Source organism: Natronosalvus amylolyticus (genome assembly GCF_024298845.1).
GTDB classification, from domain to species: Archaea; Halobacteriota; Halobacteria; order Halobacteriales; family Natrialbaceae; genus Natronosalvus; species Natronosalvus amylolyticus.
This window is the reverse complement of sequence record NZ_CP101156.1, coordinates 1,772,020-1,995,107: the sequence shown is the minus strand read 5'-3', so window position 1 is coordinate 1,995,107 and position 223,088 is coordinate 1,772,020. Positions and strand designations below refer to the sequence as shown.

At 61.2% G+C, this 223,088-nt stretch carries 233 protein-coding genes, 6 tRNA genes, 1 other RNA gene and 2 pseudogenes (2 of these 242 only partly in view); 130 read left to right on the top strand and 112 right to left on the bottom strand.

Annotated elements, in window-relative coordinates:
* On the bottom strand, positions 1–284 hold the 5' portion of the coding sequence (locus NLK60_RS09495) for a TIGR00296 family protein (RefSeq protein WP_254807557.1). The gene continues 319 nt to the left of window position 1, outside the view; 284 of the gene's 603 nt are visible here — the first part of the coding sequence; the start codon lies at positions 282–284; its stop codon lies beyond the left edge, outside the window.
* 115 nt (positions 285–399) lie between these two features.
* Between NLK60_RS09495 and rnpB the strand changes: the two genes are divergently transcribed.
* An RNA gene (gene rnpB / locus NLK60_RS09490) (RNase P RNA component) lies at positions 400–794 on the top strand.
* A 144-nt stretch (positions 795–938) separates the two neighbouring features.
* Here rnpB and NLK60_RS09485 read toward each other — a convergent pair.
* Together NLK60_RS09485 and NLK60_RS09480 are read right to left on the bottom strand one after the other, a co-directional pair.
* Positions 939–1,367: an OsmC family protein gene (locus NLK60_RS09485; RefSeq protein ID WP_254807556.1), complete on the bottom strand. Its 429-nt coding sequence runs from the start codon at positions 1,365–1,367 to the stop codon at positions 939–941.
* Positions 1,368–1,647: 280 nt separating this feature from the next.
* Positions 1,648–1,720, bottom strand: a tRNA-Arg gene (locus NLK60_RS09480).
* A 456-nt stretch (positions 1,721–2,176) separates the two neighbouring features.
* Between NLK60_RS09480 and NLK60_RS09475 the strand changes: the two genes are divergently transcribed.
* The 7 genes from NLK60_RS09475 to NLK60_RS09445 all read left to right on the top strand — a co-directional run bounded on the left by NLK60_RS09475 (position 2,177) and on the right by NLK60_RS09445 (position 8,392).
* Positions 2,177–2,494 carry a hypothetical protein gene (locus NLK60_RS09475; RefSeq protein ID WP_254807555.1) on the top strand — a complete coding sequence of 106 codons (318 nt, stop codon included), beginning with the start codon at positions 2,177–2,179 and terminating at the stop codon, positions 2,492–2,494.
* Positions 2,495–2,678: 184 nt separating this feature from the next.
* Entirely contained in the window at positions 2,679–4,118 is a 1,440-nt protein-coding gene (locus tag NLK60_RS09470) for a single-stranded DNA binding protein (protein ID WP_254807554.1), read from the top strand.
* A gap of 244 nt (positions 4,119–4,362) precedes the next feature.
* Positions 4,363–4,752 carry an IS200/IS605 family transposase gene (tnpA, locus tag NLK60_RS09465; RefSeq protein ID WP_254807553.1) on the top strand — a complete coding sequence of 130 codons (390 nt, stop codon included), beginning with the start codon at positions 4,363–4,365 and terminating at the stop codon, positions 4,750–4,752.
* A complete protein-coding gene (locus tag NLK60_RS09460) occupies positions 4,749–5,984 on the top strand; it encodes an RNA-guided endonuclease InsQ/TnpB family protein (RefSeq protein ID WP_254807552.1) in 1,236 nt (411 codons plus the stop codon). Before tnpA ends, NLK60_RS09460 begins: the two co-directional genes overlap by 4 nt.
* A gap of 156 nt (positions 5,985–6,140) precedes the next feature.
* Positions 6,141–6,578, top strand: a complete 438-nt coding sequence (locus NLK60_RS09455) for a histone (protein ID WP_254807551.1) — start codon at positions 6,141–6,143, stop codon at positions 6,576–6,578.
* 3 nt (positions 6,579–6,581) lie between these two features.
* Entirely contained in the window at positions 6,582–7,595 is a 1,014-nt protein-coding gene (locus NLK60_RS09450; RefSeq protein ID WP_254807550.1) for a histone deacetylase family protein, read from the top strand.
* 149 nt (positions 7,596–7,744) lie between these two features.
* Entirely contained in the window at positions 7,745–8,392 is a 648-nt protein-coding gene (locus NLK60_RS09445; protein WP_254807549.1) for a DUF6517 family protein, read from the top strand.
* Positions 8,393–8,473: 81 nt separating this feature from the next.
* Here NLK60_RS09445 and cca read toward each other — a convergent pair whose 3' ends face one another.
* Positions 8,474–9,859, bottom strand: a complete 1,386-nt coding sequence (cca, locus tag NLK60_RS09440) for a CCA tRNA nucleotidyltransferase (RefSeq protein WP_254807548.1) — start codon at positions 9,857–9,859, stop codon at positions 8,474–8,476.
* A gap of 115 nt (positions 9,860–9,974) precedes the next feature.
* On the opposite strand from cca, the gene NLK60_RS09435 reads away from it, so the two are divergent.
* Positions 9,975–10,047 (top strand) — tRNA-Asn (locus NLK60_RS09435).
* Between the two features lie 178 nt (positions 10,048–10,225).
* Here NLK60_RS09435 and NLK60_RS09430 read toward each other — a convergent pair.
* On the bottom strand, positions 10,226–10,648 hold the full coding sequence (locus NLK60_RS09430) for a CopG family ribbon-helix-helix protein (RefSeq protein WP_254807547.1): 423 nt from the start codon (positions 10,646–10,648) through the stop codon (positions 10,226–10,228).
* 91 nt (positions 10,649–10,739) lie between these two features.
* Between NLK60_RS09430 and NLK60_RS09425 the strand changes: the two genes are divergently transcribed.
* The 7 genes and pseudogenes from NLK60_RS09425 to NLK60_RS09400 all read left to right on the top strand — a co-directional run bounded on the left by NLK60_RS09425 (position 10,740) and on the right by NLK60_RS09400 (position 15,815).
* Entirely contained in the window at positions 10,740–11,990 is a 1,251-nt protein-coding gene (locus NLK60_RS09425) for a GTP-binding protein (RefSeq protein ID WP_254807546.1), read from the top strand.
* Positions 11,991–13,298 carry a CobW family GTP-binding protein gene (locus tag NLK60_RS09420; protein WP_254807545.1) on the top strand — a complete coding sequence of 436 codons (1,308 nt, stop codon included), beginning with the start codon at positions 11,991–11,993 and terminating at the stop codon, positions 13,296–13,298.
* Positions 13,299–13,346: 48 nt separating this feature from the next.
* Positions 13,347–13,937, top strand: a complete 591-nt coding sequence (locus NLK60_RS09415) for a MogA/MoaB family molybdenum cofactor biosynthesis protein (protein ID WP_254807544.1) — start codon at positions 13,347–13,349, stop codon at positions 13,935–13,937.
* Positions 13,934–14,587, top strand: a pseudogene (locus NLK60_RS09410) (cobalt-factor II C(20)-methyltransferase); the annotation flags it as partial. The gene NLK60_RS09415 and the pseudogene NLK60_RS09410, both read left to right, overlap by 4 nt.
* Before the next feature lie 73 nt (positions 14,588–14,660).
* Positions 14,661–14,768: transfer RNA gene (locus NLK60_RS09405), tRNA-Ile, on the top strand.
* 168 nt (positions 14,769–14,936) lie between these two features.
* A complete protein-coding gene (locus tag NLK60_RS19685) occupies positions 14,937–15,095 on the top strand; it encodes a DUF7563 family protein (protein ID WP_425499042.1) in 159 nt (52 codons plus the stop codon).
* Positions 15,096–15,125: 30 nt separating this feature from the next.
* The gene (locus tag NLK60_RS09400) at positions 15,126–15,815 is read left to right on the top strand and encodes a LiaF transmembrane domain-containing protein (protein WP_254807543.1); all 690 of its coding nucleotides are present in this window, start codon (positions 15,126–15,128) and stop codon (positions 15,813–15,815) included.
* Positions 15,816–15,864: 49 nt separating this feature from the next.
* On the opposite strand, the gene NLK60_RS09395 is transcribed toward NLK60_RS09400, so the two are convergent.
* A complete protein-coding gene (locus tag NLK60_RS09395; protein WP_254807542.1) occupies positions 15,865–16,206 on the bottom strand; it encodes a hypothetical protein in 342 nt (113 codons plus the stop codon).
* A 193-nt stretch (positions 16,207–16,399) separates the two neighbouring features.
* Here NLK60_RS09395 and NLK60_RS09390 point away from each other — a divergent pair, with 193 nt between their 5' ends.
* Entirely contained in the window at positions 16,400–16,957 is a 558-nt protein-coding gene (locus tag NLK60_RS09390) for a hypothetical protein (protein ID WP_254807541.1), read from the top strand.
* Between the two features lie 112 nt (positions 16,958–17,069).
* Here NLK60_RS09390 and NLK60_RS09385 read toward each other — a convergent pair whose 3' ends face one another.
* Positions 17,070–17,837 (bottom strand): universal stress protein, encoded by a 768-nt coding sequence (locus NLK60_RS09385; protein WP_254807540.1) that lies wholly within the window; start codon positions 17,835–17,837, stop codon positions 17,070–17,072.
* Positions 17,830–19,230 (bottom strand): APC family permease, encoded by a 1,401-nt coding sequence (locus NLK60_RS09380; protein ID WP_254807539.1) that lies wholly within the window; start codon positions 19,228–19,230, stop codon positions 17,830–17,832. The genes NLK60_RS09385 and NLK60_RS09380 overlap by 8 nt, the downstream gene beginning before the upstream one ends.
* A gap of 120 nt (positions 19,231–19,350) precedes the next feature.
* On the opposite strand from NLK60_RS09380, the gene NLK60_RS09375 reads away from it, so the two are divergent.
* Positions 19,351–20,595 carry an MgtC/SapB family protein gene (locus tag NLK60_RS09375; RefSeq protein WP_254807538.1) on the top strand — a complete coding sequence of 415 codons (1,245 nt, stop codon included), beginning with the start codon at positions 19,351–19,353 and terminating at the stop codon, positions 20,593–20,595.
* A gap of 56 nt (positions 20,596–20,651) precedes the next feature.
* Here the strand turns inward: NLK60_RS09375 and priL are convergent, their stop codons facing one another.
* Positions 20,652–21,746, bottom strand: coding sequence for a DNA primase regulatory subunit PriL (priL, locus tag NLK60_RS09370; RefSeq protein ID WP_254807537.1), 1,095 nt, complete (start codon positions 21,744–21,746; stop codon positions 20,652–20,654).
* A 95-nt stretch (positions 21,747–21,841) separates the two neighbouring features.
* On the opposite strand from priL, the gene NLK60_RS09365 reads away from it, so the two are divergent.
* The gene (locus NLK60_RS09365; RefSeq protein WP_254807536.1) at positions 21,842–22,711 is read left to right on the top strand and encodes an alpha/beta fold hydrolase; all 870 of its coding nucleotides are present in this window, start codon (positions 21,842–21,844) and stop codon (positions 22,709–22,711) included.
* Positions 22,712–22,768: 57 nt separating this feature from the next.
* On the opposite strand, the gene NLK60_RS09360 is transcribed toward NLK60_RS09365, so the two are convergent.
* On the bottom strand, positions 22,769–23,101 hold the full coding sequence (locus tag NLK60_RS09360; protein WP_254807535.1) for a HalOD1 output domain-containing protein: 333 nt from the start codon (positions 23,099–23,101) through the stop codon (positions 22,769–22,771).
* Positions 23,102–23,240: 139 nt separating this feature from the next.
* Here NLK60_RS09360 and NLK60_RS09355 point away from each other — a divergent pair, with 139 nt between their 5' ends.
* Positions 23,241–23,423, top strand: a complete 183-nt coding sequence (locus NLK60_RS09355; RefSeq protein ID WP_254807534.1) for a hypothetical protein — start codon at positions 23,241–23,243, stop codon at positions 23,421–23,423.
* Between the two features lie 141 nt (positions 23,424–23,564).
* Here NLK60_RS09355 and glmM read toward each other — a convergent pair whose 3' ends face one another.
* Together glmM and lrp are read right to left on the bottom strand one after the other, a co-directional pair.
* Positions 23,565–24,902, bottom strand: coding sequence for a phosphoglucosamine mutase (glmM, locus tag NLK60_RS09350; protein ID WP_254807533.1), 1,338 nt, complete (start codon positions 24,900–24,902; stop codon positions 23,565–23,567).
* A gap of 393 nt (positions 24,903–25,295) precedes the next feature.
* On the bottom strand, positions 25,296–25,754 hold the full coding sequence (lrp, locus tag NLK60_RS09345; RefSeq protein WP_254807532.1) for an HTH-type transcriptional regulator Lrp: 459 nt from the start codon (positions 25,752–25,754) through the stop codon (positions 25,296–25,298).
* 125 nt (positions 25,755–25,879) lie between these two features.
* On the opposite strand from lrp, the gene glnA reads away from it, so the two are divergent.
* Positions 25,880–27,235: a type I glutamate--ammonia ligase gene (gene glnA, locus NLK60_RS09340; protein WP_254810455.1), complete on the top strand. Its 1,356-nt coding sequence runs from the start codon at positions 25,880–25,882 to the stop codon at positions 27,233–27,235.
* A gap of 206 nt (positions 27,236–27,441) precedes the next feature.
* On the opposite strand, the pseudogene NLK60_RS09335 reads toward glnA, so the two are convergent.
* The 5 genes and pseudogenes from NLK60_RS09335 to NLK60_RS09315 all read right to left on the bottom strand — a co-directional run.
* Positions 27,442–27,933: pseudogene (locus tag NLK60_RS09335) on the bottom strand (hypothetical protein); the annotation flags it as partial.
* A 111-nt stretch (positions 27,934–28,044) separates the two neighbouring features.
* The gene (locus NLK60_RS09330) at positions 28,045–28,284 is read right to left on the bottom strand and encodes a hypothetical protein (protein WP_254807531.1); all 240 of its coding nucleotides are present in this window, start codon (positions 28,282–28,284) and stop codon (positions 28,045–28,047) included.
* A gap of 209 nt (positions 28,285–28,493) precedes the next feature.
* Entirely contained in the window at positions 28,494–28,913 is a 420-nt protein-coding gene (locus NLK60_RS09325) for an HIT family protein (RefSeq protein ID WP_254807530.1), read from the bottom strand.
* Positions 28,914–28,945: 32 nt separating this feature from the next.
* Entirely contained in the window at positions 28,946–29,986 is a 1,041-nt protein-coding gene (locus tag NLK60_RS09320) for a lysylphosphatidylglycerol synthase transmembrane domain-containing protein (protein WP_254807529.1), read from the bottom strand.
* A 298-nt stretch (positions 29,987–30,284) separates the two neighbouring features.
* Positions 30,285–30,587, bottom strand: coding sequence for a DUF6432 family protein (locus NLK60_RS09315; protein ID WP_254807528.1), 303 nt, complete (start codon positions 30,585–30,587; stop codon positions 30,285–30,287).
* Positions 30,588–30,766: 179 nt separating this feature from the next.
* On the opposite strand from NLK60_RS09315, the gene NLK60_RS09310 reads away from it, so the two are divergent.
* Entirely contained in the window at positions 30,767–31,789 is a 1,023-nt protein-coding gene (locus NLK60_RS09310) for a DUF7093 family protein (RefSeq protein WP_254807527.1), read from the top strand.
* A 182-nt stretch (positions 31,790–31,971) separates the two neighbouring features.
* Positions 31,972–32,355: a DUF5611 family protein gene (locus NLK60_RS09305; RefSeq protein WP_254807526.1), complete on the top strand. Its 384-nt coding sequence runs from the start codon at positions 31,972–31,974 to the stop codon at positions 32,353–32,355.
* A gap of 243 nt (positions 32,356–32,598) precedes the next feature.
* Here the strand turns inward: NLK60_RS09305 and NLK60_RS09300 are convergent, their stop codons facing one another.
* The gene (locus tag NLK60_RS09300; RefSeq protein ID WP_254807525.1) at positions 32,599–33,081 is read right to left on the bottom strand and encodes a hypothetical protein; all 483 of its coding nucleotides are present in this window, start codon (positions 33,079–33,081) and stop codon (positions 32,599–32,601) included.
* A 119-nt stretch (positions 33,082–33,200) separates the two neighbouring features.
* Here NLK60_RS09300 and NLK60_RS09295 point away from each other — a divergent pair, with 119 nt between their 5' ends.
* Entirely contained in the window at positions 33,201–33,395 is a 195-nt protein-coding gene (locus tag NLK60_RS09295) for a hypothetical protein (RefSeq protein WP_254807524.1), read from the top strand.
* A gap of 57 nt (positions 33,396–33,452) precedes the next feature.
* Here NLK60_RS09295 and NLK60_RS09290 read toward each other — a convergent pair whose 3' ends face one another.
* Positions 33,453–34,958 (bottom strand): heme-binding protein, encoded by a 1,506-nt coding sequence (locus NLK60_RS09290; protein ID WP_254807523.1) that lies wholly within the window; start codon positions 34,956–34,958, stop codon positions 33,453–33,455.
* Between the two features lie 284 nt (positions 34,959–35,242).
* Between NLK60_RS09290 and NLK60_RS09285 the strand changes: the two genes are divergently transcribed.
* Positions 35,243–35,764, top strand: coding sequence for a PadR family transcriptional regulator (locus NLK60_RS09285; RefSeq protein WP_254807522.1), 522 nt, complete (start codon positions 35,243–35,245; stop codon positions 35,762–35,764).
* A gap of 490 nt (positions 35,765–36,254) precedes the next feature.
* On the opposite strand, the gene purH is transcribed toward NLK60_RS09285, so the two are convergent.
* Positions 36,255–37,889 carry a bifunctional phosphoribosylaminoimidazolecarboxamide formyltransferase/IMP cyclohydrolase gene (gene purH / locus NLK60_RS09280; protein WP_254807521.1) on the bottom strand — a complete coding sequence of 545 codons (1,635 nt, stop codon included), beginning with the start codon at positions 37,887–37,889 and terminating at the stop codon, positions 36,255–36,257.
* A 167-nt stretch (positions 37,890–38,056) separates the two neighbouring features.
* Between purH and purB the strand changes: the two genes are divergently transcribed.
* Complete coding sequence (purB, locus tag NLK60_RS09275; RefSeq protein WP_254807520.1) at positions 38,057–39,442, top strand: adenylosuccinate lyase; 1,386 nt, start codon at positions 38,057–38,059, stop codon at positions 39,440–39,442.
* Positions 39,443–39,542: 100 nt separating this feature from the next.
* Here purB and NLK60_RS09270 read toward each other — a convergent pair whose 3' ends face one another.
* From NLK60_RS09270 to NLK60_RS09250, 5 genes are all read right to left on the bottom strand, one after another.
* Positions 39,543–40,451, bottom strand: a complete 909-nt coding sequence (locus tag NLK60_RS09270; RefSeq protein ID WP_254807519.1) for an oxidoreductase — start codon at positions 40,449–40,451, stop codon at positions 39,543–39,545.
* 192 nt (positions 40,452–40,643) lie between these two features.
* Entirely contained in the window at positions 40,644–42,665 is a 2,022-nt protein-coding gene (locus NLK60_RS09265) for a histidine kinase N-terminal 7TM domain-containing protein (RefSeq protein ID WP_254807518.1), read from the bottom strand.
* A 99-nt stretch (positions 42,666–42,764) separates the two neighbouring features.
* Positions 42,765–43,268 (bottom strand): M67 family metallopeptidase, encoded by a 504-nt coding sequence (locus NLK60_RS09260; RefSeq protein ID WP_254807517.1) that lies wholly within the window; start codon positions 43,266–43,268, stop codon positions 42,765–42,767.
* Positions 43,265–44,197: a cobalamin-binding protein gene (locus tag NLK60_RS09255; RefSeq protein WP_254807516.1), complete on the bottom strand. Its 933-nt coding sequence runs from the start codon at positions 44,195–44,197 to the stop codon at positions 43,265–43,267. Before NLK60_RS09255 ends, NLK60_RS09260 begins: the two co-directional genes overlap by 4 nt.
* A gap of 67 nt (positions 44,198–44,264) precedes the next feature.
* Positions 44,265–44,822, bottom strand: coding sequence for an NUDIX hydrolase (locus tag NLK60_RS09250; RefSeq protein WP_254807515.1), 558 nt, complete (start codon positions 44,820–44,822; stop codon positions 44,265–44,267).
* 178 nt (positions 44,823–45,000) lie between these two features.
* Here NLK60_RS09250 and NLK60_RS09245 point away from each other — a divergent pair, with 178 nt between their 5' ends.
* The gene (locus tag NLK60_RS09245) at positions 45,001–45,276 is read left to right on the top strand and encodes a PadR family transcriptional regulator (RefSeq protein ID WP_254807514.1); all 276 of its coding nucleotides are present in this window, start codon (positions 45,001–45,003) and stop codon (positions 45,274–45,276) included.
* 325 nt (positions 45,277–45,601) lie between these two features.
* Here NLK60_RS09245 and NLK60_RS09240 read toward each other — a convergent pair whose 3' ends face one another.
* The 3 genes from NLK60_RS09240 to NLK60_RS09230 all read right to left on the bottom strand — a co-directional run bounded on the left by NLK60_RS09240 (position 45,602) and on the right by NLK60_RS09230 (position 48,572).
* Positions 45,602–46,753 carry a DUF4397 domain-containing protein gene (locus NLK60_RS09240; RefSeq protein WP_254807513.1) on the bottom strand — a complete coding sequence of 384 codons (1,152 nt, stop codon included), beginning with the start codon at positions 46,751–46,753 and terminating at the stop codon, positions 45,602–45,604.
* A gap of 340 nt (positions 46,754–47,093) precedes the next feature.
* On the bottom strand, positions 47,094–47,279 hold the full coding sequence (locus tag NLK60_RS09235) for a hypothetical protein (protein WP_254807512.1): 186 nt from the start codon (positions 47,277–47,279) through the stop codon (positions 47,094–47,096).
* Between the two features lie 273 nt (positions 47,280–47,552).
* Complete coding sequence (locus NLK60_RS09230) at positions 47,553–48,572, bottom strand: phosphoribosylaminoimidazolesuccinocarboxamide synthase (RefSeq protein WP_254807511.1); 1,020 nt, start codon at positions 48,570–48,572, stop codon at positions 47,553–47,555.
* Positions 48,573–48,805: 233 nt separating this feature from the next.
* On the opposite strand from NLK60_RS09230, the gene minD reads away from it, so the two are divergent.
* Positions 48,806–49,711, top strand: coding sequence for a cell division ATPase MinD (gene minD, locus NLK60_RS09225; RefSeq protein WP_254807510.1), 906 nt, complete (start codon positions 48,806–48,808; stop codon positions 49,709–49,711).
* Positions 49,712–49,889: 178 nt separating this feature from the next.
* Here the strand turns inward: minD and NLK60_RS09220 are convergent, their stop codons facing one another.
* Positions 49,890–50,819, bottom strand: coding sequence for an MBL fold metallo-hydrolase (locus NLK60_RS09220; protein ID WP_254807509.1), 930 nt, complete (start codon positions 50,817–50,819; stop codon positions 49,890–49,892).
* An 82-nt stretch (positions 50,820–50,901) separates the two neighbouring features.
* Between NLK60_RS09220 and NLK60_RS09215 the strand changes: the two genes are divergently transcribed.
* Together NLK60_RS09215 and NLK60_RS09210 are read left to right on the top strand one after the other, a co-directional pair.
* Complete coding sequence (locus NLK60_RS09215) at positions 50,902–53,835, top strand: bacterio-opsin activator domain-containing protein (RefSeq protein ID WP_254807508.1); 2,934 nt, start codon at positions 50,902–50,904, stop codon at positions 53,833–53,835.
* Positions 53,836–53,944: 109 nt separating this feature from the next.
* Positions 53,945–54,088, top strand: a complete 144-nt coding sequence (locus NLK60_RS09210; RefSeq protein WP_254807507.1) for a rubrerythrin-like domain-containing protein — start codon at positions 53,945–53,947, stop codon at positions 54,086–54,088.
* Between the two features lie 163 nt (positions 54,089–54,251).
* On the opposite strand, the gene NLK60_RS09205 is transcribed toward NLK60_RS09210, so the two are convergent.
* Together NLK60_RS09205 and NLK60_RS09200 are read right to left on the bottom strand one after the other, a co-directional pair.
* Positions 54,252–55,175: a cation diffusion facilitator family transporter gene (locus NLK60_RS09205; RefSeq protein ID WP_254807506.1), complete on the bottom strand. Its 924-nt coding sequence runs from the start codon at positions 55,173–55,175 to the stop codon at positions 54,252–54,254.
* Positions 55,176–55,299: 124 nt separating this feature from the next.
* The gene (locus tag NLK60_RS09200; protein ID WP_254807505.1) at positions 55,300–55,509 is read right to left on the bottom strand and encodes a hypothetical protein; all 210 of its coding nucleotides are present in this window, start codon (positions 55,507–55,509) and stop codon (positions 55,300–55,302) included.
* A 343-nt stretch (positions 55,510–55,852) separates the two neighbouring features.
* Between NLK60_RS09200 and NLK60_RS09195 the strand changes: the two genes are divergently transcribed.
* The 7 genes from NLK60_RS09195 to citZ all read left to right on the top strand — a co-directional run bounded on the left by NLK60_RS09195 (position 55,853) and on the right by citZ (position 59,882).
* Positions 55,853–56,248: a CrcB family protein gene (locus tag NLK60_RS09195; RefSeq protein ID WP_254807504.1), complete on the top strand. Its 396-nt coding sequence runs from the start codon at positions 55,853–55,855 to the stop codon at positions 56,246–56,248.
* A 5-nt stretch (positions 56,249–56,253) separates the two neighbouring features.
* Entirely contained in the window at positions 56,254–56,652 is a 399-nt protein-coding gene (locus NLK60_RS09190) for a fluoride efflux transporter FluC (RefSeq protein WP_254810454.1), read from the top strand.
* Positions 56,653–56,861: 209 nt separating this feature from the next.
* Entirely contained in the window at positions 56,862–56,996 is a 135-nt protein-coding gene (locus NLK60_RS19530) for a hypothetical protein (protein ID WP_256530369.1), read from the top strand.
* 127 nt (positions 56,997–57,123) lie between these two features.
* On the top strand, positions 57,124–57,693 hold the full coding sequence (locus NLK60_RS09185) for a magnesium transporter (protein WP_254807503.1): 570 nt from the start codon (positions 57,124–57,126) through the stop codon (positions 57,691–57,693).
* Complete coding sequence (locus tag NLK60_RS09180) at positions 57,693–58,274, top strand: magnesium transporter (RefSeq protein WP_254807502.1); 582 nt, start codon at positions 57,693–57,695, stop codon at positions 58,272–58,274. The genes NLK60_RS09185 and NLK60_RS09180 overlap by 1 nt, the downstream gene beginning before the upstream one ends.
* Positions 58,275–58,340: 66 nt before the next feature.
* Positions 58,341–58,616 (top strand): DUF7536 family protein, encoded by a 276-nt coding sequence (locus tag NLK60_RS09175; RefSeq protein WP_254807501.1) that lies wholly within the window; start codon positions 58,341–58,343, stop codon positions 58,614–58,616.
* Positions 58,617–58,733: 117 nt separating this feature from the next.
* Positions 58,734–59,882 (top strand): citrate synthase, encoded by a 1,149-nt coding sequence (citZ, locus tag NLK60_RS09170; RefSeq protein ID WP_254807500.1) that lies wholly within the window; start codon positions 58,734–58,736, stop codon positions 59,880–59,882.
* Between the two features lie 75 nt (positions 59,883–59,957).
* Here the strand turns inward: citZ and NLK60_RS09165 are convergent, their stop codons facing one another.
* Complete coding sequence (locus tag NLK60_RS09165) at positions 59,958–61,367, bottom strand: MATE family efflux transporter (RefSeq protein ID WP_254807499.1); 1,410 nt, start codon at positions 61,365–61,367, stop codon at positions 59,958–59,960.
* Between the two features lie 407 nt (positions 61,368–61,774).
* Between NLK60_RS09165 and ilvA the strand changes: the two genes are divergently transcribed.
* The 5 genes from ilvA (at position 61,775) to NLK60_RS09140 (ending at position 65,229) form a co-directional block, all read left to right on the top strand.
* The gene (gene ilvA, locus NLK60_RS09160) at positions 61,775–62,986 is read left to right on the top strand and encodes a threonine ammonia-lyase (protein ID WP_254807498.1); all 1,212 of its coding nucleotides are present in this window, start codon (positions 61,775–61,777) and stop codon (positions 62,984–62,986) included.
* Between the two features lie 164 nt (positions 62,987–63,150).
* Positions 63,151–63,531 (top strand): RidA family protein, encoded by a 381-nt coding sequence (locus NLK60_RS09155; RefSeq protein ID WP_254807497.1) that lies wholly within the window; start codon positions 63,151–63,153, stop codon positions 63,529–63,531.
* Positions 63,532–63,535: 4 nt separating this feature from the next.
* A complete protein-coding gene (locus tag NLK60_RS09150; RefSeq protein WP_254807496.1) occupies positions 63,536–63,781 on the top strand; it encodes a DUF7981 family protein in 246 nt (81 codons plus the stop codon).
* Between the two features lie 49 nt (positions 63,782–63,830).
* Positions 63,831–63,912, top strand: a tRNA-Ser gene (locus tag NLK60_RS09145).
* A gap of 156 nt (positions 63,913–64,068) precedes the next feature.
* Positions 64,069–65,229, top strand: a complete 1,161-nt coding sequence (locus tag NLK60_RS09140) for an MFS transporter (protein ID WP_254807495.1) — start codon at positions 64,069–64,071, stop codon at positions 65,227–65,229.
* A 28-nt stretch (positions 65,230–65,257) separates the two neighbouring features.
* Here the strand turns inward: NLK60_RS09140 and NLK60_RS19525 are convergent, their stop codons facing one another.
* The gene (locus NLK60_RS19525) at positions 65,258–65,383 is read right to left on the bottom strand and encodes a hypothetical protein (RefSeq protein ID WP_256530368.1); all 126 of its coding nucleotides are present in this window, start codon (positions 65,381–65,383) and stop codon (positions 65,258–65,260) included.
* Between the two features lie 181 nt (positions 65,384–65,564).
* Between NLK60_RS19525 and NLK60_RS09135 the strand changes: the two genes are divergently transcribed.
* Together NLK60_RS09135 and thsB are read left to right on the top strand one after the other, a co-directional pair.
* A complete protein-coding gene (locus NLK60_RS09135; RefSeq protein ID WP_254807494.1) occupies positions 65,565–66,308 on the top strand; it encodes an SOS response-associated peptidase in 744 nt (247 codons plus the stop codon).
* A gap of 370 nt (positions 66,309–66,678) precedes the next feature.
* Positions 66,679–68,331: a thermosome subunit beta gene (thsB, locus tag NLK60_RS09130; RefSeq protein ID WP_254810453.1), complete on the top strand. Its 1,653-nt coding sequence runs from the start codon at positions 66,679–66,681 to the stop codon at positions 68,329–68,331.
* Positions 68,332–68,654: 323 nt separating this feature from the next.
* Here the strand turns inward: thsB and NLK60_RS09125 are convergent, their stop codons facing one another.
* The 4 genes from NLK60_RS09125 to NLK60_RS09110 form a co-directional block, all read right to left on the bottom strand.
* Entirely contained in the window at positions 68,655–69,287 is a 633-nt protein-coding gene (locus NLK60_RS09125) for a DUF2238 domain-containing protein (protein ID WP_254807493.1), read from the bottom strand.
* Complete coding sequence (locus NLK60_RS09120; RefSeq protein ID WP_254807492.1) at positions 69,284–69,946, bottom strand: hypothetical protein; 663 nt, start codon at positions 69,944–69,946, stop codon at positions 69,284–69,286. Before NLK60_RS09120 ends, NLK60_RS09125 begins: the two co-directional genes overlap by 4 nt.
* 211 nt (positions 69,947–70,157) lie before the next feature.
* Positions 70,158–71,150, bottom strand: a complete 993-nt coding sequence (locus tag NLK60_RS09115) for a ribonucleotide-diphosphate reductase subunit beta (RefSeq protein WP_254807491.1) — start codon at positions 71,148–71,150, stop codon at positions 70,158–70,160.
* A gap of 9 nt (positions 71,151–71,159) precedes the next feature.
* Complete coding sequence (locus NLK60_RS09110) at positions 71,160–73,631, bottom strand: ribonucleoside-diphosphate reductase subunit alpha (RefSeq protein ID WP_254807490.1); 2,472 nt, start codon at positions 73,629–73,631, stop codon at positions 71,160–71,162.
* A 513-nt stretch (positions 73,632–74,144) separates the two neighbouring features.
* Between NLK60_RS09110 and NLK60_RS09105 the strand changes: the two genes are divergently transcribed.
* The 6 genes from NLK60_RS09105 (at position 74,145) to NLK60_RS09080 (ending at position 83,403) form a co-directional block, all read left to right on the top strand.
* Positions 74,145–74,285, top strand: coding sequence for a hypothetical protein (locus tag NLK60_RS09105; protein ID WP_254807489.1), 141 nt, complete (start codon positions 74,145–74,147; stop codon positions 74,283–74,285).
* A gap of 155 nt (positions 74,286–74,440) precedes the next feature.
* Positions 74,441–76,369, top strand: a complete 1,929-nt coding sequence (locus NLK60_RS09100; RefSeq protein ID WP_254807488.1) for an ABC transporter ATP-binding protein — start codon at positions 74,441–74,443, stop codon at positions 76,367–76,369.
* A gap of 176 nt (positions 76,370–76,545) precedes the next feature.
* A complete protein-coding gene (locus NLK60_RS09095; protein WP_254807487.1) occupies positions 76,546–79,479 on the top strand; it encodes a COG1361 family protein in 2,934 nt (977 codons plus the stop codon).
* A 212-nt stretch (positions 79,480–79,691) separates the two neighbouring features.
* Positions 79,692–80,822 (top strand): hypothetical protein, encoded by a 1,131-nt coding sequence (locus tag NLK60_RS09090; RefSeq protein WP_254807486.1) that lies wholly within the window; start codon positions 79,692–79,694, stop codon positions 80,820–80,822.
* On the top strand, positions 80,822–81,724 hold the full coding sequence (locus NLK60_RS09085) for a plastocyanin/azurin family copper-binding protein (protein WP_254807485.1): 903 nt from the start codon (positions 80,822–80,824) through the stop codon (positions 81,722–81,724). The genes NLK60_RS09090 and NLK60_RS09085 overlap by 1 nt, the downstream gene beginning before the upstream one ends.
* A 200-nt stretch (positions 81,725–81,924) precedes the next feature.
* Positions 81,925–83,403 carry a TIGR00341 family protein gene (locus NLK60_RS09080; protein WP_254807484.1) on the top strand — a complete coding sequence of 493 codons (1,479 nt, stop codon included), beginning with the start codon at positions 81,925–81,927 and terminating at the stop codon, positions 83,401–83,403.
* Here the strand turns inward: NLK60_RS09080 and NLK60_RS19790 are convergent.
* From NLK60_RS19790 to NLK60_RS09065, 4 genes are all read right to left on the bottom strand, one after another.
* Positions 83,343–83,483, bottom strand: a complete 141-nt coding sequence (locus NLK60_RS19790) for a DUF8001 family protein (protein WP_484555218.1) — start codon at positions 83,481–83,483, stop codon at positions 83,343–83,345. The two genes, NLK60_RS09080 and NLK60_RS19790, sit on opposite strands and share 61 nt — an antisense overlap.
* Before the next feature lie 33 nt (positions 83,484–83,516).
* A complete protein-coding gene (locus tag NLK60_RS09075; protein WP_254807483.1) occupies positions 83,517–84,854 on the bottom strand; it encodes an RNA-guided endonuclease InsQ/TnpB family protein in 1,338 nt (445 codons plus the stop codon).
* A 109-nt stretch (positions 84,855–84,963) separates the two neighbouring features.
* Positions 84,964–85,143 (bottom strand): DUF8001 family protein, encoded by a 180-nt coding sequence (locus tag NLK60_RS09070; RefSeq protein ID WP_254807482.1) that lies wholly within the window; start codon positions 85,141–85,143, stop codon positions 84,964–84,966.
* Positions 85,144–85,197: 54 nt separating this feature from the next.
* Positions 85,198–85,440: a DUF7533 family protein gene (locus tag NLK60_RS09065; protein ID WP_254807481.1), complete on the bottom strand. Its 243-nt coding sequence runs from the start codon at positions 85,438–85,440 to the stop codon at positions 85,198–85,200.
* 154 nt (positions 85,441–85,594) lie between these two features.
* Here NLK60_RS09065 and NLK60_RS09060 point away from each other — a divergent pair, with 154 nt between their 5' ends.
* Complete coding sequence (locus tag NLK60_RS09060; RefSeq protein ID WP_254807480.1) at positions 85,595–86,206, top strand: riboflavin synthase; 612 nt, start codon at positions 85,595–85,597, stop codon at positions 86,204–86,206.
* Between the two features lie 81 nt (positions 86,207–86,287).
* Here the strand turns inward: NLK60_RS09060 and NLK60_RS09055 are convergent, their stop codons facing one another.
* Positions 86,288–87,334, bottom strand: coding sequence for a PrsW family intramembrane metalloprotease (locus tag NLK60_RS09055; RefSeq protein ID WP_254807479.1), 1,047 nt, complete (start codon positions 87,332–87,334; stop codon positions 86,288–86,290).
* Between the two features lie 180 nt (positions 87,335–87,514).
* On the opposite strand from NLK60_RS09055, the gene NLK60_RS09050 reads away from it, so the two are divergent.
* From NLK60_RS09050 to NLK60_RS09040, 3 genes are all read left to right on the top strand, one after another.
* Positions 87,515–87,718, top strand: coding sequence for a hypothetical protein (locus NLK60_RS09050; protein ID WP_254807478.1), 204 nt, complete (start codon positions 87,515–87,517; stop codon positions 87,716–87,718).
* A gap of 170 nt (positions 87,719–87,888) precedes the next feature.
* Positions 87,889–88,272: a DUF7532 family protein gene (locus NLK60_RS09045; protein ID WP_254807477.1), complete on the top strand. Its 384-nt coding sequence runs from the start codon at positions 87,889–87,891 to the stop codon at positions 88,270–88,272.
* Positions 88,269–89,729 (top strand): ribonuclease FAU-1 family protein, encoded by a 1,461-nt coding sequence (locus NLK60_RS09040; protein ID WP_254807476.1) that lies wholly within the window; start codon positions 88,269–88,271, stop codon positions 89,727–89,729. Before NLK60_RS09045 ends, NLK60_RS09040 begins: the two co-directional genes overlap by 4 nt.
* Before the next feature lie 72 nt (positions 89,730–89,801).
* On the opposite strand, the gene NLK60_RS09035 is transcribed toward NLK60_RS09040, so the two are convergent.
* Both NLK60_RS09035 and NLK60_RS09030 read right to left on the bottom strand, forming a co-directional pair.
* The gene (locus NLK60_RS09035; RefSeq protein WP_254807475.1) at positions 89,802–90,497 is read right to left on the bottom strand and encodes an NUDIX hydrolase; all 696 of its coding nucleotides are present in this window, start codon (positions 90,495–90,497) and stop codon (positions 89,802–89,804) included.
* A gap of 274 nt (positions 90,498–90,771) precedes the next feature.
* Positions 90,772–91,839, bottom strand: coding sequence for an aldo/keto reductase (locus NLK60_RS09030; RefSeq protein ID WP_254807474.1), 1,068 nt, complete (start codon positions 91,837–91,839; stop codon positions 90,772–90,774).
* A 225-nt stretch (positions 91,840–92,064) separates the two neighbouring features.
* Between NLK60_RS09030 and NLK60_RS09025 the strand changes: the two genes are divergently transcribed.
* Both NLK60_RS09025 and NLK60_RS09020 read left to right on the top strand, forming a co-directional pair.
* On the top strand, positions 92,065–92,976 hold the full coding sequence (locus NLK60_RS09025) for an acyltransferase (protein WP_254807473.1): 912 nt from the start codon (positions 92,065–92,067) through the stop codon (positions 92,974–92,976).
* Between the two features lie 121 nt (positions 92,977–93,097).
* Entirely contained in the window at positions 93,098–93,427 is a 330-nt protein-coding gene (locus NLK60_RS09020) for a DUF7577 domain-containing protein (RefSeq protein ID WP_254807472.1), read from the top strand.
* A gap of 34 nt (positions 93,428–93,461) precedes the next feature.
* Here the strand turns inward: NLK60_RS09020 and NLK60_RS09015 are convergent, their stop codons facing one another.
* A complete protein-coding gene (locus NLK60_RS09015) occupies positions 93,462–94,223 on the bottom strand; it encodes a hypothetical protein (RefSeq protein WP_254807471.1) in 762 nt (253 codons plus the stop codon).
* A gap of 164 nt (positions 94,224–94,387) precedes the next feature.
* Between NLK60_RS09015 and NLK60_RS09010 the strand changes: the two genes are divergently transcribed.
* The 3 genes from NLK60_RS09010 (at position 94,388) to NLK60_RS09000 (ending at position 96,421) form a co-directional block, all read left to right on the top strand.
* Positions 94,388–94,458 (top strand) — tRNA-Gly (locus NLK60_RS09010).
* Between the two features lie 91 nt (positions 94,459–94,549).
* Positions 94,550–95,359 carry an SIMPL domain-containing protein gene (locus NLK60_RS09005; protein WP_254807470.1) on the top strand — a complete coding sequence of 270 codons (810 nt, stop codon included), beginning with the start codon at positions 94,550–94,552 and terminating at the stop codon, positions 95,357–95,359.
* 267 nt (positions 95,360–95,626) lie between these two features.
* Entirely contained in the window at positions 95,627–96,421 is a 795-nt protein-coding gene (locus NLK60_RS09000; protein WP_254807469.1) for an NAD+ synthase, read from the top strand.
* A 197-nt stretch (positions 96,422–96,618) separates the two neighbouring features.
* Here the strand turns inward: NLK60_RS09000 and dnaG are convergent, their stop codons facing one another.
* From dnaG to NLK60_RS08975, 5 genes are all read right to left on the bottom strand, one after another.
* Positions 96,619–98,034, bottom strand: a complete 1,416-nt coding sequence (dnaG, locus tag NLK60_RS08995; protein ID WP_254807468.1) for a DNA primase DnaG — start codon at positions 98,032–98,034, stop codon at positions 96,619–96,621.
* A gap of 284 nt (positions 98,035–98,318) precedes the next feature.
* Entirely contained in the window at positions 98,319–99,602 is a 1,284-nt protein-coding gene (locus NLK60_RS08990; protein ID WP_254807467.1) for a M48 family metallopeptidase, read from the bottom strand.
* 25 nt (positions 99,603–99,627) lie between these two features.
* Positions 99,628–100,044, bottom strand: coding sequence for a hypothetical protein (locus NLK60_RS08985; protein WP_254807466.1), 417 nt, complete (start codon positions 100,042–100,044; stop codon positions 99,628–99,630).
* A gap of 88 nt (positions 100,045–100,132) precedes the next feature.
* Complete coding sequence (gene cofH / locus NLK60_RS08980) at positions 100,133–101,524, bottom strand: 7,8-didemethyl-8-hydroxy-5-deazariboflavin synthase subunit CofH (RefSeq protein ID WP_254807465.1); 1,392 nt, start codon at positions 101,522–101,524, stop codon at positions 100,133–100,135.
* 103 nt (positions 101,525–101,627) lie between these two features.
* Entirely contained in the window at positions 101,628–103,025 is a 1,398-nt protein-coding gene (locus NLK60_RS08975) for a helix-turn-helix transcriptional regulator (protein ID WP_254807464.1), read from the bottom strand.
* Between the two features lie 301 nt (positions 103,026–103,326).
* Between NLK60_RS08975 and NLK60_RS08970 the strand changes: the two genes are divergently transcribed.
* Together NLK60_RS08970 and NLK60_RS08965 are read left to right on the top strand one after the other, a co-directional pair.
* Positions 103,327–104,601 (top strand): carboxypeptidase-like regulatory domain-containing protein, encoded by a 1,275-nt coding sequence (locus tag NLK60_RS08970; protein ID WP_254807463.1) that lies wholly within the window; start codon positions 103,327–103,329, stop codon positions 104,599–104,601.
* A 92-nt stretch (positions 104,602–104,693) separates the two neighbouring features.
* The gene (locus NLK60_RS08965) at positions 104,694–105,311 is read left to right on the top strand and encodes a type IV pilin domain-containing protein (protein ID WP_254807462.1); all 618 of its coding nucleotides are present in this window, start codon (positions 104,694–104,696) and stop codon (positions 105,309–105,311) included.
* Positions 105,312–105,371: 60 nt separating this feature from the next.
* Here the strand turns inward: NLK60_RS08965 and NLK60_RS08960 are convergent, their stop codons facing one another.
* On the bottom strand, positions 105,372–105,995 hold the full coding sequence (locus NLK60_RS08960; protein WP_254807461.1) for a methyltransferase domain-containing protein: 624 nt from the start codon (positions 105,993–105,995) through the stop codon (positions 105,372–105,374).
* 159 nt (positions 105,996–106,154) lie between these two features.
* Here NLK60_RS08960 and ahaH point away from each other — a divergent pair, with 159 nt between their 5' ends.
* From ahaH to NLK60_RS08920, 8 genes are read left to right on the top strand one after another with little or no spacing between them, the layout of a single operon-like run.
* Positions 106,155–106,487 (top strand): ATP synthase archaeal subunit H, encoded by a 333-nt coding sequence (gene ahaH / locus NLK60_RS08955; RefSeq protein ID WP_254807460.1) that lies wholly within the window; start codon positions 106,155–106,157, stop codon positions 106,485–106,487.
* The gene (locus tag NLK60_RS08950; RefSeq protein ID WP_254807459.1) at positions 106,474–108,708 is read left to right on the top strand and encodes a V-type ATP synthase subunit I; all 2,235 of its coding nucleotides are present in this window, start codon (positions 106,474–106,476) and stop codon (positions 108,706–108,708) included. The genes ahaH and NLK60_RS08950 overlap by 14 nt, the downstream gene beginning before the upstream one ends.
* 5 nt (positions 108,709–108,713) lie before the next feature.
* Complete coding sequence (locus NLK60_RS08945) at positions 108,714–108,971, top strand: hypothetical protein (protein ID WP_425499041.1); 258 nt, start codon at positions 108,714–108,716, stop codon at positions 108,969–108,971.
* Positions 108,972–108,990: 19 nt separating this feature from the next.
* Entirely contained in the window at positions 108,991–109,572 is a 582-nt protein-coding gene (locus NLK60_RS08940) for a V-type ATP synthase subunit E (protein ID WP_254807458.1), read from the top strand.
* Positions 109,569–110,621 carry a V-type ATP synthase subunit C gene (locus NLK60_RS08935; protein WP_254807457.1) on the top strand — a complete coding sequence of 351 codons (1,053 nt, stop codon included), beginning with the start codon at positions 109,569–109,571 and terminating at the stop codon, positions 110,619–110,621. The genes NLK60_RS08940 and NLK60_RS08935 overlap by 4 nt, the downstream gene beginning before the upstream one ends.
* On the top strand, positions 110,618–110,950 hold the full coding sequence (locus NLK60_RS08930) for a V-type ATP synthase subunit F (RefSeq protein ID WP_254807456.1): 333 nt from the start codon (positions 110,618–110,620) through the stop codon (positions 110,948–110,950). Before NLK60_RS08935 ends, NLK60_RS08930 begins: the two co-directional genes overlap by 4 nt.
* A gap of 3 nt (positions 110,951–110,953) precedes the next feature.
* Positions 110,954–112,714 (top strand): ATP synthase subunit A, encoded by a 1,761-nt coding sequence (locus tag NLK60_RS08925; protein WP_254807455.1) that lies wholly within the window; start codon positions 110,954–110,956, stop codon positions 112,712–112,714.
* Between the two features lie 6 nt (positions 112,715–112,720).
* Positions 112,721–114,139: an ATP synthase subunit B gene (locus NLK60_RS08920; protein ID WP_254807454.1), complete on the top strand. Its 1,419-nt coding sequence runs from the start codon at positions 112,721–112,723 to the stop codon at positions 114,137–114,139.
* Positions 114,140–114,164: 25 nt separating this feature from the next.
* Here NLK60_RS08920 and NLK60_RS08915 read toward each other — a convergent pair whose 3' ends face one another.
* Together NLK60_RS08915 and pdxS are read right to left on the bottom strand one after the other, a co-directional pair.
* A complete protein-coding gene (locus tag NLK60_RS08915; protein WP_254807453.1) occupies positions 114,165–114,569 on the bottom strand; it encodes a hypothetical protein in 405 nt (134 codons plus the stop codon).
* A 181-nt stretch (positions 114,570–114,750) separates the two neighbouring features.
* Positions 114,751–115,659: a pyridoxal 5'-phosphate synthase lyase subunit PdxS gene (gene pdxS / locus NLK60_RS08910; protein WP_254807452.1), complete on the bottom strand. Its 909-nt coding sequence runs from the start codon at positions 115,657–115,659 to the stop codon at positions 114,751–114,753.
* A gap of 123 nt (positions 115,660–115,782) precedes the next feature.
* Between pdxS and NLK60_RS08905 the strand changes: the two genes are divergently transcribed.
* Positions 115,783–116,481, top strand: a complete 699-nt coding sequence (locus tag NLK60_RS08905) for a DUF1405 domain-containing protein (protein ID WP_254807451.1) — start codon at positions 115,783–115,785, stop codon at positions 116,479–116,481.
* A gap of 4 nt (positions 116,482–116,485) precedes the next feature.
* On the opposite strand, the gene NLK60_RS08900 is transcribed toward NLK60_RS08905, so the two are convergent.
* Complete coding sequence (locus tag NLK60_RS08900; protein ID WP_254807450.1) at positions 116,486–116,845, bottom strand: DUF7344 domain-containing protein; 360 nt, start codon at positions 116,843–116,845, stop codon at positions 116,486–116,488.
* A 224-nt stretch (positions 116,846–117,069) separates the two neighbouring features.
* Entirely contained in the window at positions 117,070–119,733 is a 2,664-nt protein-coding gene (locus tag NLK60_RS08895; RefSeq protein ID WP_425499040.1) for a valine--tRNA ligase, read from the bottom strand.
* 73 nt (positions 119,734–119,806) lie between these two features.
* Here NLK60_RS08895 and NLK60_RS08890 point away from each other — a divergent pair, with 73 nt between their 5' ends.
* Positions 119,807–119,959, top strand: coding sequence for a hypothetical protein (locus NLK60_RS08890; protein WP_254807448.1), 153 nt, complete (start codon positions 119,807–119,809; stop codon positions 119,957–119,959).
* Positions 119,960–120,073: 114 nt separating this feature from the next.
* On the opposite strand, the gene NLK60_RS08885 is transcribed toward NLK60_RS08890, so the two are convergent.
* Positions 120,074–120,712, bottom strand: coding sequence for a DUF8102 family protein (locus tag NLK60_RS08885; RefSeq protein ID WP_254807447.1), 639 nt, complete (start codon positions 120,710–120,712; stop codon positions 120,074–120,076).
* Positions 120,713–120,848: 136 nt separating this feature from the next.
* Here NLK60_RS08885 and NLK60_RS08880 point away from each other — a divergent pair, with 136 nt between their 5' ends.
* Together NLK60_RS08880 and NLK60_RS08875 are read left to right on the top strand one after the other, a co-directional pair.
* A complete protein-coding gene (locus NLK60_RS08880) occupies positions 120,849–123,452 on the top strand; it encodes an efflux RND transporter permease subunit (RefSeq protein ID WP_254807446.1) in 2,604 nt (867 codons plus the stop codon).
* A gap of 100 nt (positions 123,453–123,552) precedes the next feature.
* A complete protein-coding gene (locus NLK60_RS08875) occupies positions 123,553–124,104 on the top strand; it encodes a hypothetical protein (RefSeq protein WP_254807445.1) in 552 nt (183 codons plus the stop codon).
* 188 nt (positions 124,105–124,292) lie between these two features.
* On the opposite strand, the gene NLK60_RS08870 is transcribed toward NLK60_RS08875, so the two are convergent.
* From NLK60_RS08870 to NLK60_RS08855, 4 genes are read right to left on the bottom strand one after another with little or no spacing between them, the layout of a single operon-like run.
* Positions 124,293–125,270 (bottom strand): HFX_2341 family transcriptional regulator, encoded by a 978-nt coding sequence (locus tag NLK60_RS08870; RefSeq protein WP_254807444.1) that lies wholly within the window; start codon positions 125,268–125,270, stop codon positions 124,293–124,295.
* Positions 125,271–125,327: 57 nt separating this feature from the next.
* The gene (locus NLK60_RS08865; RefSeq protein ID WP_254807443.1) at positions 125,328–126,005 is read right to left on the bottom strand and encodes a hypothetical protein; all 678 of its coding nucleotides are present in this window, start codon (positions 126,003–126,005) and stop codon (positions 125,328–125,330) included.
* A gap of 42 nt (positions 126,006–126,047) precedes the next feature.
* A complete protein-coding gene (locus tag NLK60_RS08860) occupies positions 126,048–127,529 on the bottom strand; it encodes a sodium:solute symporter family protein (protein WP_254807442.1) in 1,482 nt (493 codons plus the stop codon).
* On the bottom strand, positions 127,526–127,777 hold the full coding sequence (locus tag NLK60_RS08855; protein ID WP_254807441.1) for a DUF3311 domain-containing protein: 252 nt from the start codon (positions 127,775–127,777) through the stop codon (positions 127,526–127,528). The genes NLK60_RS08860 and NLK60_RS08855 overlap by 4 nt, the downstream gene beginning before the upstream one ends.
* Positions 127,778–127,951: 174 nt before the next feature.
* Between NLK60_RS08855 and NLK60_RS08850 the strand changes: the two genes are divergently transcribed.
* Positions 127,952–128,917 carry an ArsR/SmtB family transcription factor gene (locus NLK60_RS08850; protein WP_254807440.1) on the top strand — a complete coding sequence of 322 codons (966 nt, stop codon included), beginning with the start codon at positions 127,952–127,954 and terminating at the stop codon, positions 128,915–128,917.
* 126 nt (positions 128,918–129,043) lie between these two features.
* Here the strand turns inward: NLK60_RS08850 and NLK60_RS08845 are convergent, their stop codons facing one another.
* Both NLK60_RS08845 and NLK60_RS08840 read right to left on the bottom strand, forming a co-directional pair.
* Entirely contained in the window at positions 129,044–130,150 is a 1,107-nt protein-coding gene (locus tag NLK60_RS08845; protein WP_254807439.1) for a CPBP family intramembrane glutamic endopeptidase, read from the bottom strand.
* 184 nt (positions 130,151–130,334) lie between these two features.
* A complete protein-coding gene (locus NLK60_RS08840) occupies positions 130,335–131,639 on the bottom strand; it encodes a glucose-6-phosphate isomerase (protein ID WP_254807438.1) in 1,305 nt (434 codons plus the stop codon).
* Between the two features lie 181 nt (positions 131,640–131,820).
* Here NLK60_RS08840 and NLK60_RS08835 point away from each other — a divergent pair, with 181 nt between their 5' ends.
* From NLK60_RS08835 to engB, 6 genes are all read left to right on the top strand, one after another.
* Complete coding sequence (locus NLK60_RS08835) at positions 131,821–132,372, top strand: DUF8056 family protein (protein WP_254807437.1); 552 nt, start codon at positions 131,821–131,823, stop codon at positions 132,370–132,372.
* A gap of 61 nt (positions 132,373–132,433) precedes the next feature.
* On the top strand, positions 132,434–132,907 hold the full coding sequence (locus NLK60_RS08830) for a DUF5812 family protein (protein WP_254807436.1): 474 nt from the start codon (positions 132,434–132,436) through the stop codon (positions 132,905–132,907).
* 212 nt (positions 132,908–133,119) lie between these two features.
* Entirely contained in the window at positions 133,120–134,067 is a 948-nt protein-coding gene (locus tag NLK60_RS08825; protein WP_254807435.1) for a formyltetrahydrofolate deformylase, read from the top strand.
* A gap of 118 nt (positions 134,068–134,185) precedes the next feature.
* A complete protein-coding gene (locus NLK60_RS08820) occupies positions 134,186–135,043 on the top strand; it encodes a CPBP family intramembrane glutamic endopeptidase (protein ID WP_254807434.1) in 858 nt (285 codons plus the stop codon).
* Between the two features lie 100 nt (positions 135,044–135,143).
* Positions 135,144–135,317 carry a DUF7576 family protein gene (locus NLK60_RS08815; protein WP_254807433.1) on the top strand — a complete coding sequence of 58 codons (174 nt, stop codon included), beginning with the start codon at positions 135,144–135,146 and terminating at the stop codon, positions 135,315–135,317.
* A gap of 96 nt (positions 135,318–135,413) precedes the next feature.
* The gene (gene engB / locus NLK60_RS08810) at positions 135,414–136,037 is read left to right on the top strand and encodes a GTP-binding protein EngB (protein ID WP_254807432.1); all 624 of its coding nucleotides are present in this window, start codon (positions 135,414–135,416) and stop codon (positions 136,035–136,037) included.
* 46 nt (positions 136,038–136,083) lie between these two features.
* Here the strand turns inward: engB and NLK60_RS08805 are convergent, their stop codons facing one another.
* Positions 136,084–136,557: a GNAT family N-acetyltransferase gene (locus tag NLK60_RS08805; RefSeq protein ID WP_254807431.1), complete on the bottom strand. Its 474-nt coding sequence runs from the start codon at positions 136,555–136,557 to the stop codon at positions 136,084–136,086.
* A gap of 100 nt (positions 136,558–136,657) precedes the next feature.
* Complete coding sequence (locus NLK60_RS08800; RefSeq protein WP_254807430.1) at positions 136,658–137,476, bottom strand: universal stress protein; 819 nt, start codon at positions 137,474–137,476, stop codon at positions 136,658–136,660.
* A gap of 371 nt (positions 137,477–137,847) precedes the next feature.
* On the opposite strand from NLK60_RS08800, the gene NLK60_RS08795 reads away from it, so the two are divergent.
* Positions 137,848–138,621: a coenzyme F420-0:L-glutamate ligase gene (locus NLK60_RS08795; RefSeq protein ID WP_254807429.1), complete on the top strand. Its 774-nt coding sequence runs from the start codon at positions 137,848–137,850 to the stop codon at positions 138,619–138,621.
* A complete protein-coding gene (locus NLK60_RS08790; RefSeq protein ID WP_254807428.1) occupies positions 138,600–139,634 on the top strand; it encodes a 5,10-methylenetetrahydromethanopterin reductase in 1,035 nt (344 codons plus the stop codon). The genes NLK60_RS08795 and NLK60_RS08790 overlap by 22 nt, the downstream gene beginning before the upstream one ends.
* Before the next feature lie 101 nt (positions 139,635–139,735).
* Here the strand turns inward: NLK60_RS08790 and NLK60_RS08785 are convergent, their stop codons facing one another.
* A complete protein-coding gene (locus NLK60_RS08785) occupies positions 139,736–139,930 on the bottom strand; it encodes a DUF8024 family protein (RefSeq protein ID WP_254807427.1) in 195 nt (64 codons plus the stop codon).
* Between the two features lie 131 nt (positions 139,931–140,061).
* Here NLK60_RS08785 and NLK60_RS08780 point away from each other — a divergent pair, with 131 nt between their 5' ends.
* The 6 genes from NLK60_RS08780 (at position 140,062) to yciH (ending at position 145,787) form a co-directional block, all read left to right on the top strand.
* Complete coding sequence (locus tag NLK60_RS08780) at positions 140,062–140,325, top strand: DUF7573 domain-containing protein (protein WP_254807426.1); 264 nt, start codon at positions 140,062–140,064, stop codon at positions 140,323–140,325.
* A 147-nt stretch (positions 140,326–140,472) separates the two neighbouring features.
* Entirely contained in the window at positions 140,473–140,667 is a 195-nt protein-coding gene (locus NLK60_RS08775; protein WP_117362766.1) for a cold-shock protein, read from the top strand.
* Positions 140,668–140,990: 323 nt separating this feature from the next.
* Positions 140,991–141,980 (top strand): AAA family ATPase, encoded by a 990-nt coding sequence (locus NLK60_RS08770; protein ID WP_254807425.1) that lies wholly within the window; start codon positions 140,991–140,993, stop codon positions 141,978–141,980.
* Entirely contained in the window at positions 141,977–143,116 is a 1,140-nt protein-coding gene (locus NLK60_RS08765; RefSeq protein WP_254807424.1) for a DUF58 domain-containing protein, read from the top strand. Before NLK60_RS08770 ends, NLK60_RS08765 begins: the two co-directional genes overlap by 4 nt.
* Complete coding sequence (locus NLK60_RS08760) at positions 143,113–145,416, top strand: transglutaminase TgpA family protein (protein ID WP_254807423.1); 2,304 nt, start codon at positions 143,113–143,115, stop codon at positions 145,414–145,416. The genes NLK60_RS08765 and NLK60_RS08760 overlap by 4 nt, the downstream gene beginning before the upstream one ends.
* 77 nt (positions 145,417–145,493) lie before the next feature.
* Complete coding sequence (gene yciH / locus NLK60_RS08755; protein ID WP_254807422.1) at positions 145,494–145,787, top strand: stress response translation initiation inhibitor YciH; 294 nt, start codon at positions 145,494–145,496, stop codon at positions 145,785–145,787.
* Between the two features lie 117 nt (positions 145,788–145,904).
* Here the strand turns inward: yciH and NLK60_RS08750 are convergent, their stop codons facing one another.
* The 6 genes from NLK60_RS08750 to rnhB all read right to left on the bottom strand — a co-directional run bounded on the left by NLK60_RS08750 (position 145,905) and on the right by rnhB (position 149,234).
* Positions 145,905–146,288: a rhodanese-like domain-containing protein gene (locus tag NLK60_RS08750; protein ID WP_254807421.1), complete on the bottom strand. Its 384-nt coding sequence runs from the start codon at positions 146,286–146,288 to the stop codon at positions 145,905–145,907.
* Positions 146,289–146,351: 63 nt separating this feature from the next.
* Positions 146,352–146,930 (bottom strand): NUDIX hydrolase, encoded by a 579-nt coding sequence (locus tag NLK60_RS08745; RefSeq protein ID WP_254807420.1) that lies wholly within the window; start codon positions 146,928–146,930, stop codon positions 146,352–146,354.
* A complete protein-coding gene (locus NLK60_RS08740; RefSeq protein ID WP_254807419.1) occupies positions 146,917–147,333 on the bottom strand; it encodes a hypothetical protein in 417 nt (138 codons plus the stop codon). The genes NLK60_RS08745 and NLK60_RS08740 overlap by 14 nt, the downstream gene beginning before the upstream one ends.
* 49 nt (positions 147,334–147,382) lie before the next feature.
* Entirely contained in the window at positions 147,383–147,814 is a 432-nt protein-coding gene (locus NLK60_RS08735) for a DUF5809 family protein (protein ID WP_254807418.1), read from the bottom strand.
* Between the two features lie 265 nt (positions 147,815–148,079).
* Positions 148,080–148,484 (bottom strand): DUF5810 domain-containing protein, encoded by a 405-nt coding sequence (locus tag NLK60_RS08730; protein ID WP_254807417.1) that lies wholly within the window; start codon positions 148,482–148,484, stop codon positions 148,080–148,082.
* A gap of 87 nt (positions 148,485–148,571) precedes the next feature.
* Positions 148,572–149,234: a ribonuclease HII gene (gene rnhB, locus NLK60_RS08725; RefSeq protein WP_254807416.1), complete on the bottom strand. Its 663-nt coding sequence runs from the start codon at positions 149,232–149,234 to the stop codon at positions 148,572–148,574.
* A gap of 161 nt (positions 149,235–149,395) precedes the next feature.
* On the opposite strand from rnhB, the gene NLK60_RS08720 reads away from it, so the two are divergent.
* Positions 149,396–150,880 (top strand): hypothetical protein, encoded by a 1,485-nt coding sequence (locus NLK60_RS08720; RefSeq protein ID WP_254807415.1) that lies wholly within the window; start codon positions 149,396–149,398, stop codon positions 150,878–150,880.
* A gap of 9 nt (positions 150,881–150,889) precedes the next feature.
* Here the strand turns inward: NLK60_RS08720 and NLK60_RS08715 are convergent, their stop codons facing one another.
* The gene (locus tag NLK60_RS08715; protein WP_254807414.1) at positions 150,890–152,302 is read right to left on the bottom strand and encodes a tRNA pseudouridine(54/55) synthase Pus10; all 1,413 of its coding nucleotides are present in this window, start codon (positions 152,300–152,302) and stop codon (positions 150,890–150,892) included.
* A gap of 93 nt (positions 152,303–152,395) precedes the next feature.
* Here NLK60_RS08715 and NLK60_RS08710 point away from each other — a divergent pair, with 93 nt between their 5' ends.
* The 3 genes from NLK60_RS08710 (at position 152,396) to NLK60_RS08700 (ending at position 154,243) form a co-directional block, all read left to right on the top strand.
* Positions 152,396–153,511, top strand: coding sequence for a S1C family serine protease (locus NLK60_RS08710; protein ID WP_254807413.1), 1,116 nt, complete (start codon positions 152,396–152,398; stop codon positions 153,509–153,511).
* A 317-nt stretch (positions 153,512–153,828) separates the two neighbouring features.
* Entirely contained in the window at positions 153,829–154,044 is a 216-nt protein-coding gene (locus NLK60_RS08705) for a DUF7511 domain-containing protein (RefSeq protein WP_254807412.1), read from the top strand.
* Positions 154,019–154,243, top strand: coding sequence for a DUF8028 family protein (locus NLK60_RS08700; RefSeq protein WP_254807411.1), 225 nt, complete (start codon positions 154,019–154,021; stop codon positions 154,241–154,243). Before NLK60_RS08705 ends, NLK60_RS08700 begins: the two co-directional genes overlap by 26 nt.
* Positions 154,244–154,289: 46 nt before the next feature.
* Here NLK60_RS08700 and NLK60_RS08695 read toward each other — a convergent pair whose 3' ends face one another.
* Entirely contained in the window at positions 154,290–154,472 is a 183-nt protein-coding gene (locus tag NLK60_RS08695; protein WP_254807410.1) for an HVO_A0556 family zinc finger protein, read from the bottom strand.
* Between the two features lie 128 nt (positions 154,473–154,600).
* Here NLK60_RS08695 and trmY point away from each other — a divergent pair, with 128 nt between their 5' ends.
* From trmY to NLK60_RS08670, 5 genes are all read left to right on the top strand, one after another.
* Positions 154,601–155,200 carry a tRNA (pseudouridine(54)-N(1))-methyltransferase TrmY gene (trmY, locus tag NLK60_RS08690; RefSeq protein WP_254807409.1) on the top strand — a complete coding sequence of 200 codons (600 nt, stop codon included), beginning with the start codon at positions 154,601–154,603 and terminating at the stop codon, positions 155,198–155,200.
* A 98-nt stretch (positions 155,201–155,298) separates the two neighbouring features.
* Positions 155,299–155,823: a P-loop nucleotide/nucleoside kinase family protein gene (locus NLK60_RS08685; protein ID WP_254807408.1), complete on the top strand. Its 525-nt coding sequence runs from the start codon at positions 155,299–155,301 to the stop codon at positions 155,821–155,823.
* Positions 155,824–155,890: 67 nt separating this feature from the next.
* Positions 155,891–155,963, top strand: a tRNA-Pro gene (locus NLK60_RS08680).
* A 55-nt stretch (positions 155,964–156,018) separates the two neighbouring features.
* A complete protein-coding gene (locus NLK60_RS08675; RefSeq protein WP_254807407.1) occupies positions 156,019–156,255 on the top strand; it encodes a DUF7563 family protein in 237 nt (78 codons plus the stop codon).
* Between the two features lie 112 nt (positions 156,256–156,367).
* Positions 156,368–156,892, top strand: coding sequence for a PD-(D/E)XK family putative nuclease (locus NLK60_RS08670; RefSeq protein ID WP_254807406.1), 525 nt, complete (start codon positions 156,368–156,370; stop codon positions 156,890–156,892).
* A 71-nt stretch (positions 156,893–156,963) separates the two neighbouring features.
* Here NLK60_RS08670 and NLK60_RS08665 read toward each other — a convergent pair whose 3' ends face one another.
* Positions 156,964–157,362 (bottom strand): Ig-like domain-containing protein, encoded by a 399-nt coding sequence (locus tag NLK60_RS08665; protein ID WP_254807405.1) that lies wholly within the window; start codon positions 157,360–157,362, stop codon positions 156,964–156,966.
* A gap of 116 nt (positions 157,363–157,478) precedes the next feature.
* On the opposite strand from NLK60_RS08665, the gene NLK60_RS08660 reads away from it, so the two are divergent.
* The 3 genes from NLK60_RS08660 to NLK60_RS08650 all read left to right on the top strand — a co-directional run bounded on the left by NLK60_RS08660 (position 157,479) and on the right by NLK60_RS08650 (position 161,397).
* Complete coding sequence (locus tag NLK60_RS08660) at positions 157,479–157,748, top strand: hypothetical protein (protein ID WP_254807404.1); 270 nt, start codon at positions 157,479–157,481, stop codon at positions 157,746–157,748.
* A gap of 4 nt (positions 157,749–157,752) precedes the next feature.
* Positions 157,753–159,378, top strand: coding sequence for a DUF7845 domain-containing protein (locus NLK60_RS08655; protein ID WP_254807403.1), 1,626 nt, complete (start codon positions 157,753–157,755; stop codon positions 159,376–159,378).
* A gap of 384 nt (positions 159,379–159,762) precedes the next feature.
* A complete protein-coding gene (locus tag NLK60_RS08650; RefSeq protein WP_254807402.1) occupies positions 159,763–161,397 on the top strand; it encodes an AAA family ATPase in 1,635 nt (544 codons plus the stop codon).
* A 159-nt stretch (positions 161,398–161,556) separates the two neighbouring features.
* Here NLK60_RS08650 and NLK60_RS08645 read toward each other — a convergent pair whose 3' ends face one another.
* Positions 161,557–161,940, bottom strand: coding sequence for a PD-(D/E)XK family putative nuclease (locus NLK60_RS08645; protein ID WP_254807401.1), 384 nt, complete (start codon positions 161,938–161,940; stop codon positions 161,557–161,559).
* Here NLK60_RS08645 and NLK60_RS08640 point away from each other — a divergent pair.
* Positions 161,888–162,064, top strand: a complete 177-nt coding sequence (locus tag NLK60_RS08640; protein ID WP_254810529.1) for a hypothetical protein — start codon at positions 161,888–161,890, stop codon at positions 162,062–162,064. The two genes, NLK60_RS08645 and NLK60_RS08640, sit on opposite strands and share 53 nt — an antisense overlap.
* A gap of 42 nt (positions 162,065–162,106) precedes the next feature.
* On the opposite strand, the gene NLK60_RS08635 is transcribed toward NLK60_RS08640, so the two are convergent.
* Genes NLK60_RS08635 through NLK60_RS08600 form a run of 9 tightly spaced genes read right to left on the bottom strand, consistent with a single transcriptional unit; the run spans position 162,107 to position 168,004 of the window.
* Positions 162,107–163,285: a hypothetical protein gene (locus NLK60_RS08635; RefSeq protein WP_254807400.1), complete on the bottom strand. Its 1,179-nt coding sequence runs from the start codon at positions 163,283–163,285 to the stop codon at positions 162,107–162,109.
* On the bottom strand, positions 163,282–163,602 hold the full coding sequence (locus NLK60_RS08630; RefSeq protein ID WP_254807399.1) for a hypothetical protein: 321 nt from the start codon (positions 163,600–163,602) through the stop codon (positions 163,282–163,284). Before NLK60_RS08630 ends, NLK60_RS08635 begins: the two co-directional genes overlap by 4 nt.
* Entirely contained in the window at positions 163,599–163,805 is a 207-nt protein-coding gene (locus NLK60_RS08625; RefSeq protein WP_254807398.1) for a hypothetical protein, read from the bottom strand. Before NLK60_RS08625 ends, NLK60_RS08630 begins: the two co-directional genes overlap by 4 nt.
* Positions 163,802–164,599, bottom strand: coding sequence for a hypothetical protein (locus tag NLK60_RS08620; protein ID WP_254807397.1), 798 nt, complete (start codon positions 164,597–164,599; stop codon positions 163,802–163,804). Before NLK60_RS08620 ends, NLK60_RS08625 begins: the two co-directional genes overlap by 4 nt.
* Positions 164,596–165,150, bottom strand: coding sequence for a DUF8063 family protein (locus NLK60_RS08615; protein ID WP_254807396.1), 555 nt, complete (start codon positions 165,148–165,150; stop codon positions 164,596–164,598). The genes NLK60_RS08620 and NLK60_RS08615 overlap by 4 nt, the downstream gene beginning before the upstream one ends.
* 2 nt (positions 165,151–165,152) lie before the next feature.
* A complete protein-coding gene (locus tag NLK60_RS08610) occupies positions 165,153–166,892 on the bottom strand; it encodes an Env/VP5 family phage fusion protein (protein WP_254807395.1) in 1,740 nt (579 codons plus the stop codon).
* Positions 166,892–167,431: a hypothetical protein gene (locus NLK60_RS08605; protein ID WP_254807394.1), complete on the bottom strand. Its 540-nt coding sequence runs from the start codon at positions 167,429–167,431 to the stop codon at positions 166,892–166,894. Before NLK60_RS08605 ends, NLK60_RS08610 begins: the two co-directional genes overlap by 1 nt.
* Complete coding sequence (locus NLK60_RS19520; RefSeq protein ID WP_256530367.1) at positions 167,432–167,557, bottom strand: hypothetical protein; 126 nt, start codon at positions 167,555–167,557, stop codon at positions 167,432–167,434.
* Positions 167,558–167,569: 12 nt separating this feature from the next.
* A complete protein-coding gene (locus tag NLK60_RS08600) occupies positions 167,570–168,004 on the bottom strand; it encodes a DUF8023 family protein (protein WP_254807393.1) in 435 nt (144 codons plus the stop codon).
* A 121-nt stretch (positions 168,005–168,125) separates the two neighbouring features.
* Between NLK60_RS08600 and NLK60_RS08595 the strand changes: the two genes are divergently transcribed.
* Positions 168,126–168,311: a DUF8053 family protein gene (locus tag NLK60_RS08595; RefSeq protein WP_254807392.1), complete on the top strand. Its 186-nt coding sequence runs from the start codon at positions 168,126–168,128 to the stop codon at positions 168,309–168,311.
* A gap of 447 nt (positions 168,312–168,758) precedes the next feature.
* A complete protein-coding gene (locus NLK60_RS08590; RefSeq protein WP_254807391.1) occupies positions 168,759–169,307 on the top strand; it encodes a helix-turn-helix transcriptional regulator in 549 nt (182 codons plus the stop codon).
* Positions 169,308–169,318: 11 nt separating this feature from the next.
* Here the strand turns inward: NLK60_RS08590 and NLK60_RS08585 are convergent, their stop codons facing one another.
* The 3 genes from NLK60_RS08585 to NLK60_RS08575 form a co-directional block, all read right to left on the bottom strand.
* Positions 169,319–169,906: a tyrosine-type recombinase/integrase gene (locus tag NLK60_RS08585; RefSeq protein ID WP_425499039.1), complete on the bottom strand. Its 588-nt coding sequence runs from the start codon at positions 169,904–169,906 to the stop codon at positions 169,319–169,321.
* A 227-nt stretch (positions 169,907–170,133) separates the two neighbouring features.
* Positions 170,134–170,535: a type IV pilin N-terminal domain-containing protein gene (locus tag NLK60_RS08580; RefSeq protein WP_254807389.1), complete on the bottom strand. Its 402-nt coding sequence runs from the start codon at positions 170,533–170,535 to the stop codon at positions 170,134–170,136.
* 38 nt (positions 170,536–170,573) lie between these two features.
* Complete coding sequence (locus NLK60_RS08575; RefSeq protein WP_254807388.1) at positions 170,574–170,969, bottom strand: type IV pilin domain-containing protein; 396 nt, start codon at positions 170,967–170,969, stop codon at positions 170,574–170,576.
* 346 nt (positions 170,970–171,315) lie between these two features.
* Here NLK60_RS08575 and NLK60_RS08570 point away from each other — a divergent pair, with 346 nt between their 5' ends.
* Positions 171,316–172,110 carry a hypothetical protein gene (locus NLK60_RS08570; protein ID WP_254807387.1) on the top strand — a complete coding sequence of 265 codons (795 nt, stop codon included), beginning with the start codon at positions 171,316–171,318 and terminating at the stop codon, positions 172,108–172,110.
* Here the strand turns inward: NLK60_RS08570 and NLK60_RS08565 are convergent, their stop codons facing one another.
* Positions 172,111–172,359: a winged-helix domain-containing protein gene (locus NLK60_RS08565; RefSeq protein WP_254810451.1), complete on the bottom strand. Its 249-nt coding sequence runs from the start codon at positions 172,357–172,359 to the stop codon at positions 172,111–172,113.
* A 539-nt stretch (positions 172,360–172,898) separates the two neighbouring features.
* Here NLK60_RS08565 and NLK60_RS08560 point away from each other — a divergent pair.
* The 5 genes from NLK60_RS08560 (at position 172,899) to NLK60_RS08540 (ending at position 177,263) form a co-directional block, all read left to right on the top strand.
* The gene (locus NLK60_RS08560) at positions 172,899–173,105 is read left to right on the top strand and encodes a hypothetical protein (RefSeq protein ID WP_254807386.1); all 207 of its coding nucleotides are present in this window, start codon (positions 172,899–172,901) and stop codon (positions 173,103–173,105) included.
* A complete protein-coding gene (locus NLK60_RS08555; protein ID WP_254807385.1) occupies positions 173,095–173,331 on the top strand; it encodes a hypothetical protein in 237 nt (78 codons plus the stop codon). Before NLK60_RS08560 ends, NLK60_RS08555 begins: the two co-directional genes overlap by 11 nt.
* Positions 173,328–174,392 (top strand): tyrosine-type recombinase/integrase, encoded by a 1,065-nt coding sequence (locus tag NLK60_RS08550; protein WP_254807384.1) that lies wholly within the window; start codon positions 173,328–173,330, stop codon positions 174,390–174,392. The genes NLK60_RS08555 and NLK60_RS08550 overlap by 4 nt, the downstream gene beginning before the upstream one ends.
* 948 nt (positions 174,393–175,340) lie before the next feature.
* On the top strand, positions 175,341–175,658 hold the full coding sequence (locus tag NLK60_RS08545) for a DUF7344 domain-containing protein (RefSeq protein ID WP_254807383.1): 318 nt from the start codon (positions 175,341–175,343) through the stop codon (positions 175,656–175,658).
* A gap of 264 nt (positions 175,659–175,922) precedes the next feature.
* Positions 175,923–177,263 carry a DUF8159 domain-containing protein gene (locus NLK60_RS08540; RefSeq protein WP_254807382.1) on the top strand — a complete coding sequence of 447 codons (1,341 nt, stop codon included), beginning with the start codon at positions 175,923–175,925 and terminating at the stop codon, positions 177,261–177,263.
* A 224-nt stretch (positions 177,264–177,487) separates the two neighbouring features.
* On the opposite strand, the gene NLK60_RS08535 is transcribed toward NLK60_RS08540, so the two are convergent.
* The 4 genes from NLK60_RS08535 to NLK60_RS08520 all read right to left on the bottom strand — a co-directional run bounded on the left by NLK60_RS08535 (position 177,488) and on the right by NLK60_RS08520 (position 182,850).
* The gene (locus NLK60_RS08535) at positions 177,488–178,996 is read right to left on the bottom strand and encodes a hypothetical protein (RefSeq protein ID WP_311136932.1); all 1,509 of its coding nucleotides are present in this window, start codon (positions 178,994–178,996) and stop codon (positions 177,488–177,490) included.
* Between the two features lie 246 nt (positions 178,997–179,242).
* On the bottom strand, positions 179,243–180,589 hold the full coding sequence (locus NLK60_RS08530; RefSeq protein ID WP_254807381.1) for an ABC transporter ATP-binding protein: 1,347 nt from the start codon (positions 180,587–180,589) through the stop codon (positions 179,243–179,245).
* On the bottom strand, positions 180,582–181,613 hold the full coding sequence (locus NLK60_RS08525; protein WP_254807380.1) for an ABC transporter ATP-binding protein: 1,032 nt from the start codon (positions 181,611–181,613) through the stop codon (positions 180,582–180,584). The genes NLK60_RS08530 and NLK60_RS08525 overlap by 8 nt, the downstream gene beginning before the upstream one ends.
* Entirely contained in the window at positions 181,606–182,850 is a 1,245-nt protein-coding gene (locus NLK60_RS08520; RefSeq protein WP_254807379.1) for an ABC transporter permease, read from the bottom strand. The genes NLK60_RS08525 and NLK60_RS08520 overlap by 8 nt, the downstream gene beginning before the upstream one ends.
* Before the next feature lie 138 nt (positions 182,851–182,988).
* Between NLK60_RS08520 and NLK60_RS08515 the strand changes: the two genes are divergently transcribed.
* The 4 genes from NLK60_RS08515 to NLK60_RS08500 all read left to right on the top strand — a co-directional run bounded on the left by NLK60_RS08515 (position 182,989) and on the right by NLK60_RS08500 (position 186,591).
* Positions 182,989–183,972, top strand: a complete 984-nt coding sequence (locus NLK60_RS08515; protein ID WP_254807378.1) for an ABC transporter permease — start codon at positions 182,989–182,991, stop codon at positions 183,970–183,972.
* A 94-nt stretch (positions 183,973–184,066) separates the two neighbouring features.
* Positions 184,067–184,963 carry a class I SAM-dependent methyltransferase gene (locus tag NLK60_RS08510; protein ID WP_254807377.1) on the top strand — a complete coding sequence of 299 codons (897 nt, stop codon included), beginning with the start codon at positions 184,067–184,069 and terminating at the stop codon, positions 184,961–184,963.
* Between the two features lie 148 nt (positions 184,964–185,111).
* Positions 185,112–186,155, top strand: coding sequence for a zinc-binding dehydrogenase (locus tag NLK60_RS08505; protein ID WP_254807376.1), 1,044 nt, complete (start codon positions 185,112–185,114; stop codon positions 186,153–186,155).
* Between the two features lie 109 nt (positions 186,156–186,264).
* Positions 186,265–186,591 (top strand): DUF7977 family protein, encoded by a 327-nt coding sequence (locus NLK60_RS08500; protein WP_254810449.1) that lies wholly within the window; start codon positions 186,265–186,267, stop codon positions 186,589–186,591.
* A 300-nt stretch (positions 186,592–186,891) separates the two neighbouring features.
* Here NLK60_RS08500 and NLK60_RS08495 read toward each other — a convergent pair whose 3' ends face one another.
* On the bottom strand, positions 186,892–187,425 hold the full coding sequence (locus NLK60_RS08495) for a hypothetical protein (protein ID WP_254807375.1): 534 nt from the start codon (positions 187,423–187,425) through the stop codon (positions 186,892–186,894).
* Positions 187,426–187,575: 150 nt separating this feature from the next.
* Between NLK60_RS08495 and NLK60_RS08490 the strand changes: the two genes are divergently transcribed.
* Positions 187,576–188,532 carry an AAA family ATPase gene (locus tag NLK60_RS08490; RefSeq protein WP_254807374.1) on the top strand — a complete coding sequence of 319 codons (957 nt, stop codon included), beginning with the start codon at positions 187,576–187,578 and terminating at the stop codon, positions 188,530–188,532.
* A 13-nt stretch (positions 188,533–188,545) separates the two neighbouring features.
* On the opposite strand, the gene NLK60_RS08485 is transcribed toward NLK60_RS08490, so the two are convergent.
* From NLK60_RS08485 to NLK60_RS08465, 5 genes are all read right to left on the bottom strand, one after another.
* Positions 188,546–190,240: a DUF7519 family protein gene (locus NLK60_RS08485; protein WP_254807373.1), complete on the bottom strand. Its 1,695-nt coding sequence runs from the start codon at positions 190,238–190,240 to the stop codon at positions 188,546–188,548.
* Positions 190,237–191,514: a DUF58 domain-containing protein gene (locus tag NLK60_RS08480; RefSeq protein WP_254807372.1), complete on the bottom strand. Its 1,278-nt coding sequence runs from the start codon at positions 191,512–191,514 to the stop codon at positions 190,237–190,239. The genes NLK60_RS08485 and NLK60_RS08480 overlap by 4 nt, the downstream gene beginning before the upstream one ends.
* The gene (locus tag NLK60_RS08475) at positions 191,511–192,218 is read right to left on the bottom strand and encodes a DUF7269 family protein (protein ID WP_254807371.1); all 708 of its coding nucleotides are present in this window, start codon (positions 192,216–192,218) and stop codon (positions 191,511–191,513) included. Before NLK60_RS08475 ends, NLK60_RS08480 begins: the two co-directional genes overlap by 4 nt.
* Positions 192,215–194,239, bottom strand: coding sequence for a hypothetical protein (locus NLK60_RS08470; protein ID WP_254807370.1), 2,025 nt, complete (start codon positions 194,237–194,239; stop codon positions 192,215–192,217). Before NLK60_RS08470 ends, NLK60_RS08475 begins: the two co-directional genes overlap by 4 nt.
* Positions 194,240–194,496: 257 nt before the next feature.
* Positions 194,497–194,991, bottom strand: coding sequence for a TRAM domain-containing protein (locus NLK60_RS08465; RefSeq protein WP_254807369.1), 495 nt, complete (start codon positions 194,989–194,991; stop codon positions 194,497–194,499).
* A 187-nt stretch (positions 194,992–195,178) separates the two neighbouring features.
* Between NLK60_RS08465 and NLK60_RS08460 the strand changes: the two genes are divergently transcribed.
* The 7 genes from NLK60_RS08460 (at position 195,179) to NLK60_RS08430 (ending at position 202,539) form a co-directional block, all read left to right on the top strand.
* A complete protein-coding gene (locus NLK60_RS08460) occupies positions 195,179–195,970 on the top strand; it encodes an electron transfer flavoprotein subunit beta/FixA family protein (protein ID WP_254807368.1) in 792 nt (263 codons plus the stop codon).
* Positions 195,967–196,923: an electron transfer flavoprotein subunit alpha/FixB family protein gene (locus NLK60_RS08455; protein WP_254807367.1), complete on the top strand. Its 957-nt coding sequence runs from the start codon at positions 195,967–195,969 to the stop codon at positions 196,921–196,923. The genes NLK60_RS08460 and NLK60_RS08455 overlap by 4 nt, the downstream gene beginning before the upstream one ends.
* Before the next feature lie 361 nt (positions 196,924–197,284).
* On the top strand, positions 197,285–198,565 hold the full coding sequence (locus NLK60_RS08450) for an ABC transporter substrate-binding protein (RefSeq protein WP_254807366.1): 1,281 nt from the start codon (positions 197,285–197,287) through the stop codon (positions 198,563–198,565).
* Entirely contained in the window at positions 198,562–200,967 is a 2,406-nt protein-coding gene (locus NLK60_RS08445) for a methyl-accepting chemotaxis protein (protein WP_254807365.1), read from the top strand. The genes NLK60_RS08450 and NLK60_RS08445 overlap by 4 nt, the downstream gene beginning before the upstream one ends.
* A gap of 60 nt (positions 200,968–201,027) precedes the next feature.
* Complete coding sequence (locus tag NLK60_RS08440) at positions 201,028–201,330, top strand: hypothetical protein (RefSeq protein WP_254807364.1); 303 nt, start codon at positions 201,028–201,030, stop codon at positions 201,328–201,330.
* A gap of 76 nt (positions 201,331–201,406) precedes the next feature.
* Positions 201,407–202,249, top strand: coding sequence for a polyprenyl synthetase family protein (locus tag NLK60_RS08435; protein WP_254807363.1), 843 nt, complete (start codon positions 201,407–201,409; stop codon positions 202,247–202,249).
* Positions 202,250–202,383: 134 nt separating this feature from the next.
* Positions 202,384–202,539 (top strand): hypothetical protein, encoded by a 156-nt coding sequence (locus NLK60_RS08430; protein WP_254807362.1) that lies wholly within the window; start codon positions 202,384–202,386, stop codon positions 202,537–202,539.
* A 161-nt stretch (positions 202,540–202,700) separates the two neighbouring features.
* Here the strand turns inward: NLK60_RS08430 and NLK60_RS08425 are convergent, their stop codons facing one another.
* Positions 202,701–203,807 carry a DUF373 family protein gene (locus NLK60_RS08425; RefSeq protein WP_254810448.1) on the bottom strand — a complete coding sequence of 369 codons (1,107 nt, stop codon included), beginning with the start codon at positions 203,805–203,807 and terminating at the stop codon, positions 202,701–202,703.
* 132 nt (positions 203,808–203,939) lie between these two features.
* On the opposite strand from NLK60_RS08425, the gene NLK60_RS08420 reads away from it, so the two are divergent.
* Positions 203,940–204,560 (top strand): cysteine hydrolase family protein, encoded by a 621-nt coding sequence (locus NLK60_RS08420; RefSeq protein ID WP_254807361.1) that lies wholly within the window; start codon positions 203,940–203,942, stop codon positions 204,558–204,560.
* A gap of 15 nt (positions 204,561–204,575) precedes the next feature.
* Here the strand turns inward: NLK60_RS08420 and NLK60_RS08415 are convergent, their stop codons facing one another.
* Positions 204,576–206,501, bottom strand: coding sequence for a sensor histidine kinase (locus tag NLK60_RS08415; protein ID WP_254807360.1), 1,926 nt, complete (start codon positions 206,499–206,501; stop codon positions 204,576–204,578).
* 129 nt (positions 206,502–206,630) lie between these two features.
* Between NLK60_RS08415 and NLK60_RS08410 the strand changes: the two genes are divergently transcribed.
* The 3 genes from NLK60_RS08410 to prf1 all read left to right on the top strand — a co-directional run bounded on the left by NLK60_RS08410 (position 206,631) and on the right by prf1 (position 209,205).
* Positions 206,631–207,626, top strand: a complete 996-nt coding sequence (locus tag NLK60_RS08410; RefSeq protein WP_254807359.1) for a radical SAM protein — start codon at positions 206,631–206,633, stop codon at positions 207,624–207,626.
* Positions 207,627–207,687: 61 nt separating this feature from the next.
* Positions 207,688–207,822, top strand: coding sequence for a hypothetical protein (locus tag NLK60_RS19515; RefSeq protein ID WP_256530366.1), 135 nt, complete (start codon positions 207,688–207,690; stop codon positions 207,820–207,822).
* Between the two features lie 123 nt (positions 207,823–207,945).
* A complete protein-coding gene (prf1, locus tag NLK60_RS08405; RefSeq protein ID WP_254807358.1) occupies positions 207,946–209,205 on the top strand; it encodes a peptide chain release factor aRF-1 in 1,260 nt (419 codons plus the stop codon).
* Between the two features lie 78 nt (positions 209,206–209,283).
* On the opposite strand, the gene NLK60_RS08400 is transcribed toward prf1, so the two are convergent.
* The 6 genes from NLK60_RS08400 to NLK60_RS08375 all read right to left on the bottom strand — a co-directional run bounded on the left by NLK60_RS08400 (position 209,284) and on the right by NLK60_RS08375 (position 213,749).
* The gene (locus NLK60_RS08400; RefSeq protein ID WP_254807357.1) at positions 209,284–210,117 is read right to left on the bottom strand and encodes an ion transporter; all 834 of its coding nucleotides are present in this window, start codon (positions 210,115–210,117) and stop codon (positions 209,284–209,286) included.
* A gap of 81 nt (positions 210,118–210,198) precedes the next feature.
* Entirely contained in the window at positions 210,199–210,633 is a 435-nt protein-coding gene (locus NLK60_RS08395; RefSeq protein ID WP_254807356.1) for a DUF6276 family protein, read from the bottom strand.
* A gap of 20 nt (positions 210,634–210,653) precedes the next feature.
* Positions 210,654–211,349 (bottom strand): V-type ATP synthase subunit D, encoded by a 696-nt coding sequence (locus tag NLK60_RS08390; protein ID WP_254807355.1) that lies wholly within the window; start codon positions 211,347–211,349, stop codon positions 210,654–210,656.
* A 116-nt stretch (positions 211,350–211,465) separates the two neighbouring features.
* The gene (gene epsC / locus NLK60_RS08385; RefSeq protein WP_254807354.1) at positions 211,466–212,338 is read right to left on the bottom strand and encodes a serine O-acetyltransferase EpsC; all 873 of its coding nucleotides are present in this window, start codon (positions 212,336–212,338) and stop codon (positions 211,466–211,468) included.
* A 168-nt stretch (positions 212,339–212,506) separates the two neighbouring features.
* A complete protein-coding gene (locus tag NLK60_RS08380) occupies positions 212,507–212,845 on the bottom strand; it encodes a hypothetical protein (protein ID WP_254807353.1) in 339 nt (112 codons plus the stop codon).
* Positions 212,846–212,870: 25 nt separating this feature from the next.
* On the bottom strand, positions 212,871–213,749 hold the full coding sequence (locus tag NLK60_RS08375) for a homoserine kinase (protein ID WP_254807352.1): 879 nt from the start codon (positions 213,747–213,749) through the stop codon (positions 212,871–212,873).
* Positions 213,750–213,979: 230 nt separating this feature from the next.
* Between NLK60_RS08375 and NLK60_RS08370 the strand changes: the two genes are divergently transcribed.
* On the top strand, positions 213,980–215,329 hold the full coding sequence (locus NLK60_RS08370) for an FAD-dependent oxidoreductase (RefSeq protein ID WP_254807351.1): 1,350 nt from the start codon (positions 213,980–213,982) through the stop codon (positions 215,327–215,329).
* 195 nt (positions 215,330–215,524) lie between these two features.
* Here the strand turns inward: NLK60_RS08370 and NLK60_RS08365 are convergent, their stop codons facing one another.
* Positions 215,525–216,850: an MFS transporter gene (locus NLK60_RS08365; RefSeq protein ID WP_254807350.1), complete on the bottom strand. Its 1,326-nt coding sequence runs from the start codon at positions 216,848–216,850 to the stop codon at positions 215,525–215,527.
* 125 nt (positions 216,851–216,975) lie between these two features.
* On the opposite strand from NLK60_RS08365, the gene NLK60_RS08360 reads away from it, so the two are divergent.
* Positions 216,976–217,236 (top strand): DUF5789 family protein, encoded by a 261-nt coding sequence (locus NLK60_RS08360; protein WP_254807349.1) that lies wholly within the window; start codon positions 216,976–216,978, stop codon positions 217,234–217,236.
* A 181-nt stretch (positions 217,237–217,417) separates the two neighbouring features.
* Entirely contained in the window at positions 217,418–217,726 is a 309-nt protein-coding gene (locus NLK60_RS08355) for a transcription factor S (protein ID WP_254807348.1), read from the top strand.
* 90 nt (positions 217,727–217,816) lie between these two features.
* On the opposite strand, the gene NLK60_RS08350 is transcribed toward NLK60_RS08355, so the two are convergent.
* Both NLK60_RS08350 and NLK60_RS08345 read right to left on the bottom strand, forming a co-directional pair.
* Positions 217,817–218,599, bottom strand: coding sequence for a methyltransferase (locus NLK60_RS08350; protein ID WP_254810447.1), 783 nt, complete (start codon positions 218,597–218,599; stop codon positions 217,817–217,819).
* A gap of 43 nt (positions 218,600–218,642) precedes the next feature.
* Positions 218,643–219,026 carry a nascent polypeptide-associated complex protein gene (locus NLK60_RS08345; RefSeq protein WP_254807347.1) on the bottom strand — a complete coding sequence of 128 codons (384 nt, stop codon included), beginning with the start codon at positions 219,024–219,026 and terminating at the stop codon, positions 218,643–218,645.
* Positions 219,027–219,159: 133 nt separating this feature from the next.
* Between NLK60_RS08345 and NLK60_RS08340 the strand changes: the two genes are divergently transcribed.
* On the top strand, positions 219,160–219,972 hold the full coding sequence (locus tag NLK60_RS08340; RefSeq protein ID WP_254807346.1) for a class I SAM-dependent methyltransferase: 813 nt from the start codon (positions 219,160–219,162) through the stop codon (positions 219,970–219,972).
* A gap of 25 nt (positions 219,973–219,997) precedes the next feature.
* Here the strand turns inward: NLK60_RS08340 and NLK60_RS08335 are convergent, their stop codons facing one another.
* The 3 genes from NLK60_RS08335 to NLK60_RS08325 form a co-directional block, all read right to left on the bottom strand.
* Positions 219,998–220,495: a PUA domain-containing protein gene (locus NLK60_RS08335; RefSeq protein ID WP_254807345.1), complete on the bottom strand. Its 498-nt coding sequence runs from the start codon at positions 220,493–220,495 to the stop codon at positions 219,998–220,000.
* 196 nt (positions 220,496–220,691) lie between these two features.
* Positions 220,692–221,189, bottom strand: coding sequence for a LabA-like NYN domain-containing protein (locus tag NLK60_RS08330; protein WP_254807344.1), 498 nt, complete (start codon positions 221,187–221,189; stop codon positions 220,692–220,694).
* A 90-nt stretch (positions 221,190–221,279) separates the two neighbouring features.
* Positions 221,280–222,104, bottom strand: coding sequence for a M48 family metallopeptidase (locus NLK60_RS08325; protein ID WP_254807343.1), 825 nt, complete (start codon positions 222,102–222,104; stop codon positions 221,280–221,282).
* 405 nt (positions 222,105–222,509) lie between these two features.
* Here NLK60_RS08325 and dapA point away from each other — a divergent pair, with 405 nt between their 5' ends.
* Positions 222,510–223,088, top strand: partial view of a 4-hydroxy-tetrahydrodipicolinate synthase gene (gene dapA, locus NLK60_RS08320; protein ID WP_254807342.1) — the 5' portion only. 336 nt of this gene lie beyond the right edge of the window; only the first 579 of its 915 coding nucleotides appear in the window; it begins with the start codon at positions 222,510–222,512; its stop codon lies beyond the right edge, outside the window.

The window sequence follows — 223,088 nt, the reverse complement described above, 5'->3', positions numbered from 1 at the left end:
GAGCCACAGGAATCTCCGCTCGCGGCTTCGATTGCCGCGTCGACGATGACGTGACCGAGCTGTTCGCCCGAGCGATAGCCACCGGCACAGCCGCGCAGGCTGCCACGGCCGCGCGTGGACTCGAGGCGGACGAACGCGCCGCTGCGCTCGTAGAACGTTTCGCGCATACTGCCCGGATGTTCTCGTTGCCCGTTTTGTACGTACGATTCGACGGACTCACGTGCGAGTTCGACCGCTCGTGCGCCGTCTTCGTAGGAAAGGTCAGCGCCCTGTCGCTGGGACATACTCCAACACAAGGGCCTAGTTTCTCAAAAACGCTTCCATTCACTCACGCTTCGATTTAAGCCCGTTGACGACGACGACCGAGAGACTTAACCGAGCGACGGGCCTACGGTGAGTGGGAGAGAGAGCCTGGCTGCCGCGATAGTCGGGTCGGAAACGGCCCGACTACCACACGCGGTCGCTCCATCGGGGCGGCCGCGCCCGCGAGGAAAGTCCCCCCACCGTTCGGGTCGGTGACCGGGTGCAAGCCCGGAGCGGGAGACCGCTGGCTCTGGAACAGAAACGACACGTCTCGGTCCGACCGATGAGGCGCGCGAACCCAACCGCAAGGACGGGGAGACCCCGCCGAGGGTCGGCCAGTTGGCCGTTAGACGACCGAGGATCGATGGAACGGCGAATCCTCACCGGTGCAAGTCTATTCCGTTGGTAACCCGACAACGCCGCTTTCGCGGGCGGGATGGATGCTTAGCCGAATGCCGGGATGAACAGAAGGGGGCTTACTCCTCTCACCTACACTATCTTCAGAGCGGCCGCGCTTGTAGCGCCGCCCACAGCAGTCGTCTCATACGGTCCGCTGTACCTTTTTACCGATGATTGTCATACCGGGTCGGCAATCTCCGGGAAGAGAGGACAAAAACCGTCTCAGATACTCGTCATCAGATACTCGTCAGCGACACGTCGATACCGGTCTCGTTCTCGACGTTGTCGGTAATTGGACAGCGCGACTTGACGCCCTCGACCCAGGCCTCGAGTTCGGCGTCCGTCGCGTCGGCTTCGACCTCGAGGTCGACCTCCAGTCCCTGGAAACCCGGTCTCGCGTCGGTCTCCTCGCCCTTGTAGGCGGCGTAGTCGACACCACCCTCGACGGTGACCGTCAGGGAGTCGATATCGATGTCCATGTCTCGAGCAACCATCGTGCCCGTCGAGTTGAGACAGCCGGCAACCGAGCCAAGCATGTACTCGACCGGGTTGACGTCACGGCCGATTTCGAACTCGGCGTCGCCCGTGTCGACGGTCATCCGTTTGGGACTGATTCTGATTCCCTCGAGTGTGTACCACGATACGGCGTCGGATTGGTCTGCCATGCCCCATCGTTTGTTCGCGAAGGGGGTGTTTGTTTCGCCGGTTTTCGACAGCCGGGATTTGGCCGACTCGAGTGCCATAAACGGTGTTTGGGGCGAAAGCGTTCTGGCGGACTCTGACAGGAACGAAGGTCTGTAAAGCACGGTGCCTCGGTGAGATCCGGAGATTTGAACTCGCCAAGACGTTCCGGGCGTACGGGCTGTGGCTTGTCTGCTCAAATCTCCGGGTACGTTTCGCCGACACCTGCCGCTTGCGTTGCTCGCGGGTTGGTGTCGACAGAAACGTCCTGACGGAGATTTGAACTCCGGTCCCTGGCTCCGCAAGCCAAGAGGATAGTCCACTACCCTACCAGGACTCATCTATTCGTTACCCGGAAACAGTTAAAGCCCTTTCGAAAGGGATGGGCGTGATGGGTGTCAGTGGCAGCCATGGTGCCTGTCACGGCCGACTAGTGTCTCGGTTAGTTTGGTGCTAACCGGCCGATGAACGTTCTCGAGATCGAACTTGGACGTTGAGAACCGACTCGCGGACCGACTCGAGTAATCGGCGAAACGATGGAACGGACCTCTTTCGGTTGTTTGAGAGGTGAAACGGTACCGTGGACCGACCAGTCACCGTGTAGAGACACCGGTTTTACCTGGCGGGTCGGTCGACAGTATCAGCAGACAGTTGCTCGAGGCGAACTGGCATGTAACTGTTTTTTCGAACCGTTGCATCGTTGTGACTGTCTGAATTGGCGGTAATTCAGTCCGAAGTTCGGGGACGGTGACGGCCGCTTATATCGATATCCGGTGGCCACGAAACTGGCACTATGCCACGAACGACTCTCAGCAGACGACGATTCGTGACCGTTGCGGGCGCAGCCGGAGCGGTCGCGCTCGCGGGTTGTACCGATGACGAGGAAGCACCGATCGAGGACGACGACGGTATCGGGGACGATGGCGAAGATGGATTCGACGACGGTGAAGATGGTATCGACGACGACGGCGAGGAAGACGAACTCGACGACGACGGTGAAGACGATGACGACGGTATCGATGACGAAACGAACGATACCGATACGGACGATGATGGCGAGGAGACTGCTGATGAAGAAGACGACACGAATGACACGGACACCACTGACTAATCACGCATACGGGTAGTAATCGCTTCGTTTCCCCACCACTTGCGGCTTTTATTTTTGGTCCCACTGCCCCTCGAGTTTAAATACCATCCCGACTCCAGCGACAGCATGGAGAAACCGGGAACGCACCGACGGTCACACCAAATGGACAATGCTTATGCGCGGGCTACCCATGCACGAGCATAGAATGAGTGACATCGAGGGGATTTATGAGGACCTCGAGGCTGACGTCTCCCTCGAGGAGTTTCGGGAGGCTGTCGAGGCCAAAGTCGAGCAGATGGGCGGTCTCGCCGACGAGGAGACGGCGGCGATGCTCATCGCCCACGAACTCGGCGAGAGCGAGGTCAACGGCGTTGCCGACATCGAACCGGGGATGGAGGAAGCGAAGTTCGTCGCGAAAGTCCTGAAAATCGGCGAACTCCGCACCTTCGAACGCGACGGCGAGGACGAAGATGGCCGGGTCGTCAACGTTGAAGTCGCCGACGAAACTGGCAGCGTACGGGCTGCCTTCTGGGACGAACACGCCCAGGCAGCCGTTGACGAACTCGAGGAAGGGCAGGTACTCAAAATCAAGGGCCGGCCAAAAGAGGGCTTTAGCGGCGTCGAAATCAGCGTCGACGATGTGGAGCCGGATGACGATACCGAAATCGACGTCCAGCTGACGGACACGCATACGGTCGAATCGCTCTCACTCGGCCTCTCGGACGTGAACCTCGTTGGGGTGGTGCTCGACACCGGCTCGATCCGAACGTTCGACCGGGACGACGGCTCCGAAGGGCGAGTGGCGAACATCACCCTGGGGGACTCCACCGGCCGCGTGCGGGTCACCCTCTGGGACGACCAGGCTGACGTCGTCGACGAGTTCGAGGCAGGCGACACGGTCGAGGTCGTCGACGGCTACGTTCGTGACCGGGACGGCTCCCTGGAGTTGCACGTCGGCAATCGCGGTGCCGTCGAAGCCGTCGACGAGGACGTCGAGTACGTCCCCGAAAGCACGGCCATCGAATCGCTCGAGCTGGGTGAGACGACGGATATCGCCGGTGTGGTCCGCTCGGCGGACCCGAAACGCACCTTCGACAGGGACGATGGCTCGGAGGGGCAGGTCAGAAACGTTCGCGTCCAGGATGCAACGGGCGACATTCGCGTGGCGATGTGGGGCGAAAAGGCGGACATCGACCTGGGGCCGGGCGACGAGGTTGCGTTCGCCGACGTCGAGATCAAAGACGGCTGGCAGGACGACCTCGAGGCCTCAGCCGGCTGGCGGTCGACGGTGACGGTTCTCGGTGGAGCGGACGGTGCCGGGTCGGTTGGCGACGAGGACGCTGCTGGCAGTTCGGACACCGGCCTCTCGGCGTTCGCCGACGCCGACGCCGGCGGTGGCGAATCGACAGATTCCGAAGCTGTCGACACCGAATCCGCTGCGGACAAAGCGGAGCCGACGGGGCCGTCCGACGGCGAATCCGTCGAATTTACCGGTGTCGTCGTCCAGGCGGGTGACCCCGTCGTTCTGGACAACGGCGAGGAGACGATGAGCGTCGAGACGAGCGCTGACGTTGGCCTCGGCGAGGAAGTGACCGCCCGAGGGCAGATTCGTGACGGCCGCCTCGAGGCTGACGACGTGTTCTGACCGGGGGGTAAAGTAGCCAGTGCACACCCTATCGCCAGACGCCGTCGTGATAGGTGTGTAAATCGTTTCACTGCCTACGATCGTTTTTGTGACCGCTGATACATAGTGCGAGCGCATACCCGCGTCTTCAGGCGCGGGTCGAGCGGTAGGCATAGTGCGTCCGGCTCACGTTGCTACGAACAGTTGGATTCCCCACGTAACTCGGTAGTTTGAAGACCGTTGTCCACCATAGTGTGTAGTACGGATGAAGACCACACGACACGCGACCTACAACCTCAAATACCACATAGTGTGGTTGCCGAAGTACCGCAACTCGGTGCTGGTTAACGAGGTAGAAGACCGTGTGCGTCGAATCCTCCACGAAATCGCCGACGAAAAAGGATTGGAGATTGTCGACCTCACCGTCCAATCCGATCACGTTCACCTGTTCGTGAGTAGTCCACCGAAACACGCCCCGTCACTTCTCGCTAACTGGTTCAAAGGGATCAGTTCGCGGAAATACAACCACCGCTACGCCGACCACGACGGTGAGAAAATCAAGTGGGCGCGCGGCTACTACGCCGGAACAGCAGGACACGTCTCAAGCGAAACGGTTCAAGGCTACATCCAGCGTCACGAGGAGGACGAACAGTGACCGAACTCACCGAGACGCTGGAACTTAAGCTTGTGGAACCGAACACTCACAAGCACCGGAAGCTCTGCGAGACAAAACGAGCGTATCAAGACGCCCTCGAAGCCGCGTTCAACGCAAACTGCACCACTCAGACCGAAGCGAACGACGTGGTGGTCAACTACGACCTGAGCGGTTACGCGAAGAACGCGCTCAAGAAGTACGTTCCACAATTGTGCGGGGGAAGCTACGACGCCAAAGAGCTTCGCGACGACCACCCTGTTCGGTTCACGAACGAAGGCCCGAAGCTCGACCACAAGCCACAGAACGCAATCGAGTGGTACGTCAAAATCCCGCATCACAACGACTACCATCTCTGGTTGCCTGCCCAACCGAATCCCGAACAGCGAGAGTGGCTGGAAGCGTTGCACGCGGGGGACGCAAAGATGGGCGAGTGTCGGCTGTTCGACCGCGATGGTGTGTGGTACTTCCACATCGTCGCCACACGGGACGTGGAGGAACGATCCAGTTCGGCGGACGAAACGCCGATTGGGGTAGACATCGGGGAAGCCTCTTTGTTAACGGTGTGTCACCGTGACGAGCGCGGCTCCCCGGCTACATCCAACCTTTGGAACGACGAAGGGAAGCGAGTACGACAGCTCCGTGAGACGTATTTCACGGCGACTCGACGCCTTCAACAACGCGGAAGCGAACGTATCGCCGAATCCTACGGCGATTCACTCTGGCGACAGATAGGCGACATTCTCCACACGGTCACGTCGGAGGTCGTCGCCTACGCAGACCAATTCGACAACCCTGTGTTGGTTCTGGAAGACTTGACGCATATCCGCGAGAACATGGACTACGGCGCGTTCATGAACCGTCGGTTGCACGGATGGGGCTTTGCGAAGATGCACGCCCAACTCCGCTACAAAGCCGCCGAGAAAGGGATTCGCGTGGAGACGGTGAATCCCGCCTACACCTCAAAGGCGTGCCACTGTTGCGGAGAACAGGGCTACCGCCCCGATCAAGCGACGTTCACGTGTTCCAACTCGGCGTGTTGGGTTTCGGAGTACCACGCGGACATCAACGCCGCGCTCAATATTGCAGACCGCTACCTCAGCGGAGAGAGCCATTCAAGAGAAGACACGAGTGGCGATGACTCGGCTGAGGAAGGGGGCCGTTTGACCGGCCCACAAGACAGCCAAGCCGATGCTGAAGCCCAGCAATTGACGCTTGGATCGTATGCGTCTTGAAACCTTAGGTTCGAATCGCTCGGCCTGAAACCCTATGGTGGGATTCCCGCGACTTTAGGCGCGGGAGGAGGTCAAGAAGCATCCGAACGCAGTTCGACCGTTCGAACTGTCGCCTGTACGAAAAGCGTTAAGAAGGTTTACTCCGGCTATCTGTGTATGAACGTCGAACTCCCGTTCGCTCCGGTGGACACGATCATCCGGCGAAACGCGGGGGACCTTCGGGTGAGTGCTGGGGCGGCCGAAGAACTCGCAAAGGAGATCCAACGTCACGGTGCGCGATTGGCCGTGGGTGCGGCCGAGCGGGCGACGGCAGACGGCCGGAAGACGTTGATGGCGAGTGATTTCGAGGTCGAAACCGTCGTCGACGCTGACGCTCTCGAGTTACCGGTCGCCCCGGTCGACCGCATTGCACGGATCGATATCGAAGATCACTATCGCGTGTCGATGGATGCGCGGATCGCCCTCGCAGACATCCTCGAGGATTACGCCGATAACGTTGCCAGAGCTGCGGCGATACTGGCGCGTCACGCCGACCGTCGGACGATCACGGCGGACGATATTGAGACCTACTTCGCGCTTTTCGACCATCGATAACGTATGCGCTTTGGGTATAGCAACACCTGTCTCGAACACGATCCTGGCCCGCGCCACCCGGAGACGCCGGACCGGTTGCGGGCGATTCGAGAGGGACTCAAACGGAAACACGGCGTCGAATACGTCGAAGCCGATCCGGCGTCGCTCGAGACGATTTCGGGCGTTCACGACCGCTCGTATCTCGAGGACGTACGGGAGTTCTGTGCGGATGGAGGCGGAAACTGGGACCCGGATACGACTGCGGTCGAAGAAACCTGGGATGCTGTTCGGATGAGTGCGGGACTCGCCTGCTGGGCGGCGGACCGAGCGCTCGACGGCGATGACGGTCGCGAAACGCCGTTCTCGATCGGACGGCCACCGGGCCATCACGCCATCTACGACGACGCGATGGGCTTTTGCTTCGTGAACAACGTCGCGGTTGCGGCCCAGTGGGCGCTCGATGCGGACGCCTACGACGTCGACCGCGTCGCCATCGTTGATTGGGATGTCCATCACGGCAACGGCACCCAGGACATCTTTTACGACCGCGAGGACGTGTTCGTGGTTTCGGTCCACGAAGCGGGGCTGTATCCCGGGACGGGTGCGGTCGAAGAAACCGGCGCTGGCGATGGCGAGGGTACGACGATGAACGTCCCGATGCCGGCGGGTGCGGCCGATAGCGGCTACGTCGCGGCGTTCGAACGCGCAATCGTGCCCGCACTCGAGGACTACAACCCGGACCTCGTGTTGGTCAGTGCCGGCTTCGACGCCCATCGTCACGACCCGATTTCGCGGATCCGACTCACGTCGGAAGCCTACGCGCTGTTGACCGACCGAATCAGGTCGCTCACCACGTCAGTCGATGCCGGACTCGCCTTCGTCCTCGAGGGAGGATACGGACTCGAGGTGCTCGCAGAGTGCGTCGCGCTGGTCCACGAGACGTTCGATGGGCGCGACCCGCTTGGGCCGGACGACGAGGTCGACGAGAAGGTGACCGAGCTGCTCGAGGAAGTTCTGGCGGTTCACGATCTCGAGTGACGTTTCTCTGACGTCCGCCCTGGTGTGTTTCTCGGACGTCAGTTCTGGTGTTGCAACTGACAACGGATCCTCTATCGTGTTCTTTTATTCACAGGACTTCGTCTCTTAGCCAACAAACTCATGAGGACTGATGATATATGAAACCGGTAATGAACCGAAGAGCCGTTCTCGCTAGCACCGGTGTCGTCGGCCTCGCGGGTCTGTCTGGCTGTCTGGGCCTGGCTGGACTCGACGAACACGAATCGAAGCCGGCCGGGGTCGACCGGTCGGTGCTCGACGATACCGGGTACGACCAGACCGGAGTCGAACCGCTCAGTATTCAGGAGGAGTTCGACGCCGTCCTCTTCAGCGAATCGGTCAGTGTGACAAACCACATGACCGAACACGACAAGGAAGTCGAGATTCCCGGAGTGGGAAGCCAGCGGGCGGCCACCTTCGTGGTATTGACGACGCCGCAGGTATCGGTGCTCGGTCGTGAGCTCAACCCTGTCGGAGAGATGTCGACTCGAGAGCTGGTCGACCTCGTTGCAGACAATTACGACGATATCGGCGACCCGAGGCCGGTCGGTGAGGAGGAGGTCACCGTCTTCGGAGAGACGACGACGATGTCACGATACAGTACGCAGGCTGACTTCGACGGCACCGAACTCGACGTGCTCATGCACGTGACCACCGCCGTCGAAACCGAGGACGATCTTCTCTTTACCGTCGGCGTCTATCCCGAAGATCTCGAGGACGTCGAGAGTGACAATATCGTCGCGCTGGCCGAGGGTGTTATCGGGGACGCTCACGAGTAGTCGGCCGACGCGATTCGGAGTGGTATAGCGACACCCGAGACTCAATTCGGAATTTGTAGCAAATAGATTGTAAATCTATATCTACGGGCTCGGCTCGAAATAGCGCCGAAGCGCCGGACCGAAGTCTTCGAGCAGGTCGCTCAGTTCGTCGTCGACGAGCACCGTGTAGCCGTCTTCGAGCGCCGTTTCGACGTGCGTACCGAGGCTGACGTCGAAGAGGCTTGGGCTCTCGAGGAACTCGAGCGCGCTGGTACACGTACGCTCCCGCTCGACCACGTATCGGTCGCCATCGATGAACGGCCCGTAGACGCTGTCGTCGTCGACGTAGGCGGCGAAAAACCCTTCGGCGTGGTCTCGGATGTGAACAGGTGGTCCCTCGTGTCGTTCGATTTTCGGCCGCGTTCGAACGCCGACGTCGAACAGCAAGACGGCGGTATCGGCTGCCATCGTCGTCTTGCGGAGGACGTCGAAGCCCCTGGTGTCGAGGGCACGAGCGATTCCATCGAGGGACTTGTGCAGTTGTGGATACAGCTGATCATCGACCAGGTCGGGGATGTCGAACCTGATCGCGAGCGACGTTGCCCCCCGCCGCTCGAGGTGCGTTTCCAGTTCGGCGGGCTCGAGTGGGTCGGGGTCGGCAGGTCTGAAGTACTCGAGTGCTGGCTCGGAGAGGAGCGCTCGTGCGTAGTGCTGCAAGCGGGCGACATTCGCCGGTGAGCAGACGGCAGCGACGTTTCGCGTGGGGTCTGTTGGGTCGATGACGATCAGTGGGTCATCGAAGCTGACCGACCCGTGATCTTCGGGGTCGAGTTCGACCGGCGGGTGCCAGTCGGCGGCGGCCTCGAGTAGCGGCCGGAAGCCGCCGTATTCGAGGACGAGCAGTTCGGTCAGATACCCGCTAAAGCCCGCAGTCCGGAGGTTGGAGCCGTAGACGCCGATTCCTTTCAAGAACTGTTTGGTGACGCGGCTGTCGTCGGCCAGGGTCTCGTCCAGTCGGCGATCGAGGTAGCGGTTGTGAAACGGTGTGCGGTCGACGGCCGAGCGGATATCGCTCGCTCGCTCGAGTCGAAAGCAGGGGACAATGTCGATGTCGAAGCCGTCGTAGGTGCCTTTGACGTACGGGTGTTCGGCGTACTCCTCGTGGCCCGAGGGGAGCGTTTCGTGGCCGACCTCGAGGCCGACGCGCTCGAGGGTGTCGCGGTCGGTTTCGGGTGGAAACCGAACGAAGATGTCGATGTCTCGGTCGCCACTGACCCAGGTGTTGCGGGCGGTGGAGCCGACCTGCACGACGTCGGCGTCGGGGATACGTTCGGTGACGGCAGCCGTCGCTCGTGCACGGAGGGTGGTTGCCACCTCCTCGAGACGCTGGCGTTCGGTTGCATCAGGCGTACTCTCCCGTCGTATCGCCTCCGTGACGGCCTCGAACGACATGGCTTCGGCCGGTTCGTCGGCACCCTCCTCGGTCATATCCGTATGGTACTCGAGGGGTGATAGAAAGGCTGTCGACACAGCCTGTGAACCGATGACAGCATGAGGGCAAAAACGAAAGCCCTATCAAATCAACCCGACAACGAGGAGATGAGCCGAAGTAGCTCAGTTGGTAGAGCACCTCGCTGTTAACGAGGCGGTCCCAGGTTCGAGTCCTGGCTTCGGCGCCTTTCTCGTATCGTTGCCCACGAAGCGATGGCTCCGCCAGCGAGTGTGAACTCGAGCCGGGAGCCTTCGATATATTCGTCTGTTACCGGTGGCGCTCCACTCGTTACCGGAGGTACATCCGCCCTCGCCGATGAAACTGCCCGCATTCAGCGACACACGGCAGCCGAAAAAGCGCCGTCACTGGAAACCGATGGCTGTCTCCTCTTCGAGTTCGAGAACGGAGTAGTCGACTGTTTCGACACCGCTGTAGCCTCGCGCTTCGTTGACGAACCGTGCGATGTTCTCGAGGTTCGTTTCGAGGACGAACAGTTCGAGGCAGTAGGTGCCGACGTGACTGTGGGTGTTCGACGCAATCGCGGCTTCGTACTCGTGTCGGAGTCCAGTGACTTCGTGCTCGACGGACTGGCACCCAAACTCGTACAGGATCGTGATGACGGCGGCGAGCGGTTCAGAAGTAGGGTGGTCGTCTTCGAACTCTTCGAGCAATGAGCGTGCTCCTTCTCGGACGACTTCGCTCCGGCCGGTGTACTCGTGGCGGTCGGCGAACGTATCGAGTTGCTCGAGCAACTCGTCGGGCATGGAGATGCTGACGACGGGCATACGGTCGGACTCAGTAGTGGTGGGGTAATAGTTGTTACTTTCAACTTTAGAAGAAACAAGGATTAATAACTCTTGCAGTAAACATCATAATATGGTTGCAAGTGACAATCGTATTCCGGTCACCGTGCTCAGTGGCAGTCTCGGAGCGGGAAAGACGACGACGTTGAACCACGTGCTGACCGCTGACCACGGGTACGAGGTGGCGGTCGTGGTCAACGACATGGGTTCGATAAACATCGATGCCGAAGCCGTCACCCAACAAACGGACCTTGGGGGTGACGAAGAGATTATCGAACTCTCGAACGGGTGTATCTGCTGCCGTCTCCGTGGAGATATGCTCGAGGAGGTCGGTCGACTGGCGGAACAACGCGATTTCGATTACTTGCTCGTGGAATCGTCGGGTATCTCCGAGCCGATTCCGGTCGCTCAGACGTTCGCCCTCGGATTCGAAGACGCGGCGTTCGACCCGACTGACACCTACCGTCTCGATACCATGGTCACCGTCGTGAACGCCCACGCGTTCTGGGAGTCGTTCGACTCGGGTGCGTCGCTGACGAGCGACGAACTCGCGCCCGAAGCCGGCCGTATCCCCGAGGAGGTGTTGCTCGATCAGATCGAGTTCTGTGACGTTCTTTTGCTCAACAAGTGTGACCTGGTTCCCGACGACGCGCTCGAGGAGATCGAAGCGGTCCTCTCGAAACTCCAACCCCGGGCGGAACTCGTTCGAACGGAGTTCGGCCGGATCGACCCCGGGAAGATACTCGGGACCGATCGGTTCGACTTCGAGGCCGCACAGAGCGGTGCCGGCTGGAAACACGAACTCCACCACGACCATCACCACGACCCACAGGAAGAACACGACGTGACGTCGTTCGTCTACGAGCGAAAACGCCCGTTCCATCCGGAGCGAATCGCCAGCGCCCTCACCCAACTGCCCGACGAACTCGTCCGCGTGAAGGGCTACTTCTGGAGCGCCGGGCGAGAGGACGTCGCGATGGGGGTCGACAAGGCGGGAACGTCCGTTCGCGCGGGGCCGGCGGGCGAGTGGATCGCTACCCTCCCGAAAGCAAAACGGGAGCAGTTCTTTGCCGCGCGTCCTGGGATCGAATCGGACTGGGACGAAACGTGGGGTGATCGGATGACTCGTCTGGTCTTTATCGGGCGAGCGTTCGACGACGACACCTTCGTCGACGATCTCGATGCGTGTTTACTCACCGACAGAGAGATGGACGAAGCCTGGTCGACGTATCCGGACCCCTTCGAACCACCTGAACCCGCTGGCGAATCGGATGCCGACTCCGAACCGGAAAACAAACGTGAGTTCGGCGTCGCTACCGACTAGATGGCAGTTCCAGTCACGATCCTCTGTGGCGCACTCGGTGCGGGTAAGACGACCCTCCTCTCGACGGTTCTCGAGCGCGCGAGCGACCGCGAAATCGCCGTCGTCGTCAACGACGTCGGCTCGGTCAACGTCGACGCGGACCTCGTGGAGGCACACACCGACCTCGAAACCGGCGAGGAGGTACTGGCGCTCGAGAACGGCTGTATCTGTTGTAGCCTCGGTGGCGAACTCTCCCGGTCGGTGGTCAGGCTCTGGAAGCGCTACGATTTCGAGTACCTGATCGTCGAGGCCTCTGGCGTGGGCGAACCCGAACCCATCGCTCACCAGTTCGTCCGGGGCCCTCCTGGCGGCATCTACGACCTGGACGCCATCGTCACCGTCGTCAACGCTCGCCAGTTCCACGACACGTTCGTCGACGGCGACGACCTCGAACCAACACAGCAAGGTCCCGACGAAGATGGTACGCGGCCGTTTGCTGACCTCCTCCTCGAGCAAGTCGAGTTCTGTGACCTGCTGGTACTCAACAAGTGCGACCTCGTGGACGGGGCCGAACGCGATGCCGTCGTCGCCCTCCTCGAGACACTTCAGCCGAACGCCCCTGTCGTCACCACCGAGTACGGCGACCTCGAGCCCGATGCCGTGCTCGAGACGGGACTGTTCGACTTCTCGGCGGCGAGGGCGGCTGCTGGCTGGAAGCAAGCGATCGAATCGACGGCCGCTGACGGCCACGAACACACAAAGAGTGGTGACGAGCACGAGGGCCATGCACACGGGCATGAACAGGACGACCACGATGACCACGACCACGATGACCACGACCACGATCACACACACCCACCCGAACGCTACGGCATCACGGTCGAAACGTTCCACCGCGTCCGTCCGTTCCATCCCGAACGATTTCTCGCGTTTCTCGAGAACCCGCCCGCGGGACTCGTTCGGGCGAAAGGGCTCACCTGGATCGCCGGGCGGGAACGAGCGGCGATCACGACGAGTCTGGCCGGCACGGAGACCAGCCTCGAGGTCACTGGCCGCTGGATAGCGAGCTTTTCCGAACGCCAGCAAGAGACTTACCGCGCCGGGCAACCCGATCTCGCCTGGGACGAGCAGTGGGGTGACCGCGAGAGCCGACTCGCACTTATCGGCCACGACCTCGATCTCGAGGCCGTGATCGAACGCCTCGAGGAGTGCCTGCTCACTGACGCGGAGATGGACGACGACTGGTCGACGTTCGATAATCCGGCTCCAACCGCCATGAACGAACGACGCATCGTCTCGAGTCGGGACGACGGCGAGACGAACCGGTAGCCGAGCGTTCCACCAATCACTATAGGCCCCCGAACCCAGAGAGTATCTATGACAAAATCAACCGACCGACGCAGTACCGACGAGCATGGCCACGATATCATCGACCCATTGCACGTCGCTATCGTAACCGTCTCGACCTCGCGGGCGACGGCCGAGGGCGAGCCCGAAGACCCTGGCGGTGACACCATCGCCGAGTGCTTCGAGGCCGACGGGCACGAAATACGGGCTCGAGAACTGGTCCGGGACGACTACGCGACGATTCGAACCGCCGTTCGAAGCCTCGTCGTCCAGCCCGATATCGACGTGGTGCTCACGACCGGCGGGACGGGCGTCACCGCCGACGACGTCTCGCCGGAGGCGACCCGCGCGCTGTTCGAACGCGAACTCCCCGGATTCGGCGAACTCTTTCGCTCGCTCTCGTGGGACGAAGTCGGTACGCGGGCGATGGCCTCCCGGGCAACCGCGGGCATCGCCGCGGATACCCCCGTATTCTGTCTCCCCGGGAGCACCAACGCCTGTCGCACTGCTTGCGAGAAACTGATCGTCCCCGAAGCCCCGCACCTGGCAGGCCTGGCGACCAAACACCGGGTCGGGACCGACACCCAGACGCTCGCTGACTTCGAGCCCGACGACCAATGACGCTGTACGGCATCGGGCTGGGGCCCGGCCAGGCCGACCTCGTGACCGTCCGCGGGAAGCGATTGCTCGAGACCGTCGACGTCGTCTACTCGCCCGGCCGACTCTCCCGGTCGGTCGCCCGCGAATACGTCGACGACGAGCGCATCGGCGACCTCGAGTTTCCGATGACTCGAGACCCCGAGACCCTCCGGACGGCCTGGCGCGAGGCCGCCGACGTCGTCGCCCCACAGGCGCAGACGGGTGACGTAGCGTTCGTCACGCTCGGCGATCCGAACGTTTACTCCACCTTTGGTCACCTCCGACGGACCCTCGAGCGCGACCATCCCGAGGTCGACCTCGAGGTCGTTCCCGGCGTGAGCTCCGTCACCGCGTTCGCGACGGCCCTGGGAATCGAAATCGAAGCCGGAAGCGAACTCGCGTTGGCCGAAGCGGCCGACGGTGCGGCCCCAACGGTTGCCGACCGCCAGATTCTGTTCAAGGTTACTGATGCACCCGAAACCGCGCGGGGACTCGAGGCGGCCGGGTACGACGTCGTGTTTGGTCGCCGGCTGTTCATGGAGCAGGGGGAGACGGTCGTCACAGACGACCCGAGCGAGCTAGCTGACCGCGATTATTACACCCTCGCGTACGCCGAACACCGCGAGTGTGATCGGTCGGGGATGCTCGGAGATCCGAAAACAGACAGCAAGCGTTAATTACTCCGCCCGATTTTATTTCGCGTACGGGCCCTTAGCTCAGTCTGGTTAGAGCGCTCGGCTCATATCACCGTCTGCTCGATGTGAGATGGTGGGGGATACCGAGTGGTCGTTGGTTCAAATCCGGCAGGGCCCATCCGCAAAAAACCTGTAGTGTGGCCGATATCGAATCGGCTGTTTTTGACGGATTCACCAACCCAGAGATAGCGAATTCTATTGTAACTCGAGCGGAGTCTGAACCGGAGCCGAACCAGTCACTGTTTGGGGGTCGTCGCTGTCGTGCGAAATTCGTAGCCGAAATGGGGTGGTCTGCGTGGCGGTAAGTCACGGTGGCCTCGAGGCGAACTCGACGTGTCTTCACTGTGGAGCCCACGTTAGCGAGCAGTTCGCTCGAGTGTTCACCCGTAGGGGGCGTCGGGATCATGGCGTTTTGATTCTCCGGTGGCGGGAACGGACTGAATAGTATTTCTCCGTTCGTATCGTATACTCTCTCATGTCTACGATATCCTCACGTCGGCTCCCAACCAGCCAGTTTATCCTCGGTGTTATCGTTGTACTGGTCGGAATATTGCTCCTGTTGCAGTCGACTGGCGTCTTCCCGACGCGGAACGTATTGCTGTACGTTCCGCTGCTGTTCGTCGCCGTTGGCGTCTGGGCACTCGTCCAGAGTCGCTTCCGGAACGTCGTCGGCCCCGTCGTGTTGATCGGTATCGCCGGTGCGGCACAGGTGATCGCGCTCGGTTACGCCACCGTCGAACAGGTCGTCGTCTACTGGCCAGTCCTCGTCATCGCGTTTGGGCTCTCGATCGTGCTCGGCCAGTACCGATCGCGAGTCCACCAGACTGACGACGTCTTCACGTCCGCGTTCGCCGCGTTCGGCAGCAACGAAAAACGAAACAGTTCGAAGGCCTTCACTGGGGCAGAACTGACCGCTGTCTTCGGAGGGACTGAACTCGACCTTCGGGATGCCGAAATCGTGGACCGTCCGGCACGGATCAATGCCGTCGCCATGTTCGGTGGTGTGGACATTATCGTTCCCCGCGAGTGGAAGGTCCAGATGGACGTCTTACCCGTGTTAGGTGGGGCCTCTGACGACCGTCCTCGCCGTGACGGTGAACACGAGGAAGTCGATCTCGTCGTGACCGGCTTTGCCGCTTTCGGCGGCGTCTCGGTGACCGACTAATACCGACTGTTGTCGTCTCGTACCGTTCAACGAGAAATCGGAGCCCGGTTCACGTCGTCGATTCACTCCTGGTCAATCGTCTCAGGACGACGTACAGGACGACGAACAGCACGAGAAAAACGGTTCCTCCCTGCAACAACATGGTGAGCCGGTCTTTCTCCTCCTCGGCCACCGAGTCGTCTGTATCCGCCTCCTCGAGTGGCTCTTCCGCCCTGTCTGGGTCTGTTTCAGGCGTTCGTGGGTCTGTCTCGAGCGTTTCGCCGGTCGTTTCTTCGACAGCCTCGAGAATCGAATCACGGAGTGGTGACCCCATGCCGACTTTCACCGCTTCCGTGGCGAACCACTGAACGAGGTCGTTTTCCAGGTCGAGTGTTTCGATTGCGGATGCCATCGTTATCGGTCTCCGCATAGCGTGTAATTTTGTGACATGGTGCTGTGGCGTTTGACGATACCACGTGCTGACAAATAATTGGTGAACATTGTGCTGTCAACATTCTTCGGTCCCAATCGCTCGTCCCACACATATCCCTTGCAGAAGACGCCCCACAGATCTTTCCCTCGAGTCGATGTAGTCCGGCGACACCATGACGACAGCGACTGACAGCGTGGCGGCGTATGGCTACGGTGGTCGGTTCTACTGGCTGGTCGGCGGCGCGGGCGGCGGGATATTCAGCACGGCACTGTTTGGCGGGCTGTTGTGGCTGATCGACCCGACGATCATTACCGAGACGATACCGGCCATCTACGGCCTCGAGCCGGGAACAGTCGGATGGGGGTTCCACCTGCTGCACGGCCTCGTACTCGGCATCGGGTTCGGCCTTCTCATCAGCCGGCCGGTCGTGTTGGGGACGATCACCGCGGCCGTCGAGACGGATGCGCTGGCGGCACTGGGACCTGGCGCTCGGATCACGATGGCGGGCGTCGTCTACGGCCTCGCAATCTGGGCACTGCTGCCAGTGATCGCCCAGACGTTCTGGATTACCGTCACTGGGATGTCCGACACGACCTTCCCGACGGTCGCGTTCGAGAGTCTGATCGGGCACCTGCTGTGGGGGCTCGTCCTCGGGGCAGTATTTTCACTGTTCGTCGAGGTAACGCCGGAGGCTCGAGACGCGACGGCCCCGTTCGATGAAGCGGAATAGTGGCCAGGAATGGAGAGTGTCGAGACGCCGAGTGGCGAGTCTCTCGAGTGATGTCGACCAGCGTCGCCGAAAACGTTCCTCGGGTTCGGTTTTTCAGTACCCGGTCACGTCGTTACTGACCGTCGACTCCGCTACTCGAGGCGTTCTCACCGTTCGACTCGAGATACCGGCGTCTGACGACCAGTACGGGACAGACGGCCTGCTCGGCGACGATCTCGGAGGTTTCACCGAAGATCAGTTCGCGAACGGAGGGTCGGTCCTCGCCGAGGACGACGAGGTCGTGGTCGTCGGCTGCCTCGAGGATCACCTCGAGCGGGTCGTCGTCGACGACGACCGATTGCGTGACGCGGGACCGGTGGACGCCCGTCTCTTCGAGGGTTGCTGTGGCTTCCTCGAGCAGGCTCTCGCCGACGGCCCGTCCGTCGTCGTCGTCGCTGGCAACGTGTAAGAGGGTTATTGCAATATCCGTGCCAGCGGCGACGGACCCCACGAGTCTGGCGATGTGTTCGACGTTGACGTCGCCACGAATCGGGACGAGGACGTCATCGAGAATTGGCGCGGGGTTCAACAACAGGACCGAATCGCAGGCGTGTTCGACGGCGAGGCGCTCGAACGTTTTCATGGCGTCGTGGGTGAACACCAGCCGTTTCGTGACGTCGCCACCGGCGTTTTCGAACGCGGTGACGAGGGCGTCGAGTTCGTCCTGTGCTTTGTCTTCGAACTGATTTCGTGCCTGACTCGGTGCCGTCTGGTCGGGAAGTTCGTGGTAGCCAAGCAGGACTACCGGGACGGAACTGAACGTTTCGACTATCGTTTCGGGCACCATCTGGCCGCGAAGTATCTCGACCGGCACCAGCACCCGGTGTGGAGCGTTAGACATCGGTGACCCCTCCTCGTAGCGATACGTCTCGAGCGTAATAGAGGTACCACACGGCGGCCCCGATCATGACCACGATGCCGATTGCCTGGGAGAGCCTGTCCATGAACGCGATGAGCCCGAAACTCGAGAGCGCACCGATCACGGGCACGAACGGATACCCAGGCGTCACGAACGTTGGGTCGTACCAGTCAGGATCCTCGCGTCGAATCACGAGCAAGGCGACACAGATCAGACCGTACATCACCAGATGCAGGAAGGAAGCGACCTCTGCCAGCAGTTCGGTCTGGCCGGTAGCGACCAGCACGATGACGGGGCCGCCAACGAGCGCTAGCGCGATGTGTGGCGTGCCGTATTTGAGGTTGACGCGACTCGCCTGTGGCGGAACGAGGGCATCCCGACTCGTCGCGTACAGGGCTCGCGAGGCCGACAGAATCGAGGCGTTCGCACTCGAGACGGTGGCGAGCAAGCCCGCGATGAGAATGGCGACGGCACCGGGTAGACCGAAGAACTCGCGAGTGACTTCGACGATGGCGGTTTCGCCGGCCCGCTCGAGCTCGCCGGTCCCGAGGGCGCTGGTGGCGACGAAGATGGTGAGTACGTAAAAGACGCCGACGATGACCACGGAACCGACCATCGCGAGCGGGAGGTTACGTCCGGGATCTTTGATTTCGCCGGCGACGGTGGCGACCTGCGCGAAGCCGAGGTACGACGTGAAGACGAGGGCGGCCGTCGTCAACACCGGAAAGTACCCATCGGGCGCGAACGCTTCGGGGACCGTCTCTCGGCCGAAGACGCCGACGCTGTCAAGGATGCCATACAGGAGGAAAATCGAGAGGATGACGAGCAACAACGAGACGATGGCGTTCTGGAGCGTAGCGGTGTTTTCGGTCCCGCCCATACTCATTGCCGTCAGACCGACCGCCCCGAGGACGCCCAGCCCGGCGACGAACAGGGCGCGGTTGCCGATGTCGATCCCCATCTCGAGGAAGACGGCAACGGCGTACTCCCCGAAGCCGACGAGGTAAAACGCCGAGGCGAAGACCAGGCCGAGCCACAGACTGATGCCGACGATGGCGCCGAAGGCGGTGCCCATACCTCGCGAGATGAAAAAGTAGCCGCCGCCGCTTCTGGGCATCGCGGTGGCGAGTTCGGCCGTCGGGATCGCGACGAGTAAGGCGATCACTGCCCCGATGGCAAACGACCCCATCGCGGCGGGGCCTGCCTCGCCGGCTGCCAGCCCTGGAAAGACGAATATCCCGGCCCCGATCATCGTTCCGATACCGATGGTGAGTCCACCGGTGAGGCCGATGGTTCGCTCTAGTTCGGTCCCCTCCTCGTGTTTCGTGGCCTCCTCGGTGACAGTCCGGTTGTCAGGTGGGGGCTCTTCACTCATACGTGACTGTTTGATGCACTGACGAAAGGGCGTTTTGCTAGCCCATCGAACAGATACCTTATACGACAGGATATCGAAAGGGAATATCCGAACGGACGTACTCGATACCGACGACAAACCATGCTCTCTGAACCCTGGATCTCCTGGCTACCGCCCGACGTCGTGAAACTGCTGGTTGCCGTTGCTCTCGGGATGTTTCTCGGCCTCGAGCGCGAGTGGTCCGAAAAGGACGCCGGCATTCGGACGTTCGCGCTCATCACGCTCGCCGGCGCGGTGTTTACGATCCTCGAGCTACCGGCACTGTTGATCATCGCTGGTGTACTCGTTCTGGCACAGGGGATTATGCTCGGTATTCGAGGTATTTTCGCCGACGAAGCGGGACTCTCGTTGACCACGTCGATCAGCATGATGGTCGCTTACGGGGTAGGGATTCTCGTCGCCTCGGGGCTGTTCATCGAGGGTGTCGTCGTCGCATTGCTTTCCTCACTGTTGTTGGTCTTGCGCCGTGAACTGCACGGATTCGCCCAGGACCTCTCGAAAGAGGAGGTTCGCAGCGCCAGCGAACTCGCCATCCTGGCGTTCGTGATCTATCCGTTGTTACCCGACGAACAGCTCGGTCCCTGGGACGCGATCAACCCGCGTGTCGTCTGGTTACTCGTCATCGCCATGAGTGCTATCGGCTTCGTGAACTACATCATCATCCAGAAGTACGGCACTCGAGGCATCGGCGTGAGTGGTTTCGTCGGCGGTCTCGTCAACTCGACGGCCGTCGTCGGCGAAATCGCCTCCCGATCGAATCGAAACGAGGCATTCGCCGGCCTCGCCGTGAGTGGTATCTTGCTCGCTGATGCCGCAATGGCGTTTCGGAACACGCTCATCATCGTGTTTTTCCTGCCGGAACTCGCGCCGGTCATCGGCACCCCGCTGCTCGCGATCACCGTCGCCGGCATCGGGCTCTCGGTGGTCATGGGAAGCTGGAGTGAGGCGTTCGACGCCGAACTGAAATCCCCGTTCAGCCTACGTAGCGCGCTCAAATTCGGCTCGCTGTTCTTGTTGGTCCTGATACTCTCCGCGGCCGCCCAGGCCACGTTCGGCTCGACCGGGTTTCTGGTGACGGCCTTTTTCAGTGGCCTGGTCTCGAGCGGCTCGGTCGCGACGACCGCTGTGGTTCTGGTCGGCTCCGGACAGCTCTCGGTGACGGAGGCAGCCGCCGGCGTCGTCGTTGCCACCTCAGCCAGTATTCTGGTCAAAATCGGACTGGCGGCGACGGTCGACCGCTCGCTCATCAAACCGGTCGGTCTCGCCAGTCTGGTGCTCATCGGCGTCGGAGCGGTCGTCACTGCGGTGACTTTTGCGTTCGTCTGACGATCGAGTCTGCAGTTTCGAACCGGAAATCGACCTCGGACAACGGTTCGACCTGATCAGGCGTCTGCTTCCTCTTCTTCGGCGTTGCCCTCCCGCCAGTCCTCGAGTTCGTCGTCGTCGGCGTCGTCGATACGGTTTTCGTAGTACGCCATTGGATGGGGAATTCGCTCACAGAGGTCGTCTTTGTTCACACAGTCCCCGTACGACTGCATCGTCGCACACGAGGGGGGCGAGTAGTCGGTTGGCGACGTATCGCCGCGGATGTGGTCGGTCTGATAGCGGGTCATTTCCTCGCCGAAACTCGAGTTAACCCGGTAGAGATCGACGATTTCGTCGGTGTCCATGCCAATGCTCGTCAGAAACGACGTGATCGCAAATCGGGAGTGGTGGGGCAAGTGCTCGCCCTTCTGGATGTCGTCGAGCAGTGCCTTCATACACGGCGGGAACAGGTCCGGGACGACGGTATCGATCTCGCGGGTGAGGTCGAGGTCGGCGAGCACCTCACGGATAGCCTGGGCTTCGGGCTCGAGGCTCTCGGCGATCGACTCGGGGACGTCGAACGGGAGGCCGTCTTCGACGCGCTCGCGAACGGCCTCGCGAACGAGCGTCAGTAGTTCGGCTTCGGAGACCGGCACCCGACCGTCGGCCAGAGCGCGGTTGACCAGCAGCCACTCGTCACCCCAGAGATCGCTCGCAAGCGGGAGATACGCGCCGACATTCACGCGATAGCCATCGGGATCGTCGACGTCGCCGATGGGATGGACGGCGTCGACGAGGTCGAACTCTGCGAGCAGGTCTTCGAGATCGACGCCGCTCGATTCGACGCTTTTGAGTTCGGTCGTATCGGTGAAGTCGGCGGTAAACCGGTCGAATGCGGCTTCGGCCTCCGCTCGGGCGTACTTCCGAACCAGGATTCGTTCGGCGACCAGCGAGACGAGCACGCGAGCGACCGGATACGAGAGCAACTCGACGCGGCTGTCACGACTGGGTTCGCCCGTTTCGCCGTCCTCGAGCGAGGAGAGCACGCGCTCTCGGGCGCGGTCGACGACCGCCTGATCTTGCTCGACGATAGTTGCCAGATCGACGGCCTCAGTCGCGACGGCTTCCCGGGCGCCTTCGAGGAACGGGTATCTGGCGTGCAGCCGCTTCATCGATCTGTATATTCTACTGGGGGTGGTTAAGTTCACGGATTGTTTCTCGGAGCGGACCGTGTCCGTTCAAGGTGATCGCGCTCGTCGGTGGGCGTATGCCACGGGTCTCGAGCGACGGTGTGTCGATCAGCTACGAACGCGACCGCGGTGATGGCCCCGCAGTCGTCCTGCTAAGCGGGCTCGGTTTTGGCCGCTGGATGTGGCGCTGGCAACGCGACGGTCTCGCCGGGTACGACGTTATCGTCCCGGACACCCGCGGCACGGGTCGCTCCGAGGCAGGGTTACCGCTATTGGTCCCTCGCCTCCCGCGTCGGCTCCGTTCGCGGCTGCTTCGCTCCCGATTTCGCTACGGCGTCGAGGGGCTGGCGGCTAACCTCGAGGCCGTCCTCGACGATGCCGGGGTCTACAACGCCCACCTCGTCGGGGCCGACCTCGGTGGGATGATCGCCTTGCAGTACGCTCTCGAGTACCGACGTGCGTCTTCGCTAACGCTCATCGGGACGAGCCACGGCGGTGTCGATGCGGTGGCGATTGACGAAGACGTTCCCGCACAGTTGCTGTCGACGACGGGTTCCCCGCGTGCGTCTACCAGAGAGCGGCTACGGCCCGTATTCAGTGACCGCTTTACCAATCGCAACCCACACCTTCTGGACCGCATCATCGAGTGGCAACGCGAGTACGGTGCGCCGGACCCGGCACTCGAGGCCCAGCTGGGTGCGCTCGAGTCCTTCGACGTTGGCGACCGCCTCGAGGAAATCCGGGTGCCGACGCTCGTCATCCACGGGTCGGACGACCGAGTGATTCCGGTGTGGAACGGGCGCCTGCTCGATATCAAGCTACCCGCGAGTCAGTACTTCGAGATCGAGGGCGGTTCACACGCCTGTGGGGTCGAACACGCCGAGCAGGTGACCGACCGGTTGCTGTCGTTTTTGCGGGAACTCGAGGCGACGCCCGCGAGTGTGTGAGCGGAAAGCGAGTGGGTGCTGAAAGCGAGTACGTGAGAGGGGACGTTGTCGTCCCGCTCACTCGAGCGGATCGGTAATCTTCGCGGGATGTTTCGGTCGGACCACGGTCACCTGGCCGTCGCCAGTTACGTGCACGCGAAAGCCCTCGAAGGTGAACTCGAATCGCTGTGGTTGGCTGTTCGACCCGTCCTCGAGAGGGCTCGAGAAGAGGGCATTGAGGGCATCAGGATCCGTAACGTCGTAGATTGGCGGGAGTTCGAAGACTGACTGACCGGTCGCTTCCGCGACCAGGTCGACGATCGTCTCGACGGGGCCGACTGCTGGGTCGAACGAGTCGGTATACCGTTTTCGTGGGGACGACGCTGTTGGCGGCTCATCGGCGGAGACCATACACGCTGGCACTCACGTCGATCCCCTATGCTCGAGGCTGGTCATGTGGACGTTTTAAATACGGCTCTCGTGTGATGGGTTCGTACGTTCACGCCAGCCGTACATAACGTTCATAGGTGTTGATGAAAAAGTCTCGAGTATGAGTTCGACACTCCAGCTCGTCGGGATGGGCGTCCTCGCGATCATCGCGCTCTGGGTTCTCCTCCAGCTCGTCGGGATCGTCTTCAGCATCGTCTCGACGATCGTCAGCTTACTCGTCAGTCTGGTCCTCCTCGCGATCATCGCTGGCCTGGTCTACTTCGCGTTTACTGCACTGACGTAGGCTCCCCCGTCAATCCGACTGCCGACCTGTCCGCTTCTCGAGACGATATTCTTCGACCCGTGTCGTGGAGGACTGTCGAGTCGCGTACCGGCGAGCGCTCGCTATGGGGTGGTGCTCGCCGGAAACGCAGCACACCAGTTCCTATCCCTCTACCGACGCCGAAATAGCATCCTCGAGAATCGCCATCGCTTCGCGCTCGAGCGCGTCGGCTCGCTCGGCCGTGCGGGCTTCGGCGGTGACGCGAACGAGCGGCTGGGTCCCACTCGCCCGGAGGAGGAACCAGCCGTCGCCGCAGTCGACGCGGACGCCGTCAAGCGTGTCCACGTCCTCGTCGTCGTAGCGCTCGGTCACGCGGTCGGTGATCGTCGCCATCACGGCCGTGTTGTCCGCGACCTCGAGTGAGTCCCGACGAATCGGATACGTGTCGACCGAGTCGACGAGTGCCGACAGCGGTCCCGCGTCGGCGACCAGTTCGACGAGTCGGCAGGCAGCTAACGGTCCGTCGGGACACAGCGTTTCTTCGGGCCAGATCCAGGCCCCGCTTGGCTCCCCACCGAAGACCACGTCCGGCTCGGTCGCTCGTTCGGCAACGTACACGTCCCCAACACGAGTCTTCGTGAGCGTGGCACCGACGTCGGCCAGGGCGTCGTCGACAGAGAGACTGGTGTCGACGGGTGCGGCGACCTGGTCGCCTTCGCCCGCTGCGTCGCGGGCGAACAGCGCCAGGAGGACGTCTTTCGGGACGAACGTGCCCGTCTCGTCGACTGCGACCATGCGATCTGCGTCCCCGTCGTGGGCGATTCCCAGGTCGGCGTCGGTGCTCCCGACCATTACCTGGAGGTCCTCGAGTGTCTCCTCGTTCGGTTCGCTCGGTCGACCGGGAAACGCACCGTCGGGGTGACCGTTGATCGTGCGGACGCGACAGCCGAGGGCGGTCAGGACGTCGGCGGTCACTCGGCCGGCTCCGTTCCCCAGGTCGACGACCACGTCCAGAGGGGTCTCGAGGCTGACGGATTCCTGGAGTGCGTCGAGGTGTAGCCGGTTTCCGTCGTTGGTCGACCGTTGTGTCCCGTGGCCGTCCCAGTCGGCCAGGGTGTAGTCCTCGCGTTCGATTCGCGAAGCGATGGTCTCGCGCTGATCGGGGCCGAAGGCCTTCCCGGATGGTGTCCAGAGCTTGATTCCGTTGTCCGTCGAGGGATTGTGTGAGGCGGTGATGACGACGCCTGCGTCGGCGTCGAACCAGCCGACGCTACGGGCGACCGTCGGCGTCGCGGCCACACCAAGATCGATCACGTCCGAGCCGCACTCGCGTGCGCCTGCCGCGAGGGTCGTCCCGAGTACCTTCCCGCTGTCTCTGACATCACGACCGAGAACGACGCGTTCGTAGCCGTCGGAGGCGAGGGCTCGGCCGACCTCGAGTGCGAGTTCGGCGGTGACTGTCGAGCCGACCGGGCCGCGGATACCGCTCGTTCCAAACATGCTCGTCACTCTGCGGGCCAGGAGTGTTAGCGCTCCGGTTGCTCTCGAATAGTGTGGCTTCGAAAGGGTGTGGCGGCGTCGGCAAAAGGAATTGTCACCCCGTGAACCGCCTCGGGGAAAGAGGTTCGAAAGGCCTCGGGCATTTCGTTATCGAGCGAAACCATCGGTTTCGCGGACATCGCGAGGCTTTGCTTCGCTCAGTCACGGACGATCGAGGATTTTCCGAACAGCCCAGAGACACTCGGCCTGCTCTTTCTGTCGAACCGTGTGTCGCTCGAGAGCCGTTCCATCGCACGCGTTCGTGCCTTCCCCGAACGACACGCTAGGTCTCTTGCACCTGGCCGAGAAATGTCGGGATCTCGAGTGGGGTGACTCGAGATAGCGTCGGGAGCGCTATTCGTCGATATCCAGTTCGAACTGTTCGTTTTCGGTGACGGCGTTGAGAACGACGCTGGTGTTCGACTCTTTGATATCGGGATCGGTGAGCAGCGCTTTGATCTGATCGTTCATGCCATCGGTGTCTCTGAACTTGCCGACGGCGATTACGTCGTAGTCGCCGGTCACTTCGTACACCGAGATCATCTGGCGGTGTTCTTTCAGCGTCTCGGTGATGTCAGGCAGTGCGTTACCCTCGACTTTGAGCTGAATAATGGCGGTTACGTCGTACTCGAGGGCGTCGTAGTCGACGATGGGTGAGTAGCCCTGGATGACTCCTTGCTCTTCGAGATCGGAGAGGTGATTCGAGATCGTCGTGACGGAGACATCGAGTTCTTCGGCGAGGCTGCGAAGACTGGCTCGGCCATCGCCGAGCAGTGCATTCACCAACTTTGCATCGAGATTTTCGTACGTCATCACGCTCACCAACACACTACACCCATTAGAACTTTACGAATATCCAATTTCGGCACGAAGAGAGAAGATTTGCTCGGAACAGCAGGATTTTAGTAGTGGAGGTCGTCGTTGAAGACGACCAGAAGATGACAAGCGGAAAACTTACTGCGACAGAACAGGCCGTTCTAGACGAAATCGAAGAGAAAGGCGTCGACTTCCTTCGCCTGCAGTTTACTGATATTCTTGGCGTCGTCAAAAACGTCGCCGTCCCCGCCCGCCAGGCAGAAAAAGCGTTTACTGAGGGCATTTACTTCGACGGGTCGTCCATAGAAGGCTTCGTCCGTATCCAGGAATCGGACATGCGCCTCAAGCCCGACCCGGAAACGTTCGCTGTCTTGCCATGGCGCGACACCGAAGAGAGTGCCGCCGCCCGGATGATCTGTGACGTGATCAACACCTCGACGGGCGAACCGTTCGAGGGCGATCCACGCTACGTCCTCAAACAGGCGATCGAGCGTGCTGAGGAGATGGGGTATTCGATCAACGCTGCCCCTGAACCGGAGTTCTTCATGTTCGAGGAGGACGAGGATGGTCGTGCGACGACGAAAACCGCCGACGTCGGCGGTTACTTCGACCTCGCACCCAAGGACCTCGCGAGCGACGTCCGTCGCGACATCATCTACGGCCTCGAGGCGATGGGCTTCGAGATCGAAGCCAGCCACCACGAAGTTGCCGAGGGCCAGTACGAGATCAACTTCGAGTACGACGACGCGCTCACGACGGCCGACAACGTCGGGACGTTCCGCACGGTCGTCCGCGCCATCGCGGCCGAACACGACCTGCACGCGACGTTCATGCCGAAGCCGATCCCGCGCATCAACGGGTCGGGAATGCACACGCACCTCTCGCTGATGACCGAAGACGGCACGAACGCGTTCCACGACGGTGACGACGAGTTCGACCTCTCGGACACCGCCAAGTCGTTCCTCGCCGGGATCCTCGAGCACGCGCCCGCGATCACGGCCGTTTCGAACCCGACTGTCAACAGTTACAAACGCCTGGTGCCCGGCTACGAGGCGCCCGTCTACGTGGCGTGGTCCGACCGCAACCGCTCGGCACTGATCCGCAAACCGGCAGCACGCGTCCCCGCGGCCTCGCGTATCGAGGCGCGGTTCCCCGATCCATCGTGTAACCCGTACCTGGCGTTTGCCGCCCTCATTCACGCCGGACTGGAGGGTATCGAGAACGATCTCGAGTGCCCCGATCCGATCCGAGAGAACATCTACGAGTTCGACGAGGCAAAACGCGAGGAGTACGGTATCGAAACGCTACCGACGAACCTTGGCGAAGCCGTCGACGCCCTCGAGGAAGACGAGGTTATTTTCAACGCACTCGGTGACCACGTTGGGCCGAAGTTCGTCGAAGCCAAAAAACAGGAGTTCGGCGACTACCTAGTCGACGTCTCCCAGTGGGAACTCGACGAGTACCTCGAGACGTTCTAGTCCCCTCCCAAACGTCGACGGATGCGTGAAACCATCGGTTTCACGCATTCGTTCAGGGTTGGGAAGCCACTAGGGCGTAGCTGAGGGGACAAAAACGGGTCCCCGGCCGCTGTAATCTTTTATTCGAGTGTCCGAACGACGGTACTCGAGGTTCGACTCTCCGTTGGCAATCGAACGAGCGGTTCTGTCGGCTCGACGTTTTACAATCAGGTTCGCCACTCGCCGACGCGGTTTCGCAGTCGACCGGGCACGTTCAGAATCGAGATGCCAGCGCCGAACAGCACCATGAGGACGTAGACGCCGAGCGTCGAGGTCCAGATAACGAGCATCGAGAGGACGGCCCAGAGCCCCTCGAGGAAGTAAAACGCGGCAATCGTCATCGCCGTGCCGTACAGCAAGACGAGGTACGGACCCCAGCCGTGTGCGTGACCGCGACGCACTCGCCAGCGGACGTAGCGTTTGAGTTCGCCCTCGAGGGACTCCTTGCGCACGGTCCGCTCTTCGACCGACGTTTCGAACTCGGCCAGTCGGTCCTCGAGCTGGCGGATCTCTTCGCGCAGGGCCGCGGGGTCGTCGGCCCGATCACGGGTTCGCGCGTCGGCCCGCTCGGCTCCGTCTCGGTCATCAGTTCCCGTAACGTCCTCGGACATCGCTTCTGTCGAAACCTGTTGTGGTCCGAGACTTTGTAGCTGCCGGTCCTCGTCAACGGGCGCCGGTGGCCTCGAGTCCGCCGACAGTACGGTGTTCAGTGGGTTTCCGTGAAATACGGGCGCTGACGATCGCTTCTCACACCGTTCGTCGAACGCTGGCTACAGCCCTCGCTCGTATAGTGGGACGAGTGCCGTCCAGAAGACGACGAAAACGCCGCCACCGGCGATGACGGCCAGCCAGAGCCAGTCGTCACCGGGCGAACCGGTGGGTGCTCCACTCGAGATGGCGACAAACGTTCCAATCGCCAATACAAAACAGCCCAGAAAGCTGGCGAGTTCGATGGTGGCGGCGACCGGATGGGCCCGGAAGCGTTCGGCAAATCCGGCGAGTCCAAGCATACCTCGAGGCTCACACTCGAGAGATAAAACCTTCTCGGCGGGTGTCTCGAGCCGTCGGTTGTGCGTTGGGACGCGAGTTGCCTGCATCTCGGGAACGGTCAGTTCGTCGTGTGACCGACTCGGTCGCCCCGACGTAAAACTCGCTTTCAGTACTCCGTCACGCGTCGACGTGTGGGTCGAACTCGAGAATCACTATCGGTTCGATTCACTCAGGCCCGAGACTCGATATCCTCGGCGATCGAATCGAGTTCGTCATCCGAGAGGTCGGGAAGGTCGCCTGCAATGCCGTGGACGTTACTCCCGCCGTCACCTTCGAACCGAGGCAGAATGTGACAGTGGACGTGGGGCACTTCCTGTCCGGCCGCTTCCCCGTTGTTGAACGCGACGGTGCTCGCGTCCGCGTCGACGGCTGCCTCGACGGCTGGCACGAGCTGGTGAATCGTCGCGTACAGGTCGTTCGCGACGTCTGCGGGCACGTCGTTCAATCGGGGATACTCGTCTTTCGGGATGACGAGGGTGTGCCCGGGAGCGAGCGGCGTGGCGTCGAGAAACGCCATCGTCGTCTCGTCTTCGTACACGACTCGAGCGGGAATCTCGCCTGCGGCGATCTGACTGAATATCGTCGGCATACACAAACGTGTGTGGGCTCGCCCTAAGAACGTTACTCGCTCACTGGTGGCTGTGGATCGAGGACGGTCAGTCCGAGCGAGGCCGTGCCGCCGACCGCGATGGTGAACCAGTAGGTCGCAAACCGGTACAGAATCGCAATCGCCGTTGCGGTGGCGACCGTCATGCCGACGGCACTCGGTGCAAGCAGATACACGGACGCCGCGAGTGTGGCTTCGACGCCGCCGAGCCCACCCGGTGTCGGCACGATAAAGCCGATTTTACTCAGGGCGACCACGAGCAAGGCGACGCCGAACGGAATCGGCGATCCGACGGCACTCGCCGAAGCGTACAGCGCGAGAGCGAGCCCAAGCCAGCCAAGGTGGGCAGCCACCATCGCGATCCCCATTGCGCGGCGATCTCTCGAGACGAGTTCGAGCGTGACGGCAAATCCCTCGAGGCGGTTTTCGATGTTCTCTCGCGTTAGCCGCTGGGCCAGTTTCGGCGAGACGCGAGCGACCAGTCGGCGGACACCGAGGAGTGCGGTTACGAACGCATTAGCGAGCCTCGAGCGACCCCACCATAGCAGGGCGGCCCCGACGACGACGGCACCGAGAACGGTGATCGAGGGGAGGATGTACGGTCTCGGATCGATTGGCGGTGGCAGGCGGCCGAACACGTATAATAGTCCGACGAACCCGAAGGTGTAGTACGGCATATATGTGAGTGCGTCGGCGCTCACGACGGCCGCGAGACTCTCCTCATAACTGGTGCCTGTATAGCGGTTGACGATGGCGGCGTTACCGACGCCCGAGGCGATCTGGCCGTAGGGCGTGACGTACTTGATGAACGAAGCGGTGGCGAAAATCAACCCGACCAGCCAGTAGGGCCGGCGTTTATCCACGACGATCAGGACGCGGTGCCAGACCGCACTGCGGAACACGAGTGTCCCGAGCGAGCCGAGAACGGCGACCGCGTACACTGGCAGGGACGCTCGTTCGATGGAATCCAGCACGTCTTCCCACCCGACTAACGTGATGAAGATGAGGAGCAAGAGAATCGAGAGTGCGAGCGCAATTGCGGCACGTCGTTTCACCACCGCTCACCTCGAGTGGCGGTCGCCAATCGTACTGGCCACTGCGCGAACACGTCTCGAACGTCGTCGCGGAGATCTCCAGGGAAGCGATTGGGCATTGGTCCGTTAGTTCGCAATCGGAAGCAACTCACGCAGCGATAATAATTGTTGATATGTTCGGCTCTGGCCAAAACGCTGTCGGTGGATTGATAATCTATCAGTCGACGCCCCTAATCCATTGGTTCGAACCAGGCCAGCCGGATTCAGCCAGATTCGCGCTGGCACGGACCGATCACCGATGAATGCCGGTCTGACTCGATCACAACGGAAATCGCTCGCGGAGTTGCTCGAGCAACGATGTATCCGAATCGAGGTCGGCTTCGTCCGGAATCACTCGATCGGCTGGTTTGATCACCGTTCGACTGCTCGTCGCAGGCGACTCGACGACGATCAGGTTATCGTCTTTGAGCGCCGCCAGTGCGTCCTCGAGACTGTCGATTTCGACGGAAACGGCAGCACGGAGCTCGAAGACGGACATCCCGTTTTCACTCCGGTTGACGAGGACGTCGAGTACCATCACCTCCGTTTCCGGCCGATTTCGGTACTCCTGTTTTGCTCTCATCTACTATCCTATTGGCGGTACCGGGATTTGACGTTTGTCGTTACGAGGACCCTCGAACAGGTTGCACCACTCGAGAGTGCCTTCACATCGTTCACCGTCGCGTTTCGACAATCAAATCACTCGAAACCAACCTGCCTTTGCAGTACGTTTTTTATGCCGCGGCTTGGTACGATTGGACAATGGCTCTGCGATGTTCGCTGCTCGGACACGACTATGATGATCCAACGGTCAAACGCGACCGCGAAGAACGGGGGAGCGAGGTCGTCTTGACCGTTACCGAGTTCCAACGCTGTCAACGCTGCGGTGTCGAGAAAATTCTCAGTGAAAACACCGAAGTGACCTCACTCGAGAACGGCCACGACCTCTCGGGTGCGGCGACGCCGGTAGCCGAGGGCGAGCACGACTCCGTCGGTGATGAGCACCCGGCGGAGGCGTCAGACCCAACGCCGGACAGTGACGACGGAGACGACGTCGTGGCGGCCGACACCGCTCCCGAATCCGAGGCTGACACGCCGCTGGATGAAGACGTGGAAATTCTGGATTCCGAAGCGGACACGTCTGACACCCCCTCGAGCGAGGCTGACCCCGGGCGGACGACTGAACCGGTTGTAGAGGCCGATACCGCTGTCGCTGGTGAAGCCAACGCGGACGAAGCCGACGTTCCGACCGACGAGGATGGCGAACCAATTACCGACGATGCGGAAATCCTCGACGAGACCGAACCCCCACGAGATGGCGACCGCGGTCACGGCGAATGGCCCGATTCGGACGACGTCGGCCCACCGGTTGGGGCGGCAAACGAACCGACGGCCTGGCCCGACGACGAGGGAACCGACGATTCAGCTGACGTCACCCACCAGCAGGCCACTGCCGGCGAATCGGTCGAGTCGACTGCCCCTCGCGACTCGTCCGACAAAGCATCCCAGCCACCGGCAGCTGGAGGTGACGAACCTGTTACTGACGATGCCGTGTTCGTCGATGCCGAAGACGAACCGGTCGAGGCAGCGTCGGGTTCGTACACCGGTATCGAGAGCGCTCAGTCCGCCCCGAACCCCGGCGAGAGCACCGCTCGAGATGGTGTCGCGACCGAGTTTTTCTGCCCGCAGTGTTCGTTCGTCGCTCCCGGCGACCGCGGGTCGCTTCGCCAGGGTGACATCTGTCCGGAGTGCAAACGTGGTTATCTCGGCGAGCGCGAGCGATAGGGGCGCTGCGTTCCAGCTTCCAGGTATCGTTTGTTGTGACCAGCTCCCTCGAGTGCGTTCGTCGATTCGACCGAAGTCCGTTCGTGAGTACACGCCGATTCCGCGAATCGATTCTCTTCCTCACCGACACGCGCTGTGAGCGATGAAAAAAGGTAAACACTCCCCCCGTATATGTGGAGGCGATGAAGGAGTACAAGATGCGTCGCGGTGAATATCTCGAGGAGCGAATCCCCGACCTGGAAGCGACTGTCGAGGAGTATTTCGGCTCGATTTCGGGCACCGAGGAGTTCAAAGGCAGCGACCTCTACGTGATCGACTCGCCCGAGAATCCAGTCTTCGAACGCATCGTCGTCGGTGCGGTAGCCTACTCCGGTAAAAAGGACAAACTCGCCGTCGACTTCGTCGAACGCGACCCCACCGAACTCGGCCCCGACGAACTCGAGGCCGCGGGCGAGGCCGTTTCCGCGAAAAACGACTTCCTGCTCGAGGCGACCGGTCGTGACGCCAAGTCCCGTCGCGAGTCACTCAAGCGCTCGGTCGAAGACGACCCGGATCACGACTTCTAGAACCCACCTTTTTATCGCTCGGGTCGGCGCAGCCGACCGCTCACGACAAAAATCTGGACCAAAAAAGCCGCTCGCTCGACGGTGTCTCGCTCGCGGTGTGGCTACTGGCCCGCATACACCTCAGCAGCCTGCCCTCCCCCGACTTCCGAGAATCGCTGACGACGCGATTCTCGCTCGCGGCCACGGGTTCGATGCTTGTAAGCACGGGCCTCATTATGCTATCGGGGCCGGTGTCGAAGACAGCTATCGCTCTTCGCGCCGTCGGCGTACCTCGAGTAATCCGATCCCGTCGTCACTCGAGCGCACCTCGATTTCGTCACCGACTCGTATCTCGTTGAAATCACTCCGCACGACACTAACATCGTGACAGCCCTCGGCCGCCTCCGGATCGCCGACCGGCGCGTGGTCACAGACCTGCGCACGGAGCCGAATCTCGAAAAATGCCTCATCCAGCGCTGCCTGGAGGGTATCGTCGACGACGAGCGGACTGTCTGCGTCGAGTGACTCGAGGGCTCGATGGTCGGCCAGCTCCTCGTACACCGGACCGTCCGGCGCATCCCGTCTGCGTGCCAGTACCAGGTCCCGTTGCTCGCCGGTCTCGAAGTCGACTTCGGTCGCCTCGAGGCTCTTCTCGAGGACGACGACCGCTTCGGAGAGTCCCAGCCGTTCCAGACAGCCGGCGAGACCGACTACCGGAACGCCAGCGAGCACCGCGCGACGGTTCACGGCTACGGATTTTTCCTCGAGACAGGAGTACCTTTCTCCCTGTACTTTGGTCTGCACACCCCAGGTCAGTGGTGTCGAATCCCGAAATCCATAAGCGTCCGCTCTCGAACCCTCGAGTAATGGATCTTCAGACGTTCGCGGTGGCGACGCTGACCGCTCACATCGGCTTTGCGATTTTCGTGACACTTCACGCGAAACTCACTGACCGAAATCCGGGTAAGTGGCCGTTGATCACGCTTGCCTTTGGTCTCGCCGGAATTGCCGGTTACTTCTTTTACGATCCGAATACCGAGGGCAACGCCGGTCAGATATAAATTCATTCAGCTATTTCGAGTACAAAATAACGAGGAGAGGCCCTCCAGAAACCGCTGTCAGGCCAAAAAGACGTGTCGTGGACGGTCGGCTAGCACGTCCCGACCCCACTCGACGGTGTCGCCGAACGCGTCGCTCCTGAAGAATTCCATCGCGTCCTCGCGGGAGTCCCAGCGACTGGCGATGAACATATCGTTTTCGTCCTCGAGGTTGGCCAACAGCGACGTCTTTCGATGGCCGTCCATCTCCTCGAGCAACCCACCGACGTCGGCGAAGGTGCTCACGAAGTCTTCACGGTGTTCCGGTTTGACGGTGTAGAACATCCCCATCGTGCCCCAGGACTCGGCCTCGTCGTCGCCGGCCTGGCGGACGATGTCTGGCAGGTCGCTGAGGAAGCCAGCGGCCGTGTTCGCGGCGCGTTCAGTTTGCCAGAGGCTGACGACCGCCGCTTCGTCGCCATCGGTGTCGTAGACGGCCGTTTTAACGTGACTGTCGTAGTGATCGAAGTTCGTTCGGAGACCGTCAACCTCCTCGAACAGTCCCTCGGGGTCCGCTTCGGAGTAGAGCACGACCGCGTGGATGTCCTCCCCGTGTGGTTTACCGGCGTACACGCCCAGTTCCTCGAGTTCGGGTCGAACGTCGGCGTCATCGCTCGTGCCGGCTTCCTCTTCGTGACCGCTGGTGTCACTGTGATGGTGTCCGCCACTGTGGCCCGAGCCGTCGTGGCCGTGGTGGCCGCTTGCGGCCCCCTCCACAGGCTTCCCGTCGGTCGGATCAGTCGAAACTCGCTGCCCGGCGAAGTACGCGCGCAGGTTTTCGGGGGCGAACCGTCGGCCGAAGCGGAAGCGACCGAACTCGCCGAAGCGCGAACTCGAGGGGTCAAAGCGCATCTCGTAGAGCAGGTCCTTGATGTCGGCGGGGTCGTCGGCGAACAGGGTGACGCCCCACTCGTGGTCGTCCAGGCCGACGCTGCCGGAGATGATCTGGGTGACCTTGCCGGCGTAGTCGCGGCCGATGTCGCCGTGGGCGGACATGTACTCCTTTCGCTCCTCGAACGAGAGGTCGTACCAGTTCCACTCGGCGTCGCGACGCTTGTCCATCGGATAGAAGTTGACGTACTCGGCGTCCGGGATTTCGGGCTCGAGACGTGACTGAATGTATCGCGAAATGCCGGTGTCGGCGTCCTCCCCGTCTTCGAAATACTCCTCGGACATGTAGCCCGAGACTTCGGTCACCGAGAGGTACGAATCCGTCTGCTCGGTGAACTCGGCCAGCGCCGTCCCTTCGAACCGGCGCTCGAGGACCTCGAGGTCGGCAATCGTCGGTCGCAGGTGCAAGATGAGCAGGTCTGCCTCGTGTCCCACGACCGAAAACAGCGCGGTGTCGCCGTCGTCTCCGTCGACGTCTTCGAGGGCAATCGCACTCGAGAGATAGCCGATTCCCTCCTCGAGGGCGATAGCGCGTCGGCGTTCGGGGGCGTCTCGCCAGGCGTCCCAGTCGACCGTTCGGAAGTCGTGCAGGACGTACCAACCTTCTTCGGTCTGTGGTGGTTTGCGTCGCTCCATACGGAGGCGTTCGTGTCCAGCAGTGAATAACGAACGGTTTCGGTCGGTGGTGTCGAGGGCTGTCACCTACCGATTGCCCCACTTGCACCCTCGAGCGGGGGCACTGAAATCTTGGTTCTGCTATACTACCGAGCCGATACCAAACACAATAAAAAGCATACCGAGAAAATACAAAATTCGTACTTATATGTTTCAGCGAATGTGTATCAGCCTTTCGCCAGTTGGGCACAGTGGCTGCCGATGACCGAAACCCTTTATGCTCGCCGGTTTAAATCAGGCGCATAATGCGGAAAAGTGGGCCGCCGAAAGGACTTATCGCGTACCTCGTTCTCGAGTTGCTCGAGGAAAAACCCCGATACGGCTACGAGATTCTGAAAGAGATCCGTGATATCAGCGGTGGTCACTGGGAGCCATCCTATGGCTCGGTGTACCCCATCCTGTACAAGTTCGAGGAGAAAGGCTGGGCAGAGCGCATCGAACGCGAGGACGAACCCGACCGGAAGTACTTCGAGTTGACACCAGAGGGGCAAGCCGAACTCGAGGAACGCCGCGAATCGAGTGCGGAGAAAGCTCGCGACTTCGCCGACGTCATCCTCGGCTTTTTCCACGTCTACGCGGCGTTTTCGACCGACGAACGCTTCGAAGTCCCCGACCTCGAGGACCAGTGGCGTTTCAACGAGGAGTTCAGCGCCTGGGTGGTCGAACAGGTCGTGCGCCACCACGAGTACTACTTCGACACCGAGTTCGAACGCATCGAGGACACCCCCGAGGAGTTTTACGAGCGTCACGGTATCGACGAGGAGTAGTTTCCCTCCACCTTTTCCGCTCGAGTTCGGTCGCTTTACTCGCCAACCCCTCGCCGAAAAAAGCTGTCTGACGAGCGCAAGCGCTCGCTGACCATCGTCTCGCTTTGTTCGACGAGAGACGAAAAAACCGATTTTCGCTCCGCTCAGTCGTATAATAGGACCCTTCGTATGGATTTTGAAAACGGACAGTACAGGTGTAGGACATACCGTCTAAGCCTATAAGAATCAGTGTACCAACTGGAAAATCCCTACTGCCAACACTACAAACGCTCCAATCACACTGATAACTGCCCAAATATCACCATCACCTTGTATAATTCTCACCAGCATGGCGCCCCCGGCGATGGCCATAGCCACGCTGATAAGGATAATGCGTCTATCTGACTCATCCGAGCTCCCCATGCAGTAGTGTAAGTTAAAATACTAATAAGTCTTGCTCAGTACCCCTCTATACTGTTCGTTGTAAACAACTCTACGACATGCTGTCCCCTCAATCGTGTCTAAACGACCGCTGGCCCGTGAACACCATCGTCATTCCGTGTTCGTCCGCGGCCTCGATCACGTCGTCGTCGTTCACCGAGCCACCGGGCTGAATCACCGCCTCGATACCCGCCTTCGCGGCTTCCTCGAGGCCATCGGGGAACGGGAAGAACGCATCGGAGGCCATCACCGCTCCTTCGGCTGACTTGCCTTCGGCGTGTTCCTCGGCTTTCATCGCCGCGAGTCGAACCGCGTCGACGCGCGAGACCTGCCCCATGCCGACGCCGACGGTTTCGGTGCCTTTCGTGAACAGGATGCCGTTTGACTTGACGTGTTTGAGCGTCTGCCAGGCGAATACCATCGACTCGAGTTGCTCGTCGGTGGGTTCGCGCTCGGTGACGACCTCGAGATCGTCGACGGAAACGTGCTGATCGTCGCGTTCCTGGACCAGTCGGCCGCCGACGATGGGTTTCTCGGTGAAGCGTTCCGTCTGTGCACCGAGGTCCCCGACGTCAAGCACTCGCAGGTTCTTCTTTTCGCACAGCACCTCGAGGGCGACGTCGGTGTAGCCGGGGGCGACGACGACTTCCTTGAACGAGTCGGTGATCGCTTCGGCCGTCTCGGCGTCACACTCGCGGTTCAGGGCGACGATGCCGCCGAAGGCACTCATGGGGTCCGTCGAAAGCGCGCGGTCGTAGGCGTCGGCGACCGTCTCGGCCGTCGCACAGCCCGCAGGATTGGTGTGCTTGATGACCGCTGCTGCGGGTTCGTCGAACTCCTTGATCAGGTTGAGCGCGCCGTCGGCGTCGTTGTAATTGTTGTAGCTGAGTGCCTTCGCACCCTCGTTCAGTTGATCGGCGTGGACCACCGACGCCTCTTCACAGGTGTAGTCGGCGTAGACGGCCGCGTTCTGGTGTGGGTTCTCGCCGTAGCGAAGCGTCGCGAGGCGGTCGCTCGAGGTGAGTCGTCGCGCCGGAAGGCCGTCGTCGTCGGACTCCGAACCGCTTGCGTCGCCAGGGACCGAGACCTCGCCGGCCTCGAGGTCGACGTCGACCACACCCTCGGCGAACCACTTGACGGCTCGTGGGTACGCGCGGAACTCGCCGTCGTACAGGACGCGGGCTTTGAGGTCGGCCGCGCTATCGCCGTCGTAAATCGGGACGGGTTCCTGCGTGAGGATGGGACCGCCGTCGACCTCACCCTCGACGACGTTGCCCTCCTCGTCGGTCGCGTCGGTCACGACGTGGACGGTACAGCCGGTGACCGAGACGCCGGCCTCGAGCGCGTCGCCCCAGGCGTCCATGCCGGGGAACGCGGGCAGCAAGGAGGGGTGGACGTTCAGCGTCGTCGGCTGAACATCGAGGAAGGTGTCGGAGAGAATGCGCATGTAGCCGTCCAGACAGACGAGGTCGTAGTCGTACTCCTCGAGTGCGGCGTTGACGGCTTCCTCGTGCGCTCGGCGATCCATTCCGTCTTCGAGGGGAACGACTTCGGTCGGAATGTCGCGTTCGGCCGCGGTCTCGAGTACGGGCGCGTCGGGGTTGTTCGTCAGGATGACGCCGAGTTCGACACCACCCGGGGCTCTGTCGGCGATATTCATCAGGTTTCGTCCGCGATTTCCGGCGAGACCGGCGAGACGTGTCATAGTCGATATCCCACCTGCGACCCTCAAAGTGGTTGCGGTCTCGAGCCACTGTTTATGCACGTTCGTGTATTTGTTCTGTGCCGAAACGGAGCTATGGGCGTAAGTGTATGCACGGCTGTGGAACGCATTCCGACACGCTTTTGCACGCCGCAGGTGCACGCTCGCACATGACTCACCGCCACGAACTGTACGCCGTCTCGCCCCTCGATGGGCGCTATGGCTCCCGGACGGCACCGCTGTCGCCGTACGCCAGCGAGGCCGCGCTCATGCGCGCTCGCGTTCGCGTCGAAGTCGAGTACCTGCTCGCGCTGGCCGACCTCGAGGCGACGCCCCTCGAGATCGACGCCGACGAGCGAACCCACCTGCGAGGCCTGTACGAGGACTTCGACGAGGAGGACGCCCGACTGGTCAAGACCCTCGAGACGGAGGGGTACGCGGGCTTCGACGCGACCAACCACGACGTCAAGGCCGTCGAGTACTTCCTCCGGTATCACCTGCCGGAGGGCAGCGACGCCTCACCGTGGATTCACTTCGGGTTGACGAGCGAGGACGTGAACAACCTCGCCCACCGCCTGCTGGTTCGAGACGCCGTCGACGACGTCCTGTTGCCGGCGCTGTTCGAGGTACAGGACGCCTTGGCCGAGATGGCTCGCGCCCACCGGGACCTGCCGATGCTGGCTCGCACCCACGGGCAGCCGGCGACGCCGACCACCTTCGGCAAGGAGATGGCGGTTTATGCCGCCCGACTGGGGCGTGCGACGGGCGAGATTCGGACCGCTACGGACGCCCTCTCGGGTAAACTCGCCGGCGCGTCGGGAACCTACGCGGCCCACGTTGCGGCCTACCCCGAGGTCGACTGGCAAGCCTTCGTACGCGACTTCGTTTCCGGTCTGGGCCTCGAGTTTACGCCCCTTTCGACCCAGGTCAACCCCTGTGACGACCTGGCAGCGGTGTTCGATTCGTTCCGTCGGGCGAACTCGGTCCTGCTGGACCTGGACCTCGACATCTGGCTGTACGTCTCCGACCGATATCTCGGCCAACAGGCCGTCGAAGGGGAAACCGGTTCCTCGACCATGCCCCACAAGGTCAACCCTATCGACTTCGAGAACAGCGAAGGCAACCTCTCGAAGGCGAACTCGGACCTGACGTTCCTCGCCGACTACGTCACGACCTCGAGACTCCAGCGGGATCTCTCGGATTCGACGGTCAAACGTAATATCGGCGCGGCGTTCGCACACTGTCTCATCGGCTACACCAAGACGACGGCGGGCCTCGAGAAAGTCGTCCCTAACGAACAGGTCATGCGCGAGGACCTAGAGAACACGCCGGCGATTATCGGCGAAGCCGTCCAGACGATTCTCCGCCGTGAAGGCCAGGACGACGCCTACGAACAGGTCAAGGCGCTCACCCGCGGCCGCGAGGTCACCCTCGAGGACTTCCAGGAACTGTTCGCCGAACTCGACGTTAGCGAGGACGTTCGCGCTGACTTGCAGGCGCTGACACCCACTGGATACGTCGGGATCGCGAGTGATCTGGTCGACGACCTCGAGTAGGGCGATCTGTGGCGGGAGGTGTCTCGAGTAGGGCGATCTGTGGCGGGAGGTGTCTCGAGTAGGGCGATCTGTGGCTATCTGACCGACGTTCACAAAGGTGTCAGAGCGAAAAGTCGATGTCGGTTTCCCCTTCCGAAACGTCCCAGAGTCGTTTCGCCGTTTTCGGATTCTGTGCGCGTTTCGAGGGTTCCTGGCGCTCCGGGTAGCCTCGCATGTTCAGCAGGCCGCCGGGTCCGTAGTAGCCGCCGCCGTTGACGTCCGGGGCGGTTGCGGCGTACAGCGTCGGCAACGCCCCCATCGACGCCGGCTGGGCGAAGACGGCGTTCGCCGCCCACATCATCCCGAGCTGAATTCGTGACCCCTTCGCTCGAGCGACTCGAGGCTGCAAATCGGTGTCGGCGTAGCCCGGATGGACGGCCAGACTCCGCTGGTCGGTTCCGGCAGCCTCGAACCGACGCTGTAACTCCCGTGCGAACAGGACGTTCGCCAGTTTCGACTGGCTGTATGCCTCCCACGGGCCGTAGGAGTGTCGACTGTGGAGGTCGCCGAAATCAATCTGGCCCCGTTCGTGCATCGCGCTCGAGACTGTCACGACCCGGCCGTCGGCGGCGAGTTGGTCGGACAGGTGTGCAGTCAGGACGAAATGGCCGAGGTGGTTGATGCCGAGCTGTTTTTCGAACCCATCTTCCGTTTCTCCGCGCGGGATGCCCATGACCCCCGCGTTGTTTACCAGGACGTCGACCGTCCCGTCGAGTTCCGCAGCGAAGGATCGGATCGACTCGAGACTCGCCAGATCGAGCGATTCGATGACGAGGTCGGCATGCCCCACGTCGGCGTAAATCTCGCCGGCGGCGGCTTCTGCCCGGTCACGGCTCCGACAGGCCATCACCACGGTCGCGCCCGCTCGAGCGAGTTCGCGCGTTGTCTCGAGTCCGATGCCGCTGTTGGCTCCGGTGACGACGAAGCGCCGGTCTGACAGGTTGGGAATCGATTCGGCGGTCCGGGTCATAGTCGGGTATTCGTTTCGCGGGATTTGGCTACTTGGGTGTCGGCGGCATTGGCTGGAGAAACCTGGCTGTGTACTCGTAGGGGGTGTAATCAACCGGGAATATCAACTCGTGGAAGCAGATCACGTGTTCGACCTCGGAGAATGGAACCGACGAACGCCTTCGCAACCCCCTATCGAAACGACGGGTGACGATCACCGGCCGATGGAGTTGTCGGTGGCCATCTCGCCCCCGGCGTCACCTTTGGTGACGGTGTTGTCCTCGAGCAGTGTCTCATCCTCGAGTCCCAATTCTCGTTCCGCGTGTGGGTTCCGGGTCGAGACACTAGCAGTTTCGGTGCTAGGTTCGCTCGGAAGGGCAACCGTGAACGTCGTCCCCACGCCGGGTGTCGACTCGAGGGAAATCGATCCGTCGTGGACCGAGACGATCTTCTGACAGATCGCGAGGCCCATGCCGGTGCCGCCGTCGGTGTCGGTCCGGTCGCCGCGGTTGAACAACTCGAAGACGTGATCGGCGTGTGCCGGATCGATACCGATTCCGGTGTCGCTGACGGTTATTCGTACCCCGTCGTCCGTGTGCTCGCCACGAACCGTGATCTCCGGGGGCTCGTCGCCAGCGTACTCGAGCGCGTTCGTCAGGAGATTCTGGAACAGCCGCCGAACCAGGTGTTCGACCCCGTACACGGTGGGGAGCGTGCCGACGTCGACGGTCGCGTCGCGGTCTTCGATTTCGAACTGCAGGGTGGTACAGAGTTCCTCGAGGAGCGCTTCGCAATCGACGGCGTCGAACGAGTGGTTCCCGCCATCGATTCGGGAGTAAGCGAGCAAATCGTCGATCATGGCCTGGGCCCGTCGGGTGTTTCGGTGGGCCACTTCGAGCAGTTCCTCACCATCTCTCTCGAGGGCGTGCGCGTGTGTTTCCTCGAGCATGGACAGATATCGTTCGGTCGTTCGGAGGGGTTCACGCAGGTCGTGGGAGACGACGCTGGCAAAGGAGTCGAGTTCGTCGTTCGATCGACGCAGTTGCTCGAGCGTGGCCTCGATTTCGGCCTGCAGTCGCCGCGTCTCGGTGACGTCGCGAAACGTGAGTGACCAGCCGAGGGCTTTGCCACCCACGTCGGCCACCACGCGTGAGGTTACCTCGAGATACCGGTGTTCGTTGCCTTCCTGGAGAATCATGACACCCTCGATAGGGAACGACTGGGAGCCGAGAGTGGTCGTTCGGGTCTCGGACACGCCGTCGGTCTCTCGAGTGGTTTCGTCGGCAACTGTGCCGACAGACTGGGCTGTAAGGGGGTCGATGTCGCTATCGTCGTCGACGAAGGTGTGTTGTGCCATCGGGAGACGTTCGAACTGGTGGCCGATGACCAGCCTCGGGTCGATCTCGAGCAGCCCTTCGGCCGAGCGGTTACTGTCGACGACACGACGGTCCATATCGACGACGATGATACCCTCGTGCAGGGTATCGAGGACTAGCGGTCGAGCGATCGGCGTCAGGTCGAACAGCCGGTAGCGGTAGATGGCGACGAAGAATATAGTGCCCGTAATGACGAAGCTGAATGGGGTCAGATCGAGATAGGGGGCCGGCCCGAAGCCCAGGTGGAAGGCCACGTTCGTCAGTATGGCAAACAGGGCCCCGAAGAGAAGCAGCGCGACCTGCCGTCGGTACACTCGTGGTGACCAGATGAGCAAGTGTGCCAGCAACAGAAAACCGACGAGCATCAGTCCGTAGCCGTAGGCGGCGTGAAACCAGAACGCGGGGCCGAATCCGTGCTGAGAAACGAGGAGCGTGCCGTCGGCGACGGGCTGAAGGTCGATGGGGTCACGAACCAGAAAGTGAAAGCCGTTGGTCCAGACCAGGCCAACGTACACCGCCGGGACGAGCGACAGTGCGAAGACTGACCGTTTGGTTATCCAGCGCTCTCGAGCGGTAAACTGCAGCGCGAAGTACACCCAGGCGACGGGTACCATGGCGACACCGACGTGGTTGACGTTGGCCCAGAATGCGGTCAGTTCCGGTGTCGCCGTGGCGATCTGGAGGGCGTAGGCGGCAGACCACAGCGCGGTGGCGCCGGCGAGGACGGCGAAGCTACTCGCGCCGGTGACGTCTCGGTTTCGCCACGCGAAGAGGCTGATAGCCGCCATAAGCGCGCCGCTGCCGAGCAAGACGAGCGTGTACGGCGTATACTGCCACTGCCAGACGGCCCACGGATCCATCTCTGTGTGATAGAGTCACGTGATTGTACTAAACGTTCCGTCATGTCGGTAGCGTCGTGATCTCAACGTCATATGACTGCAAGGAGGTGCCCTACGACTTCAGTCGTGGGTCGATGACGCGTCGTCGGGACCTCCTAGAGGCGATTCGAGGCGCTCGCGTTCGAACTGGCCGGTTTCGTCTCCAGCACGCCACCGCCACGAGCGGACAGTTGCCCGTTTCCCCGCTCCCTCGTATTCGAAGGGGCCGACGACGATGACGTACGACCGGTCAGGCCACGCGGCGGCGTCGACGTCGGTTTGACTTGGAACAGGCGGGCCGCGGGGGTGTGAGTGATAGAAGCCGACGATTTCCTCGCCTCGAGCCTCCAGCGTCTCGAATATATCGAGTTGGACCGTCGGGTCGATCAGATATCGCTCTCGAGGCTCCTCGGCAGCGTTGGCTGCAGGGTACCACGACGTGACGCGACTGTGCTTGGGGTCGAACGCACCGCCGAGGACGCCACAGCACTCTTCGGGGCTGGCGTCTCGAGCAGCCTCGACCAGTGCCTCCCGAATCGAGTCCGGGACGACGAGCACCGGCTGGGGGGCGTGTGCGTCGGTCACGCCTCGAGCCGACCCGACAGGTCGGCTACCGGCACGGCAATCGTTTCGTCCGGGTCATCGCCGAATCGCTCGGGCTGGATAATCTGGGCCAGAACCTCGCAGGTATCGACCAGTCGTGGCCCCGGCCGGTTGCAATAGTGGTTGCCGTCGAGTGCCCAGACACGCCCCTCTCGGACTGCCGATAACTCCGCCCAGCCGTCGCGGTCGGTCAGATCCGAGCGGTTTCGAGCCGTTTGCTCGAGGTCGAACCCACAGGGGGCAATGACGATAACCTCCGGATCGTAGGCCTGGATTTCCGCCCACTCGCGGGGTCGCGAACGCTCACCGACGTCCGCCAGCCCATAGGAGCCGCCGGCCCACTCGACGAGTTCGGTCGTCCAGTGGCCCGCGATCATCGCGGGCTCGGTCCAGTCGAAAACCGCCACGCGCGGTCGTTCACCTGTTGGAATGTCTGCTGTTCGCTCTCGCACTGCCTCGAGTCGAGCCTCGAGCTCGGTCACGACGGTTTCGGCACGCGATTCGACGCCGGCAGTGCGACCGATTTGTCTGATATCCTCGAGCACGTCGGCGACGGTGTGCGGGTCGGTGGTGAGGACAGTCGGCTCGGCAGCGATTGTCTCGAGCGCACGCTCGATGACGACCTCGTCGACCGCACAGACGTCACACATTCCCTGTGTGACGACCAGTTCCGGCTCGAGTGCATCGAGCGTCTCGACATCGATACCGTAGACGCCGTCTTCGGCCGCCGCCTCGAGCACCTGGGCGTCGATGGCCTCGCTCGAGGCGTCGGTGTCGATGCGCGACCGCGTGATCGAGGGAATCTCGCGAACGGGCGGCGGGTAGTCGCACCCGTGGGAGACGCCGACGGGCTCGAGACCGAGGGCCGCGACGATTTCGGTCGCCGAGGGAAGCGTGGTGACGATACGCATGGCTCGAGGTTGGGATTCGACAGGCAAAAAGACGACCATCGTCCCGTTCGTGCGCCCCCGTCGCTCGTCACTGTGCTTCCGTCGTTCGCAACTCGTAGTGTGACACTGCGAGCACCGTCCGCCCGTCGCGAACGTCGCCTGCACGGACGGCCTCGAGCAGGTCGTCGTAGGGCTGTGGGGCCACTCGGATACTCTCGTCGGCATCGAGTTGCTGTTCGCCCGTCGGCGCACAGCCTCGAGCGACGAAAAAGTGCATTACTGAGTCGGCGAGTCCGTTGGCTGGTTCCACGGTGACCAATCGTTCGATAGTGGTCGCTTCGTGGCCGGTTTCCTCCCGGAGTTCGCGTCTGGCAGCCGTCTCGAGGTCTTCATCATCGGGTTCGGTCGTTCCGACCGGCAACCCGTGGTTGAGCCGGCCCACGGCCTGTCGCCACTCCTCGATACAGACGACGTCGCCGTCGTTGGTGAACGGAAGGATGCAGACGCTGGGTGGCTCCGAGAGAAAATCGAAATCGGTTCGCTCGCCGTCTGGGAGGCGTACGGTCTGCGTAATGATGTCGAACCCGGGACAGGTGTAGGCGACGTCTGATTCGAGGGTTTCCCAGGCGAGTGGGTCGGCCGGCATACCGTCCAGTAACGCGCTGTAGGGCAAAAACCTCCTGTCTCCGGCGAACGCGGCAGCGACCGCGAGCGAGAAGCAACTGCTGGCGGGCCACACCGGTCGTGATGGAGTCCGTTCTACTGTGTACTCTCGGTATAACAAAGCCACAGATCGGTGAAGGTCCGTTCTCAGAGGGTGATCCATGGACCAATTAACCGGATTCCAGCGCGATTTGCTGTACGTCATCGCAGGGATGGACCGTCCGTCGGGACAGCGGATTCTCGACGATATCAACGAGTACATCGACCAGCCGGTCACACACGGTCGGCTGTATCCGAACCTGGATACACTGGTCGAACACGAACTGATCGAAAAGGGTCAACTGGATCGTCGGACGAACTACTACGCGTTGACGCCGAAGGGAAAACGGGAACTCGAGCGGCGACAGGAGTGGGTAAATCGCTACGTCGACGCCTAGGGTGTGTTGGTGCCCCGTGCGACGAGCGTGATTGGGACTTGGGGCAGCTATCGGTCGGTGGCAGGCAGCGGTTGGGTGGTGGAGGAACCCGCACTGACCGAGCGTTCGGTTCTCCCGATTTCGCTCGAGCCGCGGCAGCGCGATACTGCGGTCGCTTGAAGGCTTGCCGACCGGTAAGGCCGGCGTGAGTATCGACTGGTATGGCTGCTGGCAAAACGGCTACCGGCTGGTATCTCGCCGTCCGATCCAACTACTGACCGCTACGACGGTCGCCCGATTCGATCGCCGAATCTGTCTCGAGGACTGCTCGAGTGTTTCGTGACCTTCAGTAATCGTTTTCGTCGTCAGTGTCGTCGTTCATGTCGTCATCGTCGTCAGTGTCGTCGTTCATGTCGTCATCGTCGTCCATCTCGTCATCATCGTCGATGCCGTTCTCGTCGTCTACCTCGTCCTCGAGTGACTCTGGCCCGTCGACGGCGAGGTTGACGGCGAACTCGCGATCCTCCCCGTTCGGTGGCTCGAGGTAGCCGATGGCGAAGGCAGTGTACGCGGTGCCAGCCTCGAGGTCGACGTCGACGCTGGCAACGACATCGTCATCGTGTTCGTCCATGTCATCCTCGTCATCCATCTCGTCGTCATCGTCGACACCGTTCTCATCGTCGACGTCGTTTTCGTCATCGGTGTCGACATCCTCGGCATCGTCGTCCATCCCGACTTCGTCATCGTCCTCATCGACGCCGTTCTCATCGTCATCGACGCCATTTTCATCGTCCTCGACACCGTTTTCATCGTCATCGATGTCGTTCTCGTCCTCGACGCCGTTCTCATCGTCATCGACGCCATTTTCATCGTCGTCAATGCCGTTGTCGTCATCGACACCGTTCGCTTCACTCGAGGGGACGACCTCGAGAGTGTACGAGCCGGCGGGGACGGCCACGTAATTCGTGCTTTCGCCGAAGCCAACCGTCTCGAACAGCGCTGCGCCGGTTTCGCTTTCACGGACGTCGACGTCGGGGGCGTCCGGCGAGGCGTGGAGGAGTCTGACCAGCGAGGAACCGGCGTCGGTGAGCGCCAGCACTTCGAAGGTGTCCGCCTCGAGTTCGCCAATCGCGGCGAGCGTGTAAAAGGCCTCGCCGACCTCGAGCTCTTCGTCGTAGACGACGGTGTCCTCGTCACCGGCAGCCGTCACTTTCACCGAGTAGGTTCCGGGCTCGACCTCGAGATACGGACTCACCTCCTCGTAGGGGACGTCGGTCAGGACCTGTTCGTCGTCGACGTAGACGTCCACGTTCGGTGCGTCCGGTGCGGCGTGTACGACTCGGATTCCCGCCTGTGGTGCGCCGTTATGCTCGTCGTTCTCGTCCTCTCGTTCGTCGTCATCGTGCTCGCCCACTGCGTAGACGCTTCCGCCCGCGAGGACGGCCCCCGCGCCCAGGGTACCGAGTGCTTTCAGTGTCGTGCGTCGTGATGTCGTCATGCACTCGAGGAGGGGGCCGGAATGGGGATAAACCAGCGACTCAGTTCCACCGATTTGGGCCTGATTTCCCATCACGACAGCGCTGTAGGCACACACTGTTCTCAGAAATGCTCACGTACTCACGGCTGTTCGGTTTGAGAATTACAAGGCGAACGCCACGGGGCTTGACCCCGAGGCACTTCACTCCAATCCCTACGTATCTTGATTGTTGGAACCCGGTGTGACTCGAACAACCGAAACCGCCCAGAAATCGCTCGCACGGTCTGATGTCAGGCGGGTGTACGTTACTCGCGATGTCGGTCCCTATTATTCGTTCCGCCGGGAAAAGACGACAGCGCAGTTAGTCGTCTGCGACCGACTCCCCTTCGGGAACATGCACCTGGGCGCCGTGGTCGAGACGCTCAGCCCAGGTGTCCGAAACGACTGGGGCAACTGCGAGGAAGGTGATAATCCCGATAAATACGACGAGTGCGATGCTCGAGAGGATGGTCACGCCGACGATTGGGTCGACAAACAGTGGTATCATGGTGTGCTCTTGGAAAGGGGTATGAACGAATCCCATATCAGCGTTACTTTGTCGCGTGACGTGTGTGAGAGATTGTGATTGTTGATTGCTAACATGCCTGTTGATCGGCTGGTAACTGATCTCGCTCGAGGAATCGTTACCTACTACGGTTTCACTATTTGCTATTGAAACAATACCAGACCGTTTTCTGTGGTCAGTCGTTCGCACTGGTCGTCCAGTTCTAGGAACTAGTACTGAGTCTGAAAAACTGCGTAGGTAGTCCTCGAGACGCCACTAGAGCCGCTGAACGGCACCGATAGCACTCGAGAGCGGTGGCGCATCGAAAACCTCCTCGCCAATGTAGGCGTTCGTACCGGCACAGTACATCCCTCGAGCGACGTCGATAACCTCGTTCTCGAGCGGTTCGGGGTCTCGCTCACAGAGGGATTTCCAGTCAGCGATGTCTTCGGCTTTGGCCTGGGACTTTGCGGTCGAGACCGCATCAACCCAGTCGGGCTGGGTTCGTTTGTGGTACTGGCGGATGACCTCCTTCGAGAGCTGGGTTCCCTCGTAGCTGAACCGATTTTCGTCGAACGTCCCGACGACGTCGGCGACTCTGATCTCCCCGTCGTAGTACAGGCACTCGATCTTTCCGTCCTCGTGGACCAGGCCCGCCGATTCGGCCTGCTCAGTCACGACGCGGTTGACCGCACGAGCGACGGACTCGAGTTCCTCGATCCCTGCAACGCCAGCAATGGCGTCGGCCTCCTCGCGCTCGAGATATCGGTCGCCCTTCTCGTATTTCGTCGAGAACTCGACGATCGGTTCCTCGAGGTCGACGACTTCCTCGGGCCACTCGTCGAACGCGAGGCCGTGGTCAGCCGGGTCGGTTCGGCGTCGAAGGCTCGAGCCAACGGGGACCCGGTTGCGGAAGATAATCTCGAGGGGAACGAGGTAGTTATCGCCCGCGTTTGCGTGATAGGTGTCGTAGTCGTAGGTTCGTCCCTCGTGTGGCAGGTCGGGCACCTGCGTGAGGTCGATGGCCATCTCGGTTGGTGGTCGTTCGGTTTCACCGAGCGAGCACACCGAGCCGTCCTCGACGACGCCGCGATAATGCGTCGGGACGCCGGCGGCCTCGAGCAGTTCGAAATTGTACGCGCCCATCGTACACAGACTTGCCCCCTTGTCGGGTATCGTGTCGGGCATTTTCCCCCAATCAAAAACGGAGTAGTCGTCGGTAAAGACGAACGCACCACGGCCGAGTGCCGTGGGGGTCGCCGTGTCGTCGATGCGGAACTCCTTGACGCTGGTCACGCGAGCCACCTCGTTGCCGTCACCGTGGTCGAAGCCACAGAGCCACCGTGCATACTCGAGATGCCGTGGCCATCGCCTAAGAAGGTTTCATTTCACGTCGCGACGGCGAGGATTTCGTCCGTGGTCGTTCGGGTGCGTCTCCAGTAAGTCCTCAACGCACTGTCGATTTGGACACGGCGCGTGTACTCACGATTTAAGGTCTTCCCGCCACACTGTCCGGATAGTAACCGAGTATGTCCCACGAGACGGTCTACGCCATTGCGAGTGGAAAAGGCGGTGTCGGGAAGACGACGACGACGGTAAACCTCGGGACGGCACTTGCCCAGGCAGGCAAGCGTGTCGCTATCGTCGACGTCGATCTTGGGATGGCGAACCTCGCTGGGTTCGTCAGCCTTTCTCCGGACGACGTCACCCTCCACGACGTGCTGGCATCTACTGCGACGATCGAGGAAGCCACGTATCGACTCGCCGAAAACATTGTCGCCATCCCGAGCGGCACGAAACTGGATGAGTACGCCAAAACCTCGCCGGAAGGGCTTCGCGAGGCGATCGACTCGCTTCGCGAGGACTTCGACTACGTCCTGCTCGACGTCGGGGCTGGCGTCAGCCACGAGACGGTGCTCCCGCTCGGGCTCGCGGATGCCGTCTTACTCATTTCGACGCCCGAGCCGGCATCGGTACACGACGCAAAAAAGACGATCGAACTGACCAACAGCGCCAACGGTGCGGTCGAGGGACTCGTCATCACCCGAACCCGACCCAACGGCGACGTCTCGTACGAGGAAATCGCTGATCGACTCGATCTCGAACTCCTCGGTACGATTCCGGACGACCCGGCCGTCCGGGGGAGCGTCTACGCAGGCACGCCGCTGGTCGTTCACGAACCCGACAGCCCAGCCGCCATCGCCTACCGCGAACTCGCCGTTTCGCTCGCTGACCTCGAGATCAGTGCCGAACCCGGTTCGAAATCGGCGTCTGGCGATGCTGTGGCCGAGGAAGCGACCGCTGACCTCGAACAGACGAGCGAATCACCGCCAGACGGTGACGAAACTACCACCGAAACGGATGACGAGGGACGGGCGGCCTCCCACGACGACGTCTCGAGTGCGATTACGGAAGCCGAATCCGACTCGAGCTAATCGGGACGCTTGGAAGTCCTGAGACACTCGAGCGAGACCATCACCACTCGAGTGTCTCGATGTTCCATGAATTACGACAACTCCGGTCCGTCGACTTGTGAAGTACCTCGGGGACAAGCCCCGGGGCACTCGCCTTGCTTATCGGTAGATGGAATCGGTCAGCTGTTTTCGAAAACCGCTACTGGCCCGCTTTCCACTCGAGGTAGCCGAGCACGCCTCGGACGTTCATCGCCGTCTCCGCCCGCGTCTTTTCGGGCCCCCATATGGAGACGAACGCGGGATCGACGTCGTCGGCTAACTGTTCGACGACGGCGTCGTCCGACTCCAGGGATTCGCGAGTCGAGGTGACGGTTTCGACCCAGTCGCTGAGAACGGTTCCGTAGGTCTCGAGTGCCCGCTCCAGATCGTCGACTTCTCGGGGACCGAAGTGCGTGTACAGGAGGACCTCGGGCTCGATATCGCGAATCGTTTCGAGGTCTTCGAGACAGCCTTCGAGATCGAACTGTGCCGGTGGCGACGTTTCGCGGATGCGTTCGAGCGTCGGCACCCAGATGCCGGCGGCGTCGCCGGTGAACACGGCGTCGAATTCGGGGACCTCGAAGACGACCTGGTGGGGTGCGTGTCCGGGGGCCTCGTGTGCGCGAAGGCGATAATTACCGAGGTCGATCTCCGACCCGTCCTCGAGTTCGACGATGCGGTCGTCGGGGACGGGAAGGGGGTCGGCGTAGTGATCCCACTGGTCGCCGACGGCGGCTTTGGTGCCGGCGACGAGCCGCTCGGGGTCGACCAGGTGGGGTGCGCCGACGTGGTGGGCGTAGACGTCGGCGTTCGGGCAGGCGTCGGCCAGGAAGCCAGCGCCGCCCGCGTGATCGAGGTGGATGTGTGTGACGACGATCGCCTCGAGGTCGCCGCGCTCGATATCGAGTGTCTCGAGCGCCTCGAGCAGTCGTTCGTGATTGGTTCCGATGCCGGTTTCGACGATAGCTGGTCGGTCGGCATCGAGAACGTATGCGGCACCGTACTCGGTGGTTTCGTACATCTCGGTGTCGACATAGTACAGATCGCTACAACTGCCGGCGGTCACCTCGTGGACGGCTCCCGGTTCCATACACACTGGCGTTCGCCAGTGGCGATAAATCCTGCCAATCGACCACGAACGATTTAGTGGTCTGGGTCGCCAATGACGGACGATGGACGATGGATTCGGCACCGCGGCGGACGTCCGAAGTGGGAACGCCAGTGGACCGCTTTCCCTCGTCGGCGACGGTTCGTGGGCCGAAGCGATCGAAACGACGGTGAGCGAGACCGATTTCGACCTCGAGACACGTCGGGAAACGGCCGCGTCGGTACTCGATAGCGAGCGGGCCGGGAGTATCGTGTTCGAACCCACAGCGACGCCGGACGGCGCGGTCGCCTTCGCCGAGGCCGTTCGCGATCGATGGCCTGCCTGTCCGCTCATCTGTGTTCCGCGTGAGGGTGGCGAATCACTCGCCGGAGCAGTGCTTGCAGCGGGGGCGACCGGGTACGTCCCCTTCGATGAACGGGAGTCGCTGCTCGAGGGAGCACTCGACAGCGCGCTGGAAGCATCGCTCGATGTACCTTCCACGTCGACGGCCCGAAGGGAGGAGTCCCCGACACTCGACGCTGATGAACGCGCACCAATCGAGGCTGATGAATCACCGCCTCGAGAGGCGGATGTGTTACCAACCCACCGAGACCGTTCGCCGTACTTCGACGCTATCGAAAGCGGGCCCGAGTTCCTGTGGATTCTCGAGCGCGACGGCACGATAGTCGAGGCTAACGACACGGTTCGGACCGAACTCGAGGGGGCGAGCGACGCGAACGGACGCCCGTTTCCGGCGGCGAGTTGGTGGCCGGTGTCTGCCGGTCGACCGCTCGAGACTGCCGTCGAGGCGGCACTCGAGGGCGAATTTTCCAGCCAAGAGGTAACGCTCGAGGACGGTGACCGAACGCTCTCGCTTGCACTGTATCCGGTTTCGAACGGCGATGACGGGGTCGTCGTCGTGGGACGCGATATCAGCGAGCGGGTCTCGACGATTCGCGAACTGCGCCGATCAGAGGAGTTACACCGCGTGACCCTCGCCCATATGACGGATACGGTGTTGCTCACCGACGAGACGGGTGCGTTCACCTACGTCTGTCCGAACGTCCATTTCATCTTCGGCTACACGGCCGAGGAGATATACGAACTGGGTACAATCGATGCGCTGCTTGGTGAGGACCTCTACGATGAGGACGACCTCGCTCGCTCAGGCGTGTTGACCAACGTCGAATGTACAGCGACCGACCGGAGCGGCACGGAACACCATCTCCTTGTCAACATTCGAGAGGTCTCGATTCAGGACGGTCGAACGCTGTTTAGCTGCCGTGACGTAACGACCCGAAAGCAACGCGAGCAGGCGTTGACGTCGCTTCAGGAGACGGCACAGGCGTTGTTGTACGCCGAAACGCGACACGAGGTTGCCACGCGGGTTGTCGACGATGCCGGCCCCGTGTTAGATCTGCCTAGCGCGGCGATGTATCTGTTTGATGCGGACGAAAACGTACTTCGGCCGAGTGCGTTCACGGGACACCGCGAGGGCCCGGACCGGGGGAAACCGGAAGCCACCTGGCCGGGTGCTGACGATGTCGTTGCCACGTCGTTCGTCGAGGACGAACACTTCGTCATCGAGAACTTCGAGGGGAACGCATCACCGATGGACCGGCTCGAGTCTGGTGTCGTAATCCCGTTGGGCGACCACGGCGTCTTCGTCGCCGGAACCACACGTGAGGAGTCGATCGATACGGTGACGAGCGAAGTGGCAAATTTACTCGCCGCAACGGCAGAAGCGGCTCTCGACCGGGTCGAACGGGACATGGCGCTTCGTGAACGTGATCGGGAACTCAACGAGCAAAATCAGCGATTGAGTGCCCTCAACCGAATCAACGAAATCATCCGTGAAATCGGCCAGGAACTCGTGCAGGCGGAAACGCGAAGCGCTATCGAGGAAGCCGTCTGTGCTCGACTCACGGCTGACGACCGGTTTGCCTTCGCCTGGATCGGTTCACGTGATCGTCACACTGGTTCGCTCACGCCGCGGGCGTGGGCCGGCGACGACGAGACATATCTCGACGCTCTCGAGACGGAGTCGATAACGACCGAACCCGGTCAGCGGACGCTCGAGACCGGTGAACCCACCGTCGTCGAGAACGTTGCCGACGATTTACGGGCCGATCCCTGGCGTTCTGTCGCACTCACACGCGGGTTCCAGTCGGTCGTCAGCGTCCCGCTCGCGTACGACGAGTTCGGCTACGGTGCACTGACCGTCTACGGGACGCAGGCGGGGGCGGTCGACGAGACGGCTCAGGCCGTCTTGCGAGAACTGGGTGAGATGATCGCCTCGGCGATCGGGTCGGTCGAACGGACCCACGCCTTACTCGGCGGTCGGGCCGTCGAACTGACCTACGAGAGCGAGACGGCGAGTACGACTGTTGGTCGACTCGCCCGAACCCTCGAGTGTCAACTCGACCTCGAGGGCGGCGTACAGCGGTTGGATTCGGGGGTACTGGCGTTTATTACGGTAACGGGGTGTGCGGCCCACCGGGTCGTCGAACAGGCCTCGACGCTGGTGAGCGTAGCGTCCGCTCAGGTCGTCAGTGCAACCGAAGACGGTGGGTTGGTTCGACTCACACTCGTCGACCCGCTGCTGGTTACCCGTCTCGCAGAACACGGTGCGGTGATCACGGCGTTGACGGCGACACCGTCCGGGACGACCTTGTCGATTGAAATCCCTTCGACCGTTGAAACGGCCTCTGTCGACGACCTCGTTCGAACCGTCTACTCCGATGCGACCCTCGTCGCCCGCAGAGAGCGAGGGGGTGCCCCGACGACCGGCGACCGACTGGAATCGGAAGTGCGAAACTCGCTCACTGACCGGCAACTCGAGGTTGTGCGAACGGCTTATCATGCCGGTTTTTTCGAAACTCCGCGAACCAACTCCGGCGCAGAGGTTGCGTCAACCCTCGATATTTCCCCGACGGCGTTTTCCAAGCACGTTCGTGCCGTCGAGCGCACACTGTTTTCGGTACTCTTCGACGAGGCACACCCTCGGAGGGTTGAATAATAAACCCTCTTCTGTGTGGGTTGGTGTATTATTGAACCGCACTACCCATCCCGCTACGCAAATATTGGTACGATATAGCCCCTCCTCCAGAGGAGGCGCCCTCGTGATTATGAAGGACGCACCATACAACCCTGAGGACGAATCGGCATACGAGTGCCTCGAATGCGGTCGAACGGTTCGATCGCGAACGAACCCCGGTAGCTGTCCCGTCTGTGACGTGGCCTACCGAAATACGGCGATGCCAATCGAGTAACGGGTATCGCGACTGTAGCCACCGTCGTTCCGGTCACCACACTGATCGCCGTTCGCGACTCGAGTTCAAACTGGGCTTTTTCGGTATAACGTCTGTTGGCATCTCACCCGTCAGCGGTTGTGCCGATTCGTCGCTGACCGGTACACGGGCACAACGATCACCGTCACGTATCGACGGAGTCTTTCCACTCGCCGATTCCAGACGGATCGAGGTGGACGTGTGCATCCCCGACGTCTTCCTGACGCCGGAGTTCGTCGACGAGGCTGGTCTCGAGGTCGTGGGCATCGCGAAGGGGCATTTCGCCGTCGACTTCGACGTGGACTTCGACCTCGAGGACGGTGCCTTCGTAGTAGACGGTGAGGTCGTGGATGCCTTCGACGCCGGGATGGTTTCGAAGGAGTGAAGCGATGGCTTCGCGCTTTTCTGGGGGCGGAGCGGCACCGACCAGATACGTCACGTTTTCTCGCCCGATCGAAACGCCCTGTGAGATGACGAGGAGACTCACCAACCCACCGGCAACGGCGTCCAGCGCCGAGACGCCGAAAAACACGCCAAGCACGCCGACTACGGCCGCCAGGGAGGTGTAAATATCGTTCAGGCAGTCGATCGCGAGTGCCTCGAGCGCGGTCGATCCGATCGTCTGGTTGACGGCATCGGTATACCGATAGACGAGGTACATATCGACGATCGCGAACGCGAGCGCTCCGAGCAAGATCGGACTGAAGGTGACCTCGGTACCAGCGAGCAGTCCTCGGGTCGATTCGTACAACAGCGTGAGGCCGAGCAAGGCGATGACGGCACCGACGAACAGCGCCGTCAGCGGTTCGATTCGGTCGTGGCCGTGTGGATGGGTGGCGTCGGGTTCGTCGTAACTGCTCGTTCCCCAGACGAGGACGACCACGCTGGCAACCAGGTCGGCGACGGAGTGAGCGGCGTCAGCGAGTAACGAAAAGGAGCCAAATGCCAGGCCTGCAGCGCCCTCGACGACGATTTTGGCGGTGTTTCCGAGGACGTTCACCCAGGCTGCTCGGCTGAAGGCAGCCTGCTGTGTGCCCGCCGATGCCTCGAGTGGCTCGCCCTCGATCATGGTTGGTTTAGATCCAGTCTAAACTTCAGTCTTTATACTCGAGGTGTCTACGGGAACAGACCCAGATCCACAAAAGACACCGGCGACAAGACCACGAAAGACCCCAGTTCGATTGTGACCGGATTCACTCGTCCGGGTCGGATATTCGGCGACAACAGGACTCCTGGTACTTGATCGCTGGATCGTTCCACGTGTCGGAGGCCGGCACCGCCGCTTCGGGACCGGTATACCATCGATTGCGGGATTGCTTCCTCGAGCGCTCTTGCTCGTCGGTATCGTCGGTGTTCGACAGTCTGTTCTGCACGGTTCGGACGAATTTCGTGAGCGTGTTCATCTGTGGGCTGTGAGTGAGATGGAATTTCGACGGCGCGTGAAGACGATAGGTCGAATATAGTAGCCATTGACACGATTCACACACCTATCCCGACGTCGTCTTGCGGTAGGGTGTGCAATGACTTTCACTGGCTACTATAGATGGATGTAACCATCGTATATAGCGGTTTTGCGGTTGTGTACGCCTTCGTGCAGTCGCCGTCAGGGTGACGAAGCCAAAACTATCATGCCGGTCCGTTTGTAACCGTGGTGTAACCGGGCGATGGGGCCCGCCCGACCCAACCGCCGGCATCGGTCCTCGAGTGGATAACCTGAATCCGGCTGACGGTCCCTGTTCGTCAGCCATGTCCACAGATACCGTCCTCGGTCGACTCGAGATGCTCGCCCTGATCGGCATCGGCGGATTCGCCGGGTCGAACCTCCGATATTTTACCCTCGGAGTCCTCCCCGAGGAGGTGGCACTGCTCGTCGTCAACGTCCTCGGAAGCACCGTCCTCGGATTTCTGGTCTACGAGGCGCAGTACACCGGTCTCGTCGACCGGAAATCGCGCCTCGTCTTCACCACCGGGTTTCTCTCCTCGTTGACGACCTACAGCGGCTTCGCGTTCCAGACGGCGACTGCCGGCGGCCCGCTAGCACTCGGCGGCATCGTCGTCGGGAACTACGCCCTCGGATTCGTCGGCGTCCTCGTTGGTCGGCAAATCGCTCGAGTTACCCGAAAGCGAGGTGACCGCTCGTGACGACGATGCTCGAATTCGAGACTGTGGCCGTGCTCGTCTGGCTCACACTCGAGGCCGAACCCGCACACCTGGTGGGAACGGGCGGTGCCATCGGAGCGATCTGTCGACATCTCGTCTATCAGCGACTCGCCTGGGAAGCGTTTCCGCTCGCAACGCTGACGGTCAACACCGTCGGGAGCTTCGTGTTCGCGTTGGTCGCGTTTGGGGATGCGGGTGCAAGTGCGTTCTACCTGATTGGAATCGGTGCCTGTGGTGCGTTCACGACGTTTTCATCGTTTTCGGTCGAAACTGTCCAGTTGTGGGAGCGCGGTCAGCGGCGACGGGCCGCGTTCAACGCCGGGATCAATCTCGTGAGCGCACTCGCCGGGATCGCGTTTGCCTGGCTTCTCGTGAACGGCTTCTAGAACCGATCTGCGCAAACAGTCAACTATGCAGCCTTTTCGGCCATCGAGGCGATTCACTGACAAAACCTGCCCGAAACTGTGGTGTGCTAAATTGTACCGTATTAGGGTGGAGAGGAAAACACCTATCAGATGCCACTGACCATATTGCACCAATGTTGCTTTCTCTGTCACAATATCGGATACGTCCGGTCGATTCAATCATTGGTTCGGTGCCAGCCAAATCACCCGTGAAGGCTCGAGAGCTGGGTCGCAGTCTCGAGGAACTGATTCTCGACCTGTTACAGGGCGAGTTCGCCGGAATTATCCGGTCACACGTCCGTGGTGAGGTCTATGGAGGCTGTTGAACGGACGCGCACTGGGAGGTCTGTACAGTCGACGACTGGGGGCTGTCTAGGACCACGGCCCGACTGCCTGAGGCCCTCGAGTGGTCGTCTAAATGACGGTGCCCGTCACCACGGGAGGTGAACGTCGATGACCATCAAAACCGAATTCTGGTCGATCTATCGACAGGCGCTGCCAGTCTTGCTTATCGCGCTTGGCGGCGGGCTCTTCGCTGGGCTCGTCCTCGAGGGACTGGTGGAAAGTGTCCAGCGATTCCCCGGATTGCTCGTGATGGTTCCCGTGTTTCTGGCGACTCGAGGGAACGTCTACGGTGCACTCGGCGGGCGCATCGCGAGCGGGCTCCACCAGGGGCTGATCGAACCACGATTCCAACGCGACGAGCGCCTGATAAACGCCGTTCTTGCCTCGTTCATCAACGGTATTGGCATCTCGGTTGTCATCGCTTTCGTAACCTGGGGCGCCCTCGCTCTCATCGGCTGGCCGGCCGCCGAGTGGTACGAGTTCCTCGCGATTATGCTCATCTCCGGGGTGCTCACGTCGGTCGTCCTGATATTCGGCCTGCTCGCGATCATCTTCGCCGGCTACAAGTACGGTTACGACCCCGACAACCTCGTCGGCCCCATCGTCACCACGCTGGGTGACATCTTCGGCATGCTGTTCCTGTTGCTGGCCGTCGGCCTCGTGGAGGTGCTCGTCTGATGATCGGTGGAAGCCCCAGCGGCTCGCTCGGGACGTGGGACACCAAAGCCATCGTCTCGAATATGTTCCCACTGTTGATCGTCCTCTCGATTATCGTCCTCGCTGCGGGCATCACCCTCGAGAACGCCGAGGAGATGCTCGAGCAGTACGGCATTCTGGCGATAATGGTTCCGACGATGGTCGACATGGGTGGCAACCTCGGCGCGATATTGAGTTCCCGTCTCTCGAGTCGCCTCCACCTGGGGACGACCTCGTTCGACCTGCGTGATACGGAACTCATTGGGAACGTTCTCGCTATTCTGGCGCTTGCGGCGACCATTTTCACTGCGCTCGCCATCGGAGCGTGGCTGCTCGGGTCCCTGATCGGAAGTACGCTCGCGCTTACGACGCTGTTGACGATTTCGCTGGTCAGCGGCATGTCTGTCGCTCTCATTGCAATCGTCTTCAGTTTCGCTACCACCTACGCCTCGTACCATCTCGGTATCGATCCCGACGATACGACGATCCCGATCGTCACTAACGTCGTCGACGTGTTCGGCATGATCATCTTCATCAGCGTCTCCTACGTCGTCGTCTTCTAGACGTCTGGTGGTCCCTCTTCGACCGGGTCCGACGCGATTTAGTGCCTCGAGATGCTAGTTACACTCGTGTCTTCCACTGCTGACCGTCCCGACCGGCCACCGACGGCCCGACTGTTCGAGGCGCTACGGGTCAAGCGAAACGCGGCTATCTCGCTCGTCATCGGAGTCGGTTTCACGGTCGTCGTATTCCTGTTTTTCGTCGTGATTCCAGGCTCAAGTCAGACGAACTATTTACTCGCACTCGGGTTCGTTCTCGCAGCGACGACCGCCGGTAGCGTGCTGATTGTCCTCACCGTTTATCGGACGATACAGCTCTCGAGAGAACTCGAAGATATCGAATAGCGCGTTGGTTTCTGCCCACTCGGCCGTTCGTTCTACGGGATTGCTTCCCGAAACATGTTCGTCGCTGTCAACGACCAAACGGCAATACTTTTCCAGTCCCCCACAAAAGTTCTCGCTATGGCTGACGACCTCAAGAAAGGGCTCGAGGGTGTTTTAGTCGCTGAATCAGAACTCAGCTCGATCGACGGTGATGTCGGTCGGCTGATCTATCGCGGCTACCCGATCGAAACGCTGGCCGAGGGGGCAAGCTACGAGGAAGTACTGTATCTGCTCTGGCATGGCCACCTGCCCGATGAACGCGAACTGTCGTCGTTCACCGAGGCGATGGTTGCCGAACGAGAGGTCGACGACGCGATTCTCGAGACGGTTCGTCGTCTCGCAGAAGCCGATGAGGAGCCGATGGCGGCGCTTCGAACAGCGACCTCGATGCTCTCTGCGACCGAACCCGAGGGCGATGCCCATGCCGAAGATCTGGACGCTTCGCTCCGGAAGGGACGGCGTATCACCGCGAAAATCCCGACCGTACTGGCGGCGTTCGAGCGATACCGGCAGGGCGATGAGCCGGTCGACCCGGACCCAGAACTCGGACTGGCAGCGAACTTCCTGTATATGTTCACGGGGACCGAACCCGACGAGGTCGCCGCCGAGACCTTCGATCAGGCACTTATCCTCCACGCCGATCACGGATTGAACGCCTCGACGTTTACGTCGATGGTCATCGCTTCGACCATGGCCGACGTGTACAGTGCGATCACCGGTGGTATCGGCGCGCTCTCCGGACCGCTGCACGGTGGGGCAAATCAGGACGTCATGGAGGTCCTTATCGAAATCGACGAGAGCGACCTCGACCCCCGCGACTGGGTCGAACAGGCGACCGACGAAGGCCGACGCATTCCCGGCTTCGGCCACCGCGTCTACAACGTGAAGGATCCTCGCGCACACATCCTCCAGCAGCGTAGTGAGGAACTCGCCGCAAGCGGCGACGCCAAGTGGTACGAAATTACGACGACCATCGAGCGCTACCTCACCGAGGAGAAAGGTCTCGTCGACAAAGGCATCGCCCCGAACGTCGACTTTTACTCGGGTTCAGTGTACTACCAGCTCGGTATTCCGATCGACATGTACACCCCAATCTTCGCGATGAGCCGTGCCGGCGGCTGGATTGCCCACGTGCTCGAATATCAGAACGAAAACCGTCTCATACGGCCACGCGCCCGTTATACCGGTCCCGAAAGCCAGGAGTTCGTTCCGCTCGAAGAGCGGTAGACTGAATCATCGATGTCGCTCGTTTTTCGATGCGAACGTTCGTTCCCAGGCTGATTGCCCGTCTCATAGGGACTATCAGTCGTCCGAGACGCTCCCGCGTTCGGCCATCATTCGCGCTGCTTTGCCGGCCCAATCACTCGAGTGGTAGCCCCAGGCGACGACCAGCAGGGCCCAGAGATAATAGAGGAAGATCCCGGCGGCGACGCCGACGACGCCGTACCCGAGTTGGATGGCGGCAATGTAGGAGAAACAGAGATACCACAGAAAGAGGCCGCTCGCTCGAGCGAGAAACGGGATCGTGGTTTCACTGGCTCCCTGTAGCGAGCCGGCGATGGCGATGTAAACGACCAGCAGGGGTGCACTGATCCCGTACACCTGAGCGAACGTAACCGCATGGTCGGCCGTCTTCGGATCGCTCGTAAAAACCGAGACGAACGTTTCGGCGAAGATGGCGAGGAGGATGCCGATCACGCCGACAGTGGCCAGCCCAAGCCCGGCGATGGCCCACCCGTTGAAGCGCGCTTCTGCTGGGTCTCCCTCGCCGAGGTACTGGCCGACCACGATGCTCGCCGCGACGTTGTAGCCGCGTGAGAGAGGGCTCGAGAACTGCTGGTAGACGCGACGACCGATCTGGTAGGCTGCGTTGGCTTCCGTACTGATCATGAGCAAGATGGAGTTGAACGGGAACTCGATGGCCGTCGCGACCATCCCCTCGGCGACCCGCGGTGCACTCACGGTGAGCAACTGACGGGCGATTACGGGATCTGTCGGCCGGACGAACCCGGCTTCACGCCACGGGCCGGCGATCACGACACAGAGCGCCAGTGCGGTAAACACGTTTGCGACCGCGGTTGCAAGACCGACGCCGACCACCTCGAGGCGGGGGGCACCGAACAGGCCGAGGCCGAGCACGACCGATCCACTCACGTTGAGCAGGTTTGCGATGACGTTGACGACCATTGGGGAGACGGTGTCGCCGGTTCCCTGGAGCGCTCGACCGGCGATTATCGAGACGTGTCGGGCGGGGGCCGTCGCCATAATAATCGCCAGATAGATTGCGCCGTAGGTGACCACGTCTGCTTCGGCGCCGAGCACTTCGATGGCGAGTTCGCTCAGCAGGAAGCCAAAGATGACGAACGGAATCCCGGCAACGGCACCGAGCAGGACTGCCTGGGTAATCGCCTCGTCTCGCGTGTCCGTGGCTCCGCTCCCGGTGTCCTGACTCGAGAGAGCAATCGCGCCACCACCGAGTCCCAGGCCGATTCGCAGCGGGAGTCTGGCATACAAGTCTGCGAGCCCAATCGCGGCGATTGCCGCCGGCGAAAGCAGCCCCGTGACGATGATGTCGACGGTCCGCATGAGCGTCCGGGTCGTCTGCTCGGCCATGATCGGCCAGGCGAGGGCCAATACGCGGATCCAGACGGCACGGACGCGCTCGTGAAGCGACTGGTCGCTTTTGTTTCCAGCGGTGTCGCGTCCGGCCATACGTTCGCCTTGGTGGGCACTGCTTAGGGTCTATCGACTCGAGACGTTCTCGATTGAGCACTCGAGTCCAGTCTGCAGGCCGTATCGTTGATACTGTGGAACACAAATTTGCCAAACACACTGAATATGGCTATGTCACTCACACTCGAATGACGACCGTCTGCTGACCGTCAGACAACAGTTTCACCTCGCTTCCTGCTTGCGGTTACACTTCCACCGCGCAGGGATGAGTTTTATATACCTCCCGGTCCCGTATACAGGTGCACGTCACACGCCGTGCACACCTGTATTCCCTTCGTGCTGTCTGCGCCCGACAGCACGTTTTCCAACCGCTCTCGAGCGACGTGTGCCCGTTTCTCCGACCACCGATCAACAGTATTTACAATACTTGCCGAGTAGTCGCGGTCATGCTCGACCGTACTGCCATCCTCGAGGCTGCTGAACGGGTGCGTGAAACCTCCCGTCATACGCCGCTTTCGTACTCCTATACCTACTCAGATATGACCGGTGCTGAGGTGCACCTGAAACTCGAGAACTTCCAGCGCACCGGCGCGTTCAAAATACGGGGGGCGACCAACCGCATTCAGACGCTTTCGCCCGACGAACAGGCCGCCGGTGTCGTCACCGCGAGCGCTGGTAACCACGCCCAGGGCGTTGCGCTCGCGGCCACCCGCGCCGACGTGGATTCGAAGATCGTGATGCCCGAGAACGCTCCGATTTCCAAGGTCAAAGCCACTCAGAGCTACGGGGCCGAGGTCGTCCTCTCGGGGGCGGATTACGACGAGGCGGCCGAACGCGCTCACGAGATCGAACGCGAAGAGGGCCGGACGTACGTCCATGCCTTCGACGACGAGTTCGTGATGGCCGGTCAGGGAACCATCGGCCTCGAGATACTCGAGGACTGTCCCGACGTCGACACCGTCGTCGTTCCGATCGGCGGTGGCGGGTTAATTTCGGGAATCGCGACAGCCATCAAGACCGAAAAGCCGGATGTCAGAATCATCGGTGTCCAGTCGGCCGGTGCCTCCAGCGTCGCCAGTTCGCTCGAGAAAGGGGAAGTCGTTTCGCTGGATGGAGTCGACACCATCGCCGACGGTATCGCGACCCGGAGCGTCGGCGAGAAAACGTTCCCGATCATCCAGGAGCGGGTCGACGAGGTCGTCACCGTCACCGACGAACAGATCGCCATGGCCGTCGTCCACTTGCTCGAGCGTTCCAAAACTGTCGTCGAAGGCGCCGGTGCCGTTGCCCTTGCCGCGCTCCTGTTCGACCGCTTCGAGTACGAACCCGGTGAGGTGATCGTCCCGGCGCTGTGTGGCGGCAACATCGATCTGAACATGTTGACGACCGTCATCGTCCGTGGCCTGGTCGAAACCGGACGCTATCTGAAGATCAAAACTGTGCTCAAGGACCGACCCGGCGCGCTCGAGGATCTGTTGGCAATTCTCTCGGGCCACCGCGCGAACATTTACGCAATCCAGCACGACCGCACCTCGAGGGATATCGGCATGAGCGACACCGAGGTCGAAATCGATCTCGAGACCCGTGGCCACGACCACGTCGAAGCGTTGCTCGAGGCACTCGAGTCCGAAGGCTACGCCGTCGAAGTGCTGATTTGATTCGGATTGTGCGATTTTGGTATCATACCCATAGTTAATGCTATGGGTAACGAAGTAAGGCGGCCTCGGATTCTGCAGGGATAGTTACGTTCAACACACGCCACTCGAGGGTCACTCGAGCGATTTCGTCGGTGTTTAAGTTACCCTGGCGAGACGATTTCGACATGAAACGAATCATCAGCACGGACGATGCACCGGCCGCCGTTGGCGCGTACAGCCAGGGAACCACCGACGACTCGCTGGTGTTTACCGCGGGACAGATTCCACTGACTCCCGACGGAGAGTTGCTCGACGACGAGCCAATCGACGTCCAGACCGAACAGTCACTGGACAACGTCACGGCCGTTCTGGAGGAGGCCGGCGCGAGTATGGACGACGTCCTCAAGGTGACTGTTCTGCTCGCCGACATCGAGGATTTCGAGGCGATGAACGAGGTGTACGCAGGATACTTTGACGACGAACCACCGGCCCGTAGCGCCTTCGAGGTTGCTCGACTCCCGAAAGGTGTCGGTATCGAAATCGAAGCGATCGCCAGCCTCGAGTAAGGCCGTGGAGCCGCGACAGAAATCCGCCGTGCTGTGGGGTGCCGTCGGTTTCATGACCTTCCTGGTGCTCGTACAGGGGTACGCCCTGTTTCGGGAGCCGCTGGTCTCAATCATGCAGGGGTTCGCTATCGCTGTCGCCGTGGCTGTCGGGACGGCCGCGCTGGCCTACGCTCTCGAGCATCGGGTGGCTGCGTGGTCAGCAAAGCGGGCTGTGAGAACGGGTGCAGACGCCGAGTCGGACGATGAGTGACGGGCCGATACGTAACAGTTAAACGACCGACCCGGCTATGCTCGAGTGAGCCAGGATGGCCGAACGGTAAGGCGCACGCCTGGAAAGCGTGTTCCCTTTCGGGATTCAGGGTTCAAATCCCTGTCCTGGCGTTTTCCGACACAACACTCGTGTGCAGTGTGTAGCCTCGCGAACAACCCGCGACCTGAACACGCATCGGTCCACCGTGGTACGCCCGGCCCTCGAGAACCAGCGCCGGGAGCCTCGAGACCGAAGATATTAGATAGACCAGTCGTCTCGCATTGGCCGTGCACGCTCGAACGAAGTGGTTACTGGCGGCGTGTTGTTTCGTCGCTGGCGATGCGATGGCGATGCAGTCTCGAGGCGCGCTGCTCTCGCGGTTCGAGGCGGATTTCGGGGTTACGGAGTCGCTTCTGGGGCTCGTCGCCCCGGCCGGAACCGTCGGATTCGTGGTCGCTATCGTCCTCGTGGGCTTGCTTGCCGGGCGACTCGACGTCCGGCGGACGATGGTCGTCGGAGCTATCGCGATGGCGACGTTTCTGTTCACGATTGCGCTCGCGCCGACGTACTGGCTCTTTCTGTTCGCGTTACTCGCCCAGGGGGCGGCGGCAGGAATCTTTCGGGCGATGGACCGCCCGCTGTTGAGCCACCTCTATGCCGACCGACTCGGTCGTGTGTTCGTCCTGTACGCGCTGGCGTGGGCGCTCGGTGCTGTCACCGGGCCGATTATCGTGAGCGGGGTTTTGCTGGTCGCCTCCTGGGAGTGGGTGTACGTGCTGATCGGGCTGCTTTTCCTCCCCATCGTCGCCGTCGTCTGGCGTTCGTCACCACCTTCGGGTTGGAACGAACAGCCCCTCGAGCGGGCTGCCCTTCGAGAACTGCTCTCGAGGCCGGGGATTCGCGGGACGCTCGTTGGGATGGCGCTCGTGGGCGGCATCGAGGGGGCGATTTTCACGTGGTTGCCCTACTACGCTCTGACGATTATGGACGGTGCGATTGCACCGCTAGCGCTTTCGGCGTACCTGTTGGCGTACGTTCCTGGTCGGTATCTGTACGCTCGTGTGATCGGATCGATGCCCTACCTCAGACTGGCGATACTGACCACGGTGCTCGCTGTACCGGCGCTTGCGGCGGCCGTCTGGACCACCTCGACCGTCGGCTTGCTCGTCGCGGCCTTCCTCACAGGGCTATTGCTCTCGGCACTGTTTCCGTTGCTTTCGGCCTACGGCGTGGAGCTTGCACCGGCCTACAGCGGCCCGGTGAGTTCGCTGGCGACGGCAGCGACGTACGGCGGTATCGCCGTTGTCCCGACGGTAATGGGTGTCGTTGCCGAAGGGTACTCGATCGACGAAGCGATGTGGATACCAGTGGGACTTGCGGTCCTCCTCGTCCTCGTCGTCTGGCGAATGGGCACCGTCTCGAGTGGGCGTGACCAATCAACGGCCTGAACTGGCTGTTTCAGACCGGAGCATTCGACTACCGGCGACACTCGACGGGGGCATCCGTCGCAATCCACCGATCCGGCTCGTCGTATTCGCTGATCTCGAGGCGACCATCGGCCGTGAAACTGGCTTCGTACGCACGGGAGCGCTCTGCTGACATATCTCGAGGAGCCACGAGAGCCTATGTGAGTACGAGGGAGTTACCGCCACACTCGAGGTTGGTATGGGGTGATTATTCGCAATGGTGTTGTGGTAGGCACTCCTTTTATCCCACGCTGTTCGGATAGGAACTGCCTACTGTGGGCATCAACGATTTGTCGGTCCCTCCCCTCGGGTATACCATGTGTGGACGGTACACCCTGTTTCTCGAGCAAGCTGACCTCGAGGAACGCTTTGATGCCAGGTTTTCGGAGCCGTTTTCGCCGCGATACAATATGGCGCCCGGTCAGGAACTGCCGGTGATTCGCGCTGATGATCCGGAGCGTTTTCGCCACCTCGAGTGGGGACTCATCCCTGATTGGGCTGAGGACGACACTGGTGGGTTGATCAACGCCCGCGCGGAGACCGTGTCGACGAAGCCGAGTTTTCGTGAGGCCTACGAAAACCCGGGAAAGCGAGACGGTTCGAAGGGAACGGTGCAGGCCGGCCGGTGTCTGGTGCCGGCAAACGGCTTTTACGAGTGGGTCGAGACTGACGACGGCAAACAACCCTTTCGGGTAGCCTTCGAGGACGATCGGCCCTTCGCCATGGCTGGACTCTGGACGCGCTGGGAACCGTCTGCCGAGACGACGCAGACTGGGCTCGATGCGTTCGGTGGCGGCTCGAGCGAGACGGACGACGAACCCGAGGGGCCACGCGAGACGTTTACCGTCGTGACGACCGAACCGAACGACCTGATCGGCGAGTATCACCATCGGATGGCGGCGATACTCGAGCCCGGTCGTGAGCGAGAGTGGCTCTCCGCGGCGGATCCGTCGTCACTGCTTCAGCCGTATCAGTCGGCAGAGATGCGGGCGTATCCGGTTTCGACCGCGGTCAACAGTCCAGCAGTCGACGAGCCGTCGCTGGTCGACCCTCTCGAGTGACCTGCTCTCGACCACGGTCCTGACCGTGTTCGCCGTTCGGGGTGGGAGTCATAGGTCCGGGAAGATAGCTACGGATTGGCGCGGCGGTCTACGGTTCGGGGGAGAAAGACCACGGTTTGGAACCCCTCGGACGGCGATCGCTATCGCCGTCGATCAGCGTGCTATCGTAGATATATAAAAGCGGCGTGACCGGGGGACTCCTATGGAGCGTAACCTACGCCATTGATAGTCAATAACACACTCCTGTGGCGCCCATGTCGGGTGTTTTCACTCACATTGGTGTCCGCTCGAGGCGGGGTCCGAACTCGCTCGGTAACGGTATATTTATATAGAAGGGCAAACAATGAATCGAGTGACTATGAGCCAGCGAATGCAACAGGGACAGCCGATGATCGTGATGAGCGAGGACTCCCAGCGCGTCAAAGACCGCGACGCGCAGGACTACAACATCCAGGCCGCTCGGGCGGTCGCGGAGGCCGTACGCTCGACACTCGGCCCGAAAGGGATGGACAAAATGCTCGTCGACTCGATGGGATCGGTTACCATCACGAACGACGGCGTCACCATCCTGCAGGAGATGGACATCGACAACCCGACGGCCGAAATGATCGTCGAGGTCGCCGAAACGCAGGAAGACGAAGCGGGTGACGGCACGACGACGGCCGTCGCCATCGCCGGTGAACTCCTCAAAAACGCCGAGGACCTCCTCGAGCAGGACATTCACCCGACGGCCATCATCAAAGGCTTCCACATGGCCGCAGAGCAGGCTCGCGCCGAAATTGACGACATCGCGACCGAAATCGACACCTCCGACGAGGCGCTGTTGCAGAAGACAGCCGAAACCTCGATGACCGGCAAAGGGGCCGAAGTCAACAAAGAGCACCTCGCCCAGCTCATCGTCGATGCCGTCTCCAGCGTCACGGTCGAAACCGATGACGGCGACAACGTCGTCGACCTCGAGTTCCTGAAAATCGAGACCCAGACTGGCCGTGCGGTCGACCAGTCCGAACTCCTCGAGGGTGGCATCGTCGACAAGGACCCCGTCCACGACAACATGCCATCCAGCGTCGAGGACGCAGACATCCTCCTGCTGCGTGACCCGATCGAGGTCGAAGAGACCGACGTCGACACGGAAGTGTCGGTCACCGACCCCGACCAGCTCCAGAAGTTCCTCGACCGCGAGGAAAAACAGCTCAAAGACAAGGTCCAGCACATCGTCGACACCGGTGCTGACGTCGTCTTCTGCCAGAAAGGCATCGACGACCTCGCTCAGCACTACCTCGCTAAAGAGGGCATCCTCGCGGTTCGCCGCGCGAAAAAGAGCGACCTCGAGTTCCTCGCTGAAGTCGTCGACGCCTCCATCGTCTCCGACCTCGAGAGTGCGACCGAAGACGACCTCGGCTTCGGTGACGTCACCCGCGACGACGCCGACGAACTGTTCTACGTTACGGGCGAGGACTCCCACGGCGTCACCCTGTTGCTCCGTGGCTCCACCGAGCACGTCGTCGACGAACTCGAGCGTGGCGTCAACGACGCTCTCGACGTCGTCGCTCAGACCGTCTCCGACGGCCGCGTCCTCGCGGGCGGTGGCGCAATCGAAGTCGAACTCGCCTCGCGCCTGCGCGACTACGCCGACTCCGTCTCCGGGCGTGAACAGCTCGCCGTCGAAGCCTTCGCGGACTCGCTCGAGCTCGTCCCACGCGTGCTCGCCGAGAACGCCGGTCTCGACAGCATCGACACGCTGGTCGACCTGCGTGCAGCCCACGACGATGGCCAGATCCGTGCGGGTCTGAACGTCTTCTCCGGTGACGTCGAGGACACCTTCGAGGCCGGCGTCGTCGAGCCAGCCCACGCCAAAGAGCAGGCTGTGACCTCTGCGACCGAGGCCGCGAACCTCGTCCTCAAAATCGACGACATCATCTCCGCCGGCGACCTGTCGACGGACAAAGGCGACGACCAGGAAGGTGCACCCGGTGCCGGCGGCATGGGCGGCGGCATGGGTGGCATGGGCGGCATGATGTAGACGACGGCTGCTAATACATCATCTTCGACGCTCAACGAACCGACACTGATCCTTTTCGAGCGGTCCAATATACTCTCCTCGACGGAAGAGCGATAGTTCACTGCGTGGGTTTCCAGCCCTGAACGGATACTATACCGTCGGACAGATGCTTTGATATACTGTCACCGGGAACGGCCTCCGGTGAATCTACCAACCGTTCTGTCCGACGGTATAACACTGATTGTGGGGATCCGGTTTCACGCATCGCTCGACGTCTGGGGGAGGCGCTAGAGGGTTCGTCGTTTTTCGAGCTGAGAGCGGTAGTCTCGAGTGTTCTCGAATCGCTACCTGTCGGGAGCGCCGAGCGACTCGAGGACCGATTCGGCGACCCCAGAGAGGTGCACCTGTCCGAACGTGGCAACGACCAGTGCGCCGAGGGTGTTGAACATCATGTCACGAACGGTGTCGTCGATACCGTGCTGTGAGAGGGGCATCTGAATCCCGGTTCCCGCTGCGGCGACGTCCAGCCCGAACTCGAACAGTTCCCAGATGACGCCGAAGGCCATCACGAAAATGAGGATGAAGACGAAGGCGAACCGACTGGGGATGTGAATATCCTCGTGGTGGAGGTGGATCGCTCGAGCGAAGGTGTAGCCGATGCCAGCAACGACCGAGGCGGACATCGCGTGGGTGAGGTGGTCCCACCAGCCGATTGCGCCGTAGAGGCCGGCCGACCCCATCGTGTGCAAGAACACGGCCAGCGTGATCCAGAGGCCGAGCCACGGGTCGAGTGGAACCCGATAGTTACGCTCGAGAATTGCCGGGGCGAACGTAATGAGGAGGGCGAGCGAGCCGTTCGTGATCGCTTTGGGTTGGGAGTAGAGGACCCCGTAGACGATGATGCCCACCAGCAGGAGTTGCATGCCTCGAGTGAGTCGTCGCTGATTCCGAACGGAGGGGCGTGGCAGCAGCGTCATCGTCGAACCACCTGTCGAAGTCGGCGACGCAGTCGTCGACCGCGCCGCCGGAAGTACGCATCGAAGAGGATGCCGGCGGCGAGCCCTGCGAGGGCCACCCAGAGGAACTCCTCCATGAGCACCGCGTTCGCGGTATCCTGTGAAATCTCGCCATCGAGCAGGAAAGTCGTCCCACCGAACTGGTCCATGTTCCACCGGATAATCGCCCAGGCCGCGCCCGATGCAAGCGTCGTGAGGACGACGAAGATGACGGCGAACCAGTGGGTGAGTCGCAGCGTCGTGAACATCTGGAGTTCGACGGTGACGATCAGTGCTAGCCCGGCCACTGAGAGGTAGTAGCCGAACGTACCGAGTTCGCCACCAAAGAGTGCTCGGACGAGAATTGGAAGCAGTGCGATGACGAGGACTTCCCAGGGTAACATCATTCGCCAGTCGCGGTGAGCGATCGGTGGAACGAGAACGATGACGCCAGTTGTTGCGACGAACAGTATCCACAACCGGTCGAAATCGAGGACACTCTCGAGGAAGACCAGCCCGAGGAGACCGACGAACACCCACGCGACCATCGCGTTGAGCCGACTGCTTCGAAACAGTCGGTGGAGGGCGTCCTCTACCTCGTCGGCGGTCGAAGCTGCGTAATCGCTGCCTGACTTCCCCATTTACAGGCTGATTACAGTCTGGATATATAAACTATTCTGCTGGCTGTCGTCCGCTGCTCGAGGGAGGTGTATCTGACTGCAGATCGTAGCAACCACAGTATATTATTGACGTGACAACGGCGGGAACCGCGGAGACTGGTCGATTCAGGACCGCTTCGGCAACGAGGCGTACACGAACCGGTGCAGCCAAGGAATAACGTGGGCGGTTGGCTCACCACTCGAGGTTGCCGCCGCTCTGGTACTCGGTGACCTGAGTCTCGAAGAAGTTCTTCTCCTTGTTGAGGTCGACCTGTTCGGACAGCCACGGGAACGGATTTTCGGTTCCGTACTGGGTTGGAATCTCGAGTTGATCCAGTCGACGGTCGGCGATGTATTCGACGTACTCGGCGAACTGTGCTGCACTCATGCCCAGAATGCCCTCCGGACACGCTTTCTGTGCGTAGAGCTTTTCGAGACGGACCGCTTCGGCGATCAGGTCGATGACCTCTCGCTCGAATCGATCGGTCCACACCCCGGGATGTTCGCGACGGATCTGATTGATGAGATCGACGCCGAACCCGACGTGCAGTGACTCATCGCGCATGATGTACTCGAACTGCTGGCCGATCCCGACCATCTTGTTCTGGCGTTTGAGGCCGAGCATCATCGCGAAGCCGGCATAAAAGAAGATGCCTTCCATGATGACGTAAAAGCCGATGAGGTCGCGCACGAACGCGCGGATGTCGGCGTCCGTCTCGAGGGTGAAATCGGGTCGATCGATCGCTTTGGTGAGATCGACGACGAAGGCGTCTTTTTCGGCTATCGACGGGATCCGGTCGTACATTCCGTATAGATATTCTGGTTCGAAGCCGAGGCTATCACAGCAGTAGATGAACGTGTCCGTGTGGATGGCCTCCTCGTAAGCCTGTCGGAGCAGGTACTGTCGGCATTCGGGAGCGGTCACGTACTCGTACAGCGCGAGGACGATGTTGTTAGCGGTCAGCGATTCGGCCGTCGAGAAAAAACCGAGGTTCCACTCGATGAGTTGCCGTTCGGCGTCAGATAGTTCGTCTCCGTCCCACTGGGAAATATCTGCTTGCATCGGGATTTCTTCGGGGACCCAGTTGTTTGCGACACCCGCAGTGTAATACTCGCGGGCCCAGTTGTACTCGATCGGCAGTATCTTGTTCGGGTCGTGTTCGGTGTTGGTGTCGATGAGAGCCATTGGTAGGTGTTACTGACAGGCATCACACGTCGGATCTTCGACCGTACAGAGGTCGTTCGATTCGCTATCCACTGTGTCGCGACCCGTTTCAGTTGTCGGCGTCGCGTCTCGGTGTTGTGTCTTGCCGTATTCGCCCATATCCAGCGTCGATTTCTCGATCTGTGACGCACCCAGCGTTCGCAAGTAGTAGGTCGTCTTGAGGCCGAGTCGCCACGCCGTCTTGTACACGTCATCGAGCAGCGAGCCGTCGGTGGACGGGAAAAATACGTTGTGGGAGACGGACTGGTCGATCCACGTCTGTCGGTGAGCAGTCAGTCGCATCTGGTGGCGCGGATCGATTTCGAAGGCCCCCCGGTATAGCTCCTTGCAGTCGTCGGGGACGACATCGATTTCCTGTATGGACCCGTCGTGGTACTTGATTCGATCGACCATCTCGTCGTCCCAGCAGCCCCGGGCCCGCAGGTCTGCGACCAGCTGATCGTTGATGACGGTGAACTCACCCGACATATTGGATTTGACGTACAGGTTCGAGTACATCGGCTCGATGGAGGGTGTCGTTCCGTTGATCGTCGAGACGGTCGCCGTCGGTGCGATTGCCATCGTGTTCGAGTTTCGCATCCCGTGCTCGGCCACGTGGGATCGAACGCGGTCCCACTCGAGAGTTTCCGTCCGGTCGGTTGGAATCTCCGTGCCGCGTTCGTCCTCGAGGCGATCGACCGTATCCTGTGGCAGCAGTCCGCGGTCCCATTTCGACCCGTCGAAGGAGGGATACGGTTCCCGTTCGGCGGCCAGTTTCGAACTTCCGAGGATGGCGTGGTAGGAGACGAACTCCTGCCAGCGGTTGGCGGTTTCGATCGCTCGTTCGGAGGCCATCGGTATCTCCAGAGCCATCAACGCGTCGTGAAAGCCCATTACTCCGAGGCCGACTGGTCGGTGACGCATGTTGGCCCGTTCGGCCGCTTCGGTCGGGTAGAAACACCGGTCCACGACATTGTCGAGCATCCGCATCGCCGTTTCGATGGTTGTGGCCAGTCGCTCGCGATCGAGTTCGCCGTCCGTGACGTGGGTGGCGAGGTTGACTGAACCCAGATTACAGACGGCGTGTTCCTCGGGGCTCGTGTTGAGCGTAATCTCGGTACAGAGATTCGAGGAGTGGACCGCCCCGGCGTGATCCTGTGGAGAGCGAACGTTACAGGGGTCTTTGAACGTGAGCCACGGATGGCCGGTTTCGAACAGCCGTGTCAGCATCGTTCGCCACAGTGTGGCCGCCTCGACCCGCTCGTACTGACGGAGTTCACCAGCCTCAGCACGCTGTTCGGCGGCACGATACCGTCGTTCGAACTCCTTCCCGTAACAGCCATGGAGGTCGGGAACTTCGTCAGGGCTGAACAGCGTCCAGTGGTCGTCCGTCTCGACGCGTTTCATGAAGAGGTCGGGAATCCAGGCAGCCGTATTCATGTCGTGGGTCCGCCGGCGCTCGTCCCCCGTATTCCGTCGCAGATCCAGGAACGCGGGGAAGTCGAGGTGCCAGCACTCGAGATAGGCACAGGCCGCCCCACGCCGTTTTCCGGAGCGGTTGATCGCGGCGGTGACGTCGTTCGAAATTTTGAGAAACGGGACCGTTCCGGTCGATTCGACGCCGGTGCTCTGGATGAGGGCCCCGTCTGCTCGAAGATTGCTCCAGTCGGTACCCAGCCCGCCACTCCACTTCGATAGCTTGGCGTGGTGTTTGTAGGACTCGAAAATGTGCTCGAGGTCGTCCTTGACGGTCGTCAAATAACACGAGGAAAGCTGCGGGTGAGCGGTGCCGCTGTGGAACAGGGTGGGCGTCGAGGGGGTAAACTCGAGTGTCGAGAGAACGTCGTAGAACTCTTTTGCCCGCCGTTGGGGCTCGTCTTCGTCGATTGCAAGCCCCATCGCCACACGCATCCAGAACGCCTGTGGTAACTCGAGCGGGTCGTCCCGTGTTTCGGGTTTGAGGAAGTATCGTTGTACGAGGGTTTCGAGTGCCATGTACTCGAAGGCCCGGTCGCGATCTGGCTCGAGATACTCGGCGAGCGCCTCGAGGTCGAACTGGGTCAGCAATCGGTCGTCGAGCAACCCTGCCTCGTGTGCTTCCGTTAGGTTCGAGACGAACGTCGTTCGATATGTCTCCTCGAACGCCGTCCCGGTATCGTCCTCGCCGAGCAAATCCTGGTAGTACTGCTGTCGAAACACCGCCCCTGCAATCCGCTTGAGCGATGGGTACCGTTCGATACGGGCCGTCAACGATTGGAGAGTGGCATCGTAGACGGCTGCAACCGACGCACCGTCGTAGCAGTTCCGTTCTATTTCTTTCGTGAGGTCCTCGAGCACATCGGCATCGAGCGGCGTCTGCTCGATACCATCGCCACTCACGGTGGCGGCAGGCTGACTGTCTGTGAATGCCCGCTCGAGTATCGACTGTACATCAATCGGGAGAGATGTCCGTTGGTGACTCATTGGTGATGGATGCTCCCCCGGGTGTTCGGATGATCGTCGTACCCGCCGTCTCGAGGGTGAAACCCGTTCGAATTTCCAGTGTACCCACTATCGACCGGTAGTCTCACCCGTCTCGAAACGCTGGGGGAGCCGTGTCTGTACTGTTTGAAGGCCTCCTATTAAACTCTTCCAAATATAATTTCATTAGAACAAGCAGACTTTACTATTGGGGAAGCACCACAGGCTGGACCTTGCGGAGAACGCGATTGTCGGGCGTTTAATTTATAGTAGCCAGTGAAACGATTTACACACCTACCGCGACGCCGTCTTGCGATAGGGTGTGCACTGACGTTCACTGACTACTATAGATTCACGACGTGCCTACAAATCTATAGGCGGTACAGGACGAGAACCCGACCATTGTGGTCGGGGTTGCTGACTCTGCCGGTTCGTTTGTTGGAAACCAGAACCCGAAAATGTAGACCCCGTTCTGGCAAGCAACCTGATTAAACGTTCTGACACAGTATCACGTCCATGTCCTCCCAAACCACCATTGGCTGGTCGCTGTTTTCGTCTGGGCTCGTCACGTTACTGTTGTTCGTTCTACCGGGCGACTCTCTCTGGTGGGGCCTCGGACTCCTCGTCCTCGGTCTTGCCGTGTTGTACGTCCGGTGATACGGTTTCCTGTCGTCCGTTCCCGGTGACTGCCCATACCGGGTCGGCAATCACCGGTACACAGTTCCAGCAGACCGTATGAGTCGTTACCTCGTGACTCGAGAATTCGTCAGAACCGTACACGATTTACGTTTCGAAACAGTACCCATCCGTCAGTGAGTACCACGGAAGACGAGACACCGTTCGACGCCTACCGCGACGAGGTCGATAGACCGCTTTGGCGACTGTTTTCGACCTACGGACCCGGTCGCTTGCACTGGTTTACCATCGGCATGGCCGCGAACTTCATCGCCCAGATGTCCTCGTTGTTACCGCCGCTAATTTTGGGGGCAGCTATCGACGCTCTCTTCGCCGGCGATGGGCCCTATTCCCTGCCGGTCGTTCCCGACGCGTGGCTACCGGCGGGTGAGATGGCCCAGTTCTGGTTTTCGGTGAGCACGATAGCGGGCGCGTTCATCGCTGTCGGCCTCTTTACCTGGATTTACGGCGTGTCTGCAAACCTGTTCGCCCACGACGTGATGCACACCGTCCGGGTCGACTGCTTTACCAAAATGCAGAACCTGGATATGACGTTTTTCGACGACAAACAGACGGGTGAGGTCATGGCCGTCCTCAACGACGACACTCGAAACCTCGAGATGTTCCTCGATAACGCCCTCGTGAACTCGTTGCGACTGCTGGTGATGGTCGGCGGTATTACAGTTCTCCTCTTTCTGATCAACTGGCAACTCGCGTTCGTCACGCTCGTCGCGGTCCCGGCCATGTTCCTCTTCACCTACTGGTTCATGCGTGTCGTCGAACCGCGGTACGTCCGCCAACGCTCTGCCGTCGCGTGGCTCAACACTCGCCTCGAGAACAGCCTTTCGGGCGTCGGGCTGACGAAGACGACGAGTAGCGAGGACTACGAGGTCGGTCGCGTTCGGAAAGCGTCGAAACGACTGTTCGACGATACGATGGCCGTCCTCAAACTCTCGTATCTCTACCGGCCCGGAATGGAACTGCTCGCCGGCGTCGCCTTCGCCGCGACGTTCCTCGTGGGCGGCCTCTGGATCGTCAACGGCGCGGGCCCGGGTCCGATGACGGGAACGTTGCAGGTCGGCGAGTTCGTCACCTTCCTCTTTTTAACCCAGTTCATCGTCGCCCCGCTTGCGGAGGTTTCGAACATCGTCGACCAGTACCAGAACGCCAAGGCTTCGAGCGAACGGGTATTTGGGCTGATGGACATTCCCGTTTACGTTTCCGAACCCGAAGATCCCGACCCGCTAGCGGACGTGGCGGGCCACGTCGAGTACGACGACGTCACGTTTAGCTACGCGACCGACGAGGCTCGTGCGGTTGGCGACGAACTCGAGGGCGACGAGGAAATCGTCGTCGAAGACGTCTCTTTCAGCGCCGACCCGGGCGAGACGGTCGCGCTCGTCGGGGCAACGGGGGCCGGGAAGTCGACGCTGCTCAAACTCCTGTTGCGCCTGTACGACGTGGACGAGGGTGCGATTCGAGTCGATGGCCACGACGTACGTGACGTGCGGTTGGACGACCTTCGTTCTGCGGTCGGGTACGTCAGTCAGGAGACGTTCCTCTTCGACGGGTCGATTGCGGACAACATCCGGTATGGAAACTTCGACGCGAGCGACGCGGCCGTCGAAGAAGCCGCGAGGGCTGCCCAGGCCCACGAGTTCATCGAGAACCTGGACGAGGGATACGAGACGCGAGTCGGCGAACGTGGAATCAAACTCTCGGGTGGACAGCGCCAGCGGGTCGCCCTCGCTCGGACCGTCCTGCAGGATCCCGAAGTCCTGATCCTCGACGAAGCGACCAGCGCCGTCGATACGAAGACCGAACTCATGATCCAGCGCTCGATCGACCGGCTCACCGAAGACCGAACGACCCTCGCCATCGCTCATCGACTGTCGACGATTCGCGATGCCGACACCATCCTGGTCCTCGAGGACGGCCGCGTGGTCGAACGCGGTGATCACGAATCGTTGCTCGCGGCTGACGGCCGATACGCCACCCTCTGGGAAGCCCAGGCGGGGAATCTGGATCAGGCGCTCGAGACGCTGGCCGACGGTGGTCGTGAGTAACTGCGGACAGTTGTGGCGGTATCGCGTGAGTGACTGCGGACGGGGTAGGAGCGAAATTTCGGGAACGAGTATCCACTCGAGCGTAGCTATCACTCCACAAGACCGTCACTCGAAAACGATTAAATTCCTGTGTCTGTTGGGGTAAAATATTACAACTCCGCGTTGTAGCGCCGTGTATGCGCCGGAGAGCATATCTGGTGGGGCTCGGAACCGGTGTCGGTGCGATGGTGTCAGTCACTGGTGGAACGACGGCCACGGCCGAAGCACTCTCAGTGCAAATTCTCGAGGCCAACGACCCGGTTGAGGCTGGAGAGTACCTCGACGTCATGGCGACAGTAACGAACACAACCGACGAGACTCTCGAGGTCACGGCAGCGTTGTTCATCGGCGACGAATCAGTGGGCGGGCGCTGGTCGTTCACGCTCGCGGCCGGCGAGAGCCGCGACCTCGAGTTCAGTCACCTGACCTATCCCGTCCGACAGGACGTGACGTTTCCCGTACGCGTGACGGCGGGAGAAGAAAGCGTCGCACGGAGCGTCTCGGTGACCGGTATCGACGACCTTCCCGCCGACCGCGTTCGCCCGGATCCGGCGGTGGCGGTTCGGCCGGGGACGACCGTGCTGTTCGAGGCCGAACCGGAGACGACCGACGGCTACGGCGGCGTCACGAACTGGTATCTCGAGGGGGACTGGTCGGGGTGGTCGATGGGGCCCTGGAACGCCGAGTATTTCGCGTGGACGGGCCGGGACTACTGGTTATACACATTCGACGAGTCCGGGACGCACCGCGTCAGAGCCGCTGTCGCTGGCGAAACCGCCAACCGAACTGCTGGCTGGACGGTCGAGGTCGACTCGCGTGCCCACGGTGGACCACGGGTCGACCACGTCGAACCGTCACCGGGGCCGCTCGAGGTTGGCGAAGCTACGGTCGACCTCGAACTCGAGGCGAGCGTCGGCGCGAGCGACGTCGCCCTCGACCGGGTCGTCTGGTGGCTGGGTCACGCCGACCGCATTCTCGGGGTCTCCTCGCTGTCGGGCGGCCAGGACACGGCGAGTCTCGAGGTGGCAGGGTCGGATCTCTGTCACCGCTGTCCGATTCACGCCTGGGTGATCGCGACCGATGGGACCGTTCGCCGGGTGGACCTCTGGACGGTGGCCGATCCCGGCGGCGGCCCGGTGGAGGCCTCGATTCGAGAGACGAACGCGCCCGTCGGGGCGGGCGACCGACTCGAACTGACCGTCGGCCTCGAGAACACGGGTTCCGAAACCGCAACGCGAGACGTCTCGCTTGTCGTGGGCAACGAAATCGTCGATACCCGGTCGGTTACGCTCGAGGACGACACGACGGACTCGATCACGCTCGGTTACGAGACCTATCCAGTCCGGACCGACGTCGAGTTCCCCGTCCGGGTCGAAACCGGTGACGACACCGCACACCGAACGGTCTCGGTGTTCGCTGACGGCGTGAGCGACCTCGAAATCAGCATCCTCGAGACCAACGCACCGGTGCTGGCGGGCGAGATGCTTTCGGTCACCGTCGAAATCGAAAACACCGGCTCTGACGCGGTGAGCCAGCCGGTGTACCTCGTCGCCGGTGACCGCGTCGGGGCCGAAGACGTCTCGCTCGAGCCGGGTGAGCGGACGACCCTCGAGATGAGCTATCCCACCTATCCCGTGCGGAAGAACGTCGAATTCCCCGTCAGCGTCGAAACTGAGGGTGCCTGTGACCGGAAACGGGTTCGCGTCTTCGCCGAAGAACTTCCCTCGCTGGTGCCACGGATTCTCGAGGTGAACGACCCCGTTACCGGCGGCGAGTGGCTCGAGCTCGACGTCGAACTGCGGAATTCCGGGGAGGCGACGGTAACCGAAGCCGTGTCGTTGCTAGTCGGCGGGGACCGCGTGGCGTCCGAATCGGTGACGGTGGATGGCGGGGAGAGTGACTCGCTCACCCTGGGCTACGAGACCTACCCCGTCAGGCGCGACGTTTCGTTCTCGGTCGTGGTCGAGGCTGACGGCGAACGCGACGAACGGACGGTCGAGGTGTTCGGCGTCGACGAAACTGCGGACGAAGATACTGATGATGACGAAGATGACGATGATGATGAGGAAAGCGAGGATGACGATGACGCGGACGAAGCACCCGACCTCGAGGTCTCGTTCATCGACTGTTCGCGCGTCGAGGTATCGGGAAATTTCGAAGACGGAGACACGATCATGGCACACACGGTGTTCAACACCGATCACGGCGTCGGCACCACGTCCGGCGAGGATTTCATCACGATCGGCGACCACGTCCCTGCTCCCTTTTCTGGAACCATCGTGTTCGAAGTCGGGGAGAACGGCGGTGTCAGCGGCGACGACTCGAGTGCGACCGTCACCGTCAGGGACTACGGCGAACTCGGGACGGCCATCACGGGAATCGGTGATCCGAGTGCCGTCGGTCCCGAAACGACCCACGCCAACCCCCACGACTGTAGCGAGGCGATACAGCCAACGCCACCGACGCTCGAGGTGCAGGAGGTGACGTCCACCGAGGACGGCTACGCGGTGACCTTCGGCTACGAGAACCCGAACGACGTCGCGCTGACCGTTGGTAGTTCGTTCACGGAGGGAACGACAAACGACGCGCCGCCCGGTCAACTCGAGGCAGGGTCCGGAACGTTCACCGTGACCTGGACGCCGGCGACGGACGATGAGCGTCTCGAGTGGACGGTCGACCTCTCCGGGTTCGGCGACCAGGAGCCGGTGACGGTGTCGACCCAGCCTGCAGCGTCGTACGCCGAGACAGCTACGGAGGACGATGACGGTACCGGCGAGGAGGAAACCGGTGAAGGCGAGGCGGATGACGAATCGACTGCTGACGAAAATGGAGATGGGGACGACGATGAGGGTGATAGCAACGGGCTCGAGGATACCGATGATACCGACGGCGACACGGAAACAGATGACACTGATGACGAGCCACAGTCGAACGATACCGACGATGTAGATGACGGGGAGGAGTCCGAGACAACCGGAAATGAGGCCGGTAGCGACGACGGTAACGGGGATATCGGCAACGGGGCTAACCAGAATGGCGCGGACGAACCGTCAAACGAAAGCGAAAGCTGAACCTCATCTCCGCGCATTCAACGCTGCCACGACGGTAGCCAGTCTCGAGGGCTCGGCTAGCGATGATGGCAGATTCATCTTCGGCTCTCGAGCAGACAGCACGCGCTCGTGTCGAGACCATCTCCCTGCCGTATTAATACCACCTCCTGTCGTTCACACCCGGCACACAACCGACATACGGTGATCCTTGATGGGGTCGACTGTCCGTCTGTATGCCGAACACTATTCCCTCGCGAATGAAGCGACGACGACTGCTGCAGGTTCTCGGTGCGAGCGGTGCCCTCGCCGTAGCCGGCTGTCTCGGTGGCGACGATGCTGAAAACGAACCGTCCGGCGACGACGATGCCGACGAGATGGGGGACGATACCGATGAAATGGACGACGACCACGACGATGAACAGGGAGATGAGGATGACGACCAGGAACAAGACGATGGCGATGCGGAGCAACCCACCATCCAGCAACTCGTCGACCTGTTCGACGATCAGCTATTCAACGACGACCAACTCGAGATCGACGGCGAACGCGGTAGCTACACACCAGCGCACGTCTGGAAGTGGGTGAGCGAAGAGACGTTCATCGCGCTCCATCTCGATAATCCGAACCCGGAGGATGCAGAGAATCTCCGCTACATCGTCATCGGGAAAAAAGGCGTCTTCACGGAAGAGAGCCAACCGGACGAAGAGTTCACTCACTTTCACAAACGCGACGCTGAGGGCTGGGAAGCCGGTCACGGCGGCGACTCTGTCGACGACGAAGGCTACTGGTTGACCCACATCGCGGTCGACGACTTCGAGATGCCCTGGGGCGAGGTTGAGGTAGGGGTCGACTACGGCTTCATGCCGACGCCGCCGGAGGAAGGAAGTGAAGGCACGGGTACATTCGAGGTCGGCAGTGAAGGCAGTCTCTCGGATACGGATCGAGACGCGCTCCTCGAGTTGTTCGCGGACAACTGGACCAACGACGACCAGCGCGAGATCGACGGCGAGATGCGTGCGTACACGCCTGCTCACGTCTGGTGGGAGCCACCGACCGAAAACGAGAGCGACACGATCGTCTTCCTCCACTTCGACGACCCCAACCCGGAGGAAGCCAACGACCTGATCTACTTCGGGATAGGACAGGCCGGGAACTTCACCAACGACGACAATCCGAACCCGGATGACTTCTCGCACTTCCACAAGTCGGAGGCAGACAGCTGGGATGCGGGTCACGGTGGGAGCACCGTGGACGACCAGGGCTACTGGCTCGTTCACCACGCCGTCCGCGACCTCGAGATGCCGTGGGGTGACGTGGATATCGGTGTCGACCGCAACTTCATGCCGACGCCGACGGACGACTGATGGCCCGGACGAAATCGGCGACGCGTCGCCGGTTCATCGCGCTATCGGGTGGGCTCGGCGTCGCCACCCTCGCGGGTTGTCTCGCACCGGCAGCCGAAGATGACGCTGCTGGGGCTACCGACAGCGGAGCCTCTGACGAGGGCGACGAGGTCCACGAGGTGCTCGTTGGGCCCGACGACGAGTTCGTCTTCACCCCCGGAACGGCCGAACCACTCGAGGTCGAACCCGGCGACACCGTTCGCTGGCTCTGGGAATCGGATACCCACAACGTCGTCCCGACCGAAATCCCGGCTGGCTCGACCTGGGCCGGCCAGCAGGAAATCGAAGACGAAGGATTCGAGTACGAGTTCACGTTCGAGGTCGAGGGTCACTACCACTACGTCTGCGAACCGCACGAGAGCAGTGGAATGGTCGCCGATCTCCTCGTCGGCGACGTTGCCGACGACGAACTGGCAGAAGAGGATGGTGATGGTGATGCTGATGCTGACGGTGACGAGGATACCGACGGTGATGCCGATGCTGACGACGAAACCGGTGATGACGAGGCGGAAGCCGAGTTTTACACCTTCGATGACCCGGTCGACGCAACCGGGAAGGACATCGTCGAAATCGAGACTCGAGCCGGCGAGGGCGGCACCAACGAACCGAACTTCCTGTTCGAGCCACACCACGTCCGCGTCGACGTCGGTGCGACGATTCGGTGGACCAACACCGACGGCGTCTTCCACACCGTCACCTCGACGGACGATATCGACACCCGCCGTGGCGGCGGGGAGACGTTCGATTCGACCATCTCGAGCGAAGGCGATACGTTCGAGTGGGAGGCAGCGGACGCCGGCGAACAGCCCTACTACTGCTCACCGCACGCTGGCTTCATGTACGGGCTGCTCGAGATCGAGTAGCGACGCGAACGGAATATGGTTTTACCTCGAGTGCGGTGGTTACTGGCGTTCTCCGCTTGCGTCGCTTGGTGAAACTGGTGGTATCTTTCGTTTCACGTAGCAGTTAACGCATAGCAAGAGTGTAGCGGGATTCGCATCTGGATAGCATAGGCTGTGTTCACTTACACGGGTTTTATTCTCGTCTCTGCTGTGTGAACTCCATGCGATTGGTACAGATACTCATTCCGGAGGGATCAAAAGACAGTGCCCTCACTGCCCTCGATGAACAGGGAATCGACTATGCGGTTTTCGAGGAGGTCGGACGGGGAGACTTCGAGGCGATGGTCCAGTTCCCGGTTCCGCCGAGCGGCGTCGAAACGATTCTGGAGCGCTTGACCGATGCTGGTGTTCGGTCGGACGCCTATACAATTATACTCCCGACCGAGACGGTCGTCTCGGAGCGGTTGTCCGCCCTGATCGAACGATTCCCCGGATTACGTATCTCACGTGAGGAGTTACACGCCAGGGCAGCGGACCTCGCACCGGCCAACTCTACGTTCTTCGCGTTCTTGGTCCTGAGTACAATCATTGCGACGACAGGGTTGCTTCTCGATTCCGCGGCGACAATCATTGGCGCAATGGTCGTCGCACCGCTGATGGGACCTGCCATCTCGGCGAGTGTCGGGACGATACTGGACGACCAGGCCATGGCTTCCAGAGGGATCACGCTACAGGTCGTTGGTTTGTTGGCCGCGATCGTGACTGCCGCGATAATGGGATTGGTGATTCAGCACACGATTCTCATCCCACCAGAACTCGATATCCGAACGATTCCACAGATAGCCGAGCGAACGAGTCCAAACTTTCTGTCACTCTTTCTCGCCCTCGGATCGGGACTCGCCGGGGTGATCAGCATAATCCGAGGTGCGGGATCGGCACTCGTGGGCGTGGCTATCGCGGTTGCGCTCATTCCTCCGGCTGCAACGTCGGGGCTGGGTATCGCCTTCGGATTACCGGAGGTCGCTATTGCCGCCGCTGTTCTCGTCGTCGTCAACCTCCTCGCAATCAACGTCTCGGCGCTGGTCCTCTTCTATCTAGCCGGATTCAAGCCTCTCGATCCGGGGACAACCGAGGGAGTCCGATCGGCGGTTGTGTCCCGCGTTGTCGTCCTGGTTATCGCTATCGTCGTCCTCTCGGTAGCACTCGGTGCCGTCACCCTGGCAACGTACCAGACCAATGCGTTCAAAAGCGAGGCCCAGGACGAACTCCAGCAGCACTTCGATGAGGCGGACATCGAGGGCGTCGAACTCATCTCGGTGACCACCGAATACGAGCCAGCCGATATCCTCCACGGAAACGAGCCACAGGTCAACGTTCTCATCGCCATTCCACGTCATATGGAGGCCCCACCCGACCTTGCCCAACAATTCGACGACCACCTGACCGAACAACTGGACCGAGACGTGGTCGTTCGTGTCGGATTCCTCGAGGCCCAGATATCCGATGACGAGCCACCGGATCCGTCGATAGAAGGGACAACATCATCGGGCGCCACTCAGGGTGATGTTCTGGCTGATCACTACGGAACGACACCACAGACAGGCTCCCTCGAGCGCCATCGTTGGCTACCTCTCAGTCTTCAGGCCGTTTCGGGTTCTTCGAGTTCGTCTTTTTCATCCGGCGCGCGAGCGAGGCGATAGCGCTCGAGGCAGTCCCGAAAGTCCTTCTCGTCCTCGAAGGTGAGCAGTTTCACCGGGGTATCACATTGACATCCACCCACGACTGAAGTCGTGAGATTCCTCTCGTGGGAGTCTCAGTCGTCTGAGTCCCCGAGAGCGATATTTCCGCTCGATGCGGTACTTTGGTCTGTGTACGCCTCGTTGGCCGTTGCCTCCACCGCGATGGAGGGCGGGCTATGATGTTCCCGCCAACTGTGTTTGTTCCACTTGAGGTACACGGGCCGTGCCATCGACCCTACTGTGTTGTTCTGCTGTCTCAGGAACGATTCCGATGCGACAAGGTCGGCGTGACCCTCGAACCCACACGGACACGCCAGCGAATCCTCGTGGCGAATAGTCCCTTCGCGCTCGCCACAGTCGGGACACTCCTGACTCGTCCACGCTTCAGATTCCTCTTCGACCCTGATACCGTGCTCTTCGCACACGTCTTCGAGCCGATTGATGAACCGGCGGTACGCCCAAAAGTTGTGCGTCTTCGAGTTTATAACCGGCGACCAATGTGTTGAGAGAACGCCTTTGATGTCGCCTACGTACAGCGTCGACACGCCCTCGTCGTACAGACGTTCCACGAGGTCGCGGACGAGGGTGTTTTGGGCGTGTTTGCGCCGATTCGTGCGCTTACGGTACAAGCGGTCGATGCGCTTGCTGGATTTGCGCTGGTCTTCGAGGAGTGACTGGTAGTACGCGATTTGTTCGGTGGTTTCGCGGAACCGCTCGAACAACTCACGTCCTTCGTACAAGTATTGAGAACCGGTTGTCGTCGTGCAAGCGACGAGATTGTTCGCGCCCACGTCGAGAGCGGCTTCTTCCGAAGCCAGTGGTGAATCCAGTCGAGAACTGTCGACGGTGACTGGTTGATAAGCCCTGAACGTATCTGCGGTTTCGTCGTACACGAGTTCGAGTCGGCCTTGCTCGCCGCGCCACTTCGGCTCACCAGCAACTTCAACGCGAAGGCGTTGGTTCCGATTCAACCCAAGTTCGTTTTTGAGTTCGGAGCCGATCGGGACTTCAAGCCGGGAATATTTCCCGAATTGGATGGTGTACTGGTCGTTGCGAACGTACGTACGGAGTACCCGTCCATCGTCTTCGTTACCCCAGTATCCAGGTGGAGACGGCTTCTCGTCGAGTTTGCCGGCGTGGTATTTCTCGTTGCTGGAGAAGAACGACCGCCACGCTTCGGAGTTCTTGCGGATGATCTGCTGGGCGACCGAACTGCTGAGAACACCCTTGTATTTGCCTTCGAGTTTGCCGGTGTCGGCGTCCCAGATGCTTTCGTCGTCTTCAAGAAGGGCTTGGCGGCGAGCGTAGTTGGTCTCGTTCCAGAGACTCGCAGAAGCGTCCAACCAGCGAACGAACACCTCACGCTCTTTCCCCGAGCGAGGGCGAACGTTGAAGCGGTTGGCTCGCTTCATCACCAGATCTTACGAAATATTGTTTTGTAAAGGTATGGATGAGCGTGGGAGACTCGGACTGGCTATCGCTCGTGGTTCGTGTCGTCTGTTGTGGGATTCATCCCACGACTCAAGTCGTGGGCTTTCTCCTTGACTTTCTGTAATAGGTCTCCTGGTGTCTGCGAACGGCCATTTCGATGGTCTTCCCGAGGAGGGATACCTCGATGAGGACGCGGTTCCCCGCCTCGAGTTGCTCGAGTATCTCCGTCGAGGTGAGTTCCCGTCGACCGACGCGCATAACCGGTGGCACACGTTCCCTTTCGTGAGATGAAGGGATAATTTGTTGGGTTGTCCTCGAAACCGTTCACGGATCGTTCGTTTCGGACTCGTGGCCACCCGATCCACGAACACGCTCGAGCACCAGCCCGGGGATGTCGCCGGGCGTTTTTAGCCGGCGTTGGATGACGACGAGCATGACCGATAACACGAGTAACGCGATTCCGTAGCCCACTTCACCGCGGACGACCAGCATCTCGAGGCCGGCGAGCGCCGCCGGTATCGCAAACACGAGTACGCCGGCTAGCTTGACCGTGTCCAGTATCCCCATTAGCTCCGATATCGGGCCCGGTCGGTAAAAGGACGACGACACCTCGTGGGCGACTGTTTGATCAGCGGACCGTGCGTCCGTCATCTACCATCACAATTCTGGAACACATTACAGATTCGTCATGCCTATGTGAACTCGGCCGTGATTCTCGAGTATGTTTACCGGTATCGTCGAGGAGACGGGCGAAATCGTCGAGCGGACGGCGACTGAGGACGGCCTTCGGCTACGAATCGGGGCCGATACGGTTGCGACCGACCTCGCCCACGGTCAGTCGATCAGTGTCAGTGGCGCCTGCCTGACTGTCGAACGCTTCGATTCGGGCGCGTGGTTCGAGGTATTCCTGGCCAGTGAAACCGTCGAGCGAACCTACCTCGGCGATCTCACGGTCGGGGATGCGGTCAACCTCGAGCGTGCGATGGCCGCCGACGGGCGGTTCGACGGTCACGTCGTGCAGGGACACGTCGACGCGGTGGCGACGGTGAGCGAGATCGAATCGGTCGGTGACGACTGGTTTTTCGAGTTCGAACTGCCCGCAGGGTACGATCGTTACGTCGTCGAAAAGGGTTCGATCACTCTCGATGGGATCAGCCTCACCATCGCCGAACTGACCGATGACGGGCGAGTAACCGTCGCTATCATCCCTACGACCTACGATCTGACGACGCTTGCCGACAAGTCGGTCGGCGACCCGGTCCACCTCGAGGTCGACGTCATCGCGAAATACGTCGAAGGCTTGCTCGAGGCTCACGTCGACGCCCTCGCGTAGATACACGCTGAAGACCGAGCCGTCAACACGCTCGGATAGGTGCGGGCCGACCACCGATGCTTCGATGCGGCGTATACGGGATCAGGAGCGTTCGTCTCGAGTGTTCTCGGCCCGGGAGCGCTGTGGTGGTTCGAACTCCGTTAGTTCGCTCGGGTACCGGCCGTGGATATCCTTCCTGACGGCGCGGTAGGTCCGTCGGTAGCGGCTGATCTTCCGGTACAGGTAGTAGGCGATGACGAGGTCGAAGGCGATGATGTAGACGATGACGGAGCCGGTCGAGCCGAGTGCCCACCTGGCGGCGAGCAGCGACGGGACGATCTGGACGGTCGTGTTGTAGGTTCCGTGGACGAACGCGGCGATCAGCAGGCCTTTGATTACGAGCGGGCCGGCATTGTCGGGATTGAACTTTGCGAGGCCGAGGTAGTAGCCGGCGATGGCGGAATAGATGACGTGGCCGGGTCCGGCGAGTGCTCGGCTCGTTGTAATGCCTGTAGCAGCAGCGAAGAGGCTGGCATCCGTGCTGGCGGTGTCGATCGTCTGTGTGATATACAGCGCGTTCTCGATAGCGGCGAAGCCGAGGCCGGCGATTGCGCCGTACACTGCACCATCGATTACGGCGTTGAAACTGTCGCTCCGGTAGGCCAGTACGCGGACAGCAAGTAGTTTGACCGTTTCCTCGACGGGACCGACGATCAAGTAAAAAAAGAGGACGGTCCCGATGACGGGAATCGGGTGTAAAAACGCGCCAGCGACGGTGTTCGTGACCGCAGCGAACGTCGCAAACAGCACGGCGAGGACGAAGGTTCCGACGAGCAGGCCCAGCGGCTCGTTCGTCGTGATGTCAGTATACCAGATATACGCCGCGAGCAACCCTGCTGGGACGACAGAGAGCGCAAAGAACATTCCCACAAGCGGTTGATCGAGTACCAACACCGTGGGTGAGACGAGCAACGAAATCGTAATCAGCAAGGCGACGGCGATAACGATAGCGTGAAGGCCGTAGCTGATCGCCGCATACAGCCACGCGGCAAACCGGTCCAGACGCGTCCGTGGCTCCCAGGTCGACACTTCCTGTAGGTCTGCCGAGGAGTCGGCGGCCCGCTCGATTGGATCACGACGCCGTCCCATATCTTTTCACTCGAGTGAATGGCCAAAAGCCGTTTCCCCCAACGCCGGTCTGCTCTCCCACAACAGCCATTCGCTACTCCGCAAGAACCCACGCTACCGACAATATCCTAGAATGGTATTAAATCTCAATATATGTATAAGGATTGGACTTATGCAAAATGAGCCCTGATTACCGGTACCATGACCGACTCGTCCCGCGGGTTCCTCTTCACCCAACCGCCGGCCCCCGAAGACACACGGACCGTTCGAGACCTTCCACCAGCAATCGCTGGTACGCTCGAGCAAGCTCTCGAGGAATCGACTGACGCCGACTCCCAAAGCGCCGACTCGGGTCCAACTCCGACGCATGGGGCTTCTCGAGTCCCAGCTCCGGCTGACGACTGATCCGATCCGCTGCTCCTGTCACTCGAGCCTCGTCTACTCTATCGGGAAACCACTGGCGAGCGGCGAGAATCCACCGTCTGAACGGACGGTTGCGTGCGACAGTGGATTCGACCTCGCTCGTGAATCGACGCTTGGAAGAGTACTAAGTCGTCAAGCGTCAACCGACACGTATGCACTTCGATCAGCGAACCCAGCGGGCACTTCGCGCGGTCGGCCTCGAGACCGACGATCTCGAGCAGGCGTCTGCGCTCGTCGTCGAGGCCGTTCAGGACGATGCCGACGCACTCGAGGCCTTCTTTGACCGCCACGACACGGTATATTCGGACATGGACATGGCACACTCGAGTGCCGAGTATCCCGAACACACGGTCGAATCCCTCGATTTGACGACTCACGGAGCGGACATGCGTGGCTGGCTCCGGTTCGATACGTGGGGTGTCTACGTCGAGAACGGCCGCGTGCTCGACGCCGAATCCGAACACGTTGAGCTGACGCTCGGGCCGTCGGTCAACGCGCGCGTCCGATTCGCCGCCGACCGGGAGACGCTCCGATGAGCAGGGAGCGCACAACCGACGATATCGAGGGTGACGTCCGCGCTCGCGTTCGGGGTATCTACACGACAGCCGTCACCCATCGACTGCAATCGGCAGGGATCGAGGTCGTGCAGGCCTCCGAACCGATTCGAGAGCGCTTCGAGAACTCGTTCGAGCACGCCCCCGCGGACGTACGCATCGAGACGACGCGGGACCGACAGGGCCTCGAGATCTCCGGCGATCCGGAACCGGTCGATGCCGTCGCCAAGTTGCTCGAGTCCGTTGCCATCGACTCCTTTCGGTGGGACGACGACGTTGCCCGCGGGGCCGTCTTCGACGGGACGGTGGCCGACGCCGGCGGCGGCCGCGGTGGGACGGTCGACCTCGGGAAGAACCGACGGGGGTACCTGCCCTACGACGACGTCGACGGCTACGTTGACGACGATGACGCGTATCGCCTGCAGGTGCGCGAGCCGACGCCGCCGTGGGCCGACGACGACCCGCGGGTCGTCCCCAGCGTCAGCGTTCACAACGGACTTTGCTCGCTCTCAGAAGCGCGAACCGGGGTCTCGGCCGCGTTCAGTGGGGCTCGAGCAACCGAACTGGTCGGGATGACGGATCTTCTTTCGACCGAGATTCCCGACGGCTGGGGGCTGCGCTGGGAGCGGGCGGCCGCCGACGCCGATCTCGAGGCGATGAATCGGGCGCTCGAGGCCGCCGTCGACCGGGTTCGGGACCTCGAAAAGGCGCTCGAGGACGCCCCGGCGGAACCCAGTGCCCCCAGCACGGTCGCCACCCCGCAGGCGACCACGTGGCTATGGTTCGGACGAGAGACCCGTTTCGCCCTCGACGACGAGCGCCGGGCCGTCGAGACGACGATGCCGGGCCACCATCGGATCAAAGCCGGCAGTCGGTCGGCGAGCGCCGCCGTCGACTTCGCCGAAGCGGTCTCGAGTGACCTCGGGGGCGAGGATCCGTTTCCGTTCGCCGCCGTCTCGAGACAGTTCGGCCCCGTCGAGGGCGACCGCCTCTCGCTGGGTCACGGCAAGCCCGACGGGCGACTCATCACGCTCGGGTCGGGTGAGGTGACCGAGTGGGATACCGACGGGAGTCTCACGCTCGAGCGCTCGATGCGCGGTGGCGGGACCTACGACGCCCTCGGTGTGCCCAAAGCGGAGGGCGACGTCGCCATCACGAAACTCCGGGAGGGCCGGTGGTGGTACCCGACGACGTACAAGTCGGCCGACGGGACGACGAAGGGAACCTACGTCAACGTCTGTACGCCCGTCGAACTGTTCCCCGATTGTGCCCGGTACATCGACCTCTACGTCGACGTGATTCGCCAGACCGACGGGACGGTCGAAATCGTTGACCTGGACGAACTCGAGGCCGCGGTTGCCGACGGCCTGGTTTCGGACGCGCTGGCGGAGAAGGCTCGAGGGGTGGCCGAGGCGGTCGAACGAGCCCTGTCGAAGTAACGTTATAGTAGCCAGTGAAACGATTTACACACCTATCGCGACGCTGTATTGCGATAGGGTGTGCAATGACTTTCACTGGCTACTATAGTGTTCCGCGAAGGGATCGACTTCGCAACCCGTCCACCACGGATCCTCGAGGTCGTACTCGTTCCACCAGTCGCGTGCCCGAAACTGGCTCCACGGGCCGAGCGTTTGCGGCGGCTCCGAAAGCCAGGCAGCCCCGCGGAGTTCGCCGGGTTGTGGCTCGAGCGTGCCACCAGCGTACACGGCGTCGAAGCACACCCAGAGGGTGTGCAGGCGAACGCTTTCGCCAGATGCAACCCCGGAATCGTCACCCCTATCCGCCCCGTCCGCGAGTTCGTGGGTGGTCCGGTAAACCAGAAACGGGGACTCGAGGTCGACTTCCAGGCCAGTCTCTTCGCGGACCTCGCGCACGGTGGCCTCCTCGTAGGTTTCTCCGACTTCACGACCCCCGCCGGGAATGCCCCACCTATCCTCGTCACCCCGACCCAGGATGAGACAGGCCTGTGTCGAGGTCTCGAACGCCTCCGTTGGCATTGACTCGCTCAGTTCCGGGGCGTCTGCGTGATCCCGTCGAATCCAGGCGTAGCCACCGCCCGTGTAGCGCTCTCGAGCGTATTTATATAGGCGATCGAACCGCTCTGCTGGCAACTGCTCACGATTCTCGAAGCGGGGAAACTCGCCGTACTCATCGCGGAGGCGCTCGAGGCGGGTTTCGACCACCTCGCGGTTGACGTGAGTGACCATGGGTTCGGAGACAAGTCAGCCGGTAGCCACTACCGTTTCGGTTCTGACTTGCTGTATGGGGGCGGGTCCGACGACTGGTTCCGAAATCGGTGCTAGAGCAGGTCATTATCGCGATAATAATTACCGTAGCAATACCCTTGCTGAGGAGGACCTCTCTCGATACCAAGTACCTTCGACGAATGTTAGGGGTTGCAAAGCACGGTTATTCCGACGAGGCGCTGTGATTCCACTCGAGGCCACTCACAACGCCAAAAACCGAACACAGCGAACCGTCTCAGTCGGCTGCCATCGCGCCGAGGCCAGCCGAGCGCAGATCCTCACCGTCGACGGAGGAACGCAGCGCGTCCATGCCGTCGTTACGGTCGATACCGAAGTTGGTCTCGTACAACTCGGCCACTCGAGTCATCTCCTCGTCGTTCAGTTTTGGAACGTCGCTGGCGGCCGCCCACTCGTCGATGTCGGCGGCGGTGCGGAAGGTCGGGGTGACACTCGCGACGGCGTCGTGGGAGAGCAGCCACGCGATGGACGCCTGGGCCATGGTTCGCTCACCCTCGGCGTGGTCCGCGCGCTCGAGAAATCGCAGCGTCTCGAGTTTCTCCCAACCAGTCTCGTACCAGGCGTCGGGGCGGAAGCCACGGTGGTCGCCCGCGTCCAACTCGGTTTCGGGCGTGACCTGCTCGTTCAGAATGCCCGAGGAGTGAGGCACGCGGGGAATGAGACTCGTGGTCGACCCCGTTCGTTCGATGGTCTCGAGGAAGTGGTTCCCGACGTCCTGTTCTAAGACGTTCCAGACCAGTTGCAGGGAGTCGAACTCGTTTTCGATGGCGAAGTCGCCTTCGGCCAGCCAGCCGATGGAAGGGCCGAGCGCGAGGCCGCGGGCCTCGATTTTGCCTTCCTCCTCGAGTTCGTCGAACAGTTCGAGAACGTCGGGCGTGATTTCGTCCACGTCGGCGTTGTGGAGTTGAAGTACGTCGACGGACTCGACGTCGAGGCGCTCGAGGCTCTTTTCGAAGGCCTCACGGAGGTACTCGACGTCCATCTCCTTTGGCAGTTCGCCGTGACCTGCCTGCGGGTTGTTGTAGAAGTCGTACCCGATTTTCGTTGCGATGGTGATGTCTTCACGTACATCGGCGAGCGCTTTCCCGAGCAGTTCCTCGCTGCGGCCGTGCCCGTAGACGTCGCCCGTATCGAAGTAGGTAATCCCCTGGTCGACGGCGTGTTTGACCATCTCGATCGCGTCTTCTTCGGAGCGGTCGCCCCACCAATCGGTGCCGACGACCCAGGCACCGAATCCGACTTCGCTCACTTCCACGTCGGACGTTCCGAGCGTCTGATACTGCATGTGCCTGGGGTAGGGAGTGCAGTGACTTAGGGCGTGCGGAACGTTCCCTCTTCGTGGGAACGAGGTAGCCCGAGTCCGCTTCGAGGCTATTTCGGAATGTTCCACTCGTTCTCGAGTGTCTGGTGCGGCTGGCAACGAACGCATCCGGTGACACAACCGTAACCGGGTGTGGCAATCTGGACGCACAACCGAACGTCTATGACCTTCGCTGTCCAACGACGGGATATGACAAAGCGGTACGTCTCGTTGCCTGCGGAAGCCGAGGGGGCAATGCGTGAGTTCGTGACGGAAGTAGACGAACGCCTCTCGAGCGACGAGGACACCTGTTCGGTCGTCGAAGACGTGCTGCTCGAACTCTCCGGTGACCGCGAGGCCTACGAACGCTGGCAGGCGGGCGAGGAGGTATCGGTTGCCGAACGCGTGCGACTCCAGAGCTACGACCCGTGTAACACGACCCTCGAGAGCGAGTACTACGCCGAAAAGGACGAGGAGAAATTCAAGCGCTCGAAACACCTCCAGTGGCTCTGGCGGCAGTTCGACAGCCTGCCTATCGCCGACAACGTCGAGTTTGCGCTTCGTTTCCGGCGGATGCTCGCCGATCACCTGTTCGAAGATTGTGGTGAGAACTGCCGGTTTTTTAAAGGGATCACGTTCACCTACGGCCACAACATCACGGTCGGCGACAACGTCGTCGTCCACGATGACGTGCACCTCGACGACCGTGGGAAGCTTACCATCGGCGACCGGGTTTCTATCTCCGATGGGGCACACATCTACAGCCACGACCACGACGTCGTCGACCAGACCGAGGTTCGAAACTACCACACGATCATCGAAGACGACGCCAGAGTCACCTACGACTCGATGATTCGCGCCGGCAACAAAGTCGGCGAGAACGCCATCGTCGGCGCTCGAGGCATCGTCCAGAACGACGTCCCGGCCCACCACATCGCCGTCGGAATGCCCGCAAAGAGCGTCAAGATCAAACCGGGCTGGGAGGACGTCGCCGTCCCGCTTGAGGAGGCGGGCGTCAACCGACAGGACGAACGCCACCTCCCCTACGAACTCGAAGACGATCTCGAGGTGTTCGACGAGTTCCAGCGGGTGTTCGACGTACCCGAGGCTGGGGGTCGATAACCGGGATTACCGGGCGGCAGCCGTTGGTTTTCGTGACATACTTTCGACGGTGAGTGTCTCTCATCGCGAGCAGTCGGGCAATAATCAAGAGGGTTGAGAACATATCACACAGTATAGGCCAATGGCTCCCTGGGAGTGGCTCATCGGATACGTGGTTCTGTTCGCCCTGCTCCACGTGTTGCTGTATTACGCCTACGTCCGCCGGAACGGCAGCACCGGAACGACTGCCTCGGCGTCCTATCCCGAGGGCGACGGTGCCCCACTGCACAGTGCACCTCGAGTCGACGGGTACAGCCAGCAGGGGGTCGAGGAGCCGCCACCACCACCCGATATCGACGGCGACCCGCTCACCTGTCGCCACTGCGGCGCGGCGAACGAACGCGACCCGACGTTTACGTACTGTCGAATCTGTGTCTCCCCGCTCGAGCAGTACAGTTCACCGCCAGGCTAGCACTCTCCGGCCCGTCGACCGTCCCACCTATTTATCAGGCCAGGGCGTCGGCTAGCGTCTCGAGATGGTCCACGCCCACGATAGCCACAACCGGGCCGTCGTTTCGAACTGACTCCAGCCGTTCGATCATACTCGCTTCGCGGGCTTCGTCGCGGTAGTCGGTGGCACTCGAGCCCCCCTGGTCCAGAAACAGGTTGACTCCGGCGACGTGATTGCGCTCGTGGGTCGCCTGTGTGGTTGGTGGGTCGGTCGGCGAACAACTGTACTCGAGGGATGGTTCGGTGAGCGTCGTCGCCGTCGCGTTCGAGACGGTTGCTGCGACTCGGCAGCTGACGGCGGTGCCTGTCGCCCTGCCTATACCCGAGAGGAGACGACGTGTCGTCTCGAGTGAAATGCGTTCGGTGAGCACTCGCGTGCAGAGTCGACGGATCATCGACAAGTTGGGGCCGTCGATGCCGACGATTTCTGGTGTGACCGGTCGCTCATTTTCGTCTGCCGATTGAGTGTTGACCGTCGCCGCTCGAATTGCGGCGGTCATCTCGCCCCCGACTCGTTCTGGTGGCGCGGAGCGACAGGCCTCGCGCCGGTACAGGTCCACGGCCGCAGGCGGTAACTCGAGTGCGAGCGTTTTCGGGTGAGTCGCCTCGAGGATTCGTTCGACGCGGGCGATGCTGGCCGGGTGGTCGTGGACGACACCGACGAGAATCAGCGAGGGTGTACCGGGGAGCTTTCGACAGAACTGGTCGGTGACTCGCGGGTCTTCGAACTGGTCGGCGAACGACGCGCCAGCAGACATTGACTATATACGCCTTCGTGTGTCCGGATGGGAGTTGGGCTGGGCTGGTTCACGTTTTATGTTTGGGCTCGAGGAATGGGCAAGCCCAAATACGCCCCGTCATAGCTGATTCGCTCGAGAATAAAGGGAATTGTCTTGAGGGATGAGTTCCAAGTGGGAGACGGGCGCGGTTGGTCCAGTGGTAGGACATTAGCTTCCCAAGCTAATAGCCCGGGTTCAATTCCCGGACCGCGCATTGTCAATACGAGCAAACTCGCGAGCATCTTACTAAAACCGGCCTTTCACCTTGCCTAACCCTCTTTTTGCATGAATCCGTTCGGTGGCGTATGAACCGACGGACGGTCCTGATCGGAGCAGCGACGGCAGCAACGACCGCCACGGCCGGATGTCTTGGGACGCTCGCGGGTGACGACGGCAACTCGGATCCCGGCAGTAACTCGGCCACCGGGCACGACGATACGGAGGGTTCGAGGCGGACGATAAAAGTCAGCGGGGTCGGCGAGGTTTCCACAGATCCCGACCTGGCACGCATTCAGGCCGGCATCCAGACGACGGGTGACAGTGCAGCGGCGGTCCGAAACGAACTCGCCGAACGGGGCGATGCCCTGTACGACGCACTGGTCGAGTTCGGCCTCGAGGAAGACGATATTACGACGGGCCGATACGACATACGTCGGCGAATCGACCGCCGTCGAATGGAACGGGAGGGGGCAGACCCACAGTCCGAAGACGACCTTGAGGAGTACGTCTACTACCAGGGGACTAGCTCGTTCCGGATCGAGGTTCGCGAAATCGACCGGACGGGCGAGGTCGTCGACGCGGCGGTCGACGCCGGTGCTGACGATATCGGTCGAATCGAATTCACCCTCTCTGACGAGAAACGGGCGGCCCTCCGCGAGGATGCACTCGAAAACGCACTGACTGGGGCCAGGGACGAAGCGACGTTCATCGCCAGGGAGGTCGATTCGACCCTCGTCGAAGCGAAACACGTCGACAGTTCCGGCGGGGACGTCACGCCGGTCTACGACGAGGTGACGATGGAGGACGATGTCGCAGACGACGCCAGAGAGACGCAACTACATCCGGACGAGGTGACCGTCAGCGCCAGAGTCGAAGTCACGTACACGATCGAGTGACCGATTGGACAGCGGATCCGGTAGGGCGGCGACTGTCGACAATCATCGCCTACGGTCGGGTGAAGACCGCCACTCGAGCAGCGGACTGATTCGTTGAACCTATCGAATGGAGTGAATTTCTGTTGCCGTGGTGTATTCGACCGTTCCGCAGACTATATTTCACAACTTCACACCTATCGAGAACGAACAACTGATGGAAGCGGACGAGCGTCCACTTTTTCGAGGAATACCGAGCCTATTAGTCGCCCTCGAGCCTACTTACAGCCGATGATCGACCTGCGATTTTCCAAGGCGGAACTCGAGGCGCGACGGGACCATCTGACGACCTTTATTCGAGAGCGGACGGCGGCCGCTGGTGTCGATGACGTTGTCCTCGGACTCTCCGGTGGCATCGATAGCACGACCGTGGCCTATCTGGCCGTCGAAGCCCTGGGGGCCGAACACGTCCACGGGCTCGTGCTTCCGGCACGGGTGAGCAGCGAGGACAACATGAGCGACGCCGAACGAGTTGCGAAGGACCTCGAGATCAGTTACGACGTGCTCGAGGTCGAACCCGTCATCGAGACGCTGCTCGAGGCCTATCCGGCGGCCGAAGGCGACCACGAAGCGGTGGGCAATGCGCGGGCGCGTGTCCGTGCGGTGTTCAACTATCTGGTCGCCAATCACGACGGCCGGCTCGTGCTGGGGACGGGTAACCGGAGCGAAGCTGCCGTGGGCTACTTTACGAAGTACGGCGACGGCGCGGTCGACTGCCATCCGATCGGGAACCTCTATAAAGCCCAGGTTCGACAGCTGGCAGCCTCGATGGGCGTCCCCGAGGACCTAGTCACCAAAACGCCGACTGCCGAACTCTGGGCCGGCCAGACCGACGAAGACGAACTCGGTATCGATTACGACACGCTCGATTCCATTCTCGCCACGCACATCGACGGCCCGCTGTCGAAAGCCGCGACAGTTCGATTGCTCGAGGTCGACGAAGAGACCGTCGAAATGGTCCGTGGGTTGTACGCCGCGAGCGAGCACAAGCGAAACGTGCCGCCTGCGCCGGAGCCACTCGATTGACAGCCCGCCGAACTCGAGTAAGCCACTCGATTCCCGGGAGTGACTCGAGGTTCTTTGTTCCCGGTACAGACCTGCAGCAGTTTCCTTTCCATCACCTGCTCGAGGCGTTGTTCGGCGAGTTCCTCGAGAACAAAACGATGGTGAATCCCGGATTGTAACTCGAGCGACGACACAGAACCGCTCGACGCCGAACCGATCTACGGCGGCGAACTCGCCACGTCGTCGATGGCGTAGACGCGAACCGAGGACGGCCGTTTGGTAAACTGCCCGAGCGACCGCGCGATGATTCGGTCGACACCCGCGTCGGCTGCGATGTCGAGGAGCTGTTGGCTCAGAATACCGTCGAGAACGACCGTCGACGGCGTCTCCACGTCGCCAGCAACCGCGTCCTCGAGCAGGTCGTCGACGGCGCTGGCGTCGGCTTCCTCGAGCACGTTGCCTTCGGCGTCGACCAGCCTGACTGTCTCGGTCTGGGCGCGGATCACGTCCGTCGCGTGTTCGTACAGGGTGAGTGGTCCCGATTCGGCCGGCGGCTCGCTCGTGGCTGTCGACGCCGATCGAGTGTCACCCTCGATTTGTGTGGTCGCGTTCGGGTGCGGGTCCGGGACACCGGCGGTTTCGGCTGGTGAATCTACCGTCTCCGTCGCCGCATTCACGGTGTGTTCTCGCTCATCGGAATCCGTTAGGTCCGCTGGCGCCGAACTGGTCGTTCCGTTTTCGTCCGCGTTTCCCGTTCTCGAATCGACCCCCGCTGGGGCTGGCGTGACACTGCCGTCGGTCGCAGGAATAGCGTCTCGCGGCGTGCTCGACCCGGCAACCGACTCGTAGGGAACCTTGTTTCGAAGGGCGGTGAACAACTGTGTGTGATCGAGGTCCTCGACGGAGCTGTCTGCGGGCGCGAAGGTGACGTAATCGATGTCGCCGACCTGGGAGAGTTCCTCGAGGATGAGGTCGCCGCCGCGGTCGCCGTCGAGAAACGCAGTGACCGTTCGGTGTCTGGTGAGTTCGGCAACCGCGTCGGGGACGTTTGTTCCTTCGACGGCGATGGCGTTTTTCACCCCGTATTTCAGTAGGGTCAGCACGTCGGCACGGCCTTCGACGATGATGATGGCGTCGCTGTCGGTGACTCGAGGCCCGGCGGGCAGCCCCTCGTACTCCGTGATGTCCTCGACGCGGACGTACTCACGGACTTCAGCCAGGATTTCCTCGGAGGACATCACCGAGTCGTCGAAGCCCGTCCGCAGGAGTTCTTTGGCCCGTTCGACGACGTCTTTTCGTTTGGCCGCTCTGACGTCTTCGATGTCTTCGACCTCGAGGCTGGCGTGACAGGGACCGACCCGGGTGATCGTCTCGAGGGAGGCAGCGAGCGTTGCGGTTTCGACTTTGTCGAGGCTGGTGGCGATAGTCAGGCTGCCACTGGAAGTGCCGCCAGCGCTCGTAATTTCGACGTCGATACGGCCGACTTTCTGTGATTGGCGAAGATCGCGGAGGTCGAGTTCGTCGCCCAGCAGACCTTCAGTTTGCCCGAAGATGGCTCCGACGACGTCACTGCGTTCGACCACCCCGTCGGCGGTGACGTTCGCGCGGATGAGATATTTTGCAGTGTCTTCCATGGGAGATCTGCCCCGTTTTGGGACGTGGTGACGCGGGGAAACGCGTGCATAGACCGTCTACTTACTATGTGGACAGTCGGAGGCAAATACCTGTTGACCGGCAGTTCCGCGGGTCGAAAGACGAAGGCGCCGGTCCTACGGAGTACTGTCTCTGTGTGCAGTAATCGACATACTGTGCCGAACATCATCGATTCGAGAGGGCAGTCGCCCGTTCGTACTGCCGGACAGAAGTCAATGAAAGGAGTTCGCCGAATGGTCGCGGCGGATCTACAAATCTGACAGTATTAGTCCGCCGGCGTCGTCTCCGGTCCATCACCCTCGCTCGAGGGCTCGAGCCCCTGTATGTATCGAATCCGGTCGGGAATCGGCGGATGTGTGTAGTGAAACGTGGCGTACAGGGGATGTGGGAAGGGGTTCGAGAGGTTCTCACTGGTGAGCCGACACAGGGCGTCGACGAGTGGACTCCCGCTCCCCATGACGTCGGTCGCGAAGGCGTCTGCCTCGCGTTCGTGGGCCAGCGAGAGTTTGTTCTCGAGGGGGCTCGAGAGCTTCGCTAGCGGCTGGACCCAGAGTGCACCGACGGTCAACCCGACGTAGGCGGTTTCGGGCAGCGCGAACATCGCGTACAGCCAGGTTGTCTCGAGCAACAGCCAGAGGACGCCGAGCATGAGCCCAACGCGAAGCGTGCCGACAGCGAACTGTTTCCAGATATGGGCGCGTTTCCAGTGGGCAAGTTCGTGTGCCAGGACGGCTTCGATCTCCTCGAGGTTCATCTGCTCGACCAGGGTATCGAAGAGGACGACGCGTTTGGTTCGCCCGAAGCCAACGAAGTAGGCGTTCGAGTGGCCCGATCGTTTGCTGGCGTCCATGACGTAGATGCCGTCACAGGAGAAGCCGGCGCGTTCGAAGACGCGCTCGACGGCGTCCCGAAGCTCTCCGGCCTCGACGGGTTCGAAGTCGTTGAACAACGGGGCGATCACCCGCGGATAGAGCACTAACATCGTCAGGGAGAACGCGACGTACAGGCCCAGTGCCGCCAGCGGCCAGTAGGTTGGGACGACCGAGATGAACCACAGGACGCCCCCCGCGAGGAGGCCGGTAATGACGACGCCGATGAGCGTCCCGAGCACGAGGTCTTTGGCGAACAGGGCCGGCGTGGACTCGTTGAAGTCGAACCGCTCCTCGACGACGAACGTGCTGTAGAGGTCGAACGGAATCGAGAGGGTCTGGAGGGCGACGACGACGCCGGCGAAAAAGAGGACGCCGGTGACGACGGGGCCGTAGCCGAGTCCCTCGAGGACTTCGACGACCCAGGCGAGTCCGCCGCTGTAGAGGAGCGCCAGAATCGCCGCCACGGTGACCCACGTCTGGACCTGCCCCAGACGCGTTTTGGCCCACTGGTAGGCGGCGACGCGGTCGAGGTCGTCGAATCCAAGTCGGTCTTCGACCCACTCCCGTTCGCGCTCGAGCATCCGTTCGCCGTACCGAACGTTGACGATCGAGAGCGCGCTGAAAAACGCCGTCGTCCCGACGAACAGGACGAGGAAGGCGACGTGTAATTCGAGCATACGCGACTCGAGTTACGCAGGACGGTTAACGCTTATCACTGACACCATCGACGCTGCCGTCGGGTACGGCCGTCGGCTTGACGACCCGAAACTGATCGTTTCCGTGGCGCTCGAGCACCGACGGCTCGCGTAGGCTCACGACTCTCCCCGTGGGGTTTCGGTCGATTTCGGCTCGTACCTCGACTGACTCGAGCGTCCCGAGTAACTGTGCGGATGGCGGTTTCTGGGCGGCCCCACAGTCGTAGATGGTGAGCAGGCCGCGCTCGCTCGAGTCAGCGCTGGCGGTATCCGAACCCGTGTCGTCGTCGGTGGCAGCCGACAATGCCCCCTGGTCACGTTCGTACACCACGATGTGGGCGTGCTGGGGGAGGTACCATCGTGCTGGTTCGTTCGCACTCGAGTCGACCCCACCCTCGTCGTCGGCGGGAACGAGATGGTTCATACTCGACGGGAGGACCCCCGAGTGTTTAACTGCTGGCTCGTCGCGCCAGGGGCGTCTTGCAGCCCGCCGCCGCCACAACCAGTTACGATCAGTCTGCGGTCCCGGACTCCTCGTGGGTCGCCTGCGCGGGCGCTTCCTCGAGTAACGGCGTCCCGTCGGCTTTCGGTCCGAGTTGTGGACCGAAGGGCGGGTCGTCGGGGTCGATAACGCGCCTGGATTCGTAGTCCGTCGATCGTTCGACGGGGACCCGGCCGATGGAGGTGATCAATTCGACGTAGTCGGCGAACGAGCGGAACTCGCCGTGTTCGCCGCCCGCGCGTGTCGTTATCTCCTCGGAGAGGATCGTTCCCATGAAATCGTCGGCCCCGCAGTTGAGCATCTTTAGCCCGCCTTCGTCGCCGTATTTCACCCACGAGGACTGGATGTGGTCGATGTTGTCCAGGAACAGTCGCGAGACGGCGATCATGAGTTCGTCTTCGTCCGGACTCGCCCCGCCGTCGACGACGCCGTGTTCGTACAGCGGCGTGTTCTGGTGGACGAACGAGAGCGGGACGAACTCGGTAATCGCGCCGCCGACGCGCTCCTGTAACTGGCGAACTTGCTCGAGATGCATGACGCGATGGGCCTCGTTCTCGACGTGGCCGTACATAATCGTCGCCGTCAGGCCGAGGCCGACGTTCGCCGCGGCTTCCATCGCCTCGAGCCAGTCGTCGGTACGGATTTTTCCGGGGCAGATGACGTCGCGAACCTCGTCGACGAGGATTTCGGCCGCTGTCCCCGGGACGGTATCGAGTCCCGCATCCTGCAGTCGACCGTACACTTCCTCGTAGGACCAGTCTGTGCCCCGTCGGGCGTGATACCCTTCCTCGGGCGTCATGGAGTGGACGTGGACGCCGCCGACGCTCATCGCCTCGATCTGTTCGACGTAGGTCCCCGGATCCACCGCGTACGCTTTGGGCGGCACGTAGTTGACCGCTTTCGGATCCGGGTGGGACTCGAGAATCTCGAGGTGCTCGTCGTCGAGCGCAAAGCCGGGGTGGAGGCCCGATACCGAACACACCTCGTAGATCCCGCGTTCGACGGCTCCACGGACGATCTCGCGGGATTCGGCGGGGGTCTTGGTGAACCCTGCCGTCTCGGGACCGTCGTACTCGTGCTCGAACGTGTGTGCCGTGTCTTTGAAGTTACAGAACAGACAGCCGACGTTACAGGCCGTCGTCACGTTGTTGTTCAGATTCGCGATGAACGTGACCTCCTCACCGACGACTTCGGCGCGACGTCGGTCGGCTGTCTCGAGGACCAGTTCCTTCCGGTGACGGTCGATGCCCTCGCTGTCGGTCCCGGTCGTGAGCAACTCGATGCCATCGTCGACAGTGAGTCGTTCGCCGTTGCGGGCTTTCTCGAGAGCGTTCTCGAACGATTGGTCGGTTTCGGGAACGTGTTCGAACGCGAGGTCATCGTCAGTCACCGGTCTCTCCATCGTCGCAACGATGCGCGTAGACAGGCAAAAGCGTGCTGGAAGCGGCCGCCTACGAGATACCGGAGTGACAACACACTCGAGAAGCGGTCACGATTGTGTCCGGTCACTCGAGTTCGGTGAGGTCGACTTCGGGTAGCGTAATCAGGTTCTCACGACCGATACGGAGTTTCTCGATGTCGTCGTCATCGTCCATTTTCGAAAGGAGTTGTGACACCTTCGCGTTCGACCAGTTGGTTTCGGTCACGATCGAAGCCTGTTTCATTCGGCCGCCGTTCTTCTGGAGCAAGCGGAGGACTCGTTCTTCGTCGCTCAGGAGTTCGGGGTCGATTTCGTCTCCTGCCTCCTCGTCGGCTCCGACTGCTCCCGCTGTGCCCCTTACAGCGTTCGTCTCGGCACCCTCGCCACTCGTGTGCTCACTTACGTCAGGGGCGGATGCCGGCGGCTGCGTTGTCGTGGGTTCCGTTCCGGGTGACCGTGGCTCCTCGAGTGCATCTGTCTGGTCGGGTTCGTGGTGAGTCGTGTCCGTTCGGCCTGGACCGCCAAGCGCCGCTGGAATCCACCCCGGCAGCGGTTCGTCCCTTCGTCTGAGGTGGAGATAGCTTCCAGCGACGCCGACGAGTACGAGAAAGCTAATCAGCCCAACGATTGCCGCCAGGGACGTGTCGAACAGTCCGTCGTCACCCGGATCGATCGGTCCAGGGTCGTCATCACCGTTGTCGTCGCCGTTGCCCGGTGGTTCCGCACCTCGAAGTAACACCAGTTCCCGTTCGTCCTCACTGAATGTGTGCGCCCCATCCCAGACGACGGTGCGGTCCCGTGTGGCGACCGGTGCCGTCTCGAATGCGTAGTTTTCGGGGATTTCTATCACCAGCCGTTGATCGCCCGTCAACTCGGGGAACCAGCTCCCCTCGTCGGGTGACTGAAAGGCGTCACCGATGTAGATCCGATTCGCATCCGTCGTGGCAAACCCTTCCCAGGTGAACGAGTAGGCGATGACGCCGACTAGCTGGTCCGATTCTTCGGTGAAGGACTCGGGATCTGTCTCGTTCGTTTCATCGTCCGGTCTATCGACCCGCGGGGTGTCGTAGCCGGCATCGCGTATCGCCATCTCGCGGTCGGTTGCAGTTGCAGCCTGCTCTACGTACTGAGCGAACATCGATTCGTCGTAGCCCCCGTCTCGCTCGCCTTCGACGACCGAATCGGCATACGAGAGGAACGCCTCTTCGTCGTCTTCACTCTCGAGGACGAACCGGCTTTCGACCGTCCAGGTCGCGTTCCCATCCTCACCGACGGAGATGTAGATCAACTGGGCGGGATCGGCCGGTGGAAACTCTCGCGGCTCGTCGCTTTCTTGCATGGAGGTGACTGCTGGCACGCTCCACTGGTCTGGGGACTGCTCGGCGTCAATCGGCGAAAATGATGCACCGAGGGCTATCCCACCGAACATGGAGGTGACGAGGAGGATGATGAGGGCGCCGGTTATCGCGCGGGGAAACCGCATACGTCCAAGGGGTATCCCGCAGGGCAAAAAACCCTTTCCATCCAAAAAACCTCATAGGCTGCGTTCACACGGAGGTTCTATCGTTATTTTGGAACCGTCGAGATACTCGAACGCTCTCGTCACCGTTCTATCTCCTCGTGATGTTCAAGAACTGCTATTTCGGCGGCTTTTGACGGGGAACGACCGTTCAACCAGCGGATAGAGTACTCTCACACCCTGTAGTCGGGATATCGATGTCTGCACCAAGTACTGTCTCGAGCAACGACCGGTTTTTGTACCAGGGGTTCGTTAGTCAGCCGTGATGAACAACGCGGCCCCCGCCCTCCTCGCGTTGGTGTTGGTGTGTGCGCTGCCGGCGATGACTGTCGTCGCAGCCGGTCCGACTACCGATACGGCCGTCTCCCAGACCGAAGGTTCCGTTTCGGCGCCACTCGAGACGAGTTCGACCGCCGATACGGTCGGGCAGACCCAGCTCCAACATCTCTCCGTAATGATCGAGATCGAAGACTCGACGAATCGACTCACGATCGGTGACGAAGGCCAGCGGTTGTATACGTCGCCGACGCCGGCGTTCGAGTCGACAATCTCGATCGCTGATGACGATCTCAGGACCGACCACCACCGGTTTGCCTTCGAGGAACAGTTTGCCGATAATCCCGACCAGCGGGCCGAATTGATCGAGGCGTATCACGCAATTGTCCGTGACCGAATTCAGGTCCTCAACGAGCGCGAACAGCGTGCTGTGACGGCCCATGCAGCAGGTGAGGCCTCGGACGAGGAATTACTGCGAGCGTTCTACCGAAACTACAACGAGGCCAACGAACTCGCGGCGTTCCTCACCGAACTCGAGATTGCCGCCGGTCAGGTGTCTGGCTACTCTCTGCGGGACGAAGCGAGAGAAACCCGCAACAAACTCGACGCCCATCGGAGCGAACTCCGCTCGGAACTCGATGGGACGCGTGAGCCCGCACGATCGGGACAGTTCACGGTCGAGACCAACGATGTTGGCTATCGTGTCTCGGCGATCGCCGGCGATCGGTATCTCCAGGAAGTCCAGCGATTTGATCTCCGAGAACCCGATAGTGAAGACCAGATCGGTTCACTTGGTGACTGGGACGACTACGTCGATACGCTCTATCCGTGGGCGCTTGCGAACGCTGACGGGGCGTCGATCAACCGGCTTGCCGATTACCAGCTCTATCGCGCCGATATCGCCCACCCGCAGGGTGATCTCGACGCGTTCGTCGATGGAGCCACCGAACAGGTCACCCGCGAGCATCAGGAGCTGTTCCTCTCGACACTCCCGCGTGAGCCGACTGAAACGTGGCAAGAGGGCGACCTCGAGGTCCGCTTGAACGCGACGCCCGGATTCGGACCAGCCGAACTCACGGTCGTCGACGTGGAGTCGGGTGAGCCCGTCGATGCCACAATTAGTGTCGACGGGTCCGAAATCGGTGCGACGGGCGAAGATGGGACCCACTGGATTGCCCCACCGACTGGCGACTACGAACTCACGGTCGACACCCCGTCGGAAACAGTAAGTGTGACCGTGGACGGTGTCGCCGAAGGCACCTGAACAAGTCCTGACGGTATCCGGGACCCACGTTCTCGCTCGAGCGATTCAGTATCGTTGGTGGGTTGAATTTTATATACTGTTGCGCAGCCAGAGTGTACTATGTCGCCGCTTTCTCACCGGTGGTCCCGGCTGCAGTTCAGCCGGTTCGCCCGCCCACGCCGACGCCCTGTCTCGCGATCACGTTCGAGGAGACGCTCGCCCGATTACGCTGCTCCTCGAGCGGGTCGATAATGCACCGTCGAGGGCCGCGTGGGGTAAGCCCACTGGTCGGAACCGTTCTCTTTCTCGGCATAACGGTCCTCCTCGCCGGAACGTTGGCCATCGGAGTTGCCCCGCATCTGGCGAGTCCATCGACGGCTACCCCTGGACAAGCGCTCGAACTCGAGGCCGACGCGGACCGGGACGAACTGGTCTTCGACCTCGTCGCCGGAAACGCGATCGACGTCCGCGAACTCGAGGTGCACGTGACCATAGACGACGAGCCACTCGAGTTCCAACCGCCGGTACCGTTCGTCGGCGCACACGGCTTTCGGGGGGCTCCTGACGGGCCGTTCAACGGTGCGACTGATCCACAGTGGCGACCGGGGGAACGCGCCGCAGTTCGTCTGGCCGGGACGAACGCCCCGGCGCTCGAAGAGGGTTCGGTCGTTCGAGCACACCTCACGGTCGATGGGCAGACGATTGCTCGGCTCGTGACGGTGGCATGTTAGCACTCCCTCGCTCGAGAGCGGATAACTGCGGGCGTTCGGAAAAGTAACGTTCGAAATGAATCACTCGGGCGCGCGAGCAATCGTCGTAATCGCGACTTCGGGCTCGTAGCTCGGGCCCTGGAAAAGGTGTTTGACCGCCTCGAAGCCGGCGTCTTTGAACATTCGGTCGGCTTCGTGCTCATCGTAAAAGAGCATCATGGCGTCGGCAAGCACCTGGGCTATCGGGTTCTCCGGATAGTTCGGGCCGACGACCAGTACCTGTCCGCCCGGTTTCAGGACGCGGTTGAACTCCCGTAGCGCGAGGACGGGTTCGGGCCAGTACTCGATGGAGCCGGACGACCAGACGATGTCGAACGTGTTCGTCTGAAACGGGAGCCGCTCGGCGTCGCCCCGGTGGAACTGGACTGGGCCACCTGCTTTCCCGAATTTCGTGTACGCCTTCTCGAGTTGGTGTTCGCTCTGGTCGAGTGCGTAGACCGTGTCGACGTGCTCGAGTAGGCCTTCGGTGGCAAAGCCGGTCCCACAGCCGACGTCGAGCACCATCTCGGCGTCTTCGAAGTCGAGCAGTGAGAGCGCTTCTGTGCGCATCTCCTCGTTCCAGATGAAGGGATTGATCTGGTCGTACACCTGTGACAGGTACTTATAGAACAGCCGCGCCCGTGCCTTGTTCTCGAGAATACCCATTGCCCGATGCTTACCAGTCTGACGTGATAGGTCTGTCCATCAGCGACGGTGTCGCCGGTGGCTATGGTCGGTGTCAACACCCGTATAGACGGGACGATGTGCTGAGACACTATCGCAACTACCTTATAGCCGCTAGAGCAAATCTCGCTTGCTTAGAGTATGCCGAGGCCAGAGGTTCTCAAACAGATCACGTCGGCGGAAGAAGAGGCCGACAAAATCGTCGCATTGGCGGAAAACGATCGCGACGATCGCATAGCCGAGGCCCGGGAACGCGCTGAAGAGATTCGCACGGAGGCAGAAGAAGAGGCGCGAGCCCTCAAAGAGCGTCGTCTCGAAGACGCTCGAGAGGAGATCGACGCCGAGTGTGAACGCGTGCTCCGGGAAGGAAAACAGGACCGGGAGGCACTGGCAGAGAGTGCCCGAACACGGGTCGGCGAGGTGACAGCCCACGTCGTCGAACTGTTCCAGGAGGACGTCAATGCTCAGACCTGAGCAGATGAGCAAAGTCTCGCTGGCTGGCTCCAAATCCGTAATGGTGCCGGTCATCGAGACCGTCCACGAACTTAACCTGGTCCACCTGAGCGACTACGACGGAACCTGGGAGGGTTTCGACAACGGCAACCCCGTCGAGGGTGCCGACGAATCCTCCGAGAAACTCGTCACCGTTCGCTCCCTCGAGAGTATCCTCGATATCACCGAGGAAGACGCCGGACCGGGTCGGCTTCCCGACGACTGGGAGACGCGTCTCGAGGAGGTTCGCACGAAAGTGAACGCCCTCGACGACGAACGAAACGAGATCAGAGAGGAACGACGACAGGTCCAGGAGAAGATCGACCGCGTCGCTCCGTTTGCCGAACTCGGGATCGACCTGGACTTGCTGTCCGGGTACGACTCGGTCGACGTTCTGGTCGGCGAAGGGCCGACCTCGGACGTCGAGGCGGCCCTCGAGGCGTCCGAGGACATCCGTGCCTTCGAGACGTTCACTGGCGGCAACGTGATCGCCATCGTTGCGGCACCGAGTGCCGACGCCGACGACGACGCGGCGATCATCGACGACGCTCTCGTCGGTATCGAGTTCTCCCGACATCCCGTTCCCGAAACGGACGAAAACCCCGAGAAATACGTCGAAGACCTCGAGCACCGCAAACGGCAACTCGATGCCGATATCGAGGAAATCGACTCGGACCTCGAGCGGATCAAACTCGACGAGGCGGGCTTTTTGCTCCGTCTCGAAGAGGAACTCAGCATCGAAGTGCAAAAGGCCGACGCCCCGCTGCAGTTTGCGACGAGTAACCGGGCGTTCGTCGCCGAAGGCTGGGTGCCAACCAACCAGTACGAGGAACTCGTTGCGCGACTCAACGAGGTCGTCGGCGACAGCGTGGAGGTCGAAGAACTCGAGCGGGCGAGCTACGACCGTCACGGCGCACACCACCACACGGAGCAACTCCACGACGAGGATTCGGCCGAGGCGGCCGACGAATCAGACTCGGAGTCAAAGCCACCGAAACAGGCAGCGACTGACGGTGGCTACGTCACGATGGACGACGAACCGCCGGTCAGACAGAGCAACCCGTCGGCGGCGGGTCCCTTCGAGGAACTGGTGCAGGTTATCTCCCGACCGAAGTACAGCGAACTCGACCCGACGATCATCCTCTGGATGACGTTCCCGCTGTTCTTCGGATTCATGATCAGTGACGTCGGATACGGTGCCCTGTACGTCCTGATCGGCTACTATCTGTACAAAAACCTCGACGGAATGCTCGGTAGCCTCGGGATGGTCGCCGTCTGGTGTGGATCCTTCACGATACTCTTCGGGTTCTTCTTCGGAGAGTTCTTCGGATTCCACTTCCTGGGCGATATGCTACCGGGCGATATCGGTGGCTGGTACAAGGGGTTGGATCCGTATTCGACTGACTTCGCTCTGGCGTGGCTCGTGGTGAGCGTCCTCTTCGGCGTGGCACACCTCAACATCGGCTACGTCCTGGATTTCGTCGACAACCTCAGCCACGGCCTGTGGAACGCGATTACGCACAGCGTTTCCTGGATCCTGTTGCTCAACGGCATCTGGATCTGGGTGTTCACCCACCAGGCCAGTGCTGACAAGCCGGACTTCCTGTTCAGCGTGTTCGACGGCCAGCCGTTCAGCCTCGGGTTCAACGGCTTCGGCGAGGGGAGCATCTGGATGCTCGGTGCAACGATTCCAGTGCCCGGTGGCGGCGAGTTCCTTTTCACGCTGCCGCTGGCGATGATCCTGCTGGGAGCCATCCTGCTGGGCATCGGCGACGCACTCGAGCTGGTCGAGATTCTCATCCCGTTCGCCCACGTCCTCTCGTACACCCGGATGACCGCCGTCCTGCTCGCGAAAGGTGGGATGGCGTTCGTCGTCAACCTGCTCACGTTCGGTGCGTGGGAGACACAGGAGGGCCAGCGGATGTTCGACGCGTCGTGGGAGGAGTCGATCCCCTACGCATCGTCGGAGATGATGTTCGAGGGACTGTTCCACATGGGCGATGGCGCATCGGCGATCGTCTTCATCCTGCTCGGCATAATCGTGTTGATTTTCGGGCACATCCTGGTCTTGCTACTTGGTATCACAAGTGCCGGATTACAGGGTATCAGGCTCGAATACGTCGAGTTCTTTGGGAAGTTTTATGAAGGCGGTGGAAAGAACTACGAACCGTTCGGATACGATCGAAACCACAGTGAGGACTAAACACAATGTTCGAAATTACACCTGAGATCGCGATGGCAGTACTGGAAGGAGCAACGCTCGAGAACTTTACCGACGAAGGTGCAGCGGCACTCGCCGTTGGACTGGCAGCACTCGCAACCGGATACGCCCAGCGCGGTATCGGCAGCGCTGCCGTCGGTGCGATGGCCGAAGACGACTCGACGTTTGGTAAGGGCCTCATCCTGACGGTCCTTCCCGAGACGCTCGTCATTCTCGCACTGGTCGTCGTCTTCCTGGTCGGTTAAACGCCCCCTTCTCTTACCAATGAGTTTGGAAACAGTCGTTGAAGACATTCGGGAGGAGGCCCACGCGCGTGCAGAGGAAATACGCGCGGAGGGCGAATCTCGCGCCGAAGAAATCGAGGCGGCAGCCGAAGACGACGCTACCGAAATCGTCGAGTCGGCCGAAGCCGAAGTCGAGCGCGAGATTGCTCAGCTCCGAGAACAGCGACTCTCCAGTGCGAAACTGGAGGCGAAACAGGAGCGACTGGAGGCCCGACGTGACGTGCTCGAGGAGGTCCGTGCGGCCGTCGAGGACGAACTCGTCGACCTGCCAGCCGATACCCGAGAGGAACTGACCCGGACGTTGCTCGACGCTGCAGGCGAAGAGTTCGACGAAGGTGACGACGTTCGCGTCTACGGTCGTGCAGATGACGCCGAGTTGCTATCGTCGATCCTCGAGGACTACGACGGCTACGAGCACGCTGGCGAGTACGAGTGTCTCGGCGGCGTCGTCGTCGAGAGCGACCAATCTCGACTCCGCGTCAACAACACGTTTGACTCGGTGCTCGAGGATGTCTGGGAATCGAACCTCCGAGAAATCAGCAACAAACTCTTCGAGCAATGAGTATAGGTGCCTCAAATCCGGAGTACGTGAACGCTCGCGTTCGGGCCCGCCGAGCCGCGCTGTTCGCCGACGAGGACTACCGCAAGCTGATCCGGATGGGGCCGAGCGGGATCGCACGGTTCATGGAGGAGACGGAGTACGAGCGAGAGATCAACGCCCTCGGGGCACGATTTTCGGGTGTCGACCTGATCGAGTACGCCCTGAACCGGAACCTCGCAAAGCACTTCCATGACTTACTCGACTGGTCGGAAGGTCGGCTCTACGACCTCATCGCCCGGTACCTCCGAAAGTTCGACGTCTGGAACGTCAAAACGATTATCCGTGGCATCTACACCGAGACCTCGAGTGACGAGGTCCAGACCGACCTGATTCGGGCCGGTGAAATCGACGACTCCACGATCGATCGACTGCTCGAAGTCGACACGATCGAAGACGCCATCGAGACGCTCAACGCGACGATGTTTTACGAACCGCTGCTCGAGGCGTTCGAAACCTACGAGCAGACCGGTGCCCTCGTCCCCCTCGAGAACGCTCTCGACCGGGCGTTTTACGAGAACCTGCTCGCCGACCTCGGTCGGCCACAGGAAGGACCGGAGGCGCTGTACGTCGAGTTCCTCGAGGCCGAAATCGACTTCCGAAACGCTCGGAACGCCCTGCGACTCGCTCGAACGGGCGCTGACCTCGACCCGGCAGCGTACTACATCGGCGGCGGCGTGCTCTTCACCGAGAGTGAATTGAGTCGCCTCGTCACCGATTACGACGAACTCGTCAGCCACATCGCCGACAGTCGACGCTACGGCGACACGCTTTCGAGTGCGTTAACGCAACTCAGAGAGGCTGAGAGCCTTATCCAGTTCGAACACGCACTGGAAGCGGCACTACTCGAGTACGCCGATACGCTCTCGAGCAGCTACCCCGTCTCGGTGTCTGCGGTCCTCTCGTACATCCTCGCCAAAGAGCGCGAGGTCGAGAACATCCGTGCGATCGCTCGCGGCCGCGAGGTCGGTCTCTCGGAAAGCGAAATCGAAGACGAACTGGTGATTCTATGAGCCAGGAGATAGCCGTCGTCGGCAGTCCGGAGTTCACAACGGGCTTTCGACTCGCCGGCGTCAGAGAGTTTGCGAACGTTCCGGACGACGAGAAAGACGAGCGCCTCGATGAGGCTGTCACGGGCGTCCTCGAGGACGACGGCGTCGGTATCGTCGTCATGCACGAGGGCGACCTCGAGCACCTCTCACGAAACGTTCGTTCGAACGTCGAGACAAGCGTCGAACCGGTCGTCGTCACGATTGGCAGCGGTGCCAGTGGCGGTGGCGGCCTTCGCGAACAGATCAAACGCGCCATCGGTATCGACCTGATGGACGAAGACAGTGAATAACCTATGAGCCAAGCACAAACAGAATCCGTCGACGAAGACGGTGTAATCGAAAGCGTGAGCGGTCCTGTCGTGACCGCCGCGGACCTCGACGCCCGGATGAACGACGTCGTCTACGTCGGTGACGAAGGGCTGATGGGTGAGGTCATCGAAATCGAAGGAAACCTGACCACGATTCAGGTGTACGAGGAAACCTCGGGTGTCGGCCCCGGCGAACCCGTCGAGAACACGGGCGAACCGCTGAGCGTCGACCTCGGACCGGGCCTGCTCGACACCATCTACGACGGTGTCCAGCGCCCGCTCGACGAACTCGAGGCGAAAATGAACTCGGCGTTCCTCGACCGCGGAGTCGACGCGCCGGGAATCGACCTCGAGCGCACGTGGGAGTTTACGCCCACTGTCGAGGAAGGTGACGCCGTCGAAGCCGGCGACGTCATCGGTGAAGTCCCCGAAACCGAGAGCATCACCCACAAGGTGATGGTCCCGCCGGACAGTGACGGTGGCGAGATCGAATCGATCGAAGCGGGCACGTACACGGTCGACGAGACGGTGGCGACGCTCGACTCGGGCGAAGAAATCTCGATGCATCAGGAGTGGCCAGTCCGCTCTGCCCGACCGGCAGCCGAGAAGCAGACGCCGACGGTCCCGCTCGTGTCGGGACAACGCGTTCAGGACGGTCTGTTCCCCATCGCGAAAGGTGGGACGGCCGCAATTCCCGGACCGTTCGGTTCGGGGAAAACGGTTACCCAGCACCAGCTCGCCAAGTGGTCTGACGCCGACATCGTCGTCTACGTCGGCTGTGGTGAGCGTGGCAACGAGATGACGGAAGTGATCGAGGACTTCCCGGAACTCGAGGACCCCAAGACGGGGAAACCGCTGATGTCCCGGACGTGCCTCATCGCGAACACCTCGAACATGCCCGTCGCCGCGCGTGAATCCTGTATCTATACGGGAATCACTATCGCGGAGTACTTCCGTGACATGGGCTACGACGTCGCGTTGATGGCCGACTCCACCTCGCGGTGGGCAGAGGCCATGCGTGAGATTTCGAGCCGACTCGAGGAGATGCCTGGTGAAGAGGGGTACCCGGCGTACCTCTCTGCTTCGCTGTCCGAGTTCTACGAGCGAGCAGGGCTGTTCCAGAACATCAACGGCACCGAAGGGTCGGTGTCGGTTATCGGCGCAGTGTCTCCACCAGGTGGGGACTTCTCCGAGCCGGTCACCCAGAACACGCTTCGTATCGTCAAGACGTTCTGGGCGCTCGACGCGGACCTGGCCGAACGCCGGCACTTCCCGTCGATCAACTGGAACGAGTCCTACTCGCTGTATCGACAGCAACTCGACCCGTGGTTCCGCGACAACGTTGCCGAAGACTACCCCGAGGTCCGACAGTGGGGTGTCGACGTGCTCGACGAGGAGGACGAACTCCAGGAGATCGTCCAGTTGGTCGGCAAAGACGCACTGCCAGAAGACCAGCAGTTGACCCTCGAGGTTGCCCGCTACCTGCGTGAAGCGTGGCTCCAGCAGAACGCGTTCCACGACGTGGACACGTTCTGCCCGCCGGAGAAGACCTACCGGATGCTCCAGGCCATCAAGACGTTCAACGACGAGGCGTTCAACGCCCTCGACGCTGGCGTCCCGGTCGACGAGATTCAGGATATCGATGCCGCACCCCGGCTCAACCGGATGGGCACGGCCGAGGAGTGGGACGAGTTCATCGACGAAGTCGAGGCGGACCTCGAGTCCCAGATCAGGGAGCTCTACTAGCCAACCATGAAAGAATATCAAACCATTACGGAAATCAGCGGTCCGCTGGTGTTCGCCGAGGTCGACGAGCCCGTTGGCTACGACGAAATCGTCGAAATCGAGACCGAAGCCGGCGAGACCCTGCGCGGACAAGTGCTCGAATCGAGCGAAGGTCTCGTCTCGATCCAGGTGTTCGAGGGGACGGGCGGTATCGACCGCAACGCGTCCGTTCGTTTCCTGGGCGAGACGATGAAGATGCCCGTCACCGAGGATCTCCTCGGGCGGGTGATGGACGGGTCGGGGAACCCAATCGATGGCGGTCCCGAAATCGTCCCGGACGAGCGTCGAGACATCGTCGGTGCGGCGATCAACCCGTACTCGCGCGAGTACCCAGAGGAGTTCATCCAGACGGGTGTCTCCTCCATCGACGGGATGAACACGCTGGTTCGTGGTCAGAAGCTGCCAATCTTCTCCGGATCGGGTCTGCCACACAACGACCTGGCACTCCAGATCGCTCGGCAAGCGACCGTGCCGGAAGACGCCGGTGATGACGACGGCGACGACGAAGGGTCGGAGTTCGCCGTCATTTTCGGTGCGATGGGGATTACCCAGGAGGAGGCAAACGAGTTCATGGCCGACTTCGAGCGTACCGGCGCACTCGAGCGCTCGGTCGTCTTCATGAACCTGGCGGACGACCCGGCAGTCGAGCGGACGGTCACGCCGCGACTGGCGCTGACCACCGCAGAGTATCTGGCCTTCGACAAGGGCTATCACGTACTGGTCATCCTCACGGACATCACGAACTACTGTGAGGCGCTCCGTGAGATCGGTGCCGCCCGTGAGGAAGTTCCCGGACGTCGTGGTTACCCCGGATACATGTACACTGACCTGGCCCAGCTCTACGAACGGGCGGGTCGAATTCAGGGTCGTGAAGGGTCGGTCACGCAGATTCCGATCCTGACGATGCCTTCTGACGACATCACGCACCCGATCCCTGACCTGACGGGATACATTACCGAGGGGCAGATCATCGTCGACCGATCCCTGAACAGTCAGGGTATCGAGCCGCCGATCAACGTCCTTCCAAGCCTCTCGCGGCTGATGGACGACGGTATCGGTGAGGGACTGACGCGTGGCGACCACGCCGACGTCTCCGACCAGCTGTACGCCGCGTACGCGGAGGGTGAGGACCTGCGTGACCTCGTGAACATTGTCGGCCGCGAAGCGCTGACCGAGCGGGACAACAAGTTCCTCGACTTCGCCGACCGCTTCGAAAACGAGTTCGTCGAGCAGGGCTACGACACCAACCGATCTATCGAGGACACTCTCGACATCGGCTGGGACCTGCTCTCGATGCTGCCAAAAGAGGAACTCAACCGGATCGACGAGGACCTCATCGCGGAGTACTACCGTGAGGACGCTGCGGAAGCGGTGCAGGCTGACTAGTTACGGATTTTTCTTTCAGTTTCGATTACCCTTCACATAGCGGTCGGTCTGTCGACATTGTTGCTGCTATCTCCTCGGTTGCGATCCGGAACTCGAGTTGCAGGCAGGCCTGTTCATCTCCTTGCCCGAGGAACGATCCGGATGCCCGTTTATCGCCCGCGATGGCCTGATATCCCGACCATTCATGCGCTGCTGTCGGCTGGAGACTGACTTTGCGGCGAGTGTCGGCATCGAGGTCGAAATCGTGCCACTGGCCGAGACCGTCCGCCGCCTCTAACGCAAAGTGAAATGTCAGCGATTTATCCGTCCGGTTTGACAACCCCAGATGTAGATTTTCGAGTGATTCGGTATCTCGTAAATCGCTACACCCACCGATGCCACACAGTAGCCCGATGCTGCCAGTCGCAAATTGTCGTCTGGTAAATGACATGGTAATAATCACACTCGGACTGACAAAACTTTCCGATTTGGTGTGTAAAAAATATCCCCTAATTTTCAAACCGCGCTCGAGAGTGACAGAATCCCAAAGAGCCGCTTCAGACGATTTACTGCGGTCTCTTCCTGGTGATTGCCCATACCTGGTCGGCAATCTCCGGTTACAGTAAACCGTTTTAGACGCCCCGGCCCTGCATCTTCTCTTCTTCGGGAAGGTCGACGTTGGCGTCGCCTTTCATGGACTTGCCGAGGTTCTTCGAAATCTCGAACAGCGCCTCGGGGTCGTCCCAGTGGTTGACTGCTTCGACGATCGCTTCGGCCATCTCGGGTGGATTCTCGGCGCCGAAGATCCCACTGCCGACGAAGATGCCGTCACAGTCGTGGGTCATCATGAGTGCGGCGTCGGCGGGCGTCGCGATACCGCCAGCGGCGAAGTTGACGACGGGCAGTCGGCCCATGTCGGCGGCCTCGTGGACCAGGTCGGCGTTAGCTTCGATTTCGCGGGCGTAGGCCTCGCGCTCCTCGTGGGTCATCCCCTCGAGCTTGCGGATTTCGCCCTTGATCGTGCGCTGGTGGTAGACGGCCTGGTTGACGTCGCCGGTGCCGGCTTCGCCTTTGGTGCGGATCATGGCTGCACCCTCGTCGATCCGTCGCAGGGCTTCCCCAAGGTTGCGCGCACCACAGACGAACGGGGCGGTAAAGTCGCGTTTATCGATGTGGTAGTCGTTGTCGGCGGGCGTGAGGACCTCGCTCTCGTCGATCATGTCGACGCCGACGGCTTCGAGAATCTGGGCTTCGGTCCGGTGCCCGATACGCGCTTTGCCCATGACGGGAATCGAGACCGAGTTGACGATTTCCTCGACGTCTGCGGGATCGGCCATGCGGGCGACGCCGCCGCGTTTTCGGATGTCGGCGGGGACGGCTTCGAGGGCCATGACGGCGACGGCGCCGGCGTCTTCGGCGATTTTGGCCTGTTCGGGATCGACGACGTCCATGATGACGCCGCCTTTTTGCATCCGGGCGAAGCCTCGCTTGACGAGATCGGTACCGCGTCGAAGTTCCTCGAGATCGGTTGACTCGGGCATTACCGGGCGTTAGGAACGGGGGCACTTACGCGTGTCTGTTGGGGACAGCACGGCTGGAACCGGTTGCGAAACGCTGGAGTTGGACCGCTATCGTTTTCACGGCTCCGTCCATCATCGGGAACGATGACTGCGAGTGCGCCACTCCCGGAGCGACCACAGCTGCCGAAGTATCTCGCTCCGCTGCCCGCTCGTCTCGAAAATTTTGGGCTTCGCTACGCGTGGGTCATCGTGGCGATCAACCTTGCTGGAACCGGCTTTGGGTTCTGGTATTATCAGGGCCAGTTGGCAGGAACACCGATGGTAATGTGGCCGTTCGTGCCGGACAGTCCGCTGGCGACGCTCGCCATCGCACTGGCGATCGCCGCCTGGAAACTCGGCCACGAACTGCCCTGGCTCACGGCGATTGCGTTCTTCGGAAACATCATACTTGGACTGTGGACGCCGTACACCCTGCTCGCGTTTTACGATGCCTACAGCTATCACCATCCGCTCATGTTTCAGTTCCTGTTCTGGAGTCACCTTGCAATGGTCGTTCAGGCGTTCGTGCTCTACCGAATTACGTCGTTTCCGGTGTGGGCCATCGCCGTCGCAACCGGCTATTACGCGATCAATCTCGTCGTCGATTACTTTATTCCCATCATCGGCGAACCCCACCACACGCCGATTCCGCTCGAGCGAGACGAGTCGGTGTTTCTCGGGGCGGATGCGCTCGGTGTTATCGCGGCTGGCGAAGTGACTTTTACCTTACTCGCGCTGTTTCTTGCGATGGCGACGCGCGCAAAACTGTGTGAGCTATCCGATTACGACGCTTCCCGCCATTGAATTCTCAATCGGCCGTTTGACGGTCGTGAGGCGCCGATAACTCGAGGTATGGCTCGAGCGAACGGACTTTTTCCGTCGGTTTGACCGTTCCCATCGCCGTATCGTACTGAACGATGCCGGCTTCCTCGAGTACTGGGAGATGAACGTGCACGAGGCTACATTCGATTTCGCTTCCTGACGCCTTCTTATCCTCGAGTAGTTCGAGGTGGTCGACCAGGTCCGTTAGGGTATAGACTCCAACCGATTGCCTGAGGATTCGTAACAGCTGGCGTCTGCGCTCGTCGAGTAACAGCCGAAATACCGTGTTTGGCGGGGGTGACGGCTGTTTTGCACTGCCCTGGTTGGGGAAAGTATCTGTTTTCATGGGTGCGTACTCGACTTACACAACGGAAACCGAACCTCGTGCGCGAACCGACTTCAGTTGAGTACACCGTGTGAGTTGGGCCACGGTACATTAAGCTTTATTCGGGATTCAGTAATCAGTTTTTTCTTGCTGTATGTCTACAGTAATTGCACGTATTTCTGACAAACTGTCCACGTGAGTCGCTCAGTCACTGGGTTTTCGAAACCGCTGGATGTTCGTAGCCGTTACTCCGTAGTGTCGTCGTCGATAATGACCACGGCAGCATCCGTCTCGATCATTACGCCGTCGCCGGAGTACGTTCGCTCGAGTTCGACCTCGAACAGGTCGCTCTCGAGTTCCTCGCCGGCCACGCGGAGGACGTCGGCATCGTCGTCGATTTCGTACTCGCCGCTTTCGATACCGGTGTCGATATCGCCGACTTTGGCGCCGTATTTCGGACCGACCGTGGCGTAGTCGAGGTCTATCGAGGCCACCTGGGTCGTAATCTCTGGTGGTTCCTCGAGCACCTCGAGCGTCTCGACGTGGGTCACGTCCTGAATGGCTGTTTCGAAGCCTTCGAGGGTACCGTGGACGGAAACGGCATCGATGGAGGCGTTCAGTGGTAACTGGCGGTCGGATTTGTACCGACGGAGCGCAGAAATAACCTCCATCGCCGTCTCACCAGCCTCGAGGTCGGCTTCGTAGCCCGCTGGCTCGGGCCACGCTTCGGTGTGGAGACTGTCGAAGGTCTCCGTACCGTCCTCGTCTGCGTACACCGTCTGCCATATCTCCTCGGTCGCGTGCGGAATAATCGGTGCCCACAACAACAAGAACGCGCGATGGGCCGTCCGCAGCGCGTACTGTGTCGACGGCCGGTCCTCACGCGTTTTCGCTATCTCGAGATAATCGTCACAGAACGTGTTCCAGAAGAACGTCCTGAGGTGGTTGCGGGCTTTGGCGAACTCGTAGGCCTCGAAGTGCTCGGTCAGCGTCTCGATGGTGTCGTCGAGTTCGGCGAGCAGCCAGCGATCGATCGGCTCGATTTCGTCGGGTTCTGGTGGGTTACGCGGTGCGAGCGTGTCGATGAGCTTCGAGGCGTTCCAGAGCTTTCGCAACAGTTTCTCGCCGGCGACGATGTCCTGTTCCTGGAACGGGAAGTCGTCGCCGACGGCGGCGCTGGCGGCCCAGAACCGGACGGCGTCGACGGGATACTCCGCGAGGACTTCGGCGGGTTGGACGACGTTGCCCCGTGATTTGGACATCTTCTCGCGGTTCTCGTCGAGGACGTGGCCGTTGATCAGCGTGGCGTCGAAGGGCACCTCGCCGGTGTGTTCGTAGCACTTGACGATGGTGTGGAACAGCCAGAACGAGATGATGTCGTGGCCCTGTGGTCGCAGGTCGAAGGGGTAGAGTTCGGGGTTGGACATCTCGAAGGACTCGGTTTCCTCGTTCCAGTCCCAGCCAGCGTTGATGAGCGGCGTGAGCGACGAGGTTGCCCAGGTGTCGAAGACGTCCTCTTCGGGTTCGAAGGTGTCGTTCCCACACTCGGGACAGGTGTCGACCGGCGGCTCGTCGGAGAGGGGGTCGACCGGCAGGTCTGCTTTCTCGGCCAGAATCTCGTGATCACAGTCGGTACAGTACCAGACCGGGAACGGAATCCCCGAATCTCGCTGGCGGGAGATCAGCCAGTCCCACTCGAGACCTTCGATCCAGTGACGGTACCTGGTAAACATCTTTTCGGGGTACCAGTCCATGGCTTCGCCAGCCTCGAGGTACTCGTCTTTGTGATCGAGGACGTTGATGTACCACTGCTTGGAGACGCGGTACTCGACGGGCGTATCACACCGCTCGTGAACCCCGACGTCGTGGACGATTTCGCGCCGGTCGCGCAGATAGCCGGCTTCCTCGAGATCCTCGACGATGGCGTCGCGGGCCTCCTCGGTGTGCATTCCCTCGTAATCGCCGGCGAGGTCGGTCATCGTCGCGGTTTCGTCGATAGCGACACGCAGGGGTAGGTCGTGGGCCTGGTACCACTCGATGTCGTTCTGGTCGCCGAAGGTACAGCACATGACGACCCCGCTGCCTTTCTCCATGTCGACGCGGTCGTCTTCGATGATAGGGACCTCGTGACCGAACAGCGGGATCCGTGCGGTCTCGCCGACGAGGTCCTGATTGTCTTCGTCGTCGGGGTGCACGAACACGGAGACGCAGGCCGGAATCAGTTCCGGACGCGTGGTAGAGATGACGAACTCCTCTCGAGGCGGATTTGCTCCGACCAATTCGAACGCGATATCGTTGAAATGTGAGTGGCGCTCGTCGTCCTCGGTTTCGACTTGCGAAATTGCGGTTTCACACTCCGGGCACCAGATTGCTGGTGCTTTCTTGCGGTACTCTCGCCCCTGTTCGTAGAGGTCGATGAACGAGAGTTGGGAGATACGCTGGACGCGTGGTTCGATCGTCTTGTAGGTGTGATCCCAGTCGATAGAGGTCCCGAGGGACTGCATCTTGTCGGTGAACTCGGCTTCGTACGTTTCACAGACCTCTCGACAGAGCTGTTGGAACTCTCGACGTTCGTAATCCTGGTGGCGGATGTCGAGGTCTTTCTCCGTGAGTCGCTCGGAGGCGATGCCGTTGTCGTCGTAGCCAAAGGGAAAGAGGACATCGCCGTTAGCCATCCGCTGGAAACGGGCCGCGAAGTCCTGGAGGGTGTGGCCGTACAGGTGACCCATGTGCAAACTCCCCGAAACTGTCGGCGGCGGGGTGTCGATGGCGTAGGTCGTGTTTGGGTCCTGGCCGGGTTCGCCCTCGTACCGGTACGTTTTCGCCTCGACCCAGGCGTCCTGCCAGGCCGATTCGATTCGCTCGGGGTCGTAGCTCCCCTCGAGCGTGTCTTCGGCTGTCGATTCCATACTCATGCTTTCACCGCCCGAGGCGGGCGTCGATACGACGTGGGTCCAAATCGGTGGGTGGGTTCGTCCATTGGTGATACTGGTCGTTGTTCACTGCAATTCAGTCGGTGACAATACATCCGTCGAAACGGTGGTGAAGATGGGGCTACGGGGCCCCTACGAAAACGGTGTCTCGGGGACCGTCGTCGGCCGCATACTCGAGCGTGACGAACGCGTCCATACGTAGTGTGTGTCTGTCGACCGTTTTAGGTGTTTCGCGTTCGTCTCCCTCATTTCAGGATTCGCTGGTGGTGGTCAGGAGAAGTCGTTGGTGGTGGTCAGGAGAAGTCGCTGGTGGATATCAGGGATAAATAATCGCTCGCGTTTCGTTCTCGTGTTCGAGGTCGGCCTCGAGATAGCTTGCCAGCCGCTCGAGGAACGCATCGTCGACGCCGTCGTCTTCCTCGAGACGACGGTGGAGGACGATTTCGTCGTAGCGCGTTGGATCGTGACCGCCCTGCATGATCAGCGAAAATAGCTCTCGAGGAGTGATCGGTTTGTTCTCTGCGAGGCGACCGGCGACCCCCTCGAGGGTGTCTTCGATAGTGGTTTCGACGTCGAAAGTAACCCCGACGGAGACGTTGGTACCTGCTTGCTTTGCGGCCATCGCCTCCTCGGAGGCTCGCACGGCGGGGACGAGGAGATCCTCGAACGGAAAGCCCTGCTCTTTCGTTCCGATGTAGGCGAACGCGATCATCGCTTTGAGTGCGTCCAGAAACGCGTCGTCGGTGTGGACGTCGTCGAACACCTGTGCCCGGTCTTTGTCCGAAAGCGTGTGTAACAACAGATCGAAATCCAACACGGTGTCGGTCACGCGTTGGCGAATTCGGGCCTCGGCATTGCGTCGTGACTGGTCGTGGCTCATTTCCCGCTCGCCGAGGAGGAACGCCCGGTCTGCAGGGGTCAACATTCCGCGTTCTCGGTCGGTATCTAGCCTCATAATCGGATTTTGATTATACATAACCTACTTCTAACCGAATCTATATGAACGCTCGGGTCCGAACCCCAGCAATGACCGAGAGGGCGGGGAGTGGACGGATTCTGCGTACTGACGGACAAATACGGGTGAGCGGTCCGTGAAATCGGCGCTCGCCGACCGGTATGCCGATGGACTCGTTGCACGAAGCAAACTGGTCGTGCTCGTACTGTTGGTCCTGACTGCAGTCGTCGCGGCGGGCGCCGTCGTCAACGAGACCGAAGACGCTGGTATCGGCGAGTTCGAGACGGACTCCGAGGAAACGGCTGCGCTCGAGTACATCGACGAACGCTACGAGACTGACGACCGTGTCGTCGCCCAGATCGTCGTCCGTGAGGAGGGTGGTGACGTGCTCACACGCGAGTCGTTACTCGAGGGACTACGATTGCAACAGGACGTGCGGGCCGATCCCGCCCTGAACGCAACACTCGACGACGATGGCTTCGTCGGTCTCGAGAACGTCGTGGCGACGGCGGCCGTCTTCGAGGATAGGGCCGCCGAGGCGAACGGACCGCCCGACAGGAGTCAGCCGACCCTCGAGGAACAGATCGCTGCACTCGAGTCCCGATCGGACGAGGCCGTCGAAGCGCTGCTTGCGGACGTGCTCGACCCGGACGCCGAAACGCGGGGTCAGAACCCGACCGACTTCCTGCCACAGTCGTACGAACTGGGGGCCACGACGGCCGAGTCGCGAATCGTTTTCCTTTTCCAGATCGACGATAGCGAGGATGGCGAGGATCCACAGGCGGCCTACGACGCCCACGTGGAAATCGAGTCGCTGTTCGAACAGCGCTTCGACGACGGCTTCGTCTTCGGACAGGGGATAACCGACGCGGCCTCAGCGAGCGCCGTCGGTGACAGTTTCGCCATCATTACCCCAGTCGCGCTCGTGTTGGTGCTGTTCGTTCTGGGTGTCACCTACCGCGACGTCGTCGACGTGCTGATCGGACTGGTCGGTATCGCCGTCGTCATGGCCTGGCTCGCTGGCCTCATCGGCTGGCTAGGCATTCCGACAAGCCAACTCCTGATCGCTGTGCCGTTCCTCCTGATCGGCCTCTCTATCGACTACTCGTTACACGTCGTGATGCGGTATCGTGAGGCCCGGGCGGGCACCCTCGAGGAAGACGGCGACGGTGGATCTGACGACGCTGAGTTACACCTCGCCGACGGTGGCGTCAGGGGGATTCATCGCGGGATGGCACTCGGTCTCGGCGGTGTCGTCCTCGCACTCGCCGCGGCGACGTTTTCTACCGGGGTTGGTTTCCTTTCGAACGTAGTCAGCCCGCTGCCGGCGATTCAGGACTTCGCCATCCTGAGCGCCGGTGGCATTCTCGCCACGTTCATCGCGTTCGGGATCTTCGTCCCCGCGCTCAAAGTCGAGGTCGACTCGCTCCTCGAGAATCGCTTCGGTCGCAACCGGGCCAAACCACCTTTCGGCGTCACGCCGGGCCCCGTCAACCGCGCGCTCTCGAGTGGTGTCACGCTCGCTCGCAGGGTACCTGTCGCTGTCATCCTCATTGCGTTCTTACTCGCAGCAGGTGGTGCCTACGGCGCGACAGGTATCGATACCGAGTTCAACGAAGCAGATTTCCTCCCGCAGGACGCTCCCGAGTGGGCCAAATCGATACCCGGCCCGCTCTCGCCTGGCACCTATACCATCGCTGACGACGCTGAGTACCTTGCGACGAACTTCCAGGGCCAGGGTGAGGGCTCACAGTCACAGGTGCTGTTGTATGGTGATCCGACCGACCCCGATCTCCTTCGAGCAATCGAAGACGCCCGCGGAACCGTCGACGGGGAGGGGACGATTTCGCTCCGCTCGGACGGGACGGCCGCCGTCGATGGCCCCCTCGAGACGCTCCGACGCGTCGCTGCGGAGGACGAAACCGTGGCGACGGCGCTCGAGGAACGGGATACTACCGGTGACGACATTCCCGATACGGACCTGGCGGGCTTGTACGACGTGCTGTATGATGCCGACCCGGTTGCTGCTGCGAGCGTCCTCGAGCGATCCGACGACGGTAGCTACGAATCCGCTCGTCTCGTCGTCTCGGTTCGTGGCGACGCCGCCGCCCAGACGGTCGCCGACGACACGCGGTCGTTCGCGAGTGAAATCGAAACCCGTTCGTCGGTTACTGCCGTCGCGACTGGCGGCCCAGTTACCACGGCGGTCATTCAGGATGCCCTTCTCGAGACGCTCGTGCAGGCGTTTGCGGTCACGCTCGTCGTCATTCTGGTGTTTCTGACGGCGCTGTACTGGGTCCGCCATCGGACGTTCACACTCGGTATCGTCACGTTGGCACCCGTGGTCGCCGCACTCGCGTGGCTGCTTGGCACGATGGCACTGCTCGACCTTCCGTTTAACAGCGAGACGGCCGTCATTACGAGTCTCGCCATCGGCCTGGGAGTCGACTACAGTATTCACCTGAGCGAGCGCTTTGTCGACGAACGCGAACGACGTGGCTCGCTCGAGGAAGCGCTGACGGCGACAGTCACGGGGACCGGCGGGGCTTTACTCGGCAGCGCGGCGACGACGGCGGCCGGTTTCGGTGTGCTCGCGCTGGCACTCGCCCCACCGCTCCAGCGCTTTGGCCTGGTGACCGGTCTGGCGATCATCTTTGCGTTTATCGCCTGTCTCACCGTCTTGCCGTGTTTGCTGGTCGTCCGGGAACGCGTCCTCGAGCGGCTGTCGATGGGGCACTGACGACTTTGCGTTCGGAGTAGGCGAGACATACAGTAGTCACGGACGGTATCGGCGGCGCGTAACAAAGCCCACACTCGGGAAAGCCGGGATTACGAGTGCCATGTCCGAAGCACCCACGCCGTCGGCCACTCCCGTTGCGTTGGTTACCTTGATCGTCGTGACGGGGCTCACGCTTGGCGGCATGGCGGTGTTGCTCACGCCAGATGTCGGTCCGTCACTGTTCGGTCCGGGCGAGGACTCGAGCGTGGATGACGACCGGTCAGCGCTCTACCAGTGGGCCGCGTCGCAGTTCGTCGACGATGGGACGAATCCCCAGACGCCCCAGAACACGTCGGATACCGGGTCCTCTGACGAGGAAACAGAGACGAACGCGACCGAGATCGGGGCGTCGAACACGACGGATGGTGACGACGACTCGAGCGCCGACGGCGTGATGATGGATACGGAATCCCAGTCCGACTCGACGAACGACGAGGGAACGGTCTCCTCGAGTTCCGGTGACGAAGGGGCCGCGGAACCCGCTGTAAACGATGGCGACCGCGGTCCACCGGCACACGCCGCTAGCGGAAACGGCCCGCCGGAACACGCTGCCAGTGCGAACGGGGGACCACCACCTCATGCTACTGTGTCCGCCTCAGCCGACGAAGACTGATACGGTCGGTTGTACTATAGTAGCCAGTGAAAGTCATTGCACACCCTATCACAAGACTGCATCGCGGTAGGTGTGTCAATCGTTTCACTGGCTACTATAGTCGGTGATCGCTATTCCGAATGGGCGACGAGAAGAGCCTCCAACCGATCGTATGAGCGGACGGCCTCGAGGAATCCGCCTCCACTCACTCAAACGGGCGTCGAATCGGAGTGGGCACGAACCCACAGTTCCCCGATCCTCGAGAGTCGCGTTCGGTAGGACTTTCCGTGTTCTTCGCGCTCGATGTAGCCTTTGCCACCGGGACCCAGTCGGTCGACGTTGTAGATGACTTTCGAACGGAAACTGTCGGTGTACTCTTCGTTGAGTTCTCGAGCGAGGGCTTCGGCCAGTTCGGAGACGGACTCGAACTCGCCGTCTTCGCCCAGTTTGTACAGGATGAGTTCCTCGAAGGGCTTGACGTTCGAAAAGGAGGCAACGGGCAGTTCGACGATGTGTGCACCGTTGATCTCTTTCGCCCCGATCGTGGTTCCACGCTCGTCGAACTCCGCGAGGAGGTTCCGCGCGCTCTCGAGTCGTGTGCTGATTCGGTCGCCCTCGAGTTGTGCGACGAAGTGGTCACCGTCGGGTTGTGTGTCGGCGTTGTGACCCTCGATGGCTGCCGATTCGACGCCCTGTTCGACCGTCGACTCGAGGAGGTCCTCGAGCAGGGTTGCCTGCTCGCGAAGTTCTTCGGCGAGCTCGGTCTCGAGGTACTTCTCTGGGGCTGTGTAGTAGGTGTGGATGTGCTCGCGTTCGTCCTGTCGTTCGACCATCAGCGAGTGGGCCGCAGTCGCGAAGGCGAAACTCACGGTCCGGGGCATCGCGGCGATGTTGACCCAGACCTCGTTGCCTCGGTCGAGTTCGTCGTTGATCAGGTCGTAGGCCTGCTCGAAGGCCTCGTCGTAGTCGTAGACGTCCTCGAGGACGAACCGTTCGGTGGTCGCTCCGAGCAGGTTCTGGAAGTCGGTCTCGAGCTTCTGTGAGAGGTGACGGGAGTACTCGACGTTAGCCTCGCTCCCGACTGCGCCCTCGAGCAAGATGACGCGGTCGACGTCGTACTGATCGCGGACCAGGGGCGCGATCAGCCGGTCGTAGTCGAAGCCGACCGGGACGATGTGGGTTTGCATACCTATTCGTTGGGATGAGAGGCCCCTAACCGTGTTGGTCTACAGCAGCCAGTACGACTATCGCTGATCGTCTTCGGGCTCGAGCGCCGGTTCGGCCATCGCCCGTACGAACGCGGCGATGGTTTCCCGGTCGGCTTCCGGGTCGACCTGTAGCGTCGACTCGAGTCCAGGCGGTGCCTCGAGTGGGAAGGTCCCGCCAGCCATCGCGTAGCTGTTTGCGGTCGGCCAGATGGCCAGGTGAGTTTCTGTGGTGATGCCGTCGGCGAGCGAGGTTTCACCGCCGGTTCCGGGGGTATCCGAACTCGAGTCGGACGAACTCCCCGCACTCTCGCTCGTCTCGGTCACGAGCGGGTACCGGCTCTCGAAAACGTACCACTTCCCGGCGACCCCATCACCGCGGTCGAAGGAGACGACGTTTCGCTCACCGTCGATTTGCAGCCCCTCTGATTCGATCATCGAGACGAATCGCCCTTTCGCCTTCCCGGCCGCCATCGAGAATACCCCCTCCGGGGTAACCCCGAGTGCGCCCAGTGGGGGATGGATATCGAGGTCGATTCGGTACAGTGACCGCGGGGAAAGGTCGGTGTCGACGTCTGCTATCGCCGTCGCCGTCTCACGGTGTTCATAGAGTGTCGTCTCGGCGACGACCGAGAGTACCATGATCGAGCCGCGTTCGCGGTGTGTGCCGGCCTGTCGCCACTCGTCGGCGAATTCGGATGGCAGCGATGTCGACATTCTGTACCGGCCGTTCGCCGTCAACCACCTTCGACGTACCGATTAATCGCCCTCGAGGCCCTCGAAGTAAATCGCGCGCTGTTCGTCGGCTGCCGGTGCAGTCAGCAGGGAGACGCCTACCGTCAGGACGAGCCCGACCCCCATTCCCACCAGACCGGCCGACCAGCCGGCGTAGGCGCTCGGGACCGCCGTGAAGACGCTCGCGAGGTAAAACAGCTGACTGCCGACGATGCCGACGGTGATGCCTGTTCGAGTGGTATTTCGCCAGTAGAGGGCAACGATGACTGGTAGTGCCAGCTGGGCGAAACCACTGAACGCTGCATCACCAAGCTCGAACAGCGTTGCCGGATTGTACAGGCTCGCGACGAACGTCGAGAGCGCGAAGACGACGACGCCAACGCGGGCGATAACGTCTTCACGGCGGGGTGAAACAGCCGATTCGACGAACGGGCGATACAGGTCACGGGTGAAATACGACGACCCGGAAAGGAGCATCGAGTCGGAAGAAGACATCATCGCGGCCATCGCACCGGCGATGACGAGAGCGGCGAACCAGGTCGGTGTAAACTCGGCCAGAATCAGCGGGAGGACGTTTCCGCCAGCCTCGATTTCAGCGACACTGATACCTGTCTCGAGCCCCCGTGCCCACGCCCCGAGCATGAACGCCGGGACGAACAGCAACAGACAGAGGATCGGCCAGAGAGCGAACGAGCGTTTGAGTACTTCTTTCGAGCCAGCGGCGAAAAAGCGCTGATTGACCTGTGGAAACATCGCGACACCGAAGCCAATCGTGATCGCCGTCGAGAGCATGAATTGCGGCGAATAGTAGGCACTACCAAGTGCGAGATGTTCGCTCGCCGTCGCTTCGAGGCCGCTCGTCGCGACGCCCGGCCCGCCGACGACGGCGAGCACCCAGAGCAGGGCGACCCAGGTCGTGACGAGCATGAACGCACCCTGGAGCGTATCGGTCCAGGCGATGCCACGAAATCCGGCGAGGACGACGTACAGAATCATAAACAACGTAATTAACCCGGCTCCGGCGGCGTACGGGACGGCGCCCTCGGTAAGGGCCTCGAGTGCAGTGCCCGCACCGGCCTGCTGAAGCATGACGTACGGGAACAGCCAGAAGAGACTTGCGCCGGCGACGATACCGCGCAGTCGTTTCGAGGCGAAGCGGTCACCGAGCATTTCGCCGAGGGTGACGTACCGATGTCGTTGTCCGAGTAACCACTGTTTATAGCCGATAACGTACCAGAGGACGGCGAATATGAGTCCGTCCATCACGCCCATGACGAGAATCCATTCGGGCCCGTAGAGATACGCGAGGTTCGGCCCTGCGAAGAACGTAAACGCCGACAGGAGGGTTGCAAACGTCGTAAACAGCAAGACGATGGTGCCAACGGTTCGGCTGGCGAGATAGAAGTCCTCGGCCGTGCGGTCGGTCAGTCGGTACGCGACGAGGCCGATAACCAGCGCCAGCAGCAGGTACCCGACGATGATGGCGAGTTGTATCTCGAGTGTCATCGCTCACCTCCGGGAGGCACGTTGGTTCCGTTCCGTTTGGCCGTCTCTGGTTCGATACCGACGCCCCAGGCTCGTTGGGCGAACAGCCAGAACAGCCCTGATGCCAGCACTAACCAGCCGATATGCCACCAGATCCACAGCGGCAGTCCTGCGACGATGGTGTCGTTTCCCCAGAGAAACCACGGAATACCGAGGATACAGAGCGCCGTCGCGCCGAGTATCCACCCAATCCGTTCCAGCCAGTCCATACCGTCCTTCGATACTCTCTGTGGGTAACTGTTTCTATACGAATTGGGCTATTGAAGATTTTTCTCCATCATCTGTTTCTGGGCAGTCTACTGCCTGTATCTGCAAGGTAAAAACGCCATTTTACGTAGGGAAAGGGGTATATATGTCGCTGTGTGAACTAAAATAGAGACCGAATGGCGCGTCTGTTTCCGCTTCGCTCCGAGACGCCCGCGACGGAGGGTCAACCGCGCGTCGTCGACCTCGAGGACGAGGACGCCGACGCTGTGTTTAGCGCGCTCTCTTCGACGACGGCCCGGCAAATATACACCACGTTGAACAACGAACCGGGTACGCCGAGCGACGTCGCCGATGCCATCGACTCCTCGATTCAGAACGTGCGCTATCACCTCGAGAAACTCGAGGATGCGGGGCTCGTGGAGGTCGTCGACACCTGGTACTCCTCGCGAGGCAACGAGATGAGCGTCTATGCGACGGCTGACGGCCCACTAATCGTCACCAGCGACCAGTCGAAAGCGGCCCAGCTCAAGACGGCGCTCTCGCGGTTTATCGGCGGAGTGGCCGCCCTCGCCGGTGGAAGCTTGCTCGTCCAGTACGGGTTAAGCGAGTATTTCTCGCCAGCAGCAGACGACACGGCGGCCGCTCCTGCGGGCGCTGACGGTGGGGATATGGCGGTTGACAGCCAGGACGATGGCGACTCGAGCGTTGCAGGGGACGATGCTGCGGACGCAGACAGCGAGCCGCCGGAGGCTGAGGAGACGACGGACGATTCGACGGCTGGGGACGACGAAGGAGGTCTCGGCACTGCACAGACAGACGACGAGGAGGCTGCAGAGACCGAAGAAGACACTGGCGATGGCGGCCTCGAGGCACAGGACGAACCCGACGAGGTCGAAGATAGCGAGGAGGCTGATAGTGAACCCCCGGGTGACGACAGCGGGACGACGACCGACGACGCCACATCAGACGGCGATACTTACACCGTAGAACCGGCGGACGACGGCAACGTGACTGGGGAGGGCGCGGCCGAAGCCGCCGATGCTATCTTCGCGACGATTCCACCGGGCCTGCTCTTTTTCCTCGGTGGTCTCGTCGTATTGACTGCGGTAACGGTGTACTGGTACTGGTCAACGACGTACTGATTCGGAACGGTCGGGGAGAACCTCGAGTGAACGGCGAGTCACTCCCGATTAAGCTATGAGTTGTACCAACCAGCCAGCGAGCGACACCATCGTAGGTGTACTCGTCAGCGACGGTTCTCGAGCGCTTCACAGCACGACCGAAGCGAACACGATGGCATTGTAGAGGCCGTGGATAATCGCCGGCACGAAGAGATTCCCGGTGCGCAAATACACCGTTCCCAGGACCAGTGAGAGCCCGAAGACCACGGCCAGACTCGCCAACACCGCCCCGAACGCCGCTCCACTAATCGCATAGGCGACGTAGTGAACGCCGGCGAAAATCACACTCGAGACGAGGAGTGCACCCACCGGTGAGAACACGTCGTACATCGACTTCTGGACGACGTTTCGGTAGAACAGCTCTTCGAAGGGGCCGACGATGAGTATCGATGCTGGGATTACGACGTACAACAGCTGGGGATTCTGGGCGACGTCCTGTGTTGCTGTGTGTTCTGCTCCTTCGACGCCACTCGAGGTAAACAGGAACGAGATGGCGATGTTCGCCAGAAAGATGAGGACGATACCGCCGGCGATCCAACCGATTTCTCTAAGCGTCGGGCGTCGGAGGTCGAAAAACGACCAGTCGCGACCGGTAGCGTACACGTAGCCGACGGCGATACCCCCGGTGGCGACGGCGAATCCGATCTGATTGGCGATCCGGAGCTGATTCTCCGTCAGGTCACCCCAGATTCCGCGGCCGAACTGGATGAACAGCACGCCAACGAACGCCGCCATGAGCCAGGCGACCACTGCGACGACCGACAGCTGCGTCGTGAGCGTCAGTTGTTGTCCGAGGCCGGTCAGCGTTCTCTCGCCATACTCCGCGACAGCGATACCGATTGCTACGCCACTCGCCATGAAGGCGACGAAGACGGTGGGGAGGGTGATACCCACCAGGCTCACGGTGGCGCTGATTCCCTGATTGAGGGCGAAGCCGGCGAGGGCCACGACGGCGAAACTGGCGACGGCCCCAAGCAGGCTGTAGCGTCGCTCGAGGTGGTCGTACCGACGGCCCGCGAAAACAGCCACGGCCAGGAGCGAGCAACCGAGGCCGACTTGCACCGCCGGCTCGTCGACACCCTGTCGCAGCGGGACGGCCATCCCGGCCATCGCGATTGCGGCCAGCACCAGTCCGATGCCGGCCACTGTTTCACGCTCCGAACGGGTACGTTCGTCCCGTGCGGTCTCGTTCATACCGAATCGTACGACTCGAGCGGCTTAGATGTGCTGTAATCTGCCGTCCGCTCGTCGTGGTTTCCGGACGTTCCCAGCCACTCGAGGGGTGCGGCCTGAACTGGAGAGACGCGGCCTGAGCTGGTGAAGTATCGCTTGTATTTTGGTGTCTCGCGAGAAACGACCCATGCTCACCGCTCGACGCTCACCGCTCGACGCGAAGCGTCTCCTTGTCGGCAACGGCTTCTGCTTCCTCGAAGTCGCCGCCTCCCAGTAGTCCGCGGGTAGCCTTTTTCGCCCACTCGACGGCCGGCTGGTTGAACGCATTGACGCCATACAGTTCGCCAGCGAGGACGCAGGCGGCTTCCATACCGTACAGGAGCCCACCGATTTCGTAGGCGTCGACGCGCTCGAGTTCGACGCGGACGTTGGGCCGACCGGCCGCGGCGAGGCTCGCTTCGGTCGCTTCGAACTCGGCCTCGAGCAGGCCGCCGAGCGTGGCGTCACCGAGGTACGACAGCGTCTCGACGTCGGTGTCGGGAATCGGGCGGTTCGGACGCTCTCGAGGCGTGACGAACGTGACGAGTTTGTTCCGGGGGCCGGCACGGTAGAGCTGTAACTGCGAGTGCTGGTCCGTGACGCCGAGGGCGCGCACCGGTGTCTGCCCGAGGTCGTCTTTGCCCAGACTCTCGGCCCACAACTGAGCGAACCACTCGGCGTACGTCTCGAGCGACTCGGCGTACGGCATCATCGCGTTCATCGAGACGCCGCGGGCGTCGAGGGCGTACGTCGTCGCACCGTAGGCGTAGGCGGGACACGAAAACAGCGAGCCGGTCAGGGTGTCGGCTTCGGCTCGAGCGCCGGCCAGCAGCGCCTCGAGGTCGTGGCCACAGACGGCGGCGGCAACCATGCCGACAGCCGAGAGTGCCGAAAACCGACCGGGGACGCCGTCGGGGACGGCGACGGCCGGGAGGTCGTGGCGCGTCGCCAGGTCACTGAGCGGTCCGCTGTCGCCGGTCGTCACGACGGTTCGGTCGGTCCAGTCGACGCCGGCGGTTTCGAAGGCGTCACGGACGACGAGGAAGTTCGCCAGCGTCTCGGCGGTCGTTCCGGAGCGGGAGACGACGTTGATCGCCGTTCGCTCGAGGTCGAGGTCCTCGAGTTGTCGGTTCACCCAGGCCGGGTCGACGTTGTCGAGATACAACGTTTCGGTGCCGTCGCCGGCGTCCGCGAGGGCGTCGGTAATGGTCGCGGCTCCGAGCGCGCTGCCGCCGATACCGATGGTAATGAGCGTGTCGGCGTCGGCGACGGGATCCACGGCTGCCCTGATCGCCTCGGGGTCGGTCGTGTCGGGGAGGTTCAACGCGGCATAGCCGTGTTCGTCGTTCGCCCGCCCCATCTCGATTCGCTCGTGTGCGACGGCGACCTGTTCGTCGAGTGCCTCGAGTGCGTCTCTCGAGAGTCCCGGCGAGGCGACCGACGACAGCGCGTTGCCGATGTCTACGTCCATAATGAGAGCACGCACAGCCGTGAGTAAAGTCGTTGCGTCACGGCGTTGCGAGAATGGCGTGCATGAGGGCGTCCTCGCCGCGGGTTTGAGAGTGTCGCCACTACTCGTTAAGGGGTGTCGTCACCACGCCCTCGAGAGTGTCATCGCATTCCTTATTCGCCCGCAGGCCAAGGTTCGAGTAATGAGCGAGACGGGCGACACCGCCGACGGAACGGCCGAGGGCGAGGACGGTCGGAGCTATCGTGGCGTGCTCGGGACGTTTCCGTACGCGTTCCGTCAGAGCCGGTCGCGGCTGTTCAGAGCGTACGCCGTCGTCGGTGGACTCGCAGCAGTGCTCGTGACCATCGCGTTCATCCTGGCGGTCGTCGTGATTATTGGGGCGACGGCCGATACGACGGCGACGCTGGCGCTCTCGCGGTCGTTCGTCGTCTTTCTGGGTATCCTCGTCGTCGTGCCGATTCTCGCGCCGGTACTGTTCGTCGCCCGCCGACACCGCCGGAAGACGGGGGACGACGTGCGGTACGACCGACGGCTTGCCGTCACTGGATTCGTCTTTCTCACCTCGCTGTACGTCGGGTTGATTCCGACGGTCCCGGCCGAACACCAGTCCGACGTGGACGGCGTCTTCGGGCCGGTGGTTACGTTCCTCTACGACCTTCCGGCTACGGTCGGTCTCGCATTTCCCATCCTCGCAGCCGTGCTCATTTACGTCGTCCATCGTCAGTCTCGGTGATCACGCTCGAGATCCGTCCGGAGTCGAAACCCCGAAAGCCACGGCACGCCTTGGCCCTCGTATGACCGAAAAGACTGGGACGTTCGTCGTCACGCACGCCGAGGCCGACTCCGTCGTCGTGCAAGACGTCGACTCCGCACAGGTACACACGCTCACCGGAAACGACGGCCTCGAGGTCAATGACGTCCTCGAGGCGACGCTGGCTCCGGAACCGCCACTCGAGGTGTCCTGGACGCTCATCGACGTCGCGGACCGGCGCAGCGTCGAGCTGGTCGACAGCGACCTCGAGCCGACCCAGCACTCGAAATCGCTCGCCGCCGATGCCGAGATGGGTGAGTTGTGCCAGCACGAGCGCGCCGGACGCGGCGAAATTCACGTGTTTCGCGTACCCGGCGACCGCGTCGATGACGCCGCTCGAGACGTGCTCGAGGACGACGAAACGATTGCGCGAGCGGCACGACTCGAGGCCGTGCGCGTCGAGGTCAGACGGGACGCCGACGCGGGCGTGTTGAGCGTTCGGTATCTCCCGTCGTGAACCGCCTCGAGTGTGTTTTGCCACCATCTCGAGTGTCGAACGACATCGCCTCTTGTGCCAATGTTGGGCCGAAAGGAGGGCTTTTGACCCCCCATAGCTTACGGACGGACCAATGCCGAGTATGCAACTCCCCCCAGCATCGGATGCTGGCTGGAATCACCTCTCCGTTTTCCGGCCCAACGACCTGTTATCCGTTCTACGGGTGATCGCACGTGACGACTGATATCACCGAAATCACCGTCGTGGGGGACGACGATACCGGGCTGATCGCTCGCGTCACGACCCTGCTGTTCGAACGCGGCTGTAACATCGAAGACCTCGATCAGGCCGTCCGCGACGGCGTCTTTCGGATGTACCTCGCCGTCGACACCGCGGGGATGGTCTGTACGGAGGGAAAACTCCGCAGCGACCTCGATGACCTCGGGGATGACCTCGGACTGGACGTCCAGGCTCGCTTCCCGGCCGACCGGGACAACCAGCAAATTGCCGTACTAGTCACCAAAGAAAGTCACTGCCTCGAGGCACTGTTCGAGGCCTGGGCGAACGACACGCTCGGGGCAGACATCAGCGTCGTCATCGGGAATCACGACGATCTGGAACCGCTGGCCGCCCACTACGATGTCCCATTCCACGACATTGGGAACGACAACGGGGCCCAGAACGAGGACCAACTGCTCGAGTTGCTGGCAGAGTACGACGCCGACCTGATCGTTCTCGCCCGGTATATGCGGATTCTGAGCCCGAACGTGGTCTTTCGCTACGAGGACCGGATTATCAACGTTCATCCGTCCCTCCTGCCGGCGTTCCCCGGTGCGGAAGCCTACCGCCAAGCTATCGAGGAGGGGGTTCGCGTCGCTGGCGTGACGGCTCACTACGTGACCACCGACCTCGATCAGGGGCCGGTCATCACCCAGCGCGCGTTCGACGTGCCAGACGACGCCGACCTCGAGATGATGAAAGAACGCGGGCAACCGCTCGAAGCGGACGCCTTGCTCGAGGCAGTTCGACTCCACCTCAACGGTGACGTGTCGGTTCACCGCGGTCGAACGACGGTTCGCGAGAACGGTGACGCCTACCAGCTGGGGTTGCCCGGTGAGATCGACGACGTCAATCCCGACCGACCGGTCGACGGGATCACGAAGGCGCTGACCGACGACTGATTGTGGTGTCGTCACTCAGGCCGATAATCGAACACTTTGATTCATCGACACGCTCTGGTCGTCTTCTGAACCGTTTTGCTGTCGGAATCGATTTGTATTCAGGGCGTATTCTCTGTTCATGACCATTCTTCGAGAGATGACGCCAAAATCGAGTGCTCTGGTGGCCTTTTTTGCACTGACCTTTCTTTTCTCGTGGTCGCTCTGGCTTCCCCAGGTTGCTCTCGAGGCGGGATTCGAGACTGGTATCGTACCGGCCGATGGCGCTCTCGAGGCGGTGGCTTCCCTCCCGGAAGTTGGGGCGTTTGGCCCGGCAGTGGCCGCGTTCGTCCTCGTCGGTATCTCTCGTGGCCGTAGCGGTATCGTGCGACTGCTCAAACGGGCCGTCGATCGATCGTTCGACCGCCGCTGGTTCGTGCCGATACTCGTGTTGTTTCCAGCCGTCGCCGTGATCGGCGTCGGTGTCAGCCTCGCGTTCGGTGGTGAACCGACCTACCCGTGGGCTGGAGAGCTGCCCGCTCTCCCCATTGCGTTCATCTGGATTCTGTTTCTCGGCGGGCCGCTGCAAGAGGAGTTTGGCTGGCGCGGGTACGCACTCGAGCCGTTACTCGAGCGGTTCGGCGCGTTGGGTGGGAGTCTCGGGCTCGGATTCGTCTGGGGTGTGTGGCATCTCCCGTGGTTTTACATGCCGACGATGGACCTGTACTATCAGCGACCGCTGATCGGATTTGTGATCACGATCACGCTGCTGTCGGTCGTGATGACGTGGGTGTATGCGAACACCGGTGGCAGCTTGCTGGCTATGCTTCTCATGCATGCCTCGTTCAACTGGGCACTCTGGGCGTTTCCAGCGATCGAAACCGGCGCTGGCGGTCAGGCGTTTATCTTCTTCATGCTCGTGATCGTGGCTGTAATCGTCGTTCGTCACGGAACGAGCGACTTTGGAACACCTCGAACGACAGCAGACTCCACGAGTTGACCGGATAACTCGTGTGTTGGCTCGACCAGACGCATCTCGGCGGCCGATATCGCCACAACAGGTTCCTTCAAGTGTGTCACTCACTTGCATCCGTGTACACATGGGTGAGTTGCGAGCCGACGGCGAGGGTGAATCGTCACGGTCGTGTCCGGTCTGTGGGACGACTATCACTGATTCTCACCAGCGACGGGTCGTGAGTTCGATCGAGGACGGACAGGCCACACATACACACTTCTGTTCGACCGACTGCCTCGATGAACGTCTCGAGTCGTAACCCGAACTATTGTTTTTGTAGCTATTTATCGGTCCTCGGTGAATGAGCAGTGCTCCCTTCGTCGCTTATAAACCCACGCCGCACCAACAGTCGGTAATGGATTCCTTCGATACGCGACCGGACCGTGACGCCGAGGTCGTCCTCGTCGGGCGCTCGAACGTCGGCAAGTCGACGTTGATGCGCGAAATTACGGGCCACCGATTCGACACCGGCGGAAAACCCGGCGTCACTCGCTCGCCCAATCACTACGACTGGACGGCCCAGGATTTCGTCATCACGGACCTGCCGGGATTCGGTTTCATGAGCGGCGTCGAGGGTGACCGCCGCGAGCAGATCAAGACGGCTATCGTCCAGTATCTCGAGGAACACGCTGACAAGATCCTGGTGGGCGTGCTCGTTCTCGATGGCAAGAGCGCCGTCGACATCATCGACCGCCATTCGGGCCCGGACGAGATTCCCTACGACGTCGAGATGTATCACTTCCTGCGCGACCTGGACATCCCAACGGTCGTCGCGGTGAACAAGATGGACAAAGTCGACGACAGGGACGAGCGACTGGACGACATCTGTGACCGACTCGGATTGCTGCCGCCGTGGAAGCAGTGGCAGGATACGATTGCGCCGATCAAAGCGAAAAACGGGCAGATAGACGCGCTGAACGAAGCGGTCAGAAGCCACCTGCACGAACAGCAACGCGACGACCTGTTTCAGTTCTTCTGAGTGGCTTCCCAACCGAATCGCCTCGAGTGGCTGCCGAGGAACGATTTCACCCGGGCAGTGACTTCTCCATCCACAGGCACTCGAGGATCACGCCGCCGGTCGACTCGTGGTCGACCCACTCGGTGGGCGTCCAGCCGCGGCGTTCGTAGAACCCGACGGCGTTTTTCGATGCCAACAGGGACAGGTCCTCGAGACCCGCATCCAGCGCGGTCGCCTCGAGGTGGTCGAGCAACCTCGTGCCGACGCCATCACGCGAGTGATCGGGATGGACGTAGACGGCCCTGATCTCGGCGGCCTCGAGGGCGAGGTGACCGAACCCGACGACGTCGTCATTCAGTGTTGCCACGACGAAGTGAGCCGTTTCCTCGTCGACGGGGTAGCCGGTCGGATCCTTCCTGGCGGCCCAGGCCTCGATCTGTTCGTCGTCGTAGGCGCTCGAACCCAGTTCGCGGATGGCTGCGACGTGGACGGCGACCAGCGCCTCGCCATCGCCTGGCTGCGCAGGGCGAACGGTGACCATGAAACCGAGAACGGACTCGAGGAAGTGAATACTGTCGGTCGGGCAGCTCGGTCTGTCGCTTCGAGCGTAGGGGGTGTCTTCATACGTTTGCCCGGCAGTCTCACTCCAGCGTTCGAACCGTCAACACGGGGGCCGGTGCCGTGCTGACCACGCGCTGTGAACAACTCCCGAAGACGAATCGCTCGAGGCCCGACCGGCTTTCGGTCCCCATCACGATCAGGTCGACGGAGTTGCTTTCGGCGTACTCGACGATTTCGCGACTCGGCTCTCCGCGTCTGATCGCTTCAGTGACCGAAATCTCGCGGATCGCTCCCGACGATCGGATCGTCTCGACCGTGTTTTGGGCCTGTTCTTCGAACGCTTCGAGGACCACCTCGAGTCGCGACCCGGTGTCGTCGACGACCGACAGCGCGTGGAGGTCGGCCTCGAGCGCGCTCGCGATGTCGAGCGCCTGTTCGTTCGCCCCCTCGGTCCCTCGGCGGTCGTCCGTCGCGAGCAGGATGTCGCTGATTTCGGTTCGGGTTGCCCCTGCCGTCGGCGTCACCGAGAGGACTGGCACCTGGGCATCCCGGATGACGCGGCCGGCGACGCTCCCGGTAACCAGCCGACGGATCCCGGTTCGACCGTGCGTGCCACAGACGATTAGATCGACGCCGTGTTCACCGGCGTACTCGAGTATCTCGCTCGCGGGTGACCCCGTCCGAACGCTCGAGTTGACCGTCAGTTCGCGTTTGTCGGCACTCGAGCGGACGGGTTCGATAGCGGCGTCAGCTCGTTCGGTGTCGCTGGCGTCCTCGGGTAAGACGACGTGCACCACGTGCACCGTCGCGCCTACCTGGTCGGCGAGCCAGAGGCCGTGTTCGCAGGCGCGGGTCGCCAGCTCGCTACCGTCGGTGGTCAGCAGTATCTTCTCGTACATGTTACCTTCCCTACCACGAGGGAGCCGAAAAGTATACGCTCGGTATCGGGGGTAGAAACCGCTCGAGTGGGAGGCAATGTCGTTTCGGTGTCTCGGCGAGTGCCCCAGGCGTGCTGATACCCGACGGTACAGCGCATGAGAGTCACGTAAGAATGGGGCGGCTCAGTCAAAAGGCCCTCGTCACAAGGGGCTCGGAGGGGGTAACATGTCGTCACCGCCGCCCGATCGAGCGTATGCGACGGAGTGGTTTCGGTGTGTCGCTTTCATCTTCCTCGAGTGTCCTGTCTGTCGCTTTCATCTTCCTTCGAACAGGACGCCCCGTCGGTCTCCGGTGACGGTGACCTTTTGAAGGGGCCGCCCATTCTTCCGGTATGGAATGCTTCGCTGTCCCGGATTTACCCGAAATCCGACCCGGCGACGACCTCGCCGATCTCATCGCCGATCGGGTGGCCCTCGAGGCCGGCGACGTCCTCACGGTCGCCAGTACGGTCGTCTCGAAAGCCGAAGACCGGGCCGCCGACCTGTCTGATTTCCCCGCGAGCCCTCGAGCCAGGGAAATCGCGGCCCGACTCGAGGAGTTGACGGGGGAGGAAAAGGACCCGCGGTTTGCCCAGGCGGTACTCGAGGAGAGCACGGAACTGCTGATGGATGCCCCGTTTTTGCTGACGGAGTCGCGATTTGGTCACGTGTCGGTGAACGCGGGCATCGACCGGTCGAACGTTCCCGACCACGACCTGTTGTTGCTCCCGAAGCAACCGAAGGCGAGCGCCGAGCGGATTCGTAATGGATTGACCGAACGCGGGTTCGAAGATGTCGCCGTCATCGTCACCGACACCTGCGGTCGTCCGTTCCGTCACGGCCAGCGCGGTGTCGCACTGGGCTGGGCGGGGATGCCCGCGAGCCGCGACTGGCGCGGCGAACACGACCGTGACGGCCGCGAACTCGGGGTGACCGTGCAATCGGTCGTCGACGAACTCGCCTCGGCCGCGAATCTGGTAACCGGCGAAGGCGACGACGGGAACCCCGCAGTCGTCGTTCGCGACTGGGCGTTCGGCGACCACGACGGGAGCGACGAACTGTTTCGGGAGGTCGAGGGCGATTTCGTTCGTCAGGCGCTGCGTCAATGGAGGTTCGAGGACGCGTGAACACTGACTCGAGTCGACCGACCTGGGGGATCGAACTGACGCCGGAGCACCCGCCCGACCAAATCGCCGCGCTCGCAGCACTGGCCGAAGACGAGGGCTTCGACGTCGCCTTTGCGAGCAGTCACTATTTCAATCGGGACCCGTTCGTCACCCTCTCACGCATGGCCGAGGCGACCGACAGCATTCGCCTCGGTCCGGGCGTCGTGAATCCGTTTCAGGACCATCCGGTTCCGCTGGCGGCCCGCACGGCGACCATCGACGAGGTGAGCGACGGTCGTGCCGTCTACGGTATCGGGGCTGGCGACCGCTCCGCCCTCGCGAATCTCGGCATCGACCACGAACGCCCGCTTCGGCGCGTGCTGGAGGCCTTTTCGGTCGCTCGAGAGCTCTGGGCTGGGGAGACCGTCAGCCACGAGGGTACGTTCGTCGCTCGTGACGCCTCGCTCAACCTCGAGGCGACCGATATTCCGGTGTACGTCGGTGCACAGGGTCCACACATGCTTCGAATGAGTGCCAAACACGCTAACGGTGTCCTGATAAACGCGTCCCACCCGCGTGATCTGGAGTGGTCGGCCGGGCAGATCGAGCAGGGACTCGCGGATCGCCCCGACGAGTACGGCGCGTTCGAGTCACTGGCCTTCGCGAGCGTGAGCGTCGCCGAGGACGCGGACGCGGCTCGAGCGGCTGCCCGGCCGCCGGTTGCGTTCATCGCCGGTGGGGCGGCCCCGCCGGTGATCGAGCGGCACGGGATCGATGCCGAGGCGGTAGAAACCGTGAGCGACCACCTCGAGGCGGGCGACCTCACCGCCGCCTTCGAGGCCGTCACGCCGGCGATGATCGACGCCTTCTCCATCGCGGGCACGACGGACTCGGTCGCCGAACAGTTTAGCGCGGCCCTTTCACACGTCGATGGGATCGTCGTCGGCTCGCCACTGGGCCCGGACCTCGAGTGGGCTATTCAGGCGACAGCCGACGCGCTCGAGATGGCCTACGAACGGGACGAGACGAACTGAGTGGTTCGTCACGCTTGACTGTGTGAGCCAAACCTATTCGTCCAGTTCACACGTCGACCTGTGACGGAGTCACGAACGACTCCCAAACGTGCACAGGCCGCTCAGTCGAACGAAAAGAGGCTGGCGATGCCGCCGAGTGTGAGGATGCCGAAGACGCCGCTGCTGACGGCAATGATGATCGCTCCTACCAGCACCAAAAGCGGTGCGAGTCCTTCTCCCATCGCAACGTCGCCAAAGAGGCTGGTCATCTCGACGAGGTCGTCCATGATCGCGTTCACGAGCGCAACGGTAACCATACGAAAACCTACCAAGCGGTGGTACTTGTCCGTACCGGTCTCTCGACGGTGGTGTGGTCGGTTTCGACTCGAGTGATCCCGAGTCGGTGGTGGTCCGACAGTATAAGGGGCCGCCGTTCGTACCGTTTTCCGTGACCGAGGACGACGCGAGATTGACCGACTTCGTCGGCGGCGACGGGACTGCATCTGATGCCAGCGACTCGAGTGCGCTGGAGTCGAAGGATACCGATCCAGTCACGCGAGATCGCGACGAACGCGCGGACGAGGAACCCACCGAATCAGGCCTTTCGACCTATGGGTGGGGTCGATACACCTGTCCTGGCTGTGGGGAAACCGTCGAACACGTCTGGCGGGATGGCGACGCTCTCGTCTGTCACGATTGCAAGACGTGGTGAGCGGTTTCGACGCCAGGCGCGGTTTTCGATCGAGCTTCCGCTCGAGGAGACAATCGGTGAAACCGACTCGATCGCCCGTTCGAACGGCAAAAAAGTCGGTTCTACGCCCGAACCTTTATGCTCCTGTCGTGAGTTGGAACACCTGCAATGGCGAAAGGTACGGTCGCGTTCTTTAACGACACAGGCGGTTACGGCTTCATCGAAACTGACGACGCAGACGACGACGTGTTCTTCCACATGGAAGACGTCGGCGGCCCTGATCTCGAGGAGGGACAGGAAGTCGAGTTCGATATCGAACAGGCAGACAAGGGTCCACGAGCCACCAATCTCGAGCGACTCTAGTGTCGTAACACCACTGACGGGAGAATCGTTTTCTGAATGCTAGCTGGTGAGTGCTAACTGCCTCGAACGCCGACGGGAGGCGACGACGGGCCTGTTTGGCCAGCTACAGCTATTTACCCCTCGAAACCCGAGGTATGGATACCAACGCTGTACCATCTACCGGAAGCCGTTCCCTCGGGGGTAGTTCGCGGGGCTTTGCCCGATCGGATTCGGTTTCGGCTAAAGCTGAAAGACACAAAACATATGTTTCTCACTCACGCACTACCGCATAACAGCCGCGCGCCCAGGGTATCCCCGCTACGCTGGCGTGAGGACAGGTATCTATGACCGACGCCAACCCTTCACCGCCGACCGAAGCGACGTCTCGTGCCGACACCGTTGAACCGTTGCCGGTCTCGACAGTAGCCGACCTGGCAGCAACCGTCACCGAGAACGTGAGCCGGGTCATTGTCGGCCACAACGACGAAATCGAACACGTATTCACGACGATTCTGGCTCGTGGACACGTTCTGCTCGACGACGTGCCGGGCGTGGGCAAAACCATGCTCGCTCGTTCGATTGCCAGATCCGTCGACTGCAGCTTTCGCCGGGTCCAGTTCACCCCCGACCTCCTGCCTTCCGATATCACTGGCGTGAACGTGTTCAACCAGAAAACACGCGAATTCGAGTTCCAGCCTGGGCCCGTGTTCGCGAACCTGGTTCTCGGCGACGAGATCAACCGCGCGCCGCCGAAAACCCAGAGCGCGCTACTCGAGGCGATGGAAGAAGCGCAGGTGACCGTCGACGGGACGACTCGCCCGCTGCCGGACCCGTTCGTCGTGATCGCGACCCAGAACGCCATCGAACCGAACCGGACGTACGAACTGCCGTTCGCGGAGGTCGACCGATTTATGAAGAAACTCTCGCTCGGCTACCCGGACACCGACGAAGAGTCCGAACTGCTCGCGCGTACGGTCGGCCATCACCCGATCGAGACGCTCGACCCAGTGACTGATCTCGAGTCGATCGTTCGCGCCCGGGAAACGGTGGCCACGGTCGCGGTCGAAGAGCCGGTTCGCCGCTATGCGAGTGAACTGGCGAAATACACCAGAGAGCGGACTCACATCGGGGCCAGCCCACGTGGGACGATTGCCCTCTTGCGGGCCGCCCAGGCGCGTGCCATCCTCGACGACCGGGACTACGTCATCCCCGACGATATTCAGCACGAAGTGCCCTACGTGTTCAGCCACCGTATCAAGACGACCTCGAGCGGTCGGGACACTGACGGCGACACGATCGTCGAGGACGCCCTCGAGCACGTCCACGTCCCATGAAACTGACCAGACGCGGTTGGGTCGTCCTCGGCCTGATTGGGTTCTGTCTGCTGATGGCCGCCGAGTACGGTTCGCGGTCGCTCAACGCCGTGGTCGCGCCGCTCGTAATCGTTTTCGTCGGCGCGCTCGTGACGGCCTACCGAACGAAACGCCCTCGCTTCCAGCGACGTCCAGTCGAGGAGGGGTATCCAGGCGACCGTCGCACAGTCGAACTCGGCGTCGACGTCGGGGCCGCGACGACGGCCACCGTCAGCGACCGACTTTCGGAAGGCGTGAAGCCGGTCGACGGTGGCAACGTGATGGAGACGACGCTGATCGACGGTGAGGCACTATCGTATGAGATCGAACTCGAGGGCCGGGGGAAACACGCAATCGGCCCGATGACGGTGACGGTGACCGATATTTTCGGTCTCGTTTCCAGACGGTTTCGATACGACCAGACCGGCAGCGTCGTCGTCTATCCACGTGTGTACGACCTCCGAGGCGGAGCCAAACACGACCTGCAGTTGCTCGAGGATGCGATCAGGGCGTACGACCGCGAGGAGTTCGATCACTTACGCGAGTACGAACGCGGGGACTCCTTGCGCGACATCCACTGGAAGTCGGCGGCCAAGCGCCCCGACGACGAACTCGTCGTCAAGGAGTTCGCTGCCGATGGCTCGGTCGGTTCCGCTACCCTCGCTGGAGAGTGCATTCCGGGCAAAGACGATGAGATGGCGATGGCGCTGGCGAGCGTGGCCACGTATCTCCTTCGACAGGAGGTGTCTGTCGGGCTGTCGATTTCTGAAGGCACGCTCGAAGCCGAAACCGGCGAACGCCACCACCTCGAGTTACTCAGAGCGCTCGCGCTGGCGGGCGACGGGGAAGTAGACGGCCGAACACGCCGGAAAGCCGACGTCCTGATACAGGCGGACGCGGCGGGTATTTTCGTCATGGCTGGCGAACACGAGATTCCCTTCGACCGGCTTCGAGGCGTCGATACAGCTCGCTCGCAGGACACCCAAACCGACGATGTGTCAACCCAATCATCGTCATCGGGTACGCAAGCGGTGGCCGACGGCGGACGAGCGACGGAACGTCCGAACCACAGCCACGAGGGTGGAGAGACTCCCTCGAACGAGGTGCGTTCGTCATGAGCACGAGCAACCGACGACGAACGATCTCGGTCGACCTGTCGGAGACGGTCGGTGGTGAACCGTTCCGACTGCTCGCACTGTCGGGGCTGGTCGTCCTGACTGCCGCCTACGTCGCCGTCTTGCGCGAAGTGACGCTCGTCGTCGGCGGCACCCGATCGCTGTATCTCATCGTGATCGGAATGGGGCTCGGTGCAACGGTCCTGGCCCGCGCGATTCGTCCTCGGACGGCCCTCGCTATCGGGCTCGGTGCCAGCGTTCTCGGGTTCTGGACGTACCTCGAGGCGACGGGGCACGGGCTCGGAACGGCGATCACACAGGCCGATATGTTCGTCTCCGATACGGTGACGCTTGCGACCGGGATGGAGCTCTTGCAGATGCTCGAGGCGGGTATCTGGACGCTCGCGTTCGTGCCGGCACCGGTGTTTCTGTCGTGGTATCTCGCCATGCGCGAACGCTACGTGCTGAGCGTGATTCCCGGCGGTATCGCGTTATTGTTTCTGGTGTTGACGGGGGATGCCTCGATGGGGGTCACGCTGGTCGGTGTCGTCGGCGGAATCTCAGCGGTCGGATTCGGCGAACTGCACCACCGCGATGGATCGATTGCGCAGGCTGACGTGTTGGCGATCATGTTTGCGGTCATCGTCTTTCTCTCGCTGAGCGTTACGCTCGTTCCGGGTGGTGCGGCGAGTCCGACGTTCCTCGTCGAGAGCGAGCCGGGGACGCTCGATGGCGTCATCGACGACAATCCGGACCGAACGACGATCACCGGCCAGGTCGACCTCTCGCCGGAGGTCCAGTTCAGCGTCGTGACCGAAGAACCCGGCTACTGGCGAACGGGTGTCTACGACCGGTATACGGGCGACGCCTGGGTACGTAGTGGGCCCGATGGCACGTACGACGATATCGGACTCTCGCCCCCGGCTGGCGAGTACGACACCGCTCGCCACACGTTCACCATCGAACACCAGCGCAACACGATTCCGGTGGCCGCCCAACCGACGGCCGTCGAGGGTGACGTGACCGACGCCCTGCTCGTGACCGACCACGGCCAGCCGATGCCTGACGGCCCGCTCATCGAGGGCGACATGTACAACGTCGAGAGCGCAAGCCTGCACAACGACCCCGAAACGCTTGCGTCGGCGGGCACCGAGTACCCCGAGGAGATAACCGAGTACTACCTCCAGACGCCCGAGAGCACGTCCGAGGAATTCGAGGATAGAACGGCCGAAATCCTCGAGGCAGCTGATGCCGAAACGCCCTACGAGAAGGCTGCAACCATCGAGGCGTACTTCCAGAGCGAGTACGACTACACCCTCGATGTCGACCGACCCGGTGGCAACGCGGCGAACGCGTTCTTGCTCGAGATGGACGAAGGCTACTGCGTGTACTTCGCGACGACGATGACCCAGATGCTCAGAGCCGAGGGCGTCCCCGCGCGCTACGTGACGGGCTACACCACCGGCCAGCAGGTCGACGATAACGAGTACGTCGTCCGCGGGCTGGACGCTCACGCCTGGGTCGAAGTGTACTTCCCCGAGCACGGCTGGGTTGCGTTCGAACCGACGCCACAGAGCCGCGACGACACGCACCAGGACCGACTGGAAGAAGCACGTGCAGACGGCGAACCGAACGTCGACACGGACGCCAGTGCGGACGTCCCCGCTGACGGTATCCAGGACGAACCGGACGCACTCGAGGACATCGTCGACGGCGTGCCAGCACCTCTCGAGGACGGGAACTACTCGGACAACGAGTCGGACGGCACTCCCGATGCGAATCGAACGCCGGGCCAGAACGGGAGCGACGACGACCCGTTCGACCAGCGAATCGATCCAGGGGGTGGAACGGCACCGGGAACTGGGGCCGACGATGACGACGCCGGCATCCCGTCGATTCCGTTCAGTTCCGGCGACGTGTTCGTCGGACTCGCGGTGCTCGTCGGGCTGGCTGCCGGCGCACACCGTTCTGGCGTTCCAGCCCTCGTGAGCCGGGAAGTGCGCCTCTACTGGCACGGCTTCCGCGAGGAGCCGGTGACCGACACTCGCCGAGCCTACGAGCGCCTCGAGCACCTCCTCGCGCGGTCCTATCGTCCGCGTGAGCGCGGTGAGTCGCCCAGGGGGTATCTGGCGTCGCTCGAGGCAACGCACTCGGTTGACCCACGGGTCCGTCGGGTGGTGGAACTCCACGAACGCGCCCACTACGCCGGCGAGATCGACGAGGAACGGGCGAAAGAGGCGATCGATCTGGTCACGGAACTGGCTCGAGAGGAGGCACCTATCGTGGGGCGCCTCTGGCAGTGACGGTGTTGCTTTCGCCGCTCGAAATCGGTAGGAGTCCCGATAGTGTTTAATATCGTCCTTTCGTACGAACGAACGTAATGTCGGAAGTCTGCTCCACGTGCGGGCTGCCCCAGGAGCTATGCGTCTGCGAGGACGTTGCGAAGGGACAACAGCAACTAACGATCCGCATTGACGAGCGCAGATACGGGAAAGAGGTAACGATCATCGAAGGGTTCGACCCGAAAGACGTCGATCTGGACAGTCTCTCATCGGACCTCAAATCGAAGTTCGCCTGTGGCGGCACCGTCGAAGAGGGCCACATCGAACTGCAAGGCAACCATCGCGGTCGAATCGAAGACTTCCTCCGCGACCGTGGGTTCAACGTCGCCTAACCATGATTTCGATGATCTGATCGGACTTCCGACTTTTCGAACACTCCGTCGCTCGAGTGGCAACGATAGCGTCGTTCTCGAGAGCGTCTGTAGAAACTGGTGTCGACTCGAGTGTGTTTAAAACGGCGTCTCCGACGCGTCTCGAGCCGTCGTATCGTTCTCGGTCGCACCGGAGGCGAGTTCGTACGCGTCGGCCCACTCCTCGAGGCCGCCGGCCATGCTCTCGACGCGGGCGTCCGCACTGCCCTCGTACGAGCCGATTAGCCGAGCGGCCTGGACGCTTGCCTGGCCGTGCGGGCAGACCGTGATGATCCGGTCGGCCGCTTCGAACTCGTCGATTCGTGCCGTCAGCTCGTGGAAGGGGACGTTTTCGCTGCCGGGAATGTGGCCGCGTTCGAACTCCATCGCGTTCCGAATATCGACGATTCTGAGTGCGTCCGTCGTTTCGTCGTCGCCCTCGAGCAGTTCGTGTACTGCCGCCGGAGATATTTCGCCGTCCATCGTTGGTATCCGATGTTCGGACGCGATGTGGTTAAGCGATGCGGGTCATGCGTTCTCCCGTGCTCACAAGAGCCCGTCTTCTCGAGCGAGTAACAGCGCACTCAGCGTCGAGTCGTTTGCCGGGTGTTCTCGAGCACGCTCGAGGGCGTCTTCGATGGAGACGGTGACGACTTCGAGAAACTCGTTATTGTCGAGTTCGCGCTCACCGAGTTCGAGTCCCTCGGCGTAGACGACGCCGCGGTCGTGCCGGAGCACCCCGGTCGCCACGCAATACTCCTGCAACAGGGCCAGACTCGTGGGACGAAAGCCGGTCTCTTCCTCGAGTTCGCGCGCGGCGGCGTTCGTGTACGATTCCCCGTCTTCGACGATTCCGGCGGGTAACTCGAGGTGGGTCTCGCGGATGGCGGGTCGGTACTGCTCGACGAACAGAATCGATTCGCCGGTCGAGGCCACGACCACGACGGCGGGCGGGAGGTCGGCCCAGTAGTAGCGTTTTTGCGAGCCATCCGGTTGTTCCACCAGGTCGTAGCCCCCGTCGTACCAGCCGGTTTCGTACTCGGTGACGCTCTCTTCGATCGGCCACTCGGGGTCTCGGTCGGCTGCCGAGCGACTCGACCTGGCATCGTCATCAGGTGTCGACATCGCTTTCGGGTGTGATCTCGAGGCGGTAGTAGGTTCCGTTCTGTTCGACGTAGGCGACGTCGGCGTCGGGTTCGGTCGCGTTGCTGTTCCACTGTTCGAACTCGCCGAACTCGTCGAAGGGCGTGTGCGTGAACGCCGATTCGAAGCCGAACCGGCCCGCTTCGTAGGGCTCCGAGACGCCGTCATCGAGGGCTTGCATGGTGTACGGGAACCGGTTCACGGAGAGGTTCTCGGCGTCGATGGTCTCGGTTGCGCCCTCACTGGGTGGAGATCCGTTCTCGAGTTCGACTTCCGTTGCGACCACGTAGGAGACGTCACCGCCGCCGATGAGACTGGGTAGTGCTCCGAGCGCCAACAGGACGACCAGGGGGACGAGCAATAACAGGAGGTAGCGCCGACGCATACCGAAACTCAGGGCCGATAAAGGATACGCGTTTCGTCGTTCATCCCAATCACTCCTCGCTGCTCGCTTGCTCGAATAGCTCCCGATAGATGGTGCCGAACGCCTGCCGACGGAGCGTGCCGACGGCCGCGTCCGGTTTCGACTGGAACGTGGCGGAGACGGCGACGTTTTCCGGCCCGGCGTGCCAGGCGACGTTGTCGACGCTGTCGCTCCCGTGTTCGATCACCTCGCCGTCGTAGGCTTCCCGCCACGACGCGTACTCTTCGCGCGTCCCGACGTGCACCTCGAGCAAACTCGCAAAGAGCGAATCCCTGGCCGTCTCGACGACGTCGCTCGAGACCCGGTCAGCGTACTCATCGCGGTCGAAGGACATCGCTCTGGCGACCTCTCTGACGACCGTCTGGGCGGCCGGTCCGACCGATTCGTACTGTTCGCGGGCTTCCTCGACTGTCTCGGGGGCGAACCAACCCTCGGTGTGCATACTCGAGGACTCGAACGCCGGTCAGGTAGGCGTTTTCGTTTGTACTGGTGGGGCGTAGGACTGTGCGCTTCGTGTGGAACAGTTTGTACCGCCGTGTTACCTCGAGAAGTGACCTCCTCCCGCGCCTAAAGACGCGGGTATGCGCTTGCACTATGTATCAGCCGTTTCAATATGCTTATTGTAGTGATTTGATTGTAAACTCATGTCTATTTGGTTTTATTTTACAATTAAAGCGAAACTCACCTCGAGTGAGCTCCCGCACGAACTACTCGTCGTCGCTCGAGCCCGAACCTTTCGCTCGCTCGTCGGACTGTTCCATCTCTCGAGTGAGTTCCATCGCTTCCTCGAGTATCGACTGTGCGTCGCCGGTCAGGTCGCCGCGACCTGGGCCAGTACTCTGTTCGGCGATTGCGTCCTCGAGGCGGGGTCCCTGCGGGCGACCGGCTGGCCCTTCGGGGGCGTCGTCGGACACCGGCAGGTCCAGTTCGGTCGCGTACTCGGTGACCCGTTCGGCGAGTTCGTCGCGCGTCGAATCGCCCCAGTCCGGAGCGTGGGTTTCGAGCCACTCGCGGTGGTCCTTGCGGCCGAGCGAGGCGGTAACCGCAAGGTGGTCGGCCAGTTGGCGTCCGTCGGCGACACCGGCGGTACAGACGGGGCAGACGTATCCCATACCGCCCGTTAGTCGCCGCTCATCAAAAAGCGTGGCCCCGGCTCTCTCTATCGACAGGATCGGTTCGGAAACTGCCTCGAGCCCGTCTCAAAATCCCTCGAGACTGGTCTGCTCGGCGGCAGCGAGGACGTCGGCACACGTCGACCACGAGCGACGGGCACATGGGGGTAACTCGCCGTGGGTTTCGACGTAGTTCTCGAGGAAAGCTCGGGTCGTGGGGTCGGAGGGATAGCCGCTCCCGACGTCGCCGTAGCCCTCGCTAAGGGCACTGACGTGGGCATCGCGTTCGACTTTCGCGATGATGCTCGCGGCTCCTACGAGCGGGTCCTCGTCGTCAGCGCCGTGAGTCGCCTCGACCGACACCTCGAGCGAGCAGGCGTCGGCGACCCGGCGAGCGAATCGGTCGGCGTCGGTATCACAGGCGTCGCAATGGATGTCGGCGGTGGCCGGCACGCCATCACTATCGCGGGCGGCTGCCTCGAGGGCGCGGGCGTGTGCTTCGACGGTTAGGCTGTTCATGTCGGTCTCCGGGTCGTCGATTCGATCCGTGGTTATTTCGGCGACGCCGACCCCGATTCCCTCTCGTTTCCGGAGTGTCGTGGCCAGTGACTCCCGACGAGCGGGCGAGAGCCGCTTCGAGTCGGCGATGCCGTCGGGGAGGATCGACCGATCGGCCACGAAGACGGCGGCGGCGATCATCGACCCGAGAACGGGCCCTTTGCCCGCCTCGTCGACACCAAACCCGGTCATACACTCGAGTGCTGTGTCTCGACCTATAGCCTTTGCTGTCGATGCGGTCGTCACCCCTGATTTGATTCGCGTATCGGTCTACTGATTTATCAGGCAGATCGTCTCAGAATAGTTGAACTAACAAAACACTTATCATTGTGCTCGTGTAGCATGTGCATGATATGGGGGGCGACAGTACCAACGGAGGCGGGGGGCAGACGTATCGAGACGAGATTTCCCTGGATAAACACCTCGAGACCGAAGACGGGGGCCGGGTTGACGTCTACTTGCAGCTCGAATCGGACGCTCCGGAGCCACGGACCGTGGTGCTCACTGAACAGCTTCCGGCTATCGAACCGTCGGTCGACGTCGAGCTTCACGATCGTACCGATGCGTGGTCGGCCGAGGGGTCGACACTGACCTTCGAGGGCGCGATCGGGCCGACGGAAACTATCGAAACACGATACTCCTTGCAAACGGATACGCCGGAAACGGTCGAACGGGCTGGGACGGAATCCACCATCGTCGAGGTCCTTCCAACCAATGGCGAGGGGTCGACGGCTCCTGACCCATCCGTTCGTACCGTCGGCCGCATACGCATCGAGTTCGTCGAGTACGGATCGACGGCCGATCGGCAGGCGCTGCTCGATGGACTCGGGTCGATGTGCACGATCATCTCGACGACAGGTGATGCGGACGAGGAGAGCACGACGGAGGAAGGCGTTATCGAAACGGTGATCGCGACGACGGACGATCTCGAGGGCGTTGCGGCCTCGCTAGAGGATCTCACGTACGTCCGGACGGCCACGGTTCTGGATGTCCCAGAGGGGGAGTTTACGGATTCGGGTGTTGGCGCAAAGTGGTTAGAAGAAGACGGCGAACTTGCGGGACCTGAAGACGAGCTCAGCTTCGAGGAGACGGTCGCTTACGGCGGGACAACCACGAGCGAGAAAACGGAGGAGAAAAAACCGGAAACGAATGCGTCAACCGAGACACAACCGGGAAGGGGCCCGGAGGCTGTCGAATCGTCCGAAGCACAGCCGGCAGCGGCTGCAGCTAAAACCGAGTCGACCGAGGCGGGCACTCTCGAGCAACTGCTCGCCGAACTCGAGGACAAATCGATCGACGACGACCAACGTGACCGGCTCCGAAGCGCACTCGGGATGGACACACCCCGGAGTCAGGTCGTTCGACTCACGCATCTCGAAACCCAGGTACAGAAACTGGTTGCCTATGCCGATTCGATGGAGACATTTATCGACGAAAACGGGACGGCACAGGATCTGGTTGCACAGGCGGAGGCCACACAGGAGGCTCTCGAAGTGGTCAAAGAACGTCTTGTGACACTCGAGGCGGATGTGCAAGAACAGTTCGGCGCACTCGAAACTGAAATCGAAGAACGACACGACGCACTGGAGACAGAGGTGGAAGAACGACACGACGCACTGGAGACAGAGGTGGAAGAACGACACGACGCACTGGAGGAACAGGTCGGTCAACGACAGGACCAGCTGGAGACACGAATCGACGAACTCGAGGGCCGATTCGAAACGCTCGAGGACGAACACGCGTCGGTCGAAACGACCCAGCAGTCGCTCGCGACGCAGGTCGAAGACCACGACGACGTTATCGAAAAGCTCAGCGACGTGTTTCGGCCGGCGGAGTAAGCGGTTTCGCTACGCCGTTTCGCTTTCGCCCTCGTCGTCCGTGTCACGGAAGAACTCGGGCCGTTCGAAGGGTTCGTCTTCACCTTCGACGGCGAGCACGTCCAGTGCCGTCACCTCGGCGTCGGTCTCGAGCAAGCCGGCGAGACTCGGCTCGGTGCGGCCGCCGTCGCTGCTGATGAGCTCTTTGATGTAGAGCCCACCTTCGCCGTGGACTCGGACTTCGGCCCGCGTTGGCTCGAGCAACTCGCCGTCGATATCGTAGACGGTTCGTTCTCGCGTGAGACTCGCTCGGCGGTGGTCGACGCGCTCGGGCGTGTACTGCTCGAGGGTCGCGCCGTCGAGGGCCTCGAGCGCCTCGGCGAACGTCGCCTCGTCGACCGGGTCGCCGAAGGCCACGTCGGCCCGGTAGCGCTTGCTCGCGTCGTGTTCTTTGACGCGCTCGACCATCTCGTAGGTCGCCAGCCGCAGGCCCTCGACTTCGACGGCACCGCCGGCCGCCTCGTTGATTCGCTCCTCCAGTGCGTCGACGTTCGGCCGGCGTCGACGGGGACGTTTCACCTCGAGGACGAACGGACGGCCTCCCTCGAGCATCCGGGCGTCGACGTCTTCGCGGCCCGCGCCGTGGAAGGTACCCTCGTCGCCGTCCATCGCCTCGACCACGTGGGGGCGAACGACCTGTTCGACGCTGGTGTCGTAGAGATAGCCCGAGCCGCCACAGTGGTCACAGGGCTCCTCGCCGTCAGGTCCGAGCTGGACTCCACTGCCGCCACACTCCCGGCAGGGCCACTCAGTCTGGGGGATGTCCCGCTCGAGTTTTCGGTAGCGCCCGTAGACGAACGCCGGGTTGACCTGGACGTCGACGGCGTGGCTGGTGACAGTGGTCGGTTCGTCGCTCGAGCCCGCTCGGGTCTCGTCGGTGTCTTCGGCTTCCTCGAGCACCGAATGTGGGTCGAACGCTTCGAGGTCGATGACGATGAGAACGTCCGGCCGCTCGAGGTCGAACGTTGCCCCCGTTCGCGAACCGACGCGACGGCCGACCTCGCGGTTGACTTCCCGTTTCATCGGCTCGCCGGCGTCTTCCTCGAGGTCGGCGTCTTCGCGCAACAGCCGGTCGTTTTCCTCGATGAGCGGTGGTACACGCGTGCCGATCTGGTAGGTCTCGAAGGACAGTCCCTCGAGTTCGTCGACGATGGTGTCGGCGATGGCGTCGAAGGTGCCACAGTAGCCATCACAGACCCAACACTCGATGGGGTCCACTGGCTCGTAGTCTACGTCGTCCTCGAGGGCGATGGTCGTCCGGAGCGCCCGGCCGCGTTCGTCGTTGGTCAGCCCGAAACTTCGGTCGGCGACGGGCCGGCCGAGACAGGCGTCACAGATGGTCCCTCCGGCCAGGAGCTTTCGGGCGACGTCGATAACGGTCATGCTCGCGTATCGGGAGGCCGACGGTAACACGTTTTCCTTTCGGGTTTCTCCGAGGGGATGAGATTTACCCGTGTGCGGTCCTTGCAGTCGGGTATGAGTGATTCTCGAGTGAACCGACGGCAGTTCCTCTCGCTCGCCGGGGCGAGCGGCGTGGCTGCCATCGCCGGCTGTGCCGAACCCGGTGCCAGCACAATCGAGTTCGACCAGCGCGAAACGGCATCGGTCGAGACGGACGACCGGCCCACGGCTGACGGTTCTGTCTATACCGACGTCTATAAAGCGACGGTCGACGCCGTCACGCTCGTCCGGGTTCGGGGAGAGGGCGGCTTCGGCGGCCCTGCACAGGGGGAGGGCTCGGGCTTTCTCCACCCCGGCGGGTACATCGTTACGAACGACCACGTGGTCTTCAGCAGCGAGGATGTCGACGTCCAGGTGCAGTACAACAGCGGCGAGTGGACCGGTGGCGACGTCATCGGCACCGATTTCTACAGCGACCTGGCCGTCATCGAACCCGATACGGTGCCCGAGAACGTTGCTCCGCTGGCACTCAGCGACGAACGGCCCGTCGTGGGTCAGGAAGTGCTGGCTATCGGGAACCCCATCGGTCTCGAGGGCTCGATGTCACAGGGCATCGTCAGCGGCGTCAACCGGTCGGTGTCGCCAGCCTGGCACGACTTTTCGTATCCCAATGTAGTTCAGACTGACGCGGCCGTCAATCCGGGAAACAGCGGTGGCCCGCTGGTCGGGATGAACGGTGAAGTCGTCGGCGTCGTCCACGCCACGCAGGGCGAAAACATCGGCTACGCCATCTCGGCGGCGCTCAGCGAACGGGTCATTCCGGCCCTGATCAACCACGGCGAGTTCCGCCACTCGCACATGGGGATTCGACTGATCCCCGTCGACCTGACGATAGCTCAGGCGAACGACCTCGAGGAAGCCACCGGAATCTTCGTCGCCGCGGTCAGCGACGGTGGCCCGGCAGACGGCACGCTCGAGGGGAGCACCGACACGACCGGCGGCGGGGTGCCGGTCGGCGGTGATATCATCCGGTCGATCGACGGGGAACCCATTCCGGACAACCACGCCCTCTCGACGTTCCTCGCACTCCAGACTGATCCCGGCGATACGATTTCACTCACCGTGATTCGGGACGGCTCCGAGACCACCGTCGAGATGACCCTCGGAGAGCGACCCGAACCCGGTTTCTGAGCCCCTCGAGTATCGGCTGCCTACCCCCATTCGTTCAGCCCTTTCTCGGTGGTAGGTCCCGGTTACGTGCGGCTGACAGTCACGTTTTCGAGAGAGTCACGACGAATCGACTCTCGAGTGCCGTGACCGATCTCGAGACGTTCCACTCGAGGTGTGTGAATCGGTAACAAGGGAATACCAATAGGCACCGCTGATGGACCACTGTATGACCACTGCTGTCGCCAGACCGAGGGGGAGTGCAGTCCCCCAGTCGGACGTTGACGACCCTGGACCGAAACCGACTGTCTTCGGTCGACCGGCCAGTACGGTCTCCAGCTATGTCCGCACCTGATACCCACCACGACGCCCCGGATGAATCGGACGCTCGAGACGGCCCGGAGTCCCTCCCACCCATCGATTGCATCACCATCGAAAACGACGACGGGCCGGACGAGTGTGCCATGTTCCCCCGCTACGGGAGCAACGAATCGTTGATGACTACCTGGATATCCGCCCGCGAGGGATCGTATGTCGACCGCGAGTCCATTCGATAACATGCAGCCCAGTGACGCCCTGACAGTCGTCGCGTTCTGGCTCGGTGCACTGTTGCCACTCGCATACCTACCGGTGATTTTGACGGGGTTGAACTCGACGACTCGCCTCGGCCTGTTCCTGGCGCTGCTATCCCTCCACGTCGTTGCACTCGTTGTCGGTCACGAATATCCTCGAACCCGTCAACGCGCCGCGCCCTGACAACCCCCTCGACACGTCGCTATTTTTCACGAGGCGATGGCCGGTGTCAGTCGACACGCGGCATCGGCAGTAACTGTATCTGCGGGAGTCCACACTCGTCACAGACGATCGATCGGTTTCCCTTGTAGGGTTGACGAACGAGCACGCCCTCCTCACAGTTGTGACAGGGGCTGCCAGCCAGCGCCTGCAGGAGCTTCGCGCGATCGTCTGCCGTCGACGTCGTGGTCATGTCGGCTGCTCCGGTGGCAACGGGGCAAGTCCTTGGCCCTGCGAGTGCAGGTCTCGAGACCGCTATAGCGAACGAATTCGACGGCCGGAACCGGTAGGCGTATCCACGATAGCCTGTGAGAGTACGGTATGCGCCAGTTCGTCTTACTCGCACACGACGTTCCCCTCGATGGTGAGTTCTCCCTCGACGACCTCGCCGGTGGGGCCGGCCGACTCGACGCCATCTGCCGGTCGATCACCGCCGCGTTCGTCACGTCTCACGGGATTCGAACCGACGTCCGGGTCCACCTCGTCATCCAGGACACCTGTACGATCACGTTCGACGGAGCCGACCTCCGCCGGCTGAACCCCGACGAACGCTCGACGGCCGCCCTGGTTCGCAACGCCCTCGAGGTTCGCGAGGAAGCCATCGGTATGCTGCCAGCGGAAGCGAGCCCCGGCGTCGAACTGTACCGATACGGACTCGAGACCGTCCTCGAGAACGTGGTCGATGGCACCCTCATCCAGCTCCACGAGGACGGCGAGTCGATACCGTCACTCGAACTGTCAGCGCTTTCAGACCCCGTATTCGTCCTTTCGGACCACCACGACTTCACCGCCCGGGAGGCCACGTTGCTCGAGGAACGAGCCGACCTGCGGATTCGGCTCGGCCCGACGCGGTTGCACGCCGATCAGGCGATTACCGTCGCCCACCACGCGTTCGACACCGAGGGCTACACTCACTTCTAGCGGCTCGAGCGTACGACCGCGACTCGAGACCTCGGTTTCCCGTGGCTGGCAAAGCGCAAACACCAAAACCCCGCCGTGAGAGTATCGGGTAAGCCGCTATGTCCGAACGGAAGCGTCTCGTCGTCGTCTGTGGATTGCCCGGCACCGGAAAAACGACCGTCGCCGGCGAGTTCGCTACACGATTCGAGGCGGACCTGATCCGCACCGACGTCGTTCGCAAGGACTGTTTTCCAGACCCTGAATACACGGCCGCTGAGACGCGGTCGACCTACGACGAAACCCTCGAGCGGGCCGCACAGGTCCTCGAACGCGATGGCGTCGTCGTCGTCGACGGCACCTTTCGCCGAAAATCGCTTCGCGAGCAGGCTCGAGGGGTCGCCCGGGACGAAGACGCCGCGTTCGAACTGGTCCGTGTCGAGTGCGCAGAAGGGGTCGTCCGCCGACGAATCGACGCTCGAGAAGGCGACGAGAGCGATGCGGATTTCGACATCCACAAACTGCTGCAATCGGAGTTCGAGCCACCGAAAGTGGCCCACCACACCATCGACAACTCGGGAACACTGGCGGAAATGCGCGAACAGGTTGCTGGCGTTTGTGAACTGCTCGAGGCCAGGGTCCCGTAATCGAGTGACCGTCGAACCCTTTGGTTTCCGCAAACGTTAACCTGATCGCTGGCCTCGAGTCGAACGCGGGCCGGTGGGGTAGCTTGGCATCCTTCGGCCTTCGGGTGGCCGTAACCGCAGTTCGAATCTGCGCCGGCCCACTAGCTATAAACCCCTTTTCCCGCATTCCCTGACAGATAGCGGCTGTTCTACGGGGTGGTCTGCGTGGCGGTAAGTCACGGTCCCCTCGAGGCCAACTCGACGTGTCTCCACTGTGGAGCCCACGTAAGCGAGCAGTTCGCTCGAGTGTTCGGTGACGATCGTGACCGCGCCCATCGCTGTAGCGAGTGCGATTCGTACCGACGACTGTGCCGCGGGAGCGGTGCCGGTGTCGACGTAGCAGTTCCTGACCCAGAGACATCGCCCGGTCGTCACGGAGGTGACACGGCGTGAGTCGATTCGTCGAAAACAGCGAGTGCGAACGCTGTGGTGAACCCGTCGACGGCCTCCGGCGTCTATGTCCCGAGTGTGCTCGAGAGGTTCGCCGTGCTCGAGGTGGTCCGTTGTGAGCCCTCGAGCGACGGAACTCGAGAGTTCGAAAGCCAGCGGTGACGCCCTCGAGAGTGATCTGATTCAACAGATCGCTCCCCTCGAGTTCGTCGACGATCGAACGGCCACCTGGCACGACGCCCGAACGTCGACGCTCGTGGTACCGTCGACGAAGCTGCCGTTTTACGGGATTTGCCTCCTCGAGCGAGGAACGCCCATCGAAATCAAAGGGTGTCAAATCGAGACTGGTAACGGTTCGCGGTCGACTCGCGGGCGGTTTTACATCAAATACGAAGCCCATCGCCAGCTGCTCGAGGCCGCCGGAAGCTACCTGCTCGTTGTGTACGTTCCCCGGCCTGGGTTGCCCCAGGTGGCGCGGGCGATCGTGCCCGCGAGCCTGGTCGATGAGTTACTCCGCGGTCGGTGGTACGACGTCGACGGGAACCGCTCGGAAAAACAGGTCGCTAAACTCGCCTGGAATCACGTGATCGATCCCGAGACGATCGATCCGGCCCAGCCCATCGAGGGGGTGGTTCGATGAGTGGAAACGGTTACTGCTCGAGCGGAACTGAGCAATTTATGGGACGGGATGGGGTGACCTGTCCCTTTCAGTCAGCATTCCTGAGAGGCAATGACCGACGGTGGGTTGAAGCCTCCCGAGCTTCCGATTTCGAAGCGAACGATGACACACCGTTCATCACCGTCGACATGTTCCGTTGTGTCGATTTCCTGCTCACCGTCAGTGGCGACGACTCTGACGAGATAACGGCCGGAACTACCGACAGGAGATTCCTCGACAATCTCCGATCCAGGATCAACAGTATACGTCTCCGAAAAACGGGTTTCTCCGCTCTCAACGACGCTCACATCAATTTCTTGTATCTCATTGTGTCGATTACGAACGGAAATCGCATCCAACATCGGCTCTGCTGGTTCGTCGTCGAGGTACGTGCAACCAGCCGTACCGAGGAGAGAACCGCTAGCCACCGCCAAGAGGGTCCGTCTCTGCATATCGTTTCTTCTTATTCCTTGGTCAATACTTTTCTGATAATTAATCTGTGTTCTAGAACAAGGAGTACCCGCTTACTACAGCCGGGTACTGACCAATTCCACGGCGGTGATTCTCAGTGAGTACCGAGCTCGAGAGCGAGCCCGCCCAGAAACACGGCAAGGGTCGGATTCCTTTCGACGCGATCTGTACCGGGTGCCAGCAAATCGATGTGAGGTGGGCTCGCTTCGAGGAAGTCGGCCTCGAGGCCGGCGTTGACCTGGAGGCGATCGAGCCAGGTGCGTGCACCTCGTTCAAACACGTCTGCTATCAGTGTGGCAGCGCGACCTGGTGGAACCCGGTTCGCGTGCTGACTGGGGTTATCCGCTCGGACCAGGAGGAGGCCTGAACCGATGTCCCAGCCGGTGATCACCCCGCACGAGAGTCACGGCAGGTGGAAATGGGACACCTGGGGACGCGGCCCCTACGACGCCCTTTCGAGCGTGATGCTCGGGCCGCCGTTCGACGGCTACCTCGAGTTGACCACCGAGGTCGACGGCGAGCCCTGGCACCTGGAGGTGAGCTATTCGAAGTCCGGATTTAAGCCGCGACCTCGAGACAATATCAACGCTTCGAGGCTCTATGAGTGGGATATCGTGGGCCGTGGGCCGGGCGAAGCGAAAGCGTCGTTCAATCTTTCGCCACGATTCCCGAACATGCGCCACTGGGAGACGGACGAGAAAATCAATCTCCCGTGGGAATCGCAGTTCGGTGAAGTCGATGGGGTCGACGTTGAATACCAGCCCTCGAATGTTGAACCCGAACGCGCCCTCGAGTTTCTTCCCGAGTTCTACGGAGCGATCTTCGAGGAAGCGGGCGAACACATCCACCCGGGGTACTTTCGAGAGTCACCCCATCCGGAATACAGCCGCGAGTGGGCACACGAGCGATACGTCCGCATTCGACGAGAATGGGCTGAAAAGCTGGCGTCGTCGGGTGTGCTGCAGAAAGTGATCCACCACCTGACCGATATGGAAGGGGTGATTGCAGAGCTAAAAATCAACAACAAGGAGGTAGTGAACCACCAGAATCGGCTGGTTCTCGATCCGGCCTCAGTCGGCGAACTATTCCCCGGCCACACCTACGGTCGGAAGTTCGAGATCTACCAGCTGGCAGACCCCGACGCGGTGAGCAAGGATCACCCGTCCTATCACCCGAAGGTCGAAGTCCTGGTAAATCAGAAGATGAACGATAGCGAGGCATGGGCATGGGCCGACCGCCAGGAAGTCGTCGAGGAGATCGAGGAAACCCTACTCAATTTCTTGAACTGGGATGATATTCCGCTGGCACCGGATGGAAGCGGTGTCTACGTTCCAGATGACCATTTCGAGGCCGTCCCTCGAGACGATCCCGTCGAGATCTACCCGGACCCGACCCCGCGCCTCGAGGCCAACAGCGATCACATCCTGTTGACGACGCTTCGAGATATCGGGGAGACGCCTCGAGACGTGGCCGAGAAGGTCGCGACCGACGGCGGTGTGAGTGTCGAAGCGGTTGCCGAGCAGCTGGGGAAACACCCGTCGACGATCTACCGAGCGATTCAGGAATTAGGTGATCTATTGGACCTCGAGAACGGCCAGGTGTCCTACCGGGCGCGGAAGTATCGCGAGGAAATCCGCGCCCTGGTGGAAAGCGCTGAGTACGGTATCGAGAGCTACGCCGACCGGATTCAGCACCTGATGGGACTGGCAGATCACATCGAAGACTGTTCGCCGTTCCAGCAGTGGCTGGCCGAGCACGGCGCCGAACTCGAGTTCGACCAGGAGGGAGAACCGAAGCGATTGCGTATCGATACGATCCTGTCGACGCTCAAAAGCTCGAGTTTCGAGAGCGCCCAGGCACTCGCGAGCGAGGCGATCGACAAGTGGCGTCACTCAGGAAACAACCCCGTTCGGTTCTCGAAACTGCCGATGTTATGGAAAAGTCCCGAGGGGAACACGGAAAGTAGGCCAGTCGGTCGACTCGCGCCCGACTGGTAGCGCCGTCCTGGTGAGTGGCAACACTCTCCCGAACCCTCTTTTCAGCAACTCAGGTTGTCCTCGAGTCCTGACTGTGCAACTTCGGTTGTAGTTCTCACCTCGAGGCCCGGGGGCTCCGCGCCGATCGCGCCGCAACCCCGGCGGGGTCGTTTCGCACTTCGTGCGAAAACCCCCTTGGGGCGTGTCCCCAAGGGGACAGAGCCAAAAAATTACAACGCCCCCACCCCGCCTCCGTACGAGATCTCGAGTTGAAGCACACGAAGCATAGGTTTAGCCCCATTGGTCAACGTCAGATAAGATTCGATTTAACTATGTCTGATCACCCATGGATACTTATACGCTGGATTGTATTCGAATAAATTGTTAGCTTACAGAGGGAACAAAATGAGGATTATCGATATAGAAATTGAAGGGTATAAAAGTATCAAGGATCAGCATTTCAGCCCCGGGAATCTTAGTGTGCTGATAGGGAAAAACAATTCTGGGAAGTCGAATGTCATCGATATGCTTAATGATTTTAAGGAATACTTTGATAAGCCTTCTCCAGGTGGTGATTGGCTCGAATCTCGCGGATATAAAGGTGAGGAACCAAAGATTTCGCTTGGATTCCATTTTGTGCTTGAACAAGACGAACATAATCGAATACTGAGAGATTTAGATGATAAGTTGGAAATGTATAGCAAGAGCAATAATACTTTGAGAGAAGTCAGGGCATATCGAAATTTTAATTCAGATGGTACCGATGCCAGTAATGTACTGATAAAATTTGATGATCACTGGATTGACGCCTACGAATTAGAGGATGATGATGACTTCCCCCATTATTTTGCTAATGATCTAAAGAACGTAATTAACAACTCCATCAATTCATGGCAATTCATAGACCCATTTCGAAAACCGAATACGAAGACCAGTCCGGCTCAAGTGGAACAAATGGACGCTACAGGGAAAGACTTGATTCGAGCTCTCGAATCTCTTCGTAGCAGTCCCAACTACGATATCTACGAATCTGTATCTGATGCCTTTGTTGAGATTATGGAGAATGTTGAGGACGTTCGCATTGAATATGATACTGCCTCTCCACGAAATGAATATACGATCTTTGTAAAAGAGAATGGGTTCGATAAACGTTTCAAAGCCTCCGAGATTTCGTCGGGTACTTTAGAGATCTTGATGTTACTTACGCGATTGTATTCGGCTGACGAGAACACTGATTTATTAGCAATTGAAGAACCTGAGTTACATTTGCATCCTGGGGCCGAAAAGAAAATATTCGACATATTAAATGAATTGATTAGCGACGTCGGACCTCAGGTGATTTTGACTACCCATTCAGAGGTATTTGTGAACCGAAGTCATGTAGATAATATTGTTTTGGTTACTAGGGATAAGGAATCAAAATTCAGATCTGTTCAAACGGGGGAAAACGATCACTTAGATATTCTTGGATATAACAATAGTGACCTAATCCAGTCAGACGCTATTGGATTTGTGGAAGGAAGATCGGATAAAGTCATATTAGAGCAATTTTCAAAGAAACTAGGAAAATCCCTTTCAGATAATAATATTGAATTGATTGTTGGACATGGAGACCAAATAATAAAGGATGCAGATCCAATCACACGAGTTCTTGGACAACTTGGAATAGAGTATAAATTTATATTTGATTCTGATGGGGAAAATCCGGACAAAAAATCTGATAAACTTGGAGATACGTTAAATGTATCACCTTCTAAAATATACGTCTTTGAAGAGTATTCGATTGAATCGTATTTAATGTCCTCTCCAGAGGCGATTGCTAAGTCAATCAATGAAAATCCAAAAGAAATCCGTCAGTTTGTACAAAAAAATTGGTCAGGGAACAACGCGACCGGTGTTTTGGATGACCTTTATAGACAATATCTTGGAATTGGATACAATAAAGAAAATAATGGTGCCCAAATCGTCAGTCATTTTGAAAGGGATGACATAGATGAAGAAATTGACGACCTGATCTCAAATCTTATGGGAATGACTTGATTGGGCACCTAAGGGGCGCGGTTATCTTGCGGCGCGCAGACCGTGCGCCGCGCTCGAGGTTTGGTCAATCGGCTGGAAACGGAGTGCCCATAGCCCACAGTACCCGGGTACGGTGGGTGGTACCTCGCTAACCGGGATTGCCGAGTGTGATTAGGAGGGTCAGAAAACAGCCGTGATCGGGATTTTCGCCTGTTGGGTGTCGCGGTGATCGCCGCCACCGTGCCACCGGAGCAACGGGAGACTCGAGGCCTTGCACATCCGGTCTTTGACGACTGTGCAACCGGACCGCCCATGCGGACGATACACCACAAAACAGTACCAACCGTTCGCTCGCTTCAGCCGATCGTGATACGCTTTGTAGACCTTGAAATTGCCCGGTTGGCCGTCTGAATGCTCGAGCATCGTACTCTTGATCTCGACAGGCGTCCCATTCTGGAACTTCGCATCGTGCCAGCTCGAGCGCTCGAGTTCGAACCGTCGTTTCCGAGCCATGCGCTTTTCGCAGATCGTGCCGAAGTGGTTCGCTCGCTTCGAGCGATTCACGCACACCACGCGCATCGCGCGCCGATATATAGAAACTCCTCTCTGCCTCGAGGTCGCGGCCCATCGGTCGCTTCGCTCCGTCCAGGAGCGAGCGATGGGCGTGGGCCAGTGGGCCGAACAGTAAAGGGGAGTGCGTATCCGTATCCAGCCATCCATCCCGACGAGGTCATGCGATAACCTCGTTCACCTTGGCAATCGCTTCGACGTGTTCGCCGTCGTCTCTGTACTCCCGCCAGCGTGAACCGACCCAACCGTGACTGTAGGGCACGAATTTGGCGGTTTCACGATTCGTCAGGCCGTCCTCTTTACACCGGATGACCGTCCACAGGGCGGTAAGGCGAGCGGCTTCGTCGGCGTTCATTTCATCGGTTTCGTCACCGAAGCGCGACCAGCTCCAGTCGCTCGCTTCTTTGGTGTTGTACCGGAAGTCCGTCGGTGGAATACCTTCGACCTCGCCCTGAATGTCGGCCAGTTTGGCGTTACGAATGGAATCCGCGATAATCGCTTTCTTCTGACTGACCTTCTTGACGATCGTGCCGACGCGCCAGAGCATCGGATGAATCGAGCGTTCACCGTGGGCGATGTAGATGAGCGCCCCGCCGTACTTGCGGATCTTGTACACCAGCGGAGCCATCTTCATCCGGGTTTCATAGCCCTGTTTCCCCTGGCCGCTCGCGGAACTCGAGAACTCGTCACCGATGAACAGTTTGGGTCGCTGGCTGTGCTCGAGCGGGTCGCCGTCCTGTTCCACCCATTCCATGAGGGAACCGTAATCGGGAATCCAGCCGTCCTGGACGTCCCCATCGTCGTCGACCCAGCGGTCTTTCTCCTCGAGGGACTGGATGTTCGTCCCGAGCAGCGAGTCCGAGCGGTTCAGGTCCCGCCAACGCTGGGCGAGCAGGCAGGCGAAATCGGTTTTCCCAGCTCCCATTTCGCCCAGGACGACGATCACCGGGGCCGGGCCGTCGATCAGGTTGTCTATCGTCCCGATGGCTTTCATTCCCGAGACGTCTGCTCGCTGTGAGGTGTCTCCGACCATGTGTTTTATCGTCGGCATATCGCCGTTCTCGAGGGCCTGGCGAAAGGTTTCAGTCCCTTCGACCATGCGGATATTGCGGTGTTTCTCGAGGTCTTTGCACTGACCGGGCATCTTGTCGGGCCGATCGGCTCGAAGCGGGTTGTAGTGAACCGAGCGTATCGACATCGCCCTCGAGACCTGTTCGTCACGGATGATGCCGCCGTGGTCGTGTATCTCGCGGTTGTCCCGGTCGCTGTAGCCCTCCTGGTGTTCGCGCGCCTGTGCGGTCGTGTACAGCGCCTGCTGGTCTGCCTGTTGGTCACTCATGGGTATCCTCCTTCAGTAGCCGCCTGGTGAGTTCCTTCGTCGGTCACTTCCTCCGAATCGTCTCGAAGCCGTCCGTAGCTGTACCACACAGCCACGATCGGGGCGGTGATGGTCACGAGAAAGTAGCTCCGTGGAACGGGAAGGAACAGTGCGCGCTCGGTCGTCTCACCACTCGTACCCACTGAACGCTCATCGGTTGGAACATTCAGTGCCTCCGCTGGGAGCATGAACAGACCGGCCCATAACCCCACGGTAAGACCGGCTGCGAGCGCCATTGCAAGAATCGCTCGCTCTCGATCGGAAAGTGTAATCGTCACTTCGACCACCTCCATTCGCTGTCGTCTTCGTGGCCGATACACAGCGGTGGGTTCTCCACTCGCCGCTGTTTCGCCAACGTGGATGCAAAGAGCGCTGCCGTATCGGTTCGGCCTCGAGCATGAGTCTGTGGCTCGTCGAAAACGAACAGTCTCGGCGGATCGATCGTCACGTCTCGAAGCTGACCGTCGTGGATGTATCTCACGTATCGACACCTCCGTCAGTCGCTGCCGTTTCCTGTGCGGCCTCGAGCGTGATGCCTTCGGGGTTGGCCGCGGGATCGTAGTCGAATTGATAGTCGTCAACATCGCGGATTTCGTCGCTATCCCACTTGTCGGCCTCTTTCCGGGCGGCTTCGAAGCGTTCTTTCACGCTGGTTTTCGCGCCCATAAGCCCACGCTCGTCGGCCTCGGCGTGGTAGTTGATCGTGTCGTTCTCGATCTCGACGCCCATCTTCGAGATTCGGCCTCGAAGTTTGTTGAGCGCTATCGAGTCCTCGATCAGATCGCCGTGGATGTCCTCGAGCATGGCTTTCAGCGTCACCAATTTCGAGTCGGCCATGTTCGACTGGTAACAGCCGGTGACGATGAGGTCGCCCGTATCCTCGAGCCATTCGAATTCCCGGACTTCGAAGGCTTCGCCGTCGTTGACGACGTACGGTGACGGGCCTTCGACCGTCTTGTTCGCCCACACTTCGGGTTCGACGTAGTACTTCTCGCGGTCGTCGGTGACGCCGTTGATGTGGTGGCAATCCACCATATGCCGGTTTCTGAGCTTCCGGGCACCAGTGACGAACAGTGCTGCCAGCGGTGGCCCGAGTAAGAGCAGAGCTGCAAACCAGCCGAACACGATGGGGGGAACACCGGGAATACTCGGTCGAATCCAGATCAGTGCGGCCCCGAGCGAGACCATTACCCCGAGCGCTATCAGCTGGCTCTCTGCGAGTACGTACGTCACGCGGTCAGCTGTCGATCCAAAGGTGCCGCTCGTCTCGGTCATGCTTCGATCACTCCTGAATCCTCAGACCGAACGACGTACCAGCTGCCGAGTCCGGCTAACCCGACGGTCATGAGCACACCCGAGAACAGGCCGGTTTCCCCGCCGAAGTGACGAAACGGGTTCTGCTCGACCATCCCAGTCGACACGATCGCACCGGTTCCCTGCGCCAGCGATTGCCTGGTGGCGACGGCGACCGCGGCTCCGTCCCGATCGGCCACGGCGAACGTCACGGTGTTGGTTCCCTCCTGGAGGCGCACTTCGTCGTAGTTGAAAGACGTCGTCCCTTCCTCGAAGCTGCCCGCTTCGGTGAGGGAAACGCGGGTTTCATCGTCGGCCTCGATGGTTAGCGTGAATCGCCCGCTCGAGTAACTCCAGTCGGTGATTCGCGTGTCGGTGTCGATCGCCTGACTCCAGTCGTCACCGGCCTCGAGGTCGGCGTCGGTCGCTGTCTCGTTGGCGGTGTCGTCAGCCAGGACCGGCCCAACTCCCATGCCCATGCCCATCGTCAGCGATACCGCTACCACCGTCACGAAAAGGAAAATTCGTTTCATGGTCACGTCCAGGGGAGTAGGTCGGTCACGAACCCGACGACAGCCATGACAACAGCGGCGATGATACCGAGTCCGAGCAGTTGTTCTCCGCTACCGAGGTCAAGCCCCAACCCGAACGAGGGGAACCCCAAGCTATCATCCCCTCCCTCTCCGTCGTCTTCGTCGTCATCGGAGAGTTCTTCACGAGTCTCGTCGGCGTTGTTGACGTACTCGACGAAGTCGTCAGAGGTGTAGGTCTCCGGTTCGGGCGTTCGCCACTCGACAGTATCGAGTTCGTTACCGTCTGAATCGTAGATCGATTCGATCGTGAATTCACCCTCGAAGAACGGAACCGGTTCCTGATCGAAGGGGACCATTTCCGTCGTGCCCTCGAGGTCGTCGGTGTGGTAGGTTTCTCCGCTGTGGAAACCGCCTTCGGGAACGTCCGAGGAGAACAGGATACCCTCATACTCGACGTCTTCGACCGGTTCGACGTACTCAACAGTTCTTTCTCCGCCTTCCTCTGTCAGTTTCATTTCCGTCGCACCGGTGTACGTCACCTTCATACCACCAGTGGTTGAGAGGTCAGGACCGGCGAGATCGAGTTGATCGTACAGCGCCAGCATATACGCGCCCGAGAGCGGTTCGGCGTCACCGCTCCGGTAACGGACTTCACCCTCAGCAGAGCGGAGATCGGACGTTGTGAACGCGCCGTCATCGAGGCCAGCGTACAGGTCCTCGACCATCTGCTCGGAGAACTCATCCGGTACCATCGTACCGAGGGCTTCGATGCGATCCCACAGTTCGCGCCACTCCCTCGCGTCGAACACTTGTTGGCTGCCGAGGCCAGTGTCTTCGTAGTCAACAGCTTGGACGACGATTACCAGGTCAGAAGTGATGTTGTAGTCAACTGTGTAGGAAAGGCCTTCAACATCAGTTTCCCCGTCGGCGTTGAAATCATCATCCTCCTCGGAGTAGCTCCATTCATTTACCGGGTCGAGAGGATGTTGATAATTGTAGTAATTTGTCCCATCATTACCAGTGTACGTCTCGATTCGGGCATTTACCTCGATTACCTCGATTTGCTCGGTTTCCTGGTTAACGAGGTCCACATCAACAGAGACAGACTCGTTCATTAGCGAAATCTCGGACCCTTCGACCTGACTCGCTCCAGACGTACTTTTCGCACCGATGTCGAGGAAATCGTCAGCAATGTCCTCTTCTGAATGAACCACACCGACAGAGTACCGGTGTTGAGCCAACGTCTTTTGTAAGACCTGAAGATGGTTTTTTTGATGGGCGGCGAAGTAGTCGCGGATTTCGTCGCGGGCGTCTTGCCAAGCCTCGCTGGCAGTTTTGCCAGATTCGTAGGCGTCAGCGACAGCAGAGCGCGCATCGAGGCGAGCGATTGCAGTCATATCGTCGACGTGGTTGCCGAGCGTGACGTGGTGTGCCTCGAAGGATTCCCATTCGGAAACCGACATAACGTGAACGTCAACTTCGGTGGGGCCGGGTTCATCGGAGTCTCCGAACAGGTCTTCAACGAGGCAGCGAGTGAAGAAATGCGAGTAGTCCGTTTCGCACAGTCCTTCGAACGAATAGGAGTTGTCAGCTGCGACGGTGCCGCTCGAGGCCGTGCCGACGCCAGCCGTAACCGTGGCCGCCCCGAGTGCCTGCAGTGCCCGACGGCGCGTCAGAGTTACCCCCTCTGAATTTTGTGGGCCGTGGGCTATGGGCATGGGCGGCTGGGTGTCAGCCGACATCAGTTACCTCCTCGAGCACGAGCCACGACGCCGGCCACCGCGAGCGCCAGGACAGCGACCCCGACACCGAAGCCGGGCAGACTGTCGGCGTCACCGTAGGCCAGGACGCCACCGATCGCGCCGTCAATTTCAACGCCAGAGACATGCGTTTCGTCGCCGGTCACGACCAACCGAGTCGATTCGTTGTACTCGAGATCAGCGTGATCCGCGAAGTAGACGTCCTCGACGATTCGCTCGGTTTCACCGCCGTCGATCGACACCGAGTGCAACACGGGCGCGTCGGTGCCCGCGTCGTTGAACTCACTTTCGTTGTAGAACGTCGCTTCGACGGTCGAAACGTCGGTTTCGCTGTCGTTGAAGTCATCCGAGTATTCGACCGCGATGGATACCGGATCGGTGTCCGGATCGACTTCGACCGTCTCGTTTAGCAGCTCCTCGGTGGCGTCCGCAGCGCCGAGGCCGACCAGGAGGCCGCCAGCGAGCACCGCCAGAATAACCAGCACCGAGAGCACCCGGCCAGCCGTGGGCATGGGCCGCATTTAGATCACCCCGGCAGCCATCACCCCTGCCAGCCCGATCGACACCGTGGAGGCAGTCACGATGTAGCCGGTGATCGTCGAGTCGTACCACTCCGCTTTCGAACCGCTGAATTGTAGGAATTGCATTGATGAACTCCGTTATTTGTAGGCGATGAGGTAGAACGCCGCCGCGTTCAGAATCACGATGAAGTAGCCGACGTACCACATCGAGCCGACGACGTGACTCACTGCGGGCACGAGCGCCGACAGGATGTTGAGGATAACCGCCAGGAGTAACACGACCGTTTCCACGTCCGTATAGTCCTCGAGCGTCGTCTGCCCGTTCGTGACCCAGGCGGTCACGAGCGTCACCATCGTGATGATGAACGCATAGGTGATCTCCGTCCCGTGCGCGCTGTAGAGCGAGGCGTCGAGGCCAACGTTGAACGGTGCGTTCAACGCGATCGTGACCACGCCGACCATCGAGACCGACGCCAGGACGAACAGCGGCGCGAGCACGCTGTCGATTAAGTCGATACCGTCCTCACGCCGAACGGCGGAAGGAACCATATTCTGCGGTAGGCTGAGTGCCATACCCGTGAGCGGCCACCCCCATCGCTCGAAAAGCTCCGGATTCCCTTGGCGAAGCCTTGGCTATCCCTTTGCAAAGCAGACTGTCAGCAAGCTTTATACCAAGGCGGGTTGCCCGCCATCTATGGCATTGAACAAATTACGCCAGCTCGATCAGAACTCAGCCGGTGTCACGCTCCCCAAAGATGACCTTCGAATTGAGGGGCTGTTGAACGAAGATGGGCAACTCGAGGGAGAACATCACGCGCACATTCGGCACGTCGACGAGAAAGAGTGGAAGATTACGCTTGTCGATCAAATCGATTCTTGATCTGAATTCAGATTGAGGACTTTTGCATAACCTCCTACAAGTCTTCAATCAGCGATTGTAGCTGTTCTCATATGCGAATTGCGCATTCTACCACCTTAATTCGTATGAACGAATTAAAGAATATCGACCGTTCGTGCAAACGCAAATAGGACTTTAATTCCCATCCAGACGATGAAGAGAATGCACATGAAGTGTAACAACCAGCGAGAGAAACCAGATGAAAAGGAGCAAAGACAACATGAGTGACGCAGCTGAAGTAGCCCAAGGAATAATCGCCTTGGTGATTGGGGGATTCTTGTTCCTTGTGATCGGCAGTGCGTTAGCGGACACGATATCAATGCCACCCTTGTTAGATCTCCGTCTCTGGGGTATCCTTTATCTGGGTGGCGCCGTAGTGATAGTCATCGGACTAGTCTACACACTGATTCAAGCACTCACAAACTAACGATGGCTACCGATACGATGATTCAAGAATCACGGAGTTCAAGTTATGAGGAGATCCTAAACGTTCTCCGTGAAGCAGATGGTGATACCCTCACTACTCCCGAAATTGAGCAAGCGTTGCCGATCGGAATCCGTGCAACTCAAAAAAAGGTGCGAGAATTAGAGGAAATGGGTCGATTGGTGCTGGATCGTGAAGGGAACACAAATCGTTGGAGGCTCGCTGATACAGAACCTCAAAAACCGGTTTATCATCCTGCAATTGCCGACGCCAAACGGAAACGCGCAAAAGCTTACGAACTGGGCGATAAAGCGTTTATAATCGGTATTGGTCTCGGGTCTGCAGCAGGAATAGTGATGGCGTATCACGTGTTTTTCTTACAAATCGGGGCAGATGTCCCTATTCTTAGCCAACCAACGCTTCCCTTCACAGCTTCTGTATTTGGATTGTTGGCTTCCCTATTTTTTGTCGCCACGTTCGTTGCAAAGACGTTCGGATATGTCATTCTACGGTGGCAACATCGGCAAATAAATGAAGATAGTTTAAGCCGCTAAATCCACCAAATTCAAAGCCAACTCACCTTTTTGCGTTCTCGCTGTTGTGCTTCCGGCGAGTACGTTCCACGGTAGTGCTCGAGGAACGTTTCCAGATCGTTCCACCCACCCCAGTCGATCACCAGGAGCGGGTCGACATCCTGCGAGGCCAGCGAGGTCGCCCACGTTCGTCGAAGATCGTGCATCCCGAGATACAGCCAGCCGTCGTCGCCGGTCGCCTGGTGCAGCTCGCTCGCGGTCCCACTGAGCCAGCGCCGGAGCGACCTGGTGGATGAAATCTCGAGCAACGGTTGCTCGCTCGAGGCCTCGCGAACGTCGGCCACGGTTCGAATAGTGGTCGCCAGATCACGCGGAACCGGCGTTTCGCGGAATTTGTCGCCTTTCCCGTGCCACACTCGAAGCATCGTCCCGGCGTCGGTGTCGACGACGTCTTCCGGGGATACCTCGAGGATTTCGTGAGAACGAAGCCCACAGCGAGCACCCAGCGAGTAGGCGAGTCGCTGCTGGGTATTGGTTGCGGCCTCGAGGAGCTGTGCAACTTCGGGCTGGCTGAGCCAGACTTTCATGTCGTCTCGGTTTCGGTGTTGCTTGAGATTCATGTCCGGGTTGCGAGTAAGCCGGACGGCAACCCGGTGAATAGTGAGTGTTTCGGTGGGGTGTCCGGCCCGATCGGGCCGAATCACGTCCGAGATTCAGCTGTTGTCGGACGGTAATTTCTAAAATTTAGGAATTATTGAACTGACAAAGTTAATCAAAATCGATAGCGCCCTACGCAATATCAAATCTACTCTTAAAAATTAATAACAGAAAGAACGTGTATCTCGGGCTATGGGCTATAACTTCCTATCTGGGTTTCGTCCTCACCACTCTTAGCAACGACACTATAGGATTCGCTGTTGTCCAAGTTCACGGACTGACCAGTGGTAGTAAGTATAGCGTCTGCAGGGCTGGAGGTATTTGTTTGCGCCGGGTTTCCATCGGAAGTGCGAATTATAACTTCCTCAGCGTTTCCTTTATCTGTCAACGATATAGTAACGTTACCGTCTGACTGCTTATCGATGGAAACGGCCGCGTTTACACTCGAGCTTTGGCCTTGACCAAGGTCAAGTACGAATGCTGCAATCACTGCAGCCAGAATGACTGTTATGGCCACCATCAGTATGACCCCAATAACTGGGGATACACCGCGGCTTGTCGATTCATCTTCGGTCTGAAGTTTACTTTTCATTTTCATGATTTAAATATGTGTTAATGTGGAAATCTGTTTTAGGGATTATGAGTCCCTATCTGCGTTTCGTCGTCACCGGAAACTGCTACGACAGTGTACCTTTGGTTATTGTCTGGCGTAGACCAGGATGCACCCACAGTGTCAAGGCGGGAGTCATCATCTTCTGCTAAAGAACCATCGGACGGGTTTCGAATTTCGACATATTCGGCATTACCTTTGTCTGTTAGCGTGAAAGTGACCTCACTCGAGTCATTATCAATCGTCACGGCTGCGTTTACATTCGCACTCGAGCTCTGTCCAAGGTCAAGTACGAATGCCGCAATCACTGCAGCCAGAATCACGGTGATCGCGACCATAAGAATAACTCCTATGACCGGCGATACCGCCCGGCTGGACGATTCGTCTTCGGTTTGAATTTTGCTTTCCATTTGCATTGTGGAATCACAGCACCTGTGAACGGTGGGAAGACTTATTTGACGGGACGCGAATCCCGAACCGACGGGGCCGGGTAGGGGGATGCACCCACGCACACCCGAACCGTCACTTTCTGTCTCTTCCGTTGCACCCGATGCTGATAGTGTGGGCTCAGTACTCCCTAATAAACACATCGGCCACCCCCGAAGAAAAGACAGTCATCAACCCTGATTGGCTTTCAAAAGTGATAATTAGCGTCTGACGGAAGCCTTACAGCGGCCCCTTGAAGCCATGCCGTCTGTCGATTCCCAAAATACCGTCTCGAGACCGAAACACACCTCTTTCGCCCACACTGTGAGTAACACTATGACAAATCCCGTGTTCGTGACCGACGAAACGCTCGCGCGCACCTTCGATGGTGGGGCCTATCCCGACGCCTGGGAAGCCGTCCAGCAGTACCGGGAGGCCACCCAGTACGCGAGCAAACACGGTGTCAAATCCGGGGCCACGGCGAGCGCCCTCGAGTTACCGCGCTCGAGGCTTCGCACCTGGATCGACGACGGCGGAAAACCCGACGCGGTTCGCTGTCTCGAAACCGCTCGAGACAGGGGCTGGTTGAACGTCACCTACGACGACTCGCAATTCGCCGCGTTGAACGCCCTGGTGGCCAACGTGTTCTCCGGCGGGTCGATCGCCGAGTCCAACTACGGCGTCTCCTTTTCGCTCAATCACCGCGCTGAAGACTCCCACGTGATCGACGCCCTCGAGCTGGCGAACGTCGACTACAGTATCATCCGCGCCGAAGAACAGGGCCGTGCCACCGAAGCCCGCCCATCAGCCCACGGTACCGTACTGGGTCGGGTGCTGACGACGCTCGGGGCACCCCTCGGTCCGAAAGCGAGCCAACGCCTCGAGGTTCCCGCCTATCTCGAGGGGGCACCCGACGACGTGAAACGGCTGTTCGTCGTCTGCTATCTGGAAAACCGAGCGAGCGAGTTCGAAGGTAAATCGACGCTGCAGGTGCACGAGGATCGAAACCAGTCGTACCTGGAAGACATGGCCTCGCTGATCGAAGCCGTCGCCGGGGAAACCGTCACTGTCGAAGAACGCGGGTTTACGATCACCGCCGCCGCTGCTCGAGCACTCGGTCAGGTCCGGTAGTCACTCGAGGTCGTCGGCCTCGAGGTCGCCCGCGAGCCAGGCCCGTCCCTTCTCGGACACCTCGAAGTACCCACCGTCGTCGACGCGCTGAATCAGACCGTGGGCTTCCAACTCGGTGAGTCGCTGGCGCACCGTCGAATAGCCGATTTTGTGGCCGTGGCGGTTGAGATTCTTGTACAGTGGCTTCGCTGGAAGCTCGAGATCGTGTTCCTCGAGGAACTCGAGTATCAGTCCGTCTTTGAGACTCATCCAGCTTGGCCGGGGTCGCATTCAGTTCGTCCATCCCACTCGGACGGTTTAACTTCGGTCGGTTCGCTGATACGGTATTTCATATATGCTGTGATAGTAGCGTAATTACGCTAATCTATAAGTGGGTGTGGTGTCTCGAGTGCGCTAACGGACGCCAGTCGGACCCACCGCTCTCGGTCGGGTCCCACGTAAAACGCGGACCCGGTGCTTGGGACACCGGCCCGCCTGGCCTCCGTACCTAAGCTACGGAAACCATGCAAACACGCAATCCGCGGGAGGTTAAGTCTCCCGCTCGAGCAGATCGTACCGATTCACTTTCGACAGCCGTTTCCGGAAACGGTGGAAATCCCGAGCGAGACACCTCGAGAAGACTGATTTTCACGAAAGGCGTTGCTTCCATGAAATCCGGAAACGACCCTGATGAGACTAAGTGTAAACCGTTCCAACAATCAGACCGACTGACGGACAGCAACCGAGCGCGCCCCTGTATCCAAGCATTGACGCGCCCGGTTCGTCCGCGGTCCCTGAATCCAGAGACCATGCAATACAACGAACGCATCTGCAGTAAGCGTACCGCTAGGTACGCCGACGACAAAGCACTGTACTGTGACGGCTGTGGCACCACCGCCGGAACCATCCGACTCGTCGACGTCGAAGACCCCGACGGCAGACTCACCGTCTGCTCGAGTTGCGAAGCCCTCCTCGAGGCGACGATCGTCAGCGAGGTGATCGTCGATGATTCGTGAGCAATACTACTGGGCTCGAGTCACGAATGTCGCCCGGACCGCACTCCCGGCGTTCCTCGCAGGTGAGCAGACGCCGACCGAGGCCGTCGAAGCGGTGGGCCGTGGGCTTGGGCCAGCGAAGCGAGCCGACGCGGCCTGGATGGTCGAACTCATCGCCGAGCGAATCGACGACGAGGAACGCGCCGAACTGGTCGAAGCCGTTCGTTCGGAGGCCGGTTCAGCGTGAGCGAGGGTGAACGCCGTCGCCCCGATCCATCCGAGTTCACTCCTCGAGAGGCCGCCCGAAGGTACCTTCGCCGTCGAGAACCGGATTCGACGGAAGGGAGCCTTTCGGGTTGGGAGTACCGGTTGAAGCTGTTCGTCGAGTGGTGCGAGGCAATCGGGATCGAGACCGTTGGGCAGTTGCGCCGGTACGACCTGGACGAGTACTACGAACTTCGCGCGTCCGAGGTCGCCCCGGCGACTCTCGAGGGGCAGATGTGGACTATCAAGCGCTACGTCGAGTTCCTCGAGGATCTGGGTGCGGTTCCAGAAGGGCATTCCGGCGCGGTTCGAATCCCCGACTTAGATCCGGAAGACCGGTCGAACAACACCAAGCTACACACCGACGACGCTCGAGCGTTGCTCCAATTCTATCGGAACGACGAGCAGCAATACGGCACCCGTGCTCACGCATTCCTCGAGCTCGCCTGGTTCACGGGAGCGAGACAGGGTGGGCTTCGAGCGCTCGATATTCGAGACGTGAATCTCGACGAGAATCCGTACGTCGATTTTCGACATCGGCCCGAGACGGGGACGCCGCTGAAAAACAAGATGGGCGGTGAGCGTCCCGTTGCACTCACGGAGACAATCGTCGACGTGCTTCGAACGTACCTTCGGAAGCACCGGTACGACGTGCACGACGAGTACGGTCGACAGCCGTTTCTCGCGAGTGCACAGGGACGACCGGGGAAGAACACGCTTCGAGTGTGGAGCTATCTGGCGACGCTTCCGTGTTTGTATTCTGATTGCCCGCACGGGAAAGAGCGCGAGACCTGCGAATGGACCGAGTACGCTCACGCGAGTAAGTGCCCGTCCTCGAGGTCGCCTCACCGGATTCGAACGGGAACGATCACCTGGCTACTGAACTGTGGGTGGCCGCCCGAAGACGTTTCCGAGCGGGTGAACGCGACGGTAAAGACGATCGAACAGCACTACGACAAAGCCGATCCGGAGGAACGCCGCAAGCGCCTTCGAGACCGGATGGAAAAGCGCCGCCGACCACTGCTTGCGGAACTCGACTTGTAGGTTCCAATCATGATACACGATTTCAGAAATCAACGGAGTGACCGTACCGAGCGTATCGCGTTTGTGGGTAAACCCGCGCTGCGCCGGCCCACTATAGTATACCGTCGGACAGAGGCTTTGATAGACTGTCGCCGGGAACGTCCTCCAGCGAAACTATCAACCGTTCTGTCCGACGGTATAGCCAGTGAAAGTCATTGCAAAACCTATCGCAAGCGGGCGTCGCGTAAGGTGTGTAACTCGTTTCGCTGGCTACTATAGATATAAAAACTTTTCCGCATTTCTTACAGATAGCGGCTGTTCTACGGGGTGGTCTACCTGGCGGTAAGTCACGGTGCCCTCGAGGAGCTCGTTACTGCCTGTCAACGTGCGTTACAGGAAGGTGCTTGCATCCGCTTCGACTTCAAATCTATCGGCGCTACTCGGAACACTTGTAGTGATTTCGACCAAACGACGTTCATCCTCGTCTATCGGTACCATTCGAGACTCTCGTCCAACGGTTGTGCCAGCACTGTCTTTGAATCTCAATGTGACTTCGATATCTCCCGATTGGCCATCATTTCGCACCAGGATTCGAAAATCGACAGTTCCACTGAGTGTACCCGAAATGGATTGATTCGCGTCAGCATCGACAACGACTGGATCGGGTCCGATCAATCCTACACATCCGACAAACGGAATCGTTGCAACAGTTGCACCAATGTATGTTCGTCTACGCATTCATCTGGACATATCACCAACGTGATTTGATCTTTTCGTCGGCTACCGATCGTGGTATTTGAGTCTGACATTCTCCAGACGGACGCCCTCACAAAGCGTACGTTCGTCGATTCACTGGTGGTACTTGCGCCTCAACGAACGCGTTCTCTCTCTAAACAGTATTTTCTTCGAGAACAACGCTGTTGTTCGCGGCGCTATTCTTTTATCCACTGGACACCTCATCGCCACGACATGGTCGAAGTAGACGCGGTACTGGAGTTACTCGGTGCTCAGCGACGGCGATATGCACTCTATTTCCTCGAGGAACAGTCCGAACCGGTTCCCATCGAAGCGGTAGCCGAAGCCGTTGCAGCAATGGAAGCAGCAGGCGACGACGCACCTGGGCCGGCTGACGTCAAAGTATCGTTACACCACAACCACCTCCAGAAAGCCGGCGAGTACGAGTTTATCCAGTACGACTCGGAGAAAGGCGTCGTCGAACTACTGGATTCACCACCGCAGTTCGACCTTTTACTCACGGTGGCGAACGTCCTCGAGCAACCCGAGTAAGCGTCTAAGATATCTCTCTATCAATACGAGTGACTGTCCATCTGCCTGTATCGACCACGGGTTCCATCTGCGGTCATTCGCCTGGATGCAAGGCGGAAGTTTACGGCAATAGCCGTGGGCGAAATTCGACTACAAGGGGTGCTGGGCACTCTGGAAGCTGGCAGTTGCCCTGAATACTCTTCTCTCGAGTATGAATCTTGGTGTTCGTTCCTTTCAACTGGGAATATACTCAGGAGTATTGGCCGTTCCGAGCCGATATCTCGTATGAACGCACGCTATACGCGACGGCAGACGATAGTCGCCGGTGCGTCTCTCGCTGCCGGCACGGCCCTGGCCGGCTGTGTCGGAATTGAGGACGAACCGAGTGAGACGAGTGACGACGATGCTGACGATGGTACCGCTCCGGAGGACGATGGCGAGACGGACGGGTCGCGGACTGGCCCGCTCGAGATCAGGAACGTTCAGGTCACGGCGACGGAACCGACAGGCTACGGCGAGTACGAACCGATCAGCGACAGGGTCGTCTCGGGTTCGGACCCGATCTGGTTTTACCTCGAACCGGTCGGAGTGACGACGGTCCCGACGGACGACGGCAAAGAGCGGGTCGAACTCTCGGGTGAACTCACGATTTCGACCGACGACACGACTGTCTTCAGTGACAGCATTCCCTTCGAGTACGAACTTCCTCCCGACCAGGTGGACCAACTGTATCTGACCGTCAAATTTACGCCGGGGTCGACCGGAGAACCCGGGCGGTACACCGCCGATATCGTCCTGCGTGACCAACAGCGCGAGGACGGCGGTGAGGCCAGGGCGACGACCGGATTCCGCATCGAGGACGACGAACCGAAACGACCGGACACCGACCTCGCTGTCGATACCTTCGAATTCGCTCAGGAGCGTCCGACTGGGTACGGCGAATACACACCGGTAGACGAGCTCGTCTTCGACCCCGACGAGACGATCTGGCTGTACATCGAGCCGGCGGATGTTGCCCTCGAGCGGCGGGGGGACGAAGACTGGTTCGAACTGGACGTGATAATCACTCTTTATTCGCCCGACGGCGACGATCACCGCCCGATTCGATCGACCGAAACGGGCCCTGTCCCGGCGGGGCAGACGCTCGAGGATCTGTACTTCGCCATCGACCTCAGTGCTCGAGACCCTGCAGTGGGAGAGTACACCGTCGAACTCGAGATGATCGACCGCGTTGCCCGGAGTGAGGCGACGGCGACTCGCACGTTCGAAATATACGACCGGGACCTCGAGTTACTCGAGATCTATCGGGAGTTTCTCGAAGAAGAGGGGATCGAAATCGAGCGGCTTACGATCCGTAATGAAACCATCTCGCTGAACTACCACTCGGCCTACGAGTACGATACGGAAGACTTCGGTGGCGAGATCGGCACTATCGCCGGCAGCTACGCGGTCTTCGTCGATGAGGGGTTTTCGGCTGCGCAACTTCGTGCGTCTGGAACGGATACCGCGGATCAGGAGTTCGCGTTCCGGGTCGAAAGTGACGTAGCACAGGCCTGGATCGACGACGAAATCTCCAGAGACGAGTACGTCGATCACGTCGTCGAGTCGATCAGACGACGCGATTGATAGCTGTTGAACCTGCCCGATGGAACAGATCATCGTCGTTACACTGAGCCTTTTGCGCATGCTCTCGCGGACTGAGTCGGCCCGTTTCGTTGCAACGTCTTTTAACCCGCCAGATGACCGGGATTTGTCGGGGCGTGGCTGCAACGGTCTGTTACTGTCTACCACGCCAACTTGGTATAGAAAATAACTGCGGCTGGCTCGGTGGCCGCTCCAGACAGTGACAATTAGCCCAGGAACGTCAGGGCTGTTTCAGTGTTTTCGTCGTTTTCGTCGTTTTCGTCGTCATCATCGAAGTCGTTTTCATCGTCATCATCAACCTCGTTTTCGTCCTCATCGAGTTCATCTTCGTCATCAATCTCTTCCTCGAGTTCGCTGGCATCGCCAAGAGTCACCGTTTCCGCGATGGAGTCCTCAATCGTCACCTCGCCGGCAGAGACGTACTCGATGGTCTCCCCATCACCGTTTTCAGCTTCATCGTCTTCTATCTCATCGTCTTCGGCTTCATCGTCTTCCATCTCGTCGTCTTCGGCTTCATCGTCTTCCATCTCGTCGTCTTCGGCTTCATCGTCTTCCATCTCGTCGTCTTCGGCTTCATCGTCTTCCATCTCGTCGTCTTCGGCTTCATCGTCTTCCATCTCGTCGTCTTCGGCTTCATCGTCTTCCATCTCGTCATCGGTCTCCTCGGACTCGAGTGACTCGATGGTCATCGATTCGATGGTGAGTGTCTCGATGTCGAACGTTTCGATCGTCAGTTGATCGATTTCCTGGGTTTCGGTTTCGTCATCGTCTTCCATCTCTTCGTCTTCGGTTTCATCGTCTTCCATCTCGTCGTCATCTTCTTCGGCTTCATCGTCTTCCATTTCATCATCTTCCATCTCGTCATCATCTTCTTCAACATCGTCTTCCTCATCATCGTCGTCATCGAACAGACCTTCGAAGAAGCCACTGATGCGGTCGAGGATACCATCGTCCTCTTCAACCTCGAGTTGCTCGATGGTTAGCTGCTCGACGTTCATCTCCTCGATCGTGACGTCATGAATGACGAGCTCATCGGCGTCTTCGTCGATGACGTCGGCATCATCGTGCATTTCGTCATCGTCTTCCATCTCGTCTTCATCGGCTTCATCTTCGTCGAGGTCGTTTTCATCGTCGTCGACCCCAACATCGTCATCTTCTTCGGTTTCATCTTCCTCGTCGAGGCCGTTTTCATCGTCGTCGACACCGACATCGTCGTCATCTTCCATCTCGTCTTCATCGAAACTGAGGTCGTCCATCGTGACGCCCTCGAGTTCGAGTGATTCGATCTCGATGTCCGAGATGGTTACTTCATCTTCGTCGGTGTCGACATCGTCGTCATCTTCCATCTCGTCGTCAGCGTCGGTTTCATCATCTTCTTCGGCTTCATCATCGAGGCCGTTTTCGTCGTCAGTTTCGGTGTCGTCAGTATCCGTATCGTCGGCTTCGTCATCCTCGTCGAGCTCTTCTTCGAGTTCGTCATCCTCGATATCGAGTTGCTCGACGTTGAGCTCCTCGATCGTCACGTTCTCGAGTGTGACGTCATCGAGTTCGAGTGATTCGACCTGGACGTTTTCCAGTGATGTGACGCTTACGTCTCCGGTTGTGTCTCCGCTAGTACTACTTGCCCCCGCAAGTGCTGGGCCGCCCGAAAGAGCGACCGCGAGTACGACGAAGACTACGCTCAGTTTGTACAGTCGTGATGCCATTGCCTCCATGGCTATTCCGACCTCGGGGGTAAAAGGAGCGACAGTTACAGGGACTCTATCCAGAAAAGGTAGTTTAATTTGCTTGAATGGCTTGCCGGGTCATCCGCCGTTGGCACGTCGATCGATAAACCGAGCGTCCGCTCTATCGACACCCGAACGCATTCCTCCACTGCTTGCATGTGCCACCAATAGGGGTTGAGACGGTCGAAAAGCGATATTACGACAAGGTGTGCTAGCACCTGTCGTTCACCACACTCACTCGGCGAAACGTGTTGCGGGGGCGGCGTTACCGCTACTCGAGACGTCGTCGTCGTAATGGTGACAGGCGACCAACCGCGTCGTGGCATCGGTAGCTGACTCATCGTCGGCTGCCAACTGGAGTTCCGCTGGCGAGATTTCTTCACAGGGGCTGGCAAATCCGTCAGCGAGCTGCCGTCGTGCGGCATCGAGTGATCCCGATTCGAGGGCATCGATAGCTGTCTCGAGCGCCGACTCGGCGGTCGAATCGGACAGCGTCGCCGGCAGACCGAACGCGTCACGGAGTGCCGTATCGAACGATGGGTCGGTTGTCTCTCTGGACAGTGCCGCGCCGTTCTGGAGTAGCTCTCTACTGTCGGTTTCGTCGTCCCACTCGTTTGCAAGCCGGAATCGGAGGGCTGTCACGCCGAGCCACTCCTCGCGTGGGAGGTCGATACCCTCGGGCTGGATAACCGCTGGACAGCGAGGGTGGAACCGACAGCCATTAGGCAGGTCCGTGGCGTCCGGCAATTCGTCGGTCCGTAACGCAGGACTCGAGGCCTCGGCGGTCGGGTCGAGACTCGGAACGGCTTCGACGAGTGACTGTGTGTATGGATGGGCCGGGTTCGTGAGGACGTCTTCGACGGCTCCTCGTTCGACGACGCGACCGAGATACATGACGGCCACGCGGTCGCAGAACCGGCGGACCAGATCGACATCGTGGCTGATGAGGACAATAGCGACGTCGAACCGGGATTGAACGCGGGCCAGTAACTCGAGGACACCCGATTTGGTTCGTCCGTCGAGCGCGCTCACCGGCTCGTCGGCGATGAGGAGGTCTGGATTCAACACGAGCGCGCGGGCCAGCGCCAGCCGCTGGCGCTCACCACCGGAGAACTCGTGGGGGTAGCCGTCGGCGGCGTCGGCCGGGAGGCCCACGTGTTCGATGGTGTCCTCGACGACGTGTCGCCGTCGCTCGGGGTCGGGAAGGCCGTGAATCCGAAGCGGCTCCTCGATGGCCTCGCCGACGGTCTGGCGCGGGTTGAACGCGGAGTCGGGATCCTGCAAGACGAGCTGAGCACGTCGGCGAAACCGTCGAAGTTCCTCGTCGTCGTAGCTCAGCACGTCCTCGCCGTCGAAGCGAACGTCGCCGTCGGTCGGGTCCTCGAGTCGTAACACCGAGAGTGCGGTCGTGGATTTCCCACAGCCGGATTCGCCGACGAGACCGACCGCTTCCCCGCGGGTGACGTCGAAACTGACGCCATCGACGGCGCGAACTGTCCCCGTCTGGCGACGAAGTAAGCCCTCGGTGATGGGATAGTGTTTCTCGAGGTTCGTGACCGAAAGGAGCGGCTCCTCACTCACCGTCTGACACCTCCGTCAGTGACTCGGCGGCAGTAATCGCGCCGGTTGCCCGCTCGAGAACTTTGTTTCGGTCCCGGTCGTCTCGGTAATAGATGCAGGCTGCCTGGTGGCCGGTTGATTCGTCCGGTCCGACAGCTTCGAACGCCGGACGTTCGGTCCGGCAGTCGTCGACCGTATGCGGACACTCTGACGCGAACCGACAGCCGTTGGCTGCAGGCTGCTCGCGTCTCTCCTGTGCTGTCCCGGTGAAACTGTCGAAGAGCGCCTGGGTGTAGGGGTGGGCTGGCGTCTCGAAGACAGCGTCGACGGGCCCGCGTTCGATCGGCTGTCCGGCGTACATGACGACGACGCGGTCGGCGAGTCTGGCGACGACGCGCAGGTCGTGGGTGACGAGTAACACCGTCAGGTCGCGCTCTCGTTTCAACCCCTCGAGTAACTCGAGAATCCTGGCCTGAATCGTCACGTCGAGCGCAGAGGTGGGCTCGTCGGCGATGAGCAGGTCCGGCTCGGCCGCGAGCGCTATCGCGAGAGCGACCCGTTGGCGCATTCCCTGGGAGAGTTCGTGTGGATAGCTGTCTATGCGTTCGCGGGGTCTCGAGAGGCCGACGGTCTCGAGCAGGTCGATAGCCTGTTCTCGTGGGGCTGGTTCCGGGTCGTCGTCGTGAAACGTGATGGCCTCGATGATCTGGTCGCCGATCGAATACACCGGGTCGAGGGCGTTCTGGGAGTTCTGGAACAGATAGGCGATTCGGTTACCGCGAATCGTTCGCAACGTTGCCTCGTCTGCCTCGAGCAGGGCTTCACCGTCGAATCTGACCGAGCCCGACACGTCGATTTTCGGACTCGAGACGAGACCCGTGATCGAATCGCAGGTGAGCGATTTCCCGCTCCCGCTCTCGCCGACCAGACAGACGGTTTCGCCGCGGGTGACGGTCAGGTCCATACCGTCGACAGCTTTCAGGACGCCATCAGGTGTTCGGATGTTCGCACGGAGATTCTCGACGGTCAACAGTGGCTTACTCATGGTCACCTCGAGGGTCGAGTACGTCTCTGAGGCCGTCGCCGGCGAGTTTGAAGGCGGCGACGGTCGCCATCAAAACGAGCGCGGGGGCCGTCGAATTCCACCAGACATCGAGCGGGTGTTCTCTGAACAACCCTTCGGCGATGGTCATTCCCCAGGATTGGAAGCTGACGTGGAAACCGAGAAACGAGAGGGCGGCTTCGGTGAGCACCAGTACGGCGATCAGATGGAAGGTTGCGGGGACGATACTGTTCGTGATGTTCGGGAGGACGTGTCTACGCAGAATGTAGGGGTTGGATGCCCCGATCACGCGGGCGGAACGGACGTACCCTTCCTCCCGGCGCTGGAGGGTTTCGCTGCGGACGATGCGAGCGATGCCGCCCCAGGAGAGCAAACCAAACGCAACGAGGAGGACGAACATGGAGTTGCCGACGAACAGGTAGGCGATCAGGTACAGCACGATCGCGGGGACGCTGAGCTGGACGTCGACGTAGCTCATCAGCAGGTCGTCGAGCAGGCCGCCGTAGTAGCCGGCGACGACGCCGACGAGGGTCGCTAGCGGGACGATCACGCCGATGGTCACGACCGTGGCGTACAGGACCGGCCGACTGCCGATAATCAGTAAATCGGTCATTTTGTACCCCCAGCGGTCGGTCCCGAGGGGGTACGTCCAGGTGCCGTGACAGCGCCGTTCACCGACGGCTTCGCCCGTGACCGTGCCGACGCAATCGGTGCGTGTCGACATATACGGCCCGTCGAAGCCGACCGGCGGTTGAAACTGATCCGGGCCGGGATTTCCAGTTTCCATCGTTAACTTTGGCTGTAGCCCTGACAGCACCGCATAGAGGGCAATGGTGAGTACGCCGGTCAAAACCCCCAGGCTCACCAGCGTCAGCCACCGGCCCCGGAGTCGCTGGGCAATCCGTCTCACTTCGCGCCGGCCTCGTTTGCCGACTCGAGGAACCAGACCGAACGCCACCCCGACGACGACCGCGAGCAATAACAGCCAGTCTTCTGGGCCGACTGCCCACGACAGGACGAGATACAACTCGCCCGTCGAACGGTGATAGAGATACACTGCGGCGAGCAACACCAGTCCAAACGCGAAGACGGTTCGCTCGGGGCCGCCGCTCCGGTCGGTCGGCGACACGTGCTCCCACTCGATTTCCTCGAACGCGGCTTGCTGATCGGTATCGGATGCAGCGGGAGGAACCTCCGACGGCCCATCGGCGTTCGTCATCGATTGTCGTACGAATCGCTCTCGCGATGTCGAATAAGTGTTGTGCAATCTTCAGGACCGCCACGTTGATATAGTCGGCTACGGATACCTCGAACGAATCGTGTTGGGTCTGTACAGTCACGTCGAGGGTGAACGCTGATGTCGCTCGCCAGACTCCTGCTCGAGCGAATCGTCCTCGGCGCCGTCGCCATCTGGGCCGTCCTCTCGTTGCTGTTTGGGCTGTTTACGGTGACTGGCGACTGGGCGCTCGACCGGATGTTGGCGGTCGCCGGCTACGGCGGGGCCGATCCCGAAGAACTCGCGGAGATGCGAGCGGAGTTCCTGGCCGAACGAGGGCTCGATAGGCCGCTTTCCGAACAGTACATCGACTGGATTGGCAACATGGTCACGCTCCAGTGGGGGTCGTCCTGGCAGAGCGGTGAGGCGGTGTTCCCGATGGTGGTCGAGGCGACGTGGCGAACGGCAGCGTACGTGGTCCCGTCGATGGTGCTCGCGACGGCTATCGGTCTCGCTATCGGGCTATACGCCGCGTCGAACGCCCGATCGCTCCGTGGGGAAGGGGTGACGGCGACCGTTTATTCGCTGTTCGGGGTCCCGAACTTCTGGATCGGGTTTTTACTGCTGACTGCGGCGTCGACCGCGACCGTTGGCTTTCAGTGGCGACGGGAGTTCAACTTTATTGGGGAAACCCAGTTACCGTTCGTTTACGAGTACGTCCTGCCGGTCGTGTTGGTGACGACGACTCTGGCCGCCGCGGTCGTGAGCTACACCCGGGCGTACGCGCTCCAGTATTACAGCGCCGACCTCACGAAACTCGTTCGGGCGAAAGGCGGCGGGCAACGGGACGTCAGTCGCCACGTCCTTCGCAACGCGGCGATCCCACTCGTCTCGTTGATTTTCGCCGAAACGCTCGCGTTGCTCGCCATCTCCGTCATCGTTATCGAGGCCGTTTTCGGCATTCCCGGCCTCGGCTCGCTGTTTTACAACTCGGTCTGGTCGCGTGATATGCCTGTTATCCTCGGCGCGACCGTCGTCATCGTCGCCTTCGGCGTCGTCGGCAACATCGTACAGGACCTGGCGTACTCCTGGCTCGACCCCCGCGTCGATACCGGCTCGAGATGAGTTGTCACGGCGGCCGGTGGCTCTTTCCCGAATCGTGGCACAACTCCACACACCGGCGGTGCATTAAATAGTACGTGTTGGACAGTGTACACGTATGTCTGAGGAGTCACCGCCATCTCCCTCGAGTGAAACGCTCCGGGACCTGTCCGGACTCGACCCAGAAACCTACTACGACGAGTACGGGCACGAGGAGTGGGACCGCCTCGAGGCCACCCTCGGCGGCCATCTCGAGTTCGAGGGGACGACCGACTACCTGCGCCGGTACCTCCCCGACGCCACCGACGAGTCGAACCCGCCTCGAGTGCTCGATGCCGGGGGTGGCGCCGGGCGCTATAGCGTCTGGCTCGCCGAACGCGGCTACGAGGTCACGCTCGCGGATCTGAGCCAGCGCCAGTGTACGATCGCTCGAGAGAAGGCTCGCGAACACGACGTTGCCGCCAGCGTCACCGTCGAACGCGCCGACATCCGGCAGCTGCCGTTCGACAGGGATCGGTTCGACGCGGTCTGTTGTACCGGCGGGCCGCTCTCCCATCTCACCGAAGAAACCGACCGATCGCAGGCGCTCGAGGAACTGCGCCGGGTCGCTCGAGCCGATTCGCCCGTCTTCGTCTCGGTAATGGGGCGGCTTGCCGTCCTACAGAACCTCGTCCGTTCAGTGGGATACGCCCCGGGCGTTCCGGCCCTCGCTACCGACGGTACGTACGATGCTGCGTTCGCCCGCGAACATCTCGATCACCTCGAGGAACCCGGCTTCACAGCGTGTCATTTCTTCCGGGCACCCGAACTCGAAGCCGTCCTCGAGGCGGCCGGATTCCGCGTCGAGGCGCTGGCCGGCCTCGAAGGATTCGCCGCGAACGTTGGCGAACGACACGATCTCGAGGATCTCGATGCGGACGTCGTTGACAGCGTTACCGAGGCGGTTCGCGAACACCGGACCGACCCCGCGGTCGTCGATCTGTCCAACCACATCCTGGCGGTCGCTCGAGTGTGATTCGACCGTTTCGAAGCCTGAAAACCCAAACTCTGCTTTCTGTACCAAATTGGTATAACGACAAAAGCCAAGTATCGCCTCGCTTTCCTCGCCAACGCGTACCGCGAATCCACAAACCTACTTCACGGATTGTGCCCATGACTCGAGTATGCAGGCTGTGACCTTCACCGGCCACGGGGGCACCGACGTGATCGAGTACGCCGAGGTACCCGACCCGACGGTCGGTCCCGAGGACGTGCTGATCGACGTGAAAGCTGGCGCACTCAACCACCTCGACGTCTGGACGCGCCGTGGGTTGCCTGGACTCGACCTCGAGATGCCCCACATCCCCGGCAGCGACGGAGCGGGTGTCGTCGTCGAGACTGGCGAGCGCGTCACTCGGTTCGAACCGGGTGATCGGGTCGCGCTCTCCGCTGGCGTCTCCTGTGGCGAGTGTGAGTTCTGCCGGGACGGACAGGCCCCGCTGTGTGTCAACTACCACGTCATCGGCGAGCACGTCCCCGGCATTCACGCAGAGTACGCCGCGATCAACCAGAACAACCTCGTTTCGGTACCCGCGAGCGTCGACTGGACGACGGCGGCCTCGAGCACGCTCGTCTTCCAGACCGCCTGGCGAATGCTGATCGACCGCGCAGATATCAGCCCCGGTGAGTCCGTCCTCGTTCTGGGTGCGAGCGGTGGCGTCGGTCACGCCGCACTCCAGATCGCCGACTACGCGGGCGCTGAGGTGTTCGCTACGGGCTCGAGCGAAGACAAACTCCAGTACGCCGAAGCGCACGGGGCCGACCACGTCGTCAACTACGAGGACGAAAACTTCGCCGACTGGGTCCGCGCGGAGACGGGGAAACGCGGTGTCGACGTCGTCGTCGATTACATCGGTGCGGGCACCTGGCGCGATTCGATCAAGAGTCTCGCGAAAGGCGGGCGACTGGTCACCTGTGGCGGTACGGCAGGCCCGAGCCCACAGACCGACATCCCTCGCATCTTCTGGAACCAGCTCTCGATTCTCGGCTCGACGATGGCGACGCCCGGCCAGGTCGACGACGTCATGGCACTCGTCTGGGACGGCACCTTCGAGCCGGCGATTCGAGCCGAACTCCCGATGAGTCGGACGGCCGAGGCCCACGACTACCTCGAGGGACGCGAGGGCTTCGGCAAAGTGGTCGTCCGTCCGGACAGCGAACTCGAGTAGGAACCTTCGATTTGCTACCGCATTCAAAGTAGCTTCGGAAGTTGAACCAAATTTCGCACACGACGCCGAAACCGTGAGGGCTATGCACACGCAGCCTGAAATTTCGGTCGTGACCTCGAGCGACGACGGCTACGTACACGATCCGAACGCGTTCGACGAGGACGGCTCTCGAGTGGAGGATGCTGACGCCGGTGATGAGACCGAAAGCGACGACGCCTGGCTCGAACAACCGGTCCATCCAGAGAACGCTGACAGAGAGTTCGGCCGGCGGGGCTGGATTCTCGTTGGCGTCATCGTCATGGCGTTCATCGTCGCTCCCGGTTTAATTCTGTTGACACCGCCAGATACGAGCTATCTGTTTGCCCTTCTTATATTGCCACTCGTCCCGGCCCTCCTGTTGGCAGCGACGGCGGTGTGGGCGACGACGCGACCCTGAGTGGTTCGTCACGCCTGAACGTGTGGGCCGAACCGATAGTGGTTGTCAGGTTCGGCTCACAGGTCGACGCGTGACGGAGTACTGAGTTCTTTTTCGAGTGCCAGCAACTGTCCGCGAACCTCGACACGTCCGTTCTCGAACGGTTACTGCAAGTTCGGGTGGGTATCCAGAGGGATTAACGTAGCCAGCCGGCGGTTTCGAAGTACGGCTGTCGACGTTGTGCCTCGATTCTTCGTCGGTACCGATGAACGCCGACGATACTCCCTCTCACTCGAGCAGTTCGATAGTTCTGCCACTCCCTCAGGCGTCGACATCGACGAACTCGTCGTAAAATTCCGGGGAGAGATGCGTTCGTTCCCAGTCTTCTCGAGCGTCCTCGCCGATCACTGAGGCCCAGACGGTGAGAATCAGGACGAAGAGCCCGAATCCCGGGAGCGCGCCGTGGGCGACGGTGATCATCGGTTCGATGACGAACCAGCCGACGAACCGCGAGATGAGTCCCGACACGTCGGGACCGAACAGCAGCCAGCGGGCCGGAAACGGAGCCAGCGTGAGGATAGCGAGGGGGTACGGAATCGCGTTCAACACGGGCCCGCCGTAGCCGCGGACGAACGCCAGTCCGAAGTAGCCCCAGACGGCGATTCCCGCCGCCGCCGTCCCGACGCGCTGGGGTTCGATGGCTGCCTCGAGGGCCAGCACGGACAGCGAGTCGTAGACGAGCGCGACGGCCCCGAAGTACGCGAGCCAACAGACGAGGACGCCGCCAACGATTGTGAGTGCGTGCTGGCGGGTGCTCTGGGTCGCAAACGGGGCTGCACCGAGCGGTCGTTCCATCTACGTCTCGAGAGGGCGACCGGCCTGTTGAACGTTGCGAGTGACGATGGTGGCTCTCATCGGGTTCCCACGTGACCGGTTTCGCCGTACGAGGGTGCAATCGCGTCCGGGGCCGAACCGTATTTATCGCTGCCGTGACTGTCACCACGCATGAACGTAGCCGAGGCCTCGAACGCGAGTGAGGCCGTGCTCGAGGAAGTCCAGACCGCCGTCATCGGCGAGCAACAGCTGTTCGAGACGATCATGACTGCGATCGTTGCCCAGGGCCACGTCCTGCTCGAAGACGTGCCGGGCACCGGCAAGACACTGACCGCGCAGTCGATTGCGACCGCGCTCGACCTCGAGTTTACCCGGATCCAGTTCACGCCAGACTTGCTACCGGCCGACATCACCGGCACCCACATCTACAACGAACACGAGGCGAGTTTCGAGTTCGAACGCGGGCCGGTGTTCGCCAACGTTGTGCTGGCCGACGAGATCAACCGCGCCCCGCCGAAGACGCAGGCGGCGTTGCTCGAGGCCATGGGCGAAAAGCAGGTGTCCGTCGCGGGCGATACCTACGACCTCCCGGAGCCGTTTTTCGTCATCGCGACCCAGAACCCCGTCGAACAGGAGGGGACGTTCCCACTTCCGGAAGCCCAGGTCGACCGCTTCATGGTCAAGACGACTATCGGGTACCCCAACCGGGTCGGCGAACTCACGCTGATAAACCGGCGTGCGGACCGACACGCCCGGACGCCGACCGTTTCGCGCGTCGTCGACCGGGAGACGGTACTCGATATCCAGACAGTCCCCGAAACGGTCGTCGTCGACCCGGTCATCCGGGAGTACCTCGTCGACGTCTGTCGAGCGACGCGCGAGGACAGTCGCGTCGACGTCGGCGTCTCACCGCGCGGTGTCCAGCGCCTGTTCGAGGCCAGTCGTGCTCGAGCGATGCTCGCCGGCCGCGATTACGTCGCACCCGAGGATATTCAAGCGATTGCCCACGCGGTGCTCGATCACCGTCTCGTCCTGACGACGGAAGCCGACGTCCGTGGAGTCGACTCGTCTACGGTCGTCGACAGCGCGCTCAACAGCGTGCCCGTGCCGTCGATGGTCGAAGAATAGCGCTTCGAACTGACTATTTTCGGAGTACCAGGGCGACGAGTGCGAGCGTCACTAACCCGGTCGCCAGCGCGGCGGCGGCCAGTCGACGGTCGATCAACGGGACGTCAGTCGCGACCCAGCGATACAGGCCGACGGTCCCGAGTGCGATGAGTGCGCCCGTGACCACGGACCCGGCCGCGTGGACGAGTTCGGCCCGCATCGTTGCGGCTTCACGCCCCAGTTCGGCTCTGATACCGTCTGCGTACTCGCCGATGTCCCAGATGACGAACGCACTCCCAGCGGTCCAGATGGCGGTCTCCGGGCGGCCGATGATCGCAAGCGAAATCGCCAGGCCGAACACGCCGATTGCGGCGAGTGCGGCCCCGATCGCCCGTGGCGGCAACACGCGAATCGTCCGGAGCGTCGACACCGTCCCCAGGAGAGACGCAAGCATTCCCAGCGCGACGATGATCAGCGCCGCGACGAGCCCGAAGGTCGGGAACTCGAGCAGCAACTCTGCGAGCGATTGCGGTTCAAGTTGGACGATCAGGGACTCAAGCGTTGCCTCGATAGCCGGGTCGGCCACGGCGTATGCCAGTCCCAGCGCGAGCACGACGCCGCCGGCCATCGGGGCACACACTCGAGCGAGCACGCCAGCCAGTCCGCGTCTGAGTGCTCGTCGTACCCACTCGCCGAACGCAGCGAGCACCAGCACGCCAAGCAGGGCGAGCAACAGATACCGCAGTGTACCCGACGTCAGCAAGCCCGCCAGCAGGCTGCCAAGCGGTGCCGGAACCTCGGCCTCGAGTTCGAACGGCGTGAGGGGAATCTCCTCGAAGGACTCGAGGACGACGGGGACGAACACGGCTCCAAGCCCGAGCACGATCGAGCCCCGGATCACGAGGCTACACCCACGGCCGACCCCGGCTACGGCGTTCGAGAGGGCATCCCGTCGGTCTGGCGGTACCAGTCGTTCGAACGGGAGATACCGACTCGTAAAGCCGAGGGCGAGTGCGACTGCGATGGTCAGTCCGAAAAACGAGAGCGCGGCCATCGATTGACTCGGCTCGACGACGAATTCGAGGGCGAGTGCACCGATGTCGACCACTGCAGCGCGGGCCTGCTCGCGGACACCGGCTTCTGGCAACACTCGGATGACGACGACGCCAATGACGCCGAGTGCGGCCAGCGTCGCTCCCGTGGCAGCTTTCCTGGCGCCAGCGTCGCCGAGTTTGTCCCAGGAGACGAGCGTTCCGGCCAGCGCCGCGAAGATGAGTGCCCAGACAGTGACGGCGGCGAAGGGGCCGAAGCCGGCGATGCCGAACGCGAACGCCCAGGCGACGACGATGGGTGCGGCTACCATGACGGACGTCGGCACGGCGAGCGCTCCGCCGACGGCTCGAACGGCGGGGTTGGGACTCGCGAGCAAGACCGCGGTGAGCGCCGCTACGACGCCTCCTGCCGTGGCGACGGCGGCGAGGCGTGCCCCGATGAGTGAACCGCCGACGACCAGACAAACCAGCAGCGTCAACACCAGCGTCGCGATGTCACTCGCGGTCGGACGGGCCAGGGCGATTCTGGTCCGTTCGAGTGCGCCGGCGACGCCACGTCGCCCGAGCATCGTTGCCGTCGCCCGTGCGCGCTCGAGGCGACTTTTGTCCGGTTTCGTGCTTCCGTCTCCGGACGGAGAGTGCTGGTCTCGTTCCGTGCCGTGTGTGTACTCTGTCATTGTCTGTTGGCTGCCAGTCGCAGGGCCTGGACGAGTTCGACCGAAAGCTGTTCACTGAGGTCCCAGTCGACGACGACTGATCCGACGCTTCGAACCGCATCGACGCGGTTTCGTCGCTCGAGAGCGGCGACTGACGCCCCCGGCGTCGTTTCCGTCTCGCTCACGCCGGTCGTCATATCCGGGCTGACGACCGTGACGGTTCGACCGCGCAACCGGAGCTGCTCGACCAGGTCGACGGCCGTCTGGTCGGTCAACGGCGTACAGAAGACGACCTGTGCGTTACGCGGGAGGCGTTTCTCGAGGTCGACGGCGAGTCGGCCCCCGTCGGCGATCACCTTCCCTGATCCCGAACCTGCGGATGCCTCCTCGACCGCGTCGTCTACCCGTCGTCGCACGTCGGTGCCGGCGCCGGGGTCGATCCAGGTGTCGTCCTCGAGCATCGCGAAGCCGGTTCGGTTGCCGTCGTCCAGTGAGGCCAACAAACCACGAGAGGCCGCATACATCGTCAGGTCGAACGAGTCGGGGCCACCTGAGATGGAGTCGAGGTGAACGCCCGTTCGATCGTCGACGAGGAAGACCATCGTGACGGCGCGTTCGACGCGATGTTCGATGGTCGCGAGTTCGCCCGTTCGAGCGAGGCGATGCCAGTCGATTCGGTTGATCGGATCGCCGTGGCGGTACTCCCTGGCGGCGTAAAACTCGATGCCGCTGCCGCCCTCGTCGGTCGGTGCTCGACCGACGAACTGGATGGTCTGATCGCGAATCGAAAACGAATCGAGCAGGGTCTCACAGGTGAGCGAGGCGGTCCCGTCGGCTTCGAGCTCGAGGGTGTCGAGGGCGCTCGAACTGAGATTTCGGGTTCGAATCTGCGGTTCGTCGAAGTGGTATTCGCCGCGAGGGGGCAACAGTTCGTACTCGTGGGTGACGGTCTCGTCGGGACGGACTGCGGTTGCAAACGCGGGCGTGCCGGACGTAACGGGAACGCTCTCGGGCACGCCGTCGACGATTCGGACGTCTGGAAGGACGCGGTCGCCGTGGTTCGTCACCGCGAGGGTAACGCGGACGGGTTGGCCTGGCCTGGGTCGTTCCACGTCGAGTGACCGTTCGATCGCCAGCGTTTCCGGCGGGCCGGCACTGGCGACGCCCACGAGGACGTAGCCCAGGGGGACGACCGCGAGCATGAATAGCGCTGGCGCACCGAGGGTGACGGCGAGCAGGCTCACGGCGAGCGAGACGATGAGCGCACCCTGCCAGCGGGGAACGCGCTGGCTCACGCCGTACGCACCTCCCCGGACTGGTGGTTGGCAGTGTTGGTGGCCTCAGTCCTCCGTCTCTCGGGTTCCGTTCCGAGCGCGTCGATAGCCTCGATCGTGTACTCGACGCTTCGGTGAAACGGGTCGGAGGTACTCACGAGATCGTACAACCAGACCGAAAGCGGGAGTGAGGGCCCGTCCTCACCCGCCAGGAACGCGGCCGCGCGGACGTCGTCGGTCCACTGGCCGGTTTCGATGGCGCGCACAGCGGCCTCCGGATCGGTGCCGTCTCCGTACGTCTCGGCGGCAACCCGTCTGAGCGTCTCTCGTAGCCGCGTTCTCGATTCCTCCCGTTGCCACCGAGCCTGGTCTTCGTATGCTGTCGCTCTCTCGAGAAACGCGTCGAACTCGCCACCGGGTGGGGAGCGTTTCGTGGTGCGAGCAAAGGCCCTCGACGGCGAGTCGGATGCTGTCTCGCCGAGCGACGTCGGTGGCTCCCCACGCAACCGGCCCGTAATCCACAGCGTCGCCCCGATTACGAGCAGACTACCGACGAGTCCGAACAGGACGACTCTGGGGTCGAGTGCAACCAGCACTGGCTCGAGTTCGGGGACGGTCTCGAGGAGCGCTTCGGGTCGATACAGGAGGACGACGCCAAAACCGAGCGATGCCGCTCCGAGCACCGTCGCGGCGAGCAGGCCGGTCGTCGATGGCGTCCGACTCATCTGTCCTCCGTTGGGCCGACTCCAGTCGGTTCACCAGCGCTTCCCTCCGCCTCGGCTGACGGCTCCTCGAGGGCGGCCTGTAACGTTGCTTCGGCTTCGGTCGTCTGCTCGAGTCGGCGTTCGGGGTCGCGGTCGCCGTACTCGACGTCACGGAACGCGTCGGCGATGGTATCGACCGGTTCGGCCGGCACGCCCTGTGATTTTACGTCGTGTGCGACGTCGGTCGGCGTGGCGACGTTGAGTGGATACACCGTCGACATCGACTCGAGTCGATAAAACGAACGACGGATTCGCTCTCGTGCAGACGACTGGACCTCCTCGTCGATGTCGGCAGCGGCCGCTTCACTCCTGTTGTCACCGACGATAGGCAGCGAGGCGCGGACGTCGCCTGCTTTCTGTCGCATCGACGCCAGTGCACCGACGAGTGCGGTGACGATCAACCCCGGTATTTCGGCGACGGATTTGACTCGTGCCAACGCGCTCACCGCTCGCTCGAGGAGTTGTGAACAGGCGACCACGGCACCCATAACCAGCGAGACGAGTCGACCCGGAATCGCTCGCAACGTCGCTATCGGGTCGTCTTTCGTCAGGAAGACGTAGGCGACGACGACCACCACGACGGCGAGAACCGCGGTCAACAGCGGCCGGTCACCGAGCGGTCCGAGCGATTCGGTTATCGAGGCGACGATCCCTTCGTCTTCGTCGCTCGAGTCGTCAGTATCGTCGCTCGAGTCGTCAGTGTCGTCCAAGTTGCCAGTATCGTCGCTACTTCCCTCATCGGTCTCGTCCGTGGACGGTTCGTCACTCGAGCCGTCGGCGTCGTCGATCTCCGAACCGTCGTCGTCAGTTGCGTCTCCGTCCGCGCTCGAGTCATCAGTTTCGTCTCCGTCATCGTCGGCCGTCGAGTCGTCGGTACTGGTTTCCGAGTCGTCGGTGTCGTCGCTCGAGTCACCCATCGGGTCACTCGAGTCGTCTCCGTCATCTGTCGTGGCGTCGGTGTCGTCACCCTCGTCAACATCGTCGTCGGCAGTTGCTCCACCGTCGTCGGTTTCGCCATCCTCGTCAGGGTGTTCACTGTCGTCGGTCGTCTCCTCGTCACCATCGTCCCAGGTACCATCGTCGTCTCCGTCATCCATCTCGCCGCTCTCCGTGCTGTCTGATCCGTCAGCATCGAAGCCATCGGCACCGTCACTGCCGTCGTCGGACCCGTCACTGTCGGTCGAACCGTCGAAATCCATCCCACCGTCTGCCACGGTGTCGTCACCCACGGCGTCGCCGAACCCACCGTCGAGGCCGCTGCTCGAGGTCGGGACGTCCAACAGGCCGCCTGAAGAGGTTTCGGCCCCGCCGAGGCCATCTCCGGTCATGCCATCGTCGTGGTCGCCTTCTGCATCGAGGTCGGCGTTGGCGGGCAGACCGTCAGTCGAGCCGCCCATCGCCGCGTATACGGCACCCAGTCCGAACAGGGCGTCGCTCATCTGGGGGTCGGTGAGGTGATCGCCCTGCAGCTCCATTCCCGTCAGGACGGCTGCGCGGGTGATGTCGCCCTCGAGTCCGCCCTCGCCTTCGGCACCGCCAGCCATCGCACCGGCCGGCACGGAGCCACCGTCGAGCTGTAAACTCGAGCCCTCACCCGCTTCGATCCCTTCTTCGAGGGCTTCGGGGTCGATATCACCCTCCTCGATGGCCTGTTCTAGCTCCTCGGGATCGATGTCGCCCGCTTCGATTGCCCGTTCAAGCTCCTCGGCATCCATCTCGCCGTTCTCGATGTCGCTCTCGTCTACCCCCTCGAGTGTGGACGATTCATCCCCGTCGGCGTGCTCGAGCGCCGAGCCGAGTACCGCCTGCTGGACGGCTCGTTCGTGCTCGGCTGCGACTCCTTCTTCCCCCAGCATGGCTGCTGCTGGGGTATCTGCAGCCAGCATGGGCATCGCGCTCGAAGCGAGAAGAATACCTCCGATTGCACACCCAATTGCAATGACGGCAAGCAGCCGTCGTATCCCATCCGATGATCCCTCCATTCAGGTAGGACAATACGTCAGTTGTATTTACATCTTATTGCAGATGCAAGACGGTAGGCGGCGCTGGATGACACTCCTCTCGAAAACCAGATTGTCACAGTACGGCACTCGAGCGCGACGCGGTTTCTATAGTAGTCAGTGAACGTCATTGCACACCCTCTCGCAAGCTGGCGTCGCGTTAGGTGTGTAAATCGTTTCACTGGCTACCATAGATGGCGATGGCTCGAAACGGAACGCTGTCCACTGCGCTTCGGTGTTCAGGAGCCCCAGAAGTTTTCCCGACTTCCCAGTTGCTCACGTGGCCGACGTCGCCCGGATTTCTCCTCGTCATCCTCCGCGGATGCTTCGTCCCCGTCGTCATCGTCGTCCGCATCTTCATCTTCACCCTCGGCTTCCTCGTCGACTTCCTCGTCGGCTTCGAGTGGGAGTCGTTCGAGTACGTCCGCTCGAGCGTGGTTGCTGTGGACGCGGGTGATCTTCGCGCGAACGCGGGCTTTCGGGAGGACGCCGTCGATCATGACGATGAAGCCGTCTTCGGTGCGGCCGACGCCGGCACCGCTTTCGTGCATGTCGACGACGTCGACGATGACTTCTTCGCTGGGTTTGACCGGCTGTGTCTTCAGGTCCTGGATAGGCTGGCTGTAGTGGTTACACCATTCTTTGCCGCCACGGTCGCCGTAGTGGCTACAGCCCATGCCGCTGATTCGCTCTGAGAAGCTCGGGCAGTCGTCTGCGAGTGGACAGTCCGCCATGGCGTCTACTACCTGTGGTATCGTTAAACCGCTTCCGGAAGCGAGCCACGGCTCCTCCGATGTATTCTACAACTCGTGAAACTGTAACGAACCGACTCGTCTGAGCGTCCCTCGAGACGAATCAACTCGACGCCCGATAATCGCGGTTTCGAAAACGTTTACGCACAGGAGACCACAATCTATCATGATGAAGGTACTCGTACCGGTCAAAGAGGTTGTCACCGTCGACGACGCGTTCGAGATCGACGGCACCGCTATCGACGAGCGCTATCTGAGCGCCGATCTCAACGAGTGGGACGATTACGCCATCGAGGAGGCCGTCCAGCTCCAGGAAGACGGCGTCGTCGACGAGGTCGTCACCGTCACGATCGGTGACGAAGACACCGAACAGACGATCCGGCAGGCCCTCGCCAAGGGTGCCGACCGCGCTATCCGGGTGTGGGACGACGCCCTCGAGGAGGTCGACCTGCTGGACGTCGGTGCGAAGGTCGCGATTCTCGAGTCAGTGGTCGAAGCCGAAGAGCCGGACCTCGTGCTGACTGGCGTACAGTCGGGCGACGACAGCTTCGGGGCGACAGGCGTCGCACTGGCTGAAGCCGTCGGGACGCAGTGGGCAGCGGTCGTCAACCAGCTCGACCTGGATAACGGCGCCGACGTAGCGTCGGTTCACCGCGAACTCGAGGGCGGGATGGAGGAGCTGACTGACGTCGACCTGCCGGCGGTACTGTCGATTCAGACGGGTATCAACGAGCCGCGGTACGCGAGTCTCCGGGGCATTCGGATGGCCCAGCGCAAGGAACTGGACCACCAGACACTGGCGGACCTGGGTGTCGAGACCGAGGCTGTCGCGGGCGACCTCGAGTTGACGTCGATGTACGAACCGGAGAGCGAGAGCGATACGACCGTGTTCGACGGGAGCGCCGACGATACGGCTGGACAGTTGGCTGAACTGCTGCGCGAGAAGGGGGTGGCCCAATGAGCGATATCCTCACCATCGCCGAACACCGCCAGGGCGAACTTCGTGACGTCAGCCTCGAGTTGCTCACGGCGGGTGCGGAACTGGCCGAAGAGACCGGCGGCGACCTGCACGTTGCCGTCATCAGCGGCGATGTAGACGCCTACGCCGAGGAACTGGACCGCGAGGGCGTGGACGCAATTCATACCGTCGCCTACGGCGAGGAGTTCAACCACGACGTCTATACGCAGGCGGTGACCCAACTGGTCGATTCCATCGGCGCGAGTTACGTGCTTGGGGCGAACAGCGTGAACGGCCTGGATTACCTGCCCGCGGTGGCGACCCGACTCGATGTACCGCTGGTGACCGACGTGGTCGGCCTCGAGACGGCTGGGGAGACGCTGACGGCGACGCGCGAGATGTACGGCGGGAAAGTCGAAACGACCGTCGATGTCGAGGAAACGCCTGCGGTGGTAACGATCCGTGGCGCGGAGTGGCCCGTCGCCGAAGGCGAGGGTTCAGCCGCCGTGGAGGCATTTGAGGCGGAGATCGACGAGGACGCCATCGGCTCGAGCGTGAACGGATTCGAGGAAGTCGCGGGCGGCGACGTGGACATCAGCGAGGCGGACCTGCTGGTGTCGGTCGGCCGCGGTATCGACGAAGAGGAGAACCTCGAGTTGATCGAGGAGTTGGCAGCGGCGCTAGATGCGACGATGTCGTCGTCACGGCCGATCGTGGACGCTGGGTGGCTGCCGGCGAACCGACAGGTCGGTCAGTCCGGCAAGGTCGTCACACCAGATGTCTACATAGCGATCGGTATCTCCGGCGCTGTACAGCACGTTGCAGGGATGAAAGGGTCAGATACGATCGTGGCGATCAACACGGACCCGAACGCGCCGATCATGGACATCGCGGATTATGCGATTCACGACGATCTGTTCGACGTGGTGCCGGCGCTGATCGAGCAGTTCTCGTAAGTTGCTCACGCGAGCGGAGCGAGCGTGTTTTTTGGCCGAGATTTTTGGAGGTTGGTTCACGGCGGTTGTGTTGCGAGGATCCACCCGTCATCCGTGAGTCAACCCCTCGAGCCGACTGGATTGATAGTCGGTGGTGGGATCCTTCACCGCTCATGTGAATATGGAATTAGTAGTGTGTTACTATTAACACGCAACTAACTCCCTCCACACAGTCTCGGTAAAACTCAAATCGGAGGTCTCGAGCGAGTAAATCTGTCGTGAAATAATACAGCACACTTACCACTTAATTTGGTTGGATATTAGATAGTTTTACTATATATCTCCCGATAGAATTATGGCGGTATTCTCGAATGCTGAGTGTATGTCTTCACCCCCTACAAGACGTTCGGTGCTATCGACGCTTGGTGCAGGCGGTTTGGGTGCGTTGGCAGGCTGTCTCAGTGACATAGGCGGGCTGTCGTCGGATTCCGAAGCGGACGCGGTCGGCGGCACTGATCGGACGATACAACTCGGGATTATGCAACCGTTGTCCGGTGATCTCGGGGCGGTTGGCAACCCAATTGCGGATGCCGCCGAGTTGCCAGTCACACAGGTCCGGGATGCCGTCGATATCGGTATCGAGTACAATACCGTCGACACCGGTGCTGATCCGATCAGGGCGATTGAGAAAGCGGTGTCGCTCGTCGAGGCTGGCTATCCAATGGTCAACGGCCCGGCCGCATCCGGTGTCACGCTCCAGGTGACCCAGCAGGTGCTGATCCCCTACCGTGCCGTCTGTTGCTCACCGGCGAGTACGAGCCCGACGATATCGTTCCTGAACGACGCCGGACTCGTCTTCCGGACGGCGCTTTCGGATTCGCTACAGGCCGTTATCCTCGCTGATCAGGCCGCGACCGATCTGAGTCACGAGCGGGCGGCGACCATGTACGTCAACAACGATTACGGCTGGCAACTCAGCCAGGCGTTCACTCGGGCGTTCCAGAGCCAACACGACGGGGCGGTCACCGCACAGGTTCCCTTCGACGAACTCTCCGAAGGCGAAGATCGCTCCTACAACGGGGAACTCGAGACGGCACTGGCCGAGGACCCCGACCTGCTCGTCGTCATCGGCTATCCGCGGACGGGAGCCCAGATTTTCACGGACTTCTTCGATATGGGCGGTGACGCGGACGTGCTCGTCACTGACGGGCTTCGCGATGGGACGCTCGCCGAGAACGTCCCCTACTCACTCGACGGGATCCGAGGGACGGCACCGCTCACGGCCGGGCCGGGTGCCGAGGCATTTACCGAACGCTACACCGAGGCGTACGATGTGGACCCTGGAATTTTCACCGCACACGCCTACGACGCGAGTGCGGTCTTGTTGCTGGCCAACGCGTTCGCCGGTCAGAACGACGGGACGGCGATTCGCAGTGCGATGAACACGGTCACGACCGATCCGGGAACGGTCGTTACTCCGTCAAACCTCGCCGAGGGGCTCGAGTTGGCAGCGGCCGGTGAACCGGTCGAGTATCAGGGTGCCTCGAGTTCGGTCGTCTTCGACACCAACGGTGACCCGGTCGATGCGACGTTCGAGTACTGGGCGTTCGACGAGAGCGCCGATGGTGGTATCGAAACGATAGACGAGGTGACACTCGAATGAGCCTGCTCGCGCGCCTGGTGCCAAACGCGATACGCCGGCGGTATCTGCTAAAATTCGTGATCTCGATTCTGGCGGTGACGCTGGTTATCGGGGCTGTCGGTGCGGTGAGCTACACCGAAATCGACCGGACTGTTCGTGCCGATTCGACCGACCAACTGGCATCGACAGCAGAACTGCAGGCCGAAGGGATCGGCGACTGGGTGGAGACCATGCGCGTCCAGACGCGAACCACGTCGACTGACTCGACGTTGCGTTCGGACGATACACAGGAAGTCCAGGGCGCAATCGTCGAGATGCAAGCCAGGCTCTCGGTCGACGTGCGAGCCATACACGTCGTCGACACCGAGAGCGGCGCGGTCGAAACCAGCACGAACGCTCAAATGCGCGGCATCACCCTCGAGGAAATCGACGAACCGTGGACGGACGCGGATTTCGCGAGCGAACTCGCCGCTGACGAGTCCGTCTGGAACACCGACGAGGCCTACGAGTCCTCGACGCTTGGCGATCAGGTGATGGCCTTTGCGAGCCCGGTCACCGAACGCGATGACCGCGTTGTCGTGTTGATCGGCACTCTCGAGTATCGGGTCAACCAGCTCGATCAACCCGGTGCGGCCTCGTCGACGATCATCGTTGACGCTGAGGGGGATGGCGTGTTGCTCTCGGATGAAACGACCTTCGACGCGGCGGATGTCGACGACGAGGCCGTGGCTGCGGCACTCGGTGGGCGGATGTCCGTCGCCGAAGAGGGTGACTTCGTCAGGGCGTACGTTCCCGTGGCGGACACCCAGTGGGTCGCCGTCTCGAGTGTTCCGACGGAAGCGGCCTACGGCGTCGCGACAGACGTGGGCCAGTACGTCGCCGCCATGCTCGCGGTGAGTCTGATCGGCCTCGGTCTCGTCGGCGTCGTTCTTGGCAGACAGACCGTCGGCCCGCTGACGCGGCTTCGCGACCGGGCCGCCGAGATGGAAGGTGGCAACCTCGAGGTCGACCTCGAGACGGATCGAATCGACGAAATCGGGCAGTTGTTCGACGGCTTCGACAGCATGCGTACATCGCTGCGAACGCAGATTCAGGAAGCCGAATCCGCACGCAAAGAAGCCGAAACCGCACGGGCAGAATCCGAAGCGATGACTCGTCATCTCGAGGCGAAAGCCGACGAGTATCGGACCGTGATGGACGAGTGTGCGGGTGGTGATCTGACGCAGCGGCTCGATCCGGAGAGCGAGAGCGAAGCGATGACCGACATCGCGCTGGCGTTCAACGCGATGGTCGACGAACTCGAGGAGACGACAGCCCACGTCAAGGAGTTCGCCTACGAGGTGGCAACGGCAAGCGAGGAAGTGACCGCCAGTTCGGAGGAAGTCCGGTCAGCCTCCGAACAGGTGACGGGCTCGGTGCAGGAAATCTCCGATGGCGCAGACCGACAGCACGAAGAACTCGAGGCGGTCTCGAGTGAAATGGACGGTCTGTCGACGACGACAGAAGAGATCGCAGCCTCGTCGAATCAGGTAGCCGATCTGGCGGCACGGACAGCCGAAACCGGGCGCGAGGGCCGTGCAGCTGCCCAAGAAGCGATCGAAGGGTTGGCCGAAATCGAGGCCGAATCCAACGACGCGGTCGAGGCGATTTCGGCTCTGGAAGCAGAGATGCGCCAGATCGACGAACTGGTCGAGTTCATCTCCGATATCGCACGCGAGACCAACATGCTCGCGCTCAACGCGAACATCGAAGCCTCCCGTGGAGGCGGAAACGCCGGGAACGGCGATGGGTTTGCCGTCGTCGCTTCCCAGGTCAAAGAGTTGGCAGCGGACGCAAAGGAGACCGCAGAGGACATCGAGAGTCGAATCGACCGAATCAACGACCGAACGGACGAGACCGCCGCCGAAATCGAGGGAACCGCCGAGCGAATCGCTGCCCATAGTGACTCCATCGAAAACGCGGTCACCGCACTCGACGAAATCGCCGCCTACGCACAGCGAACCAACGACGGCGTGCAGGAAATCTCTGCGGCGACCGAAGAACAGGCTGCGAGCACCCAGGAAGCCGTCGCGATGGTCTCGAGTGCGACGCAGATCGCCGAGACGACCTCGCGGGAATCACAGCACGTCGCTGCCGCGGCCGAAGAACAGACCTCCGCCCTGTCGGAAGTCTCCTCGAGTGCGAGTTCGCTGGCAGACCAGGCAGCCCACCTCAGCGAAGCCCTCGAGAAATTCGATACGGACGCGTCCCGTGGCGATATCGGCGGCGTGAGTGGGGTCGAGGACGTTGAGGCGGGTGCCGCCGATTTCGAATTCGACGAAACGACGGCGCTCGAGGCCGAGGGGCCTGCAGATCAGGATGACACCGTAGACGAGGCAGCCGACGAAACGTTCAGATTCGGTGACAACGTTGACAACGAGTAATATCACCGCTTTCTGACGGCTCGCCGCTGTTCTTTTGCTCGCTGGCAGCCTCCTTCCTGTATGACGCCGCGAACACACTCCGGGCGGGCGAGCGATCACATTCGGGGCACGAATCGACAGCGAGAAACTGACTCGAGTCAGTCGACGCGCCGGCCACCGAAAACGAGCGTCGTTCTACCGCTTGCTGACCGCGTCGAGAGGCTCGAGCGCCAGCATCGTCGGTTGGCAAATACGGTCGCAGCGCTGGCACGGCACGCAGGCATATCTGTTGGACCGCCCTGTACCGCCTGCGGAGACTGCCATCTGTTGTTCGAGCACGGCCGTCTGCGCTGTCCTGCGTGTGGGCGTGTTGAAATTCCGTGATACAGTAGACCGTATGAGTGGCTGTCGTAGCCAGGCAACCGTCACCTACTTTTGAACGCCGTCCTAAGCCCGGACAATGGAACCCCTGGAGCATCGTCGGACGCTCATCGAGGATCGGCTCGTCGAGGTCGTCGACGGGATCGAGCCGGATGCCCTCAGCGATGACGTTCGACACGTCGCACTCTCTGGCGGGAAACGGGTGCGGCCGACGGTGACGATACTCGCCTGTGAAACCGTTGGCGGCGCCGCGGAAGATGCGGTCGATTTCGGCGTCGGCATCGAACTCGTCCACACGGCATCGCTGGTCATCGACGACATTATCGACCGGTCTGAGCTGCGACGCGGCACGACGAGTGCCTGGGCCGAGTTCGGTCACGGCCCGGCTATCGTCGCGAGCGACGGATTACTCGGCGAGGCGTTCGCCCTCTTCTCGTCGGAACCGGCGGCGATGCAGGTCGTCGCCGAGTCGATGGTCGAACTCGGCGTCGGCGAAGCGACCGAACTCGAGGCTAAACCGGAAACCGAAGCCGAGTACATGACGCTGGCCCGGCGAAAGACGGGAGCCCTGTTCCGGGCAGCGGCTGAACTCGGTGCAATCGCCGCCGGCTCCGATACGTTCACTGTCGAGGCACTGGGTGAGTACGCCGAACGCGTCGGCGTCGCCTTCCAGATCCGCGACGACGTGTTGGACGCCGTGTCAGACGCTGAGGAACTCGGCAAGCCGACGGGACACGACGCCGAGATGGATCGCCCATCGCTCGTTCAGGTCACAGACCTCACGCCCGAGGAGGCGAACGAACGGGCGCGGGCGGAGGCCGACCGGGCCATCGACGCCCTCGAGACCGTCGACGTCGTCAATACCGAAGCGCGTGGCTACCTGCTCGACCTCGCGGAGTTCGTCGTCGAACGCACCCGATAGTCACTCGAGACACCATCGGTAACCTGCCCTCGAACCCGGACGTGATCGGAAGTGGCCCCGGGCCAACAGTGACACGATTGGTAGTAGCTGACCGAAGCAACAGCCTCTTTGACTGGCTCGACGTGCGGTTCGATATGATCGATATCGTTGCACACACCGGTACCGAGCATCCGAACCTTCTCTGGGTCGCTGCTCCGTCGTTGCTTGCGTTCGTTCTCGGACTGGGAATCGGCAGCTACAGTGACCGGATCCGACGCGTACTTGGCTTCGAGCGAACAGAAACGCACTGATACGTTCTCTGATCGCCCGTTTTCGGAGCGTGCTCGAACCGGGGACCCGCGTACCGGAAACACGGTAAAGGACTCCGAAAAAAGCGGGCATTCGATAGCTGGTTCCCTCTCATATTCGAGGATGGACCTTCGCTCGAGTGACGGTGTACTGTCGCTGATTTTCAGGCGCGTCCGGCCCGCTGACGCTCGTCCCCATCGCCAAATCGGGATTCGGCGACGGCGAACGTGAGCGTACTCGCAATGCCGACGAGGGTTCCGGCCGTGAGTGCTGTCGCGAGATAAGCGATTTCGACCTCGCCGAGGAAGAACGCACTCACGGCGTGTAGGACGGTCGCCATCGCGAGGACGTAAAACGGAGCGTTGAGGTAGCGCCACTCGAGGCGGCCCGCGATGTACTCGTCGGTAATTTGACCGAGACTCGTCGTAATGCCGGCGGCTGCGAACCACTGGATCGATCCATACACCAGCGCTGCGAGCACGAGAGGGACTCCGAGTTCGCCGCTCGCCTGGTCCTGGTAGGCATGGAGGGTGTTGCGGCCGCTCACCCCACCCAGTACGACCAGTGCGGCAGCGACCACGTAGGCGATGAGGGTCATCCGGCCGGCGTACAGCGACCGCCGAACCCCCTCGACGGTACTGTCCAACCGCTCGCCGATACCCAACCCACGTGAGATGAGATAGAGACCGAACAGCGTCGAGGTCAGGCCGAGCATCGCCCCCGGTACCTCGAATACGATGCCGATCAACACGAGCGGGTAGACGAGCAATAGAATCCCGATCGGAATCAGAATCGTCCCACGCGTTTCCGGGTCGGCCAGCACCTGCTTGATGGTGTAATACATCGACTCGAGGTTCTGGGACTGCCTGACGACGACCCGCCTCACCCCGTCGATTGGCACTCGAGAGCGGACGATCGGGACGACGGACTCGTCCTGTGCGCCGTCGGTCACGAGCAACGCGGTGACGTCCTCGCCGGTCGAGAGGCTCGCGAGGACGGTATCGACCTCCTCACCGACGGTTCGGTTGGCGACGACGTCTGAACCCTCGACGCCCGTGACTACGGCCACTTCGACGCTCTCGTTTCGCGAGTCGAGGTCGTCGTAGATGTGGATGCCCTGAAAGATGACGTTGACGTCGGAGTCTTCGGGGTCGGCGGTCGCTAAGGCTACTGCGGCCTCCTCGACTGCTTCGCGGCCGATAACCGGCGTGGAGAAACCAGTCTTTCGACCGAGGTCGTCGTCGAGGTCGACACACAGGACCAGCAGCATCGGGCGAACGTTGTACGTCGTGGTATTTCCCTCTTCTGGGGTTCGAAGACGAGCGACGGTGCTCGCGGCTGTCGGCTGTTGGGGCGTCAGCCCGACCGCAGCGTTCAACGCACTAGAGACACACCCTCTAGTATGAACGGCGACGCCGAAGGTGAATGCGCTGGGGAAGACGACACCGACTCGAGGCTCCCGGAGAACGCGGCACTCGTCTGCATCGACGTCCAGCAGGGGTTCGACGATCCGGTGTGGGGCGAGCGGAACAATCCGAAGGCCGAATCGAACATCGCCGCATTGCTCGAGGGGTGGCGAGCGAGCGACCGGCCGGTCGTCCACGTCAAACACTGCTCGACGGAACCCGATTCGCCGCTGCGCCTCGATTCGCCGGGCAATGCGTTCAAACCCGAAGGCGAGCCGCTGGCCGACGAACACGTCGTCGAAAAACGGGTCAACGGTGCCTTCGTCGGCACCGACCTCGAGTCCTGGCTTCGGGAACGAGCTATTTCGACGCTCGTTCTGTGTGGGTTGACGACCGACCACTGTGTGTCGACGACGACCCGGATGGCCGAAAACCGTGGATTCTCGCCACTCGTCGTCGCTGATGCCACAGCTACCTTCGATCGGACGGGCTACGATGGCACACACTACGACGCCAGCCTGAGTCACGAACTCGCACTGGCCCATCTCAACGGCGAGTTTGCACGGATTGCGGAGACGGCAACGCTGCTCGAGGACCTCGAATCGTCTTCGTTGTGAGATTCGGCCACCCTCTCACTCGGCTGGCTCGAGTGCGTCGGATTCGAGATGTACGTGGGCGTCGTGAAACTCGAATCGAGCCCCACCGCCGTCGCTTTCGATCGCGTGGACCGACCAGCCGTGGGCGTCGGCGATCTGTTCGACGATACTGAGCCCGAAGCCGGTTCCGTCGGGGTTCGTCGTGGCCCCGAGTTCGAACAACTCCTCGGGCGACCTGGCGAACCCACTGCCGTCGTCTTCGACGAAAAACCCGTCTCCCTTAGCCTCCGAACCCAGCTGGCCGACGGCAATCGTCAGCGGTTTTCTCTCACCAGTCCCGTGTTCGATTGCGTTCCGAAAGAGGTTCTCGAACAGAGCTCGAACACGCCCTTCGTCTACCGAGAGGGTGCCATGGGTCCGTACCTCGAGGCGTGCATCACCGGTGTCGACCGCATCCCAGGCTCCAGTTGCCAGCGCCGGTATCGGTATGTGCGTTCGTTCACCGACGGTCTGGCCCTGTCGGGCGAGTTCGAGGACATCCCCGATGAGTGCTTCCATTCGGCCGAGCGACCACTGGAGTTCCTCGAGGGCGTCGCTCTCACAGTCTCTCTCGAGCAGTTCGAGATACCCCTGAGCGACGTTCAGCGGGTTTCGCAAGTCGTGGCTGACGAGGCTCGCAAACTGCTCGAGGCGTTCGTTCTGGCGCTCGAGTTCGCGCTGGGAGTGACGCTGTTCGGTGACGTCACGAAAGGCGTGGACGGTGCCCTGGAACTCGCCGTCCTCGAGGGGGAGCAATCCGAGGTGAGCATCGTACTCGCGGCGGTCCCCGCCAGCGGTATAGAACTCCACATCGTGGCTGAGCGTCTTCTCGGTGGTATCCGACGAAAGGAGCCGCCGGACGTTTTCGACGTACTCGGTGACGTTCTCGGGGCCGAAGTACCCTCGCTCGACGAGTGTTGGAAACGGCGCGCCGACGATTTCGGCGGCGGGCTCTTCGAAGCTGTCGACAAACGCTCGGTTGGCCCAGCTAATCGTCGCCTCGGAATCGAGGACGAACATGCCGACGGGAGCAGTCTCGAGGATCGATTCGTACTGTACCAGTTCCTGTTCTCGTCGCTTTCGTGCGGAGATATCGTGGGCCACCCCGATGGTACCGACGATGGTCTCATCATCGAGTATCGGGGCCAGCATGGATTCGCCGACGCGTCGCGACCCATCCGCGGTTTCGAGCGAAAACTCGACCGGGTTTGGCTCTCGACCGGCCTCGAATACGGCGTCCGTCGCGGCCGAACTGGCTCGTTCGAATACGCCGTTTCCGACGAACGTGGCGACGTGTTCGCCACAGACGACGTCCCGGTCGTAGCCCGTAAACGAACACATCGCGTCGTTCACGAACAGACAGACCCCGTCGCTATCGGTGACGAACAGTGGAGTGGGTACTCGCTCGAGTAGTGCTTTCGGCCCAAGCGGTAGCCCAGCCTCATCTGCCCGGTGCTGTTTGGACTCGCACGCTGGCGTCTCTGCTGTCGCACTCTCGGAAGCTCCGTGCGGCGGTGACGCCGAGCGGGACTCGAGGCCTAGCCGTTCGAGGGCAGCCCCGAGCCGGTGTCTGAGATGGGCGAGTCGAGTGCCGTCCGACTCGAGGCTTGCAAGGCGAATGTAATCCGCGACACCAACCGTTTGCACGTCCTGTAGTGAGAGTGTATCACGATCGGGTTCGAGAACGACGATAACCGGCGTCGGCGCAAATCGTTCGACGAGTTCCGAAAGACTCGTGGCTGTGACCGCGGGGGCTCTACAGACGATACACTCCGGCGACTTCGGAATCTCTGATAGCTGTGTGACCTGCCGAGTGGTCACTCGCTCGCCCCCAGACTCGAGTGCGTCCAGGATGGTTTCGTCCTCTGTAGTATGCGTTGGTGAAACGTAGACGACGCCTGTCGACATTTGATTGATTGGCACACAATCGCACTCGAGGGAAATAAGCGTACAGGCTGGCGCCTGATGGGGAACGTCGTCACCAGGGGGAGATCGGCCCCACGACGGAATTCGCACAGTTTTTCAGCGTTCGCCCGTTATGGATGGTACTGAATGATCTCGAAGGGCTGTGAGCAGTGTGCGAAAGGAGGGAAGATGGTGCTGTTCGTCTATGGCTACTGCGACCAGCGCGACTGCTTTTATTGCCCGCTCGGCGAGAACCGCAAGAACGTCACCGACGTCTACGCGAACGAACGACTCGTCGAGTCCGACGAGGACGTGCTCACCGAAGCCCATCGGATGGACGCTCTCGGAACTTCGATCACCGGTGGGGAGCCACAGGAAGCCCTCGAGCGAACCTGCCACTATCTTTCCCTGTTGAAAGACGAGTTCGGTGAGGACCACCACACCCACCTCTACACTGGTATTCCGGGTGGACGCGAGAATATGCGACGGCTCTCGGAAGCCGGCCTCGACGAAATCCGCTTTCACCCGCCGCTCGAGCAGTGGGGCGACCTCCACGGCACCGAGTGGGAGGAGATTCTTTACATCGCCCGCGAAGAGGGGCTGACCCCGGCGTTCGAAATTCCCGGCATTCGACCTGAACCGGAGTTCCTCGAGTTCCTCGACGAGGGAGCCGCCGATTTCTGTAACGTCAACGAGTTCGAGATGTCCCACGGCAACTACCGACGAATGCAAGAAGAAGGGTTCGAACTCAAGGAGGGACACATGAGCGCCGTCGACAACGACCGGGACGCGATCCTCGAGGTGATGGGCGACCATCCACGCGTTTACTTCTGTACCTCGGTGTTCAAAGACGCCGCCCAGCACCGACGCCGGCTCAAACGGATGGCCCGGAACATTCGACGCGAGTTCGACGACATCACCGACGATGGCACGCTCGTCTATGGAAAGACGAGGGCCGAACCGGCCGATTTCGAAGCGCTCGGTGTCCCGGAGGAGTTTTACACCGTCAAACCGAACCACGTCGAAGTCGCCTGGTGGCTGCTCGAGGAGATGATCGAGGAGGGTGACCTCGAGGATGGGGAAATCGTCGAGCAGTATCCGACGTACGACGGCCAGGTAGTCGAGCGAACGCCGCTTGCCTGACCGCGAGCGACGACAGAGCGAGCGTTTTTGGTGCAGATTTTTGCGGGAGTGGTGAGCGAGGGTGACGAGCGAAGCCGACCGGAAAAAGGTGCATGTGCCAGGTAGTCGAGCGGACGCCGCGGGGGTAGGCGGGGCCCGCGAGCGAACGCCGCTGGCGTCACTCGAGCGGGAAACGGTGAACCGACTCGGGGCTTGACCTCGAGGCACTCGGCCTGCTTTTCTGTAGATTATAGGCCTCGAGTCGCCCGTTCGGCGTCCATAGAACGGTTCTGGGGACGTGTCAAAGGGTACTTACCCCCGGCTCTGTTCTAGACGACCAATGAGTCAGGAGGGAGAATCTGCGACTTCCGACCGGAAGAAATACGAGTTCCAGAAGGTGATCGAGGAACTCAAAGACTTCGAGGGGTCGGGGACGCAACTCGTGACGATCTACATCCCCGAGGATCGTCAGATCAGCGACGTGGTTGCGCACGTCACCCAGGAGCATAGCGAGGCGGCCAACATCAAGTCCAAACAGACGCGGACGAACGTCCAGGACGCGTTGACGAGCATCAAAGACCGACTTCGATACTACGACACCTTTCCACCAGAAAACGGACTGGTCATCTTTTCGGGGGCGGTCAACGCTGGCGGCGGGCAGACCGATATGGTAACCAAGGTGCTCGAGGGACCGCCGCAGCCGGTCGAATCGTTCCGCTATCACTGCGACTCTGACTTCCTGACCGAGCCACTCGAGCACATGCTCGAAGACCAGGGGTTGTACGGTCTGGTCGTTCTCGACCGGCGGGAGGCCAACGTCGGGTGGCTCAAAGGCAAGCGAATTCAGCCGGTCAAGTCCGCGTCGTCGCTGGTTCCGGGCAAACAGCGAAAGGGTGGACAGTCCGCCCAGCGTTTCGCGCGACTTCGCCTCGAGGCCATCGACAACTTCTATCAGGAGGTTGCCGGTATGGCGAACGAACTGTTCGTTCCCAAGCGCCACGAGTTAGACGGCGTCCTCGTCGGCGGTCCCTCCCCGACGAAAGACGAGTTCCTCGACGGCGATTACCTTCACCACGAAATTCAGGACAAAGTCCTCGGCAAGTTCGACGTCTCCTACACCGACGAATCCGGTCTGAAGGACCTGGTCGACAACGCCGAAGAGGCGCTGGTCGATGCCGAGGTGATGAAAGACAAAAAGCAGATGAACCGCTTTTTCAAGGAACTGCACAGCGGCGAACTCGCTACCTACGGATTTGCTCAGACCCGTCGCAACCTGATGATGGGCGCAGTCGAAAATCTGCTGTTGAGCGAGGACCTGCGACAGGACGTCATCACCTACGCCTGCGAGGAGTGTGGCAACACGGATTACGAACTCATCGACCGACGCAAGGCGACGCCGTCTCACGACTGCAGTGAGTGTAACGCGCCCGTCGAGGCCGAAGAAGACGACCGTGAAGACGCCATCGAACACCTCATGACGCTGGCCGAACAGCGTGGCACCGAGACCAAGTTCATCTCGACTGATTTCGAGAAAGGCGAACAGCTGTACAACGCCTTCGGCGGGATTGCGGGTATTTTGCGGTACAATACGGGCGTCTGATCGGGCGATTTTCGGTGATTCTTGGAACTCCCGAGAGGCTTTGAGAAGCCGAGAGTGTCCGAAGATGTTTCCGAATTGCTATTCTGCTCCTTCCTCGAGTGGCTCACCACAGTGCGGGCAACACGCCTCCTGCTTTTCCTTGTCGGCCTGCTCGATGAAACCGGAGGCGAGAATCGAGGCCGGGAGCGCGAACAGTCCGATGCCGAGCATGGCGATGACGCCGCCGACGAACTGACCGACGGGGGTAATCGGATGCACGTCGCCGTAGCCGACCGTCGTCAGCGTGGCGACGCCCCACCAGAACGCCTTCGGAATCGACGAAAACGCCTCGGGTTGCTGTGGATGTTCGATGTAGTACATCACGCTCGAGGCGACGACGAGCAACAGTCCGTTCATGAAAAATGCCAGAACGAGCTTTTCTTTTTTATCCGCGAAGACGTCGCCGAGTGACTGTAACGCACTCGAGTAGCGGGCGAGTTTGAGGAGTCGAAACAGCCTGACGAGTCGCAGCGCCCGGAGGAAGCGAAGGTCCGTGTTGACGCCGCCAAGGGCGAGATAAAACGGCAGGATTGCAACCAGATCGACGACGAGCAGCGGTTTGCTCGCGAACGACAGGCGGCCGGTGATCGGTCCGGTGTAGCCCTCCTTTTCGACGGCTGACCAAACACGAGCCACGTACTCGACCGAAAAGACGATGACTGAGGCGACTTCGAACCAGTAAAAGAAACTCCCGTAGGCGAGTGCGAGAGTGTCGACGGTCTCGAGTATCACCGCGACGACGTTCAACACGATCAACAGCATGATCGCCCAGTCGAGACGGTAGCCGATGCGCCCGCCCAGATTCGGTTCGAACAGTTCGAACGTCCGCCGACGAATCCGACCGTATCGCCGGCCCCCCTTCGATGTGGCCATGGCTTGTGCTCGAGATGGTGAATACTATAGTTTTCGCCATGTCTCCGGTCGAATATAGTCGACGGAATCCTTCCACGGAGACTAGTCGTACAGAAACTGCTCGAGCTGGTGCCGTCGACGCTCGAGGTCGACTGCAGGCTCGATATCGGGGTCGGCGAGCAATCGGTCGAGCGTGAGCAACGGGTCGACACCGGCGCGTTCGGTCGCCTCGAGCAACTTCTCGATCGTTCCTCGGTTCATCGCCAGCGACCGGCAGGACTCGAGGGCGAGTGCGAAGGGGACGGCACCGGCTTCCGTTCGTGGGAAGTCCTCGCTGATCGTCTGGGTTCTCGGGGCCTCGAGTGGTGGCGCGTCCGTGGTCGCTTCGAGGGTCACGCCGAGACAGTTGGGGCAGATTGTGGCCCCTCGAGGGTTTGGCACCTCATCACGCAGATGGGTTGGCAGGTGCGTCGGCTCGCGATAGGGTTCCGGGAGGGATAACTCGAGAACGGTGTGTGAACAGTGGGGACAATCCATACTGGCGCGGGGAACTCCGCTCAGTCGCTCGCGACGGGCTCTTCGACGGCGGCTGCTTCGGCCTCTGACTCGGCCTTTTCTGCTGCCTCTTCGGCCTCTTTCTTCTCTTTGATCTTTTTCAGTCGGAAGATCTCCTCGCGTTCCTGTTCTTCGAGTTTCTGCTCGATGAACTCCTTGTTTTCGTAGAGCTCCGGGAGGAGTTTGAACTCGAGTGCGTTGACGCGGCGTTTCGTGGTCTCGATCTCTCGCAGCATCTTCTTCATCGCGGTTTCGACCTCGGCGGCGAGGATGATGCTCTGGAGGAGGTCCTCGTAGGCTTCGGCTGCCTCGTCGATGCGCGCCGAGGTGCCCATGATACCGTAGCCACGCTGGTCGAGGCTTTTCGTCACTTTCGAGGATTCGATCTGCGGGACGACGACGCCCATGATGTTTTTGGACTCGGTCGTAATTTCGGGGTGCTCCTGCAAGGCAGCGGCGGCTCCGCGGACGGCGACGTCGCCCTCCATCGCTCGAGCCATGTTGATCGTCTTTTGAGCGCGCTCGTAGTCCTCAGAGAGCTCACCGCGGACGTCCTGGGCCTGGTCCAGAATGTCCATAAACTCCATAATCAGCCCGTCGCGTTTCTTCTCGAGGGTGCCGTGGCCACGCTCGGAGAGGTCGATGCGATCTTCGATCTGCATCAACTCTTTCCGGGTGGGCTTGACGTCCTTGGCCATCTTGTGGGTCGCTTGCGCCCGCAGTCGGATAACTGTTTACAGTTTGGCTCGCTCGAGTGACGCGCCCATCGTATATTCAAAGGTTACTGCAGAGTGCCCGAGGAGCACGTTGCCAATCATCGGTTCGATTTCCGCTTTTGCTCGGGGTGATCCGCAATGAACACGCTCGTGTTGTCCGGAACATCGTCAGTCACCCAGGAGTTCGCACCGATGCTTACATGATCACCGATTTCTACCGGTCCGAGCACGTTACTCCCTGCGCCGATGACGACGTGATCGCCGACGTCGGGATGGCGCTTGTAGTCTTTCGCCAGCATGTGGTCCTCGCCCTCCTCCTCCTCGAAGTGGAGTGCGCCCAACGTGACGTTCTGGTAGATCCGGGCCCAGTCGCCAACTGTCGCCGTTTCCCCGATGACGACCCCGGTCCCGTGATCGATGAAGAAATATTCGCTAATCTTCGCGCCTGGATGGATATCGATGCCGGTCTCGGTCTTCGAGTATTCGGCAAGCTCGCGTGCGTACCCGGCGCAATCCGCTTCGTAGAGGTGGTGGGCCACCCGATGGGTCAGGATGGCGTGGAACCCGGGATACGATCGGATAATTTCACAGTAGCTCTTTGCCGCTGGATCGCCTTTGTAGGCGGCCTCGACATCCTTCTTGAGGGAGCGTCTAATTGCTGGCAACCGATCGAGCGTTTCGTCTGTGATCGCAGTCAACTCGGCACCGTCGCGGTCCGAATAGGCCGTGATGCCGTTTTGTATGCAGGTACCGAGTTCAGTCAGGCGGCCACGAGTTGCATCGGAATCATCCAGCAACTCCGTCGCGTTCCAGCACTTGGGGAACAGGAGCTGTTTGAGGAGCGGTGGCTCGTCGCGCAGCGAATCGCGACGGGGGTAGACCCTCGAGGCACTCGTCGGCATGGGTGAACGATCTGCCCGATACGATTCGACGAGTTCGGTATGTGCATCGCCGGTGTACTCGTATGCCATTTCGTAGGAGTTGACGCTGTCGAGTAAAGTTAGTTACTGCACTTCGCGCTTCTATCACTATTCGGTGGTGACCGTTGACGGGCCACGCGAAAGGGTCGGTGACCCTCGAGGAAATGCACAATCCGAATACCTTCCTCGTTGATGTCGTCTCTTTCGATGTGGGGGCTGTCAACGCCGATAGCGGTTCACGATGGTCAGTGCTCCGAGCAGGACAAGATAGGTACCCAGTGCCCCGATACCGGCCGCGAGGACGTATTTTGGGGCGAGAAACGCACCAACGATTCCGGTACAGATACCCGCGATGAGAAGTGTCGCTTGCACGCGCGGTTGCTCCCACACCGTTCGAACGGCCACTCGATACCTGATTGTGACACTCTCGAACGCCAGCGTGGCTCCGCAACCGACGGCGAAGGCCCACCTCGAGAGGGGTGTCTCGAAGAGGAAGGCAAGCAGACCGAATACGAAGAACACGGCGAGTGCGAGCAGGCCGTCACGGGCGACACTCATGGGATATCACGTTGTGTCGTCGCTGTCAGTCGTACAACACTGCGCCGTCACCGACGCTCGTCTGGTAGGCACGACTCTCGACGCCGGCGTCGTCGAAGGCGTCGATCATCGCTCCGGCGACGGCTCCCTGGCGCCCCTCGCGACAGACGGCGAGCAAGGCGGGGCCGGCACCGCTAACGGTGACGCCCGTGGCACCGGCCTCGAGGGCGCTCGTTCGAACCGCGTCGTAGCCGTCGATCAGGGCTGCTCGAGCGGGGGTCACGACGGGGTCGTCCATGCCCTGGCCGACGAGTTTGGGGTCGCTTCTGGTCATTCCGACGGAGAGGGTGGCGGCGTTGCCGACGGTCGATGCGACGTCGGTGAGCGATGCGCTGTCGGGGATGACTCCGCGGGCGTCTCGAGTCGAGACGACGATTTCCGGGAGACAGGCGACCAGCGAGAGGTCGGTGTCGACCTGCGTGACGCCGTCGTCGGTAACGATAGTGAAGCCACCAAGCAGCGAGGGGGCGACGTTGTCGGCGTGGGCGTCACCGGAAACGAGCGCCTCGCCTTCCGCGGCGGCCCCTACGAGTTCTTCCCTGCTGCGCCCCAGGTCGTAGAGGGCGTTCAGGGCAACCGCTGCACCGGCGGCGCTGGCTGCCGAGGAACCGAGGCCGGAGGCCGGCCTGACGCCTTTGTCGATGTGGATCCGTGCTGGCGCATCGAGCGCGTCGGCGACTGCGCCGACGGTGTTCTTTGCCGGGTCCTCGGGAATGTACGTGCTCCCGACGCCTGTTACCGTGATCGACGTCTCGCTCGCCCGTTCGACGCGGATCACGTCGGCCGGTGTCTCGAGTGCGAGTCCGAAGACGTCGAAGCCACTCCCCAGGTTCGCACTCGTCGCCGGTGCACGGACGGTACGCATGCACACTGGTACCCACAGCGGCCCCAAAAATGTAGCGAAGGGTGCGTCTGTTGCGTCCTTTCGGGGACACGACGGCTGCCTTCGCTCGAGTCCCCGTTTCCTCGCGCCCATCCTCGTTTCCTCGCGCCCATTCCCGTTTCCGCACGTCCAGTTCCACCGCATCGTGCGCTGGATGCCGGCGATCCCCCGCATCCACAACGCCAAAGAGCCGTGGGCTCCCCTCTCGAGACATGATCGGTGTCGTCGGCAGGACGCTCCCCGGACTCGTGTGTGCCTATCGACTCGCTCAGGCGGGTTACGACGTGTCCGTCTTCGCGGCGTCAGGCGTCGACGCCATCCCGGCACAAACCTGGCCTCCTGCCCGCCTTCATCCCTCGGACTCGAGCGCCAGGACCCTCCTCACGGACCTCAACCTCGAGGCTCGTCTCGGCTGGGACGAAGCTCGTATCGGCTTCTACGACGGCGGGACGATTCACCCGTTTAATACGCGAATCGAGCGGGCGACCCACCCGCGACTGTCACTGCGCGAGACGGCTCGCCTCGAGGCGCTGTTTGCGGGTCTCGGCCGGGATGGAGACACACGTTTCGGCATCAGTCGGTCGGTACCAATCGATCCCGAAAACTACGACGACGTTCTCCTCGAGGCGTATCTCGAGTCGGCGTCGACCGAACACACCGCAGCCGCCATCTGGACGCCCGTTGTCGAGGGTCGGTTTGGGACGGCGGCGAGTGACCTCTCGGCGGCACCGCTGCTCGAGTGGATTCGGCGGCGGCGGGAGACCCGACGACGTGGGGTACTCGAGGGTGGAGCGCAATCCCTCGTGGACGCGCTGGTGGCCGAAATCGGCGCGGAAAACGTTCGGCCTGACTCCTCGGTGACCGACATCGTGATAGAGGGGGGAAAGATGCAGTCGGTTCGCCTCGAGGGAAATAGCAGGGTGACGACACAGCCGCTCGAGGCGCTGGTTATCGCAACTGGCCCTGAAGGATTGGGCCGGCTGACCGGATACGAGGGACGGCTGACCGGATACGATGCCGGCATCGAGACGGTGACGCCGACGTGTGTGACAGTTTCGACAACGCAGGCGTTGACCGGGTGCTACGACGTGTTCCTCGCCGACTCGGCACCGTTCGACCGTATCGTCACGCCAACGGCCATCGATTCCCCGGGTGATGATCAGGGCACTCGGGCTGACGACCGGACCGTCCACACCATGGTCCGCTACGCTCGCTCGAGCGAATCGTCCACAGATTCTACTCCGGGTGCTGCTCTCGAGCGACGCTGGCTCGCGGCACTCGGCTCGCTGTTTCCGGCATTCGACCGCAGTGACCTCGAGTCGGTGGAGACCACGATTGGGACGCCAAAACCGATCACGGCACCCGGCTATCTCGAGCGAGTCGTTCCGTACGATCTGGAGGGGGCAGTCGCTGACGGCGTATTCTATGCTGGCACGGCAAGCAAGGCGACGTATCCGGAGTTACGCTTCGAGGGGGCTGTCGCTGCAGGAGAGGCCGGTGCCGAACGCGTACTGGAGACACTCCAACACGCTGAAAGCCCTTCAGAGTCGGGTTCGATATAGTCGAAGATTCACGTACAACCCGGCGAGGATGATGAGGGTGAGGCTACCGAAGATTGCGACTTCGAGGGTGGGTGGGAGGGCTTCCATGTCCGGTCGAAAGATCGCTCGAGACACAGTGGTTGGTGTGTACACGTTCACTCCTGAAGTGCGATATCACTGCTCGAGACAGTCTCTGGAGGCGGTTGATAGGTTTCGTTACTCGTCGTCAGCCACTCGGACTCGAGGCGGTCGTTCGAGGGTTTCTTCGACCTGTGTATAGACGAGGCCAGCGCCGATGGCGGTGATCAGGCCGCCGAAGAGAAACGGCACCTGGAACCCGTAGCTAATCAAGACGCCCGAAGCGAACGGCCCGAGTGCGATGCCGAATCCGAAGGCCATCGTCAGCACTGATAGCTTGGTTCCGGATTCGCCCTCGCCCGCTAAATCGCCGGCCAGCGCCAGCGACGGGGCGAACACCATCGCGCCGGCAACTCCCTGACTGAGTCGGGCGAGAAACATCATTTCCGAGGTGAGGACGAACCCTTGAACGATCGTCGTCGGAACGAGCAACACCATTCCGAGGACGATGAACGGCCGCCGACCGAATCGGTCAGACGCTCGTCCGACCGGCGTCTGGAGCAGTATCTGTGCGAGGACGAACGCCGCGAACTGCAATCCGAACCAGGTCGAACTCTGCTCGAGATGGGCGTTCACCTGTGGCTGAATCGTGGCGAACAGTGCGATCGAAGCCGCCAGAAAGAGGGTTGCGATACCGAGGGTGAAAACCGGATCGAGGAGCTTCTCTCCGGTCGGGTCCCGGACCGCAATCGCCAGGTCGTCGCTCGCGTTTGCTTTCGTGGCTTCGGGGTCGGAGACGAGCACGGTGACCATGAGGTAGCTGATGGCGGCGGTAATCGTCGCCACGTAGAACGCGGCGTCGAAGCCGCTTATCGTCAGTGACCCGATTGCCTCGAGCGCTGCAGTCGTCTCGAGTGCTGGCAGCGAGAGCGTGTAGGGGCCTGTAGCCACGACGGCCCCGGCAACGACAGGACCGGCCCCGAAGCCGATCAGCCGAAACGTGTTGTAGACGCCCATGTTGCCGCCGCGGTCGCGCGTCGTCGCGAGTTCGTTCACCAGCGCAATCGAGGTGGGGACGATGAACGCGACGCTCACCCCCTGGAGGCCACGGATGGCGAGCAACTGGGCGTAGCTTCCCGCGAAGACGTAGGCGAGGTTGGTGACCGTCAGGCCGGCGAGTCCGACGAGAATGAACGCCTTTCGCTTGCCGGCCCGGTCTGAAAGTCTACCCGTAATCGGCTGGGCGCTACTGTTGAGAAATCCGTACAGCGAGAGGATAATTCCGATGATGACGGCTTCCTCGAGGCCGAACGTCCGCCCGCCCACGACTTCGCTACCTACGTACAGCGGGATGACGATAATCAGAAACGAGTTACCGACCCCGTCGGCCATTCGGGCGAACGCCAGCGCGAGCACCCGTTGGTCGACACGAAACGCCCGAACGAGTCGACCGACTGGGTCCATTAGTAGCCGGTCGACGCTCGAGAGGGTTTACCGTTCCGGAAGCGATACGACGATCGTGTGCGGGCCCGTGACTGTCTTTCCGACCGCCAACGACGTTCAAGTCCGTTGGCGACGTGACTACGTTCGTGTCACCAGACTCGATCAAACTCAGTCGCCTCGAGCCCGCTCTCGCCGATCTCTCGTACCCGGTCTCTCGAGCGGACGCCGCCGCGGCGTTCGATGGGACCACGCTCTTGCTCGCCGATGGCGAAGCCGACCTCGGAAAGCTGGTTGCCGAAACTGGGACCGAGCGATACGAATCGAGGGAAGAGCTACAGTACAGCCTGCACAACACGCTCCCGGTCGAAGCGGTTGGCGAACGGTACCAGTCGGAAGGAGAGGGGTAGTCGTCATATCTGTGTGTCGACCGACGCTGTCTCTCACCGTTTTGATCCCTGTAGCGACGGTTTATCGACACCTCGAGTCAAAACGCTCGGCAGGGTCGTTTCGTATCACGGTCGTCGATATCGGCTGGGGTCCGCTCGAAGAACGGGCAATTAATAGGTATCGACCGCCGTAGCCGGATACATGGAATTCTGCGACGAATGCGGTTCGATGATGAAAGCCAGCGACGGCCTGTGGGAGTGTGGCAGCTGCGGATTTACCAAACCGAAAGGCGACACGGCTGCATACACGGTCACCGAAGACCAGGAAGTCACCGAAGTGATCGAATCCTCCGATGAGACCTCGCTGCCCGAAACCGACGCCCGCTGTCCCGAGTGTGGACACGACCGCGCGTACTGGTATCTCCAGCAGATTCGCTCGGCTGACGAGTCCGAAACTCGGTTTTTCATCTGTAGCAACTGCGAGCACAAGTGGCGCGAAGACGACCACTGACCGCCAGTTGAAGACCGGTCCAGATATCTGACGTCAACTGGTCGCCACCCGTCTTCCGAACACTCGAGCGGCGACTCGGTATCGAATCGATCACTCCGCTCGAGCGAGCAGCAGATAGCCGGTGTGGCCTACGGGGGCTGTCGAGGGGCGCGAACCGCGCTGGTCGAAGGTCATCTCCCGCTGAATCGTCTCTCGAGTGACGACGTTCGAGAGGCCGACCTCTCGGGCGACTTCACTCGCTTCGCGTGCGGTTTCGACGAACGGGCTGTAGACGGCGACGAAGCCGCCGTCGACAAGCAAGTCCGGCGCGTGGGCGACGATTTCGGGGGCGTTGCCCGTATCGAGCGTGAGCACGTCGAAACCCGGTCCGTCGGCCAGTTCCTCGAGGTCGTCCCGCAAATCGCCGGTGCGGACGTCGACGCTCGAGGCGACGCCGCCGAGGATCATGTTCTCGCGGGCCACGTCGGCGAACTCGGCGTTGCGTTCGTAGCTCACCACCGTTGCACCGGCGCGGGCCATCGACGCGGCCAGCACGCCCGTTCCGGTGCCGGTGTCGAGGACGCGGTCTCCCACGCTGACGCCGGTTTCGCCGATGATGAGGCCGACGTCGCGGGGAACCATCGGCGCACCGGTGCGCTCGAAGTGATGGAACAGATCCGGCCCGCGAAGTCGCCGGACGTGGAACTCGGTGCCGAGATGGGTCTCGAGTACCTGTCCGGGTTCGACGTCGATGGGAACCTCGAGAACGCCCAGATCGGAGCCGAACTCCTCGCCTGGCTGGACCAGGTGTTCGCGGTCCTCGTGGACGAGGAGTACCGGTGGCTGGTCCTCGAGGTCTGGGTTCACTGTCTCGTCCGTCGTGTCAGCATCCACTGCTGGCTCGTCCTCCGGGGCGTCTGCGTTCGAGTCTGCCACGTTACTCGAGTCGGTCGACGGCCGCGGCGAGGTCGCCGTCGACGGCTTCGAGTGCGGCTTTCGCGTCGGATTCGCTGACGCCGGTTCGGGCAGCCACGATTTCGATGTCCGACTCCGGAATCGCCGAACTATCGTCAGCGCCGCTGTCGCCAGCAGCCTCGCCGCCGGCCGCGCCGCGTTCGCGTTCTTCGGGGGTGCCGATGATCTGGTAGGTTTCCTGACCGCGGGCGTCCATCTTGGTGACGTCCGCGTCGCTGAACACGAGGTCGTGGTCTGCCGTCCGGATGATGACCTCTTCGGCCTCGAGTTCGTCGACGTCGATGCCCATCTGCTTCATCATCTGTTCCATCTTGCGCGGGTTGAGTCCGCCGCCTCCTCCAAACATACTCGAGTGGTTGCCAGCCGCGGCCAAAAACCCACCGGAACCGTACCCGCAGTCGTCGGCCTGACTTCCCGCCCCCGAGTCGAGAATTCGATCCGAACGGTACGTTCACGGCCCCCGCGAACCCATTGCGGGTATGGACGACGACGTCGATGCTGGCTCATTTGATCGCTCCGCCAGCGAGCGAAAACGGGCGGCGGCCAACGCGTTCGACGACGCCGCTGCTCACTACCTCGAGAGCGACACCCACAGCGGGGGAGCCGACCTCGAGCGACTGGCCGACTGGTGTGCCGACGCGACGAGGGCGCTGGACGTCGCAACGGGGGCCGGCCACACCGCGGGCGCGGTCGCCGCCCGGGGCGTCGATAGGGTGGTCGCCGCCGACGCCGCCCCATCCATGGTCGCGACGGCGCTCGAGGCCGACGACGGACTCGAGGGAGCGGTCCTCGACGCCGAGCGTCTGCCGTTCGCGCCAGGATCCTTCGACGCAATCACCTGCCGGATCGCCGCCCACCACTTTCCCGACCCCGTCGCCTTCGTCTCGGAAGTCGCTCGCGTCCTCGAGCCCGGCGGCACCTTCGCTTTCGAGGACTCGGTGGCCCCGGAGGACGAGGGTCTCGGCGAGTTCATCAACCACGTCGAACGGCTTCGCGACCCGACCCACGTCGAGTGCTACACGACCGAGCGGTGGCTCGGGTGGCTGCGCGCCGCTGGGTTCGAGATCGAGGCGACCGAACGCACGAAAAAGCGCCTCGACTTCGAGCACTGGGCCGACGGCCAGTCGTGCACGGGCGAGCCCCGATACGAGGTTCAACGGCTGCTCCGGGAGGCGAGTCCCGACGCGAAAGCCGCGTTCGAAATCGAGGTGGTGGATGGACGGGTGGAGTCGTTCGCGAACCACAAGTGTTTGATTCGGGCGCGTCGGCTCGAGTCGCCCAGATACTCTTGACCGGCGGTTCGTACCACCCGTACTGTCAGGCGGACCCGGCTCCGTTCCGAACGTGAACGGCCATTCCCGTCTCGAAATCCAGAATCGAGCGCCCGTCGAGTTCGGCGCGCCCGACGGCGATCACCTCGCCGCGCTCGTGGACGACGACCACGTCGTCACCGGCCCGAATCTCCTCGCCGGCCTCGAGCACGAACTTCGAGAAGACGTTCTTGCCGTCGCGAACGAAGGGCTCGCTCTCGTCGTCGACGACGACCCGATAGGCGGGATACTCGAGGGCCTCGTGGAGTCGACGGCCGCCTTCGAGGCCGAGGGTGAATCGGCCGTCGGTGCCGTAGGAGACGAGACGGCCGGCGGCAGCGTGGATCTGCTGGGGCCGACCCGAGGTCGTGCGGTCGATCTCGAGATCACTCTCTTCGTCGAGTGGAAAGAGGGCGGCTCCGGCTCCGGCCCCGAACTGGTAGTCGGCGATGGTCCGCAAGTCTGCGAACTCGTCGCCACCGTTGGACTCGGCGTGTGTGCTCATTGGTCCGTGTTTGGTGTGGCTCGAGGAAAGGGCTTCGAGTCGCACTCCGGTCTGCCTCCATCTCGGAGTGTTTGCTACTGTAACTGAAGCCAATTCAGCTAGAACGATACGTATGATATTGAAAAAAGAGCTATATGGTTTCAAATCCAAATCTACATATTATCGAAGCAATACCTCATGCTACTAAAACTGAAGTTTAGAGCAGATACGTCTCGTGGTCGCCACCCAGGTCTTCGAAATCGTCCGTGGCGTCGATGAGTTCTTCTGCGGTCGAGGCCTCGAACGCCATCACTTCGACCTTGACACCTTCGTGACGCAGGTGCGAACAGAGTCGCGAGAAGTCACCGTCGCCCGTACAGAGCACCATGGCGTCGACGTGGTTCGCGAGGGTGACGGCGTCCAGACTCATCCCGACGTCCCAGTCGGCCTTTTTGGTGCCGTCGGAAAACCGCTTGATGTCCTTGATCTTGGTCTCGAAGCCGATGTCGTACAGCGCCTCGAAAAAACTCTCCTCTTCTGGCGAATCCGCACGGATGACGTACGCGATTGCGCGTGTCAGTTCACGTCCGTCGACGGCTCCCTCGAGTAATGCAGAGTAGTCGATATTCCGGCTATAGATGCTCTGGGCCGTGTGATACAGGTTCTGTGCGTCGACGAGCACGGCGACGCGTTGGCCCGGATGAACGTCCGTCATAGCTGTACTGACACGACACCGCGTGATAGTGGTTACGCCATGGCTATCGCTACTCGAGTGGGAATCGGGAAAAGTGGTGCCACGAGCGGTTCAGGATCGAAGCTTTTCGATGCGTTTTTCGGCCGGTGGGTGGGTCGCAAACAGCGTCGCCATCAGGCCCTTGTCACCGTTGAAGATCGCCATCGCGCTGACGCTATCGTCGAGATTCGACTCCCGACCTTCCGCGCCGCGAGAGATCTTCTCGAGGGCGCGTGCGAGCGGGTCGCCGGCCCCGATCGCCTGGCGTGCGTCGTCGTCCGCGACGTACTCGCGATAGCGCGAGATGGCGAGGACGAAGATCGTGACGAGCAGGTTCGCCAGCATGGAGGCGGCCATCGCCACGACGTAGGTGCCGATGTTGCGTTCGCCACCCATGAGAACGGCGAAGTAGGCGACGTATCCGACCATCATCGCGATGGAACTGCCGATGACCATCGCCACGACGTCTCGGTTTTTGATGTGGGCGAGTTCGTGGGCGATGACACCCTCGAGTTCGTCTTTCTCGAGCAGGCGGATGAGTTCCGTGGAGACGACGACGACGCCGGCCCCCTTTCGACCGGTGGCGAAGGCGTTGGGCGTGCCCATGTCCATCACCATGAGTTTGGGCTTGTCGATGCCCATCTTCCGACTCAGTTTCTCGGTCATGAAGTGGATCTGTTGATACTGCCCCTCTTCCGGCATCGGCTCTGCGCCGCGGAGTGCGGCCCACTTGCCGATTTTATACTGGATGGCAGGCAACACGAGCAGTCCCAGTCCCACGATGGGCCAGTACCCAAAGCCAAAGACGCTCAGGGCGAACGTCGCCACGAGGAGGTAAAATCCAAAGAGGATCGTGCCGACGACGGCCATTCGAACTTTTAGTCCAAAGTCGGTCATGTGCCCTCGATTTAGGGATTCGACCGTATAAAAGTCGCGGGAATCGACCGATACAACCAATGTGGATTGACACGTTCTCCTGCACCGTCCGTTGCTGTGTCGTGTGATACCATACGAGGCAGCATTTGTCGAAAGTCACAACCGATAAGTCCGTTGCGTTCGTGGGTTGGTACATGCGCCGCGTCACACTCGAGGGTCGCTCGTCGACCGTGAGCGACGCGGCCCCTCGTTTTCTGAAAAAACGCGTGTGAGAGTGCTCGCTGCGAGGGTAGCAACCTCGTCTCGGGCGCGACTCCGAACGCACGCACGAACTTCGACCGACCAGGTGACCATCACTCGAGGCGGAGTCGACCGGTCAGACACGCTCTCGAGATCGGTCACCACACCACTCCACCGACCACACCAATGACACACGATATCGACTTTACGGGCGTCTTCCCGGCGATGTGTACGCCCTTCGACGCCGACGAACGCATCGACTTCGAAACACTGCAGACCGACGCACAGCGCCTCGAGGCCGCTGGGGTCGACGGCCTGGTTCCCGTCGGCTCGACCGGCGAGTCCGCGACGCTGACGCACGACGAACACGTCCGGGTCGTCGAGGCGGTTATCGACGCCGTCGACGACGTTCCAGTCATCGCGGGCACCGGTTCGAACAATACGCGTGAAGCGCTCGAACTCTCCGAACGAGCGGCCGACGCCGGTGCCGACGGCCTCCTCCTGATTTCCCCGTACTACAACAAGCCCGAACAGCAGGGCTTCCTCGAGCACTACCGGACCATCGCGGACGCCGTCGACGTGCCACAGATCGTTTACAACGTCCCCTCCCGAACGGGACAGACGATCGAACCCGACACCGTGGTCGAACTGGCTTCCCATCCAACGATTGCGGGGTACAAGGCAGCAGAGGGTGACCTCGGCGTTATCGGCGAAATCGTCGAACGAACGACCGAGCACGATTTTTCGGTCCTCTCCGGCGACGAT

What these genes read in the sequence shown, in the direction of transcription:
- NLK60_RS09485 (WP_254807556.1), bottom strand. Translation starts at nt 1,367, where the DNA reads ATGGCAGACCAATCCGACGCCGTATCGTGGTACACACTCGAGGGAATC.
- NLK60_RS09475 (WP_254807555.1), top strand. Translation starts at nt 2,177, where the DNA reads ATGCCACGAACGACTCTCAGCAGACGACGATTCGTGACCGTTGCGGGC.
- NLK60_RS09470 (WP_254807554.1), top strand. Translation starts at nt 2,679, where the DNA reads ATGAGTGACATCGAGGGGATTTATGAGGACCTCGAGGCTGACGTCTCC.
- tnpA (WP_254807553.1), top strand. Translation starts at nt 4,363, where the DNA reads ATGAAGACCACACGACACGCGACCTACAACCTCAAATACCACATAGTG.
- NLK60_RS09455 (WP_254807551.1), top strand. Translation starts at nt 6,141, where the DNA reads ATGAACGTCGAACTCCCGTTCGCTCCGGTGGACACGATCATCCGGCGA.
- NLK60_RS09450 (WP_254807550.1), top strand. Translation starts at nt 6,582, where the DNA reads ATGCGCTTTGGGTATAGCAACACCTGTCTCGAACACGATCCTGGCCCG.
- NLK60_RS09445 (WP_254807549.1), top strand. Translation starts at nt 7,745, where the DNA reads ATGAACCGAAGAGCCGTTCTCGCTAGCACCGGTGTCGTCGGCCTCGCG.
- cca (WP_254807548.1), bottom strand. Translation starts at nt 9,859, where the DNA reads ATGACCGAGGAGGGTGCCGACGAACCGGCCGAAGCCATGTCGTTCGAG.
- NLK60_RS09430 (WP_254807547.1), bottom strand. Translation starts at nt 10,648, where the DNA reads ATGCCCGTCGTCAGCATCTCCATGCCCGACGAGTTGCTCGAGCAACTC.
- NLK60_RS09425 (WP_254807546.1), top strand. Translation starts at nt 10,740, where the DNA reads ATGGTTGCAAGTGACAATCGTATTCCGGTCACCGTGCTCAGTGGCAGT.
- NLK60_RS09420 (WP_254807545.1), top strand. Translation starts at nt 11,991, where the DNA reads ATGGCAGTTCCAGTCACGATCCTCTGTGGCGCACTCGGTGCGGGTAAG.
- NLK60_RS09415 (WP_254807544.1), top strand. Translation starts at nt 13,347, where the DNA reads ATGACAAAATCAACCGACCGACGCAGTACCGACGAGCATGGCCACGAT.
- NLK60_RS09400 (WP_254807543.1), top strand. Translation starts at nt 15,126, where the DNA reads ATGTCTACGATATCCTCACGTCGGCTCCCAACCAGCCAGTTTATCCTC.
- NLK60_RS09395 (WP_254807542.1), bottom strand. Translation starts at nt 16,206, where the DNA reads ATGGCATCCGCAATCGAAACACTCGACCTGGAAAACGACCTCGTTCAG.
- NLK60_RS09390 (WP_254807541.1), top strand. Translation starts at nt 16,400, where the DNA reads ATGACGACAGCGACTGACAGCGTGGCGGCGTATGGCTACGGTGGTCGG.
- NLK60_RS09385 (WP_254807540.1), bottom strand. Translation starts at nt 17,837, where the DNA reads ATGTCTAACGCTCCACACCGGGTGCTGGTGCCGGTCGAGATACTTCGC.
- NLK60_RS09380 (WP_254807539.1), bottom strand. Translation starts at nt 19,230, where the DNA reads ATGAGTGAAGAGCCCCCACCTGACAACCGGACTGTCACCGAGGAGGCC.
- NLK60_RS09375 (WP_254807538.1), top strand. Translation starts at nt 19,351, where the DNA reads ATGCTCTCTGAACCCTGGATCTCCTGGCTACCGCCCGACGTCGTGAAA.
- priL (WP_254807537.1), bottom strand. Translation starts at nt 21,746, where the DNA reads ATGAAGCGGCTGCACGCCAGATACCCGTTCCTCGAAGGCGCCCGGGAA.
- NLK60_RS09365 (WP_254807536.1), top strand. Translation starts at nt 21,842, where the DNA reads ATGCCACGGGTCTCGAGCGACGGTGTGTCGATCAGCTACGAACGCGAC.
- NLK60_RS09360 (WP_254807535.1), bottom strand. Translation starts at nt 23,101, where the DNA reads ATGGTCTCCGCCGATGAGCCGCCAACAGCGTCGTCCCCACGAAAACGG.
- NLK60_RS09355 (WP_254807534.1), top strand. Translation starts at nt 23,241, where the DNA reads ATGAGTTCGACACTCCAGCTCGTCGGGATGGGCGTCCTCGCGATCATC.
- glmM (WP_254807533.1), bottom strand. Translation starts at nt 24,902, where the DNA reads ATGTTTGGAACGAGCGGTATCCGCGGCCCGGTCGGCTCGACAGTCACC.
- lrp (WP_254807532.1), bottom strand. Translation starts at nt 25,754, where the DNA reads ATGACGTACGAAAATCTCGATGCAAAGTTGGTGAATGCACTGCTCGGC.
- glnA (WP_254810455.1), top strand. Translation starts at nt 25,880, where the DNA reads ATGACAAGCGGAAAACTTACTGCGACAGAACAGGCCGTTCTAGACGAA.
- NLK60_RS09330 (WP_254807531.1), bottom strand. Translation starts at nt 28,284, where the DNA reads ATGCTTGGACTCGCCGGATTTGCCGAACGCTTCCGGGCCCATCCGGTC.
- NLK60_RS09325 (WP_254807530.1), bottom strand. Translation starts at nt 28,913, where the DNA reads ATGCCGACGATATTCAGTCAGATCGCCGCAGGCGAGATTCCCGCTCGA.
- NLK60_RS09315 (WP_254807528.1), bottom strand. Translation starts at nt 30,587, where the DNA reads ATGAGAGCAAAACAGGAGTACCGAAATCGGCCGGAAACGGAGGTGATG.
- NLK60_RS09310 (WP_254807527.1), top strand. Translation starts at nt 30,767, where the DNA reads ATGGCTCTGCGATGTTCGCTGCTCGGACACGACTATGATGATCCAACG.
- NLK60_RS09305 (WP_254807526.1), top strand. Translation starts at nt 31,972, where the DNA reads ATGAAGGAGTACAAGATGCGTCGCGGTGAATATCTCGAGGAGCGAATC.
- NLK60_RS09295 (WP_254807524.1), top strand. Translation starts at nt 33,201, where the DNA reads ATGGATCTTCAGACGTTCGCGGTGGCGACGCTGACCGCTCACATCGGC.
- NLK60_RS09290 (WP_254807523.1), bottom strand. Translation starts at nt 34,958, where the DNA reads ATGGAGCGACGCAAACCACCACAGACCGAAGAAGGTTGGTACGTCCTG.
- NLK60_RS09285 (WP_254807522.1), top strand. Translation starts at nt 35,243, where the DNA reads ATGCGGAAAAGTGGGCCGCCGAAAGGACTTATCGCGTACCTCGTTCTC.
- purH (WP_254807521.1), bottom strand. Translation starts at nt 37,889, where the DNA reads ATGACACGTCTCGCCGGTCTCGCCGGAAATCGCGGACGAAACCTGATG.
- purB (WP_254807520.1), top strand. Translation starts at nt 38,057, where the DNA reads ATGACTCACCGCCACGAACTGTACGCCGTCTCGCCCCTCGATGGGCGC.
- NLK60_RS09270 (WP_254807519.1), bottom strand. Translation starts at nt 40,451, where the DNA reads ATGACCCGGACCGCCGAATCGATTCCCAACCTGTCAGACCGGCGCTTC.
- NLK60_RS09265 (WP_254807518.1), bottom strand. Translation starts at nt 42,665, where the DNA reads ATGGATCCGTGGGCCGTCTGGCAGTGGCAGTATACGCCGTACACGCTC.
- NLK60_RS09255 (WP_254807516.1), bottom strand. Translation starts at nt 44,197, where the DNA reads ATGCGTATCGTCACCACGCTTCCCTCGGCGACCGAAATCGTCGCGGCC.
- NLK60_RS09250 (WP_254807515.1), bottom strand. Translation starts at nt 44,822, where the DNA reads ATGCCGGCCGACCCACTCGCCTGGGAAACCCTCGAATCAGACGTCGCC.
- NLK60_RS09245 (WP_254807514.1), top strand. Translation starts at nt 45,001, where the DNA reads ATGGACCAATTAACCGGATTCCAGCGCGATTTGCTGTACGTCATCGCA.
- NLK60_RS09240 (WP_254807513.1), bottom strand. Translation starts at nt 46,753, where the DNA reads ATGACGACATCACGACGCACGACACTGAAAGCACTCGGTACCCTGGGC.
- NLK60_RS09235 (WP_254807512.1), bottom strand. Translation starts at nt 47,279, where the DNA reads ATGATACCACTGTTTGTCGACCCAATCGTCGGCGTGACCATCCTCTCG.
- minD (WP_254807510.1), top strand. Translation starts at nt 48,806, where the DNA reads ATGTCCCACGAGACGGTCTACGCCATTGCGAGTGGAAAAGGCGGTGTC.
- NLK60_RS09220 (WP_254807509.1), bottom strand. Translation starts at nt 50,819, where the DNA reads ATGGAACCGGGAGCCGTCCACGAGGTGACCGCCGGCAGTTGTAGCGAT.
- NLK60_RS09215 (WP_254807508.1), top strand. Translation starts at nt 50,902, where the DNA reads ATGGACGATGGATTCGGCACCGCGGCGGACGTCCGAAGTGGGAACGCC.
- NLK60_RS09210 (WP_254807507.1), top strand. Translation starts at nt 53,945, where the DNA reads ATGAAGGACGCACCATACAACCCTGAGGACGAATCGGCATACGAGTGC.
- NLK60_RS09205 (WP_254807506.1), bottom strand. Translation starts at nt 55,175, where the DNA reads ATGATCGAGGGCGAGCCACTCGAGGCATCGGCGGGCACACAGCAGGCT.
- NLK60_RS09200 (WP_254807505.1), bottom strand. Translation starts at nt 55,509, where the DNA reads ATGAACACGCTCACGAAATTCGTCCGAACCGTGCAGAACAGACTGTCG.
- NLK60_RS09195 (WP_254807504.1), top strand. Translation starts at nt 55,853, where the DNA reads ATGTCCACAGATACCGTCCTCGGTCGACTCGAGATGCTCGCCCTGATC.
- NLK60_RS09190 (WP_254810454.1), top strand. Translation starts at nt 56,254, where the DNA reads ATGCTCGAATTCGAGACTGTGGCCGTGCTCGTCTGGCTCACACTCGAG.
- NLK60_RS09185 (WP_254807503.1), top strand. Translation starts at nt 57,124, where the DNA reads ATGACCATCAAAACCGAATTCTGGTCGATCTATCGACAGGCGCTGCCA.
- NLK60_RS09180 (WP_254807502.1), top strand. Translation starts at nt 57,693, where the DNA reads ATGATCGGTGGAAGCCCCAGCGGCTCGCTCGGGACGTGGGACACCAAA.
- citZ (WP_254807500.1), top strand. Translation starts at nt 58,734, where the DNA reads ATGGCTGACGACCTCAAGAAAGGGCTCGAGGGTGTTTTAGTCGCTGAA.
- NLK60_RS09165 (WP_254807499.1), bottom strand. Translation starts at nt 61,367, where the DNA reads ATGGCCGGACGCGACACCGCTGGAAACAAAAGCGACCAGTCGCTTCAC.
- ilvA (WP_254807498.1), top strand. Translation starts at nt 61,775, where the DNA reads ATGCTCGACCGTACTGCCATCCTCGAGGCTGCTGAACGGGTGCGTGAA.
- NLK60_RS09155 (WP_254807497.1), top strand. Translation starts at nt 63,151, where the DNA reads ATGAAACGAATCATCAGCACGGACGATGCACCGGCCGCCGTTGGCGCG.
- NLK60_RS19525 (WP_256530368.1), bottom strand. Translation starts at nt 65,383, where the DNA reads ATGTCAGCAGAGCGCTCCCGTGCGTACGAAGCCAGTTTCACGGCCGAT.
- NLK60_RS09135 (WP_254807494.1), top strand. Translation starts at nt 65,565, where the DNA reads ATGTGTGGACGGTACACCCTGTTTCTCGAGCAAGCTGACCTCGAGGAA.
- thsB (WP_254810453.1), top strand. Translation starts at nt 66,679, where the DNA reads ATGCAACAGGGACAGCCGATGATCGTGATGAGCGAGGACTCCCAGCGC.
- NLK60_RS09125 (WP_254807493.1), bottom strand. Translation starts at nt 69,287, where the DNA reads ATGACGCTGCTGCCACGCCCCTCCGTTCGGAATCAGCGACGACTCACT.
- NLK60_RS09120 (WP_254807492.1), bottom strand. Translation starts at nt 69,946, where the DNA reads ATGGGGAAGTCAGGCAGCGATTACGCAGCTTCGACCGCCGACGAGGTA.
- NLK60_RS09115 (WP_254807491.1), bottom strand. Translation starts at nt 71,150, where the DNA reads ATGGCTCTCATCGACACCAACACCGAACACGACCCGAACAAGATACTG.
- NLK60_RS09110 (WP_254807490.1), bottom strand. Translation starts at nt 73,631, where the DNA reads ATGAGTCACCAACGGACATCTCTCCCGATTGATGTACAGTCGATACTC.
- NLK60_RS09105 (WP_254807489.1), top strand. Translation starts at nt 74,145, where the DNA reads ATGTCCTCCCAAACCACCATTGGCTGGTCGCTGTTTTCGTCTGGGCTC.
- NLK60_RS09095 (WP_254807487.1), top strand. Translation starts at nt 76,546, where the DNA reads ATGCGCCGGAGAGCATATCTGGTGGGGCTCGGAACCGGTGTCGGTGCG.
- NLK60_RS09090 (WP_254807486.1), top strand. Translation starts at nt 79,692, where the DNA reads ATGCCGAACACTATTCCCTCGCGAATGAAGCGACGACGACTGCTGCAG.
- NLK60_RS09085 (WP_254807485.1), top strand. Translation starts at nt 80,822, where the DNA reads ATGGCCCGGACGAAATCGGCGACGCGTCGCCGGTTCATCGCGCTATCG.
- NLK60_RS09080 (WP_254807484.1), top strand. Translation starts at nt 81,925, where the DNA reads ATGCGATTGGTACAGATACTCATTCCGGAGGGATCAAAAGACAGTGCC.
- NLK60_RS09075 (WP_254807483.1), bottom strand. Translation starts at nt 84,854, where the DNA reads ATGAAGCGAGCCAACCGCTTCAACGTTCGCCCTCGCTCGGGGAAAGAG.
- NLK60_RS09065 (WP_254807481.1), bottom strand. Translation starts at nt 85,440, where the DNA reads ATGGGGATACTGGACACGGTCAAGCTAGCCGGCGTACTCGTGTTTGCG.
- NLK60_RS09060 (WP_254807480.1), top strand. Translation starts at nt 85,595, where the DNA reads ATGTTTACCGGTATCGTCGAGGAGACGGGCGAAATCGTCGAGCGGACG.
- NLK60_RS09055 (WP_254807479.1), bottom strand. Translation starts at nt 87,334, where the DNA reads ATGGGACGGCGTCGTGATCCAATCGAGCGGGCCGCCGACTCCTCGGCA.
- NLK60_RS09050 (WP_254807478.1), top strand. Translation starts at nt 87,515, where the DNA reads ATGACCGACTCGTCCCGCGGGTTCCTCTTCACCCAACCGCCGGCCCCC.
- NLK60_RS09045 (WP_254807477.1), top strand. Translation starts at nt 87,889, where the DNA reads ATGCACTTCGATCAGCGAACCCAGCGGGCACTTCGCGCGGTCGGCCTC.
- NLK60_RS09040 (WP_254807476.1), top strand. Translation starts at nt 88,269, where the DNA reads ATGAGCAGGGAGCGCACAACCGACGATATCGAGGGTGACGTCCGCGCT.
- NLK60_RS09035 (WP_254807475.1), bottom strand. Translation starts at nt 90,497, where the DNA reads ATGGTCACTCACGTCAACCGCGAGGTGGTCGAAACCCGCCTCGAGCGC.
- NLK60_RS09030 (WP_254807474.1), bottom strand. Translation starts at nt 91,839, where the DNA reads ATGCAGTATCAGACGCTCGGAACGTCCGACGTGGAAGTGAGCGAAGTC.
- NLK60_RS09025 (WP_254807473.1), top strand. Translation starts at nt 92,065, where the DNA reads ATGACAAAGCGGTACGTCTCGTTGCCTGCGGAAGCCGAGGGGGCAATG.
- NLK60_RS09020 (WP_254807472.1), top strand. Translation starts at nt 93,098, where the DNA reads ATGGCTCCCTGGGAGTGGCTCATCGGATACGTGGTTCTGTTCGCCCTG.
- NLK60_RS09015 (WP_254807471.1), bottom strand. Translation starts at nt 94,223, where the DNA reads ATGTCTGCTGGCGCGTCGTTCGCCGACCAGTTCGAAGACCCGCGAGTC.
- NLK60_RS09005 (WP_254807470.1), top strand. Translation starts at nt 94,550, where the DNA reads ATGAACCGACGGACGGTCCTGATCGGAGCAGCGACGGCAGCAACGACC.
- NLK60_RS09000 (WP_254807469.1), top strand. Translation starts at nt 95,627, where the DNA reads ATGATCGACCTGCGATTTTCCAAGGCGGAACTCGAGGCGCGACGGGAC.
- dnaG (WP_254807468.1), bottom strand. Translation starts at nt 98,034, where the DNA reads ATGGAAGACACTGCAAAATATCTCATCCGCGCGAACGTCACCGCCGAC.
- NLK60_RS08990 (WP_254807467.1), bottom strand. Translation starts at nt 99,602, where the DNA reads ATGCTCGAATTACACGTCGCCTTCCTCGTCCTGTTCGTCGGGACGACG.
- NLK60_RS08985 (WP_254807466.1), bottom strand. Translation starts at nt 100,044, where the DNA reads ATGAACCATCTCGTTCCCGCCGACGACGAGGGTGGGGTCGACTCGAGT.
- cofH (WP_254807465.1), bottom strand. Translation starts at nt 101,524, where the DNA reads ATGGAGAGACCGGTGACTGACGATGACCTCGCGTTCGAACACGTTCCC.
- NLK60_RS08975 (WP_254807464.1), bottom strand. Translation starts at nt 103,025, where the DNA reads ATGCGGTTTCCCCGCGCGATAACCGGCGCCCTCATCATCCTCCTCGTC.
- NLK60_RS08970 (WP_254807463.1), top strand. Translation starts at nt 103,327, where the DNA reads ATGAACAACGCGGCCCCCGCCCTCCTCGCGTTGGTGTTGGTGTGTGCG.
- NLK60_RS08960 (WP_254807461.1), bottom strand. Translation starts at nt 105,995, where the DNA reads ATGGGTATTCTCGAGAACAAGGCACGGGCGCGGCTGTTCTATAAGTAC.
- ahaH (WP_254807460.1), top strand. Translation starts at nt 106,155, where the DNA reads ATGCCGAGGCCAGAGGTTCTCAAACAGATCACGTCGGCGGAAGAAGAG.
- NLK60_RS08950 (WP_254807459.1), top strand. Translation starts at nt 106,474, where the DNA reads ATGCTCAGACCTGAGCAGATGAGCAAAGTCTCGCTGGCTGGCTCCAAA.
- NLK60_RS08945 (WP_425499041.1), top strand. Translation starts at nt 108,714, where the DNA reads ATGTTCGAAATTACACCTGAGATCGCGATGGCAGTACTGGAAGGAGCA.
- NLK60_RS08940 (WP_254807458.1), top strand. Translation starts at nt 108,991, where the DNA reads ATGAGTTTGGAAACAGTCGTTGAAGACATTCGGGAGGAGGCCCACGCG.
- NLK60_RS08935 (WP_254807457.1), top strand. Translation starts at nt 109,569, where the DNA reads ATGAGTATAGGTGCCTCAAATCCGGAGTACGTGAACGCTCGCGTTCGG.
- NLK60_RS08930 (WP_254807456.1), top strand. Translation starts at nt 110,618, where the DNA reads ATGAGCCAGGAGATAGCCGTCGTCGGCAGTCCGGAGTTCACAACGGGC.
- NLK60_RS08925 (WP_254807455.1), top strand. Translation starts at nt 110,954, where the DNA reads ATGAGCCAAGCACAAACAGAATCCGTCGACGAAGACGGTGTAATCGAA.
- NLK60_RS08920 (WP_254807454.1), top strand. Translation starts at nt 112,721, where the DNA reads ATGAAAGAATATCAAACCATTACGGAAATCAGCGGTCCGCTGGTGTTC.
- NLK60_RS08915 (WP_254807453.1), bottom strand. Translation starts at nt 114,569, where the DNA reads ATGTCATTTACCAGACGACAATTTGCGACTGGCAGCATCGGGCTACTG.
- pdxS (WP_254807452.1), bottom strand. Translation starts at nt 115,659, where the DNA reads ATGCCCGAGTCAACCGATCTCGAGGAACTTCGACGCGGTACCGATCTC.
- NLK60_RS08905 (WP_254807451.1), top strand. Translation starts at nt 115,783, where the DNA reads ATGACTGCGAGTGCGCCACTCCCGGAGCGACCACAGCTGCCGAAGTAT.
- NLK60_RS08900 (WP_254807450.1), bottom strand. Translation starts at nt 116,845, where the DNA reads ATGAAAACAGATACTTTCCCCAACCAGGGCAGTGCAAAACAGCCGTCA.
- NLK60_RS08895 (WP_425499040.1), bottom strand. Translation starts at nt 119,733, where the DNA reads ATGGAATCGACAGCCGAAGACACGCTCGAGGGGAGCTACGACCCCGAG.
- NLK60_RS08885 (WP_254807447.1), bottom strand. Translation starts at nt 120,712, where the DNA reads ATGAGGCTAGATACCGACCGAGAACGCGGAATGTTGACCCCTGCAGAC.
- NLK60_RS08875 (WP_254807445.1), top strand. Translation starts at nt 123,553, where the DNA reads ATGTCCGAAGCACCCACGCCGTCGGCCACTCCCGTTGCGTTGGTTACC.
- NLK60_RS08870 (WP_254807444.1), bottom strand. Translation starts at nt 125,270, where the DNA reads ATGCAAACCCACATCGTCCCGGTCGGCTTCGACTACGACCGGCTGATC.
- NLK60_RS08865 (WP_254807443.1), bottom strand. Translation starts at nt 126,005, where the DNA reads ATGTCGACATCGCTGCCATCCGAATTCGCCGACGAGTGGCGACAGGCC.
- NLK60_RS08860 (WP_254807442.1), bottom strand. Translation starts at nt 127,529, where the DNA reads ATGACACTCGAGATACAACTCGCCATCATCGTCGGGTACCTGCTGCTG.
- NLK60_RS08855 (WP_254807441.1), bottom strand. Translation starts at nt 127,777, where the DNA reads ATGGACTGGCTGGAACGGATTGGGTGGATACTCGGCGCGACGGCGCTC.
- NLK60_RS08850 (WP_254807440.1), top strand. Translation starts at nt 127,952, where the DNA reads ATGGCGCGTCTGTTTCCGCTTCGCTCCGAGACGCCCGCGACGGAGGGT.
- NLK60_RS08845 (WP_254807439.1), bottom strand. Translation starts at nt 130,150, where the DNA reads ATGAACGAGACCGCACGGGACGAACGTACCCGTTCGGAGCGTGAAACA.
- NLK60_RS08840 (WP_254807438.1), bottom strand. Translation starts at nt 131,639, where the DNA reads ATGGACGTAGACATCGGCAACGCGCTGTCGTCGGTCGCCTCGCCGGGA.
- NLK60_RS08835 (WP_254807437.1), top strand. Translation starts at nt 131,821, where the DNA reads ATGAGCGAGACGGGCGACACCGCCGACGGAACGGCCGAGGGCGAGGAC.
- NLK60_RS08830 (WP_254807436.1), top strand. Translation starts at nt 132,434, where the DNA reads ATGACCGAAAAGACTGGGACGTTCGTCGTCACGCACGCCGAGGCCGAC.
- NLK60_RS08820 (WP_254807434.1), top strand. Translation starts at nt 134,186, where the DNA reads ATGACCATTCTTCGAGAGATGACGCCAAAATCGAGTGCTCTGGTGGCC.
- NLK60_RS08815 (WP_254807433.1), top strand. Translation starts at nt 135,144, where the DNA reads ATGGGTGAGTTGCGAGCCGACGGCGAGGGTGAATCGTCACGGTCGTGT.
- engB (WP_254807432.1), top strand. Translation starts at nt 135,414, where the DNA reads ATGGATTCCTTCGATACGCGACCGGACCGTGACGCCGAGGTCGTCCTC.
- NLK60_RS08805 (WP_254807431.1), bottom strand. Translation starts at nt 136,557, where the DNA reads ATGGTCACCGTTCGCCCTGCGCAGCCAGGCGATGGCGAGGCGCTGGTC.
- NLK60_RS08800 (WP_254807430.1), bottom strand. Translation starts at nt 137,476, where the DNA reads ATGTACGAGAAGATACTGCTGACCACCGACGGTAGCGAGCTGGCGACC.
- NLK60_RS08795 (WP_254807429.1), top strand. Translation starts at nt 137,848, where the DNA reads ATGGAATGCTTCGCTGTCCCGGATTTACCCGAAATCCGACCCGGCGAC.
- NLK60_RS08790 (WP_254807428.1), top strand. Translation starts at nt 138,600, where the DNA reads ATGGAGGTTCGAGGACGCGTGAACACTGACTCGAGTCGACCGACCTGG.
- NLK60_RS08785 (WP_254807427.1), bottom strand. Translation starts at nt 139,930, where the DNA reads ATGGTTACCGTTGCGCTCGTGAACGCGATCATGGACGACCTCGTCGAG.
- NLK60_RS08775 (WP_117362766.1), top strand. Translation starts at nt 140,473, where the DNA reads ATGGCGAAAGGTACGGTCGCGTTCTTTAACGACACAGGCGGTTACGGC.
- NLK60_RS08770 (WP_254807425.1), top strand. Translation starts at nt 140,991, where the DNA reads ATGACCGACGCCAACCCTTCACCGCCGACCGAAGCGACGTCTCGTGCC.
- NLK60_RS08765 (WP_254807424.1), top strand. Translation starts at nt 141,977, where the DNA reads ATGAAACTGACCAGACGCGGTTGGGTCGTCCTCGGCCTGATTGGGTTC.
- NLK60_RS08760 (WP_254807423.1), top strand. Translation starts at nt 143,113, where the DNA reads ATGAGCACGAGCAACCGACGACGAACGATCTCGGTCGACCTGTCGGAG.
- yciH (WP_254807422.1), top strand. Translation starts at nt 145,494, where the DNA reads ATGTCGGAAGTCTGCTCCACGTGCGGGCTGCCCCAGGAGCTATGCGTC.
- NLK60_RS08750 (WP_254807421.1), bottom strand. Translation starts at nt 146,288, where the DNA reads ATGGACGGCGAAATATCTCCGGCGGCAGTACACGAACTGCTCGAGGGC.
- NLK60_RS08745 (WP_254807420.1), bottom strand. Translation starts at nt 146,930, where the DNA reads ATGTCGACACCTGATGACGATGCCAGGTCGAGTCGCTCGGCAGCCGAC.
- NLK60_RS08740 (WP_254807419.1), bottom strand. Translation starts at nt 147,333, where the DNA reads ATGCGTCGGCGCTACCTCCTGTTATTGCTCGTCCCCCTGGTCGTCCTG.
- NLK60_RS08735 (WP_254807418.1), bottom strand. Translation starts at nt 147,814, where the DNA reads ATGCACACCGAGGGTTGGTTCGCCCCCGAGACAGTCGAGGAAGCCCGC.
- NLK60_RS08730 (WP_254807417.1), bottom strand. Translation starts at nt 148,484, where the DNA reads ATGGGATACGTCTGCCCCGTCTGTACCGCCGGTGTCGCCGACGGACGC.
- rnhB (WP_254807416.1), bottom strand. Translation starts at nt 149,234, where the DNA reads ATGACCGGGTTTGGTGTCGACGAGGCGGGCAAAGGGCCCGTTCTCGGG.
- NLK60_RS08720 (WP_254807415.1), top strand. Translation starts at nt 149,396, where the DNA reads ATGGGGGGCGACAGTACCAACGGAGGCGGGGGGCAGACGTATCGAGAC.
- NLK60_RS08715 (WP_254807414.1), bottom strand. Translation starts at nt 152,302, where the DNA reads ATGACCGTTATCGACGTCGCCCGAAAGCTCCTGGCCGGAGGGACCATC.
- NLK60_RS08710 (WP_254807413.1), top strand. Translation starts at nt 152,396, where the DNA reads ATGAGTGATTCTCGAGTGAACCGACGGCAGTTCCTCTCGCTCGCCGGG.
- NLK60_RS08705 (WP_254807412.1), top strand. Translation starts at nt 153,829, where the DNA reads ATGTCCGCACCTGATACCCACCACGACGCCCCGGATGAATCGGACGCT.
- NLK60_RS08700 (WP_254807411.1), top strand. Translation starts at nt 154,019, where the DNA reads ATGTCGACCGCGAGTCCATTCGATAACATGCAGCCCAGTGACGCCCTG.
- NLK60_RS08695 (WP_254807410.1), bottom strand. Translation starts at nt 154,472, where the DNA reads ATGACCACGACGTCGACGGCAGACGATCGCGCGAAGCTCCTGCAGGCG.
- trmY (WP_254807409.1), top strand. Translation starts at nt 154,601, where the DNA reads ATGCGCCAGTTCGTCTTACTCGCACACGACGTTCCCCTCGATGGTGAG.
- NLK60_RS08685 (WP_254807408.1), top strand. Translation starts at nt 155,299, where the DNA reads ATGTCCGAACGGAAGCGTCTCGTCGTCGTCTGTGGATTGCCCGGCACC.
- NLK60_RS08665 (WP_254807405.1), bottom strand. Translation starts at nt 157,362, where the DNA reads ATGCAGAGACGGACCCTCTTGGCGGTGGCTAGCGGTTCTCTCCTCGGT.
- NLK60_RS08655 (WP_254807403.1), top strand. Translation starts at nt 157,753, where the DNA reads ATGTCCCAGCCGGTGATCACCCCGCACGAGAGTCACGGCAGGTGGAAA.
- NLK60_RS08650 (WP_254807402.1), top strand. Translation starts at nt 159,763, where the DNA reads ATGAGGATTATCGATATAGAAATTGAAGGGTATAAAAGTATCAAGGAT.
- NLK60_RS08640 (WP_254810529.1), top strand. Translation starts at nt 161,888, where the DNA reads ATGCGCTTTTCGCAGATCGTGCCGAAGTGGTTCGCTCGCTTCGAGCGA.
- NLK60_RS08635 (WP_254807400.1), bottom strand. Translation starts at nt 163,285, where the DNA reads ATGAGTGACCAACAGGCAGACCAGCAGGCGCTGTACACGACCGCACAG.
- NLK60_RS08620 (WP_254807397.1), bottom strand. Translation starts at nt 164,599, where the DNA reads ATGACCGAGACGAGCGGCACCTTTGGATCGACAGCTGACCGCGTGACG.
- NLK60_RS08615 (WP_254807396.1), bottom strand. Translation starts at nt 165,150, where the DNA reads ATGAAACGAATTTTCCTTTTCGTGACGGTGGTAGCGGTATCGCTGACG.
- NLK60_RS08610 (WP_254807395.1), bottom strand. Translation starts at nt 166,892, where the DNA reads ATGTCGGCTGACACCCAGCCGCCCATGCCCATAGCCCACGGCCCACAA.
- NLK60_RS08605 (WP_254807394.1), bottom strand. Translation starts at nt 167,431, where the DNA reads ATGCGGCCCATGCCCACGGCTGGCCGGGTGCTCTCGGTGCTGGTTATT.
- NLK60_RS19520 (WP_256530367.1), bottom strand. Translation starts at nt 167,557, where the DNA reads ATGCAATTCCTACAATTCAGCGGTTCGAAAGCGGAGTGGTACGACTCG.
- NLK60_RS08600 (WP_254807393.1), bottom strand. Translation starts at nt 168,004, where the DNA reads ATGGCACTCAGCCTACCGCAGAATATGGTTCCTTCCGCCGTTCGGCGT.
- NLK60_RS08595 (WP_254807392.1), top strand. Translation starts at nt 168,126, where the DNA reads ATGGCATTGAACAAATTACGCCAGCTCGATCAGAACTCAGCCGGTGTC.
- NLK60_RS08590 (WP_254807391.1), top strand. Translation starts at nt 168,759, where the DNA reads ATGGCTACCGATACGATGATTCAAGAATCACGGAGTTCAAGTTATGAG.
- NLK60_RS08585 (WP_425499039.1), bottom strand. Translation starts at nt 169,906, where the DNA reads ATGAATCTCAAGCAACACCGAAACCGAGACGACATGAAAGTCTGGCTC.
- NLK60_RS08580 (WP_254807389.1), bottom strand. Translation starts at nt 170,535, where the DNA reads ATGAAAAGTAAACTTCAGACCGAAGATGAATCGACAAGCCGCGGTGTA.
- NLK60_RS08575 (WP_254807388.1), bottom strand. Translation starts at nt 170,969, where the DNA reads ATGCAAATGGAAAGCAAAATTCAAACCGAAGACGAATCGTCCAGCCGG.
- NLK60_RS08570 (WP_254807387.1), top strand. Translation starts at nt 171,316, where the DNA reads ATGACAAATCCCGTGTTCGTGACCGACGAAACGCTCGCGCGCACCTTC.
- NLK60_RS08565 (WP_254810451.1), bottom strand. Translation starts at nt 172,359, where the DNA reads ATGAGTCTCAAAGACGGACTGATACTCGAGTTCCTCGAGGAACACGAT.
- NLK60_RS08560 (WP_254807386.1), top strand. Translation starts at nt 172,899, where the DNA reads ATGCAATACAACGAACGCATCTGCAGTAAGCGTACCGCTAGGTACGCC.
- NLK60_RS08555 (WP_254807385.1), top strand. Translation starts at nt 173,095, where the DNA reads ATGATTCGTGAGCAATACTACTGGGCTCGAGTCACGAATGTCGCCCGG.
- NLK60_RS08545 (WP_254807383.1), top strand. Translation starts at nt 175,341, where the DNA reads ATGGTCGAAGTAGACGCGGTACTGGAGTTACTCGGTGCTCAGCGACGG.
- NLK60_RS08540 (WP_254807382.1), top strand. Translation starts at nt 175,923, where the DNA reads ATGAACGCACGCTATACGCGACGGCAGACGATAGTCGCCGGTGCGTCT.
- NLK60_RS08535 (WP_311136932.1), bottom strand. Translation starts at nt 178,996, where the DNA reads ATGGAGGCAATGGCATCACGACTGTACAAACTGAGCGTAGTCTTCGTC.
- NLK60_RS08525 (WP_254807380.1), bottom strand. Translation starts at nt 181,613, where the DNA reads ATGAGTAAGCCACTGTTGACCGTCGAGAATCTCCGTGCGAACATCCGA.
- NLK60_RS08520 (WP_254807379.1), bottom strand. Translation starts at nt 182,850, where the DNA reads ATGACGAACGCCGATGGGCCGTCGGAGGTTCCTCCCGCTGCATCCGAT.
- NLK60_RS08515 (WP_254807378.1), top strand. Translation starts at nt 182,989, where the DNA reads ATGTCGCTCGCCAGACTCCTGCTCGAGCGAATCGTCCTCGGCGCCGTC.
- NLK60_RS08510 (WP_254807377.1), top strand. Translation starts at nt 184,067, where the DNA reads ATGTCTGAGGAGTCACCGCCATCTCCCTCGAGTGAAACGCTCCGGGAC.
- NLK60_RS08505 (WP_254807376.1), top strand. Translation starts at nt 185,112, where the DNA reads ATGCAGGCTGTGACCTTCACCGGCCACGGGGGCACCGACGTGATCGAG.
- NLK60_RS08495 (WP_254807375.1), bottom strand. Translation starts at nt 187,425, where the DNA reads ATGGAACGACCGCTCGGTGCAGCCCCGTTTGCGACCCAGAGCACCCGC.
- NLK60_RS08490 (WP_254807374.1), top strand. Translation starts at nt 187,576, where the DNA reads ATGAACGTAGCCGAGGCCTCGAACGCGAGTGAGGCCGTGCTCGAGGAA.
- NLK60_RS08485 (WP_254807373.1), bottom strand. Translation starts at nt 190,240, where the DNA reads ATGACAGAGTACACACACGGCACGGAACGAGACCAGCACTCTCCGTCC.
- NLK60_RS08475 (WP_254807371.1), bottom strand. Translation starts at nt 192,218, where the DNA reads ATGAGTCGGACGCCATCGACGACCGGCCTGCTCGCCGCGACGGTGCTC.
- NLK60_RS08470 (WP_254807370.1), bottom strand. Translation starts at nt 194,239, where the DNA reads ATGGAGGGATCATCGGATGGGATACGACGGCTGCTTGCCGTCATTGCA.
- NLK60_RS08465 (WP_254807369.1), bottom strand. Translation starts at nt 194,991, where the DNA reads ATGGCGGACTGTCCACTCGCAGACGACTGCCCGAGCTTCTCAGAGCGA.
- NLK60_RS08460 (WP_254807368.1), top strand. Translation starts at nt 195,179, where the DNA reads ATGAAGGTACTCGTACCGGTCAAAGAGGTTGTCACCGTCGACGACGCG.
- NLK60_RS08455 (WP_254807367.1), top strand. Translation starts at nt 195,967, where the DNA reads ATGAGCGATATCCTCACCATCGCCGAACACCGCCAGGGCGAACTTCGT.
- NLK60_RS08450 (WP_254807366.1), top strand. Translation starts at nt 197,285, where the DNA reads ATGTCTTCACCCCCTACAAGACGTTCGGTGCTATCGACGCTTGGTGCA.
- NLK60_RS08445 (WP_254807365.1), top strand. Translation starts at nt 198,562, where the DNA reads ATGAGCCTGCTCGCGCGCCTGGTGCCAAACGCGATACGCCGGCGGTAT.
- NLK60_RS08440 (WP_254807364.1), top strand. Translation starts at nt 201,028, where the DNA reads ATGACGCCGCGAACACACTCCGGGCGGGCGAGCGATCACATTCGGGGC.
- NLK60_RS08435 (WP_254807363.1), top strand. Translation starts at nt 201,407, where the DNA reads ATGGAACCCCTGGAGCATCGTCGGACGCTCATCGAGGATCGGCTCGTC.
- NLK60_RS08430 (WP_254807362.1), top strand. Translation starts at nt 202,384, where the DNA reads ATGATCGATATCGTTGCACACACCGGTACCGAGCATCCGAACCTTCTC.
- NLK60_RS08425 (WP_254810448.1), bottom strand. Translation starts at nt 203,807, where the DNA reads ATGCTGCTGGTCCTGTGTGTCGACCTCGACGACGACCTCGGTCGAAAG.
- NLK60_RS08420 (WP_254807361.1), top strand. Translation starts at nt 203,940, where the DNA reads ATGAACGGCGACGCCGAAGGTGAATGCGCTGGGGAAGACGACACCGAC.
- NLK60_RS08410 (WP_254807359.1), top strand. Translation starts at nt 206,631, where the DNA reads ATGATCTCGAAGGGCTGTGAGCAGTGTGCGAAAGGAGGGAAGATGGTG.
- prf1 (WP_254807358.1), top strand. Translation starts at nt 207,946, where the DNA reads ATGAGTCAGGAGGGAGAATCTGCGACTTCCGACCGGAAGAAATACGAG.
- NLK60_RS08400 (WP_254807357.1), bottom strand. Translation starts at nt 210,117, where the DNA reads ATGGCCACATCGAAGGGGGGCCGGCGATACGGTCGGATTCGTCGGCGG.
- NLK60_RS08395 (WP_254807356.1), bottom strand. Translation starts at nt 210,633, where the DNA reads ATGGATTGTCCCCACTGTTCACACACCGTTCTCGAGTTATCCCTCCCG.
- NLK60_RS08390 (WP_254807355.1), bottom strand. Translation starts at nt 211,349, where the DNA reads ATGGCCAAGGACGTCAAGCCCACCCGGAAAGAGTTGATGCAGATCGAA.
- epsC (WP_254807354.1), bottom strand. Translation starts at nt 212,338, where the DNA reads ATGGCATACGAGTACACCGGCGATGCACATACCGAACTCGTCGAATCG.
- NLK60_RS08380 (WP_254807353.1), bottom strand. Translation starts at nt 212,845, where the DNA reads ATGAGTGTCGCCCGTGACGGCCTGCTCGCACTCGCCGTGTTCTTCGTA.
- NLK60_RS08375 (WP_254807352.1), bottom strand. Translation starts at nt 213,749, where the DNA reads ATGCGTACCGTCCGTGCACCGGCGACGAGTGCGAACCTGGGGAGTGGC.
- NLK60_RS08370 (WP_254807351.1), top strand. Translation starts at nt 213,980, where the DNA reads ATGATCGGTGTCGTCGGCAGGACGCTCCCCGGACTCGTGTGTGCCTAT.
- NLK60_RS08365 (WP_254807350.1), bottom strand. Translation starts at nt 216,850, where the DNA reads ATGGACCCAGTCGGTCGACTCGTTCGGGCGTTTCGTGTCGACCAACGG.
- NLK60_RS08355 (WP_254807348.1), top strand. Translation starts at nt 217,418, where the DNA reads ATGGAATTCTGCGACGAATGCGGTTCGATGATGAAAGCCAGCGACGGC.
- NLK60_RS08345 (WP_254807347.1), bottom strand. Translation starts at nt 219,026, where the DNA reads ATGTTTGGAGGAGGCGGCGGACTCAACCCGCGCAAGATGGAACAGATG.
- NLK60_RS08340 (WP_254807346.1), top strand. Translation starts at nt 219,160, where the DNA reads ATGGACGACGACGTCGATGCTGGCTCATTTGATCGCTCCGCCAGCGAG.
- NLK60_RS08335 (WP_254807345.1), bottom strand. Translation starts at nt 220,495, where the DNA reads ATGAGCACACACGCCGAGTCCAACGGTGGCGACGAGTTCGCAGACTTG.
- NLK60_RS08330 (WP_254807344.1), bottom strand. Translation starts at nt 221,189, where the DNA reads ATGACGGACGTTCATCCGGGCCAACGCGTCGCCGTGCTCGTCGACGCA.
- NLK60_RS08325 (WP_254807343.1), bottom strand. Translation starts at nt 222,104, where the DNA reads ATGACCGACTTTGGACTAAAAGTTCGAATGGCCGTCGTCGGCACGATC.